190 protein-coding genes, 5 tRNA genes, 10 pseudogenes and 1 other annotated feature (2 of these 206 cut by a window edge) are annotated in these 227,728 nt (G+C 71.9%); of the genes and pseudogenes, 106 read left to right on the top strand and 99 right to left on the bottom strand.

The annotated features are described in order from the left end of the window. The 4 genes from BRM1_RS12570 to BRM1_RS12555 all read right to left on the bottom strand — a co-directional run. Window positions 1-879 carry the 5' portion of an MFS transporter gene (locus BRM1_RS12570; protein WP_268526339.1) on the bottom strand. 378 nt of this gene lie to the left of the window's left edge, so only the first 879 of its 1,257 coding nucleotides appear in the window; its start codon is at window positions 877-879; the stop codon falls past the left edge of the window. Window positions 880-921: 42 nt separating this feature from the next. Then, window positions 922-1,884 carry a DUF3027 domain-containing protein gene (locus tag BRM1_RS12565; protein ID WP_160953413.1) on the bottom strand — a complete coding sequence of 321 codons (963 nt, stop codon included), beginning with the start codon at window positions 1,882-1,884 and terminating at the stop codon, window positions 922-924. Then, window positions 1,881-2,252 carry a cold-shock protein gene (locus BRM1_RS12560; protein ID WP_268526337.1) on the bottom strand — a complete coding sequence of 124 codons (372 nt, stop codon included), beginning with the start codon at window positions 2,250-2,252 and terminating at the stop codon, window positions 1,881-1,883. Before BRM1_RS12560 ends, BRM1_RS12565 begins: the two co-directional genes overlap by 4 nt. 363 nt (window positions 2,253-2,615) lie before the next feature. Next, a complete protein-coding gene (locus BRM1_RS12555; protein ID WP_160953414.1) occupies window positions 2,616-2,858 on the bottom strand; it encodes a hypothetical protein in 243 nt (80 codons plus the stop codon). Between the two features lie 106 nt (window positions 2,859-2,964). On the opposite strand from BRM1_RS12555, the gene BRM1_RS12550 reads away from it, so the two are divergent. The 11 genes and pseudogenes from BRM1_RS12550 to pspAB all read left to right on the top strand — a co-directional run bounded on the left by BRM1_RS12550 (window position 2,965) and on the right by pspAB (window position 16,435). Next, a complete protein-coding gene (locus BRM1_RS12550; protein WP_268526334.1) occupies window positions 2,965-5,157 on the top strand; it encodes a helicase-associated domain-containing protein in 2,193 nt (730 codons plus the stop codon). Between the two features lie 164 nt (window positions 5,158-5,321). Continuing rightward, window positions 5,322-6,956, top strand: a complete 1,635-nt coding sequence (locus BRM1_RS12545; RefSeq protein WP_160954283.1) for a DNA repair helicase XPB — start codon at window positions 5,322-5,324, stop codon at window positions 6,954-6,956. Window positions 6,957-7,059: 103 nt separating this feature from the next. Beyond that, a pseudogene (locus tag BRM1_RS14015) lies at window positions 7,060-8,409 on the top strand (FMN-binding glutamate synthase family protein); the annotation flags it as partial. A gap of 336 nt (window positions 8,410-8,745) precedes the next feature. Then, window positions 8,746-9,507, top strand: a complete 762-nt coding sequence (locus BRM1_RS12535) for a response regulator transcription factor (protein ID WP_202411115.1) — start codon at window positions 8,746-8,748, stop codon at window positions 9,505-9,507. Between the two features lie 96 nt (window positions 9,508-9,603). Beyond that, the gene (locus BRM1_RS12530) at window positions 9,604-11,316 is read left to right on the top strand and encodes a sensor histidine kinase (RefSeq protein WP_160954285.1); all 1,713 of its coding nucleotides are present in this window, start codon (window positions 9,604-9,606) and stop codon (window positions 11,314-11,316) included. Continuing rightward, window positions 11,313-13,052 carry a S1C family serine protease gene (locus BRM1_RS12525; RefSeq protein WP_268526331.1) on the top strand — a complete coding sequence of 580 codons (1,740 nt, stop codon included), beginning with the start codon at window positions 11,313-11,315 and terminating at the stop codon, window positions 13,050-13,052. The genes BRM1_RS12530 and BRM1_RS12525 overlap by 4 nt, the downstream gene beginning before the upstream one ends. A 229-nt stretch (window positions 13,053-13,281) precedes the next feature. Beyond that, complete coding sequence (locus tag BRM1_RS12520) at window positions 13,282-13,569, top strand: WXG100 family type VII secretion target (RefSeq protein ID WP_160954128.1); 288 nt, start codon at window positions 13,282-13,284, stop codon at window positions 13,567-13,569. Window positions 13,570-13,710: 141 nt separating this feature from the next. Further along, the gene (locus tag BRM1_RS12515) at window positions 13,711-14,505 is read left to right on the top strand and encodes a PspA/IM30 family protein (RefSeq protein WP_160954127.1); all 795 of its coding nucleotides are present in this window, start codon (window positions 13,711-13,713) and stop codon (window positions 14,503-14,505) included. Beyond that, entirely contained in the window at window positions 14,502-14,786 is a 285-nt protein-coding gene (pspAA, locus tag BRM1_RS12510; RefSeq protein WP_268526327.1) for a PspA-associated protein PspAA, read from the top strand. Before BRM1_RS12515 ends, pspAA begins: the two co-directional genes overlap by 4 nt. A gap of 53 nt (window positions 14,787-14,839) precedes the next feature. Further along, window positions 14,840-15,757, top strand: coding sequence for a zinc metalloprotease HtpX (gene htpX, locus BRM1_RS12505; protein ID WP_160954125.1), 918 nt, complete (start codon window positions 14,840-14,842; stop codon window positions 15,755-15,757). 78 nt (window positions 15,758-15,835) lie between these two features. Next, complete coding sequence (gene pspAB, locus BRM1_RS12500) at window positions 15,836-16,435, top strand: PspA-associated protein PspAB (RefSeq protein ID WP_268526324.1); 600 nt, start codon at window positions 15,836-15,838, stop codon at window positions 16,433-16,435. Between the two features lie 223 nt (window positions 16,436-16,658). Here the strand turns inward: pspAB and BRM1_RS12495 are convergent, their stop codons facing one another. After that, a complete protein-coding gene (locus tag BRM1_RS12495) occupies window positions 16,659-16,871 on the bottom strand; it encodes an RNA-binding S4 domain-containing protein (protein ID WP_160954123.1) in 213 nt (70 codons plus the stop codon). Further along, the gene (locus tag BRM1_RS12490) at window positions 16,871-17,689 is read right to left on the bottom strand and encodes a hypothetical protein (RefSeq protein ID WP_160954122.1); all 819 of its coding nucleotides are present in this window, start codon (window positions 17,687-17,689) and stop codon (window positions 16,871-16,873) included. The genes BRM1_RS12495 and BRM1_RS12490 overlap by 1 nt, the downstream gene beginning before the upstream one ends. A gap of 175 nt (window positions 17,690-17,864) precedes the next feature. Between BRM1_RS12490 and BRM1_RS12485 the strand changes: the two genes are divergently transcribed. Further along, a complete protein-coding gene (locus BRM1_RS12485; protein ID WP_160954121.1) occupies window positions 17,865-18,566 on the top strand; it encodes a DUF1707 SHOCT-like domain-containing protein in 702 nt (233 codons plus the stop codon). A gap of 156 nt (window positions 18,567-18,722) precedes the next feature. On the opposite strand, the gene groL is transcribed toward BRM1_RS12485, so the two are convergent. From groL to BRM1_RS12460, 5 genes are all read right to left on the bottom strand, one after another. Continuing rightward, window positions 18,723-20,351: a chaperonin GroEL gene (gene groL / locus BRM1_RS12480; protein ID WP_160954120.1), complete on the bottom strand. Its 1,629-nt coding sequence runs from the start codon at window positions 20,349-20,351 to the stop codon at window positions 18,723-18,725. 340 nt (window positions 20,352-20,691) lie between these two features. Further along, on the bottom strand, window positions 20,692-20,895 hold the full coding sequence (locus tag BRM1_RS12475; RefSeq protein ID WP_160954119.1) for a cold-shock protein: 204 nt from the start codon (window positions 20,893-20,895) through the stop codon (window positions 20,692-20,694). Window positions 20,896-21,149: 254 nt separating this feature from the next. Then, window positions 21,150-21,767, bottom strand: coding sequence for a LytR C-terminal domain-containing protein (locus BRM1_RS12470; protein ID WP_160954118.1), 618 nt, complete (start codon window positions 21,765-21,767; stop codon window positions 21,150-21,152). 2 nt (window positions 21,768-21,769) lie between these two features. After that, entirely contained in the window at window positions 21,770-22,150 is a 381-nt protein-coding gene (locus tag BRM1_RS12465) for a DUF3263 domain-containing protein (RefSeq protein WP_326957173.1), read from the bottom strand. A gap of 114 nt (window positions 22,151-22,264) precedes the next feature. Then, on the bottom strand, window positions 22,265-23,740 hold the full coding sequence (locus BRM1_RS12460) for an aldehyde dehydrogenase family protein (RefSeq protein WP_160954117.1): 1,476 nt from the start codon (window positions 23,738-23,740) through the stop codon (window positions 22,265-22,267). A gap of 467 nt (window positions 23,741-24,207) precedes the next feature. Between BRM1_RS12460 and BRM1_RS12455 the strand changes: the two genes are divergently transcribed. Beyond that, window positions 24,208-24,888, top strand: a complete 681-nt coding sequence (locus BRM1_RS12455; RefSeq protein ID WP_268529851.1) for a uracil-DNA glycosylase — start codon at window positions 24,208-24,210, stop codon at window positions 24,886-24,888. 313 nt (window positions 24,889-25,201) lie between these two features. Here BRM1_RS12455 and BRM1_RS12450 read toward each other — a convergent pair whose 3' ends face one another. Then, window positions 25,202-27,397 carry a threonine/serine ThrE exporter family protein gene (locus BRM1_RS12450; RefSeq protein WP_268526319.1) on the bottom strand — a complete coding sequence of 732 codons (2,196 nt, stop codon included), beginning with the start codon at window positions 27,395-27,397 and terminating at the stop codon, window positions 25,202-25,204. Then, window positions 27,394-28,689 (bottom strand): amidohydrolase, encoded by a 1,296-nt coding sequence (locus tag BRM1_RS12445; RefSeq protein WP_160954077.1) that lies wholly within the window; start codon window positions 28,687-28,689, stop codon window positions 27,394-27,396. The genes BRM1_RS12450 and BRM1_RS12445 overlap by 4 nt, the downstream gene beginning before the upstream one ends. Before the next feature lie 286 nt (window positions 28,690-28,975). Between BRM1_RS12445 and BRM1_RS12440 the strand changes: the two genes are divergently transcribed. Continuing rightward, window positions 28,976-29,908, top strand: coding sequence for an SGNH/GDSL hydrolase family protein (locus BRM1_RS12440; protein WP_268526317.1), 933 nt, complete (start codon window positions 28,976-28,978; stop codon window positions 29,906-29,908). A gap of 86 nt (window positions 29,909-29,994) precedes the next feature. Here BRM1_RS12440 and BRM1_RS12435 read toward each other — a convergent pair whose 3' ends face one another. The 6 genes from BRM1_RS12435 to BRM1_RS12410 all read right to left on the bottom strand — a co-directional run bounded on the left by BRM1_RS12435 (window position 29,995) and on the right by BRM1_RS12410 (window position 37,666). Beyond that, entirely contained in the window at window positions 29,995-31,494 is a 1,500-nt protein-coding gene (locus BRM1_RS12435) for an NCS2 family permease (RefSeq protein WP_268526316.1), read from the bottom strand. A 107-nt stretch (window positions 31,495-31,601) separates the two neighbouring features. Further along, window positions 31,602-32,693 carry an SPFH domain-containing protein gene (locus tag BRM1_RS12430; protein WP_160954074.1) on the bottom strand — a complete coding sequence of 364 codons (1,092 nt, stop codon included), beginning with the start codon at window positions 32,691-32,693 and terminating at the stop codon, window positions 31,602-31,604. A gap of 303 nt (window positions 32,694-32,996) precedes the next feature. Further along, a complete protein-coding gene (adhP, locus tag BRM1_RS12425; protein WP_268529849.1) occupies window positions 32,997-34,010 on the bottom strand; it encodes an alcohol dehydrogenase AdhP in 1,014 nt (337 codons plus the stop codon). A gap of 502 nt (window positions 34,011-34,512) precedes the next feature. Next, window positions 34,513-34,589 (bottom strand) — tRNA-Thr (locus tag BRM1_RS12420). Window positions 34,590-34,716: 127 nt separating this feature from the next. Next, complete coding sequence (locus tag BRM1_RS12415) at window positions 34,717-35,598, bottom strand: DsbA family protein (RefSeq protein ID WP_268526315.1); 882 nt, start codon at window positions 35,596-35,598, stop codon at window positions 34,717-34,719. Window positions 35,599-35,686: 88 nt separating this feature from the next. Continuing rightward, entirely contained in the window at window positions 35,687-37,666 is a 1,980-nt protein-coding gene (locus BRM1_RS12410; RefSeq protein ID WP_268526314.1) for a serine/threonine-protein kinase, read from the bottom strand. A gap of 67 nt (window positions 37,667-37,733) precedes the next feature. On the opposite strand from BRM1_RS12410, the gene BRM1_RS12405 reads away from it, so the two are divergent. Then, window positions 37,734-39,356 (top strand): alpha,alpha-trehalose-phosphate synthase (UDP-forming), encoded by a 1,623-nt coding sequence (locus tag BRM1_RS12405; RefSeq protein ID WP_160954071.1) that lies wholly within the window; start codon window positions 37,734-37,736, stop codon window positions 39,354-39,356. Continuing rightward, window positions 39,353-40,261, top strand: a complete 909-nt coding sequence (locus tag BRM1_RS12400) for a trehalose-phosphatase (protein ID WP_268526313.1) — start codon at window positions 39,353-39,355, stop codon at window positions 40,259-40,261. Before BRM1_RS12405 ends, BRM1_RS12400 begins: the two co-directional genes overlap by 4 nt. Here the strand turns inward: BRM1_RS12400 and BRM1_RS12395 are convergent. After that, window positions 40,201-41,262: a substrate-binding domain-containing protein gene (locus BRM1_RS12395; RefSeq protein ID WP_268526312.1), complete on the bottom strand. Its 1,062-nt coding sequence runs from the start codon at window positions 41,260-41,262 to the stop codon at window positions 40,201-40,203. The genes BRM1_RS12400 and BRM1_RS12395 overlap by 61 nt on opposite strands. After that, complete coding sequence (locus BRM1_RS12390; protein ID WP_268526311.1) at window positions 41,259-42,281, bottom strand: LacI family DNA-binding transcriptional regulator; 1,023 nt, start codon at window positions 42,279-42,281, stop codon at window positions 41,259-41,261. The genes BRM1_RS12395 and BRM1_RS12390 overlap by 4 nt, the downstream gene beginning before the upstream one ends. 190 nt (window positions 42,282-42,471) lie before the next feature. Between BRM1_RS12390 and BRM1_RS12385 the strand changes: the two genes are divergently transcribed. From BRM1_RS12385 to BRM1_RS12370, 4 genes are all read left to right on the top strand, one after another. After that, a complete protein-coding gene (locus BRM1_RS12385) occupies window positions 42,472-43,173 on the top strand; it encodes an ABC transporter ATP-binding protein (protein ID WP_268526310.1) in 702 nt (233 codons plus the stop codon). A 25-nt stretch (window positions 43,174-43,198) separates the two neighbouring features. Beyond that, on the top strand, window positions 43,199-44,509 hold the full coding sequence (locus tag BRM1_RS12380; protein WP_268526309.1) for a DUF4032 domain-containing protein: 1,311 nt from the start codon (window positions 43,199-43,201) through the stop codon (window positions 44,507-44,509). Beyond that, the gene (locus BRM1_RS12375; protein WP_160954313.1) at window positions 44,506-45,312 is read left to right on the top strand and encodes an SDR family NAD(P)-dependent oxidoreductase; all 807 of its coding nucleotides are present in this window, start codon (window positions 44,506-44,508) and stop codon (window positions 45,310-45,312) included. Before BRM1_RS12380 ends, BRM1_RS12375 begins: the two co-directional genes overlap by 4 nt. Before the next feature lie 190 nt (window positions 45,313-45,502). Then, a complete protein-coding gene (locus BRM1_RS12370) occupies window positions 45,503-46,909 on the top strand; it encodes an MFS transporter (protein ID WP_268526308.1) in 1,407 nt (468 codons plus the stop codon). Between the two features lie 99 nt (window positions 46,910-47,008). Here BRM1_RS12370 and rlmB read toward each other — a convergent pair whose 3' ends face one another. Then, window positions 47,009-47,974: a 23S rRNA (guanosine(2251)-2'-O)-methyltransferase RlmB gene (rlmB, locus tag BRM1_RS12365; RefSeq protein WP_160953897.1), complete on the bottom strand. Its 966-nt coding sequence runs from the start codon at window positions 47,972-47,974 to the stop codon at window positions 47,009-47,011. Window positions 47,975-48,055: 81 nt separating this feature from the next. Further along, on the bottom strand, window positions 48,056-49,513 hold the full coding sequence (gene cysS, locus BRM1_RS12360) for a cysteine--tRNA ligase (protein WP_160953898.1): 1,458 nt from the start codon (window positions 49,511-49,513) through the stop codon (window positions 48,056-48,058). Window positions 49,514-49,713: 200 nt separating this feature from the next. On the opposite strand from cysS, the gene BRM1_RS12355 reads away from it, so the two are divergent. The 7 genes from BRM1_RS12355 to BRM1_RS12325 all read left to right on the top strand — a co-directional run bounded on the left by BRM1_RS12355 (window position 49,714) and on the right by BRM1_RS12325 (window position 58,018). Further along, window positions 49,714-51,396, top strand: coding sequence for a sodium-dependent transporter (locus tag BRM1_RS12355; RefSeq protein ID WP_160953899.1), 1,683 nt, complete (start codon window positions 49,714-49,716; stop codon window positions 51,394-51,396). After that, complete coding sequence (locus tag BRM1_RS12350; RefSeq protein WP_160953900.1) at window positions 51,393-51,512, top strand: methionine/alanine import family NSS transporter small subunit; 120 nt, start codon at window positions 51,393-51,395, stop codon at window positions 51,510-51,512. Before BRM1_RS12355 ends, BRM1_RS12350 begins: the two co-directional genes overlap by 4 nt. A gap of 311 nt (window positions 51,513-51,823) precedes the next feature. After that, window positions 51,824-53,296 carry an APC family permease gene (locus tag BRM1_RS12345; RefSeq protein ID WP_268526307.1) on the top strand — a complete coding sequence of 491 codons (1,473 nt, stop codon included), beginning with the start codon at window positions 51,824-51,826 and terminating at the stop codon, window positions 53,294-53,296. A 1-nt stretch (window position 53,297) separates the two neighbouring features. Further along, on the top strand, window positions 53,298-54,185 hold the full coding sequence (locus BRM1_RS12340; protein ID WP_268526306.1) for a universal stress protein: 888 nt from the start codon (window positions 53,298-53,300) through the stop codon (window positions 54,183-54,185). 111 nt (window positions 54,186-54,296) lie between these two features. Beyond that, window positions 54,297-55,391: an S-(hydroxymethyl)mycothiol dehydrogenase gene (locus BRM1_RS12335; protein WP_268529848.1), complete on the top strand. Its 1,095-nt coding sequence runs from the start codon at window positions 54,297-54,299 to the stop codon at window positions 55,389-55,391. Next, window positions 55,388-56,182: an MBL fold metallo-hydrolase gene (locus BRM1_RS12330; protein ID WP_268526304.1), complete on the top strand. Its 795-nt coding sequence runs from the start codon at window positions 55,388-55,390 to the stop codon at window positions 56,180-56,182. The genes BRM1_RS12335 and BRM1_RS12330 overlap by 4 nt, the downstream gene beginning before the upstream one ends. Window positions 56,183-56,635: 453 nt before the next feature. Continuing rightward, window positions 56,636-58,018: an amino acid permease gene (locus tag BRM1_RS12325; RefSeq protein ID WP_268526302.1), complete on the top strand. Its 1,383-nt coding sequence runs from the start codon at window positions 56,636-56,638 to the stop codon at window positions 58,016-58,018. A gap of 361 nt (window positions 58,019-58,379) precedes the next feature. Here BRM1_RS12325 and BRM1_RS12320 read toward each other — a convergent pair whose 3' ends face one another. The 4 genes from BRM1_RS12320 to BRM1_RS12305 all read right to left on the bottom strand — a co-directional run bounded on the left by BRM1_RS12320 (window position 58,380) and on the right by BRM1_RS12305 (window position 61,117). Then, entirely contained in the window at window positions 58,380-58,907 is a 528-nt protein-coding gene (locus BRM1_RS12320) for a hypothetical protein (protein WP_268526301.1), read from the bottom strand. Between the two features lie 106 nt (window positions 58,908-59,013). Continuing rightward, window positions 59,014-59,523: a 2-C-methyl-D-erythritol 2,4-cyclodiphosphate synthase gene (gene ispF / locus BRM1_RS12315; RefSeq protein WP_160953907.1), complete on the bottom strand. Its 510-nt coding sequence runs from the start codon at window positions 59,521-59,523 to the stop codon at window positions 59,014-59,016. Continuing rightward, a complete protein-coding gene (locus BRM1_RS12310; protein WP_160953908.1) occupies window positions 59,520-60,461 on the bottom strand; it encodes an IspD/TarI family cytidylyltransferase in 942 nt (313 codons plus the stop codon). Before BRM1_RS12310 ends, ispF begins: the two co-directional genes overlap by 4 nt. A 173-nt stretch (window positions 60,462-60,634) precedes the next feature. After that, the gene (locus BRM1_RS12305; RefSeq protein ID WP_160953909.1) at window positions 60,635-61,117 is read right to left on the bottom strand and encodes a CarD family transcriptional regulator; all 483 of its coding nucleotides are present in this window, start codon (window positions 61,115-61,117) and stop codon (window positions 60,635-60,637) included. 241 nt (window positions 61,118-61,358) lie between these two features. Here BRM1_RS12305 and BRM1_RS12300 point away from each other — a divergent pair, with 241 nt between their 5' ends. Then, a complete protein-coding gene (locus BRM1_RS12300) occupies window positions 61,359-61,934 on the top strand; it encodes a hypothetical protein (RefSeq protein WP_160953910.1) in 576 nt (191 codons plus the stop codon). Window positions 61,935-62,132: 198 nt separating this feature from the next. On the opposite strand, the gene BRM1_RS12295 is transcribed toward BRM1_RS12300, so the two are convergent. Together BRM1_RS12295 and BRM1_RS12290 are read right to left on the bottom strand one after the other, a co-directional pair. Next, window positions 62,133-62,813 (bottom strand): response regulator transcription factor, encoded by a 681-nt coding sequence (locus BRM1_RS12295; protein WP_160953911.1) that lies wholly within the window; start codon window positions 62,811-62,813, stop codon window positions 62,133-62,135. After that, complete coding sequence (locus BRM1_RS12290; RefSeq protein ID WP_268529846.1) at window positions 62,810-64,270, bottom strand: sensor histidine kinase; 1,461 nt, start codon at window positions 64,268-64,270, stop codon at window positions 62,810-62,812. Before BRM1_RS12290 ends, BRM1_RS12295 begins: the two co-directional genes overlap by 4 nt. 199 nt (window positions 64,271-64,469) lie before the next feature. Here BRM1_RS12290 and phoU point away from each other — a divergent pair, with 199 nt between their 5' ends. Next, window positions 64,470-65,141 carry a phosphate signaling complex protein PhoU gene (gene phoU / locus BRM1_RS12285; protein WP_268526300.1) on the top strand — a complete coding sequence of 224 codons (672 nt, stop codon included), beginning with the start codon at window positions 64,470-64,472 and terminating at the stop codon, window positions 65,139-65,141. An 83-nt stretch (window positions 65,142-65,224) separates the two neighbouring features. On the opposite strand, the gene BRM1_RS12280 is transcribed toward phoU, so the two are convergent. The 3 genes from BRM1_RS12280 to BRM1_RS12270 are packed head-to-tail and all read right to left on the bottom strand — an operon-like array spanning window position 65,225 to window position 67,962. Further along, on the bottom strand, window positions 65,225-65,968 hold the full coding sequence (locus BRM1_RS12280; protein ID WP_160953913.1) for a phosphoglyceromutase: 744 nt from the start codon (window positions 65,966-65,968) through the stop codon (window positions 65,225-65,227). 31 nt (window positions 65,969-65,999) lie between these two features. Further along, the gene (locus tag BRM1_RS12275) at window positions 66,000-66,593 is read right to left on the bottom strand and encodes a YbjN domain-containing protein (protein WP_268526297.1); all 594 of its coding nucleotides are present in this window, start codon (window positions 66,591-66,593) and stop codon (window positions 66,000-66,002) included. 10 nt (window positions 66,594-66,603) lie between these two features. After that, a complete protein-coding gene (locus BRM1_RS12270) occupies window positions 66,604-67,962 on the bottom strand; it encodes a glycosyltransferase (protein ID WP_268526295.1) in 1,359 nt (452 codons plus the stop codon). A gap of 253 nt (window positions 67,963-68,215) precedes the next feature. Here BRM1_RS12270 and BRM1_RS12265 point away from each other — a divergent pair, with 253 nt between their 5' ends. Continuing rightward, window positions 68,216-69,010, top strand: coding sequence for a class I SAM-dependent methyltransferase (locus BRM1_RS12265; RefSeq protein ID WP_268526293.1), 795 nt, complete (start codon window positions 68,216-68,218; stop codon window positions 69,008-69,010). 40 nt (window positions 69,011-69,050) lie between these two features. Here the strand turns inward: BRM1_RS12265 and BRM1_RS12260 are convergent, their stop codons facing one another. The 4 genes from BRM1_RS12260 to BRM1_RS12245 form a co-directional block, all read right to left on the bottom strand. Next, window positions 69,051-69,875, bottom strand: a complete 825-nt coding sequence (locus tag BRM1_RS12260; RefSeq protein WP_268526291.1) for an alpha/beta fold hydrolase — start codon at window positions 69,873-69,875, stop codon at window positions 69,051-69,053. Between the two features lie 23 nt (window positions 69,876-69,898). Further along, window positions 69,899-70,222 carry a DUF2516 family protein gene (locus BRM1_RS12255; protein WP_160952936.1) on the bottom strand — a complete coding sequence of 108 codons (324 nt, stop codon included), beginning with the start codon at window positions 70,220-70,222 and terminating at the stop codon, window positions 69,899-69,901. Between the two features lie 144 nt (window positions 70,223-70,366). Then, window positions 70,367-70,705: an AzlD domain-containing protein gene (locus tag BRM1_RS12250; RefSeq protein WP_160952937.1), complete on the bottom strand. Its 339-nt coding sequence runs from the start codon at window positions 70,703-70,705 to the stop codon at window positions 70,367-70,369. Next, complete coding sequence (locus BRM1_RS12245) at window positions 70,702-71,676, bottom strand: AzlC family ABC transporter permease (RefSeq protein ID WP_268526290.1); 975 nt, start codon at window positions 71,674-71,676, stop codon at window positions 70,702-70,704. The genes BRM1_RS12250 and BRM1_RS12245 overlap by 4 nt, the downstream gene beginning before the upstream one ends. A 66-nt stretch (window positions 71,677-71,742) precedes the next feature. Between BRM1_RS12245 and BRM1_RS12240 the strand changes: the two genes are divergently transcribed. After that, the gene (locus BRM1_RS12240) at window positions 71,743-72,354 is read left to right on the top strand and encodes a helix-turn-helix domain-containing protein (protein ID WP_268526289.1); all 612 of its coding nucleotides are present in this window, start codon (window positions 71,743-71,745) and stop codon (window positions 72,352-72,354) included. Between the two features lie 93 nt (window positions 72,355-72,447). Here the strand turns inward: BRM1_RS12240 and BRM1_RS12235 are convergent, their stop codons facing one another. Further along, window positions 72,448-74,022: an FUSC family protein gene (locus BRM1_RS12235; protein ID WP_268526288.1), complete on the bottom strand. Its 1,575-nt coding sequence runs from the start codon at window positions 74,020-74,022 to the stop codon at window positions 72,448-72,450. A gap of 192 nt (window positions 74,023-74,214) precedes the next feature. Here BRM1_RS12235 and pepN point away from each other — a divergent pair, with 192 nt between their 5' ends. Continuing rightward, window positions 74,215-76,872, top strand: coding sequence for an aminopeptidase N (pepN, locus tag BRM1_RS12230; RefSeq protein ID WP_268526286.1), 2,658 nt, complete (start codon window positions 74,215-74,217; stop codon window positions 76,870-76,872). A gap of 109 nt (window positions 76,873-76,981) precedes the next feature. On the opposite strand, the gene BRM1_RS12225 is transcribed toward pepN, so the two are convergent. Continuing rightward, a complete protein-coding gene (locus tag BRM1_RS12225; RefSeq protein WP_202410857.1) occupies window positions 76,982-78,064 on the bottom strand; it encodes an LLM class flavin-dependent oxidoreductase in 1,083 nt (360 codons plus the stop codon). Between the two features lie 119 nt (window positions 78,065-78,183). Here BRM1_RS12225 and BRM1_RS12220 point away from each other — a divergent pair, with 119 nt between their 5' ends. Further along, window positions 78,184-79,158 (top strand): bile acid:sodium symporter family protein, encoded by a 975-nt coding sequence (locus tag BRM1_RS12220; protein ID WP_268526282.1) that lies wholly within the window; start codon window positions 78,184-78,186, stop codon window positions 79,156-79,158. 185 nt (window positions 79,159-79,343) lie between these two features. Here BRM1_RS12220 and gabT read toward each other — a convergent pair whose 3' ends face one another. Then, entirely contained in the window at window positions 79,344-80,711 is a 1,368-nt protein-coding gene (gabT, locus tag BRM1_RS12215) for a 4-aminobutyrate--2-oxoglutarate transaminase (RefSeq protein WP_160952940.1), read from the bottom strand. A gap of 72 nt (window positions 80,712-80,783) precedes the next feature. Continuing rightward, entirely contained in the window at window positions 80,784-82,034 is a 1,251-nt protein-coding gene (locus BRM1_RS12210) for a LysR family transcriptional regulator (RefSeq protein ID WP_268526279.1), read from the bottom strand. Between the two features lie 350 nt (window positions 82,035-82,384). On the opposite strand from BRM1_RS12210, the gene BRM1_RS12205 reads away from it, so the two are divergent. Next, entirely contained in the window at window positions 82,385-83,539 is a 1,155-nt protein-coding gene (locus tag BRM1_RS12205; protein WP_160952942.1) for an NAD(P)/FAD-dependent oxidoreductase, read from the top strand. 63 nt (window positions 83,540-83,602) lie between these two features. Next, the gene (gene amaB, locus BRM1_RS12200; protein ID WP_268526277.1) at window positions 83,603-85,135 is read left to right on the top strand and encodes an L-piperidine-6-carboxylate dehydrogenase; all 1,533 of its coding nucleotides are present in this window, start codon (window positions 83,603-83,605) and stop codon (window positions 85,133-85,135) included. Window positions 85,136-85,326: 191 nt separating this feature from the next. Here the strand turns inward: amaB and BRM1_RS12195 are convergent, their stop codons facing one another. Next, entirely contained in the window at window positions 85,327-86,475 is a 1,149-nt protein-coding gene (locus BRM1_RS12195) for a helix-turn-helix domain-containing protein (protein ID WP_268526275.1), read from the bottom strand. 113 nt (window positions 86,476-86,588) lie between these two features. Between BRM1_RS12195 and BRM1_RS12190 the strand changes: the two genes are divergently transcribed. Both BRM1_RS12190 and BRM1_RS12185 read left to right on the top strand, forming a co-directional pair. Then, on the top strand, window positions 86,589-88,634 hold the full coding sequence (locus tag BRM1_RS12190) for a hydantoinase/oxoprolinase family protein (protein ID WP_268526273.1): 2,046 nt from the start codon (window positions 86,589-86,591) through the stop codon (window positions 88,632-88,634). Then, window positions 88,631-90,613, top strand: coding sequence for a hydantoinase B/oxoprolinase family protein (locus tag BRM1_RS12185; protein ID WP_268526271.1), 1,983 nt, complete (start codon window positions 88,631-88,633; stop codon window positions 90,611-90,613). Before BRM1_RS12190 ends, BRM1_RS12185 begins: the two co-directional genes overlap by 4 nt. A gap of 151 nt (window positions 90,614-90,764) precedes the next feature. On the opposite strand, the gene BRM1_RS12180 is transcribed toward BRM1_RS12185, so the two are convergent. The 5 genes from BRM1_RS12180 to BRM1_RS12160 are packed head-to-tail and all read right to left on the bottom strand — an operon-like array spanning window position 90,765 to window position 94,968. After that, a complete protein-coding gene (locus tag BRM1_RS12180; RefSeq protein WP_268526269.1) occupies window positions 90,765-91,988 on the bottom strand; it encodes an NAD(P)/FAD-dependent oxidoreductase in 1,224 nt (407 codons plus the stop codon). Window positions 91,989-92,017: 29 nt separating this feature from the next. After that, window positions 92,018-92,671, bottom strand: a complete 654-nt coding sequence (locus BRM1_RS12175) for an amino acid ABC transporter permease (protein WP_160952948.1) — start codon at window positions 92,669-92,671, stop codon at window positions 92,018-92,020. Beyond that, window positions 92,668-93,300: an amino acid ABC transporter permease gene (locus tag BRM1_RS12170; protein ID WP_160952949.1), complete on the bottom strand. Its 633-nt coding sequence runs from the start codon at window positions 93,298-93,300 to the stop codon at window positions 92,668-92,670. The genes BRM1_RS12175 and BRM1_RS12170 overlap by 4 nt, the downstream gene beginning before the upstream one ends. Before the next feature lie 4 nt (window positions 93,301-93,304). Further along, window positions 93,305-94,087, bottom strand: a complete 783-nt coding sequence (locus BRM1_RS12165; RefSeq protein ID WP_326957128.1) for an amino acid ABC transporter ATP-binding protein — start codon at window positions 94,085-94,087, stop codon at window positions 93,305-93,307. 38 nt (window positions 94,088-94,125) lie between these two features. Continuing rightward, a complete protein-coding gene (locus tag BRM1_RS12160; RefSeq protein ID WP_160952951.1) occupies window positions 94,126-94,968 on the bottom strand; it encodes a substrate-binding periplasmic protein in 843 nt (280 codons plus the stop codon). A gap of 154 nt (window positions 94,969-95,122) precedes the next feature. Between BRM1_RS12160 and BRM1_RS12155 the strand changes: the two genes are divergently transcribed. Then, window positions 95,123-95,803, top strand: coding sequence for a GntR family transcriptional regulator (locus BRM1_RS12155; protein WP_268526266.1), 681 nt, complete (start codon window positions 95,123-95,125; stop codon window positions 95,801-95,803). Window positions 95,804-95,875: 72 nt separating this feature from the next. On the opposite strand, the gene ygfZ is transcribed toward BRM1_RS12155, so the two are convergent. From ygfZ to BRM1_RS12135, 4 genes are all read right to left on the bottom strand, one after another. Next, window positions 95,876-97,000 (bottom strand): CAF17-like 4Fe-4S cluster assembly/insertion protein YgfZ, encoded by a 1,125-nt coding sequence (gene ygfZ / locus BRM1_RS12150; protein ID WP_268526263.1) that lies wholly within the window; start codon window positions 96,998-97,000, stop codon window positions 95,876-95,878. A 63-nt stretch (window positions 97,001-97,063) separates the two neighbouring features. Then, window positions 97,064-97,738, bottom strand: coding sequence for a hypothetical protein (locus BRM1_RS12145; RefSeq protein WP_268526261.1), 675 nt, complete (start codon window positions 97,736-97,738; stop codon window positions 97,064-97,066). Between the two features lie 65 nt (window positions 97,739-97,803). Continuing rightward, a complete protein-coding gene (locus BRM1_RS12140; RefSeq protein WP_268526259.1) occupies window positions 97,804-98,406 on the bottom strand; it encodes an FABP family protein in 603 nt (200 codons plus the stop codon). Window positions 98,407-98,580: 174 nt separating this feature from the next. Beyond that, window positions 98,581-99,372: an ammonia permease gene (locus tag BRM1_RS12135; RefSeq protein ID WP_268526258.1), complete on the bottom strand. Its 792-nt coding sequence runs from the start codon at window positions 99,370-99,372 to the stop codon at window positions 98,581-98,583. Between the two features lie 121 nt (window positions 99,373-99,493). Here BRM1_RS12135 and BRM1_RS14010 point away from each other — a divergent pair, with 121 nt between their 5' ends. The 8 genes from BRM1_RS14010 to pstB all read left to right on the top strand — a co-directional run bounded on the left by BRM1_RS14010 (window position 99,494) and on the right by pstB (window position 108,787). After that, a complete protein-coding gene (locus tag BRM1_RS14010) occupies window positions 99,494-100,219 on the top strand; it encodes a winged helix-turn-helix domain-containing protein (protein ID WP_326957122.1) in 726 nt (241 codons plus the stop codon). Beyond that, window positions 100,206-101,228, top strand: a complete 1,023-nt coding sequence (mshD, locus tag BRM1_RS12125; protein ID WP_268526256.1) for a mycothiol synthase — start codon at window positions 100,206-100,208, stop codon at window positions 101,226-101,228. Before BRM1_RS14010 ends, mshD begins: the two co-directional genes overlap by 14 nt. After that, window positions 101,228-103,372 carry an RNA degradosome polyphosphate kinase gene (locus tag BRM1_RS12120; protein WP_160952958.1) on the top strand — a complete coding sequence of 715 codons (2,145 nt, stop codon included), beginning with the start codon at window positions 101,228-101,230 and terminating at the stop codon, window positions 103,370-103,372. The genes mshD and BRM1_RS12120 overlap by 1 nt, the downstream gene beginning before the upstream one ends. Beyond that, window positions 103,369-104,343 carry an NUDIX hydrolase gene (locus BRM1_RS12115; protein WP_268526253.1) on the top strand — a complete coding sequence of 325 codons (975 nt, stop codon included), beginning with the start codon at window positions 103,369-103,371 and terminating at the stop codon, window positions 104,341-104,343. Before BRM1_RS12120 ends, BRM1_RS12115 begins: the two co-directional genes overlap by 4 nt. A gap of 173 nt (window positions 104,344-104,516) precedes the next feature. Further along, window positions 104,517-105,629: a phosphate ABC transporter substrate-binding protein PstS gene (gene pstS, locus BRM1_RS12110; RefSeq protein ID WP_160952960.1), complete on the top strand. Its 1,113-nt coding sequence runs from the start codon at window positions 104,517-104,519 to the stop codon at window positions 105,627-105,629. Between the two features lie 86 nt (window positions 105,630-105,715). Continuing rightward, complete coding sequence (pstC, locus tag BRM1_RS12105; RefSeq protein WP_160952961.1) at window positions 105,716-106,678, top strand: phosphate ABC transporter permease subunit PstC; 963 nt, start codon at window positions 105,716-105,718, stop codon at window positions 106,676-106,678. 1 nt (window position 106,679) lies between these two features. Further along, window positions 106,680-107,975 carry a phosphate ABC transporter permease PstA gene (gene pstA, locus BRM1_RS12100; protein ID WP_235936327.1) on the top strand — a complete coding sequence of 432 codons (1,296 nt, stop codon included), beginning with the start codon at window positions 106,680-106,682 and terminating at the stop codon, window positions 107,973-107,975. Between the two features lie 32 nt (window positions 107,976-108,007). Further along, complete coding sequence (gene pstB / locus BRM1_RS12095) at window positions 108,008-108,787, top strand: phosphate ABC transporter ATP-binding protein PstB (RefSeq protein WP_268526248.1); 780 nt, start codon at window positions 108,008-108,010, stop codon at window positions 108,785-108,787. Between the two features lie 104 nt (window positions 108,788-108,891). Here the strand turns inward: pstB and BRM1_RS12090 are convergent, their stop codons facing one another. Next, window positions 108,892-110,517, bottom strand: coding sequence for an AMP-binding protein (locus tag BRM1_RS12090; protein ID WP_268526246.1), 1,626 nt, complete (start codon window positions 110,515-110,517; stop codon window positions 108,892-108,894). 128 nt (window positions 110,518-110,645) lie between these two features. Continuing rightward, window positions 110,646-111,407: an SDR family NAD(P)-dependent oxidoreductase gene (locus BRM1_RS12085; protein ID WP_268526244.1), complete on the bottom strand. Its 762-nt coding sequence runs from the start codon at window positions 111,405-111,407 to the stop codon at window positions 110,646-110,648. Window positions 111,408-111,652: 245 nt separating this feature from the next. Here BRM1_RS12085 and BRM1_RS12080 point away from each other — a divergent pair, with 245 nt between their 5' ends. Further along, entirely contained in the window at window positions 111,653-112,822 is a 1,170-nt protein-coding gene (locus BRM1_RS12080; RefSeq protein ID WP_268526243.1) for an acyl-CoA dehydrogenase family protein, read from the top strand. A gap of 96 nt (window positions 112,823-112,918) precedes the next feature. On the opposite strand, the gene BRM1_RS12075 is transcribed toward BRM1_RS12080, so the two are convergent. Both BRM1_RS12075 and BRM1_RS12070 read right to left on the bottom strand, forming a co-directional pair. Next, a complete protein-coding gene (locus BRM1_RS12075; protein WP_268526242.1) occupies window positions 112,919-113,320 on the bottom strand; it encodes a hypothetical protein in 402 nt (133 codons plus the stop codon). Between the two features lie 326 nt (window positions 113,321-113,646). Beyond that, on the bottom strand, window positions 113,647-113,841 hold the full coding sequence (locus BRM1_RS12070; protein ID WP_268526241.1) for a hypothetical protein: 195 nt from the start codon (window positions 113,839-113,841) through the stop codon (window positions 113,647-113,649). Window positions 113,842-113,957: 116 nt separating this feature from the next. Here BRM1_RS12070 and BRM1_RS12065 point away from each other — a divergent pair, with 116 nt between their 5' ends. From BRM1_RS12065 to BRM1_RS12050, 4 genes and pseudogenes are all read left to right on the top strand, one after another. Next, complete coding sequence (locus tag BRM1_RS12065) at window positions 113,958-115,307, top strand: IS30 family transposase (protein ID WP_442864357.1); 1,350 nt, start codon at window positions 113,958-113,960, stop codon at window positions 115,305-115,307. A 7-nt stretch (window positions 115,308-115,314) separates the two neighbouring features. Further along, a pseudogene (locus BRM1_RS12060) lies at window positions 115,315-115,605 on the top strand (IS3 family transposase); the annotation flags it as partial. Window positions 115,606-115,638: 33 nt separating this feature from the next. Continuing rightward, a pseudogene (locus BRM1_RS12055) lies at window positions 115,639-116,409 on the top strand (ISL3 family transposase); the annotation flags it as partial. A 26-nt stretch (window positions 116,410-116,435) separates the two neighbouring features. Then, window positions 116,436-117,328, top strand: a pseudogene (locus BRM1_RS12050) (IS256 family transposase); the annotation flags it as partial. A gap of 37 nt (window positions 117,329-117,365) precedes the next feature. Here BRM1_RS12050 and BRM1_RS12045 read toward each other — a convergent pair. The 7 genes and pseudogenes from BRM1_RS12045 to BRM1_RS12015 form a co-directional block, all read right to left on the bottom strand. Beyond that, a pseudogene (locus tag BRM1_RS12045) lies at window positions 117,366-117,682 on the bottom strand (thioredoxin family protein); the annotation flags it as partial. After that, window positions 117,679-120,306: an ATP-dependent chaperone ClpB gene (clpB, locus tag BRM1_RS12040; protein WP_268526239.1), complete on the bottom strand. Its 2,628-nt coding sequence runs from the start codon at window positions 120,304-120,306 to the stop codon at window positions 117,679-117,681. The gene clpB and the pseudogene BRM1_RS12045, both read right to left, overlap by 4 nt. Next, a complete protein-coding gene (locus tag BRM1_RS12035) occupies window positions 120,297-120,608 on the bottom strand; it encodes a chaperone modulator CbpM (RefSeq protein WP_069600178.1) in 312 nt (103 codons plus the stop codon). Before BRM1_RS12035 ends, clpB begins: the two co-directional genes overlap by 10 nt. Further along, window positions 120,605-121,477, bottom strand: coding sequence for a DnaJ C-terminal domain-containing protein (locus BRM1_RS12030; protein ID WP_263593123.1), 873 nt, complete (start codon window positions 121,475-121,477; stop codon window positions 120,605-120,607). Before BRM1_RS12030 ends, BRM1_RS12035 begins: the two co-directional genes overlap by 4 nt. Before the next feature lie 3 nt (window positions 121,478-121,480). Continuing rightward, entirely contained in the window at window positions 121,481-122,032 is a 552-nt protein-coding gene (locus BRM1_RS12025; protein WP_268526231.1) for a nucleotide exchange factor GrpE, read from the bottom strand. Between the two features lie 18 nt (window positions 122,033-122,050). Continuing rightward, complete coding sequence (dnaK, locus tag BRM1_RS12020; RefSeq protein WP_247619172.1) at window positions 122,051-123,916, bottom strand: molecular chaperone DnaK; 1,866 nt, start codon at window positions 123,914-123,916, stop codon at window positions 122,051-122,053. A gap of 35 nt (window positions 123,917-123,951) precedes the next feature. After that, window positions 123,952-124,326, bottom strand: a complete 375-nt coding sequence (locus BRM1_RS12015; protein ID WP_268526226.1) for an Hsp20/alpha crystallin family protein — start codon at window positions 124,324-124,326, stop codon at window positions 123,952-123,954. Between the two features lie 332 nt (window positions 124,327-124,658). On the opposite strand from BRM1_RS12015, the gene BRM1_RS12010 reads away from it, so the two are divergent. Then, the gene (locus BRM1_RS12010) at window positions 124,659-125,576 is read left to right on the top strand and encodes an IS3 family transposase (protein ID WP_326958672.1); all 918 of its coding nucleotides are present in this window, start codon (window positions 124,659-124,661) and stop codon (window positions 125,574-125,576) included. Window positions 125,577-125,637: 61 nt separating this feature from the next. Here BRM1_RS12010 and BRM1_RS12005 read toward each other — a convergent pair whose 3' ends face one another. Next, window positions 125,638-126,729: a hypothetical protein gene (locus BRM1_RS12005; protein WP_268526225.1), complete on the bottom strand. Its 1,092-nt coding sequence runs from the start codon at window positions 126,727-126,729 to the stop codon at window positions 125,638-125,640. Between the two features lie 929 nt (window positions 126,730-127,658). Between BRM1_RS12005 and BRM1_RS12000 the strand changes: the two genes are divergently transcribed. Then, a complete protein-coding gene (locus BRM1_RS12000) occupies window positions 127,659-128,138 on the top strand; it encodes a general stress protein (RefSeq protein ID WP_268526223.1) in 480 nt (159 codons plus the stop codon). A gap of 279 nt (window positions 128,139-128,417) precedes the next feature. Here the strand turns inward: BRM1_RS12000 and BRM1_RS11995 are convergent. The 5 genes and pseudogenes from BRM1_RS11995 to BRM1_RS11975 all read right to left on the bottom strand — a co-directional run. Beyond that, window positions 128,418-128,742 (bottom strand): annotated as a pseudogene (locus BRM1_RS11995) (transposase); the annotation flags it as partial. Between the two features lie 64 nt (window positions 128,743-128,806). Further along, a pseudogene (locus tag BRM1_RS11990) lies at window positions 128,807-130,002 on the bottom strand (IS3 family transposase); the annotation flags it as partial. After that, window positions 129,596-129,724 (bottom strand) — a sequence feature (AL1L pseudoknot). Its footprint overlaps the pseudogene before it by 129 nt. Window positions 130,003-130,055: 53 nt before the next feature. Then, window positions 130,056-130,691, bottom strand: a pseudogene (locus tag BRM1_RS11985) (ISL3 family transposase); the annotation flags it as partial. A 240-nt stretch (window positions 130,692-130,931) separates the two neighbouring features. Next, window positions 130,932-131,004: transfer RNA gene (locus tag BRM1_RS11980), tRNA-Lys, on the bottom strand. Window positions 131,005-131,173: 169 nt separating this feature from the next. Continuing rightward, window positions 131,174-132,157, bottom strand: coding sequence for a hypothetical protein (locus tag BRM1_RS11975; RefSeq protein ID WP_268526221.1), 984 nt, complete (start codon window positions 132,155-132,157; stop codon window positions 131,174-131,176). A gap of 189 nt (window positions 132,158-132,346) precedes the next feature. Here BRM1_RS11975 and BRM1_RS11970 point away from each other — a divergent pair, with 189 nt between their 5' ends. From BRM1_RS11970 to BRM1_RS11955, 4 genes are all read left to right on the top strand, one after another. Continuing rightward, window positions 132,347-132,934, top strand: a complete 588-nt coding sequence (locus tag BRM1_RS11970) for a hypothetical protein (RefSeq protein ID WP_268526219.1) — start codon at window positions 132,347-132,349, stop codon at window positions 132,932-132,934. Between the two features lie 570 nt (window positions 132,935-133,504). After that, window positions 133,505-134,116: a DUF47 domain-containing protein gene (locus tag BRM1_RS11965; RefSeq protein ID WP_268526218.1), complete on the top strand. Its 612-nt coding sequence runs from the start codon at window positions 133,505-133,507 to the stop codon at window positions 134,114-134,116. After that, window positions 134,117-135,124: an inorganic phosphate transporter gene (locus BRM1_RS11960; protein WP_268526216.1), complete on the top strand. Its 1,008-nt coding sequence runs from the start codon at window positions 134,117-134,119 to the stop codon at window positions 135,122-135,124. Window positions 135,125-135,511: 387 nt separating this feature from the next. Beyond that, on the top strand, window positions 135,512-135,784 hold the full coding sequence (locus BRM1_RS11955) for a GlsB/YeaQ/YmgE family stress response membrane protein (RefSeq protein ID WP_160953130.1): 273 nt from the start codon (window positions 135,512-135,514) through the stop codon (window positions 135,782-135,784). A gap of 254 nt (window positions 135,785-136,038) precedes the next feature. Here BRM1_RS11955 and BRM1_RS11950 read toward each other — a convergent pair whose 3' ends face one another. Continuing rightward, window positions 136,039-137,388 carry an FAD-binding oxidoreductase gene (locus BRM1_RS11950; protein ID WP_268526214.1) on the bottom strand — a complete coding sequence of 450 codons (1,350 nt, stop codon included), beginning with the start codon at window positions 137,386-137,388 and terminating at the stop codon, window positions 136,039-136,041. Further along, window positions 137,340-137,930 (bottom strand): RrF2 family transcriptional regulator, encoded by a 591-nt coding sequence (locus BRM1_RS11945; RefSeq protein WP_268526212.1) that lies wholly within the window; start codon window positions 137,928-137,930, stop codon window positions 137,340-137,342. The genes BRM1_RS11950 and BRM1_RS11945 overlap by 49 nt, the downstream gene beginning before the upstream one ends. A 263-nt stretch (window positions 137,931-138,193) precedes the next feature. Between BRM1_RS11945 and BRM1_RS11940 the strand changes: the two genes are divergently transcribed. After that, window positions 138,194-138,508: a hypothetical protein gene (locus BRM1_RS11940; RefSeq protein WP_268526210.1), complete on the top strand. Its 315-nt coding sequence runs from the start codon at window positions 138,194-138,196 to the stop codon at window positions 138,506-138,508. Between the two features lie 90 nt (window positions 138,509-138,598). Here BRM1_RS11940 and BRM1_RS11935 read toward each other — a convergent pair whose 3' ends face one another. Beyond that, window positions 138,599-139,240 carry a YitT family protein gene (locus BRM1_RS11935; protein WP_268526208.1) on the bottom strand — a complete coding sequence of 214 codons (642 nt, stop codon included), beginning with the start codon at window positions 139,238-139,240 and terminating at the stop codon, window positions 138,599-138,601. A 509-nt stretch (window positions 139,241-139,749) separates the two neighbouring features. Between BRM1_RS11935 and BRM1_RS11930 the strand changes: the two genes are divergently transcribed. From BRM1_RS11930 to BRM1_RS11895, 8 genes are all read left to right on the top strand, one after another. After that, complete coding sequence (locus BRM1_RS11930; protein ID WP_160953126.1) at window positions 139,750-140,988, top strand: MFS transporter; 1,239 nt, start codon at window positions 139,750-139,752, stop codon at window positions 140,986-140,988. Between the two features lie 355 nt (window positions 140,989-141,343). Next, window positions 141,344-142,162, top strand: coding sequence for a (Fe-S)-binding protein (locus BRM1_RS11925; RefSeq protein ID WP_160953125.1), 819 nt, complete (start codon window positions 141,344-141,346; stop codon window positions 142,160-142,162). Further along, the gene (locus BRM1_RS11920) at window positions 142,159-143,787 is read left to right on the top strand and encodes a lactate utilization protein B (RefSeq protein WP_160953124.1); all 1,629 of its coding nucleotides are present in this window, start codon (window positions 142,159-142,161) and stop codon (window positions 143,785-143,787) included. Before BRM1_RS11925 ends, BRM1_RS11920 begins: the two co-directional genes overlap by 4 nt. Before the next feature lies 1 nt (window position 143,788). Continuing rightward, window positions 143,789-144,523: a LutC/YkgG family protein gene (locus tag BRM1_RS11915; protein WP_268526204.1), complete on the top strand. Its 735-nt coding sequence runs from the start codon at window positions 143,789-143,791 to the stop codon at window positions 144,521-144,523. 230 nt (window positions 144,524-144,753) lie between these two features. Further along, the gene (locus tag BRM1_RS11910; protein ID WP_268526202.1) at window positions 144,754-145,512 is read left to right on the top strand and encodes a LamB/YcsF family protein; all 759 of its coding nucleotides are present in this window, start codon (window positions 144,754-144,756) and stop codon (window positions 145,510-145,512) included. Continuing rightward, window positions 145,509-147,269, top strand: a complete 1,761-nt coding sequence (locus BRM1_RS11905; protein WP_268526200.1) for a 5-oxoprolinase/urea amidolyase family protein — start codon at window positions 145,509-145,511, stop codon at window positions 147,267-147,269. The genes BRM1_RS11910 and BRM1_RS11905 overlap by 4 nt, the downstream gene beginning before the upstream one ends. Next, on the top strand, window positions 147,262-149,100 hold the full coding sequence (locus BRM1_RS11900) for an acetyl/propionyl/methylcrotonyl-CoA carboxylase subunit alpha (protein WP_268526198.1): 1,839 nt from the start codon (window positions 147,262-147,264) through the stop codon (window positions 149,098-149,100). The genes BRM1_RS11905 and BRM1_RS11900 overlap by 8 nt, the downstream gene beginning before the upstream one ends. Next, window positions 149,097-149,909 carry a GntR family transcriptional regulator gene (locus tag BRM1_RS11895; RefSeq protein ID WP_268526196.1) on the top strand — a complete coding sequence of 271 codons (813 nt, stop codon included), beginning with the start codon at window positions 149,097-149,099 and terminating at the stop codon, window positions 149,907-149,909. Before BRM1_RS11900 ends, BRM1_RS11895 begins: the two co-directional genes overlap by 4 nt. Before the next feature lie 243 nt (window positions 149,910-150,152). Here BRM1_RS11895 and BRM1_RS11890 read toward each other — a convergent pair whose 3' ends face one another. Beyond that, entirely contained in the window at window positions 150,153-151,439 is a 1,287-nt protein-coding gene (locus tag BRM1_RS11890) for an NRAMP family divalent metal transporter (protein WP_160953119.1), read from the bottom strand. Window positions 151,440-151,614: 175 nt separating this feature from the next. On the opposite strand from BRM1_RS11890, the gene BRM1_RS11885 reads away from it, so the two are divergent. Further along, the gene (locus tag BRM1_RS11885) at window positions 151,615-153,333 is read left to right on the top strand and encodes an MFS transporter (protein WP_160953118.1); all 1,719 of its coding nucleotides are present in this window, start codon (window positions 151,615-151,617) and stop codon (window positions 153,331-153,333) included. Beyond that, window positions 153,323-153,925, top strand: coding sequence for a TetR/AcrR family transcriptional regulator (locus tag BRM1_RS11880; protein ID WP_268526194.1), 603 nt, complete (start codon window positions 153,323-153,325; stop codon window positions 153,923-153,925). The genes BRM1_RS11885 and BRM1_RS11880 overlap by 11 nt, the downstream gene beginning before the upstream one ends. Window positions 153,926-153,989: 64 nt before the next feature. Here the strand turns inward: BRM1_RS11880 and BRM1_RS11875 are convergent, their stop codons facing one another. Beyond that, window positions 153,990-154,730: a hypothetical protein gene (locus BRM1_RS11875; protein WP_268526191.1), complete on the bottom strand. Its 741-nt coding sequence runs from the start codon at window positions 154,728-154,730 to the stop codon at window positions 153,990-153,992. Window positions 154,731-154,971: 241 nt separating this feature from the next. Here BRM1_RS11875 and BRM1_RS11870 point away from each other — a divergent pair, with 241 nt between their 5' ends. From BRM1_RS11870 to BRM1_RS11840, 7 genes are all read left to right on the top strand, one after another. Next, entirely contained in the window at window positions 154,972-155,793 is an 822-nt protein-coding gene (locus tag BRM1_RS11870) for an ABC transporter substrate-binding protein (protein WP_160953115.1), read from the top strand. Window positions 155,794-155,859: 66 nt separating this feature from the next. Continuing rightward, the gene (locus BRM1_RS11865; RefSeq protein WP_268526189.1) at window positions 155,860-156,651 is read left to right on the top strand and encodes an amino acid ABC transporter permease; all 792 of its coding nucleotides are present in this window, start codon (window positions 155,860-155,862) and stop codon (window positions 156,649-156,651) included. 2 nt (window positions 156,652-156,653) lie between these two features. After that, complete coding sequence (locus BRM1_RS11860; protein ID WP_160953114.1) at window positions 156,654-157,463, top strand: amino acid ABC transporter ATP-binding protein; 810 nt, start codon at window positions 156,654-156,656, stop codon at window positions 157,461-157,463. A 329-nt stretch (window positions 157,464-157,792) separates the two neighbouring features. Continuing rightward, window positions 157,793-159,118 carry an MFS transporter gene (locus BRM1_RS11855; RefSeq protein WP_268526187.1) on the top strand — a complete coding sequence of 442 codons (1,326 nt, stop codon included), beginning with the start codon at window positions 157,793-157,795 and terminating at the stop codon, window positions 159,116-159,118. Window positions 159,119-159,331: 213 nt separating this feature from the next. Continuing rightward, complete coding sequence (locus BRM1_RS11850) at window positions 159,332-161,002, top strand: thiamine pyrophosphate-dependent enzyme (protein WP_268526185.1); 1,671 nt, start codon at window positions 159,332-159,334, stop codon at window positions 161,000-161,002. 364 nt (window positions 161,003-161,366) lie between these two features. Beyond that, entirely contained in the window at window positions 161,367-162,998 is a 1,632-nt protein-coding gene (locus BRM1_RS11845; RefSeq protein ID WP_160953111.1) for an amidohydrolase, read from the top strand. Between the two features lie 431 nt (window positions 162,999-163,429). After that, window positions 163,430-164,683: a M20 family metallo-hydrolase gene (locus BRM1_RS11840; RefSeq protein WP_268526182.1), complete on the top strand. Its 1,254-nt coding sequence runs from the start codon at window positions 163,430-163,432 to the stop codon at window positions 164,681-164,683. A 665-nt stretch (window positions 164,684-165,348) separates the two neighbouring features. On the opposite strand, the gene BRM1_RS11835 is transcribed toward BRM1_RS11840, so the two are convergent. Then, window positions 165,349-166,707, bottom strand: a complete 1,359-nt coding sequence (locus tag BRM1_RS11835) for an aspartate aminotransferase family protein (RefSeq protein ID WP_268526180.1) — start codon at window positions 166,705-166,707, stop codon at window positions 165,349-165,351. Window positions 166,708-167,012: 305 nt separating this feature from the next. Here BRM1_RS11835 and BRM1_RS11830 point away from each other — a divergent pair, with 305 nt between their 5' ends. After that, window positions 167,013-167,639, top strand: coding sequence for a YigZ family protein (locus BRM1_RS11830; protein WP_160953108.1), 627 nt, complete (start codon window positions 167,013-167,015; stop codon window positions 167,637-167,639). Window positions 167,640-167,834: 195 nt separating this feature from the next. Here the strand turns inward: BRM1_RS11830 and ybaK are convergent, their stop codons facing one another. From ybaK to BRM1_RS11800, 6 genes are all read right to left on the bottom strand, one after another. Next, a complete protein-coding gene (gene ybaK, locus BRM1_RS11825) occupies window positions 167,835-168,335 on the bottom strand; it encodes a Cys-tRNA(Pro) deacylase (RefSeq protein WP_160953107.1) in 501 nt (166 codons plus the stop codon). Window positions 168,336-168,629: 294 nt separating this feature from the next. After that, on the bottom strand, window positions 168,630-169,013 hold the full coding sequence (locus tag BRM1_RS11820; protein WP_160953106.1) for a metallopeptidase family protein: 384 nt from the start codon (window positions 169,011-169,013) through the stop codon (window positions 168,630-168,632). Window positions 169,014-169,130: 117 nt separating this feature from the next. After that, the gene (locus tag BRM1_RS11815; protein WP_268526174.1) at window positions 169,131-170,120 is read right to left on the bottom strand and encodes an IS481 family transposase; all 990 of its coding nucleotides are present in this window, start codon (window positions 170,118-170,120) and stop codon (window positions 169,131-169,133) included. Further along, on the bottom strand, window positions 170,117-170,869 hold the full coding sequence (locus BRM1_RS11810; protein ID WP_268526172.1) for an ABC transporter permease: 753 nt from the start codon (window positions 170,867-170,869) through the stop codon (window positions 170,117-170,119). Before BRM1_RS11810 ends, BRM1_RS11815 begins: the two co-directional genes overlap by 4 nt. Next, window positions 170,866-171,795 carry an ABC transporter ATP-binding protein gene (locus tag BRM1_RS11805; protein ID WP_268526171.1) on the bottom strand — a complete coding sequence of 310 codons (930 nt, stop codon included), beginning with the start codon at window positions 171,793-171,795 and terminating at the stop codon, window positions 170,866-170,868. Before BRM1_RS11805 ends, BRM1_RS11810 begins: the two co-directional genes overlap by 4 nt. Further along, entirely contained in the window at window positions 171,792-172,040 is a 249-nt protein-coding gene (locus BRM1_RS11800) for an AbrB/MazE/SpoVT family DNA-binding domain-containing protein (RefSeq protein WP_160954256.1), read from the bottom strand. The genes BRM1_RS11805 and BRM1_RS11800 overlap by 4 nt, the downstream gene beginning before the upstream one ends. Window positions 172,041-172,283: 243 nt before the next feature. Here BRM1_RS11800 and BRM1_RS11795 point away from each other — a divergent pair. The 3 genes from BRM1_RS11795 (at window position 172,284) to BRM1_RS11785 (ending at window position 172,608) form a co-directional block, all read left to right on the top strand. Continuing rightward, a tRNA-Glu gene (locus BRM1_RS11795) sits at window positions 172,284-172,356 on the top strand. 44 nt (window positions 172,357-172,400) lie between these two features. Then, a tRNA-Asp gene (locus BRM1_RS11790) sits at window positions 172,401-172,474 on the top strand. Between the two features lie 61 nt (window positions 172,475-172,535). After that, window positions 172,536-172,608 (top strand) — tRNA-Phe (locus BRM1_RS11785). A 245-nt stretch (window positions 172,609-172,853) separates the two neighbouring features. Here BRM1_RS11785 and BRM1_RS11780 read toward each other — a convergent pair. Next, window positions 172,854-173,522, bottom strand: a complete 669-nt coding sequence (locus tag BRM1_RS11780; RefSeq protein WP_268526168.1) for a TetR family transcriptional regulator — start codon at window positions 173,520-173,522, stop codon at window positions 172,854-172,856. Between the two features lie 253 nt (window positions 173,523-173,775). Between BRM1_RS11780 and BRM1_RS11775 the strand changes: the two genes are divergently transcribed. From BRM1_RS11775 to BRM1_RS11765, 3 genes are all read left to right on the top strand, one after another. Beyond that, window positions 173,776-175,320, top strand: a complete 1,545-nt coding sequence (locus BRM1_RS11775; RefSeq protein WP_268526166.1) for an FAD-dependent monooxygenase — start codon at window positions 173,776-173,778, stop codon at window positions 175,318-175,320. A gap of 126 nt (window positions 175,321-175,446) precedes the next feature. Then, window positions 175,447-176,577 (top strand): hypothetical protein, encoded by a 1,131-nt coding sequence (locus BRM1_RS11770; RefSeq protein ID WP_268526164.1) that lies wholly within the window; start codon window positions 175,447-175,449, stop codon window positions 176,575-176,577. A 338-nt stretch (window positions 176,578-176,915) separates the two neighbouring features. Then, window positions 176,916-178,007: a hypothetical protein gene (locus BRM1_RS11765; RefSeq protein WP_268526162.1), complete on the top strand. Its 1,092-nt coding sequence runs from the start codon at window positions 176,916-176,918 to the stop codon at window positions 178,005-178,007. Between the two features lie 222 nt (window positions 178,008-178,229). On the opposite strand, the gene BRM1_RS11760 is transcribed toward BRM1_RS11765, so the two are convergent. From BRM1_RS11760 to BRM1_RS11745, 4 genes are all read right to left on the bottom strand, one after another. After that, window positions 178,230-178,934, bottom strand: coding sequence for a DUF1345 domain-containing protein (locus BRM1_RS11760; protein ID WP_268526160.1), 705 nt, complete (start codon window positions 178,932-178,934; stop codon window positions 178,230-178,232). A 265-nt stretch (window positions 178,935-179,199) separates the two neighbouring features. Continuing rightward, window positions 179,200-181,545 carry a 5-methyltetrahydropteroyltriglutamate--homocysteine S-methyltransferase gene (gene metE / locus BRM1_RS11755; protein WP_268526158.1) on the bottom strand — a complete coding sequence of 782 codons (2,346 nt, stop codon included), beginning with the start codon at window positions 181,543-181,545 and terminating at the stop codon, window positions 179,200-179,202. Window positions 181,546-181,589: 44 nt separating this feature from the next. Continuing rightward, on the bottom strand, window positions 181,590-182,717 hold the full coding sequence (locus tag BRM1_RS11750; RefSeq protein WP_268526156.1) for a methylenetetrahydrofolate reductase: 1,128 nt from the start codon (window positions 182,715-182,717) through the stop codon (window positions 181,590-181,592). Window positions 182,718-182,882: 165 nt separating this feature from the next. After that, the gene (locus BRM1_RS11745) at window positions 182,883-183,659 is read right to left on the bottom strand and encodes a lytic transglycosylase domain-containing protein (protein WP_160952276.1); all 777 of its coding nucleotides are present in this window, start codon (window positions 183,657-183,659) and stop codon (window positions 182,883-182,885) included. 229 nt (window positions 183,660-183,888) lie between these two features. Here BRM1_RS11745 and BRM1_RS11740 point away from each other — a divergent pair, with 229 nt between their 5' ends. Further along, the gene (locus BRM1_RS11740; protein WP_268526154.1) at window positions 183,889-184,866 is read left to right on the top strand and encodes a hypothetical protein; all 978 of its coding nucleotides are present in this window, start codon (window positions 183,889-183,891) and stop codon (window positions 184,864-184,866) included. A gap of 79 nt (window positions 184,867-184,945) precedes the next feature. Here the strand turns inward: BRM1_RS11740 and BRM1_RS11735 are convergent, their stop codons facing one another. Together BRM1_RS11735 and BRM1_RS11730 are read right to left on the bottom strand one after the other, a co-directional pair. Then, window positions 184,946-185,185: a hypothetical protein gene (locus tag BRM1_RS11735; RefSeq protein ID WP_160952274.1), complete on the bottom strand. Its 240-nt coding sequence runs from the start codon at window positions 185,183-185,185 to the stop codon at window positions 184,946-184,948. 282 nt (window positions 185,186-185,467) lie between these two features. Continuing rightward, a complete protein-coding gene (locus BRM1_RS11730; protein ID WP_160952273.1) occupies window positions 185,468-186,283 on the bottom strand; it encodes a hypothetical protein in 816 nt (271 codons plus the stop codon). A 195-nt stretch (window positions 186,284-186,478) separates the two neighbouring features. Here BRM1_RS11730 and BRM1_RS11725 point away from each other — a divergent pair, with 195 nt between their 5' ends. Beyond that, window positions 186,479-186,694, top strand: a complete 216-nt coding sequence (locus BRM1_RS11725; protein ID WP_268526151.1) for a DUF3073 domain-containing protein — start codon at window positions 186,479-186,481, stop codon at window positions 186,692-186,694. A 114-nt stretch (window positions 186,695-186,808) separates the two neighbouring features. Here BRM1_RS11725 and purM read toward each other — a convergent pair whose 3' ends face one another. The 3 genes from purM to BRM1_RS11710 are packed head-to-tail and all read right to left on the bottom strand — an operon-like array spanning window position 186,809 to window position 189,936. Then, window positions 186,809-187,915 (bottom strand): phosphoribosylformylglycinamidine cyclo-ligase, encoded by a 1,107-nt coding sequence (gene purM, locus BRM1_RS11720; protein WP_160952271.1) that lies wholly within the window; start codon window positions 187,913-187,915, stop codon window positions 186,809-186,811. 1 nt (window position 187,916) lies between these two features. Further along, window positions 187,917-189,404: an amidophosphoribosyltransferase gene (gene purF, locus BRM1_RS11715; protein ID WP_160952270.1), complete on the bottom strand. Its 1,488-nt coding sequence runs from the start codon at window positions 189,402-189,404 to the stop codon at window positions 187,917-187,919. Between the two features lie 4 nt (window positions 189,405-189,408). Further along, window positions 189,409-189,936, bottom strand: coding sequence for a hypothetical protein (locus BRM1_RS11710; protein WP_160952269.1), 528 nt, complete (start codon window positions 189,934-189,936; stop codon window positions 189,409-189,411). 283 nt (window positions 189,937-190,219) lie between these two features. Between BRM1_RS11710 and BRM1_RS11705 the strand changes: the two genes are divergently transcribed. Beyond that, window positions 190,220-190,744, top strand: coding sequence for a hypothetical protein (locus tag BRM1_RS11705; protein WP_268526146.1), 525 nt, complete (start codon window positions 190,220-190,222; stop codon window positions 190,742-190,744). Window positions 190,745-190,803: 59 nt separating this feature from the next. Here the strand turns inward: BRM1_RS11705 and BRM1_RS11700 are convergent, their stop codons facing one another. After that, window positions 190,804-191,424 (bottom strand): DMT family transporter, encoded by a 621-nt coding sequence (locus BRM1_RS11700; protein WP_268526144.1) that lies wholly within the window; start codon window positions 191,422-191,424, stop codon window positions 190,804-190,806. 674 nt (window positions 191,425-192,098) lie between these two features. Here BRM1_RS11700 and BRM1_RS11695 point away from each other — a divergent pair. Next, on the top strand, window positions 192,099-194,948 hold the full coding sequence (locus tag BRM1_RS11695; protein ID WP_268526142.1) for a YhgE/Pip domain-containing protein: 2,850 nt from the start codon (window positions 192,099-192,101) through the stop codon (window positions 194,946-194,948). Between the two features lie 106 nt (window positions 194,949-195,054). Here BRM1_RS11695 and BRM1_RS11690 read toward each other — a convergent pair whose 3' ends face one another. The 3 genes and pseudogenes from BRM1_RS11690 to BRM1_RS11680 all read right to left on the bottom strand — a co-directional run bounded on the left by BRM1_RS11690 (window position 195,055) and on the right by BRM1_RS11680 (window position 198,324). After that, window positions 195,055-196,497: an aldehyde dehydrogenase family protein gene (locus BRM1_RS11690; RefSeq protein ID WP_160952265.1), complete on the bottom strand. Its 1,443-nt coding sequence runs from the start codon at window positions 196,495-196,497 to the stop codon at window positions 195,055-195,057. Window positions 196,498-196,765: 268 nt separating this feature from the next. After that, window positions 196,766-197,134: pseudogene (locus BRM1_RS11685) on the bottom strand (sterol carrier family protein); the annotation flags it as partial. Further along, on the bottom strand, window positions 197,131-198,324 hold the full coding sequence (locus BRM1_RS11680; RefSeq protein WP_268526139.1) for an asparaginase: 1,194 nt from the start codon (window positions 198,322-198,324) through the stop codon (window positions 197,131-197,133). The gene BRM1_RS11680 and the pseudogene BRM1_RS11685, both read right to left, overlap by 4 nt. Before the next feature lie 170 nt (window positions 198,325-198,494). On the opposite strand from BRM1_RS11680, the gene BRM1_RS11675 reads away from it, so the two are divergent. Continuing rightward, a complete protein-coding gene (locus BRM1_RS11675; protein WP_268526137.1) occupies window positions 198,495-198,836 on the top strand; it encodes a DUF4190 domain-containing protein in 342 nt (113 codons plus the stop codon). 123 nt (window positions 198,837-198,959) lie between these two features. Here BRM1_RS11675 and BRM1_RS11670 read toward each other — a convergent pair whose 3' ends face one another. Next, a complete protein-coding gene (locus BRM1_RS11670) occupies window positions 198,960-199,478 on the bottom strand; it encodes a TspO/MBR family protein (protein WP_268526135.1) in 519 nt (172 codons plus the stop codon). Window positions 199,479-199,553: 75 nt separating this feature from the next. Here BRM1_RS11670 and purD point away from each other — a divergent pair, with 75 nt between their 5' ends. The 3 genes from purD to BRM1_RS11655 all read left to right on the top strand — a co-directional run bounded on the left by purD (window position 199,554) and on the right by BRM1_RS11655 (window position 205,514). Then, entirely contained in the window at window positions 199,554-200,849 is a 1,296-nt protein-coding gene (gene purD / locus BRM1_RS11665) for a phosphoribosylamine--glycine ligase (RefSeq protein WP_268526133.1), read from the top strand. Between the two features lie 140 nt (window positions 200,850-200,989). Next, a complete protein-coding gene (locus BRM1_RS11660; protein WP_268526131.1) occupies window positions 200,990-201,907 on the top strand; it encodes a phosphoribosylaminoimidazolesuccinocarboxamide synthase in 918 nt (305 codons plus the stop codon). 160 nt (window positions 201,908-202,067) lie between these two features. Further along, complete coding sequence (locus BRM1_RS11655) at window positions 202,068-205,514, top strand: LPXTG cell wall anchor domain-containing protein (protein ID WP_268526129.1); 3,447 nt, start codon at window positions 202,068-202,070, stop codon at window positions 205,512-205,514. A gap of 189 nt (window positions 205,515-205,703) precedes the next feature. Here BRM1_RS11655 and BRM1_RS11650 read toward each other — a convergent pair whose 3' ends face one another. Continuing rightward, the gene (locus BRM1_RS11650) at window positions 205,704-207,071 is read right to left on the bottom strand and encodes an aspartate aminotransferase family protein (protein WP_268526127.1); all 1,368 of its coding nucleotides are present in this window, start codon (window positions 207,069-207,071) and stop codon (window positions 205,704-205,706) included. Continuing rightward, window positions 207,068-207,547 carry an Lrp/AsnC family transcriptional regulator gene (locus BRM1_RS11645; RefSeq protein ID WP_268529841.1) on the bottom strand — a complete coding sequence of 160 codons (480 nt, stop codon included), beginning with the start codon at window positions 207,545-207,547 and terminating at the stop codon, window positions 207,068-207,070. Before BRM1_RS11645 ends, BRM1_RS11650 begins: the two co-directional genes overlap by 4 nt. A 315-nt stretch (window positions 207,548-207,862) precedes the next feature. Between BRM1_RS11645 and BRM1_RS11640 the strand changes: the two genes are divergently transcribed. The 12 genes and pseudogenes from BRM1_RS11640 (at window position 207,863) to BRM1_RS11585 (ending at window position 220,672) form a co-directional block, all read left to right on the top strand. Then, the gene (locus BRM1_RS11640) at window positions 207,863-209,380 is read left to right on the top strand and encodes an aminobutyraldehyde dehydrogenase (RefSeq protein ID WP_268526125.1); all 1,518 of its coding nucleotides are present in this window, start codon (window positions 207,863-207,865) and stop codon (window positions 209,378-209,380) included. Continuing rightward, the gene (locus BRM1_RS11635) at window positions 209,370-211,064 is read left to right on the top strand and encodes an amidohydrolase (RefSeq protein ID WP_268526123.1); all 1,695 of its coding nucleotides are present in this window, start codon (window positions 209,370-209,372) and stop codon (window positions 211,062-211,064) included. Before BRM1_RS11640 ends, BRM1_RS11635 begins: the two co-directional genes overlap by 11 nt. Before the next feature lie 56 nt (window positions 211,065-211,120). Next, entirely contained in the window at window positions 211,121-212,242 is a 1,122-nt protein-coding gene (locus BRM1_RS11630; RefSeq protein WP_160952255.1) for an ABC transporter ATP-binding protein, read from the top strand. Further along, window positions 212,235-213,404, top strand: coding sequence for a polyamine ABC transporter substrate-binding protein (locus BRM1_RS11625; protein ID WP_268526120.1), 1,170 nt, complete (start codon window positions 212,235-212,237; stop codon window positions 213,402-213,404). The genes BRM1_RS11630 and BRM1_RS11625 overlap by 8 nt, the downstream gene beginning before the upstream one ends. After that, window positions 213,401-214,300 (top strand): ABC transporter permease, encoded by a 900-nt coding sequence (locus BRM1_RS11620; RefSeq protein WP_160952254.1) that lies wholly within the window; start codon window positions 213,401-213,403, stop codon window positions 214,298-214,300. The genes BRM1_RS11625 and BRM1_RS11620 overlap by 4 nt, the downstream gene beginning before the upstream one ends. Before the next feature lies 1 nt (window position 214,301). Then, window positions 214,302-215,162, top strand: coding sequence for an ABC transporter permease (locus BRM1_RS11615; RefSeq protein WP_160952253.1), 861 nt, complete (start codon window positions 214,302-214,304; stop codon window positions 215,160-215,162). A 52-nt stretch (window positions 215,163-215,214) separates the two neighbouring features. After that, window positions 215,215-216,609, top strand: coding sequence for an NAD(P)/FAD-dependent oxidoreductase (locus BRM1_RS11610; RefSeq protein ID WP_268529840.1), 1,395 nt, complete (start codon window positions 215,215-215,217; stop codon window positions 216,607-216,609). A 23-nt stretch (window positions 216,610-216,632) separates the two neighbouring features. After that, window positions 216,633-217,121, top strand: a complete 489-nt coding sequence (locus BRM1_RS11605; RefSeq protein ID WP_160952252.1) for a pyrimidine dimer DNA glycosylase/endonuclease V — start codon at window positions 216,633-216,635, stop codon at window positions 217,119-217,121. Between the two features lie 93 nt (window positions 217,122-217,214). Then, window positions 217,215-217,448: pseudogene (purS, locus tag BRM1_RS11600) on the top strand (phosphoribosylformylglycinamidine synthase subunit PurS); the annotation flags it as partial. Between the two features lie 164 nt (window positions 217,449-217,612). Continuing rightward, window positions 217,613-218,353 (top strand): phosphoribosylformylglycinamidine synthase subunit PurQ, encoded by a 741-nt coding sequence (gene purQ, locus BRM1_RS11595; protein ID WP_160952281.1) that lies wholly within the window; start codon window positions 217,613-217,615, stop codon window positions 218,351-218,353. 64 nt (window positions 218,354-218,417) lie between these two features. Further along, the gene (gene ddaH, locus BRM1_RS11590) at window positions 218,418-219,194 is read left to right on the top strand and encodes a dimethylargininase (protein WP_268526116.1); all 777 of its coding nucleotides are present in this window, start codon (window positions 218,418-218,420) and stop codon (window positions 219,192-219,194) included. A 20-nt stretch (window positions 219,195-219,214) separates the two neighbouring features. Next, window positions 219,215-220,672, top strand: a complete 1,458-nt coding sequence (locus BRM1_RS11585; RefSeq protein ID WP_268526114.1) for a DUF6882 domain-containing protein — start codon at window positions 219,215-219,217, stop codon at window positions 220,670-220,672. Between the two features lie 18 nt (window positions 220,673-220,690). Here BRM1_RS11585 and BRM1_RS11580 read toward each other — a convergent pair whose 3' ends face one another. Next, complete coding sequence (locus tag BRM1_RS11580) at window positions 220,691-221,143, bottom strand: hypothetical protein (RefSeq protein ID WP_268526112.1); 453 nt, start codon at window positions 221,141-221,143, stop codon at window positions 220,691-220,693. Then, complete coding sequence (trhO, locus tag BRM1_RS11575) at window positions 221,140-222,093, bottom strand: oxygen-dependent tRNA uridine(34) hydroxylase TrhO (protein ID WP_268526110.1); 954 nt, start codon at window positions 222,091-222,093, stop codon at window positions 221,140-221,142. The genes BRM1_RS11580 and trhO overlap by 4 nt, the downstream gene beginning before the upstream one ends. A 42-nt stretch (window positions 222,094-222,135) precedes the next feature. Here trhO and BRM1_RS11570 point away from each other — a divergent pair, with 42 nt between their 5' ends. The 3 genes from BRM1_RS11570 to purL are packed head-to-tail and all read left to right on the top strand — an operon-like array spanning window position 222,136 to window position 226,598. Then, window positions 222,136-222,915: a thioesterase family protein gene (locus tag BRM1_RS11570; RefSeq protein ID WP_160952246.1), complete on the top strand. Its 780-nt coding sequence runs from the start codon at window positions 222,136-222,138 to the stop codon at window positions 222,913-222,915. 55 nt (window positions 222,916-222,970) lie between these two features. Next, a complete protein-coding gene (gene bioB / locus BRM1_RS11565; protein WP_160952245.1) occupies window positions 222,971-224,215 on the top strand; it encodes a biotin synthase BioB in 1,245 nt (414 codons plus the stop codon). A gap of 52 nt (window positions 224,216-224,267) precedes the next feature. Then, on the top strand, window positions 224,268-226,598 hold the full coding sequence (purL, locus tag BRM1_RS11560; RefSeq protein WP_268526107.1) for a phosphoribosylformylglycinamidine synthase subunit PurL: 2,331 nt from the start codon (window positions 224,268-224,270) through the stop codon (window positions 226,596-226,598). Between the two features lie 6 nt (window positions 226,599-226,604). On the opposite strand, the gene BRM1_RS11555 is transcribed toward purL, so the two are convergent. After that, window positions 226,605-227,201 (bottom strand): TetR/AcrR family transcriptional regulator, encoded by a 597-nt coding sequence (locus BRM1_RS11555; RefSeq protein ID WP_160952243.1) that lies wholly within the window; start codon window positions 227,199-227,201, stop codon window positions 226,605-226,607. Between the two features lie 90 nt (window positions 227,202-227,291). Here BRM1_RS11555 and BRM1_RS11550 point away from each other — a divergent pair, with 90 nt between their 5' ends. Next, window positions 227,292-227,728: the 5' portion of an ABC transporter permease gene (locus BRM1_RS11550; protein WP_268526106.1), read on the top strand. The gene runs 367 nt beyond the window's last position; 437 of the gene's 804 nt are visible here — the first part of the coding sequence; the start codon lies at window positions 227,292-227,294; its stop codon lies off the right edge, out of view.

Raw genomic sequence — 227,728 nt, 5'->3', positions numbered from 1 at the left:
GAACCCGCCGGAGGCGCCGAAGACGAAGCGCAGGCGCGGGCGGTCGCGGCGCGCGGCCAGCAGCGCGCCGGACACGGAGCCGATCGCCATGACGGAGTTGAGCAGGCCGAACCCGCTGGCGTCGCGGCCGAACTCCACCCGCGCCATCGTGGCGGTGTAGATGTTGAAGTTGAAGCCGAACGTCGAGACGATGAAGAGCACGACGAGCACGACGACGAGGTCGGGCCGCGTCCGCAGGTACTTGAAGCCGCCCAGCACCGCCTTGACCCCGCCGCCGCGCTTGATGGGCGCGGGGTGGAGCCGAGCGCGGTCGAGGGTGAGCAGGACGACGATGGTGGCGGCGAACCCCAGCCCGCTGATGAGGAAGACCGGTGCGGGGCCCAGCCAGGCGGTGAGGCCGCCGGCCACGGCCGGCCCGAGCATCCGCGCGCCGTTGAACGACGCGGAGTTCAATGAGACCGCATTGGGCAGCAGCGACTCCCCCACGAGCTCGGAGACGAAGGCCTGCCGGGTGGGGTTGTCCACCGTTGCGACGACGCCCAGGAACAGCGCGAGCGCGTAGACGTGCCAGAGCTCGACCGCGCCGGTGATGACGAGGCCGAAGAGCACGAGCCCGCAGGAGCCCATGAGCGCCTGTGTGAGGAGGAGCAGCCTGCGCTTGTCGAAGCGGTCGGCGATCGCCCCGGCGAACGGGAAGAGGACGAGCTGGGGGCCCAGCTGCAGTGCCATGCCGATGCCGAGTGCGGTCGCATCGTTGTCCGTGAGCACGGTGAGGACCAGCCAGTCCTGCGCCGTGCGCTGCATCCACGTGCCCGTGTTGGAGATGAGGGCGCCGGCGAACCAGTGGCGGTAGTTGGGCTCGCGCAGAGACCTGAACATCGAGCTCATGGGCTCAGACCTCCGCTCCTGTGGTCACGGGGCTCAGGCCCCGGCGCCCTCCGCGGGCGAGCCGGCGGCCACCGGGACCATCTCGAAGCCCTCCGCGGCATCGTCGACGACGGGCACGGCCGGAGCGGCATCGGGCCGCTCCACGTCCGTCTCCGAGTGGGCCCCGCAGCCGGTGTCGAGGGAGACGACGCGCCCGTCGAAGGGCGACCACTCGTTGGCGCACACGCCGAACTGCGTGCGCATGGCGCCGGCGATCGGCAGCAGGTAGCCGCAGCTGCCGCAGGTCTGGACCGCCTGGCGGGCGAACTCGCCGCGCGGGCCCGCCTCGGAGGCCGCCCAGCGGCTGGCCGCGGCGCCGATGCCCTCGCGGGAGAGCACGCGCTCGCGGCCCAGGCCGAACTCGTAGTTGGCGATCTGATCGACATCGTCGTCCGGCTCCACGGCCACCTGCTGGTAGCCCGGCTGCAGGTTGGGGTCCGCGTCGAGCTTGGGCAGCGTGTCCTTGGGGCCGACGTCGCCGGGGCGCACGCGCTCGGCCCACGGCAGCCACTCGGGCGAGACCAGCGCCTCGGGGCCGGGCAGCAGTGCCGTCTCGCACACCGTCGCCTTCTTCGAGCGCGGAGCGCGGGCGAGCACGGCCACCCAGTGCCAGCCCCGGTAGGCGGGGTCTGTGCAGTCGAACGAGTGGGTCACGAGGCGCTGGCCCTCGGACACGGCGCCCTGGTAGGCGCCCACGTGCTCGGGCTCGGCCACCTCGAGCAGCGCCGCGCGGGCGACGTCGACGGCGGCGGCCAGCACGTCGTCCAGCGGCGCGGGACGGCGGGCGGCCGAGGCGCGGCGCGGCTCGGGCGCGGGCTCGACCGCGGCCATTGGCTCGGAGTCGGCTGCGTTTGCGGGCTCGGCCGGGGCGGCCGCGTGCGGGGCCGGCGCGGCCTCGGCACGCGCCTCGGCGGCGTCGGAGTCCATGCCCTCCCGCCAGGCTTCGAACAGGCTCATCGGCCCTCCAGATCATCGGCGATGTGGCGCAGCACCTCGGCGACCTTGTGGGCGTGCCCGTCGTCCGGGTAGCGGCCCCGCCGCAGTCCGGCGGAGGTGTCGTCGAGGAGCTTGATGACGTCTTCGATCATAGCCGCGGTCTTCTCCGGGTCCCGGCGCACGCGCTTGGGCGCCTCGATGACGCGGGCCTTGAGCACCTGCTTGCCCTTGCGACCGTCGACGACGTCGAAGTCGAGGCGGGTGCCGGGCGCGACCTCCGTGCCCGCGGGCAGGGATGTCGAGTGCAGGAAGACCTGCTCACCCGAATCGGCGGTGACGAACCCGAAGCCCTTCTCCGCGTCGAACCACTTCACGCGTCCGGTTGGCATGGCGTCTCCTCTCGTGCGTGCGCGCCGCCGCGGCGCGCGGTGTCTGTCTTGTGTCTGGTATCTGGTGTCTGGCGGCTGCTGCTGGTCTGCGAGCGGGGCCGGTCTGAGCCCGGTCGCGGCCGCACCGCGTGCGCCTGTGCGCTGCCCCGGCGCGGCTGTACTGCTGCACGCGATCCGTGCGGACCAACGGTGCGCTGCCCGCGGGCCACCCGGCGTCGGCGATCCTGCGGCCCGGCCGCGCGGGGCGGTGCCCGACGCCCGATCGCGGGGCGCGACGGCGGTCTCGAGGCCCGGGGGCGCTGCGGGCCGGCGGGGAGCGGAAGCCGCGCCCCTAGGCTCAGCGCCCGGGCGCGATCCCTGGGCTCAGCGCCCGGGTTGGGCGGTCGGTCGGCGCCTGCGCCCGATGAGCCGGACGAACGCAACGACCATGACGATGAATGCGATGGGCGGCGCGATCATTCCCACCCAGGTCAGCGCAACCGAGGGGACCCCGCCCGCCACGCCCACGATGACGACGGCGGCGAGCGCCAGCGCGCCGATGCTCATGAGCGCGACGGCGGTGCCGATCAGCCACGCGTCGGCTCGCCTCTCCCGCTGCTGTGCCACGTTCTCGTCCTTCTTGCTCGGAAAGTGCCGGGCCGGCCAGGGCGGCCGACGCCTCCCAGTGTACGCGCCGCCGCCCGCCGGGCGGGTGCCGACTAGACTCGGCCAGATGCCCCCGCTCCAGTCCTTCGCCGCGTGGCTCGCCGCAGCCGAGTCCCAGCGGTTCGCGGCCTTCGCCGCCCGCCGGCGCGACCTCATGCGCACGGACGCCGCGGACCTCACCCGCGTCGCGGGCCTGGCCGGCACCCGCGCCTCCGTGGCCACCGCGCTCGAGTCCCTGTCCACCGCTGCGCTGCAGGCCATGCAGCGCGCCGCCAGCGCCGCCCGGCTGGGGCCCACGGTCTCCGCGGCCGAGGCGCTGGCCGCACCGGGTGCCGAGGGCGCCACGGCCGGCGAGGGCGCCGCAGGTGCCGAAGGTGCCGCAGATGCAGAGGACGACGACCCCGCCGTCGTGCTCGCCGAGCTCCTCGACACCGGCCTCGTCTGGCCCGCGGACCCCGCCGACAGCGCCGCGCCGCTGCGCGCCGCCGAGCTGCGCATCCAGGCCGAGGCCATCGGCCTGCTGCCCACCACCGCGGCCGAGCGCGCCGATCCGCCCGCGTGGACCTCGGCCCGCCGGCCAGCCCGCCCCCGGCCGCAAACCGTGCCGCCCGCGATCGCCGCCAACGCGCAGGCGGCGGCGGTCTCCGACACCGTCTCCGGGCTGCTCGCCGCGGTGCGCACCGTCGCCGAGGCGGAGGCCTCCCAGCTGGCCACCGGCGGCATCGGCAAGCGCGACGTCCAGCGGATCGGGACGCGCCTGAGCGCCGATCCCGCGCACACGGTGCTCCTCCTGGAGATCGCGGGCGCCATGGGCCTGCTCGGCGTGGGCGGATCGGACCTCGACCCCCAGTGGCTGCCCACCGCCGAATACGACCGCGCCCTGGGCGCGGGGCGCGCCGAGGTGTGGGCCGGCGCGGTGCGCGCCTGGCTGCGGCTGAGCGTCGGCATCGACCACGTGCTGGCCGGGCGCACGCCCAGGGGCGACCGGATCCACGCGCTTGCCGCGGCGGCCGGTTCCCACCGCGGCTCGCCCTACCCCGGCAGCCGCGGGCGCGCGCCGCTGCCCTTCGCCCGCTTCCGGGTCCTCACCGGCCTCGCCGAGCTCGCCGGGGAGGGCGAGGCGATCGATGATGCGGCACTCGCCGCCCAGCTGCGGTGGGACCACCCGCTGGCCCCCGCGCTCGAGGATGCGACGGTGGGCCGCCTGCTCGCGGAGGCCGAGGCGCTGGGCCTGACGTGCACGCCGCTCGCCGCGCCGCGCGCCCACGCCCTCACCCCGCTGGGGGCCGAGCTCGCCGCCGGGTTGCGCGCCGCCATGCCGGCGGAACTCGCGCCCCTGGGCTTCGCCGCGGAGCTGGTGGAGGTGGCGCCGGGCGTCACCGCCGCAGCGCAGGCGCTCCTGCCCGAGCTCGTCGAGGACGTCATCGTCCAGTCCGATCTCACGGCCGTGGCCACCGGGCCCGTGGACCCGCGCACAGCGGCGGTGCTCGAGGCGCTGGCCGAGGTCGAGACCCGCGGCCAGGGCACCGTCTACCGGTTCACGGAGTCCTCCCTCACCCGCGCGTTCGAGTCGGGGCTGAGCGCCCAGGAGGTGCGCGAGCGGATCGCCGGAGTGTCCCGGACCGGGCTGCCGCAGCCGCTCGAGTACCTCCTCGCGGAGACCGCCGCGCGCATGCGGCGCGTGCGGATCGCCGCGGCGCGCTCGGTGGTCGTCGTCGACGACCCCGCCGATCTCGCGGCGCTGCTGGCCGAACCGGTCATGATCGCGGCCGGCCTCCAACAGCTCGCCCCCACCGTCGCGCTCGCGGGCGTCGGCTCCGACCGCCTCGACCAGCTCCTCGCTGCCGCGGGCATCCGCACGCTGCACACGGCGGGAGCCGGCGGCGCTCCCCCGCGCGGGCGCCCTCCCGCCCCCGCCGCCCCGCTGGCCCAGCGCAGCACGCGCGTACCCGATGCGCAGCTCGAGGCGTTCGCCCAGCGCCTGCGGGCGACGGGCGGCGGGCGCAGCGCCTCCGGCCCCGCGCCGGCGGGCGGGCAGAGCCCGGCCGACATCGCCCACGCGCTGCGCGAGGCCGCAGCGGCCGGCAAGGCGGTCGCGGTCGAGTCCGCCGGCGGCGACGGGCGCCCCACCACGGTGCGCATGCGCCCCATCGCGGTCGGCGGGGGGCGCGTGCGCGGCGTGCGCACCGGCGCCGCCCAGAGCGAGCTCACCCTCGCGATCGCCCGCATCGTGCGCGTGCGCCCCGCCGAGGGCGACTGAGCGCAGGCGGGAATGTTCGGCCGTCCCGCGGCGCTGTACCCCCGGGCCGGCGCACCAGCGGATGCGCCGGGTGCCGCGGGACCCGCGGCAGGACCGCCCGCGCGCCCGGCGCCGGGTGGCGCGAACGTGGAGCCGGCAGAGCCCGGGAGGAAGGCGGTGAGGCCATGAGCGGCCCCCTCGTGGTGCAGTCCGACCGCACGATCCTGCTCGAATCCGCCCACCCGCAGGCGGCGGAGGCCGCCATCGCGATCGCCCCGTTCGCCCAGCTCGCGCGCACCCCGGAGTACATCCACACGTACACGATCACCCCGCTGGGACTGTGGAACGCCCGGGCCAGCGGCCACGACGCGGAGTCGGTCGTCGACACGCTCCTCGAATACGCGAAGTACCCCGTGCCCCACGAGCTGCTCCTCGACATCGTCGACATCATGGACCGCTTCGGCGTCCTCGTCCTCACCCAGTCGCCCATCCACGGGCTCGTGCTCGAGTCCCAGGACCCGGTGCTGCTGGGCGAGCTGCTGGGCCACCCCCAGCTGCAAGGGCTGCTGGGTGCCCGCCTCGACGAGCGCAGCGCCCTCGTCCACCCCTCGGAGCGCGGCGAGCTCAAGCACCGCCTGCTCAAGCTCGGCCACCCGGTGGCCGACCACGCGGGCTACGTCGACGGCGAGGCCCACGCCATCGACCTCAAAGGCGAGGGCGAGGGCAGCGACTGGCACCTGCGCGGCTACCAGCGCGAGGCCGTGGACGCCTTCCTCGCCGGCGAGTCCGGCGTCGTCGTCATGCCCTGCGGGGCGGGCAAGACCGTCGTGGGCGCGGCGGCGATGGCGGAGCTCGGCACCACGACGCTCATCCTCGTGACGAACTCCGTGTCCGCCAAGCAGTGGAAGGCGGAGCTGCTGCGCCGGACGAACCTGAGCCCGGACGAGATCGGCGAGTACTCCGGGGCCGTCAAGGAGATCCGGCCCATCACGATCGCCACCTACCAGGTGCTCACGACGCGGCGGAAGGGCTCCTACCTCCACCTCGAGCTGCTCGACGCCCGCGACTGGGGGCTCGTCGTCTACGACGAGGTCCACCTGCTGCCCGCCCCCGTCTTCCGGCTCACCGCGGGCCTCCAGGCGCGCCGCCGGCTGGGCCTGACCGCAACGCTCGTGCGCGAGGACGGCCGCGAGGAGGAGGTCTTCAGCCTCATCGGCCCCAAGCAGTTCGACGTGCCGTGGAAGCAGATCGAGCGCGACGGCTACATCGCCGAGGCGCACTGCCGGGAGGTGCGCGTGCGCCTGGACTCGGGCTCCCGGGCCGCCTACGCGCGCGCCGAGGGCGAGGACCGCTACCGGCTCGCCGCGACCACGGACATGAAGGTCCCGGTCGTCGAGCGCCTCGTCCACGAGCACGCGGGCCAGCAGGTGCTCGTCATCGGCCAGTACCTCGACCAGCTCGAGGAGCTGGGCGCCGCCCTGGGCGCGCCCGTCCTCACGGGCAAGACCGGCGAGGCCGAGCGCGAGCGCCTCTACGCGGACTTCCGCGCGGGCCGGATCCGCGTCCTCGTCGTGTCGAAGGTCGCGAACTTCTCCGTCGACCTGCCCGAGGCCTCGGTTGCCGTGCAGGTGTCCGGCTCGTTCGGCTCGCGCCAGGAGGAGGCGCAGCGCCTGGGCCGGATCCTGCGGCCCAAGGCCGATGCGAAGCCCGCGGCCTTCTACACGATCGTCACCGCCGCCACCGTCGACGAGCACTTCGCGGGCCACCGCCGCCGCTTCCTCACCGAGCAGGGCTACGCCTACACGATCGAGAACGCGTAGCCCGCCGCCGGGCGGGGCGCCGGGCGGCCAGGCGGGGTCCGGCGGCCCGTCCCACGGACAGGGCGGCCTGCGCCCACGGGCCGAACGGCCCTATCGTTGAGCCATGATCGTCGGCATCGTCTTCGGCGGCCTCGCCGCGCTCCTCGTCCTCTCCGGCCTCGCGGCCGCGCTCGCCAGCCCCTGGTGGCTCATCCTCACCGGCATCGCCGCCGGCCTGCTCGCGGTCGCCGTCTACGACCTGGTCCAGAAGCGCCTGGCCGTGCTCCACAACTACCCGCTCGTGGGCCATCTGCGCTACATCCTCGAATCGGCGCGCCCCATGATCCAGCAGTACTTCGTCGAGCGGAACTGGGACGGCCGGCCCTTCGACGCGGACGCCCGGCGCCTCATCTACGAGCGGGCCGCCGGGATCCACTCGGTGAAGTCCTTCGGCACCGAGCTCGAGGTGCGAGCCCCGGGCTACGAGTTCCTCGCCCAGTCGATCCGCCCGGGCGCCATGCCCGAGCGCGAGCACCGCGTGCGCCTGGGCGGCCCCGACTGCACCCGGCCCTACGACGCCTCGCTGTTCAACGTCTCCTCGATGAGCTTCGGGGCCCTGTCGGTCAACGCGGTGCTGGCCATGGGCTACGGTGCCGCGCGCGGCGGGTTCCTGCAGGAGACCGGGGAGGGCGGGCTGACGAAGTACCACCTGCAGACCGGGGCCGACCTCATGTGGGAGTTCGGCAGCGGGTACTTCGGCTGCCGCACGGCCGAGGGCCGCTTCGATCCGGAGACCTACCGCGACAAGGCGCGCCTCGAGCAGGTCAGGGCGACGTCCATCAAGCTCTCCCAGGGCGCCAAGCCGGGCCTGGGCGGTGTGCTGCCCGGGCCCAAGGTGACCGCCGAGATCGCCGAGGCCCGCGGCGTGCCGATCGGCCAGGACTGCGTCTCGCCGCCGGCGCACACCGCCTTCACGACCCCCATCGAGCTCATGGAGTTCGTCGCCCGGCTGCGCGAGCTCTCCGGCGGCAAGCCGGTAGGCTTCAAGCTGTGCGTGGGCATGCGCCGCGACGTCCTCGCCCTGTGCAAGGCGATGCTGGCCACGGGCCTCGCGCCGGACTTCATCATCGTCGACGGGGCCGAGGGCGGCACGGGCGCCGCCCCGCTCGAATACGAGGACCACGTGGGCATGCCCCTGACCGAGGGGCTCATGACCGTGCACAACGCGCTCGTGGGCTGCGGCCTGCGCGGCGATATCCGCCTGGGGGCGGCCGGCAAGATCGTCTCCGGCACGGACATCGTGCGCCGCCTCATCCAGGGCGCGGACTTCTGCCAGTCGGCGCGCGGGATGATGATGGCCACCGGCTGCATCCAGGCGCAGCGGTGCCACACGAACGAGTGCCCCTCCGGCGTGGCCACGCAGAATCCGCGGCTCTACCGCGGCATCGACGTGCCCTCGAAGGCCGCGGACGTCGAGCGGTTCCACGCGCTCACGGTGGAGGAGGTGCGCCAGATCGTCTCGACGCTGGGCGTCGACTCGCCGGACGGGCTGCACCACGAGATGCTCGTGCGCAGGGTCAGCCAGACCCGCACCCTCAACTATGCGCAGTTCAACGAGTGGCTGCGCCCCGGCCAGCTGCTGGACGACCCGCCGCAGGACTGGGCGGGCGACTGGGAGCTCGCGCGGGCCGAGCACTTCGGGCCGCCCGCGATGGCCGGCGGCACCCCGCAGCGCTACCTGTGGCCCGCATCACTTACGCCTCCAGCTGGCATCCAGGAGACTTCCAGACTAGGGGTCCACACTGGGGCCATGACTGCTGCAAACCACGAGGGCCGCGACGTCGAGGCCACGCTCCTCGTCGTCGACGATGAGCCGAACATCCGCGAACTCCTGTCCACCAGCCTGCGCTTCGCGGGCTTCGACGTGGTCTCCGCCGCCAACGGGGCCGAGGCGCTGCGCCTGGCCGAGCAGGCCGAGCCCGACCTCCTCGTGCTCGACGTCATGCTGCCCGACATGGACGGCTTCACGGTCACCCGGCGCCTGCGCCAGGCCGACCGCCACATCCCCGTCGTCTTCCTCACCGCCCGCGACGACACCTCGGACAAGATCACCGGCCTGACCGTGGGCGGCGACGACTACGTGACGAAGCCCTTCAGCCTCGAAGAGGTCGTCGCGCGCATCCGCGCCGTCCTGCGCCGGACCCACTCGGCAGAAGAGGAGGAGGGCGCCGTCATCGTCGTCGGCGACCTCGAGCTCGACGACGACACCCACGAGGTGCGCCGGGGCGGGATCCTCATCGACCTCTCCCCCACGGAGTTCAAGCTCCTGCGCTACCTCATGCTCAACGCCAACCGCGTGCTGTCGAAGTCCCAGATCCTCGACCACGTCTGGGAGTACGACTTCGGCGGCGACACGGGAATCGTCGAGTCCTACATCTCCTACCTGCGCCGCAAGATCGACACGGCCCCGGAGACGGACGAGGCGGGCACGCCCATCCAGCTGGACTGGAAGCCCATGATCCAGACGAAGCGCGGCGTGGGCTACATGCTGCGCACCTCCGACGCGAAGTAAGCGGCGAGTACCATCGCCGCGCATGCTCCGAAGCCCCGCCAGCGGGGGGTGCTCTGGGACGAGTGGTCGCTGACCACCAAGCTCCTGGCGATCATGATGACGCTCATGCTCCTGGCGCTGAGCGGCACGAGCGCCTGGGTGCTCGAGAACCTGCGCGCCAGCCTCATCGAGCGCACCGACGAGCGCCTCACCGGGGCCGCTCAGACCCTCGTGCGCGAGGCGGCGAGCACGGTGGCGGAGAACTCCCGCGCCCCGCTCCAGACCGCGGCGGCGGACTCGTCGACCCAGCAGGCCCTCAGCAGCCTCCTGCCGGGCGCGTACTACGTGCAGTTCTACGGTGCGGACGGGCAGAAGGTCTACAGTCCCTACTCGCCCTCGGTGGACAACGTGCCGAACCTGCCGGCCATCGACGCGCAGACGGTCCAGGCGGCCGGCGGCGAGCCCATGACGGTCTCCGGTTCGAAGTCGCAGTGGCGCGTTGTGGCCTACACGGTGCGCGGCACGGACCTCTACGTGGCGGTGGGCGTGCCCTTCGACAAGGACATCGACGAGATCAGCGAGTACGCCCGCAACACGATGGCCGGCATCGGCCTGCTGGCGCTCGCAATCGTCGCGGGCGTGGGCTACTTCGCGATCACGAACACGTTCCGCCCCCTCAAGGACATCGAGGAGACCGCCTCGCGCATCGCCGCCGGCGACCTCTCCCAGCGCGTGACGGTCTATCCCGCGGGCACGGAGCTGGGCCGGCTGTCGGCGTCGCTCAACACGATGCTCGGCCACATCGAGGACTCGTTCGACGGGCGGACCCGCTCGGAGAAGCGCATCCGCCAGTTCGTCTCCGACGCCTCCCACGAGCTGCGCACGCCGCTCGTGACGATCCGCGGTTACGCGGAGCTGTTCCGCCAGGGCGCCATCCGCGACCCGGAGCAGGTGGGCCAGGCGATGGAGCGCATCGAGGCGGAGGCCAAGCGGATGGGCGTCCTCGTCGAGGACCTCGTGGTCCTCGCCCGCCTCGACGAGCGCCGCCAGGCGGAGACGGGCCCGGTGCGCATCGACGCGATCGTGCGCGATGCCGCCGCCGACGCCGCGGCGCAGGCCCCCGACCGCGAGATCAGCTTCATCGGCCTCGACGGCGAGGACGCGCAGCCCGTGCCCGCGATCGTCGGCTCCGAGCCCAAGCTGCGCCAGGTCATCGTCAACCTCGCCGGCAACGCCGTGCGCCACACCCCCGACGGCAGCGCGATCGAGTTCGCGGTGGGCCTGGCCGGGGTGCCCCAGGCGCCCGCCCCCGAGGCGGGGGCCCGGAAGGCGGCCAAGCCCGGCTCCGGCTCGGTGGCGGGCTTCGTCACGGGCCCCGTGCGGATCTTCAACCGCGGGCGCCAGGCCGATGAGCGCCGCCCGCGCACCGAGGAGCTCGAGCTCTCCCCCATCTCCCCCGACGTCACATCGTCCGGCGTGCGCGTCTCCGACGCGCTGGCCGGCTTCCCCGCGGGCCGCGTGCGCTTCGAGGTGCGCGACCACGGCGAGGGCATCGATCCCGACGATGTCCCCCGGATCTTCGAGCGGTTCTTCCGCCTCGATGCCTCCCGCACGCGCGACACGGGCGGATCCGGCCTGGGCCTGTCGATCGTCAAGGCGATCGTCGAATCCCACCAGGGCCAGATCTCCGTCCACCCCACTCCCGGCGGCGGGGCGACGTTCCGCGTCGACCTGCCGATCCCACCAGAGAGCTTCACCCAGTCCGACACCGCGGAGCAGGCGCCCGCGGAGTCGGACGCGTCTGAGGCGGCCCGAAAGGACACACCATGAGCCAGCTACCCCATCCCCACGATCCCAGCCGCGAGGTGCCGAACACGTTCGGCGGCGGCTCCGAGTCCGGCGCCGGCTCGCACGGCGCCGGCGACCAGCAGTCCTGGGCCCAGCAGGCGGGCGGCCAGCAGACCGATGGCTGGCACAGCGGCAGCTCGCACAGCGGTGGCTGGCAGGGCGATGACCGGCCCACCGCGGCGCAGCCCGCGGGCGACTGGCAGCGCCCCGCGAACGGCGCCCAGCAGTCGGGCAGCCAGCACTCCGGCAGCCAGCCATACGGCAGCCAGCCCGCCGGCAGCGCGCAGGCGCCCGGAGCCTGGCAGGGCGAGCGCTCGGCCTGGCACGAGGCGGGCACCGGCGCGCAGGCGGACCAGCCCACCGCGGCCCAGCCCAGCGCCCAGGCCGGCTACGGCTCGGCGCCCGGCGGGCACGGCGACGCGGCCGGCGCCCCGGGCGCGGGCTGGGCCGGGACGGCAGCGGGGGCCAGCGCTGCGGGATCCGGCTGGGCCGGGCCCGAGGCCCCCACGAGCCCGTACGGCACTCCCGCCGCGGGCGGACCGGGCAGCCCCGGCGGCCCGGGCGGCCCGCAGTCGAGCGCTTCCCGCGGACGCCGGCGCGGCCCGGGCTGGGGCGCCCTCGCCGGCGCCACCGTGCTCGCCGCGCTCATCGGCGGCGGGGTGGGCGTGGGCACCGCGGTGACACTCGAGCACTCCTCGAGCGCGGCCGACGACACCTCCAACAGCGCCTCGGATGCGCCGGCCCAGGACGCCCCCAAGACGAACACGCCCAACTGGACGCAGATCTCCTCCCAGGCCTCGAAGAGCGTGGCGGCGATCCAGGTGGGCCAGAACGGCCAGATCACCGAGCAGGGCTCCGGGTTCCTCTACACGGACAAGAACTACGTCATCACGAACAACCACGTCGTCGCCGATGCCGCGAAGCCCGGCGGGGAGGTCCAGGTCGTCTTCAACAGCGGCGACACCGTGGGCGCGAAGATCGTGGGCCGCGACCCGGAGACGGACATCGCGGTGCTCTCGCTATCCAAGCAGCCCGACGGCCTCAAGGCGCTGCCGGTCGGCAAGTCGCAGTCGCTCAAGGTGGGCGAGCCGGTCATGGCGCTCGGCAACCCCCTGGGGCTGGCCGACACGGTGACGACCGGCATCGTCTCCGCGCTCAACCGGCCAGTCGCCACCCAGAACGTGGGCGAGAACCAGCAGGCCGACGTCGCGACGATCACGAACGCCATCCAGACCGACGCGGCGATCAACCCCGGCAACTCCGGCGGCCCGCTCGTCAACGCGGCGGGCCAGGCGATCGGCGTGAACTCGTCGGCCGCGACGCTGCAGGACTCCTCGCAGTCCGGCCAGCAGTCCGGGTCGATCGGGATCGGCTTCGCCATCCCGATCGCGCAGGCGACGAACATCGCCGACCAGCTCATCGACTCCGGCAAGGCCCGCCACGCCTACCTGGGCGTCAACATCACCACCGGCGAGGTGCAGCAGGACGGGGTGGGCCGGGCCTCGGCCCTCGTGTCGGCCGTCCAGGGCGGTTCGCCGGCTGCGAAGGCCGGGCTGAAGAAGGGCGACAACATCATCGCCGCCAACGGCACGCCGGTGAACAGCTCGGTGTCGCTCCAGGCGCTCGTGCGCGCCCAGAAGGCCGGCGACGAGCTCACGCTGACCGTGGTCCGCGGCTCCGACCGCCAGGACGTCAAGGTCACCCTCGGCGCGAAGTAGGCGCACGGGCAGGCGCGGACTGGCGCCCGGCCGGGTGCGGGCGCGCGGCGGTCGGCGCGCGGCGGTCGGCGGTCGGGGCGAGGGTCACGCTGCCGCGCCCGCTGCGCGCCTCGGCTGTGGGCGGCTACGCGCCGTCCACAGCCGGGGCCGGGCCGCCGCCCGCACGTCAGGCGCGGTGCACCCTGGGGCCAGGCGATCGCACCCGCGGTCCCGGGAAGGCAGGAACAGCATGTCCGTCATCGAAGTCGACTCCGAGCGCGTCATCCAGGCCGCCGGCACCGCCGCGCGCAGCGCCGCCACACTGGGCGCGGAGGCCGACGCCCTCATGCGCCACCTCAACGCACTGGGCGACTGCTGGCGCGGCGGGGCCGCCCAGCGCTTCCAGTCCGTCATCGCCGAATGGGAGAAGGTCCAGAAGCAGGTGCACGAATCGCTCGGCAGCATCCGCGAGGCGCTGCACGCCGCCGGCCAGCAGTACAGCGATGTGGAGGCCGCGAACACGCGCATGTTCGGCTGAGCGGCCCGCCGGGCGGGACCCGCGGGCTCGGCGGAAACTTCCAGCCGGAGCACGTAGAGTTGTCCGGGATAGAGCACACGTGCGGTCCCGCTCCGCGGCGCGGGACCGCACGCACCCCGCCGGCGAAGGAGCTTTCCTCCCATGAGCGTTTTCAAGCGCATCGCGATGATCTTCGGCGCGAAGGCCAATTCGGCCCTCGACAAGGCCGAGAACCCCAACGAGACCCTCGACTACTCGTACCAGAAGCAGCTCGAGCTCCTCCAGAAGGTCCGCCGCGGCGTCGCCGACGTCGCGACGAGCCGCAAGCGCCTCGAGCTCCAGATCGGCCAGCTCGAGCAGCAGCAGGCCAAGCTCCAGGGCCAGGCCCAGAAGGCCATGGAGATGAACCGGGAGGACCTCGCCCGCGAGGCGCTCACCCGCAAGTCCGGGCTCAACCAGCAGATCGAGGACCTCCAGCAGCAGCACAGCGGACTGCAGGCGGAGGAGCAGAAGCTCACGACCGCCTCGCAGCGCCTCCAGGCGAAGGTCGACGCGTTCCGCACCCGCAAGGAGACCATCAAGGCCACCTACACGGCCGCGGAGGCGCAGTCGAAGATCGGCGAGGCGTTCACCGGCATCTCCGAGGAGTTCGGCGATGTGGGCCTCGCCGTGCAGCGCGCGGAGGACAAGACAGCCCAGCTGCAGGCCCGCGCCGGCGCCGTCGACGAGCTCATCGCCTCCGGCGCGCTCGAGGACGCCACCGGCTCCCGCAAGGACGACATCGACGCGCAGCTCGAGCAGCTGTCCTCCGATTCGGACGTGGAGACCGAGCTGGCCCGGATGCGCGACTCGCTGCCCGCCGGACAGTCCGCGGCGCGCCCCGCCCTCGAGGACGCCGATTCCGATGCCGAGGTCGCCGAGTCCGAGGTCGAGCGCGGCCAGGGCGGTGCCCGATGATCGTGCGGATCATGGGCGAGGGCCAGTTCGACTGCGGCGACGTCAACGACGAGGCGCTCCAGCGCTACGACAACGAGGTCGAGGCCGCCGTGGACTCCGGTGACGACGACGCGGTGCGCGAGGCGCTCGCGCGCCTGCGCGCCTTCGTCTTCGAATCGGCCGAGCCCGTCGCGGACGACTACCTGGGCCCGTCCGACTTCGTCATCCCGTTCGCGGACGCGCACATCGCCCAGATCAAGGAGCTGCTGACCGGCGAGGGGTTCATCCCCGACGTCGTCTGAGCAGCCCCGCACCCTGCCGCCGGCCGGCGGCGCACCACCAGCAAGGAGCCACCATGAGCGCCGGGCGCTTCATCAAAGACAGGGGCCTGTCCTTCCGGATGGGCACCACCCTCTTCCTCAACGGCCTCATCTACGTCGTCCTCATCCTCGCGATCTGGGCCGTGCTGGGCCGCAGCACGAGCGGCGTCATCATCGCGGTCATCGTCAGCGCGGGCGTCTTCTTCTTCCAGTGGTACTTCTCCGACTCGATCGCCATGCGCTCGATCGGCGCGCGCGAGGTCACCCCCGAGCAGGCGCCGGAGCTGCACGCGCTCGTCGACCGGCTCTGCCAGCTGGCGGACACGACGAAGCCGCGCGTGGCGTACTCCGACTCCCCCGTGCCCAACGCGTTCGCCACGGGGCGCAGCCCCGAGCACTCGGTCGTGTGCGTGACGCGCGGCCTGCTCAACACCCTCGAGCCGGCCGAGGTCGAGGCGGTGCTCGCCCACGAGCTCTCCCACGTCGCCCACCGCGACGTCACGGTCATGACCGTGGCGGGCGTCACCGGTGTGGTCGCGGGGCTCATGATGCGCAGCGCGCTCTACGTCCGGTTCGGCGGCCGCGACAACAACAGCGCGGCGGCGGGAGCCCTCATCCAGGTGGCGTTCCTGCTCGTGGGCGCGATCGTCTACGCGCTCAGCTTCCTGCTCATCCGCGTCCTCTCCCGCTACCGGGAGCTGGCCGCCGACCGCGCCGGGGCGTTCCTCACGGGCGCGCCGTCCACGCTGGCCTCGGCGCTCGTGAAGATCAGCGGCGAGATGGGCCGCGTGCCGGAGAAGGACCTGCGCGCGGAGGCCGGAGCCTCCCACCTGGCGCTCGTCCCGGCCGTCAACGGCACCTCGGTCCGCCAGCTCTTCTCCACGCACCCCAGCCTGGAGAAGCGCCTCGCCCAGCTCAACGACATCGCCCAGCAGCTCTCGCGGCCCATGTGAGGCCGCCGCGGCAGCGCCGGGACCGCGCCATGCCCCGGCCTCGCCTCGCACCGCCCGAGCCCGAAAGGGGGCACGCCCGTGGGATTCTTCGATGCGCTCATGGGGCGCAGCAAGCCCAAGCCCGCCAACCTCGATGACCTCTTCGCGGTGCCGCCCGCCGTCCTCACGCTGCAGGCGGCCACGGACTTCGTCCCCACCGGGGTGGCGGCCGTGGCCTTCCGCGCCGTCGAGGGCGGGGCGATCGCGCGCGCCGAGGAGGAGGCCCGCCAGCTCATCACCTCCGACCCGGACACCACCGTGCGCACCGAGGAGGACGACTTCGGCTACACGTGGCTCGTCATCGCGGATGCCAACGCGGACACCGTCAATCTCGTGACGAACCTCCACGCCGTCAACACCGCGCTCGAGAGCCAGGGCTTCGGGCCTATGCTGCTGTGCTCGACCGTCTACTTCCGCAGCTCGCAGGGCGTCGAGGCCGCGCTCGTCTACCTCTACAAGCGCGGCACGTTCTACCCGTTCGTGCAGGCGGGCCCCCACCGCCGGGACTCGGCGGTGGAGTTCAACATCAAGGCGGCGATTGGGGCCGATCTGAAGTTCGAGGCCGACCTCGAGAAGTGGTCGCCCCTGTGGGGCGCGCCGGGCATGTCCGACCCGCCGCGGGAGCTGCCGGCCCCCTGAGGCGAACGCGCCGCGCGCTCGCGGGCGCTTCGCGCCGCGGCACTCGGGCCCGGGCTCTCAGCACCGTGCCCCGAGCTCCCCGTGCCCTGAACTCCACGTACCCCGAGCGCCACGTGCTCTGGCGAGCGCCTGCCCTGCACATTCCTGGGCCTTAGCCGGCCCTGGGCCCTCGCAGCCTCCGGGGCCGCGCACACCGGCAGCCAGCAGTGGGAGCCGCCGGCCGTCAGCCTGCGGCCACCGCGATCGTCTGGCCGAGCACCTCGATCCGGTCACCGGGCACGAGCGCGCGCCCGCGGCGCTGCTCGGGCTCACCGTTGACGCTGACCTCGCCGGCGGCCAGGAGGTCTTTGGCCATGGCACCGGTCTCCGCGATGCCGTGGAGCTTGAGGAGCTGGCCGAGGCGGATCGACTCGCCGCTGATCGAGATCTCCTCCATCAGAAATCCAACCCGCCGAAGTCGCCCAGACCGCCGTCGCCGCCGAAGTCGCCGAGGCCTCCGCCGCCTCCGAATCCACCGCCGTCTCCGAATCCGCCGGCGTCAGCACTGTCCCAGCCGCCGTCCCAACCCCCGCCCCAGCCGCCGCCGAGGCCGCCCATGAGCATTGCGCCCATGAGGACGCCCGGCAGCATGCCGGAGCCGGCGTAGTTGTTGAAGTAGCCGCGGTTGTACTCGGCGTAGGCTGGGCCCGCCTCCCAGTACGCTCGGCGGGTGTACCCGTCGCCGGTCGTCACCTTGCGCACGGCGGGCTCTGCGCCCACGGCGACGCGCTCGGCATCCGCGGCGCACACGGGCACGGGGCGCAGCTGGCCGCCGGCCGGCGCCCAGTCGATGTCCTGGACGGACGGACCGTGCTGGGGATTGAAGAAGCAGGGCGGGCGGCGCACCGGCAGGGGCTTGCCCTCGACGCGGGCGCGCACGCACTTGGAGGCGTAGCGGCCGTCCTCGAGTGCCTCGGTGACATGGCGGATGTCCTCGGCCCGGTCGATGCGCTCGAGCGTTTCCTTGGCCCGGTCGTAGCAGTCGAGTGCCCGCTGGTAGTCCTGCCGGCCGCCCTCGCTCAGCTCGACGCCGGCCGTGACGATGTCGAGGTCGGCGACCTCCTCGCCGAATGCGGTGACGTCCTCGGCGGCGGCGGTCTTGACGACGGCGAGGCTCTCCTCCCGGCGCTCGGCTGCGCGCTTGCGCTCGCTGCGCGAGGAGGCGAAGAAGACCACGGCAACGATCACGAGCATGGCCAAGAAGAAGTAGCCCATGTCAGTCCTTCCTGTGCGCGACACGGCCTGTGCGACGACAGCTGAATTATCCCAAGCCAACCTGGATGCGCTCTGAGCCCGAGCTTCGCTCCCGCTCCGCAGCCCGGCGCGCCCGCGGCCGAAGCAGGCCCCGCGCCCCCGCGGCGCGAGCCTGCGAATCGCGTAGGATCGGTCCATGGCACTGAGCGCTGAGACCTGGCTGCGGCTGTCGGACAGCCCCTTCGAACGCCCCGCGCTGCGCGCCTCCGACGGCGACCGCGGCGTCGTCTTCGACGCCCTCGGCGAGGCCTATGCGGCGGGACTCATCGACTCCGACGAGCACGCCCAGCGGCTCGAGGCCGCCGGCGACGTCAAGACGCTCGGCGACATCCTCCCGCTGCTGCAGGACCTCGTTGCCCCGGATGCGGGTCCGACCGGCCGAGCCGGGCAGGACGGCGCGCTGGCCCCCACGCAGCAGGACCGCGGCCGGCTCGCGCAGCTGCGCGACGACGAGCCCACGACGCCCGAGGAGATCGACGAGGCGGCCCGCGCCCATGCCCGCTCCGTGCTCCTCGCCTCTGCCCTGGGGTGGGTGGGCCCGAGCGTGCTGTGCGTCGCGATCTGGGCGTTCAGCCAGCAGTACGCGGGGGGCGTGTTCTTCTGGCCGCTCTTCGTCATCTTCGGCACCGGCTTCGGATTCTTCGGCACCCTCGCCGGCCGCGAGAAGATGATCCGCGAGCGCAAGCGCAAGCTCACGACGCGCGCCCGTGCGCGCCTCGGCGATGCGCAGGCGCAGCGGGAGATCGAGGCCAACCCGCGCGCGTTCGACCTCGACGACGCCACGGGCACCCGCGAGGCGCGCAGGCGCGCCCGGCGCGAGCGCCGCGGGCGCGCCTGACGAGCTGCGCCGCAACGGCCGCTGAGCCGCCCGCAGCCTCAGGCACAGGCACCGGTTCCGGCACCGGCACCGGCTCCGGCACGCGAAAGCGCCCCGACCAGCGGTCGGGGCGCTTTCGGCATCCGAGCCGCGTGAGCGGCTGCGGTGAGGGGCGGATCAGAAGTCCATGCCGCCCATGCCGCCGGTCGGATCGGCGCCGGCGGCCGGAGCGGGCTCCGGCTTGTCGGCGACGACGGCCTCGGTGGTGAGGAACAGCCCGGCGATCGAAGCGGCGTTCTCCAGCGCGGAGCGCGTCACCTTGACCGGGTCGTTGATGCCGGCCTTGAGCAGGTCCTCGTACTCGCCGGTGGCGGCGTTGAGGCCCCAGCCCGGTTCGAGCGACTCGACCTTGGCTGCGACGACGCCCGGCTCGAGCCCGGCGTTCTGGGCGATCTGCTTGAGCGGCGCCTCGATCGCGACGCGCACGATGCTCGCGCCGGTCTCCTCGTCGCCCGTGAGGCCCAGGCCGTCGAATGCCGTCCTGCCGGCTTGGATGAGGGCCACGCCGCCGCCGGCGACGATGCCCTCCTCCACGGCTGCCTTCGCGTTGCGCACGGCGTCCTCGATGCGGTGCTTGCGCTCCTTGAGCTCGACCTCCGTCGCGGCACCGGCCTTGATGACGGCCACGCCGCCGGCCAGCTTCGCGAGGCGCTCCTGGAGCTTCTCACGGTCGTAGTCGGAGTCGGAGTTGTCGATCTCGGTGCGGATCTGCGAGACGCGCGCGGCGATCTCCTCGGGATCCCCGCCGCCCTCGACGATCGTCGTCTCGTCCTTCGTCACGACGACCTTGCGGGCGGTGCCCAGGAGGTCGAGCGTGGCGTTCTCCAGCTTGAGGCCCACCTCTTCGGAGATGACCTGGCCGCCGGTGAGGATCGCGATGTCGGCCAGCTGCGCCTTGCGGCGGTCGCCGAAGCCCGGGGCCTTGACGGCCACGGACTTGAAGGTGCCGCGGATCTTGTTGACGACGAGCACGGCCAGCGCCTCGCCCTCGACGTCCTCGGCGATGATGAGCAGCGGCTTGCCGGACTGCTGGACCTGCTCGAGGATCGGCAGGAGGTCCTTCACGTTCGAGATCTTCGAGTTCACGATGAGGATGTAGGGATCCTCGAGCACCGTCTCCTGGCGCTCCGCGTCGGAGACGAAGTAGCCGGAGATGTAGCCCTTGTCGAAGCGCATGCCCTCGGTGAGCTCGAGCTCGAGGCCGAAGGTGTTCGACTCCTCGACGGTGACGACGCCCTCCTTGCCCACCTTGTCGATGGCCTCGGCGATGAGCTCGCCGATCGCCGGGTCACCGGCGGAGATACCCGCGGTGGCGGCGATCTGCTCCTTCGTCTCCACCTCCGTGGCGGAGTCGAGCAGCGTCTTCGAGACCGAGTTCACGGCCTTCTCGATGCCGCGCTTGAGGCTGAGCGGGTCGGCCCCGGCCGCCACGTTGCGCAGGCCCTCGCGCACGAGCGCCTGGGCGAGCACGGTCGCGGTGGTGGTGCCGTCGCCGGCAACGTCGTCGGTCTTCTTGGCGACCTCCTTGACGAGCTCCGCGCCGATCTTCTCGTACGGGTCCTCGAGCTCGATCTCCTTGGCGATGGACACGCCGTCATTGGTGATCGTGGGTGCGCCCCACTTCTTCTCGAGGACGACGTTGCGCCCCCGGGGTCCGAGCGTCACCTTCACGGCGTCGGCGAGGGTGTTGAGGCCCTTCTCGAGACCGCGACGGGCTTCTTCGTCGAATGCAATGAGCTTTGCCATAGTGGAAAGCGTCCTCCCTGTGCGGGTGGGTGTCTGACCCCACCGCCGCAGTGCCCGCGACGGCCGGGCACCCGCAGCTGATTCCCTTCCACAGCAGCGGCATGCCCTCGAGTGCTTCGGTGGGATGTACCAGTACTAGATTTAGCACTCTGGCTATGGGAGTGCAAACGGTCTGCGCCTGCGAATCGCCCGTGTTCGCCAGCAGATGAACGCACGGGCCCGGGAACGACGATGCCCGCCCCTCATCGCTGAGGGGCGGGCGTCGGGGCGATCAGCCGATCGCCGGTGCGGCGGGCCCTTGCGGGGCCGCGCGCTGTGTCTCGGAAGAGACGGACTGCCGTCAGAGCGGGGTGACGGCCTCGGCCTGCGGGCCCTTCTCGCCCTGGCCGATTTCGAACTCCACTGCCTGGCCCTCTTCGAGGGCGCGGTAGCCGTCCATCTGGATCTGGGTGTGGTGGACGAACACGTCCTGGTCGCCGTCGCCCACGGTGATGAAACCGTAGCCCTTTTCAGCGTTGAACCACTTCACGGTTCCCTGCGTCATCTGTGCCTCCATGGCGGTGTGAATTGAGAACAGCTGAGAGCCACGATGACTTTTCACTGCACTTTCTGAAACCGGAGCCCATGCTCTCAAGCAAGCTTGAAGCATGCGCTCCGGTGCCAATCATACACATGACAGGCGACTCTCAGCCAAGCTCCGCACGGAATCTGTCGATGAATTCGCGACGCGGCCGCGTCAGGCGAACGGCGCCTGCGGGACCCGCCGATGCGGGGCGGCAGCGAGGCCCGCACCGCGGTTTAGCTGGGGTCCTTGTCCGCGAGGTCGGAGCACAGGACAAGAGCGACGTCGACGGAGAACTTCGAGGACTGCTTGATGTCCTTCGCCCCCGCCTTCTGCGCCAGCGCCTGGGCGGCGGGCTTGTGCGCGTCCGTGTCGTAGAAGACCACCGAGGTCGAGCCCGAGTACGAGTAGTTGCCGCTCTTGCCGACCTTCCAGCCGTCGTCCTCGAGCGCGGTGCGGTAGCGCTTGGCGAGCCCTGTCTTGCCGGAGGCGTTGTAGATGCCCACCGTGATCCCGCTCTTGTCGACTGCCGCGCCGTCCGTGGACCCGTCGGTCGGCTGTGCGCTCGCATCGCCGGCGCCCTGCGTCGAGTCTCCGGCCCCCTGGGTCCCGGAGTCCGAGGCCCCGTCGTCCGCCTGCTGCGAGCTGCCGCCGGAGACGAGGTCCTCCGGGTCGGCGGTGGAGCTGGTGACGATGCGCACGACCCCCACGACGAGGAGGAGCGCGACGAGGGCGAGCACGCTCACGAGCGCCACGGCGGCGCCCTGGGACAGCGGGCCGCCTGACCGGCGGTGCGCGCCGCGGCGGTCGGTCGATTCGACGCGGTCGAATTCGTCTTCGGGGTATTCGGCCATGGCTACCTCGCGATTCTCGATTGCGCGCGGCCGCGCTGGCGGGAGTCGCGGATCCGGCGCAGCCGCTTGATGAGGATGGGATCGCGCTGATACGCGGCAGCGCTGTCGAGGAGGGAGTTGAGGACCTGGAAGTATCCGGCGGCCGTCATGTCGAAGCGCTCGCGGATCGCGTGGTCCTTGGGACCGCCGTACGTGTACCAGCGCCGCTCGAAGTCGAGCACCGCGGCCTCGAGCTCGCTGAGCCCGCCCTCGGCGACGGGCGCGCCGTCCGGCTGCTGCGCGGGTGCGGCCTCGGCCATCGTGTCCTCCCAACGGATATCCGCACCGCCCCGCCGGCGGCGCAGCCACCAGTCTAGCGGGCGGATTACATCGATGTCGTTCACCTGCTCCCCCAGTCGCGACCCGCCCTGCACGCACACGCGGGCCCCGCCGAGGCGAATCGGCGGGGCCCGCGTCAGGGCGGGGCGCGGCCGGCCGGGGCCGGGGCGCCTGGCCGGTCAGTCCTCGGGGCGGATGCGGATGTTGATCTGCTTGATCTGGGTGAAGCCCTCGAGCATGCCCTCGAGCGAGGCCTCGCGGCCGAACCCGGAGGTCTTCATGCCGCCGTAGGACTGGCCCACCACCTGGCCGCTGCCCTGGTTGACCTGCACCCAGCCGGACTCGATCTTGTCGGCCATGCGCAGGGCCCGGTCGACGTCCTGGGTGAACACGTAGGCCGCCAGCCCGTAGTCGGAGTCGTTGGCCATGGCCACGACCTCGTCCTCGGAGGTGAACGGGATGACCGCGAGGACGGGGCCGAAGATCTCCTCCTGGCTGATCTTCGACTCGTTGGGCACCTTCGAGAAGATGACCGGCGCGTGGTAGAAGCCGGGCTCTCCCACGGTGAGGTCGGCCGCGCCGTCGTAGGCGACCTCGACGCCGTCGAGCTGCTTGCCAAGCTCGATGTAGTCGGCGATCTGCTTGTACTGCTTCTCGTTGATGACGCAGCCGATGTCGGTCGACTCCTCGCGCGGATCGCCCACCGTCATCTTCTTCGTCTCCGCCACGAGCTTGGCGACGAACTCGTCGTAGATGTCGGCGTGGACGAAGAGCCGCGAGCCCATCGTGCAGGACTGCCCCTGGCGGGCGAACCGGGTGGAGAGCATGACCTGGTCCATGACATCGCTCATCTTCGCGTCGGGGAAGACGATGTTGGGGCTCTTGCCGCCCAGCTCCATCGAGGAGTGGGCCAGGCGCGCGCCCGCGGCCTCGGCGACGTGGCGACCCACGGCGGTGGAGCCGGTGAACGAGACCTTGTCCACGTCCGGGTGCTGGACGAGGGCCTCGCCGATCGTGCGGCCGGTGCCGACGACGACGTTGAGCACACCGGCCGGCAGGACCTCGGAGAGCAGCTCGCCCATCCGCAGGATGGTGAGCGGGGCGTCCTCCGCCGCCTTGAGCACGACCGTGTTGCCGGCGGCGAGCGCGGCCGGGGTCTTGAACGCCGCGATCATGAGCGGGGAGTTCCACGGCAGGATGCCCGCGACCACGCCCAGCGGCACGCGTCGCGTGTAGTGCAGCTGGCCGGGGCCGGTGGGCAGCACGTCGCCCTTGACCTCGCCCGCCACGCCGCCCATGTAGCGGAAGAGGTCGACGAGGATGTTCGTCTCCGGGCGGGCCTGCGTGCGGATCGCGTTGCCGGTGTCGAGGGCGGTGAGCTGGGCGAGCTCCTCGGAGTGCTCGGCGAGCACGTCGGCGCACTTCGACAGGAGCGCCTGGCGCTCCTTGAAGTGGCGCTGGGACCAGGCGGGGAACGCTTCGCGCGCGGCCTTGACGGCACGGTCGGCGTCCGCGTCCTTCCCGTCCGGAACCGTGGCGATGACGACGCTGCTGTCGATGGGGGTGATGACGTCGCGGCGCGAGCCGTCGGCCGCCTCGACCCATTCGCCGCCGATCAGCATCTTCCAGTCCCTGGGCTCCGGGAAGTCAGTCATGGTGCATCCTCTCTGTTCGGCTGCGCACGGGCGCGGCGCCGCAGCGCGGGCGTCTTCGCCGCTCGGCACTGAGCGGCGCTGCCTGCGAGCATATCGCCGCGGCCCCCGCACCGTCAGCGCGCCCGAGGTGCGAACGCCGCACAGCCGGTGTGCGGGCACCGACCGCCCCCACCCGCCCCCGGCCCCGGCCCGCACACCCCATTGCAGAGGATCGCCGCCTCCCGGCGCGCGTCCACCCGCGCCACACGGCACCGGTGGCCCCGCCTGCGCCTTCCCGAGCCACGAGCCGGGGTGGGCGAGCGGCCGCACTGCCCCTGGACCCCGGCTCCTCCCCCCGCCCGGCTGGCTAGGGTGGAGGCATGAGCGAACCCGCAGCCCCCGCCCAACCGCCCGGTGAGCGCAGGGCAGCCGCCGCGGCGCCGGCCGCCGGCGCACCCCCGGCAGACACACCGCCGCTCGACTCGATCATGGCCCCGGACTGGGCTCGGGCACTTGCCCCGGTGGAGCCGCAGATCCGGGCCCTGGGCGCCTTCCTGCGGGAGGAGACGCGCGCCGGGCGGGGCTATCTTCCGGCCGGCGATGCGGTGTTCCGCGCGTTCGCCGAGCCCCTGTCCGGGGTTCGCGTGCTCATCGTCGGCCAGGACCCCTACCCCACGCCCGGGCACCCGATCGGACTGTCGTTCGCGGTGGCCCCGGACGTGCGCCCGGTGCCCCGCTCGCTGGCCAACATCTACCGCGAGCTCCACGACGACGTCGGAGCGCAGCCCCTCGAGCACGGCGACCTGCGCCCCTGGCAGCAGCAGGGCGTCATGCTGCTCAACCGCTGCCTCACGGTGAGGCCCGGCTCTCCGGCCTCGCACCGCGGCAAGGGCTGGGAGGCCGTGACGGATGCGGCGATCGAGGCCCTCGTCCACCGCGGCGGGCCCCTCGTGGCGATCCTCTGGGGACGCGATGCGCAGGCCATGCGCCCGCGGCTGGGCGACGTCCCGGTCATCGAGTCGCCGCACCCCTCGCCGCTGTCGGCCTCGCGCGGATTCTTCGGCTCCCGGCCCTTCAGCCGCGCCAACGACCTGCTGCGCGCGCAGGGAGCCACCGCGATCGACTGGTCCCTGCCCGCCCGCGCACGGGAGTCTGAAGCGCCCGCCTGAGCACAGACCTCCGAGGCCGGTGCAGCTCCCGCGGGTGAGCCCAGGGCCCGTAGGTGAACACCGTGTTCCTGGGTTGCGCACAGCGCCCCTCGGCGAGCGCAGCGTTTCCAGGCTCAGCACAGCGCCCCTCGGCGAACACGGGGCTCGCTGGTACGGCACGGTGCCCCCGGCAAGCACAGACCCCCAGGGCCGGCGCAGATCCCGCGGGCGAGCCCGGTGCGCCTCGGCGAGCGCCCCGTTCCCAGGTGGAGCACAGCGCGCCTGCATGAGCACGGCGTGCCGCGCGGGCGCGGGCACCAGCCGCGCGCGTGAGCTAGCCGGGGGTGCCGGGCACCTGGCGGGTGCCGCCCGTGGACGGTCCCCCGGCGGCGCCGGCGCGGCTCTGCGCGCCCTGCGCGGGGACCGCGATCCCGCCTGTGGCGGCCTGCTCCGCTCCCGAGGCGGCCTCGGCGGCGCCGGCGAGGTCGCCGATGCCCGGGGTGCGCGCGGCGGTGGCCGCGCCGGGGCCGTCCGCGGGAGCCTCTGGCCGCTTCCTCGCCTCGGCTCGCGGCGCCTCGGTGCCCCCGGCGCCCGCGGCGCCCTCGGACTCCGAGCCCGCGCCGCCGGCCCTGCCCGCGGCCCGCTTGCGCAGGCGGCGGCGCAGCGGGCGGGCGAGGAAGACGCCGAGCGACGCCCCGACCGCGATCGCGGAGTTCGCCGTGATCGCCGCGAAGAGCGCGGAGAGCCCGAGTGACAGCGAGACGTCGTCCTGGATCATCTGGTAGACGGCGGTGAAGACGCTCATGCCCTGCAGGAGCGGGTAGATGCCGGGAATGAGGAGCGCCACGGTGGGCGCGGAGACGCGCTCGCCAATGAGCCGGGCGAGGAACCCCACGGCAGTGGCCGCGAGGAGGCAGGTGACGATGTTGCCCAGGCCGCCGAGCGTGCACGCGACGTTGATGACGAAGCCCACGAGGCCGATGCCGGCGGCCGGCAGCACGAAGCGGCGGTTGACCTGCAGGCCCACCGCGCCGCCGATGCCCACGAGGAGCGCGGCGAAGAGCGCCACGATCGTCGTGAGGACCTCGACGCCGCTCGAGCGCACCACCACCTCGAAGCTCTCGAGGTTGAACAGGCCGCCCAGCTTGAGGCCCAGCGCGACCCCGCTGACGATGCCCGCGATGGTCATGAGGACCCGCACGGCGCGCGCGGCGGCGGTGAGGGGAAACTGCGTGAGCGCATCGTCCACGGCGGAGAGGATCGTCTGGGTGGGCAGCAGCAGCACGATGCCGCCGGCCACGACGTACTGCGGGCTGTGGACGAGGTTGAGCGTCCATGCGAGCATCGCGATGATCGTGGTGAACGCGGCCTGCGCGGTCGTGATGAAGAACCCGGGCAGGCCGGTGCGCCCCAGCCGGGCGCCGAACCACGAATTCAGCAGGCCCATCGCGAAGCCCAGCAGCGAGGAGACGAGGGAGCCGCCGATGAGGTTGATGAACGAGGCGACCATGACGCCCCACGCCAGCTGCGAGAACCAGTCGGGGTAGGGCCTGCGCTGCCGGCGGATCGCGTCGAAGCGGTCACGGGCGTCGTCGTAGCTCAGCTTGCCCTGGACCATGTCCGCGACGAGGCGGTGGATCGAGGCGAGCTTCGCGTAGTTCGTCGACTCCTCCCGGCTGACGCGCACGACCGTGTAGAGCCGGCCCTCGGGATCCGAGTAGTGCACCGTGAGCGCGGTGGAGGTGAGGTCGACCTCCGCGTCCGGCAGGCCCATGGCCGCGCACGTCGCGACGACGGCGATCTCCACGTCCGAGCTGCCGCTGCCGGCGCGCAGCATGAGCGCGCCGATGTCGACGGCGAGGTCGAGGATCATCCGGGCCTCGGCCTCGGACTTCGCCGCCGCCTCGACCGGCGCCTGATAGGAGGTGCCCTGGAGGACGGCGACGATCGGGATGGGGGCGGTCGTGGGCGCCGGGTCCGCGACGATGCGGTCGACCGTGCGCCGGGCGATGCGCTCGGCGGTGCGGCGGGCCGAGCCGTGGCCGCGCTGCTGCTCGCTGAGGCCCAGCAGCCGCTTGGCGCGCGAGGGCCTGCGCGGCGCCTGCCCCGGCCGAGCAGGCGCCTCGGTCTGCCCGGTCTGGCGCTCCTGCACCGCGGGCTGCGCCGCGGGGTGTGCGGCGCCAGGGGGTGCGGTGGCGGGCTGAGCGCTGGTCGTGGCCGCAGCGGTCGCGGCCGAGGCGGGCTCAGCGTCGGGCTCAGTCGCTGCGGGCTTGGCCGAAGCGGGCTTGGCAGGGGCGCGCCGGTCGGCGGCCCTGCCCGCGGCCGGCTGGCCTGCGGCGGGCTGGACCTCGGCCGCCCCGCCCCGGAAGACGGGCCGCACCACCGGCAGCTCGTCCGTGGCCCGGTCGGCGCTCGCGTTCGTGCTCGCGTCCGCGGCAGGGTCCACCGCGGGCGCGGTGGGCCGGTGCTTCCAAGCCCCGCCGACGCCGCCGCGCGGCGGGTCCCCTGGCCGGTTCTGCCCCTGGGTCACGGCACGCAGATGGGGGTGGGGCCGAAGGGATCTGCGACCGCCGCCTCCCGCGCGCCGGCCTCGTGGGAGTAGACCTCCCGACCGTCGACGAAGACGCGCAGCGCGCGCGAATCCAGCGCGAGCGGGTCGCCGGACCACACGACGACGTCGGCATCCGAACCGGGCTCCAGCGTGCCGATGCGGTCCTCGAGCCCGAACATCTGGGCCGGCCACACCGTCAGCGAGGCCAGCGCGGCGGCGGGGCTGAGCCCCTCCTTGACCGCCAGCGAGGCCTCGTGGATGAGGAAGTTGATGGGCACGACGGGGTGGTCGGTGGTGAGGGCGAAGCGCACGCCCGCGGCCTCGAGCACGGCCGGCGTGGCCAGCGTGCGCTCGCGCAGCTCCACCTTGCTGCGGCTGGTCATGAGGGGCCCGACGATGACGTCGATGCCGCGCTCGGCGAGGAAGTCCGCGATGAAGTGGCCCTCCGTGCCGTGGTTGACGATGAGGCGGTAGCCGAACTCGTCGGCGAGCCGGACGGCGGTGGCGATGTCGTCGGCGCGGTGGCAGTGCTGGTCCCAGGCCAGGCGCCCCTCGAGCACCGCGACGAGCGTCTCCTTGCCCAGGTCCGTGTCGAACGCCTTCCCCTCGGCCTCCGCGCGCTCCTTGGCGGCGCGGTAGTCCTGGGCGGCGGTGAAGGCCTCGCGGATCTCGCGCGCCACGCCCATGCGGTTCGATGGGGCCTTGCCCTTCTCGCCGAAGAAGCGCTTGGGGTTCTCCCCCAGCGCCGATTTCACCGAGAGGTCCTGGCTGATGAGCATCTCATCGGCGATGCGGCCCCAGGTCTTGAGCGCAGCGGTGCGCCCGCCGATCGGATTGGCCGAGCCCGGCTTGATGAGCGCCGTCGTCACACCGCCCCGCAGGGCGTCGGCGAAGCCCACGTCGGCGGGGTTGATCCCATCGAGGGCGCGCAGGGCCGAGCCGTCGGGGCGGATGGACTCGTTCGTGTCGTTGCCCGCGGGCCCCTCGCCGTCCTCGTGGACGCCCACGTGGCCGTGGGATTCGAAGAGGCCCGGGGTGAGCGCGCACCCGGTGACGTCGACGATGCGGCTCTGGCCCTGGGATTCCTCCGCCTCAACGGCCGCGAGGACCTCCGCGCGGGGCCCGACCCGCGCGATCCGGCCTTCGCGCAGGACCACCGCGCCATCGTCGATGGGCTCGACCAGCGCACCGTCGGCATCGGCAATCGGATACACCCGGGCCCCGACCAGAACGGTGGTGCGAACCTGCGGGACGGGGGCCGAGGTGTACATGCGCGCTTCCTCCAGGAGTGCCGGCGGGTGGGAGACGATGGTTCAACGGTAGTGGGTCGCTCCCGGCCCGCGCACCCCGCCCGGCCGCCTGCCAACCGAATGCCCGAAAAGTCCCACGCACCGCTCAGCGTGCGCGGCCTGCGGCACCGCCCGGCGCGGTCTGTCCCGCGCTGCCGAGCGCGAACCGGCCCCGGCCCGCCCGCCGGCCCGGGTCCGCACCCGGTCGTAGACTCGCTGCGGGCGCCGGACGTGCGCGGTGCCCGCGGCAGCGAAGGGAGCGGCACACATGACGCAGGCACAGCAGCCGGGCACCCAGTCCGAGCAGGCCCACGGAGCACCGGGCGGCGGTTCGCCGTCGGCGGCGCCCGAGGCACCGGTCGCCGCGGACCGGGAGCTGGGCACGATCCGCCGCTATGCCGCGCTGGGCGACTCCTTCACCGAGGGCCTCATGGATCCCTCGCCGGACGGGGCGCCGAACCGGTTCCTGGGCTGGGCCGATCGCCTCGCGCTCGGGCTCGCCGCGAGCCCCGTGGCCGGTCCCGAACTCGAGTACGCGAACCTCGCGGTGCGCGGGCGCCTCCTCGAGCGCATCATCGAGGAGCAGGTGCCGGCGGCACTCGAGCTCAAGCCGGACCTTGTGTCCTTCGTGGGCGGCGGCAACGACTGCCTCCGGCCCGGTGCCGACATCGACGGCCTGGCCGCCCAGCTCGAGCGCGCGATCATCGCGCTGCGCGCGGAGGGCATCCAGGTGCTGCTGGGCAACGGCTACGACACCCAGATGTTCACCCCGGTGCTGCGCGCACTGCGCCCGCGCGTGGCCATCTACAACTCGCACCTGTGGACGATCGCCCACCGGCACGACTGCTTCATGCTCGACCTGTGGGGCCTGCGCCGGCTCTACGCCAAGCAGATGTGGGCCGAGGACCGGATCCACCTGAGCTCGCTCGGCCACGCCACGGTGGCGGCCACGGCACTGGGCGTCGTCGAGGGCTCGACGCCCGCCGGCCGCGGCTTCCGGATGCCGCCGGCGCCCGCGCGGCGGGTGCGCCAGGCCGTCACCGAGGAGGCCCACTGGATGCGCACCCACGTGGGACCCTGGGTCAGCCGACGGCTGCACGGGACGAGTTCCGGCGACCTCCTCGAGCCCAAGTACGCCGGCTTCGTGCCGGTGAGCCGGCTGCCCGTGCCCGCCGATCCGGAGGCCCCGGGGCCCAGCTGAGGCCGCCGCCGCGGCCGCGCGGGGGACAGCCGGACGCTCAGGGCACCTCGGCCGGCAGAGGGCGGCACGAAGCGCGGGGGCGCCCCTCAGTGCTCGAAGAGCGCCTGGACCGGGCCGGAGACGAAGTAGAGGGCGAACAGCGCGGCGGTGACGTACATGAGCGGGTGGACCTCGCGCAGCTTGCCGCGGCACACCTTGATGATGACGTAGACGATGAAGCCCGCGCCGATCCCGTTCGTGATCGAGTAGGAGAACGGCATGAGGGCGATCGTGACGAACGCGGGGATCGCGAGCTCGAGGTCCGTCCAGTCGATCCGCGTGACCTGCTGCATCATGAGGAAGCCCACGAGGACGAGGGTGGGCGCCGCCGCCTCGCTGGGGATGACGCCGGCCAGCGGCGAGAGCACGATGGTCGCGAGGAACAGCACGCCCACCATGACGCTCGACAGGCCGGTGCGCGCCCCGTCGCCCACGCCCACCGAGGATTCGACGAACGCCGAATTCGACGAGGTGGCGCCCATCCCGCCGCCGATCGCACCGAGCGCATCGGCGACCATGATGCGCTGGGAGCCCGGCACATCGCCCCGCTCGTCGACGAGTCCGCCCGTGTTGGCCACGCCCACCATGGTGCCGAGGAGGTCGAAGAAGTTCGTCAGCAGCAGCGTGAAGACGGTGAGGACGGTGACGATGAGGCCCACGTGCTGGAACGAGCCGAGCAGGTTGAACTGGCCGAGCGTCGAGAAGTCCGGGGGCACCAGCCAGTCCTGCCCGAGCGTGGGGACCGTGAGGCTCCAGCCGCTCGGGCTGACCACCTCGCCGCCGGAGGACTTGGGGCCCACCTTCGCGACCGCCTCGATGATGAGCGCGACGACGGTGGCGCCGAGGATCGAGTAGAGGATCGCGCCGCGCACCTTGGCCGTCCACAGCACGAAGACCGCGAGCATGCCCAGCACGAAGACAAGGACGGGCCAGCCGGTGATGAAGCCGCCCTGCCCGAGCTCCAGGCCGGTGCCGCTGCCCTTCTGGATGAAGCCTGCGTCGATCATGCCGATGAGCGCGATGAAGAGCCCGATGCCCACGCTGATGGCGCTCTTGAGCTGGGCGGGGACCGCGTTGAAGATGGCGCGGCGGAAGCCCGTGATGACGAGCAGCAGGAGGATGATGCCCTCGATGACGACGAGGCCCATCGCATCGGCCCACGTCATGCCGGGGATGACGACGACGCCGTAGGTGACGAACGCGGACATGCCCAGCGCCGAGGACACGCCCAGCGGGAAGTTGCCGAGCAGGCCCATGACGATCGTGAAGATGCCGGAGATCAGCGACGTCGCGGCGGCCACCGCGGCGAGGTTCGGCTCGTCCCCGCCGCCCAGGAACCGGCCGGTGGAGTCCGGGGCGGCGCCGATGATGATGGGGTTGAGCACGACGATGTAGGCCATCGCGAAGAACGTCGCGAGACCGCCGCGCAGCTCACGGCCCACGGTGGAGCCGCGGGCCGTGAGGCGGAAGAAGCGGTCGAGCCCGCCGGCCGGGCGATCGGGGCCACCGCTGCGCTGCCGGTTCGTCGTCGGTGCGTCCTCGCTCATGTCCCTCTTCCCCATCGGCCGGGTGGGCGAGCGCGGCCTGCCCCGCGCTCGGCTGCCTCCCAGTGACCTCTAAGGGGTATCACACATGGCGCAGCCGACGCGCGGGCTCAGAACTCCGGGGCGCGGTGGGGCTGCTCGGGCACGTCGCCCCGCATGTCCCCGTAGTCGGGGGCCGCGCGCCGCTCGGCGGCCTGGCGCTCCGCCCGCGAGGAACCGCCACGACTCACCTGCGAGCGGGCGGCACGGGCATCGTCGCGGCTCTGCTCGTCGCCCTTGTGCGCGGCCTGCGTCGACAGCAGAGCGGTGCGGATCTCGGTGGTCAGGTCGCCCAGCGTGCCGGGGTTCGAGGGCAGGAAGAGGACGTTCGAGCGGCCGTTGCGGGCCACGTCCTGCATCGTGTCGAAGTACTGGGTCATGAGCAGCAGCTGCTCGGCCGTGTCCTCGATGCCGGCGCGGCGCAGCATCTCGTACTGCTCGGCGATGCCGGTGGCGATGGCCTTGCGCTGGCCGGCCACGCCCTCGCCCTGGAGGCGCTTGGACTCGGCCTCCGCCTCGGCCTGGGTGACGCGCTTGATCTTGTCCGCCTCGGCCAGCGCCTGCGCCGCGACCCTGTCGCGCTGGGCGGCGTTGATCGAGTTCATCGAGTCGCGCACGCGCGAGTCCGGGGAGATGTCCGTGACGAGCGTGTTGACGATGCGGAAGCCGTAGCGGGCCATCGACTCGGACAGCCGGTGCTCGACGCTCGAGGCGATGTCGTCCTTGGACTCGAACGCCGAGTCGAGCGTGAGGGTCGACAGCGAGGAGCGGACCGTGTCGAAGACGTACGAGCGGATCTGCTCCTCCGGGTTGGCCAGCCGGTAGTAGGCGTCGACGACGCTGTCCTCGCCCACGACGTACTGGACGGCCACCGGGACCATGACGAAGACGTTGTCCTTCGTCTTCGTCTCGATGTTGACCTCGAGCTGCTGGACGCGCAGGGAGATGGGCCGGGTCGTCGTCTCGATGAACGGCACCTTCGTGTTGAGGCCGGGCCGCGCGACCTTTTTGAACTTGCCGAAGCGCTCGACGATGACGCTCTCCTGCGTGTGCACCGTGAAGAAGATGCTGGTGCGCAGGCCGCCGAACAGCAGCACGGCGAGCACGATGAGGCCGACGACGAGGACGGCGAGGACGATGAGGACGGCAGTGACGGCCTCCATGGGGGACCTCCGGGTTCCCGGCGACCGCGGTGGCGCGCTGCCCGTGTGGCCGCCTGGCCGACGCGGGGCCGGCCCTTCGGGCAGCGGATCGTGTCTCCCAGCCTACGGGCCGCGGCACGGCCGCGGGGCGCCGCGCGGTTGCGGTACGGCAACGACTGGGCCACCAGCCGGCCTCAGGCCCGAGGCGCGGGGCACCGCTACCGGACCCAAGGTGCGGGGCACCGCAGCCGGAGCCGAGGCGCGGGGCACCGCACCCGGGGCCCGAGGCACAGCGCGCCTCGGGCCCCGGGTGGGCTCACCGGCTCAGAATTCGATGACGACGCGCCCGTCGATCTTGCCGTGGCGCATCTCGTCGAAGACCGCGTTGATGTCCTCGAGGTCCCGGGTGTGGAACGTCGGGTGGATGAGACCGCGAGCGTAGAAGTCGAGCGCCTCGGCGAGGTCCTGGCGGGTGCCGACGATCGAACCGCGGATCGTGAGGCCCTTGAGCACGATGTCGAAGATGGGCGCCGGGAAGTCCCCGGGCGGCAGGCCGTTGAACACGATCGTCCCACCGCGGCGGGCCATGCCGATCGCCTGGCCGAACGCGTCCGGGTGCACCGCCGTGACGAGCACGCCCTGCGTGCCGCCGGTCTTCTCCTGGATCTCCGCGGCGGGGTCCCCGCTCATCGCGTTGACGGTGACCTCCGCGCCGTGCTTCTTCGCCAGCGCCAGCTTGTCATCGGAGACGTCCACGGCGGCCACGCGCATGCCCATCGCCACGGCGTACTGCACCGCGATGTGGCCGAGCCCGCCGATCCCGGAGATCGTCACCCACTCGCCGGGCTTGACCTCCGTCATCTTCAGGCCCTTGTAGACGGTGACGCCGGCGCACAGCACCGGGGCGACCTCGTTGAGGTCCGCGCCCTCCGGGATGCGGGCGGCGAACCGGGTGTCGACGAGCATGTACTGCCCGAACGACCCGTCCACCGCATAGCCGCCGTTGATCTGGGATTCGCACAGCGTCTCCCAGCCGGTGCGGCAGTACTCGCAGTCACCGCACGCGCTCCACAGCCACGCATTGCCCACGAGGTCGCCCACCTTCACGTCGGTGACGCCCTCCCCCACTGCCTCGACCCGGCCCACGCCCTCGTGGCCGGGGATGAAGGGCGGCTGGGGCTTGACGGGCCAGTCGCCCTCGGCCGCGTGGAGGTCCGTGTGGCACACGCCGGACGAGATGAGCTTGACCAGCGCCCGGCCGGGGCCCGGGGTGGGGATCTGCTGCTCCTCGTCGATGGTGAGCTCATCGCCGAACTTCGTGACGACCGCTGCCTTCATTGCACTCATCGCACTTCAACTCCTCCGCCGGCTCCATTGCCGGCCTCGCCGTGCGGCCCCGCCCGCTGCGGGCGGCGCCGGACTCCGGCGGCGCCCGTCCCCGGGGGAAGCGAAGGGCGGATCCGCACCGCCGCGGATCCGGATGTCGGATCCAGTTCCACCATAGGGCGCGCATGCACGTGCGCGCATGGGTTCATCGGAATGCGCCGACGGCTTCTCACGGGACGGACCATCCGGGGTCACAGGGCGGGATTTTCCCGCGCGCGAGTCTTCCGGCGGCGGCCCGCAACCCGGAGGTGCAGGGCCGCGCACCGGGGGTGTCGGGCCGCCGTGGCCCGCCCGGCACCGGCCGCAGCCGAGGCACGCGCGGCGACCGCCGACGCCGGCATCGCCCCGGCAGCTGCGCCCGTTGGGTCACAGTGGGTCACGAATCGGGGTTTCCCGGCACTCACCCTTGCAATTGCGTTTTTCGTATTATACCGTCTGACCAGCATAAACGCTGTGGAGCCCCCTACCGGATTCGAACCGGTGACCCTCTGTTTACAAGACAGATGCTCTGGCCAACTGAGCTAAGGAGGCGGACCGCACCCGGCTGTGCGGGGCGGCATCCCGGCCCGCGCTGTCCGCGGTCCGGGCGGCCGGTGGGGCCGTCCGTGCAGTCTAACCGGCACGCCCCCGGCGCGCACGGCGCGGCCGGGCGGCCGGCTCAGCCCTGGATCTCGCCGGAGGCCTGCAGCACCTTCGTCGCGAAGGCGGTGGGATCGCCCCAGACGGAGGGATCGACGTCCTCGCCGTTGATCTCCACGCGCGGTGTGCCCTGCAGCCCGTTCGACGTCGCGTCCTTCGTGCTCTTCTCCACGTACTTCTGGAACGTCTGCTCGCGCGCGCAGTCGGCGACGGTCTTCGAGGAGTCCTGCGCGATCTTCGCGTGGACGTCGACTCCGCCCTTCTTCGCGTTGGCGAGCATCGCGTCGTCGTCGAGGCCGTTGGACTGCTCCTCCGGCTGCCCGTCGAACATCGCCTTCGTGAAGTCGAAGAACTTCCCGCCCTGGCCGCTGTCTGCCACGCAGGCGGCGAGGTTGGCCGCGCGGGTGGAGTACTGGTTGCCCTGCGACTGCGAGTCGAGGATGGCCACGGGCTGGTAGTCCACGGCGATCTTGCCCTCGCCGGCGAGCTTCTTCAGGGCGTTGCCGTTGGCCTCCTCGAAGCTCTTGCACGAGGGGCACTGGAAGTCCATGTAGACCTTGACCACCGCGGCCTTGTCGGAGAGCCCGGAGTCGCTGTAGGCGGCGAGGCCGTCCGGCACGTCGTCGCCGGAGGCGCCCTTGGCGGCAACGGGCTTGAAGCCGCTGCCGTCCTTGACGAGCGTGATGCCGCCCTGGGAGTAGGCGTTCGGGCCGGGCGCGGGCCGCGCGGCCTGGACGAGGAGGATGACCACGACCACGATCACGGCGAGCACGACGGCGCCGATGCCGCTGAACAGGACGATCTTCGCCGTCTTCTCGCGCTTGGCCTGCGCCTGCGCGATCTGGCGGGCCTTCTCGCGCGCTGCGCGCCGGCGGTCATCGTTCGACGGGTTCTTCGCCATGGTTCCTCACGTCTTCGGCTGCTGAAACGACGCGAGACGCGCCGGACCCATCATACGCACCGGCCCTGCCCGGCCGCTGGGCGCGGGCTCAGAACAGGCGGGTGCTCGGCAGCCAGGTGAAGGGGTTGGTCGGCAGCGGCCACCACGTGACCGAGGCGCCGCCCCACACGGCGATGACGGCCAGCACCGCGATCGCGCCGAGCGCGACCGCGAGGATGAGGCCGCCCGTCGCGCTGCCGCGCACCAGGCCCGCGAGGACCGCGCCGGAGCCGCGGCGCAGGTTCGCGGCCCCGGGCCCGACGAACAGAACGAGGGCGCCCACCGCCGCCCCGGCCCACAGCGAGCACTCCTCCGAGTGGCCGCGCGGGATCACGCCCACCACATCGAGGCGAACGAGCACCGTCACCGCGATCGCGGCGGTGAGCGGCAGCAGCAGGCAGAAGAACGACGTGAAGAGCGCCGTGGCGAAGCCACCGGGCGCCGCCCCCCAGCCGCCGCCGGCCTGCGGTCCATAGCGCAGCGCGCGCAGCTGCTGCGAGCGCACGACGGAGCCCGCGGTGCGCGCCGGCAGCTGCCAGAGGTACACGGCGGCCACGAGGAGCACCGGGGCCAGTGGCGTGAGGGCGACCCCCAGCGCGATGAGCGCGAGCACCGCCCACCGGCCGCGCCCGCGCCGGGGCCCGGCCGCGGCCTCACCGTACGGGTGTGCGCCCCCCGCCGCCGGGCCCTGCCCGGGCTGGGGGTAGGCCGGCACCCCGCCGGCCGCGCGATCGAGAGGCTGGGCGCTCCGGTGGTGCTGGGCTCCTCCGTGGTGCTGGGCATCGCTGCGCTGCTGGGCGTCGATGCCGAGCGCGCTGTAGCCGATGGGCCCGTGGGGGCCGCCCGCCTGCTGCGCGCGGGCGGCCTGGGCGCCTCGGCCCGGGTCCGGTGCACCGGAGCCGGCGGTCCCGGGGCCGGCCGGGACAGGTGCGGCCCCATAGCCGGTGGCACCGGCACCCGGTGCGGCGGAGTACGGGGGGCGGGCGCCGGGCACGGCGTCCTGGACGCGGGTGGCGGCGACATCCGGTGCACCGGCGGCTGCGGCGCCCGGCGGGTAGCCGGCGCCGCCCGAGCCGTAGGCCGGGCCGGGGGCCCCGTAGCCCGCGGCGCCGTCCGCGGGCGCCGCGGCGGCAGCCGGGGATCCGGCCCCCGCCGACTCCTCGCGGGGCAGGATGTTCGTGGGGGCCTCCGGGATGGGGGCGATGCCCGAGCCGCGGCCGCCGCGCCCGCCCACTTGGGGCATCCGGCCGGACTCGATGTCGACGAGCGCGTCGAGGATCATCGAGCTCGACGGGCGGCGCTCCGGCTTGGGGTCGAGGCAGGCGCGCAGCAGCGGCACGAAGCGCGGCGGGGCGCCCTCGAGGTTCGCCCGCCCCAGGGCCACGCGGGAGAGGACGGCCTCGAGCGGACCGGACCCGTAGGGATTGCGGCCCGTCGCCGCGAACGCCATCGTCGCGGCCCACCCCCACCAGTCGGTCTTCTCCGAGGAGGCCTTGCCGTCGGCGATCTCCGGGCTCAGGTAGCCCGGGGTGCCCATGACGAGCCCGGTGGCGGTCACCTTCACCTCGTCGGCGGCCTGCGCGATGCCGAAGTCGATGACCATGGGCTCGCCGTCCATGATCATGACGTTGGCCGGCTTGAGGTCGCGGTGGATGACCCCCGCGGCGTGGACGGCGCTGAGCGCATCGAGGAGGGCGTGGCCGAAGTGGACGAGCTCGTCTTCGGAGAACGGGCCGTTCTCCCGCACGTCGTCGGACAGGGTCATCCCGTCGACGAACTCGGTGACGATGAACGGCTGCGCGGAGTCGAGCTCCGCGTCCAGGACCTCGGCGATGCGGGGGTGGCGGATCCGGCGCAGCGTGCGCACCTCGCGGGCCAGGCGCTGGCGGGCGGTGTCGTCGTGGGCGATGTGCGGGTGGAGGACCTTGACGGCCACGGGGCTGTTCTCCGCATCCATGCCCAGATGCACGACTCCCATGCCGCCGGAGCCCAGCTCCTCGATAAGGCGATAGCCTCCCAGTTCTTCCATGCCCACCCGATCCACACTACGGCAGGACCTACACTGCTAGGAGTCCGCACCGAAGACGAGGAGTCGCATGAGCAGTCGTCCCGATCGGCCGGCCCCGCGCCTCGAGCCCGTTCCCGCCCCGGCCGCCGGCGCCGACTTCGTCGTCGTCGCCAACCGTCTGCCGGTCGATCGCGACACCTCCGGTGACGAGCCCACCTGGCGCACCTCACCAGGAGGTTTGGTCACGGGCGTGGCTCCCGTCATGCGCTCGCGCGAGGGCGCCTGGATCGGCTGGGCGGGCATCGCCGATGAGGAGTTCGAGCCGTTCGACCTCGACAGCATGCACCTCGTGCCCGTGCGGCTGAGCTCTGAGGAAGTCGTCAGGTACTACGAAGGCTTCTCCAACGCCACCCTGTGGCCGCTCTTCCACGACGTCATCGTCCCCCCGGAGTTCCACCGCACCTGGTGGGAGGCCTACCAGCGCGTCAACGAGCGCTTCGCCCGCACCGCCGCCCAGACCGCCGCGGCCGGTGCCACGGTCTGGGTGCACGACTACCAGCTCCTCCTCGTGCCGGAGATGCTGCGCGCCCTGCGCCCGGACGTCTCGATCGGCTTCTTCAACCACATCCCGTTCCCGCCCTGGGAGATCTTCAGCCAGCTGCCGTGGCGCCGCGAGATCCTCGCCGGCGCGCTCGGCGCGGACCTCATCGGCTTCCAGCGCCCCGCGGACGCCGCGAACTTCCGGCGCGCCGCGCGCATCGACCGCGGGTGGTCGACGGCCGGCATGGACATCCGCGTCCCCGCGGACCCGGAGCGCGGGACCGCCGCCCATGTCTCGCGCGCGGCGGCGTTTCCCATCTCGATCGACGCGGAGGAGCTCGACGCCTACTCCCACGATCCCCAGATCATCGAGCGCGCGGCCCAGATCCGGCGGGACCTGGGCGATCCCGCCGTCGTCATCCTCGGCGTCGACCGGATGGACTACACGAAGGGCATTCGGCACCGGCTCAAGGCCTACGGTGAGCTGCTCGACTCGGGCGCCCTGTCCACCGACGACGTCACGCTCGTCCAGATCGCCACGCCCAGCCGCGAGCGCCTCGACCAGTACCAGCAGATCCGCACCGAGGTGGAGCTGGCGGTGGGGCGGATCAACGGCGAGCACTCGGGGCTGGGCAAGCAGGCCGTGCACTACTTCCACCACTCGTTCCCCCGCGCGGAGATGACGGCGTTCTACCTGGCCGCCGATGTCATGCTCGTGACCGCGCTGCGCGATGGCATGAACCTCGTGGCCAAGGAGTACGTGGCCTGCCGCACGGGCGACGACGGCGCGCTCGTGCTCAGCGAGTTCGCCGGCGCGGCCGATCAGCTCACCCAGGCGCTCATGGTCAACCCGCACGACATCGCGGGCCTCAAGCGCGCGATCCGGCGGGCCGTCGAGATGCCCAAGGCCGCCCAGCACCGCCGCATGCAGGCGATGCGCCGCCGCCTCGCCAAGGAGAACGTCCAGGCGTGGTCGCAGGCCTTCCTCGACGAGCTCGAGGAGCTCGACGAGGACAAGGGCGGCCAGGCGACCCCCGCCGCGGCCACCCCCGCCGCAGCCACAGCCGACGCCGGCCCCGGCGGTGCCGACTCCGCCGCGGTCGGCCCCGCCAGCACCGAGCCGGGCCGGTCAGCCGCACCGGCGCCGGCCCCGGAGGAGGGTACGGCGTGAGCGCCGACGTTCCCGGCCCCCCGCGGGCCGAGGCGCTGCGCGCGCTCGCCCACGCCCCCTCGCTGCTCATCGCCCTCGACTTCGACGGCGTGCTGGCGCCGCTGCAGGACGACCCCGCGACCTCCGCTCCGCTGCCGGAGTCCGCGCGCGCCGTCCGCCGGCTCGCCGCGCTGCCCGACACCTTCGTGGGCTACATCTCCGGGCGCCCGCTCGAGGTGCTCCGCGAGCTCTCCCAGGCCCCCGCGCCGGCCGTGTTCGTGGGCTCCCACGGGGCGGAGGAGGACTTCTCCGCGCTGGGCGCCGCCGACCCGGGCACCGCCGACCGCGGCGCCGGCCCGGACACCGCCGATCCGCTCGCCCCCGATGCCGGCGAGCGCCGCACGCTCGCCCGCCTCGATGCGGCGTTCGCCGACATCAGCGGCGACGTCGACGACGATGGCTTCTGGATGGAGTCCAAGCCGCTGGGCCGGGCGTTCCACACCCGCGATGCGCGCCCCGGCGCCGCCCGCGCCGTGGGCGAGCGCCTCGACGAGGTCGCGGCCGCGGTCCCGGAGGCGCGCGTGGTGCGCGGCAAGGACGTCTACGAATTCACCACCCGCCACGTGACGAAGGGCGACGGCCTGCGGGCCATGCTCGCGCGCACGGGGGCAGCCGCGGCCCTCTACGTGGGCGACGACGTCACGGACGAGGACGCATTCGCCGTGCTCACCGGGGTGCCGGGCGGCCTGGGAGTCAAGGTGGGGGCCGGCGAGACCGCCGCCGAGGCGCGCATCGGGGCCCCGAGCGACGTCGCCGCGCTGCTCGCGGGGCTCGCGGATGCGCGCGCACGTGCCGTGGCCGCGCCTCAGCGCGAGCCGGCGGGCGCCTCGGAGGCGCGCAGCACGAGCTCGGGGGCCACCGAGTAGTCGAGCCCGACTTCCGGGTCGGCGATGACCCGGTCGAGCTCGCGCACCGCGGCCGCGGCGATCGCCTCCCAGTCGAAGCCCACCTGCGACATGGGCGGGGAGAGGACGTCGGCATCGGGCATCTCGCCCACGGTCAGCAGCGAGAGGTGCTCCGGGACGCGCAGGCCCGCCCGGCCCGCCGCCTCGAGAATGCCGAAGGTGATCGAGGGCGCGCAGCTCACGACCGCGCTGCAGTCCTTGGCGAGCAGCTCCTGCGCCGCCTGCGCGCCCCCCAGCACGCCGGCGGCCGCGATGGCGACGGGCGCCTGATCGCGGCTGGCCATGATGTGCATCTCCGCGGCGAGCGTGCGCCGGAAGGCCGCGATCCGCGCATCGGCGGCGGAGTCCTGCGGGACGGCCAGCCCGATGCGCCGGTGGCCCAGGTGGACGAGGTGGCGCAGGGCCGTCGCGATGCCGCGCACGGAGTCGAGGACGAACTGGCGGGCCCCGGCGTGCGGCGCGTTCGACACCCGCACCACCGGCACGCCGGCGGCCTCGAGGGCGCGCGCCTCGCGCCCCGCGCTTCCCCCGCCCAGCACGATCGCCCCGCGCACCCCGGCGCGGGCCGCGGCCTGGGCGGCCGAGCCGATGCCCGGCCCGGTGAGAATCCGCACCGCGGCGCGCCCCACGTCGAAGAGCCGGCGCACGAGCGCGAGGTGCAGTGCCTCGAACGCGTCGACCTCCGTGCCCTCGGGGGCGTTCTGCACGACGGCGATGAGCGCGGGCGCCGCGCCCGCACCCGATTCCCCGCTGCCCGCCGGGCCTGCGGGGGCCGCCAGCGCGCCGGCGCCCGGGGCCTGCACCCCCAGCGTGCCCAGCGCGATCTCGACCGCCCGGCGGGCCGCCGCGGAGGTGCCGGGCGCGCCGCGCAGTACGCGCGAGGCGGTGGACACGGACACACCCGCCGTGCGCGCGATGAGCGCCAGGCCCGGGCCGGCGCGGCGCGGGACGGGGCCGCTCACCGGCGCACCGCCGTCGTCGACTCGCGCGCCACCAGCCGCGGGCGGAAGGTCGGGGCGATCGAGGGCAGGCGCGCGCCCGGCAGGTCGAGGACTGTGCGCACCCCCGCCGCGAGCGCCGCGGCCATCCCGGGCGTATCGAGTGCGAGCACCGTGGCCGGCGGGCCGGTGTAGCGCATCGTCACCGAGTCGCCGAACCCCACTGCGGAGAGGTCCCTGGGCACCACGAGGCGGCGCTGGCGCATGGCCGCGAAGACACCGTAGAGCTGCAGCGCGCTCTGGACGATGACCGCGGTGCACGTCGCGTCGCGCAGCCGGTCCGCGGCCTCCATGCCCCCCGCGTGGGACTTGGGCACCGCGGCGATCCACTCGCCCAGCCGGGACGAGGCGGCGCGCGCCGGGTGCTCCGCGCGGAAGCGCTGGGCGAGCATGTCGGCCAGGTCGCCCGTGTCGTTGCACACGAGCCCGATCCGGCGGTGGCCCAGGGCGGCGAGGTGGTCGAAGGCCAGGGTGAGGCCGCCGGTCAGGTCGATCCGTGCGGCGATCCGCTCGGAGCCGGGGGCGGCCCCGGCCCGGCGGCCGCCCGCCTCGGCACCGCGGGCGGGCGTCCCGGCGCCGAGCGCGGCCTCGGCGAACCGCACGACCGGCAGGTCCGTCTCGAGGGAGGTGAAAGTGGGGGTGACGACGACCGCGGCGCCGGCGGCGGCGCTCGCGCGCACCTCGGCGCCGGCGGGATCGAGGAACGGCACGCTCACGAGCAGTCCCTCGGCCTGGAGCTGGAGCGCGACCTCGCGGCACACGTCGATCTGCCAGTGCTCGGGCTCGGCCGGCGGGCAGACGGCGACCAGCCGGGCGGGGGTGCGCGCGAGCAGCGTCGAGCGCGCGTAGCCGGTGGTCTCCAGGGCCGCCTCGACGCGGTCGCGGGTGGCCTGGGCCACCGCGCCCCGGCCGCCCAGCACGCGCGAGACGGTGCTGACGGAGACCCCGGCGGCGGCCGCCACATCGCCCAGCGCTACACCCATGCTGGCCAGTCTACGGTCCCTCCAGCCCACGCCCCGCGTGGCCGGATTGCGGACGCTCGCTGAGATGACTGTCTCACCTGCAGAAACACAGGGCCCCGCGGATTGGTCTGGCGGGCGGGCGCACGTAGACTCGCATCAGGCGATGCGGCCGACGCCGCGTTCGCCGCGCTCATCAGCAAAGGACGTGGTCATGGCAACGGTCGCCCTCACCGGGGTCACGCATCGGTATCCGTCGACCACCGGCCCCTCGCTGCTCGACGTCACACTGCGCGTGGCCGACGGCGAGTTCCTCGTCGTGCTGGGCGGGCCGGGCTCCGGGCGCTCCACCCTGCTGCGGATGATTCAGGGCATGGAGAAGCCCACCACCGGCACGATCACCATCGACCAGCGCGATGTCGCACAGCTGACCCCGGGCGAGCGCAACGTGACGATGGCGTTCGAGAACTACGCCCTCTACCCCCACATGAGCGTCGCGGAGAACATGGGCTTCGCGCTGCGCCTCGCCGGGCGCGGGCCCGCCGAGGTGGACGAGCGGGTCGCCGCGGCCGCCGGGCGCCTGGGACTCGCCGGTCAGCTCACCGCCTCCCCCGACGAGCTGACCGGCGCCCAGCGCCAGACGGTGGCGCTCGGCAGGGCGCTCGTGCGCGACCCGGCCGTCTTCCTCATGGACGAGCCGCTCGTGAAGATGCCGCCCGAGGTGCGCGCCAGCACCCGCGACCAGGTCCGCGCGCTCCAGCGCGAGCTGGGCATCACGACGATCTACGCCACGGCCGACGTCGCCGACGCGCTGGCGGTCGCGGACCGCATCGCCGTGCTCGAGGACGGCCGCATCACCCACATGTGCCCGCCCGATGCGCTGCCCGCGCGCTGGCAGGATAGCGCCGCCGGCTGACGTGCATGCCGGGTAGGCTTCGGCCATGGACCTGCACGTCGACGAGCTGGAAGCCGACATCGCCCGGCTGCCGTGGTCGGTGCCGCTCGCGGACTGGCCCGCGGAGCTGCTCGTCGGCCTGCCCCGCGGCATCTCCCGCCACCCGGTCCGGTTCGTCGAGCTGGCGGGGCGCATCGTCGCGGTCAAGGAGACCCAGGAGCCCATCGCCCGCCGCGAGTACGAGGTGCTCGCCGCGCTCTCCAGCCTCGACGCCCCGGCCGTGCAGCCGCTGGGCTACATCACCGGGCGCACCGACGCGCAGGGCGCGCCGCTGCCGGGCGCGCTGCTCACCCCGCACCTCGAGTTCTCCCTGCCCTACCGCGCGCTCTTCAGCAGGCAGCTGGCCGCGAACACGGCGAGCCGGCTCGTCGACGCGCTGGCGGTGCTCCTCGTCCGCCTCCACCTGGCCGGGTTCTTCTGGGGCGATGTCTCCCTGTCGAACACGCTCTTCCGGCGCGACGCCGAGGCGTTCGCGGCCTACCTGGTCGACGCGGAGACCGGGGAGCTGCACCCCTCGCTGTCCGCGGGGCAGCGAGAGCACGACCTGGAGCTCGCCCGCGTCAACCTGGCCGGGGACTTCATGGACCTCCAGGCCGGGGGCCTCATGGACGCCGAGGCCGATCCGCTCGAGATGGTCAACCTGCTCCTCGAGCGCTATCGGGCGCTGTGGGACGAGCTCACCGCCACGGAGGAGTTCGCAGACGAGGAGCGCTGGCGCATCGACCAGCGCATCCGCCGGCTCAATGCGCTCGGCTTCGACCTGGGCGAGTTCACGGTCACGACCGACCTCGACGGCACCACGACGCGCATCGAGCCCAAGGTGGTGGAGCCCGGCCACCACGCCCGCCGCCTCGACCGCCTCGCGGGGATCCGCGCCCAGGAGGGCCAGGCCCGCCGCCTGCTCAACGACCTCGACAGCTACCGCGCCGCGGTGGGCCTGGGCGATGCCTCGGAGGAGGAGGCCGCGCGGTCCTGGCTGGAGCACGCGTACGAGCCGCTGCTGGGCATGGTGCCCCCCGAACTCGAGGGGCGGTTGGAGGGGCCGCAGATCTTCCACGAGTTCCTCGACCACCGCTGGTTCCTCTCCGAGCGCACGGGCCACGATATGGACGCGGCGGCGGCCATGCGCTCCTACATCGATACTGTCCTTGCCCGCCGCCCGCGGGAGTCGACGTTCTTCCGCGCCCCGGATACCCAGGCGCTCGCGGAGGTCCGCGCGGCGGAGACGGGCGCGGGGTCCGATGCCGCCGGCACCGCCGCCGCGGCCCCCACCGATGAGGAGCGAGCAGCCCCATGACGCAGCCCACCGCACAGGGATTCCCCAACATCGCCGGCCTGTTCGACCTCGCCGGGAAGGAGGCGGTCGTCGTCGGCGCCGCCTCCGGCCTGGGCCAGGCCACCGCGATCGGCCTGGCCGATGCGGGCGCGCGGGTGGTCTGCGCGGATCTCAACTCGCAGGGTGCGCAGGCCACCGCGGACATCATCGCCGAGCGCGGCGGACAGGCCACCGCGACGGGTGCGGACATCACCTCGACGGCGGCCGTGGACGCCCTCGCCGCCGACCACGCGGGAGCGGAGATCCTCGTCGTCACGCCCGGCATGAACGTGCGCAAGCGCCTGGTGAACACGACGGACGAGGAGTTCGACCGCGTCGTCGACATCAACCTCAAGGGCACGTACCGGCTCATGCGCGCCTTCGGCGCCCGGATGGCGGCCGCCGGCCGCGGCTCGATCGTCGTCTTCGCCTCGTTCCGCGCGCTCGTCGTGGAGCCGGGGCAGGGCCTCTACGCCGCGGCCAAGGCCGGCGTCGTGCAGCTGACGAAGGCCATGGCCAGCGAGCTCGGCCCGCAGGGGGTGCGCGTCAACGCGATCCTGCCGGGGCCCTTCGAGACCCCGCTGACCGAGCAGATCAAGGCCGACCGCACCTGGTGGGACGCGTACGCGGACAAGTCCGCACTGGCCCGCTGGGGCCTCCTGCCGGAGATCGCCGGGCCCGTCCTCTTCCTCGCCTCCGACGCCTCGAGCTACGTCACCGGCCACTCGCTGCTCGTCGACGGCGGCTGGATGGCCCAGGATGGGCGCTTCACGCCCAGCGTCTGAGCCCGGGCAGCACGGCCGGCAGGCCCCCGCAGCCGGCGCGCTCGCGCCCCGCGGGCCCCTGGCCTGGACCGATGGGCCGCCATGCGGTATACCTGTGCACAGGTGTGATTCGCATCACGTCACACGGGCCGTGCCCGCCGTGCTGCCGCGCCCCTTTCCCGTCCGCCCCCGATCCCGAACGGATGCATCAATGGCGACTGCACCCTCCCCGCACCCCGGCCCGAATCCCGGCGCCCAGGCCGGCGGCCAGCCGGACCCCCAGCTGAAGAAGCGCACGATGCGCAAGGTGGCGCTGCGCCTGGCACCCTTCCTGGGGCTGCTGTACTTCGTCAACTACCTCGACCGCACAAACATCGGCTTCGCCGGGCCCAACGGCATGAACGAGGACCTCGGCCTGACCGCCACGACGTTCGGGCTGGCCTCCGGGCTGTTCTTCATCGGCTACCTCATCCTCGAGGTGCCCTCGAACCTCGCCCTGCATAAGTTCGGCGCCCGCCGCTGGATCGCCCGCATCCTCGTGACGTGGGGCATCGTCGCGAGCCTCATCGCGTTCGTGCCGGGGGCAGGGACGCTCTACATCCTGCGCCTGCTGCTGGGCATCGCCGAGGCCGGCTTCTTCCCCGGCATCATCCTCTACCTGACGTTCTGGTTCCCCAAGGCCGACCGCGCCCGCGCCGTGGCCCTGTTCATGCTCGCGATCCCGCTGTCCTCGGTCATCGGCGCCCCGCTGTCCGCCCTGCTCATCCAGCACGGCCACGACCTGCTCTTCGGGCTGGCCGGCTGGCGCTTCATGTTCCTCATCGAGGGCGTCCCCGCCGTGCTGCTGGGCTTCATGTGCTGGTTCTACCTCACGGACCGCCCGCGCGACGCCGCCTGGCTCGAGCCCGAGGAGCGCGACTGGCTGCAGGCGGAGATGGACGCCGAGGAGGAGGCGACGGCCACCTCGTTCCACGTGCCGGTCAGCGCCTCCCTGCGCAGCGGGCGGATCTGGGCGCTGTCGTTCGTCTACTTCGGCGTCGTCTACGGCCTCTACGCCATCAGCTTCTTCCTGCCCACGATCATCGCGGGCTTCCAGGAGCGCTTCGGGGTCACCTACACGATCATGCAGAAGGGCCTGCTCACCGCGATCCCCTTCGTCTTCGCCGCGGTCCTCATGCTCGTGTGGGCCCGCCACGGGGACCGGACCCGCGAGCGCGTGTGGCACGTCGTCATCCCCACCGCGGTGGCCGCGATCGTCATCCCCATCACCACGGTGGTCTCCTCGCCGTTCCTCGCGATGGTGTGCGTGTCGATCTTCGCCTCGGGCGTCATGTGCGCACTCGCGTGCTTCTGGCCGCTGCCCACCGCGTTCCTCTCGGGGGCGGGCGCGGCCTCGGGCGTCGCGCTCATCAACTCGGTGGGCAACACGTCGGGGTTCTTCGGCCCCTACATCACGGGCTTCCTCGCCGACAAGACCGGCAGCCAGCAGGCCGGGATGTGGGCGATCTCGGCCGCGCTCGTCCTCGCGATCGTGCTCACGCTCGTCGTGGGGGCCCTGCCCAAGCGCAGCAGCGCGCTGGCCAGCAACGACCCGGCGGCGCCCGAGGTGGGCGTCTAGCCCCCGGGGCACGTCCCCCGGCCGGGCGGGGCGCCCCGGACGACCGGGGCACTCCGGCCGGCCGCGGCACTCTGGCCGGCCCGGGCCGGCGGGCCGGCGCTACTCGGCCCGGCCGGCTGCGGCCCGCCGGGTGCGCGCGGTCTCGTAGAGGGCGACGGCGGCGGCCACACCCGCGTTGAGCGATTCGGTGGTCGCGGCGATCGGGATGGAGACCACCTGGTCGCACAGGTCCCGGATGAGGCGCGAGATGCCCTTGCCCTCGCTGCCCACCACGATGCACACGGGCGCGGTGGCGAGCTCGAGGCCGGGCAGCTCGACGTCGCCGTCCATGTCGAGGCCGACGATGAACACGCCCTGCTTCTTGATCTCCTGGAGGGCGCGGGCGAGGTTCGTCACCTGGGCGACCGGGATCCGGCTCGCGGCTCCCGCGGACGTCTTCCACGCCGCCGCGGTCATCGAAGCCGAGCGGCGCTCGGGGATGATGACCCCGTGGCCGCCAAACGCGGCGGCCGAACGGACGATCGCGCCGAGGTTGCGCGGATCGGTCACCCCGTCGAGCGCCACGAGCAGCGGCGCCTCGAAGCGGTCGCCGGCCAGGGCGAGCAGGTCATCGGGATGGGCGTAGTCGTACGGCGGGATCTGCAGGGCGACGCCCTGGTGGATCGCGCCGTCGGTGAGCCGGTCGAGCTCCGGCTTGGGCGCCTCGAGCATCGCCACCCCGTGATCGGCGGCCAGCGCCACGATCTCGCGCACGCGGTCGTCTGCGTCGATGCGCTGGGCCACGTAGAGGGCGGTGGCGGGGATCGACTCCCGCAGCGCCTCGACCACGGCGTTGCGCCCGGCGACCACGTCCGAGCCGGTCATCTTCTTCTTGCGGTGGGCCTGCTGGGTCCGCTGGGCCTTCTCCCGCTCGACCTTGGCCTTGTGGGCCTTGTGGTAGACGCGGTCCTCCGCCTTGGGCGTGGGGCCCTTGCCCTCGAGGCCGCGGCGGCGCTGGCCGCCCGAGCCCGCCTGGGGGCCCTTGCTCTTGCGCCGGACCGCTCCGCCGCGTGACTTGGGTGGCATGGCCGCTCCTGTTCGTCGTCGTCTGTGTTCGTGGGCCGTGCGGCCCGGGGCCGGGCCGCCGCGGGGCGTGCTGCGGGCCGGCTAGCCCCGCACCTCGTAGCGCACCCCGTCCGGGGTGTCCTCGAGGGCGATGCCCGCGGCCGCGAGCCGGTCGCGGATGGCATCGGCGCTCGCGTAGTCCTTGGCGGCCTTCGCCTGGGCGCGCTGCTGGGCCAGCTCGCCCACGAGCGCGTCGAGCGCTCCCTCCGCCGCCGAGGCGCCCGCCGGCTGGGCACCGCCGGCCCAGTGGGCGGCCGTCGGGTTGACGCCGAGGATGTCGAGCATGAGCTCGACCTCGCCCACGGCCCTGGCGAGTTCCTGCTCCTCGGCCCGGCCGTCGAGCAGCCGGAAGCCGTCGGAGACGCGGGCGAAGACGACGGCGAGCGCGCGCGGAATGGACAGGTCGTCGTCCAGCGCCGCGGCGAAGTCCTCGGGCACCCGGTGGGGCGAGGCGGCGTAGCCGGCGGCCGCCTCGGGCACGGCGGGGGCCGCGGCGCCGAGCGCCTGGCGGGCGCGGGCGAGGAAGTTCGCGATCCGGTCGAGCGCGGCCTGCTGCGCCTCGACGTGGGCCGGGGTGTACTCGAGCGTCGAGCGGTAGTGGGCGGTGGAGAGGAAGAAGCGCACGGCCAGCGGGGAGAAGCGCTCGAAGAGCTCGTGGGCGAAGACCGAGTTGCCCAGCGACTTCGACATCTTGTCCCCGCCCACGTTGAGCAGACCGGAGTGCATCCAGATCCCGGCGAAGGCGTCGCCGGCGGCGCGGGACTGAGCGCGCTCGTTCTCGTGGTGGGGGAAGCGCAGGTCCAGTCCGCCGCCGTGGATGTCGAAGGCGGACCCCAGGTAGCGGGTGGCCATGGCGGAGCACTCGATGTGCCAGCCGGGCCGCCCGCGGCCCCAGGGGGTGGGCCAGGACGCGGAGGCGGGATCGCCCTCCTTCGCGGCCTTCCACAGGGCGAAGTCGCGGGGGTCGCGCTTGCCGCGCACCGGGGCGTCCCCGGCATCGCTCATGTCCTCGAGGCGCTGGTGGGTCAGGCCCCCGTAGTCGGGGAAGGAGCGGACGTCGAAGTAGACGTCGGCGCTGCCGTCCTCCGCCCGGTAGGCGTGCCCGGCGTCGATGAGCCGGGCGATGAGCTCGACCATCTCCGTGATGTGGCCGGTGGCGCGCGGCTCGTACGTGGGCCGCAGCACCCCCATCGCGTCGTAGGCGGCGGTGAACTCCTGCTCGTAGAGGTAGGCGTGGGCCCACCACGGGCGGCCCTCGGCCTGGGACTTCGCGAGGATCTTGTCGTCGATGTCCGTGACATTGCGGACGAGCGTCACGTCATAGCCCCGGTAGACAAGCCAGCGCCGCAGCTGGTCGAACACGACCGCCGAGCGCATGTGCCCGATGTGCGGTGCGCCCTGCACGGTGGCGCCGCACACGTAGATGCTCGCCCGGCCGTCGACGACGGGGGTGAAGGGCACGAGTGCCCCGGCCTCGGTGCTGTACAGAGAAATCGCCACGCCAGGATTCTACCGGGGGCGGCGCACGGGGCCGCAATTGTTGCGATCCGCTCACGGATCGCCGCGCGCGGGCGCCCGCTGTGGCGCGGCCCACGGTGCGTTCCGTAGAGTCGTGCCAACCCCGCCGGCGGCCCGTGCCGCCGCGCCGGCCCGGCGGCCGGCACCCGTGACCACCCCGACTGCCAATGGAGGCACCGATCATGCCCGGATCCCCCACCCCGAAAGCGCAGGCGAGTCCGCAGCGCGAAGTCTTCGTCTCCCGCTCCGCCTTCATCCTCGCCGCGATCGGCTCGGCGATCGGGCTGGGCAACATCTGGCGCTTCCCCTACGTCGCGTACGAGAGCGGCGGCGGCGCCTTCGTCATCCCCTACCTCATCGCCCTGCTCACGGCCGGCATCCCACTGCTGTTCCTCGACTACGCGATCGGCCACAAGTTCCGCGCCTCGGCCCCGCTGTCCTACCGCTCGATCCACCGGGCGGCCGAGCCGATCGGCTGGTTCCAGGTACTCCTGGCCACGATCATCGCGATCTACTACTCGGTCATCGTCGCCTGGGCGATCTCCTACACGTTCTTCTCCGTGAACTCGGCGTGGGGCGAGGCCCCGGGCGATTTCTTCGGCGGTGCCTACCTCCAGCAGTCCGGGGACTACGGGCTCTCGCTCGACTTCGTGCCCGGCGTGCTCATCCCGCTCATCGTCGTCTGGGTCATCTGCCTGGGCGTGCTGCTGCTGGGCATCCAGAACGGCATCACCCGCTTCTCCCAGATCTTCATCCCGGTCCTCATCGTCCTCTTCGCCGCGATGGTGGTCAGGGCGCTGTTCCTGCCCGGCGCCATGGAGGGCCTCAACGCCCTCTTCACACCGGACTTCAAGGCGCTGCTCGAGCCCAGTGTGTGGGTGGCGGCCTACGGGCAGATCTTCTTCTCCCTGTCCGTGGCGTTCGGCATCATGCTCACCTATGCCTCGTACCTCAAGCGCAAGACGAACCTCACGGGCTCCGGGCTGACCGTCGCGTTCTCCAACTCCGGCTTCGAGCTGCTGGCCGGCGTGGGCGTGTTCGCCGCACTCGGCTTCATGGCGCAGTCGCAGGGCACGAGCGTGGACAAGGTCGTCGAGAGCGGCATCGGCCTGGCGTTCATCGCATTCCCCACGCTCATCGGCCAGATGCCCGGGGGCGCGATCTTCGGCATCCTCTTCTTCCTCTCCCTCGTGTTCGCGGGCCTGACCTCGCTCGTCTCCCTCATCCAGGTGCCGATCGCGGCGCTGAGCGACAAGCTCAACATCTCCAACCGCCTCTCCACGGTCATCGTGGGCGGGACGATGGCGGTCATCGCCTGCCTGACGATGCCCACGGTGACGGGCCTGAACGTGCTCGACGTCGTCGACGCGTTCATGAACAACGTCGGCATCGTCGGGATCGCGCTCGTCTCCGTCATCGTCGTGGGCTGGCTGTGCATGCAGCTGCCCGGGCTGCGCGATCACCTCAACGCGATCTCCAGCTTCAAGCTGGGCCGCACGTGGATCGTGTGCGTCACGGTCATCACCCCGATCGTGCTGGGCTACATGCTGATCTCGGAGATCATCGCCCGCGCCACCGGGGGCTACGGCGATCCGCCCATGCCCGCCTGGTTCGTCGGCACGTTCGGCTGGGGCCTCATCGGGGCGCTCGCGGTCCTCGCGATCCTGCTCTCGCTCATCCCGTGGCCGCGCGCGGCCCTCGACCGGGTCGCCGAGGCCCGCCGCGAGGACGAGGCCGAGGAGGCCGCCGAGGCCGAGCGCCGCGGAGCCGTCGGCACTGCCGGCGAGACCGCAGGAACCGCAGACACCGCCGCCGCCTCCGAGGCACCGGGCACCTCCCGCACTCCCCGAAAGGACGAAGCATGACCGCCTCCGCCATCATCATGATGATCATCGCGTTCGGCACGGTCTGGGGCGGCCTCGCCGCCTCGATCCTGCACCTGCGCAATCACCCCGACGACACGACCGCGCACGAGAGCTGAGACCACCACCGCCAGGGGGCGCCGACCGGCCGGTCGGCGCCCCCTGGCGCGTCCCGGCAGGTGCGGGCCGCACCCGCTGCCGGCGCACCGCTGGTGCGACGCGCCTGTGAGCCGGTCGCACCTCGGGCGCGGAACGCCGGTGCGCTTGAGGCCCCTCGGGCGCGGGCCGGGTGAGCCGGGCGGACCCGCTGCCTGACCAGGCAGGCCGTGCCGCCGCGCGCTTGTGAGTGGACGTGACAAATGGCCGCCGCAGGGCCAGGATTGCAGTGTCCCCGATCACACGATCGACGCCCGCCCGCCGAGGAGGCCCCGTGAGCACCACCGCAGATCCCCAGCCGGGCTTCGTCAGATCGCTCTTCCGCCGCAAGCCGATCGAGCACTTCGACGATTCCGAGGAGAAGTCCTCGGGCGGCCTCGTGCGCTCGATCGGCACGTTCCAGCTCACCATGATGGGGATCGGCGCGACGATCGGCACCGGCATCTTCTTCGTGCTCAGCCAGGCGGTCCCCGTGGCCGGCCCCGCGGTCATCGTCAGCTTCGCCGTCGCCGGCCTGGTCGCCGGCCTCACCGCCCTGTGCTACGCGGAGCTGGCCAGCGCCGTGCCGGTCTCCGGCTCCTCCTACGCCTACGCGTACGCGACGCTCGGCGAGCTCGTGGCGATCATCGTGGGCGGCTGCCTCCTGCTGGAGTACGGGGTCTCGTGCGCGGCCGTGGCCGTGGGCTGGTCGGAGTACCTCAACGAGCTGTTCTCCACGATCTTCCACTTCACCATTCCCGACGCGCTGGCCAAGGCGCCCGCCGCCGGCGGCTTCATCAACCTGCCCGCCGTCATCCTCGTGGGCCTGTGCTGCCTGCTGCTCATCCGCGGCGCCAGCGAGTCCGCCAAGGCCAACGCCGTCATGGTCGTCATCAAGCTGGGCGTGCTCGCGATGTTCGCGATCGTCGCCTTCTTCGGCTGGAACGCGGACCACTTCGCCAACTTCGCCCCGTTCGGCACGAAGGGCGCGGTGGGCGCGGCCGGCATCATCTTCTTCTCGTTCGTGGGCCTGGACGTCGTCTCCACCGCAGGCGAGGAGGTCAAGCACCCCCGCACCACCATGCCGCGCGCGCTCATCCTCGCGCTCATCACCGTCACCGGCTTCTACATCATCGTGGCCGTCGCCGCGATCGGCGCGCAGTCCTGGGAGAAGTTCGAGGGCCAGGACGCGGGGCTTGCGCAGATCCTCACCGATGTCACCGGCGCCCCGTTCTTCGGCACGATCCTGGCACTCGGCGCGGTCATCTCCATCTTCTCCGTCACCCTCGTCACGCTCTACGGGCAGACGCGCATCCTCTTCTCCATGAGCCGCGACGGCGTGGCGCCCAAGATCTTCAAGAAGGTCTCCCGCCGGACCCTGACCCCCGTGCAGAACACGATCATCGTGTGCGCGGTCGTCGCGGTGCTCGCCGGCTTCATCCCCATCGACTTCCTCGCGGAGATGACCTCCGTCGGCACGCTCGTGGCCTTCCTCGTCGTCTCGGTGGGCGTCATGATCCTGCGCAAGACGGAGCCGGACCTCGAGCGGGGCTTCCGCGTGCCGCTCTACCCGGTCATCCCGATCCTCTCGATCGCCGGCTGCCTGTGGGTCATCCTCAACCTGCGCGCCGTCACCCTCTACGCGTTCGTCGCGTGGGAGATCGTCGTCCTCATCTACTATTTCGCCTACGGCCGCAGGCACGCCAACCTTCACCGGCAGGCGCTTGCCGGCGGGACGGCCGCGACCGCTTCGCAGAAGGGGCAGTGACATGACCATCCTCGTTGGCATCGCCGCCGATGACCTGGAGCAGGGCGCCGTGACGCTTGCCGTGGACCTGGCCCGCGCCTCGGGCGAGGAGCTGCGCGTCGTCACCGTGATCGGGCGCCACGCCGCGGCTGCGGGCTCCCCCGGCGAGGCGGAGTACCGCCGCTACTTCGCCTCCCAGGCCGAGCACGTACTCGCCGCCGCCCGCCAGCACATCCCGGACGACGTCGCGGCCACATACGCGACCGTGGCGAACCGCTCGACCTCGGCGGGCCTGTTCGCGGAGGCGAAGGCCGTCGGCGCCCGGCTGTTCGTGCTCGGCTCGGCCCGCGACGGCCTCTACGGGCGCGTGTGCACGGGCTCGGTCACCGACCGCATGCTCCACTCCTCGCCGCTGCCCGTGGCGATCGCCCCGCGGGGCCTGCGCACGCAGTCCGAGGGCCCGGCCGATGCGATCCCGCGCCTGTCCGTGGCCTACGCGGGCAAGCGCGACGACGCGCTGCTGGGCGAGGCGGCGGCGGAGGCGGGCACTCTGCACGCGGGCCTGCGCGTGCTCACCCTCGCCGTCCGCTCGAGCCTGCCCATGTACTCCGCGGGGGCCATGGGCGAGGACACGATCGTGGGCACGTGGCTCGACCAGGTGGGCGAGGAGGCCCGCGCGGGCCTGAGCGCCCTGGGGGTCGAGGGCGAGGTCGAAGGCGTCCGCGGGCCCACGTGGTCCGATGCGCTCTCCTTCGTGCGCTGGGAGCGGGGTGAGCTGCTCGTGCTCGGCTCCTCGCGCGGGGTCTTCGAGCGCGTGTTCATCGGCTCGCGGGCCGCGAAGATCCTGCGCCACTGCCCCGTCCCGGCGCTCATCATGCCCACCCACCGCAAGAAGCGGCAGAAGAAGTAACGGCAGACGCAGCGGCAGAAGGGGCGGCCCCCGGGGCGCCTCGGGCCCCTGGCCGGGCGGCAGCGCGAACATATAATGGTCGGGCTATCCGTCGCCGACCAGGAGGTCACCGTGCCCACCACCGTCAAGGGCGTCGTCGCCCGCGCCAAGGGCGAACCCGTGGAGATCATGGACGTCATCGTCCCCGATCCGGGTCCCGGCGAGGTCGTCGTGGACGTGAAGTCCTGCGGCGTCTGCCACACCGACTACCACTACCGCGAGGGCGGGGTGGGCGATGACTTCCCCTACCTGCTCGGCCACGAGTCCGCGGGCTACGTCTCCGAGGTGGGCGAGGGCGTCACCCACGTCCGGCCCGGAGACTTCGTCATCCTCAACTGGCGCGCCGTGTGCGGTGAGTGCCGCGCCTGCAAGCGCGGTGAGCCCTGGTACTGCTTCGACACGCACAACGCGCACCAGAAGATGACCCTGGCCGACGGCACCGAGCTCGAGGCCGCGCTCGGCATCGGCTCGTTCGCGGAGAAGACGCTCGTCGCCGAGGGCCAGTGCACGAAGGTCGCCGAGTCCGATCCGGCCGTCGTGGGCCTGCTGGGCTGCGGCGTCATGGCCGGCATCGGCGCGGCGGTCAACACGGGCCGCGCCGGCCGCGGCCGGTCCGTCGCCGTCATCGGCTGCGGCGGCGTGGGCTGCGCGGCCGTGGCCGGGGCCCGCCTGGCCGGCTCGTCGCCCATCATCGCCGTGGACTTCGATGACCGGAAGCTCGACTGGGCCCGGCAGCTGGGAGCCACGGAGACGATCAACTCGAAGGACCTGTCCGAGGACGAGGTCGTCGAGCGCATCCGCGAGCTCACCGGGGGCTTCGGCGTCGACATCGCGATTGACGCGGTGGGCCTGCCCGCCACGTGGAAGCAGGCCTTCTATGCCCGCGACCTGGCCGGCACCGTCGTCCTCGTGGGCGTGCCCACCCCGGAGATGCAGCTCGAGGTGCCGCTCATCGACGTCTTCAGCCGCGGCGGCCAGCTGAAGTCCGCCTGGTACGGCGACTGCCTGCCCGAGCGCGACTTCCCCGCACTCGTCGACCTCTACGAGCAGGGCCGCCTGCCGCTCGAGGACTTCGTCACGGAGCGGATCGGCGTCGAGGACGTCGAGGAGGCGTTTGCGAAGATGGGCCGCGGCGAGGTCCTGCGCTCGGTGGTGGTGTACGCATGAGCGCCCACGTCGAGCGCCTGAGCACCTCCGGCACGTTCTCCCTGGACGGGGGCACGTGGGAGGTCGAGAACAACGTGTGGCTCGTGGGCGACCGCGAGGAGGTCATCGTCATCGACCCCGCGCACGACGCCCAGGCCGTCAAGGACGCCGTGGGCGAGCGCCGCGTCCGTGCGATCCTCCTCACCCACGGCCACGACGACCACATCGGCGCCGTCCAGGAGACCGCACGGCTGCTGGGCGCCGAGGTCTGGATCAACCCGGCCGATGACATGCTCTGGCGCCGGGTCTACGGCGATGACTACCGGCCCGACGGGGAGATCGCGGAGGGCTCGGAGTTCCCGGTGGCCGGGGTCGTGCTCTCCGCGCTCGTGACGCCCGGCCACTCCCCCGGCTCCACATGCTTCTTCCTGCGCTCGGGGATCGGGGCGGCCGGGCTGCCCGCCGAGGTGCGCGAGGAGCTGGGCGCGGAGATCGCCGCCGGTGCGCGCTCCGATGCGGAGACCGCGGTGGCCGACGGCGAGGGCGAGCCCCCCGGCCGCGAGGTCGCCGCGGACGGCACCGTGCCGGTCACGGGGGCCATCCCGCTGCTCTTCTCCGGCGACACCCTGTTCCAGGGCGGCCCAGGTGCCACCGGTCGCTCGTATTCGAGCTTCGAGACGATCATCGACTCGATCCGCGACCGGCTGTTCGCCCTGCCGGACGAGACCGTGGTGCTCACCGGCCATGGGGAGCCCACGACCATTGGCCAGGAGCGGCCGCACCTGCAGGAGTGGATCGACCGCGGGGAGTGAGCCGCTGAGCCCTTCCCGCGCCTCGGTGCATCGGGCGTTGATCGATCGCGGGGCAGAGGGCCGCGCCGCGGAGAGTAGGGCCGCGCCGCGCCTTGGGGCGCAGGGCCGCGCCGCGGGTGCGGAGTGAGCACGGCGAGTGGGGCGGCACCTCGGGAGCGGACCGGCCGCGGTGAGTGGGGCGGCACCTCGGAAGCGGACCGACCGCAGTGCATGAGGTGCCGGCCGTGGCGCGCTGGGCGCGCCCACCTCTGAATGCGGGGCCGCTGGGCACCGGATTCCCGGAGCCCAGCGGCTCCATCCCAGCCGCGCGCCTAGGTGCGGGCCGGTGCGGGTGCTGCCCGCGCCTCGGGTGCGGTGCGCACGAGGCGCCGGCGATCACTAGACTCATGGGGTCACCCCTCCTGCTGCGGCGCCGGCCCACGCCCGCGCCGCGCACCCCTTTGAAGGACTGCGATGAGCAGCAATGCGCTCCACGCCGGCATGAAGCCCCGGCACCTCGTGATGATGAGCCTAGGCTCGGCGATCGGCGCCGGCCTGTTCGTGGGCTCCGGCGAGGGCATCGCCGCGGCCGGACCCGCCGTGCTCATCTCCTACGTGGTGGCCGGGCTCATCGTCATCTTCGTCATGCGGATGCTCGGAGAGATGGTCGCGGCGGACCCGAACTCGGGCGCGTTCTCCTACTACGCGGGGCGGGCGCTCGGCCCATCGGCGGCGTTCGCCGTCGGCTGGCTGTGGTGGCTCCAGCTCTGCCTCGTCGTCGCGGCGGAGGCGACAGCGGCCGCGCAGACGCTTGCGACGATCGCGCCCATCTTCCCCCAGTGGGGCTACGCGCTCATCTTCATGGTGGTCTTCACGTGGACCAACCTGCTGGGCGTGGGCAGCTTCGGCGAGTTCGAGTTCTGGTTCTCCCTGTTCAAGGTCGCGTTCGTCTTCCTCTTCCTGCTGCTGGGCATCGCCTACCTCGTGGGCCTCACCCCGGCGGATTCGCCCGGCCTTGCCAACCTGACGGGCGACTTCATGCCCAATGGCCTCGGCGGCGTCGCGGCGGGCCTGCTGGTCGTGGCGTTCGCGTTCGGCGGCATCGAGATCGTCGCGGTGGCCGCCGCGGAGACGCAGAACCCGCGCAGGGCCGTGGGGACCGCGATCCGCGGCATCATCTGGCGCATCCTGCTGTTCTACATGGGCTCCGTGGCCATCATGGTCATCGCACTGCCGTGGGACGACCCGGCGCTGGCGACCTCGCCGTTCGTCGCCGTGCTCAACCAGGCGGGATTGCCGGCGATCGGGGCGATCATGGGCCTCGTCATCGTCGCCGCGCTCCTCAGCTCGCTCAACGCGAACGTCTACGGGGCATCGCGCATGGTCTACTCGCTGGCCCACCGCCGCATGGCGCCCGCGCTGTTCGGCCGCACCACCCGCTCCGGCGTGCCGGCGGCGGCGCTGCTGGGATCCGTGGCATTCGGGTTCGTAGCGGTGGCGCTCAACTACTTCTGGGCGGAGTCCGTGCTGGGCCTGCTGCTCAACGTCGTGGGCTCGACGCTCATCCTCACGTGGGTGGCCACCGTCGTCTCCCACCTCGTCCTGCGCCGCCGCGCCGAGGCCGCGGGCCGCGAGCTGCCGCTGAAGATGTGGGGCTATCCGTGGCTGCCGTGGGCAACGCTCGCCGGGATCGCCGCGATCATCGCGCTGGGCATGACGGTGCCGAGCGTGCGCTTCCAGATGCTCGCGACGTTCGCGATCACGGCCGTGCTGTGGCTCGTGGGCTGGGTCCTCACGCGCGGCAAGAGCCTGGACGACGTCACGAAGGGCATCGAGGAGCCCGCCCCGGAGGTGTAGGGGGGGAGCGGTCCGAGTGTGCGAGGCGGGCGCGGCCGCGACGAGCAGCGAACCGCGAACGACTCCACGTCGCTCGCAGCGCGTCGAGAGGTCGCTTCCGTGCGGTTCCTGAGGGCCTGCCCATCCACCACCCCTGTTCCACACGGCAACCGCGGCACGGCCCTCCTACACGGGAACACCACACCTTCCGGGCCGAAAGGTCACTTCCGTACGGATTCGCGGCGTCGAGCCGAACAGAGATGACCGCTCTGCGGCCGCGCGCCAGCACGGTGCGGCACATGAACGGGCCGACCAGGCCGGAGGGACGCGAGGATCGAGCCCTGCCATGCCCCCCTCCAGGCCTCGCGGACGCCTGGATCGGTCACGTGCGCGGGCGGATCATGCGACTCCGCAACGGCAGCAGGGCCAGCCCGGCCAGCGCCACGCGCCCGCCGAGGGGCCCGGCCAACGGCAGCCCTCGCACGAACAGCTGGGCAAACGGGGAGGGAGGCTCCTGCCCGACCCACTCGCAGCACGCTACGAGAAGCGCTGACGTCACGGTTCCCACCGCAGCGGGCACAAGGATGCACAGCACGTAATCGCCGGCCAGCGGATGGCGCTCCATCCGCCCGTGAAGCGGACCGAGGGGCGGGGGCAGCACGACGGCCGCGACTGCCGCGCAGAACCCCATGAAGAACGGCGCCACGACGAGGGGGAAGCCGGCGAAGACGATGAGCCGCAGCCCTCCGAGCACACCGAACGCTATACCCGAGGCCGTGAGGCCCCGCACCTCCGCGGTGCCACCCGCACTCGAGACGACCTGCCACACCAGCAGCGCTCCAGTGCATACTGCGCTCCCACTGGCAACCGCCGCCAGTGCCCACAGCCACCGTGCCTGCATGAACCTCATCGCGTTCTCCGGCTGCCATACGCATATCTGGACGTGGCGCCCAGGTCACCGACGGCTTCCTCTGCGCCTCCGCCGGTACCCGGAACGCCGCCCGTGCATGACGCCGTCACGGCGCGGACGCACCCGGGTCTTCGAACAGCAGGGCCGTCGCGATTGCCGCGACTCCCTCGCCGCGACCGGTCAGGCCCAGTCCATCCGTCGTGGTCCCCGACACGGAGACCGGCGCCCCGGCCGCCGCGCTCAGCACCGCCTGGGCCTCCGCGCGCCGCCGGCCGAGCTTGGGCTCATTGCCGATCACCTGGACGCCGATGTTCCCCACGCGGAACCCGGCTTCGCGGACGATCCGGGCCGCCTCGGCGAGCAGGCGCGCTCCCCCGGCACCGGCCAGCTCCGGCCGGTCGACTCCGAAGTGGGCGCCCAGGTCCCCCGCGCCCGCCGCGCTGAAGAGCGCGTCGCAGCACGCGTGGGCGGCCACATCGGCATCCGAATGGCCCTCGAGGCCGCGCATGCCCTCCCAGTGGAGCCCCGCAAGCCGCATCGGCCTCGTCGGATCGGCCGAGAACGCGTGCACGTCAGTACCGACCCCCACCCTCGGGATTGCCGCCTCCTCGCTCATGCGCCCTCCTCCAGCAGGGCCCGCGCCACCGCCATATCGATGGGATACGTGATCTTCAGGGCCCGCTCGTCCCCGGGCACGCCGTCCACTCCGACACCGAGGCGCGCCACCAGGGAGGCGTCATCCGTCGCGCTTGGATCCGGGTCCGCCAGCTGAGCGGCATGCGCCGCGCGCAGCACGGGCAGCGCAAACCCCTGCGGGGTCTGGACCCGGCGCAGGCCGGTGCGGTCCACATTGCCGTCGAGGGGCTCACACCGCACGCCGCCGCCCGCGCAGGGGCCCGCCGCGTTGGGCCCGGCTGCGGCAGCGGCCGCGCCGATCCGGGCGACGGCCGCACCGGTCCCCACGCCGTCGGCCTCCGCACCGGTCCTCACGCCGTCGGCCTCCGCGCCGGCACCGGCACCTGCCGTGCCATCCCCGGAACCACCGGGGCCCTCCTCTGCGCTCTCCGCGGCGGACGCGCCCACCGCGGCGATCGTGTCCGTCACCGGCAAGACCGGCACGACGGCCTCGCTGCCCGCCCGCACGGCCGCGACGACCCGAGCGAAGACGCTCGGGGGCGTCAGGCAGCGCGCAGCATCGTGGACCAGGGCGACACGCGCGGCGGGGAAGGCGGCAGCGGCCGCATCGAGCGCGGCGGCCACGGAGGCGACGCGGTCGGCACCACCGGTGGTGACGAGGACGGGCACGGCACGCGGGGCCTCATCCGTCGCTCTGTGTGCAGCTGCCGCGGCCGCCGCAGCGGCGATCTCCCGCGCCCGCTCCTCCCAGCCCGCCGCTGCGGCGATGGCCACGGCGTCGATCGCACCGGAGGCCAGGGCCCGCTCCAGGCAGTGCTGGAGCAGGGTGGCGCCGGCCAGCTCGACGAAGGCCTTGGGTACGGCGCCTTCCAGGCGCGTCCCGCTGCCCGCGGCGGGGATGACGAGTATGCAGCTCACGGGGTCACTCTATTGCGCCGCGGCATGGCGCCGCGGTGCGCGCGCGTTCCACGCCGCATCCCCGCCGCCCTGCCCACGCCGCACCGCACAGCGCCCCACGCGCACCGAAGGCCGGTCCCCGCAAGGGGGACCGGCCTTCGCGGCGGGCACCGGGAGTGCCGGTGCGGGGCGGATCAGCTGGCGAGGACCTCGTCGAGGAGCGCCTCGGCCTCGTCCTCTTCCTTCTCCTCGGCAAGCGCGAGCTCGGACACGAGCACCTGCCGCGCCTTGGCGAGCATGCGCTTCTCACCGGTAGACAGTCCGCGGTCCTGCTCGCGGCGCCACAGATCGCGCACGACCTCGGCGACCTTGATGACATCGCCGGACTGGAACTTCTCGAGGTTCGCCTTGTAGCGGCGCGACCAGTTCGTGGGCTCCTCGGAGATGTCGGCGCGGAGGACCTCGAAGACCTTCTCCAGCCCCTCTTCGCCCACGACGTCGCGCACGCCCACGAGGTCGCAGTTCTCGGCGGGGACCTCGATCGTCAGGTCGCCGTGCGAGACCTGCAGCTTGAGGTAGAGCTTCTCCGCTCCCTTGATGACGCGGGTCTTGACTTCTTGAATCGTTGCAGCGCCGTGGTGCGGATAAACGACGGTATCGCCGACCTGAAAGCTCATGCTGGTGTGATCCCCTTCCCGTGGACTTCCAGTTTACCATGAGGCACGCCACAGATGACCGCCAGATTCGCCCCGCAGTGTGATAGTGAGCTGGGCAATCGAGCGGATCAGTCGTTCTACACGCGGTCAAAGAACGGGTAGGATGAGCCGTGAATCAGATGTGAACACCCGGCGTGCGCACCCGCGCTGCCCATCGCTCGGATCTGGCAGACCCCGTCGTGAAGTCCAAGGAGCCCCCACCGTGAAACGGCCTTTCCGCGCCGCCCTTGCGGCAGCCGCAGTCGCCCTCGCCCTCCCGGTCACCGGATGCGCCGCGCTCATCTCCCCGCAGCAGACTCACGAGTACCAGTACAACGGCGGTGACGGCGCGGGCACGTCGCTCGACGGCGTCGACGTGCGCGGCCTGCTCCTCATCTCCAATGACGAGGGCAAGTCCCAGCTCTTCTACACGATCGTCAACACGAGCCAGCAGTCCGCGCGCGTCGACATCAGCGTGGGCAGCGTCAACCGCTCGGAGACCGTCGCGGCCGGCAAGACGGTCATCCAGGACCCCAAGAACGCCAAGTCGCAGTCGAAGAAGGAGCTGATCGTCAGCGGCCTCGACGCGAAGCCGGGCGAGCTCACCGACGTCGCCGTAACCATCAACGGCACGAAGCAGGAGGTGCCCACGCAGGTCCTCGACGGCAGCCTCTGGTACTACAAGACCCTCGCGCCCTCCGATGCTCCGGCGAGCACGGCTCCGGTGCCGAGCGGATCGGCCACCTCGGGTGCCCAGGACAGCGCCGGCGCCGAGGACGAGGCCACCGCCGACCAGTGAGCCTGCCGGCCCCCGCCGGGCGAACCCGCTAGGCCCCATCCCACGGGGCCCACGACACGGGCCACACGCCACGGGCCCTCGACACGGGGCCCACGACACGGGCCACACGCAGATCGACGCCCCACCCGCTTGGGTGGGGCGCCGATCTGCGTGGGCGCCGGCTTCCTCGGACACCCCACGCCGGCTCGCTGCGGGCGCCTACGCCTCGAACTTGTAGCCCAGGCCCCGCACGGTGATGAGCAGCTTGGGGTCGGAGGGCTCCACCTCGATCTTGGCGCGCAGCCGCTTGATGTGCACGTCGAGGGTCTTCGTATCGCCCACGTAGTCCTGGCCCCAGATGCGGTCGATGAGCTGGACGCGCGTCATCACCCGGCCGGCGTTGCGCACGAGCATCTCGAGCAGCTCGAACTCCTTGAGCGGCAGCGAGAGGTCCGTGCCGCGCACGGAGACCACGTGGCGGTCCACGTCGATGCGCACCCCGCCGGCCTCGAGGACGCTGTCCGACTCGCCATCGGCCTCCGCGTTGCGCCGCAGCACCGCGCGCACCCGGGCCAGCAGCTCGCGCGAGGAGTAGGGCTTCGTCACGTAGTCGTCGGCGCCCAGCTCCAGCCCCACGACCTTGTCGATCTCCGAGTCCTTGGCCGTGAGCATGATGATCGGCACGTTCGACTTCGCCCGCAGGGAGCGGCAGACCTCCGTGCCCGAGGCCCCGGGCAGCATGAGATCGAGCAACACGAGGTCCGCGCCGGTGCTGTCGAATTCGGCGAGCGCCTGCAGGCCGTCGGCCGCGACGGCGACGTCATAGCCCTCCTTGCCCAGCAGGTACGACAGCGGATCGGAGAACGATTCCTCGTCCTCGACGAGCAGAATGCGTGTCACGTCGGTTGCTTCCTTTGCTGTTGGTCTTCGCCTGCGTCCGCAGCCCGGGCGGGCTCCGGCTGTCCTGTGGCCGCCGAGGCGCGGGCCGGCTCCTCGTGCTCCGCCCCCTGCGGTCCCTGCGCTTCCTGCGCTTCCTGCGCTTCCTGAGCACCCGCCGCACCCGGTCTACCCGGTCCATCCGGCAGATCCTGTGCCCCCTGCGCGTCCCGCCCGCTCGGTTCGGGCTCCGCCCGCCCGGCTGCGGTGTCCGCCGTCTGACCCGCCGCGGCGCCGGGGAGGGCACCGGGGGCGTGGTCGAGCAGGATCCCGTCCTCCTGGGCGGCCTCGAGCTCGGTCGTGTCCGCGGGGCCCGCAAGGGGCAGGACGATCGTGAATGTCGATCCCTGCCCCAGCTTGCTCCACACCCGCACGTCCCCGCCGTGGGAGGCGACGATGTGCTTGACGATGCTCAGCCCGAGGCCCGTGCCGCCGGTCATCCGCGAGCGGGCGGGGTCCACCCGGTAGAACCGCTCGAAGACGCGCTCGGTGTCCGCCGTGCTCATCCCGATCCCCTGATCGGTCACCGAGATCGCCACCTGCTCGTCCTCGATCTTCGCCCCGATCCCCACGCGCGTGCCCTCGTTGGAGTAGTTGATCGCATTGTCGATGAGGTTGCGCATGGCGTTGACGATGAGGTCGTGGTTGCCCGCCAGGTGCCAGTCGCCGACCGGCGCCACCTGCAGGGTGATGTTCTTCGCCTCGGCCCGCGTGCGGGCGCGGTCCACGGCCTCGTCGATGACCGCGTCGATCGCGACGAGCTGCGTGGCCGAGGGCGCCTGGTGGTCCTGCACGCGGGAGAGGTCGATGATCTCCTGGACGAGCTGCGTGAGCCGGCGGGACTCGCGCTGGAGCTTCTGCCCGAACCGGGCGACGGCGACCTGGTCGTCCGCGCAGTCGACCACCGCCTCGGCGAGCAGCGACATCGCCCCGATGGGCGTCTTGAGCTCATGGGACACATTGGCGACGAAGTCCCGGCGCACCGCATCGACGCGCTTGGCCTCCGTCTGGTCATCGCAGAGCACGAGCACGTAGGCCGTGCCCAGGGGCGCAACTCGCGCGTGCAGCGAGCGGGCCGTGCGGCGATCGGAGCTGCGGGCGCGCTCGAACTCGAGCTCCTCGATGAGCCCGCGGGCGCGCACGCGGGCCACGGTCTCGGACAGCTCGGCGGCGGAGAGCATGTGCCCACGGACCAGGCCGTAGGTGTACGCGGCGGGCGACGCCTTGACGACATCGTCGCCGGCGTCCACGACGATCGCCGCGGAGGGCAGGACCGCGAGGACTTCCGCGATGCCCTCGGGAAGCTCATAATCGGAGTGGAGATCGGCGGCGGACCGGCTGCGCTCGGACAGGCGGAAGGCGAGGATGCCGCAGATCCCCAGCGCCAGGCCGATGACCCCGGTGATGAGGCCGACTACCATTACGTCCACACGCTCAGATTAGCCTGCGCCCGCGGGCGCGCGGCTGCCCAGCGGCCACATGTACACCAGTTGTCAGCACCTGTTCACCCGCCGGCCAACCGCGGTTCACCCCCCGCTGACAGCCTGGCTGGCGGCGCCCCCGCTTTCGCCGCACGCCGCCCTGCCCGCCCCACCGTCCCGGACGAAAGGACCCTGCGCCATGCGCGAAGTCTTCAAGAACGAGCTCGACGCCATCGCCGATGAGCTCGTGAGCATGGCCCGCCAGGTCACCGCCGCGATCGACAGCGCCACCACGGCCCTGGAGACGAACGACCTGCCCCTTGCCGAGCAGGTGATCTCCGGCGATGCCTCCGTCGATGCGATGCAGGCCGAGGTCGACCAGAAGTCCGCCCAGGTCCTCGCGCTCCAGGCGCCGGTCGCCGCCGACCTGCGCGTCATCATCTCCGCGCTGAAGATGAGCGTGGCGATCGAGCGCATGGGCGACCTGGCCCGCCACATCGCCGCGCAGGTGCGCATCCGCTACCCCGAGCCCGCGGTGCCCGCGCAGTTCTCCGAGGTGTTCTCGCAGATGGGGCGCGCGGCCCACCGGATCGGCGAGGCGATGATCACGCTCCTCGACGACCCCGGCACCGCCGCGGTGCCCATGATCGCGGCGATCGACGAGGAGCTCGACACCCTGCACCTGCGCGTGTTCACGATCATCGGCGAGCTCGCCGCGGGCGACATCACGCCCTCGCAGATCGCCGACGTCACGCTCATCTCCCGCTACTTCGAGCGCTTCGGCGACCAGGCGGTCAACGTCTCGCGCCGCGTGGAGTACCTGCTCACCGGCAACTGGGAGCCCGCGCTCTCCCAGCGCCCGCAGCAGTAGGCGCACGTGGCCGGCGCGCACGGGGCCGCCGAGGTGTCACCTCGGCGGCCCCGTGCGTGCGCCGGCCGTGCGGCCGGCCCGGGTCAGCGGCCCTGCGAGGCCACCTGGCCGATCGCGGCCTGCGCGGCGTCCGGATCCAGGTACTGGCCGCCGGGTGCCACGGGGGTCAGCGACTCATCGAGCTCGTAGTGCAGCGGGATGCCCGTGGGGATGTTGAGCGAGGGGATGTCCGCGTCGGAGATCCCGTCGAGGTGCTTGACGAGCGCGCGCAGCGAGTTGCCGTGCGCGGTGACCAGCACGGTGCGGCCGAGCTGCAGGTCGGGCACGATCTGGTCGTACCAGTAGGGCAGCAGCCGCTCGACGACGTCGGCCAGGCACTCCGTGCGCGGGATCGCGTCGCCCAGATTGCGGTAGCGGGCCTCGCCCGCCTGCGAGAACTGCGAGGCATCGTCGAGCACGGGCGGCGGGGTGTCGTACGAGCGGCGCCAGATCATGAACTGCTCTTCGCCGAACTCGTCGCGGATCTCCTTCTTGTTCTTGCCCTGCAGCGCGCCGTAGTGGCGCTCGTTGAGCCGCCAGCTGCGCTTGACGTCGATCCAGGACAGGTCCGCGGCCTCGAGCGCCAGGCTCGCCGTGTTGATGGCGCGCTTGAGCCGCGAGGTGTAGAGGACGTCGGGGGCCAGCCCGGCCTCGGTGATGAGCTCGCCGGCGCGCACGGCCTCGGTGCGGCCCTTGTCCGTCAGCGGCACGTCGACCCAGCCGGTGAAGAGGTTCTTCTGATTCCATTCGCTCTCGCCGTGGCGCAGCAGCACAAGGTTGTACGTCATGGCGCCATTGTGCCACGCGCCGTGAGGGCGCTCACGGCGCGGCGGGCGGCTGCCCCGCGGGATCCGCGTGGGCGCTGAACGTGCCGAGGAACTCGTTGTCCGGGCCGCTGAGCAGCGATTCGAACGCCTGGAGGTTGCGCGTGGACTCCCCGCGGGCGATGCGCCAGGCCCACTCGCGCTTCATCGAGGTGAGGAAGCCGAGCACCAGGAGCTCGTTGAACGACTCATCCGCGGCGCTGAGCAACCGGCCCATGAGCTGGTCGACGAACGGCTCGTCCCAGGCGGCCAGCGGCACCGACGCATCGAGGTAGATGTCCCCGAGCGCATCGATGGAGAAGGCGAGGCCGCGCAGCTTCGCGTTGCGCCGCAGGAGCCACGCGTAGACGGCCTCCTCGTTCTCATCCGCGTGGCGTATGACGAACGCCTGGAGATCGGCGCGCTCGGCGCCCAGCCGCACGGACACGACAGTCTTGAGCTTCTTCTCCCCGGGCAGGCTCACGACGAGCTGGCCGCCTGCGGCACGCTCGACCTCGACCTCCGCCCCGCGGGCCCAGTCGAGCAGCACCCGCTGCGCGTCCGGGGCCGTGCTCTCACCCGATGCTGCGCCGGACTGCGGCTCACTCACGATGTCTCACTCACGATGCGACCTCCCGGTTGTCCTGCCGCGCGCCCTGCGCGGCGGCTGCGGCGCGTGCGGCACCCGGGGCGGGCAGCGGCGCGGCGGTCACGGCTGCCGCGGCCGCCGCGGTCGCGGTCGCGAGGGCGTCCAGCACGCGCTGCACGCAGGTGCCCCAGTCGAAGCGCTGGGCCGCCCGGTGCGCTGCGGCGCCCAGGCGCGCGCGCTCGGCTGGCCGGCGCAGCAGGCTCTCGAGCTCGCGGGCCCACGCCTCGGGCTCCGCCTGCGCGACCAGCCGGCCGGTGGTGCCGTCGTCCACGACGGAGACCAGCCCGCCCACCGCGGAGGCCAGCACGCAGGCGCCGGCGGCCTGCGCCTCGGCGGCGGCGAAGCCGAACGACTCGCTGCGCGAGGGCACGATGACGATGTCCGCGGCCCGGTACCAGTCGGCCAGGACGGGGGCCGGGACGGGCGCGCGGACGGTGAGCTGGCCGGCCACGCCCGTGGCCTGGGCGAGGCGCTCGAACGCGGCGGTGTCCGGGCCGCCGGAGCCGGCGCCGAGCATGTCGAGCTCGACCCGGGCGGCCAGCTGCGGGTCGCGCGCGCGCAGGCGGGCAAGCGCCTCGATCGCGAGGTCCGTGCCCTTGACGTGCTGCATCCGGCCCACGCACAGCACCATGAGGTCCGCATCGGCGCGGCCGATCGCGGTGCGCGCGGCCTGCACCGGGCCCGGGCGGAAGACTTCCCGGTCGACACCGGGCGGGGCGATGACGGTGCGGCGCCGCGCGGCGCCCAGCAGGCCCTCGAGATCGCGCGCCTCGGCCGCGGTGTTGGCGACGAGGAGGTCGGCCTCCCGGGCGAGCCGGGCCTCCGCGGCGAGCCGGCGCGCGGGCTCGCGGTGGCCGGCCGTGTCGCGCTCCTTCACCGCGGCCAGCGTGTGGAAGGACACGGCGAGTGGGGCGGGCGCGACTGTGCCGGGCCGGGCGGCCGTGCCAACCGCCACGGGCTGGGCACCGGGGGCGAGCGCTCGGGCCTCGAGGGCGGCGAGGCCGGATATCCAGTAGTGGGCCCACACGGCATCGCAGTCGCCGTAGGCGGGGTGCGCGGCCAGCTGGGCGGCCAGTCGCGGCAGGTCGGCGGCCAGGGCCTCCTTGTCGCCGGCCGTCGAGGCCAGCCGGTGCAGGCGGATGCCCGGGCCCAGTTCGGCCGGGGCGGCCGCCCCGGCCGTCGCGGGATCGGCGGTGAAGACCTCGACGCGGTGGCCCATGGCGGCAAGGCGCCTGGACGTGGCCGCGGCGTAGACGTTCAGCCCGCCGGCATCGCCCTGGCCGGGCTGCGCCGCCGGCGAGGTGTGGAGGGAGAGCACCGCGATTCGCACGCCCCCGAGTCTACTGGCCGGGCACCGGGGCCGGCGAGGCCCGGCCCCGGGAGCGATGAGGCACGGCCTCGGGCGCGGCGGGGCCGACCCGCGCGACGAGCGCGCGAGGCCAGCAGGACGGGTGAGGCCCGGGCACTGCGAGCGCCCGGGCACCTCGACCACTCGGGCACCTCGACCACCCGGACACCTCGATCGCACGGGCACAGTGGCCAGCCGGACACAGCGCCCAGCGGACCGGCCGTAGAGTGTCCCCATGCCCGCCCTGAAGCCCATCGGCACGATCACGCGCGGGACCACGAACCCCAACCGGTTGAGGCGCGTGGACCGCTATGCCGCCTTCCTCCTCGAGCCCGTGCTGCGCCGCGACTCGGACCGCCTGGTCGTGGACCTGGGCTACGGCGCCACGGGCGCCACCCCGGCGGAGATGCACGCACGGCTGCGGGCGGTGGGCCCGCGGGTGCGCACCCTGGGCCTGGAGATCGACCCGGCGCGCGTCGCGGCGGCCCAGCCCTGGGCGGGTGAGGGGCTGTCGTTTGCCCGCGGCGGGTTCGAGCTGCCCGTCCCGGACCCCCCGGTCCTCGTGCGCGCCTACAACGTGCTGCGCCAGTACGACGAGGCGCAGGTGCCGGGCGCATGGGCCCGCCTGACAGCGGGACTGGCGCCCGACGGCGCGCTCATCGAGGGCACGTGCGACGAGATCGGCCGGACGTGTGTCTTCGCGGTCCTGCCGGCCGGCGCAGCCCGGCCCGCGACGCTTACGATCAGCGTGAAGACGGACGTCATCGCCGCTCCCTCGCAGGTGGCCGACCGCCTGCCCAAGGCCCTCATCCACCGCAACGTGCCGGGTGAGCCCGTCCACGACTGGCTGGCCCAGCTCGACCGAGCATGGGCCTCGGCGGCCGGGATCGGCAGCCTCTCACCGCGCCAGCGGTGGCGGGCCATGTGCGCGGCGCTGCGCGCGGCCGGCGAGCCCGTCCTGCACGGCCCCGCCCGCTGGCGGCTGGGCGAGGTCACGGTGCCGTGGGAGCGCGTCGCCCCGCGCGGCTGACGGCGGCAGCGGCCCGCCAGCCGGGCGGCCGCCGGGCGGCTCAGTCGTTGAAGAATTCGGTGAGGATGCGGCGGACCTCGGAGCGGCCGCGCCACAGGATCGAACCCGGCGGCAGGATCTCCAGGCGCGCGGCGGGGAAGGCCGCGGCATAGGCGCGGGCGATCTCGACCGGGTGCGAGGGGTCGTCCTCGTGGGTGAGGACGAGCACCTCGCCCTCGAAGTCCGCCGCGGCACCGGGAGCGTCGACCGCGATCCGCTCCGCGAGGCCCACCCCGTCGGACATGTCCGTGTCGAAGAGGGCATCGACCTTCGCGCGCACCCAGGCGCGGGCAGGGGCCATGGTCTGCACCTCGGCGGGCTCGCGCGCGAGCAGCTCCGCGGCCAGCGCCTCGCGGTCACCAGACGCCAGCGCTTGCCGGATGCGCTGGGAGTAGTCGGCGTTGCGCGCGGCGAGCTGCGGGCCGAACCCGTCCCAGGAGGCGGGCAGCACGAAGGCGACGCGCTCGAGGCGGGCTGCCTCCGGGGCCCGTTCGGTGATGAGACGGGCAAGGCCGCCGGCGCTCATCGACACCCCCAGTGCCCGCGTGGCCCCGGTGTCGGCCAGCGCGCGGGACAGCTGCGCGGCGATCGTCGCGTAGGTCCAGTCGGGCCCGGGCGAGGGCCGGCCGCCGTGGCCGCCCAGGTTGACGAGCACCCGGGTGCCCTCGATGCCCGAGGTGAAGGGGCGGGTATCGCGAATCGAGCCGGAGAACCCGTGGGCGAAGAGCGTGACGGGCTCGCCCGCGCCGAACGCGGCGGTGTAGCCGGTCTCGGGACCGGGCAGATTGCGGTCCGCGTGCGGAGCGGTGGGCTGGGACGAGCTCATGCGCACCACCCTAGTCGCGGGGCTCAGCGGCCCCGGAACTTCGGGTCGATGGAGCGCACCGCCTTGCGCACGTCGAGGAAGTACACGGCGGCCGCCACGAAGCCCAGGATCGAGACGAACATCGGCATGATCGACAGCGGCGGCATCGCGAGGAACCCCACGACTGCGGCGCCCCCGAGGATGCCGCACCAGCCGCCCTTCGTCAGCTTGCCGGCGGCGCGATAGGCCTCACCGGAGTAGCGCAGGGCGTCGATGAGCGCCACGAGCTCGAGCAGGAAGACACCCACCGTGATCGCGATGAAGAGGTAGCTCTGTGCCGTGCCGATGATCCCGAGTCCCGTGCCCATACCGGCGAGGCTATCAACGCAGCCTGCGTCCGGCCTGATCGCGGGGCCGCCGGCGGTGCGAGCGGGTGTCCGCGCGGGCAGACCGCCGCGCAGGGAAGGCGGCGGTGTGCGCAGGCAGCGGCGCCGGGGCCGCGGCGGCGGGGCTCACGGCAGGCCGAGCAGGCGCAGGAGCGCGCACGCGCCCATGGCGATGACGACGCACACGAGCATCGGCACCCGGCACACCGCTGCGACGATGCCCACGCCCACGCCGATCGGCCGGGCAGGGCCCACGAGCTCGTGGCCCTCGAAGAACATGTTCGACATCGCGACGGCGACGATGAGCACCACCGTCGCCCGGTCGATCCACACGCGCGCTGGTGCCGGGGCCGCCGCGTCGTCGGGCGAGCTCGCCTGGGCTCCGACCCGCACGCCGAGGCGCCGGATGAGGTACGTTCCGCCCGCCAGTCCGGCCAGCGAGAGCAGGAAGACCACCGGGCTCATCGCAGGCCCCCGTTCCCACCGCCCGCACGGCAGCCCGCCGACGCACCGTCCGAGGTGCGGGGGGAGCCGTCCGAGGCGCAGCGCGAGCCATCCGCGATGCGGGCGGAGCCGTCCGCTCCCGCGGGCTTGTCTGCGCCGCCCGGCGCAGGAGCGTCCGCCACCGCTGCCGCGGTCTTCGCGGCTGAGCCGCATGCACCGCCGGCGGCATCCGCACCGGCCCCCGCGTGGTGGCCTGCCGGTGTCGCCGACTGCTCGGACGCGCGCCGGGCCCGCCGGCTGCGCGCGGCGGTGAAGCCGGCCGCCGGGAGCAGGGCTGCGAGCGCGACCACCGCGCCCAGCCCCAGGGGCAGCACCGGGGTGGCGGCGAATGCGAGCAGCGCGCCGCCGGCGGCGGTGATGCCGAGGAACGGGCTGCGCATGTCCTGGACGACGAGGCAGAAGAGGATGACGGGGAACGCGGCGTCGAGGCCCAGGCGGTCCGCGTCGATGACCGAGCCCAGCAGCTGGCCGAGCGCCGCGCCGCCCACCCAGGCGGGGAACAGCAGGAGGGCCATGAGGACGAAGGCGTCCCACCGGCCCCGGCGCGTGGTGCCGGTGCGGGCCAGGGCGACGGTCTCGTCGTTGACGAGGTGGGCGCCCAGCCACCGCCGCCAGCCGCGGGGGGCGTACTCCCCCATGCTCATGCCGAACGCGAAGTTGCGGGTGTTAACGAGCAGGCCGCCGAGGACCGCGAGCACGGGGGCGCCGCCGGCGGCGATGACGCCGACGAACGTGAGCTCGGCGGCGCCGCCCGTGGCAACCGCGGCGAGCAGCACCGTCTGCCAGAGGGGGAAGCCCGCGGACTGCGAGATGGCGCCGTAGGACAGGCCCACCGCCAGGATCGTGAGGAAGATGACGAGGCTCGCACGGAACTGGGCGGGGGTGATCGTCTCCGGCAGCCAGCGCGGCACCGTTCTCCATAGCGAACGCATGTTTGCTATAGTGCACGCGACGCACGTGTTCGTCAAGATGGACGAGCGTCCAATATAGTGGTCCGCATGGATGCGCCAGAGCAGCCCGGCACCCCGGTGCGCGGCACCGAGCGGCCGGCCGACGCCTCGGCGGCGGAGGAGCAGAAGCAGCGCATGGCCGCAGCCCTGCAGCGCGAGCGCGCGCGGCTGGGGCTGAGCCTCAGCGAGGCCGCCAAGCGGGCAGGGGTGAGCAAGTCGACCCTGTCGCAGCTGGAGTCCGGGACCGGCAACCCGAGCGTGGAGACCATGTGGGCGCTCGCGGCGGCCTACGACGTCCAGCTCTCCCAGCTGCTCGACCCGCCCCGCACCCGCATGTCGGTGGTGAGGTTCGCAGACCTCCCCCAGCTGCCGTCGTCCACCTCCCACTACGCCGCCGCCCTGCTGTCGGCGAGCCCGCCGGGCGCGCGCCGCGACGTCTACCTCATCACCGCCGAACCCGGGCCGCCGCGCGCCTCGGCACCCCACCCAGCGGGAACGGTCGAGCACGTGATCCTCGCGGCGGGGCGGGCGCGGCTCGTGTGCGACGGCGATGCGGAGACCATGGACGCCGGCGACTACCTGAGCTACCCGGGCGACACCCCGCACAGCTTCGAGGCGCTGACCGCGGGCACCATGGCCGTCTACGTCATCGACAGCTGAGCGCCGCGGTCCAGCCGCACGGCCGCCCCACCGAGGCGCCCGTGCACGGGGCGGGGCGCCGTCAGGCCCGAGCACCGGGTCTGACTCCCGGCATCAGGAGCGGGAAGGACCGGACTCCGAGGGCGGCCCTGTATGAGCAGATGGCCCAGCGCCATCGGATCGCCCGGCATCATCGGATCGCCCAGCCCCATCGGATGCCGCGCCCTCGGACGGCCCGGCACAATCGGATGCCCTCGCGCCCACGGCTGGCGAGCCACCCTCGCGCGCTCCCGCGTCGCCCAGCCCTGGCGCCTCGGCGGCGCCACCGGTCCCCGTCGCCTCGGCTCCGGTGCCCGGCCCCGTGGCTTCGGCCTCCCCGACCCGGACCAGCGGCATGGTCTCCGTGCGGGTGCGCACCACCGTGTGGCCCGATGCGGCGGCCTTCGGATTGTGCCCGCCGGGGACGAGCTCGGGCAGATAGGCCGATGCCGCGTCCTCGGTGAGGCCGCATGCCCCCAGCAGGTCGTTGGCGAGGGGGCGCAGGAGCAGCACGAGCGTCTCGTCCTGCAGGTCCACGAGGTCCGGGTTCTGCGGGCTGAGCGTGGCGGCGACTGCGCGCAGCTCCTCCTCGGCCGGGGTGCGCGACTCGCCGCGGCGCAACGCCCAGCGCAGGCGGTCGGCGCCGTCGCCCAGCCCCGCGAGCATCGCGCCCACCGCGGGCCGGTTGCGCCCGATCCGCGTGATGTCCACGATCCGCCGGCAGATGACGCGCACCAGGCGCATCGCGCGGTCGGCGTACTCGCAGGCCCGGGCCAGGCGGGTGACCTCGGCGGCGTAGCGGCGCGAGCGGGCGTTGATGCGCGCGGCCTCCTCGGAGATGCGCAGGGAGGAGCGCCACGAGTCGATCATGTCCTGGGTGTCCCGGGCCCGCTCGAGGGTGCGCTTGGCGAGTTCCTGATCGCTCGTGCGCAGCGCCCTGCCGCTGGCATGGAGCAGCTCGGCGATCTCCTGGAGGAGGTTCGCCGCCCGGTCGCGTGGCACCTTGCGCGCATCATTGGGCACGAGCAGCGCCATGAGGATGGCCACGAGGGCGCCCACGAGCGCGTCCACGGTCCTGTCGAACGGGTGCGCGCCCACCTGGACGGGCACGGTGATGACGTAGATGGACTGGATCGCGATCTGGGTGATGAAGATGCCGCCGGAGTTGACCATGGTGCCGATGACGAGGCCGATGAACATGACGACGGCGATCTGCCAGATGCCGGGGCCGAAGATCTGGAAGAAGAACTCCCCCACGAGCACGCCCAGAGTGGCGCCCAGGCCGATCTCGAGGGCGCGCCGGAGCCTGCGGTCGGCCACGACGCCCGTTCCCACGGCGGCGGCCACGGCGGCGAGGAAGGGATAGCTGTGGCCCAGGACGAGCTTGCAGAACGTGTAGGCGAGCGTCGCGCCGATCGTCACCTGGAGCAGCTGGGACATGTTCGCCCGGATCCGCCGCCCGCCCACGCGGGCCCGGTTGAGGACCATGCGCCCGGCGCGCGTCAGGGGGTGGGGCCGCTTGCGGGCCGGGGCCTCCGAGGCGCTCGCCGGGGCGGGCCCGGCCGTCGGCCGGGGCGCGCGCCCCGCTGACCGCCCGGGGCCCGAGGCGGCACCGGCGGCCGTGCTGCCCGCCGCGTCCGTGTCCGCCATGTCCGCCCTCCGCCGTGCTGGTCCTGTCCGGCGTGAGTCTAGCCGCCGCCGCTGACAGGGCCCTGCGCGCGGCACCCGGTGCGGCACGGCACGGCCCGGGCCGGTGAGCTGATCGTTTACTGAGGTTCGCCTATCTCCCCATGCCCGTGTCAGCGGTCTGTGTCATGCTGGTCGGGCTGCCCAGGAGGATGAATGACGACCAATCTCACCCGGAGCGAGGCCCGCACCCGCTCCGACCTGCTCACCGTGGACCGCTACGAGGTCGACCTCGATATCAGCGGTGCGGAGGACCCGCAGGAGCGCACGTTCCGCTCGACCTCGACGGTCGTCTTCGAGGCGGCGGCCGCCGCCCCCACGTTCATCGACATCATCGCGGACTCCGTGTCCGCCATCGACGTCAACGGCGGCGCACTCGACCCGGAGCGCGCGTTCGACGGGGCGCGCGTGTGCTTCGAGTCCCAGGCCGGGCGCAATACGGTGACCATCACCGCGCGGTGCGCCTACTCCCGCAGCGGCGAGGGGATGCACCGCTTCTTCGACCCGGCCGACGACCGGGTCTACCTCTACACCCAGTACGAGCCCACGGATGCGCGCCGCGTCTTCGCGAACTTCGACCAGCCCGACCTCAAGGCGAACTTCCAGTTCACCGTGACCGCGCCGGAGAGCTTCGTCGTGCTCACCAACACGGAGCCCGCCGAGCAGGCCACCACCGACTCCGGTGCGGTGGAGCGCCGCTTCGCCGCGACGAAGCGGCAGTCGAGCTACATCACGTGCGTGTGCGCGGGCCACTACGCTCAGGCCCACGACGAGTACGTCGACGAGCACACCGGGCAGCGCATCCCCCTGGGCATGTACGCGCGGCAGTCGCTGGCCGAGCACATGGAGTCCGAGTCCGTCTTCGCCATCACCAAGCAGGGCCTCGACTTCTTCCACGCGAGCTTCGACTTCCCCTACCCGTGGGGCAAGTACGACCAGATCTTCGTCCCGGAGTACAACCTGGGCGCGATGGAGAACCCCGGTCTCGTGACGTTCTCCGACACGTACCTCCACCGCGACGCCGTGACCCGCTCGGAGTACGAGCAGCGGGCGGAGGTCATCCTCCACGAGATGACGCACATGTGGTTCGGCGACCTCGTGACGATGAAGTGGTGGGACGACCTGTGGCTCAAGGAGTCGTTCGCCGACTACATGGCCACGCTCGCGCTGACGAACGCCACCGAGTTCTCCGACGGCTGGACGACGTTCGCGCTGCGGCGCAAGGACTGGGCCTACCGGCAGGACCAGTACCCCACGACGCACCCGATCGTCGCCGACATCCCGGACGTCGAGGCCGCGCGCCTGAACTTTGACGGGATCACCTACGCCAAGGGCGCGGCGGTGCTCAAGCAGCTCGTGGCCTTCGTGGGCCTCGAGGCGTTCCTCGAGGGAGCGCGCGCCTACTTCCGCGCCCACGCCTATTCCGCCACCACCCTCGAGGACTTCCTCACCGCGCTCGAGGCCGCCGCTCCGGACCGCGACGTCCACTCGTGGGCGGCGGCCTGGCTCCAGACCACGGGCATGTCCGAGCTTTCGCTCTCCGTCGAAGCCGCCGAGGGGCGGGTCGCCTCGGCGACGCTGCGCCAGCGCAACTCCGATGCCGGCGCCGAGGGCCCGGGCACCGTGCGGCCGCACGCCGTGCGCCTCGCCGCCTTCGAGCGCCACTCGGGCGGCGACCGCCGCGGCAGCTCGCGCCTCGTGCCCGCGGGCTCCTGGGCGCTGGAGCTGCGGGCTCCCGAGGAGCGCATCGACGTCCTCGACGGCGCTACGAGCCCGGATCTGCTGCTGCTCAACTACGGCGACGACGACTATGCGAAGGTGCGCCTGGACGAGCGCTCGACGCGCACCGCCCTGCGCTCCGTCACGCGGCTGGGCGACCCCATGGACCGCGCGGTCGTGTGGTCGGCGCTCAACAACGCGATGCGCGATGGCCTGCTGCCGGTGCGCGACTGGCTGGGCGCGTACTGCCGCTCGCTCGGGCGCGAGGAGCACGCCGGCATCGCGGTGACGCTGCGCAACCAGATGCTCACCGCGCTCGACCGCTGGACCGCGGCGCGCGAGCACGACGCCGCGCTCTCCGACGTGCTGGGGGCGGCACTCGATGCGCTGTCGACCGCCTCGCCGCACACGGACAACCAGCTCGACCTCGTGGAGACGGTGCTCGCGCTCGTGCGGCGAACAGCCTCCTCGGAGTATGTGACCCCGGCTGTGACGGCCGCGCGGGCGTGGGCGACGAACCTTCTGCAGGTGCCGGCCGGCGAGACGTTCGACGACGAGGTCATCGGCCTCACCGTCGACCGCGCGCTGCGCTGGAAGGCGCTCATCGCACTCGTGGCACTCGGCTGGGCGGACTACGACGACATCGAGGCCGAGGCCACCGCGGACCGGACGGGCACCGGCGGGTTGCGCGCGCGCACCGCCCGCGCGGCCCGCCCCCTGCCGATTGTGAAGATGCGCGCCTGGACCGCCGCCACGGCCGATGAGACGCTGAGCAACGACGCGATCTCCGCCACGATCGCGGGCTTCACGACCCCCGCGGGCCTGCCCCTGACGGAGCCGTACGTGGAGACCTACTTCGACGAGCTGGCCGGGTACTGGACCGGCCGGTCCATGGAGATCGCCAAGCGCATCATCGTGGGGCTCTACCCCTCATGGTCGCTGCGCGGGGACCGCGTGCTCGAGCTCACCGATGCGTGGCTCTCCGAGCACGCGGACGCGCCTGCGGCCCAGCGCCGGCTGCTGCTCGAGCAGCGCGACGAGCTCGCGCGCTCCCTGCGCCTGCGCGCGGCGGGCGAGCGGAGCCACCGGCACTGAGGCCAGGGAGCGGGGCGGCCGCGGCACGCCCCGCGAACGGCCGAGCCGCGGTGGCCGGGGCGCCGCGCTCCGATTGCCGCGTGCGCGCCTCGGCTCCCGCTCCGGAGCCTCAGCCCCTGAGCTCCCCGGCGAGCAGCTCGAGCGTGCGCACCCGGGCCTGCGCGCGCTCGTAGGGCTCGTCCGGGTAGGCACCGGCGACCGGGTGGATCATGACCTCGTCCACCTGGAAGCGGTGCGCCGTCTGCCGGATCTGCTCCGCGGCCGCCGCGGCGTCGCCGATCACCCACGAGTCGCGCAGCGCGTCCGCCACGCGGCGGTGGCCATCCGTCATCTTCGCCGCGACATCGTCGCCGGCCAGCGGCACCGAGGTCATGGGCGCACCCACCCGCAGGTTGGCCATCGAGTACAGGTACGGCTCGGCAAGGGCATCGGCCTCGCGCTGCGTGTCCGCGACGACCGCGTTGAGCGTGAGGAACGTCCTGGGCTCGGAGCCGAACTGGCTGGGCCGGAACGATTCGCGGTAGAGGTTGAGCGCCGCCTCGGTGCCGCGCCCGGCGAAGTGGTGGGCGAAGACGTAGGGCAGGCCAAGCGCGGCCGCGAGCTGCGCGGAGTAGCCGCTCGAGCCCAGCAGCCAGACCTGCGGTGCGACGCGAAGGCTGGGCGTCGCGCGCAGGACGTGCTCCTTGCCGCCGTGCAGCGGGACGCTGGCGCCGTCGGGGCCCAGGAGGGCCAGGATGTCCATGATGTGCTGGGGGAACTGCTCGACGGGATCGATGCGATTGCCCTCGGCATCGACCATGTGCCCGTCGCCCAGGTGGCCGCGCATGGCCGCCGAGGTGATGGGGTCGGTGCCCGGCGCGCGCCCGATGCCCAGGTCGATGCGGTCGCCGTAGACCGCGGCCAGCAGCGAGAACTGCTCGGCGACGGCCAAGGGAGCGTGATTGGGCAGCATCACGCCGCCCGAGCCCAGGCGGATGCGCTCAGTGCCCTGGCCCAGGTACATGAGCTCGACGCCCGGGGTGGTCGAGGCGACGGAGGGCATGTTGTGGTGCTCGGCGACCCAGTAGCGGGTGAACCCCAGGGCGTCCGCGCGGGCCACGAGCTCCCGCGAGGCGGCGAGCGCCTGGCCGGTTGTCTGCTCGCCGCGCACGGGGATGAGGTCGAGGACGGAGAGTGCGATTTCAGTGCTCATGCCGGGTCAACACCCGGTGCGCGGAGCGCATTCCGGCGGGCGCACCGCCGTCCTGCACCCGGCTTGCCACACAGTGAGACGCCATTCCGGATAATGGACCGCCGGTTTAGGGTGCCCCTATGAGCGCTCCCTCCACACCCCAGCAGAAGGCCGAGGCCGAAACCGCCAGCGCCGCCCGCAGCGCGCGCATCGCCGTGACGATCTTCCCGATCCTCGTCATCCTCGGCGGGATCGTGGGCGTCGCGATGTCCGGCACGCTCAAGCCCCTGGCCCCGAGCGTGCCGTGGGGCCTGGGCGTCATCATGTTCCTCATGGGCATCACGCTCACGCTGGGCGACTTCACCCGCATCGCGAAGCGGCCGTGGGTGGTGCTGCTGGGCACCGTCGCCCAGTTCGTCATCATGCCGCTGGCGGGCTGGGCGATCGCGAAGGTCCTGGGCCTGTCCCCGGAGCTGGCGGCCGGCGTCATCCTCGTGGGCTGCGCGCCGGGCGGCACGGCGTCCAATGTCGTGACCTACCTGGCCAAGGGCGATGTGGCGCTGTCCGTCTCCGTCACGACGGTCTCGACGCTGCTGGCCCCGCTGCTCACACCCCTGCTCACCCTGTGGCTCGCCGGCCAGTACATGAATGTGAGCGCGAGCGCGATGATGCTCTCGATCGTGCAGACGGTGCTCGTGCCCGTCGTGGCCGGCATCATCGTGCGGGCGTTCTTCTCCAGGCTCGTGGATTACCTCAACCCGATTCTGCCGTGGCTGTCGGCGCTGGCGATCTCCTACATCGTCGCCGTGGTCGTCGCGGGCTCCGCGGGCAAGCTGCTCTCCGCGGGCGCGATCGTGCTGCTGGCGGTCATCCTCCACAACTGCATCGGCCTGTCGCTGGGCTACGGGGCCGCGAAGGTCACCGGCCTCAACGCGGCCGAGCGCCGCGCCCTGTCGTTCGAGGTGGGCCTGCAGAACTCCGGACTGGCCGCCTCGCTGGCGACGAGCTACTTCTCACCGCTGGCCGCCCTGCCCGGCGCCGTCTTCTCCGTGTGGCACAACGTCTCCGGCGCGGTGCTCGCGGCGTTCTTCGCCCGCCGCCCGCTCAAGGACTGAGGCGAGCCGCCCGTCACCGCCCGCACTGCACCGGCGCGGGCCGCCGAGGCCCCAGCCGACTCCGGCCCCACCTGGGCGGTTGCCCCCTGGGTCCGGCCGGGCTACGGCCCCACGCGAACGGCGGCCGCCCGGAAGAACCGGACGGCCGCCGTGTGGCGCGCGGCCCCGCGGGCCGCTGCGGGGCCTCAGCCCTTGAGCGCCTCGTCGAATGCCTCTTCGATGACGTCGAAGGCCTCGTTCAGCAGCTCGTCGCCGATGCTCAGCGGCGGCAGGAAGCGCAGCACGTTGTGGTACGTGCCGGTGACGAGCACGATCACGGCGTTCTTCGCGCAGTACTTCGCCACGGCGTCGGCGAGCTCGGAGTTCGGCTCGGTGGAGTCGGCCTTGATGAGCTCGACGGCCTGCATGGCACCGCGGCCACGCACATCGCCGATCTCCGGGTGCTGCGAGGCGATCTTCGCGACGCGGTCCTGGATGATCTCGCCGATCTGCTGGGCGCGCTCGAGCAGCCCGTCCTTCTCATAGGCCTCGATGGCCCCCACGGCCGCGGCAACCGCGGCGGGGTTGCCGCCGTAGGTGCCACCCAGGCCGCCGCCGTGGACGGAGTCCATGATCTCGGCGCGCCCGGTGACGGCCGACAGCGGCAGGCCGCCGGCGATGCCCTTGGCGGTCGTGATGAGGTCGGGGACGATGCCCTCCCACTCGCTGGCGAACATCTTGCCCGTGCGGCCGAACCCGGCCTGCACCTCGTCGGCGATGAAGACGATCCCGTTCTTCTTCGCGTAGTCGACCATGGCCGGCAGGAAGCCCTCGGCCGGGACGATGAAGCCGCCCTCACCCTGGATGGGCTCGATGACGATGGCCGCGACCTCGTCGGCGCCGATCTGCTTGTCGATGATGTTGATGGCGCGCGCCGCGGCGTCCTCACCGGAGAGCTTGGTGCCCGCGGCCATGTTGTCGCGGTACGGGTAGGACATGGGGACGCGGTAGACCTCGCCGGCGAAGGGGCCGAAGCCCTTCTTGTACGGGGCCACCTTGGCCGTCATGGCCATCGTGAGGTTCGTGCGGCCGTGGTAGGCGTGGTCGAAGACGACGACCGCGTTGCGCTTCGTGTACGAGCGCGCGATCTTCACGGCGTTCTCCACCGCCTCCGCGCCGGAGTTGAGCAGCACGGAGCGCTTCTCGTGGTCGCCGGGGGTCAGCCGGTTGAGCGATTCGGCCACGGAGACGTAGTTCTCGTACGGGCTGACCATGAAGCACGTGTGGGTGAAGGCGTCGAGCTGCTCCTTGGCCTGCTCGACGACGCGGGGATTGGCGTTGCCCACGGTCGTGACGGCGATGCCGGAGCCCAGGTCGATGTGCTGGTTGCCGTCGATGTCCTTGAGCACGCCCCCGCCGGCGGCGACGATGTACGACGGGTGCGAGGACCCCACGCCCCCTGCGACGGCCTTCTTGCGGCGGGCCTCGATCTCCTGCGACTTGGGCCCCGGGATCTCGGTGGCGATCTTGCGTTCCTGCGGCAGCTCGGGGCCGCCCTTCTCCAGTGTGCTCATGCGCCCCAGCCTAGTCCTCAGCCCGGACCCCCGCACTGCGCGTCCGTTCGATGGCCGGAGCACGACCGGGGCCTATGCGAAGACCTCCGCCAGCGCCTCGGCGACCCGGGCCACGGCCGGCTGCTCGGCGGCCTGCGGCCGGGTCATGACGACAATGCGCCGGCCCCCGCACGCACTGCCGGGCACGATTCCCACGGTGGGCGGCGCCAACGACATCATGATGGGCGTCGCGAGGCTCACCCCCATGCCCTCGCCCACCATGGCGAGCGTGACCGCGGAGTCCGTGACGATGTGCGCCTCCCGCGGAGCGATGCCCAGCTCGGCGATGCCGAACCGCACGGCCCGCCCGAACGTCGAGGTGTTCGGCGGCAGGATCCACAGCTGGGCGGCGAGGTCCGCGACGCTCGCGCCGGCGGGCCGGTCGAGGGCGCTGGCTGCCGGGCCGGCCGCACCGCCGTCACGGGTCCGCCCGCGGCCGAGGCACGGGTCGGCTTCGCGCTCCGGCCCTGGTCCCGGGGCACGGGGGGCCGCCCCGGGGGGCCCCGGGCCTCCCGATACCCGGTCTGCCGGCTCGCCGGCTTCCCCGTGCGCGCGTGCTGCGCCGTGTCCGCCCGCCGCCAGTCGACCGGGGCGTGTCCGCTTGCCGACATCTGCCGGCGCGTGGGCATCGTCCTGCCCGTTTGCTCCCCCCGGCCCGTTCGCCTGTGCCGGGGGGCCCTCGAATCTGGTTGGCTGCGCCCAGGCACCCTCCGCGCTGGCCGCCCCCGGCTCCGGATCCGCGCCCGGCCCCGGGTCCGCCCGGGCTACGACGTGGAACCGCTCCTCGCACACGGTGCGCATGACGACGCCCCGCTGCGGTGCGAGCGGCGAGGACGGGTAGTCGACCCCGATGCCCAGGTCGATGCGCCCGGTGAGCACCGCCTCCTGCATGTGCTCGACGTCGACCTCGCGGGCGCGCAGATCGATGCCGGCGGCGGCGATGAGGGAGTGGGCGCGGGCGAAGGCGACGACGGAGGCGGAGCCGAAGACCCCGAGCGTCACCTGGCTGCGCCCGCCGAGCGCTCCCCCGGCCACCGCCTCGGCGGCCTGGGACTCCGCCGCGATGATCGCCTGGGCGCGCGGCAGGAGGGCGCGCCCCGCCTCGGTCAGGACGAGCCGCCGGCCCGCCGGCGCCAGGAGCGGGACGCGGACCACGCGCTGGAGCGCGCTCATGTGCTGGCTGACCGCGCCAGTCGTGTAGCCCAGGCGGCGGGCTGCCGCGGTCATGGTGCCGAGCTCTGCGACGGCGGCGAACGTGCGCAACTGGCCGAGGGTCCATGCCATCGTGCGGCTCACGGTCGGCACCCCTCCCGATCCGCGGCAGGCATCCTGGGCTCGCCCCGTCCGGCCGGAGCGAGCCCCGGTTTGCGACAACGAGGCAATGACCAGGAACGACAGCGTTCGAGTGACGCAGAACACCCACATATTCGCTGACCGGAGCTGACCATATCTTCAGCATAGCTAAACGCGCGTGTCATGGCTTGTCGATTGACCGGGCAGCCCTGCCGGACCGACGATCGAGGCAGTGTCAACGACGACACCGCGCACCGCAGCCGCCTCCGAGCCGGCCCCGCGGGCGCATCGACCGCCCCGGCAGGGGCGCGCCCCACGGGGCGCAGGAAGGGACGGCACGCATGGTGCAGGCACCCCCGACGGCCAGCGTCGTCATCATCGGCGGCGGCATCATGGGCACGGCCGCCGCCTACGAGCTCGCCAAGGCCGGCGTCGAGGACGTCGTCGTCGTCGAGCGCTCCGACCTGGGCTCCGGCTCCACGTGCAAGGCCGCCGGCGGTCTGCGCAGCCAGTTCTCCGATGAGGTCAACATCGCCCTGGGGGCGCGCAGCCTCGAGACGTTCCGCCGCTTCCGGGAGGACTTCGACCAAGACCTCGACCTCGTGACCAGCGGCTACCTCTTCCTCATCGACAACGACGCGGATGCCGCCGCCTTCGAGGCCAACGTCGCACTGCAGCGCTCGCTGGGCCAGAACTCGCGCATGCTCACCGTCGCAGAAGCCCACGACCTCTCCCCCGTCATCAGCACCGACGGCCTCGTGGCCGCCGCCTTCAACCCGGACGATGCGCACTGCACCCCCGAGGCGGCGGTCGCGGGATTCGCCCGGGCGGCCCGCCGCCTGGGAGTCACGTTCCTCACCCACACCGAGGTGACGGGGATCGACGTCGCGGGCGGCACCATCGCCGGCGTGCAGACGAGTGCCGGGCCGATCGCGGCCCCGACCGTCGTCTGCGCCGCCGGTGCGTGGTCGAAGGCCGTGGGACAGATGGCCGGGGTCGACCTGCCCGTCACCCCGCTGCGCCGCCAAATCATGGTGACCGAGCCGGTCGCCTTCGATGCGCGCCGCCTGCCGTTCACCATCGACTTCACCACCTCCTTCTACTTCCACTCCGAGGGCGACGGCCTGCTGCTGGGCGCCCCGGAGCAGGAGGACCTCTACGACTTCGACCTGCACACCGATCCGCGCTGGCTCGACCGGCTCTGCGACCTCATCGCACTGCGGGCGCCCGGCCTGGAGGACGTCTCCGTGCGCAAGGGCTGGGCCGGCCTCTACGAGCTGACCCCGGACCACAACGCGCTCATCGGGCGGGCCGCGGACGTCCCCGGCTTCATCTACGCGTGCGGGTTCTCCGGCCACGGCTTCCTCCAGGGGCCGGCGGTGGGCGAGGTGGTGCGCGACCTCTACCTGGACCGGACGCCTTTCGTCGACATCGGGGGCATGGGCGTCGAGCGCTTCGCCGCCGATGCCCTGCGCACCGAGCTCAACTTCGTGTAGCCGCGAGGCTGCAGCTCGCCACCGACCATCCATCACAGCACCCGATCGCAAGGAGCACGACCCATGGCACTCCCGTCGCACGACGACATCATCGACCTCGCCCGGCGCGGCCTGCGCGGCTGCGGCGCGGACCTCGACGAGCTGCTGACCGCGGAGGGCAGCGGCACGATCCCCCTGCGCTCCCCCATCACCGGCCAGGCCCTGGGCCATATGCGAGCCGACGACGCGGCCTCGGCCGATGCCAAGATCGGCAGCGCCGCGGGGGCCTTCGAGCAGTGGCGCACCGTCCCCGCGCCGGTGCGCGGGCGCGTGGTCCAGCGCTGGGGCGAGCTGCTGGGAGAGCACAAGGAGGACCTCGCCGCCCTCGTCACCGTCGAGGCCGGCAAGACGCCGTCCGAGGCGGCCGGCGAGGTGCAGGAGATGATCGACATCTGCGAGCTGGCGCTCGGCCAGTCGCGCCAGCTCTTCGGAAAGACGCTGCCGAGCGAACGGCCCGGCCACCGGCTCATGGAGACCTGGCACCCGCTGGGCGTCGTCGGCATCATCACCGCGTTCAACTTCCCCGTCGCCGTCTTCGCGTGGAACACGGCCCTGGCGCTCGTCTGCGGCGACCCGGTGGTGTGGAAGCCCTCCGAGACCTCGACGGTCTCCGCGGTCGGCGCGCACTCGCTGCTGCGCCGCGCCCTGGAGGAAAACGATGCGCCGGCCGAGCTCAACCAGCTGCTCGTGGGCGACCGCGGGCTGGGCGAGCGCCTCGTCGACGATGAGCGCGTCGCCCTCGTCTCGGCCACCGGCTCCGTGCGGATGGGCCGCGAGGTGGGGCCGCGAGTCGCACAGCGCTTCGGCCGCGTGCTGCTGGAGCTCGGCGGGAACAACGCCGCGATCGTGGCGCCCAGCGCGGACATCGACCTGGCCCTGCGCGGCGTGGTCTTCGCCGCAGCCGGGACCGCCGGCCAGCGCTGCACGACGCTGCGCCGCCTCATCGTGCACGAGTCGATCGCGGGAGACCTCGTCGACAAGATCGTCGCCGCCTACGGGACGCTGAGCATCGGATCGCCGACTGCCGAGGGCGTCCTCGTGGGCCCGCTCATCGGCAAGGCCGCGTTCGAGAACATGCAGTCGGCCCTCGAGGCCGCCAAGGCGCAGGGCGGCGAGGTGCTCTGCGGCGGCCAGCGCGTGCTCGCCGATGAGGCCGCGGACGCCTACTATGTGGAGCCCGCGGTCGTGCGGATGCCGGGTCAGACGGAGATCGTGGAGGCCGAGACCTTCGCCCCCATCCTCTACGTCATCGAGTACTCGGACTTCGACGACGCGATCGCGCTCAACAACGCGGTCCCCCAGGGCCTGTCCTCGGCGGTGTTCACTTCCGATATGGCCGAAGCCGAACGCTTCATCGCCGGCTCCGACACCGGCATCGCCAACGTCAACATCGGCACCTCGGGTGCGGAGATCGGCGGCGCGTTCGGCGGCAACAAGGAGACCGGCGGCGGGCGCGAATCCGGCACGGACTCGTGGCAGGCCTATATGCGCCAGGCCACGAACACCGTCAACTACTCGGGTGAGCTGCCGCTGGCGCAGGGCGTCGAGTTCCTCTGAGCGGCTGAGCGGCGCGCCCGCGCTTGCGGGGGCGCCGGCGCCCGACTGACCCCTGCGGTGAGGTGCGGAGTGCAGCGGCCGGGGCCGGCGATGCGATCGCCGCCCCCGGCCGCCGGTGCGCCCGCGACTCCGCGCACTGGGGCGGCCCGCTGGCCAGCCTGGCCATCGCGCGGACCGTCGAGACGTGCCCGTCAGGCCGCGCTCAGCGCGATGACGATATCGGCCACGGTCCGAGGGTCGGAGAGAGGTGTGCCGAGCATCCGCTCGAGTTTGGCCAGGCGGTAGCGGACGGTGTTCTCATGGATCCGCAGCCTGCGCGCCGTGTGAGACACGGTCCCGCCCTCCCCATAATGCACCGCGACTGTTTCCCACACATCTGGATCCGCCCGAAGACGATCAAGGCACCGGCGCACTACCGTCTGATCGAATTGGGACCGCAGGCGAGCCGCAGCCCATTCGAACGGCCGCATGTCATCGACGGCGACCAAGCGGTTCCCGCGTACCCGAGCAGGTGCCACGGCAGCCGCGGTGTCGGCAGCGGTGAGCATCTCGGGAATCCGCGAGAGTGCGACAAACGGCTCCGAAACACCGCCTACTGCCCGCTCGACGGGAAGTACCTGGTCGATCGCAAGGCGCGCCGCGAAGACCAGCGTGTATTCCGCGTCCCTCGCTGAACGCGCGGTCTCAGCGGTGAGTACCGGGCCGTCCGACCACGCGTCAGTCGAACCGCTCAGCGCGGTCCACGGCTCTCCGCTGGACTCTGCGAGCGGGGCCATGCCTCGCGCTGCCTCTGTGCGGATTACCACCCGCGCAACTCGAACCGGCTCCCAGCTCTCGAAGCCCATCGCCTCCATGGCGCGCCAGAGCGCGGGTTCACGCACTGAGGAAATTCCCTGCTGCAGGGTCCTGACAAGCTGCTCCGATTCAGTGCGCCGACTGCTCACCGCGAGCGCATTGAAACTCGAGAAGGAGCGCAGGAGCTTTCCCATACACTCCAGCACGGTGCGCACGAGCTCGTTGGAATCTCTGGCTTCGTCATCGCTGCCCGAAACGACCCGCGCGACGACGAGCCCGTAGGACTGCCCGCGTATGCGGATGTCGAGCCGGTGCAGGGCCCAGCGGCCGATGCGTCCGCGCGCTTCGGAGCTCTCGTGCAGCCAACCCGAGATCAGCCGAGCCGGGGCAGAGCCGACAGACCGCGCGACCTCGCCTCGCTCTGTCACGACAACCACGGACGCGTCACAGATGCCGCCGGCGCGCCTGATGAGCGATTCGAGCGGATCCGCATCGGCCATGGAGGTCAGCAGCTGATCCAGCACCCATTCGCGCGTCCGAGCCATGCACCTCCTTGTGAATTTTCCAAATCCTACCCTGGGATTTCTCCGCATCCACATTGCACTCGACCGCCTCCCCCGCCAGGCTGTGAAGCACATCACCTATCAAGGAGAGTCAGATGGCCGATCTCCGAGTCGCCGTTGACGTTGGAGGAACCTTTACCGACGTCTGTATTTTCGACCAAGACGAGCAGCAAATGAGCGTGACCAAGGTTCCCTCCACCCCGGACGATCCTATGGAGGCCGTCCTCAACGGCGTTGCTCGCGCCGGTATTGACCTCGGCGATGTGCGCCTCTTCTCACACGGAACAACCGTTGCCACCAACGCGCTCATCACCCGCAAGTTCCCCAAGGCGGCTATGGTGACGACCGAGGGGTTCCGCGACGTCATCGAAATCCGCGACGGCACGAAGGACAATCTCTGGGATGCCTACGCAGACGTCAGCGGACCGTACATCCGGCGCAGGGACCGATTCGAGGTGCCCGAGCGCATTGACTACCGCGGCAATGTCGTGACACCCCTCGACGCAGACGCAGCGCGCAGCCTCGCGCAGCTCCTCAAACGGCGCGGTGTCGACACGGTCGCCGTCTGCTTCCTCAACTCCTATGCCAATCCGGAGAACGAGGAGCGCATGCGCGAGATCCTGCAGCGCGAACTCCCGGAAGCGAGCATTTCGACCTCCGCTGAGGTCCTGCCGGAGATCTTCGAACACAACCGCTTCAACACAACCGTGGCCAATGCGGTCCTCGGCCCGCTGGTTTCCGGCTATGTGAATGCGCTCGACGCCCGCCTCACTGAGGGAGGCTACGGGGGAGAACTGCTTCTCCTGCACTCGGGGGGCGGTTCAATGACGTCGCAGATGGTCACGAAGTTCCCTGTGCGACTCGCTGCCTCCGGTATTGCAGCCGGCGCGATCGCCGCCCAGCACATCGCCGAACAGTGCGGGTTCGACAATGCTGTCGGCCTCGATATGGGAGGCACCTCGACCGATATCTCACTCATCGCGGACGGTGAGCTGCGGGAGACCAACGAATGGGAGGTGGAGTACGGCCACCCGATTGTCTTCCCCAGCATCGAGGTGCTGACGATCGGCGCGGGGGGCGGATCCCTCGCTCACATCGACGTTGCGGGCTCGCTGCGCAACGGGCCGCAATCGGCGGGTGCACAACCGGGTCCTGCCTGCTACGACCGTGGAGGTGAGGAACCCACGAACACGGATGCCAACCTCTGGCTCAATCGCCTCGGCACAGACTTGGCCGACGGGGAAATGCTGCTCGACCGGGAGCGCGCACGCACAGCCATCGCCGAGCGCATCGCGAATCCGCTGGGACTCGACGTCGATACGGCGGCCGATTCCATCCTGCGCGTAGCCAATGCCAACATGGCAGACGCCGTGCGCCTCGTGTCGATTCGCAGAGGCCTCGATCCACGGGATTTCGCCCTCATCGCCTTCGGCGGCGCCGGGGCGCTGCACGGCGCCGAGGTGGCCCGAGAGCTCAACATCCCCACGGTGATAGTGCCGCCCAGCCCCGGTGTCACCTCTGCGCTGGGCTGCTTGCTGGTCGACATCCAACACGATCTGTCACAGATGTACACGGCTGCCGCAGCAGACACGGATGCCCATGACATCGATGAAGCGTTTGCGCAGTTGGAAACCGAAGGACGGGAACGGCTGCGCCATGAAGGCGTGGACGAAGCCGACTCAGTGCTGCGCCGGGGGATCTCCATGCGCTATCAGGGCCAGTGGCGCTCGCTGCAGGTGACGATGGGAAGCGGTCCAGACGCTCTCGAGCAGGCCATTCAGACGTTCCACGAAGAACACGAAAAGCAGTTCGCGTTTCGTCAGGACTCCACCCCGGTGGAGATCTACCAGCTCCACCTCAAGGCACTCGGAAAGACACCGAAGCCCACGTTCACCCCGGAATCCGAGAGCGCCGGCGGGACCCCTGAGCCGAAAGGCGAGCGCGAGGTGTTCTTCGAGGGCAGGTGGTTGACTACCCCCGTCTACCAGCGAGAAGAGCTGCGCGCAGGCCAGACCCTGCCCGGGCCGGCAATCATCGACCAGCTCGATTCCACCACCGTCGTCCCACCTGCTGCCCATGCATCCATTGACGGCTGGCACAACATCCGCATCGACCTGAGCGAAGGCAAGGACAAGCGATGAACACGGCACCCCCTACCAAGACAGCGGGCGGGCGCGAGCTCGATCCCGTGACGTTCGAAGTGCTGAAGAACGCGTTCGCCACGAGCGTCGACCTGATGAGCGAGCAGATCCTGCGCACCTGCTACTCCTTCGTCATCTACTCCCGCGACTTCTCCTCGGCACTCTGCGATCGCCACGGGAACACAGTCATGCAGGGAAGCGCGGACATCGCCGTGCACGTGGGCACTCTCCACTTCCAGTGCAAGGCCGTCATGGAGGAGTTCGGAGACGACATTCACCCCGGAGACGTCTTCATGATCAACGACCCCTACCGGGGCGGTACGCACTTCAACGACGTCAGCTTCATCCGGCCCATCTTCGCGGAAGAGGAGATCATCGGGTTCGCGCAGAACAAGGGGCACTGGGCCGATATCGGCGGCAGCGTGCCCGGTTCTTTCGACGTGAGCGCGAGCGAACACTTCGGTGAGGGATTGCGCATCACCCCCCTGCGCATTTGGAGCGGTGGGCGCTTCCTCCACGATGTCGCACAGCTCCTCGTTTCCAACACCCGTGCCCCCGACCAGGCCATGGGCGATCTGCACGCGCAGTCGGAGGCAACCGCGGTCTGCGAGCGCGAAGTCCTCCGACTTGTCGAGAAGTACTCGAAGGACACCGTCCTCGAGGCCATGCAGGAAACCCAGGACTACGTCTGCCGAACGGTCCTGGAGAGCCTCCGGGAGTTGCCGCAGGGCGAGTGGGAAACGGTTGACTACCTGGATGAGGACCCTGCGAACGGAGAGGGCCTCGTACCCGTTCGAGTGAAGCTCCGACTCGACGGCGAGGGCATCCACTACGACCTGACGGGTTCTGCACCAGCCGTCTCCACGTTCCTCAACTCCGGGTACGGAACCACGTTCTCCGCCGTGTACGCCGGCACGAAGACCTTCTTCCCCGAGGTGCCCCTGAACTCCGGGTTCTACGAGGCAGTGACTGCGGACATCGGCGACGAGGGAACCGTCGTCAACGCAGGATGGCCGCATGCAGTCACAGGCTTCTGCTCCGGTCCGTACGAGAAGGTGATGAACGCGGTCTTCGAACTGTGGAGCCAGATCATCCCCGAACGCGCCATGGCGTGCGCGTTCAACCTCGAGTACCTATTGGTCGGCGGTCATGACGACCGCGTTTCCGCGAGCCCGTATTTCATGTGGTACGACTGGATGGCCGGTGGCTGGGGTGGCCGGTCCACCAAGGACGGGTCATCGGCCACTGCACCCGTCTTCGGCACCGGGCTGGCTGTCCAGCCCGTCGAAGGCCAGGAACGACTTTCGCCCGTCCTCACCACGCAGCATGCGATCAGCCGTGACTCCGGCGGCCCAGGCCGCTACCGGGGCGGCTGCGGCATCGACAAGGGCGGCATCCTCACCGATGCGGCCGGGACGGTGATGAGCTATTGCTGTGACCGCGGCCGGTCAGTGACATGGGGCATTCAGGGAGGCCTGCCCTCGATTCCCCACGGCGTGTGGTTGAACCCCGACGCCGCAGACAGACGCTACCTCGGCGCAGCGTTCTCCAATGTGCCGATCGGCCCAGGAGACCACTTTCAGCGGCCCTCCGCCGGAGGAGGCGGTTACGGCGATCCCCTCGAACGCCCAGCAGCCGAGGTGCTCGAAGACGTGATCGACGACTACGTCTCCGTCGAGCGCGCGGCGAAGGACTACGGCGTCGCCATCATCATCAACGATGCAGAGCTCGATGACTACGAGATCGACGAGGCCGGAACGCAGGAACTGCGCAACCGGATTAGGGCAGAGCGCCTCGGGTGGCTGGACGAGGACCCTGCCGGGGTGGCCGAGCGCTTCCGCGCCGGCGACCTCGACACGCACGACGTGGTGCGCCGCTACGGCGTCATCCTCGATTGGGGGACGGGAGAGCTCCAGCCGAATTCCACTGAGCAGTTCCGGGAGAGCATGCGGAAGCGCTCCGCACAGCACTGGCACTGACCTGGCCGACGTCCGTGGACGGAACGACTGCACCGACAGCGTTCCGCCCACGAGGCGTCTGACCCGACTGTGACTGTGACCGTGGAACGGTCTCCTGGGGTTCGACCAGCTGTGGGCGTGGTGACTGCCGCCGTCGCGTCTCAGACCCCGCCTACGACCGGGCGAGCAGCGCGGCCACGGCCTCACCGGTTGCGGGCCCCAGGGCCATGCCCCACATCCCGTGGCCGGCCGCCACGGCGACGCGGGCGTCGAGGCGGCGGGTGACTGGGCGGCCATCGGCGGTCACGGGGCGCGGGCCCACCCATTCATCCCGCCGCGAACTGAGGTCCACGCCGCGCAGGTAGGGCTGGGCGGCGGCCGCAATGCGCGAGGCCGCTGCGCGTCGGGCCGGCGCATCCGGTGCGGCGAACTCCATCGTGCCCGCCACGCGCACACCGCCGCCGTAGGGGGTGAGCACGGTGCGCTCACCGGGCAGGTAGACCGGGCCGGCCCGCAGCGCATGCGCGGCGCGAGCGGTGTCGACGCCATCGGCGAAGGCCGCGCTGAACGAATAGCCGCGGCCACTGTGCACCCCCACCCGGGCCCGCGCACCGAGGATGCTCGTCAGGATCCCATCGGTCCACGCTCCCGCGCAGACAACGAGCCGATCCGCCGCCAGCACCTCTCCCGCGCCGGTGAGCACGCTCACCGCGCGGTTTCCCGAATGGCCCGATACCACCCTGGTATGCTCCCGCAGCTCAACGCCGTGCTCGAGCACCGCGCGCCGCAGGGCCGCGCCGAAGCGCCCCGGGTCCACATACGCCTGCCCGTGGACGGCGAGCACGGCCCGGATGCGGTCTGAGAAGAAGGGCGCCTCCCCCGGCTCCGCGCGTTCGACGCTCACCTCCGCGCCGGCCTCTTCGAGCTGGGCGAGCTCCGCGGCGAAGGCCTCGGCTTCTGCCTCACTGGTGCAGCCCACGGTGATGGGCGCGCGCCGCAGCGGCGCATCGACACCCGCGGCGCGCAGGTCGTAGTACGCCCCGAGCGCGCGCGCCACGAGGGGCGCTGTGCTCTGCACGGCCGCGTGGAATCGCGCCTCGGTCATCTGCAGGGCGAGCCTCGTGAGCAGAAGCCCCGTCCCGGGGGTGGGCCGTGGCACGGAGAGCGCCGGGCTGCCGCGCAGGAGACCGCCCACCGCCGAGCGCCACGCACCCGGGGGCGTCAGCGGGGCGACGAGCCCCGGGCAGATCCATCCCGCGTTGCCCCAGCTGGCACCGCGGCCGGCCTCACCGCGCTCCACGACGGTGACGCGATAGCCCGAGCGCGCGAGGTGCAGGGCCGAGGAAAGGCCCACGATCCCCGCGCCGACGACCAGTACCGAGCCCGCATCGACCACAGCCTGCTGCTCCTTCCCGCCGGAGCGGATCACAGATGCTTGTTCAGCCGCTTCTCGACGAGCACCGAAAGCCACGTGGCCGGGATTGAGATCATCGCGTAGAGGATGCCGGCCAACACGAAGACGGTCAGATACTTGAACGTCGACGAGCCGATCGAGTACGCCTGGCTCATGAGCTCCGGCACCGTCACGGTGTACGCGAGCGACGTCGTCTGGAACAGGATGACCGCGAAGCCCATGAGGGAGGGCAGCGCGATCCGCCAGCCCTGCGGGATGACGATGTAGCGCAGCGTATCCCCCCAGGTCATTCCCAGCGCCTCCGCTCCCTCGATCTCCCCCTGCGGCACCCCGGAGAGCCCGCCCCGCAGGTATTCGGCGCAGTACGCCCCGGTGGTCCAGGTCAGCGCGAGCGTCGCCGAGGCCATGGCGCTGAGGGTGAGGCCCGCGGTCGGCAGGCCGAAGTACATGAACTGGAGGACGACGAGCGCGGGCGCTCCCCTGCCCACCTCGACGAACGCAACGGAAAGCCAGTGGAGAACCGGATTGTGCGAGCGGATGCCGAACGCCAGCACGGTGGCGAGCGGCAGGCCGAAGAGCAGCGAGAGAAGGGTCAGGAGCAGGCTGACCCGCAGGCCGCCCAGCAGGGCCGGCAGGAATTCCTGGGCATCGGCGAAGAAGGTCATCGGGCCACCACCGCGCTCATGCGCTCGTCCACTCGGCGGGAGAGGATGCCGACCGGCACGCTCACGAGGATGTAGACGGCCGCCGCGAGCAGGAACACCACGATCCCGTTGCCCGTCGTGCGGGCGAAGTTCCCCGCCTGGAACACCATCTCCGCGACCCCGATCGTGGAGGCGATCGAGGAGTCCTTGAGCAATCCGATGCCGTAGGTCGTGTAGCCCGGCAGCGCGACGCGCCAGGCCTGGGGGGCGATGATGTCGGCCCACAGTCCGCGCGACGTCATGCCGAGAGCGCGCCCCGCCTCGAACTGGCCTGCGGAGACGGAGGAGACGGCACCGCGGAAGATCTCCGCCAGGTAGGCCCCGGAGACGAGTCCGAGGCCCAGGACGGCCGCGCCGAAGGCGGAGAGCTTCGCGGAGCCGAGCGTGACTCCGTAGTAGAAGATGAACAGCCAGACGACGATCGGCACGCCGCGCAGCAGGTCGATGACCATCCGGGCGCCCAACCACAGCAGCCGGTTGCCGGAGAGCGTGCACGCGAGCAGCGGCAGCGAGACGAGCGTTCCGATGATGAGCGCAGCGGCCGTGACCCCGAGGGTCAGCGGGATTCCGGTGAGGACGGCGTGGAGCATCACATCACCTCTGGAGCACGGCGTGGAGGAAGGACCGCGTGCGCGGGTGGGAGGGGTCCCCCATGATGCGCTGCGGATCGCCCTGCTCGATGATGCCCCCGTCCGCCATGACGACGAGGTCCTCGCAGACGTTGCGGGCGAAGCCCATCTCGTGGGTGACGACGATCATCGTCATGCCCTCGGCGGCCAGTTCCTTCATCACCTCGAGGACCTCGGCACCCACCTCCGGGTCGAGCGCCGAGGTGGGCTCGTCGAAGAGCATGACCCGGGGCTCGAGCGCGAGGGCTCGGGCAATGGCGATGCGCTGCTGCTGGCCACCCGAGCACTTGTTCGGATACTGGCCGCCCTTGTCGGCCAGGCCCATGCGCGCGAGCAGCTCCTGTGCCCGGTGCTCCGCCTCTGCCTTCGACCTGCCGAGGATGCGCTGCTGCGGCAGCACGACGTTGCGCATGACGCTCATGTGCGGGAAGAGGTTGAAGTGCTGGAAGACCATCCCCGTCTCCCGGCGAAGCGCATAGAGCTGGCGCTTGGAGAACCGGCTGCGCGCATCGATGCGGTGGCTGCCGATCTCGATCTCCCCCGCATCCGGGCGCTCGAGCAGGTTCATGCACCGCAGCAGCGTCGACTTCCCGGCACCCGACGGGCCGATGAGGGCCGTCACCGTCCCCTCGAGCACGGTCAGATCGACCCCCTCGAGCACCGGATTTCCGCCGAACGCCTTGGACAGGTCGCGTACCCGGACCACCGGCGCTCGCCCCGGCAGTCGCTCTTCTGGATTCTCGATCAAGGATGCCCCCTGTGTCAGTCAGCCTGCGGTCTGGGATTTCAGCCGATGAGGCGGGGCTTGCCGGTATCGGCCGAGGACTCGGGCAGGCCGTGCTGCTTGAGGATGTCCTTGATCGTGCCGTCCTCGTGGAACTGGGTGAGCTGCTCGTTGAACGCCTTCGTCATGTCCGCGTTGCCCTTCGTCTGCGGGAACGTGATCTGCGCGGCTTCAATCGAGGCCTTCACCCGATCGTCCTTCTCCACGGTCTTGACCTGGTATTCCTTCTTGTCCTTGAGGCGATCGGACGCGGACCCGAAGCTGTCGAGGCCCACCTGGATGCGCCCGGCCTCGAGATCCTGCTGCATTTCGACCGCGGAGGGGTAGACGGTGAAGTTCGAGCTCATCACCTTCTTCATGTCCGGGACCCACAGGTAGCCGTCGACGCTGCCGACCTTGAGCTTCTCCATGTCCGGGATCTTCGTGATGCCGTCCTTGGAGATGGCGGCCATCGTGTCCACGTAGACTGGGTCGGTGAGGTTGGTGGCCTCGTTGCGCTCCTTCGTCCGGTAGAACGCGCCGGTGGCGACGTCTGCGCGGCCGTCGGTGACGGCGGGAATCGCGCCGGCGTACGTCGTCTGCATCCACTTGACCGTTTTGCACTCGGCCTGGGCGATCTTGTTGACGACCTCGATGTCGACGCCCTGCGGCTGGCCGTTGTTGTAGGCGGTGAACGGCGGCAGCTCCGGCACGGAGACCGTCAGCGTGCCGTCGGCGATCGTCTTGAACTCGTTCTTCGGCTTGCAGTCGGACTCCACACTGCCCGAGCCTCCCGAGCTCTCACAGCCGGTGAGAGCAGCGGCGAGGGCGAGGGCGGTGACACCGACGGCGGCGAACTTCTTCATGGTCTGCTCCAAGCGAATCGACGTTGGTTGTGATCTTTAACACGTTGACGGTTATCGATAACCTTAGGCAAAAGCGTTGCCGAGTCAAGCGCTGAGGCAGAATCGGGGGAGATCCGGCAGCACCGGATCGGAGCACTCGGCCGAGGAGGCTGCGATGATCACACACTCTGCGCCGCTGCGCCCGCGCACCACCCTGCGCCAGGAGGCCTGCGAACTGGTCAAGCGCGCGCTGCTGCGCGGTGAGATCGGCTCCGGCGAGATCATCTCCGCCAATGCGCTCGCGGCCGATCTGGGGATCTCCAACTCACCGGTGCGCGAGGCGCTCTCCGACCTGGCGGGCGACGGCCTGCTCGAGCTCGTGAAGAACCGCGGGTTCCGAGTCAGGACGATGACGATCGCCGACCGCGAGGAGATCCACGCGATGCGCTCGATCCTCGAGGTGGAGGCCATGCGCCTTGTCGCCCGGCGCGGACTGAGCGGAGCGGAGGAATCGCGGGCAAGGGAGCTGACAGAGCAATCGGTCCAGCCCCTGCACGAGGGGCTCACCGGCGATTACCTCGATGCCGATCACGCATTCCACATGTATCTGCTCTCGCTGCTGGGCAATGCGCGCCTCAGCCGCTCCGTCGGCCTCCTGCGCGATGAGACCCGCATCTGCGGGGCCTTCATCAACATGCCCTCGAACGAGCTCGTGGCCTGCTCGACCGAGCACTACGACATCATCGCCGCAGTCGTCGCCCAGGACGAGGAGCGCAGCGCAGACCTTATGCGCCACCACCTCGAGTTCTCCGCCACGCGCGGAGCCACACGGGGCGACGCGCACCGCGCCCGCTGACCCGCACTCCGGACCCGCGACTCCGCGCACTGAGGGCGCTCACGGCTGACCGCAGCCACCGCCCGCCCGGGCTCAGCCGCGGCGGTGGTCGGTCTCCCGGTTGCGGCCGGGCAGGCCCGTGCGGTTCTCGCGCTGCGGGGCCACGATGACCTCCTGGGCAGCGGCGATCCGCTCATCGCCGTCGCCGGCGACGGTCAACGGCGCCTGCGGGTCTAGGCTGCGCTTGACGAGGGCGAGCGCCACGGGGCCCAGCTCGTGGTGCAGGGCAGCCGAGGTGACCGTCCCGACGGGGCGCTGCGCCCCCCGGACCTCGCCGAAGACCTCGGCCCCCGCCTCGGGCAGCGAGTGGCCGGAGCCGTCGAGGTGGAGGAACACGAGGCGCCTGGGCACCTGGCCCAGGTTGTGCACCCGGGCCACTGCCTCCTGGCCGCGGTAGCAGCCCTTCGCCAGGTGGACGGCGGTGCGCAGCACGTCGAGCTCGCCCACGAGCGCCTTGTGGTCGACCTCCGCGCCCCCCGGGCGCCACGCCTCGATGCGCAGCGCCTCCCACGCATCGCGCCCGGCCACCCGGGCCCCGGCGGCCTGCGGATCCCAGTCCGCCAGGGCGGCCCGCGGGCAGATCGCGATGCGGAAGTCCAGCCCGTCGCCCGGGTGCTCGGGGGATGCGGTGGGCATGCCCAGGTCGATGAGAGCGTAGGACGCGGAGCCCTCGCCGATCGCCGGCCACGGGTCGTCCCACTGCGCGGCGACCGGCAGCGACTCCGGCGCGGGGCCCACCGTGCCCACGCACTGATAGTCCGCGCTGACATCGGCGAGCTCGACGCGGAGCATGAACTTCATCCGCTCGAGGAAGTCGCGCGCCGCGTCGGCGTCGAGCTCGCTGATGAGCCACAGGCGGTCGGCCGCGGCGACGATGCGCAGCCAGGATTCGATGTGTCCGGTGGGGCTGAGCACGAGCGTCTCCGTCGACTGGCCGGGCTCCAGGCCGTCGAGCTTCTGCGTCGTCAGCGACGACAGCCAGCTCAGCCGGTCGGCCCCCGTCAGCTGGAGGACGCGCAGCGAGGACAGGTCGGCCACCGCACGGCCCTGGGCCAGCGCGCGCTGCTCGGCCAGGGGCACGCCGAAGTGGGCCGCCTCGTCGGAGCGCTCGGCGGCGCCGAACACGGCCTCGGAGCGGGGGTAGCGCAGTGAGCTCATCGCTCTCCTTCGCGATCGGGCCGGCGCTTGCCGGCATTCGGCTCTGACAGCAGCCGGCCCCGGTCAGAAGCCGGCGGCCTCCTTGAGGGCGCCCAGCGCCCCAGCCCCCTGGTCGAGGGCCCGCTGCACATCATCCGAGGCGGACTTCGCCGGGGCTACGGTCTCCACGGCCGCGTCCAGGCTGCGCCCCACCTTCTTCACCGCCGAGGCGACCTGCGGGAGCAGCCCGTGGGTCTCGATGGCGGCCACGGCATCGCGGGCGCGGCCCAGCACGTCGATCGCCTCGGGCAGGTCCTTGATCGTCTGGCCGGCGGTCTTGAGCTCATCGATCCACTTCGCGGGGTCCGCGCCCAGCCGGCGCAGGTGGCCGGTGGAGAAGTCGAAGACTCCGGCGGCGGCCACGAACGTGGGAACCGCATCGTAGACGACGGTGCTGACCTCATCGAGGACCTCCCCCGCCACCTCGACGTTGCGGCCCAGATCCGGCAGCCGGCGCAGCTGCGGCAGCGGGACCTGGCCCAGCTCCTCACGCGCCGCGCTGACCTCGCGCTGGGCCGTAGCGAGCTCGTCCTTGGCGCCCTCGGGGTTGTTCTTGATCGCCGCGACGACGCGGGTGGTCGCGTCCCCGGCGGCCTGGGCGTGGTCGATGACGCCCTTGGCGCGCACGAAGCCCAGGGCCGCGAGGGCGGCGATGGCGAGGACGGCGATGATGAAGACGATCGCGATGACCCCGACCACCCTGCCGCGGATCCTGCGCCGGCGGGCGGCGCGGATGGGCGACTCGAGAGTGCGGGCGGTGGTGCTCAGGAGACCTTCTTCAGCCGGGCCGAGGCGTGGGAGGCGAGTTCGTGGCCGAGCGCGGCGATGTCCCAGGCCCACAGCAGGTCGCCCTCGACGAGGCCGTACATGCGGGTGGAGGCGCGGTAGTCCTTCGCGGTCTTCGTGCGCGCCACGACGTCGGTCGACAGGTCGATGCGGGGGCCGGCCACGCGGCCCGTGTAGAGCTCCATGATGCCGTGCGGCTGGACGATGCCGACCTCGAGCCCGAAGTCCCCCTCCTCGCCGCGCAGGCCCTCGACGGACTCCGCGGTGGTGTAGGGCGTCTCCCCCTCGGGGACGAGCAGGCCGGGACCCGCGTCGAAGGACTCGCGCTGGCGCACGAGCTCCCAGATGCCGGTCTCGAGGGTCAGCGTGTCCTGGCGGGCGCCCTCCTCGTCGAGCAGCCACGCGTGCGCCGAGTACTGCAGGTAGGGGGCGCCGCCGGGCGCGGAGAACTCGATGCACTGCCCGAAGTGGCGCTGCGCGGTCTCCGCGTAGCCCACTTCGCCCTCGCCCTCCCAGGAGCCCACGAGCCAGGCCAGCGGGATGAGCTCCGAGGGCAGGCTCGCGTCGATCTCAATGGGCATGGCTCAGCGCTTGACCTTGAACAGGCCCACGAGGACGCGGATGCCCACGCCCGCCACGCCCAGGGCGGCGAGTCCGACGAGGGCGGAGAAGACGGCTTCGAGAACGGCAAGAGAATCCATGCCCCCAGTGTACGCGGGCGCGAGCGGACCGGCCACGGGCGCCTCGGGCCCGGCTCAGACCATGCCCGGGATGCGCTCGAGCACGTAGACGACCACGCCGGCCATGGCGATGGGCGCCGCGCCCAGCGAGAGCTGGACGCCCCACTGACGGGCCTTGCTGCGCACGGCGTTCTGGCGCAGCGAGCCCGCCTGGTAGGGGGCAACCGCGATCATCCCGAGGAGCCGGTCGAGTGCGACGACGAGGCCGCCCATGACCATGCCGTAGGGCACGATGACGAAGAGCCGCGGATCGTCGGCGGGCACCACGGCGAACGCGAGCATCGCCCCGGCCACTCCCATGACGAGGGCGAGCGGGGAGGTCACCCGCGCGGGCAGCGGCAGGGCGGTGGCGCACTGGGCGAGGATGATGCCCACGAGGCCCACGACGATGATGCTGCGGTCGCCCGGCAGGCGGATCGCGGCGATCCAGCTGCAGGCCGACAGCGTCACCACGAGGCCTGCGACCTGCGCGGAGACGTTGGCGACCGCGTGGCGGGCCTCGATGCCGCGGGCCAGGTTCTGCACGAACGCCCACAGCAGGCCCATCGCGGTGAGCACCGGCAGCCACTCGAGGAACGGCGGGGCCTTGGCCAGCCACGACGAGGCCATGCCGAGGAGGCCGAAGAGCATGAGCATGAGCGTGGTGGTCCAGCGCTGGGGCGAGTCGGTCAGCCGCGGCCACCCGTAGCCCAGCGCCAGGACGAGCAGCAGCGAGGCCAGCACCACGGGGCCCCACCCCAGGAAGCTCGTCACCGCTTGCGCGCTCGCGAGCCCCAGGGCCACGAGCACGCGCATCCATCTCAACACGCCCCCATCCTGCCAGACCGGTGCACCCGGCCCGTCCGGCACGCGGATGCCCGCCCGAGTGCGCGGACCGGCCTCGGTATACTGCGAAGCGGCTGCGTCGACTCGAGGGGAAGGGCGGACTGTGCGTGTTCTCCACATCGCCCCGGCGGGCGGCTCGGCCCGTTCGCTCAGCCTCGAAGCCCTCGACCTCCTGCCCCACACGATCCACCGCACCACCTCCGACCACGCGGAACTGCTGCGCAGCCCGGAGTGCGACGTCGCCGTGTTCGATGCGACCGCGGAGCTGTCCCAGGCCGCGGGCATCGTCGCCCGCCTCGACACCGTGGGCCTGCGGCTGCCCGTGGTGATCGCGCTGTCCGAGGGCGGGCTCGCCGCGGCCAATCCCGCGTGGGGCGCCGCGGACATCGTCTTCGCCGGCGCGGGGGTGGCCGAGGTGGACGCCCGGCTCCGGCTGGCCCGCCGGGTCGACGAGCAGCCGGACGAGTCCGGGGGCCCCACGACGATCGGCGGCATCACCGTCGACGAGGACTCCTACACGGCAACGGCCGGCGACCGCGGGCTCGACCTCACCTACAAGGAGTTCGAGCTGCTGAAGTTCCTCACCCAGAACCCCGGCCGCGTGTTCTCCCGCGCGCAGCTGCTCCAGGACGTCTGGGGCTACGACTACTACGGCGGCACCCGCACGGTGGACGTCCACGTCCGGCGCCTGCGCGCCAAGCTGGGCCCCGAGCTCGAGGCGAGCATCTTCACCGTGCGCAACGTGGGCTACCGCTTCAGCCCCGACTTCAGCCCCGAACCCGATGACGATCCCCCCGAGGAGCAGGAACACGACGATGAGCAGCGCTGACGCCGCACAGATCCGCCCCGCCGCCCTCGACGACCGGGCACGCGACTTCCTGGCCGCGGTGGAGCGCGCCGATGGCATCGCCCCCCTGTCCGAGGGGGTGCTGGAGGCGGCCGCGCAGGGCCGGGCGACGACACTGGGCGCGTTCGCCCACGACGCGCTCGTGGGCTTCGCCGCCGCCGCCGAGCAGGGCGAGCGCGGCGCGGCCGAGCTCGCCATCGCCCCGGACCACCGCGGGGCGGGGACGGGCGGGCGCCTCGCCGATGCCCTGCGCGCCCAGCTGGGCGACGCCGAGGCGGATACGTGGTTCTGGTCGCACGGCGACTTCCCCGCCGCGGCCCGGCTGGCGGCCGAGCGCGGCTACGCGCGCTCGCGCGAGCTTCTGCAGCTGAGCACCCCGCCCCTGGCCGGCCTGGCGCTGCCCGCGGTGCAGGTGCCGGACGGCGTGGAGATCCGCACGTTCCGCCCCGGCGACGAGGAGGGCTGGCTGCGGGTCAACAACGCGGCGTTCGACTGGCACCCCGAGCAGGGCCACCAGGACCTCGCGGCTTTCACCGCGCACACCGCCGCGCCCGGCTTCGAGCCCGCCGGGGTGTTCTTCGCCGTGCGCGACGGGGCGATCATCGGCTTCCACGAGACGAAGCTGACCCCCGGTGAGCAAGGGGCCGCGCCGCTCGGCGAGGTCTACGTCGTGGGCGTCGACCCGGCCGTGCACGCCCGCGGCGTGGGCCGCGCGCTCACCCTGGCGGGCATGCACCACATGCGCGCCCGCGGCGCCCGCGCCGTCGAGCTCTACGTGGAATCCGACAACGCCGCGGCCCGCCGCCTCTACGACTCGCTGGGCTTCGACCACACGGTCGTCCATGTCAGCTACGAGCCCCCGCGGGGCGCCGCGGACCGCGGGCCGGCCAGTGCCACCAGTGCGACCGCCGCAGCACCCGGCGGGACACCCGCAGCGGGGGCAGCCGGCGGGGCACCCGCAGCATCCGCCAACACCACGGGAGGCCAGTGATGTACGACGTCGCCGCATTCGGAGCCGAGCACCAGCTGCCGGCCGCCCCGGACCGCTTCCTCGACCGGGAGCTCAGCTGGCTGGCATTCAACGAGCGCGTGCTCGCGCTGGCCGCCGATGACACCCTGCCGCTGCTCGAGCGCGTGCGCTTCCTCACGATCTTCGCCTCCAACCTCGACGAGTTCTTCATGGTCCGCGTCGCGGGGCTCAAGCGGCGCATCGCCACGGGCCTGGCCGTGCCCTCGATCACCGGGGTCCAGCCGCGCGATGTCATGCGCTCGCTGCAGAGCCACGCGCACACGCTCATGAAGCGCCACGCGGACCTCATGCGCGAGGAGATCGGCCCCGCCCTCGAGGCCGAGGGCATCCGGTTCGCCGCCGTGGGCGACCTCGCGTGCGAGGAGCGCGAGCGCATCGACGCGTTCTTCGCCGCCCAGGTCATGCCCGTGCTCACGCCGCTGGCCGTGGACCCGGCCCACCCGTTCCCCTACATCTCCGGCCTCTCGCTCAACCTGGGCGTACTGCTGCGCCATCCGGAGACGAAGGCGGAGCTGTTCGCCCGCGTCAAGGTGCCGCAGTCCCTGCCGCGCTTCGTCGCGGTCTCCGCCTCCGGCGCGGACCGGCAGGTCTCCCCCGACTCCCCCGTGCGCTACGTCGCGATCGAGGACATCATCGCGGCCAACCTGTCCACGCTGTTCGAGGGCATGGAGATCCTCGACCACTCGCTGTTCCGCGTCACCCGCAACGAGGACCTGGAAGTGGAGGAGGACGACGCGGAGAACCTCCTCAAGGCGCTGGAGAAGGAGCTGCTGCGCCGCCGCTTCGGGCCCGCCGTGCGCCTGGAGGTCACGGAGGACCTCAACCCGCGGGTGCGCGAGATCCTCCTCGAGGAGCTCGGCATCGACGAGCCGGAGGTCTACGAGCTGCCGGACCCGCTCGACATGCGCGGGCTGGCGGCCATCGCCGACATCCCCCGCGACGACCTGCACTTCCCCAAGGCCGTGCCCTCGATGAACCGGGACCTGGCCCCGGCGGAGACCTCGGACCAGGTGGACGTCTTCGAGGCGGTGCGCGAGCGCGAGATCCTCCTCCACCACCCCTACGACGCGTTCTCCACGAGCGTGCAGGCGTTCCTCGAGCAGGCGGCGTCCGACCCCCACGTGCTCGCCATCAAGCAGACGCTCTACCGCACCTCGGGCGACTCCCCCATCATCGACGCCCTCGTCGATGCCGCACAGGCCGGCAAGCAGGTGCTCGCGATCGTCGAGATCAAGGCCCGCTTCGACGAGGAGGCCAACATCACGTGGGCGCGCAAGCTCGAGCGCGCGGGCGTCCACGTCGTCTACGGGGTCGTGGGCCTCAAGACCCACGCCAAGCTGTGCCTCGTGGTGCGCCAGGAGGCGGAGGGCCTGGTCCGCTACTGCCACGTGGGCACGGGCAACTACCACCCCAAGACGGCGCGCGCGTACGAGGACTTCGGACTCCTCTCCACCGATCCGGCGCTCGGCGATGACCTCACGAAGCTGTTCAACAAGCTCTCCGGCTACGCGCCCACCTCGGCCACCCAGCGCCTCCTCGTGGCCCCCGGCGCGCTGCGCGACGGCCTGCTCGAGCGCATCCGCTGGGCCGCGCAGGCCGCGGCGCGCGGCGAGGCCGGCCGCATCCGCATCAAGGTCAACTCGATCGTCGACGAGGCGCTCATCGACGCCCTCTACCTGGCCTCCCGCGCGGGCGTGCGGGTCGAGCTGCTGGTGCGCGGGATCTGCGCGATCCGCCCGGGCATCGAGGACATGAGCGAGAACATCCACGTCCGCTCGATCCTGGGCCGCTACCTCGAGCACTCCCGCGTCTTCGAGTTCGATGCGGGCGGCGAGCACGAGACGTGGATCGGCTCCTCCGACCTCATGCACCGCAACCTCGACCGCCGCGTCGAGGCGCTCGTGCGCCTGCAGGACCCGCGCCACATCGGGGAGATCGAGGACATGTTCGACCTGGCCTTCTCGCCGGAGACGGCGTCGTTCCACCTCGACGGCCAGGGAGTCTGGACCCGGCACGCCCGCGCTGAGGACGGGGCGCCGCTGACCGACTACCAGCTCGAGATCCTCCGCGAGCACCACGCCAACCGCCAGAAGGCCCAGCCGTGAGCCCCACGCCGGTCTCGAACGCCGGCGAATCCGCCCGGCTGCACGCCGATGTGCTGGCCGCCGGCGCCGTGTGCTGGCGCGAGGAGGGGCGCGGACTCGAGGTGCTCCTCGTCCACCGCCCCAAGTACGACGACTGGTCGTGGCCCAAGGGCAAGGTGGATCCCGGGGAGACGCTGCCCGAATGCGCCATCCGCGAGGTGCGCGAGGAGACCGGGTACCGCATCCGCCTGGGGTTGCCGTTGCCGTCCGCCCGCTACGGGGTGGGCCGCAGGCTCGTCAAGCACGTCCACTACTGGTCCGCCGAGGTGCGCGGGCAGGGCAAGCCCAAGCCGGACAACCCGCGCGAGATCGACCGCGCCGAGTGGGTGCCGGTGGACCGGGCGCGCGGGATGCTCACCCGCTACGCGGACCGCGAGCAGCTCGACAAGCTCGTCCACGCCCACTCGACGGGCAGCATGCGCGCCTGGCCGCTCATCATCGTGCGCCACGGCAAGGCGTTCCCGCGCTCCAAGTGGCACGAGACGGAGAGCGTGAGGCCGCTGCTGGCGCTGGGCACGCGGCAGGCCATGGCGCTCACCGGGCTGCTGGGGGCCTGGGACATCCGGCGCGTGGCCAGCAGCCCGTGGAAGCGGTGCGTGGCCACCGTCAAGCCGTTCGCGGCGGCAACGGGCAGACCGGTCAAGACCGTCAAGGCGCTGAGCGAGAAGGCCAATGCGCAGGCCCCGGAGAAGACGGCGAAGTACCTGGCCAAGCTGCTCGAGCGGGGCACGGGCACCGCCGTGTGCACGCACCGGCCCGTGCTGCCCACCGTGCTGGCAGCCCTCGCCGCCCACGCCTCGAAGGGCCTGGCGGACCGCCTGCCGGACGAAGACCCCTACATGAACCCCGGTGAGATCCTCGTGGCCTACGTGCGGCCGGGGGGCGCGCCGCGCATCGTCGAGTTCGAGCGCTACCGGCCGATCGACACGTAGGCGGCGGGCGGCCGGTCCGCGGCGTTATCGACTCGTTGCGAAATACGCCGCGACTTCCGGCCCGGTTCACCCCCCGTTCACCTTCGCACGACCTTTCGGCCACCCGTGCTTCCTAGGGTGTGGGTGCACCCGGGGCTCAGCCCCGAAGCCCACCGTCTTCGAAAGGCACCCCCGTGAAGCTCTCGCGCATCGCGCCCATCGCCGCCATCGCCATGGCCGGCACCCTCGCCCTGTCCGCCTGCGGCGGCGGCAGCGCCACCGGCGAGTCCGGCGGCGACAAGTCCGGCGGCTCGGACAAGCAGCTCAGCGGCTCGCTGACCGGCATCGGCTCCTCCGCTCAGAAGTCGGCCGTGCAGGCGTGGACCGCGGACTTCACCGGCCAGCAGTCCGGCGCCAAGATCAACTACTCGCCCGACGGCTCCGGCGCCGGCCGCGAGCAGTTCCTGGCGGGCAAGGCGCAGTTCGCCGGCTCCGACGCCTACATGAAGGACGAGGAGATCGAGAAGTCCAAGAGCGTCTGCGGCGACGACGGCGCGTTCGAGTTCCCCGTCTACATCTCCCCCATCGCCATCGCCTACAACCTCAAGGGCGTGGATAAGCTGCAGCTGAGCCCGGAGACGCTGGCGAAGGTCTTCGCGGGCAAGATCACCTCCTGGAACGACGAGGCGATCAAGAAGGACAACCCGGACGCGAACCTGCCGTCCACGAAGATCACCGCCGTGCACCGCTCGGACGAGTCGGGCACCACGAAGAACTTCACCGACTACCTCAACAAGGCCGCGAAGTCCGCCTGGCCGGACGAGGCCGCCGAGGAGTTCCCGAAGAAGGCCGGCGGCGAGGCCGCCCAGGGCACCGACGGCATCGTGCAGACGGTGACGAAGACCGACGGCGCGATCGGCTACGCGGACGCCTCGGCCACCGGCGACCTCAACAAGGCCTCCATCAAGGTGGGCGAGAACTACGAGGCCCCCACCGCCGAGGCCGCCGCGAAGGTCGTCGACGAGTCGCCCACCGTCTCCGGCCGCCACGAGCACGACCTCGCGATCGACCTCAAGCGCGACATCACCGAGGCCGGCACCTACCCGATCGTCCTCGTGTCCTACCACATCGTGTGCTCGTCCTACAAGGACCAGAGCACCGCCGACCTCGTGAAGGGCTGGGAGACCTACGTCGTGTCCCAGGAGGGCCAGGACTCGGCCAAGGAGAACGCCGGCTCGGCGCCCATCTCCGACAAGCTGCGCGAGAAGATCACGCCCATCATCGACGCCGTCAAGGCCCAGGGCTGACCGTCATCCCGCACGGGGCTCAAGCGGCGCGGGCGACCGCGCCGCTTGAGCCCGTTCGATCCCCCACCACCGTCAAGGAGTGACCCGTGGCCACCGAAGCCCCGGCTCGACCCGAGTCCCACACGGCCCAGCGGGCCGTCGTGCGCCCCGGCGACCGCATCTTCTCGCTGGCCTCGCTGGGCGCCGGCATCCTCATCGTCGTCATCCTGGCGGGGGTGGCCCTGTTCCTGCTCGCCCAGTCCACGGATGTCATCAAGGCCTCGTTCGAGGATCCCACGCAGATCACCGGGGGCAAGGGCTTCTTCGCCTACGTGTGGCCGCTCATCCTGGGCACACTCGTCTCCGCGGCGATCGCCCTGCTCGTCGCGACGCCGTTCGCGCTGGGCATCGCGCTGTTCACCACCCACATGGCCCCGCGCCGGCTCGCGCCCGTCCTGGGCTACGTCATCGACCTCCTCGCCGCGATCCCCTCCGTCGTCTACGGCCTGTGGGGCCTGGCCCTCGCCGGGCACCTGACGCCCGCTTACCAATGGCTCTCGAGCGTGCTGGGCTGGACCGGGATCTTCGCGCCCGGCGCCGACGGCGTGGTCTCCCAGACGGGCCGCACCATCCTCACCGCCTCGCTCGTCCTGTCGATCATGGTGCTGCCGATCATCACCTCGCTCGTGCGCGAGGTCTTCCTCCAGACCCCGCGCCTGCAGGAGGAGGCCGCCCTCGCGATGGGCGCCACCCGGTGGGAGATGATCCGCATGGCGGTCCTGCCGCACGGCAAGTCGGGCATCACCTCGGCCGTCATGCTGGGCCTGGGCCGCGCGCTGGGCGAGACGATGGCCGTGGCGATGATTCTGTCCTCCGGCGGGCTCACGCTGTCGCTGCTCGTCGGCGGCAATCAGACGATCGCCTCCGAGATCGCACAGAACTTCCCCGAGGCAGCGGGCCTGCGCCTGTCCGAGCTCATCTCGATCGGCCTCGTGCTGTTCGTCATCACGCTGCTCGTCAACATGGGCGCCCGCGCGATCGTCGCCAAGACCTCTGTGAAGGGAAGCTGAGATGTCCCATCCCATGGATGCGAAGGACCACGCGCCGCGGTCCGGGGGCACCGAGCCCAGCGCCCCCGGCGCACCCGGTGCACCCGGTCCGGCCGGCGGGCCGGTGAGCGCCTCGGGCGCGGCCGGTCAGGACCGCGAGCCGCAGGCCGAGCGCCGCCGGGAGGGCGCCTCGGGGGCCTTCGCCCCGGCGGCCCTGAAGGCGCGCGCACTGCCTAAGCACGCGGTGTGGTACGTCGCGGCCGCCTCGATCATCGCCGCGATCGCCGCGTCCTTCCTCTTCACCGGCGGCTTCAGCATCGCCCTCGTGGCACTCCTGGCGGGGCTCATCAACCTCGCGGCGGTCTTCGCGTGGTCCGCCGCGGTCGAGGGCCGGCGCAAGGCCGTCGACCGCAGCGCCACCACCCTCGTGACCTCGTCGTTCCTCATCGCGTGCATCCCGCTCGTCTCGCTGCTGTGGATGACGGTGGCCAACGGCCTGCCGGTCATCATCGACAGCCCCACCGTGCTCACCCGCACGATGGCCGGGATGAAGGGCGTGTTCGACCAGAAGTTCGTCCACGGCGAGGGCCCGCTGGTGGGCGGCTTCTACCACGCGATCATCGGCACCCTGCTCATCACGCTGTTCGCCTCCATCATCTCGATTCCGATCGGCGTCCTCACCGCGATCTACCTCGTCGAGTATGCCAACCGGAACCGGCTGGGCAAGGCGATCACCTTCCTCGTCGACGTCATGACGGGCATCCCCTCGATCGTCGCCGGCCTCTTCGCGTTCGCGCTCTTCGGCACGGTCATCGGACTCGTCAGCCCGGGCAGCCTCGCGGACACGAAGTTCGGCTTCGCGGCCGCGGTCGCCCTGTCGGTGCTCATGATCCCCGTGGTCGTGCGCAACACGGAGGAGATCCTGCGCCTGGTCCCCATGGACCTGCGCGAGGCCTCCTACGCCCTGGGCGTGCCCAAGTGGAAGACGATCGTGAAGATCGTCCTGCCCACGGCGGTCTCCGGCATCCTCTCCGGCATCACCATCGCGATCGCCCGCGTGATCGGCGAGACCGCGCCCATCATGGTGACCGCCGGGTTCGCCACCTCGATGAACTGGAACGTCTTCTCCGGCTGGATGTCCACCCTGCCCACCTACATCTACGATTCGCAGATGCGCCCCACCTCGCCCGGTGTCGCCGCGATCGCCAGCTCCGACCGCGCGTGGGCGGCCGCGCTCGTCCTCATCCTCCTCGTCATGCTGCTGAACCTGGCAGCCCGCATCATCGCCCACGTCCTGGCCCCCAAGGCCGGGCGCTGAGCCCGGCTTCGGCCAGAAAGGTCTCCACACACATGTCGAAGCAGATCACGATCGACGACCTCAACATCTTCTACGGCGACTTCCGCGCCGTGGAGGGCGTGAGCATGCGCATCGAGCCGCGCACCGTCACCGCCTTCATCGGCCCCTCGGGCTGCGGCAAGTCCACCGTGCTGCGCACGCTCAACCGCATGCACGAGGTCATCCCCGGCGCCCACGTCAAGGGCTCCGTGAAGATGGACGGCCAGGACATCTACGCGGCGGGCGTCGATCCCGTCAACGTCCGCCGCGAGGTGGGCATGGTCTTCCAGCGGGCCAACCCGTTCCCCACGATGAGCATCAAGGAGAACGTGCTGGCCGGCGTGCGCCTCAACAGCCAGCGCCTGGGCCGCTCCGAGGCCGATGACATCGCGGAGCAGGCGCTCAAGGGCGCGAACCTGTGGAACGAGGTCAAGGACCGCCTGGGGCTGCCCGGCAGCGGACTGTCCGGCGGACAGCAGCAGCGCCTGTGCATCGCCCGCGCGATCGCGGTCAAGCCCTCCGTGCTGCTCATGGACGAGCCGTGCTCGGCCCTCGACCCCATCTCCACCCTGGCGATCGAGGACCTCATCAACGACCTGAAGGAGGAGTTCACGGTCGTCATCGTCACGCACAACATGCAGCAGGCCGCGCGCGTGTCGGACCACACGGTGTTCTTCAACATCGCCGGCACCGGCAAGCCCGGCCACCTCATCGAGTACAACGACACGGAGACGATCTTCTCCCGCCCGGACAAGGAGGAGACGCAGAACTACATCTCCGGCCGCTTCGGCTGACCGGGACCGGGGCTGAGCTGTGCTGCGGCGGCCCGGCATCCGCAGCACCGGGCAGCCGCAGGCGGGGGCGCCGTTCCGTGCCGCAGCCGCCGCCGAGGCGCGGGTCAGGCCCGCAGCGGCACGCGGGCCCGCACCCGGGCGGGGTCGAGGTTGCGCTTGACGAGCTTGCCCGTGGGCGTGCGCGGCAGCTCATCGACGACGCAGAGCACCCGCGGGATCTTGAACCGGGCCAGCCGATCGCGCAGGTGGGCGACGACGTCGGCCGCCAGCGCCTCGGCGGCGGCCTGGGGATCCGCATCGTCTGCCGAGCTCGGATCGGCCGCCATCGCATACGCCACGACGATCTGCCCGAGCTCCTCGTCCGGCTCGCCCACGACGGCCACGTCGGAAAGCGCTGGGAGGAGCGCCAGTTCGTTCTCGATCTCCTGCGGGTAGATGTTCACGCCGCCGGAGATGATGAGGAACCGCTGGCGGTCGGCCAGGTAGAGGAACCGGTCCTCGTCCATCCACCCCAGGTCGCCGATCGCGGTCCAGGTGGGGTGGTCCGGGTGGCGCGTGCCCGCGGTCTTGTCCGCGTCCTTGTAGTACTCGAACGCCTTGTCGTTCTCGAAGTAGATGACGCCCACTTCGCCGGGCGGCAGCTCCTCGCCGTCGGGCCCGCAGATGTGTGCGATGCCCTTGAGCCCGTCGCGGCCCACGGAGCCGGGGTGGGCCAGGGCGTCCTCGCTGCTGATCGCGGTGACGCCGTTGGCCTCCGTAGCGGCGTAGTACTCCCAGATCACCGGGCCCCACCACTCGATCATGGCCCGCTTGACCTCCACAGGGCACGGGGCCGCGGCGTGGACCGCCACCCGCAGCGAGGACGTGTCCGCTGCGCGCCGCACCTCCTCCGGCAGCTTGAGCATGCGCACGAACATCGTGGGCACCCACTGCGAATGGGTGACGCGGTAGCGCTCGATGACGGTCAGCGCCTCCCGCTCGTCGAAGCGCGGCATGATGACCGCGGTGCCGCCCTGGGCGTGGGTGGTCATGACGAAGCGGATGGGCGCGGCGTGGTAGAGCGGCGCAGGGGAGAGGTAGACGGTGTCGCGGTTAAAGCCCAGCAGCTTCGTGAACAGCTGGACGATCGCGACGTTGGGGTCCTCCACCGGCTGGTCGAGCGGCGCCGGGAGGATCCCCTTGGGCCGGCCGGTCGTGCCCGAGGAGTAGAGCATGTCGTCCCCGCGGGCCTCGTAGTCGGGCCGCTCGGGGCTGGCGGCGGCGAGCACCGCCTCGTAGTCGAGCAGCGGGCGCTCCGCACCGCCGCCGTCGACCCCGTCAGCGCCCACGCCGCGATCGGGCGCGCTGCTCCCGCCGATCACGATGATCTCCGGCACGTCCGCGCACGCCTCGATGAGCGCATTCGCATGCTCGAGGGTCCGGGAGACGAGCACGATCGCGGCATCGCAGTCGTGGACGATGTAGGAGACCTCGGACGGCGTCAGGTGGCGGTTGACGACCGTGATGAGCACGCCCGAGCGCTGCGCGGCCCAGTACGCCTCGATGATCTCGAACCGGTTCTCCGCGATGACCGCCACGTGGTCGCCCACGCCCAGGCCCGCGGCCCGGAAGTGGTTGGCCAAGCACAGCGAGCGCTCCTCGAGCTGGGCGTAGCTCAGCTGCGCCCCGGTATCGGCCATGATGACCGCCGGCTTGTCCGGCGTCTGGGCCGCCCATTTCCCTGGATACATCCGCTCACTCCCTTGTGATCGTCACTGCTGGACTGCTGTGCCCATCGCGTCTGCCCGGGCCGGTCTCGTCCGCCCGGGCCGGTCGCGTGTGCGCACCGCGGGACCGGCGACCGCGGCCCCGCCGCGCTTCAGCGCGGGGCCATGCGGATAGCGCCGTCGAGTCGGATGACCTCGCCGTTGAGCATGGGGTTCTCGATGATGTGGGCGGCGAGCGCCGCGAACTCCTCGGGCTCCCCCAGCCGCGCCGGGTGCGGGACCTGTGCGCCCAGGAGGTCGAGGGTCTCCTGCGGTGCACCCAGCATGAGGGGCGTGCGGAAGATGCCGGGGGCGATCGTCATGACGCGGATCTGCGCGCTCGCCAGGTCGCGAGCGATCGGCAGGGTCATGCCGACGATCCCGCCCTTCGATGCCGAGTACGCGGCCTGGCCGATCTGCCCGTCATAGGCCGCGGCCGACGCGGTGCTGATGATGACGCCGCGCTCCTCGCCGAGCGGCTCGTTGCGCTGCATCGCCTGCGCGGCCAGCCGGATGACGTTGAACGTCCCGATGAGGTTGACGCTCACCACCCGGGAGAACTGCTCAAGCGGGAACGGGCCCTTGCGCCCGGCCACCCTGGCAGAGCCCCCGATGCCCGCACAGCTGATCGCGAAGCGCAGCTCGCCGAGCTCCTCGGCGGCCTCCACCGCCGCGGCGACGTCGTCTTCGTCCGTGACATCGCCCGGCACGAAGGCGACCCCGCCGCCCAGCCGCTCGGCCACGGCGGCGCCATCGGAACTGGGGAGGTCGAGGATGACGGCCTTGCCCCCGGCGGCCACGAGGCGCTGGGCCGTTGCGAGGCCCAGCCCGGAGGCGCCCCCGCTGATGAGTGCGGTGAGTCCGTGGATCTGCATGTGCTCCCCCTTGAGCATCCGGTGCGTAGGCACCCGGCGGGGCACTGCACACCGACCGTTTGAACTTGCTGAACGATCTTTCAGTCCATTATGAAATCGACTACGCTCGCGGGCAAGAGCCGCGACGGTGCGCGTCCTCCGCCCCACGGCGGCGGGCAGCACCGGACCGCGGCGGCGCGGGACGCCGCCCCGCGCGTTCCCATCGACCCCGGGGCTCCGGCGGGGCACCCGGACAAGGAGCCGCAATGAAGCGCACCCTCTACGACGCCGACCACGAGGCCTACCGCGAGACCGTGGCCCGCTTCCTCGATGCAGAGGTGGCCCCGCACCTGGTGCAGTGGGAGGCGGACAAGCGCACGGACCGCGCCATGTGGAAAGCGGCCGCGGACGCCGGCATCATCGGCGCTTCGATCGCGGAGGAGTACGGCGGCGGAGGGGTCGAGGACTTCCGCTTCGACATGGTCCGCGCGGAGGAGATCGCCAAGCGCGGGCTCTCGAGCGCCACCGGCGGCTGGGGCGTCTCCGACGGCATCGTCCCCGGCTACTTCGCCGCCTTCGGCTCGGAGGAGCAGAAGCGGCGCTACCTGCCCGGCCTGGCCGCGGGCGAGCTCATCGGCGCGATCGCCATGACGGAGCCGGGGGCGGGCTCGGACCTGCAGAACATCCGCACGAAGGCGGTGCGCGATGGCGAGGACTGGGTGATCAGCGGCGCGAAGACATTCATCACGAACGGGCAGAACTGCGACTTCGTCATCGTCGTGGCCCGCACGAACCCCGAGGCGCCGGGCGCCCACGGCACCTCGCTGTTCATCGTCGACGCCGATGCCCAGGGCTTCAGCCGCGGGCGCAACCTCGACAAGGTGGGGCTGGCGGCGCAGGACACCTCGGAGCTGAGCTTCGACGAGGTGCGGGTGGGACCCGGCGCCCTGCTGGGCCAGGAGGGCGAGGGCTTCATCCACCTCATGGTCAACCTGCCCTATGAGCGACTCTCAATCGCGATGGGCGGCCTGGCCGGCGCCCGGGCCGTGCTGGGCTGGACCGGCGAATACGTGTTCAGCCGCGAGGCATTCGGGCAGACGATCGGGGACTTCCAGAACACCCAGTTCACGCTCGCGGAGCTCGAGACCCGCGTGGATGCGCTCGAGGCGTACGTGGACCGGTGCGCGCTGGCGCTCAACGCCGACGAGCTCACGGCCGTCGAGGCGGCGAAGGCCAAGCTGCTGGGCTCGGAGCTGCAGATCGAGGTGACGAATCGCTGCCTGCAGCTGTTCGGCGGCTACGGCTTCATGCTCGAGTACCCGATCGGGCGGGCGTTTCGCGACAGCCGCATCCAGTCGATCTACGGCGGGTCCAGCGAGGTCATGAAGTACATCGTGGGCAAGGACCTGAAGAAGCGCTACACTCCCAAGCGCTGAACCGAGCCCGGCACGCGAGGCGCCGCCCGCCCGTGATGGGCGGGCGGCGCCTCGCGTGCCGGGCTCGTGCCGGCTGGCAGCGGGGGCTGCCGCCGCTTACTTCTTGCCGTCGACCAGGAGGCTCGCGGCAATCGCGCCGAGCCACATGTCCTTGGCCAGAGTCGTGCCGTCGTGGGTCCAGCGCACACCATCGGACTCGGTCATGGACGGGTTGCGGAAGTACATGCTGAGCATGCCGGCGGCGAAGCCGCCGAGCACCGCGCCGGCGAGGCGGTTGGGGATGAAGGGCGCGAGCAGCGCGCCGCCCACCGCGAACTCGCCGCCGATGATGAACTTCTTGAACTGCTCCGGCGTGAGCTTCTTCAGGTCCGGGATGCCCGTCTGGGCCATGCCCTGCATGCCCTTGGCGGTCTCCTCGTCCATGCCGACCTTGCCGTAGGCGGAGTTGAGGATCCAGGCGCCGGTGACGCCGCGCATAATTGCCGTTCCCAGGCTCATGTTCTTGTCCTTTCGAGTGGACCGCTGTCGCGGCCGCTGAGCGCGGCCGACTCTCCCCCATTCTTGCACCCGGGCCGGACGCGAGCGGGCGAGGCCGCTCGCGAGTGGCCGGAGCGCACGTGACCGCGGTGCTGTGAGCAGGCGCGGGGGCGGAGCAGGCGCGTGGGCGCGAACCTGCGCGCCGACCCGGCATGCGCCTCGGCCTCCGGGCAACCGAAGCCGAGGTGCGTGCCGGGTGCGGGCGCACGCGCCGCCCGCGCTGGGGTGCTGGCGGTGCAGGCGACTGCGCGGTCTTCGCAGGCGCGCGCGGTCGGGGGACGGTGCGCTCAGGCCTGTTCGAGGTTGAGCGAGAACTCGATGGACCCGGAGTCCTCGACGGAGACGAAGCCCATGTCCGGCGCCTTGACGCCGTAGTCCTCCCACGTCACGGCGGTGGACCCGGTGACCGTCAGCCCGTCGTCGGACCTGCTGGCCTTCATGGTGACCGTGGCGTCCTGGGTGAATTCAACTGGTCGTCGCAACACCTTGACCGTGGAGGTGTTCAGCTGTGGCGACGAGGGACTGGGCCGCGAAGACGAGCGATGTGCCCGAGGGTGCGCGTCGGCAATGGCGTGCGGATCGGGCGTTGCGTCCGCCGATGCGTTCGCCCGGGCGGCCTGAGCCCTCGCGGGCGGTGCAGCGGCAGTTCTGGCGTCTGATCGCGACGGGCATCACCTCAGCCGAAGCGGCTCTGAAGGTGGGCGTGTCTGTGCCGGTCGGGTCCCGTTGGTTTCGCCACGCTGGCGGCATGCCACCGATCTCACTTGCCGAGCCCAGCGGCCGTTACCTGTCCTTCGAGGAGCGTGAGGAGATCGCGCTCCTGCGCGCCAAGCAGGTCGGCGTGCGTGAGATCGCGCGCAGGATCGGCCGCGACCCGGGAACGATCTCCCGCGAACTGCGCCGCAACGCGGCCACGCGCAGCGGGAAGCAGGAGTACCGGGCGTTGGTAGCGCAATGGAAGGCTCAGCAGACAGCGAAGCGCCCGAAGACGGCGAAGCTCGCGACCAACGACCGGTTGCGTGAGTACGTTCAGGAGCGCCTCGCCGGAAACGTCCGTCGGCCTGACGGCAGCATCGTCGTGGGGCCGGAACCGCCGGCATGGAAGGGGCTGAACAAACCTCACCGGCAGGACCGGCGGTGGGCGACCGCGTGGAGCCCGGAGCAGATCTCGCACCGGCTGAAGGTCGACTTCCCGGATGATGAATCCATGCGCATCAGCCACGAGGCGATCTACCAGTCGCTGTTCATTGAGGGCCGTGGTGCGCTCAAACGCGAGCTCGTCACGTGCCTGCGCACCGGCCGCGCCCTCCGGCAGCCGCGGGCTCGAGCACAGAACCGCCCGCAAGGTCACGTCACCGCCGATGTCGTGTTCTCCGAACGGCCCGCAGCAGCCGCGGACCGCGCCGTGCCCGGGCATTGGGAGGGCGACTTGATCATCGGCACGGGCCGGTCCGCGATCGGCACTCTCGTCGAACGCAAGAGCCGGTCGACCCTGCTGGTGCACCTGCCGAGGCTGGACGGGTGGGGCGAGGCGCCGCCGATCAAGAACGGGCCCGCGTTGGGCGGCTACGGCGCAGTCGCGATGAACGCCGCGCTCATCGCGTCGATGATGAAGCTCCCCGAACAGCTCCGCAAGACGCTCACCTGGGACCGCGGCAAAGAACTCTCCGCGCACGCCCAGTTCGCGCTCGAGACGGGCACGAAGGTGTTCTTCGCCGACCCCCACTCGCCCTGGCAGAGGCCGACGAACGAGAACACCAACGGGTTGCTGCGGCAATACTTCCCGAAGGGCACCGACCTTTCACGATGGTCCGCTGAAGACCTCGAAGCAGTCGCCCTCGCACTGAACAACCGACCCCGCAAGAGCCTCGACTGGAAGACCCCCGCCGAAATATTCCAGGAGCAGTTACACTCGCTCCAACAACCCGGTGTTGCAACGACCGGTTGAACCCAGGCAGTTTCGATCCCGGAAGTTCGTCCACGCCCTGAACCAGCATCACCTCATCGGATCCATGGGCCAAGTCGGTGCTGCCGGTGATAACGCGGCGATGGAATCCTTCTTCTCGCTACTCCAGAAGAACGTCCTGGACCGGCGCCGTTGGCGCACCCGTGAGGAACTCCGGATCGCGATCATTACCTGGATCGAACGGACCTACCACCGCCGCCGGCGTCAGGCCCGCCTGGGCCGATTGACCCCCATCGAATACGAGACCATCATGAACCCGACCGTCACCCTGGCGGCCTAAACCAAGCTGACACCTGATCGTGCATCAGTCCCGTACGTCACCGTGATCATCGACCTCACCCCGGTCCGGGACGGCACCGGGCCCTCACGCCTGCTGGACGTGGTCGAAGGTCGGTCGAAGAAGGCGTTCAAGGACTGGCTGGCCGAGCGGGACCAGGCTTGGCGCGATGGGATCGAGGTCGTGGCCATGGATGGGTTCGCGGGCTTCAAGACCGCCACCACCGAGGAGCTGCCGGACGCCGTCACGGTTATGGATCCCTTCCACGTCATCCGGTTGGCCGGGGACGCTCTCGATGAGTGCCGCCGCCGAGTCCAGCAGGAACTGCACGGACACCGCGGACGCAAGGGCGACCCGCTCTACACCGCGCGGCGGACCCTGCACACCGGGGCTGACCTGCTCACCGACCGCCAGCACGAGCGCCTTGACAAGCTCTTCGCTGGGGACCGGCACGTGCAAGTCGAGTGCACCTGGGGGATCTACCAGCGCATGATCTCCGCCTACCGTCACCCCGACCGGGCAGCCGGCCGCGTCGAGATGAGCTCCGTGATCGACGCCCTCGCCGACAGTGTGCCTGAGGCGTTGGTAGAACTGCGCAAGCTCGGCCGCACCCTGACCAGACGCGCCTGCGACGTCCTGGCCTACTTCGACCGGCCGCGCACGAGCAACGGACCTACCGAAGCCGTGAACGGTCGCCTCGAGCACCTGCGTGGCCTGGCCCTCGGCTTCCGCAACCTCACCAACTACATCGCCCGCGCACTCCTCGAAGCCGGCGGATTCAGACCACACCTACACCCCGAATTGTGAAGAGCCGCATATCGCATCCGGGGCCCCAGCTCGTGAAGACCCTCGGCATCAACTCACTCTCGAAGTCGCAAGTCAGCCGGATGGCCGAGTCGCCTAACGAACACGTCGAACAGTTCCGCCACCGCCCCCTGGACAAGGCCGGGCCATTCACGTTCGTCTCCGCCGACGCGCTGACGATGAAAGTCCGCGAGGGCGGGCGCGTGATCAACGCCGTCGTACTGCTGGCCACCGGCGTGAACGGCGACGGGCACCGCGAAGTCCTCGGCATGCGTGTTGCCACCTCCGAGACCGGAGCGGCGTGGAACGGCTTCTTCGCCGACCTCGTCGCCCGCGGCCTCGCCGGGGTCCGCCTGGTCACCAGCGACGCCCACGCCGGCTTGGTGGAGGCGATCGCTGCGCACCTGCCCGGGGCGGCCTGGCAGCGGTGCCGCACCCACTACGCCGCGAACCTCATGGCCGTGACGCCGAAGAGCATGTGGCCAGCGGTGAAAGCGATGCTGCACAGCGTCTATGACCAGCCCGACGCGGCAGCCGTGAACGCTCAGTTCGAGCGGCTGCTGGACTACGTCAGCGAGAAGCTCCCGGCCGTGGCCGAGCACCTCGACGCGGCCCGCGCAGACCTGCTCGCGTTCACGGGGTTTCCCAAGGACGTGTGGGTGCAGATCTGGTCGAACAACCCCACCGAGCGTTTGAACAAGGAGATCCGCCGCCGCACGGACTCCGTCGGCATCTTCCCCTCCCCACCCGCGAGGCGATCGTCCGCCTCGTCGGCGCGGTCCTGGCCGAACAGACCGACGAATGGGCCGAGGGGCGCCGATACCTCGGCCTCGACGTCCTCGCCCGCTGCCGCCTCAACCTCGTCCCCGACACCAGCACCGAGGAGGTCACCACCAGCTCCCTGCCCGCCCTGACCGCCTGACCTCTCAGCGAAGGATCGCTACACCACTTCCAGGGACTTGACCGGAGAACTTGCGGGCCGTCTCCGGTGCGGCGTCCACGTCCACTTTCACCAGCTTGAGCTTGCCGGCACGTTCCGTGGCGACCTTCTCGAGGGCGGGGCCGACCATCCGGCACGGTCCGCACCAGGTGGCCCACAAGTCCACGAGCACCACTTGCGGGGCCTGCTCGACCACCTCGGCGAAGTCCGCATCGCCCGCATCGACGATCCACGGCACGGCGCTCTTGCAGACACCGCAGCGCGGGTACCCCGATGCGGCGGCGCGGACACGGTTCTCTTCTTCGCGCAGTTGGGGCAGGTCACAATCGCGCTCACCCCGCGTCCTCCTCTTCGGCGGGCGCTGCGATGTTGAAGACGAGGTCGCCGTCCTGCACGTCCAGCGTGACCGTCGACCCGTCCATCACTTGCCCGCTCAGCAGCGCACGACCCAGCCGGGTCTCGATCTCATGGCTGATGTAGCGTCGCAGCGGACGCGCACCGTACACGGGGTCGTAGCCGCGTTTGGCGATGAGCTGGCGTGCCGCCGGCGTCAGCTCGATGCGGATCTGACGCTCGGCCAGCCGGGAGCGCAGGTCGTTGAACTGCAGCTCCACAATGTCCTGGATCTGTTCACGACCCAGCGGCGAGAACACCACGATGTCGTCCACCCGGTTGAGGAACTCGGGACGGAAGTGGGCGCGCAATTCACCGAGCACACTGTTTCGCACGTCGTCGGGGATCGCGCCGCCATCGAGGCCCAACAGGTGATGGGCACCGATGTTGGAGGTCATGATCAGGATGGTGTTGCGGAAGTCGACGGTGCGTCCCTGGCTGTCGGTGATGCGGCCGTCGTCGAGGACCTGCAGCAGCGTGTTGAACACGTCCGGGTGCGCTTTCTCGATCTCGTCGAAAAGGACCACGCTGTACGGGCGGCGGCGCACCGCCTCGGTCAGCTGCCCTCCCTCCTCGTACCCGACATACCCGGGAGGTGCACCGACGAGCCGGCTGACGGTGTGACGTTCCTGGTATTCGCTCATGTCCAGCCGGACCATCGCCGACTCGCTGTCGAACAGTGCTTGCGCGAGCGCTTTGGCCAGTTCGGTCTTTCCCACTCCGGTGGGGCCGAGGAAGATGAACGAGCCGATGGGTCGGCGCGGGTCGCGGATGCCGGAGCGGGCACGGATAATCGCGTCGCTGACGAGCGTGATGGCCTCATCCTGACCGACCACCCGCTCCTTGAGGGTGGCGTCCAGGGTGAGGATCTTGTCGCGTTCACCTTCCTTCAGCCGGGCCACGGGGATCCCCGTCCATGCTGCGACGATCTCGGCGATCTCGTCCTCCGTGACCACCTCCCGCAACAGCCGCTGCCCGCCTTGCTTGGAGGTGAGACGCTCCTCCTCGGCGCGCAGGCGTCGTTCCACGTCAGCGATAGCCCCGTACCTCAGTTCAGCGGCACGGTTGAGGTCGTAGGAGCGCTCCGCTTCCTCCGCCTCCCGCCGCAGCCGCTCCAGCTCACCGCGCAGCTCCTGGACCTTGCGGATCGCTTGACGCTCCGCCTCCCACTGGGCGCGCTTGGAGTCCGCCTCCGCCTTCAGGTCGGCCAGTTCCCGGCGCAGCTCCTCCAGCCGGTTCTTGCTGGCAGTGTCCGTTTCCTTCGACAGCGCCGCTTCCTCGATCTCCAGGCGTGTCACCCGCCGGGTCAGCTCGTCGAGCTCAGCGGGCATTGAGTCGATCTCGGTTCGCAGACGCGCGCAGGCTTCGTCGATGAGGTCGATGGCCTTGTCGGGCAGGAACCGGTCGGTGATGTACCGGTGGGACAGTACGGCGGCAGCGACCAGTGCGCTGTCCTGGATGCGGACACCGTGGAAGACCTCCAGCCGTTCGCGCAGGCCGCGGAGGATGGAGATCGCGTCCTCCACGTCAGGTTCCTCGACCATCACCGTCTGGAACCGGCGTTCCAGGGCAGCGTCCTTCTCGATGTGCTTGCGGTACTCATCGAGGGTGGTGGCACCGATGAGGTGCAGCTCCCCGCGGGCGAGCATCGGCTTGAGCATGTTGCCGGCGTCCATCGCCCCTTCGGTGGCTCCCGCCCCCACCAGGGTGTGCAGCTCGTCGATGAACAGCAGGATGCGTCCCTCCGCTGCCTTCACTTCCGCCAAAACTGCCTTCATTCGCTCCTCGAACTCGCCCCGGTACTTCGCGCCGGCGACCAGGGCAGACAGATCCAGCGAGAACACGGTCTTGTCGCGAAGGCCCTCGGGCACGTCCTCACTCAAGATCCGCTGGGCAAGGCCCTCCACGATGGCGGTCTTTCCGACACCGGGCTCGCCGATGAGGACGGGGTTGTTCTTGGTCTTGCGGGAGAGGATCTGGATGACCCGGCGGATCTCCGCATCACGCCCGATGACCGGGTCAAGCTTGCCCAACCGGGCGTCAGCGACCAGGTCACGGCCGTACTTCTCCAACGCCTCGTACGTCTGCTCGGGGGTGGCGGAGTTGACGTGCTGGTTGCCCCGGATCTTGGTGAGTGCGCTGAGGAAGCTCTCCCGGGTGACACCGTGCCCGCGCAGCACGCGGGACGCGGGACGGTTGGAGGAGTCGTCGACGAGGGCCAGAACGAGATGCTCCACGGAGATGTAGGAGTCTTTCAGCCGCTTTGCCTCCCGCTCCGCCCGTTCCAGGGTGGAGGTGAGGCTGCGGCTCACGTACACCTGACCGGTCTGCGGGGAGGACCCGGAGACGCTGGGCTTGCGGGCGATCTCCGCTTCGACATCGGCGCGTACCGCTTCCACGTCAGCACCCGCTGTCTGCAGCAGTCGGGGAACCAGCCCCTCCTCCTGCTGCAGCAGTGCGAGCAGGAGATGCTCCTCGTCCGTTTCGATCTGACCGGCCTGGACCGCGATGCTCTGGGCCGAGGCGAGCGCTTCCTGCGACTTCTGAGTGAGTGAGTTCATGTCCATGGGGTGTCTCCTTCGAGTCGGATGGTCCGGTGCTGCTCGAGCTGCTCGATGCGGGCGAGCAGGTCGAGCACGAGTGCGATGCCGGCGTAGTTCACGGCAAGATCGGAGTGCAGACGCACGATGGTGTGCACGCGGGCGGGGACGGTACGGGCGAACCACAGCCGGCCGCTGGTGTCGACGTGGGCGGTGACCAGCCCCAGCTCGACGAACTTCCGCAGCGTATCCGGGTGGATACCTGCGGCCACCGCGGTCGCGGCCAGGTCGGCCCGGGCGACACGGACGGGCAGGTGATGTGAGGTCATGATCCTCTCCTAGCATCAAACGACGATTCGTCGCGGAGCTGTTCGAACAGCTCCCTCTCCTTCTTGCTGAGAGTGCGGGGAACGACGACCTTCACCCGCGCATACAGGTCTCCCGGCTGTCCCCTGCGCGGCATCCCCTGCCCGCGCAGGCGGAGCCGCCTGTCAGTGGACGAGCCGGGCGGAACGTGCACGGTGACCGGGCCGCCGGGGGTGGGCATGCTGACATCCGCGCCCAGCGCCGCCTCCCACGGTGAGATGGGAAGGTCCGTTTCGATGTCCGCGCCGCTGAGCCGGTACCGCTTGCTGTCCTTCACGCGCAGCGTGACCAGCAGGTCCCCGTCCTGTCCGTCGGCGCCCGCGATCCGCAGCCGCTGCCCGTCGACAGCGCCCGCTGGGATGTCGATGGTGTACTCCTGCGCGCCGCCGTACGGGGACGCGACCTGCACCGTGCGCCGCCCGCCCCGGTAGGCCTCCTCGACGGTGATCTCCAGCTCCGCGGTCTGGTCGGCGCCGCGACCGAAACCACCGAAGCCGCCCCCGAAGAGGTCCTCCCAGCTCACGCTCTGCGCGCCGCCCCCGCTCCACGTGTATCGGGTGCCGCCGCTGCGGCGCGGCTGCTCGGAGGAGCGAGCCGCGTCCGCGGCGGCGTACTGCCGGAAGTTCTCACCGAACCGGTCGTACTGTGAGCGCGTTTCCGGGTCCGACAGCACATCGTGGGCTTCACTGATCCGTTTGAAGGTCTCCTCCGCCCCCGGGGCCTTGTTGACGTCCGGGTGGAACTTGCGGGCCTTCTCCCGGTAGGCGCGGCGGATCTCCTTCTGATCCGCCGACCGGGAGACCCCCAGCACGCTGTAGAGATCCTCCGCCATCTCCTACTCCTCCTCCGGCTTGCGGGTGACCACGACCGCAGCCGGTCGCAGCATCCGCTCAGGCGTTCCGAACCCGGAGCGAGTGACGGCGAGGATGCTGCGCGGCGGGACGCTGGCATCCTCGACGACCGAGACCGCCTCGTGCAGCTGCGGGTCGAACTCCGCACCGTCGGTGACAATCTCGGGGTACCCGAGTGCGCGCAACGCATCAGCGGCCTGCGCCCGGACGGACTGCATGCCACCCAGAACGCCCTCGTCAAGGTCCACCCCGAAGCTGAGCGCCCGGTCCAGCCCGTCAACGACAGGCAAGAAGGCTTTGGCGGTGTGCCGCCGCTCCTGCTCGCGGACGGTCTGGATCTCGCGCGCCGTTCGTTTGCGGAGGTTTTCGTAGTCCGCCGCCGCCCGGCGCCACCGGTCCTCGGCCGTCTCCAACTGGGAGGCGACCGCTGCTTGCGCGGCGCGGATCTCCTCCGGGGACACGTCGGTGAGGTCGTCGTTCAGCAGGTCCACGGCCCGCGTGTCCTCGTTCTGCTCCTCGTTCTGCCCCTCGACCATCGCGATCCTCCCTCCGTGCTACTTGTCGAATTCGGCGTCGACGACGTCGTCTTCGTCGTCCTGAGCGGGCTGCTCAGCGTGGCTGGCGTTCGCGCGGGCCGCAGCAAGGGACTGCGCAACCTGCAGCAGCTCGCCGGTGCGCTCTTTCGCTTCCTGCTCGCCGACGTTGTTCTGCACTGCCTCGCGGGCCTGCGTGATGAGCAGCTCCGCGCGGGCACGCTCGTGTTCCGGTGCAGCGTCGCCGAGCTCACGCAGTACCCGCTCGACCTGGTAGGCGGCGGAGTCCAGCTCGTTGCGGGCGTCCACGGCCTGGCGCAGCGCCTGGTCGTCAGCCCGGTGCTGCTCGGCTTCCTTGATCATCCGGTCGATCTCGCCCTGGTCCAGATTCGAGGTGTCACTGATGGTGATGCCCTGCTCGGTGCCGGTGTCCTTGTCCTTCGCCGTCACGTTCAGGATGCCGTTCGCGTCGATGTCGAAGGTGACCTCGACCTGCGCTTCACCGCGAGGAGCGGGGCGGATGCCGGTGAGCTCGAACCGGCCCAGCACCCGGTTGTCCGCGGCGATCTCCCGCTCGCCCTGCAGGACGACGATCTCCACCGACGGCTGGTTGTCTTCGGCCGTGGAGAACACCTCGCTGCGTCGGGCGGGGATGGTGGTGTTGCGCTCGATGATCTTCGTCATCACGCCACCGCGGGTCTCCACACCCAGCGACAGCGGGGTGACATCCAGCAGCAGCACGTCGTCGACGTCGCCCTTGAGGACGCCCGCCTGGATGGCGGCGCCCACAGCGACCACCTCATCGGGGTTCACCGTCATGTTCGGCTCCTTGCCGCCGGTGAGCCGCTTGACGAGCGCTTGGACAGCGGGGATGCGGGTGGAACCGCCCACGAGGATGACCTCGTCGATATCGTTCTCGCCGATCTTCGCGTCGGTCATCGCCTGACGCACCGGACCGAGGCACCGCTCAACGAGGTCAGCGGTGAGGTCTTCGAACTTGGACCGCTTCACGGTCATGGTCAGGTGCTTGGGCCCACTGGCGTCGGCGGTGATGAAGGGCAGGCTGACCTGGGTCTGGGACACCGAGCTGAGCTCGATTTTCGCCTTCTCGGCCGCCTCGAACAGTCGCTGCAGCGCCTGCGGGTCGTTGCGCAGGTCGATGCCGTTCTCGTTCTTGAACTCGTCGGCAAAGTAGTCCACCAGCCGGCGGTCGAAGTCGTCGCCGCCCAGGTGGGTGTCACCGGCGGTGGATCGCACTTCGACGACCCCGTCGCCCACGTCGAGGAGGCTGACATCGAACGTGCCGCCACCGAGGTCGAACACCAGGATGGTCTCGTGGTTCTTCTTGTCCATTCCGTACGCCAGTGCGGCGGCGGTGGGCTCGTTGATGATGCGCAGCACCTCGAGCCCGGCGATGCGTCCGGCGTCCTTGGTCGCGGTGCGTTGGGCGTCGTTGAAGTAGGCGGGAACAGTGATGACGGCCTCGGTCACCTTCTCACCGAGGAACTTGCTGGCGTCGTCGACGAGCTTGCGCAGCACCTGGGCGCTGATCTCCTCCGGCGCGTACTGCTTGCCGCGGATGTTGAACCGTGCTTCGCCGTTGGGGCCTTCCACGACGTCGAAGCCGACGGCGTTGGCTTCCTCCTTGATCTCGTCGAAGGACCGGCCGATGAACCGCTTGGCGGACGAGATGGTGCCCTTCGGGTTGAGGATGCTCTGCCGGCGGGCAAGCTGCCCCACCAGCCGTTCACCGTCCTCGGTGAAAGCGACCACCGACGGGGTAGTGCGGGCTCCCTCCGCGTTCGGGATGACCTTCCCCTCGCCAGCCTCCCAGACGGCGATAACGGAGTTCGTGGTTCCCAGATCGATTCCTACTGCCTTGGCCATGATGATTGTTCCTTTCTTGTCGCGTGAGACACGTTTCAGGGTTCGTCAAAGAGCGCGCCAGGATCGGCGCAGGGCTGAGTGCCCGGAGTCAGGAAGCAGGCTGCTTCAGGGGGATCTTTCCGGACGGCGGGCTGCTCGATGGGCATCACCACCCGCAGGACGCCCAGGTCGCAGCTGGCGGTGACGCTGTCGCTGTCGATGCCGGGTGCCAGTCCCAGCAGCCGCATGAATTGCCCGTGGGGGCCGTTCGGCGGTGAACCACTTCGCGCCGGCGGTCGCGGACTGGGCCGCTGACCGCGCGGACGGTGAGCGGCTGGCCGCCCACCCAGCTCGATAAACTCCGAGTCGATGCCTGGCAGGTTCGCCTCAGGAACGTACTCGTCGCCCTCTCGGGACAGATCGACCGACATCGAGCGCGGATCCATCTGCTGAGCGATGCGCAGGTCCGCACATGAGGTCACCATCTCACCACCCCCCCCATTTACGCTGAGTCGCTATAACTCCACTGCCATGCTTGTTCGACGGTCGAACGTGTAGACCCCACCCGGACCATGTGGTCCAAGCAGAAGCGCGAACGCGCGGTAGAGCTGCGTCGTTCTGGTACCAGACTGGGCCCCACGTAGGCATTTCGCAAGTGATTCGCCTGACGAACGGAGCCTGACCCGCTTTCCAGACCTGCGCGTCCACAGGGCTCAGCCCCACCACCGCGCCGTCGCGCTCAGCGAGCCACTGCTCCGAGCCGATCTGTCGAACGCTGACCGCAGCGGGCACGCAGATCGCGCCGAGCACGTACTACGCGTTCAAGACCCGCCCACCCTCGAAGCGAGCACTACGCGACGAGGAACTGCTGGTCGAGATCCACCGCGTCCATGCGGCGAACTTCGGCGTCTACGGGGCGAAGAAGGTCCACGCCCAGCTGCGCCGCGAGGGCGTCGTCATCGCGCGCTGCACGGTCGAGCGGCTCATGCGCGGCGCGGGGTTGCGAGGGGTCAGCCGGGCCAAGGGCCCGCGCATCACGATCTCCGGTCGTGGCCCGGATAATCGTCCTGACCTGGTCGAACGTGACTTCACCGCGACCGCTCCGAACCAGTTGTGGGTCGCGGACATCACCTACTGCCGCACCTTCGCCGGCTGGGTCTATGCCGCGTTCATCATCGATGTGTTCTCCCGCCGCGTGGTCGGCTGGCAGCTGTCGAAGTCGCTGCGGACGGACCTCGCGCTGGACGCGCTCGAGATGGGCATCTGGACCCGCGATCACGCAGGCCAGGCCGTCTCCGGGCTCACGCACCACAGCGATAAGGGCGTTCAGTATGTCGCCATCCGCTACACCGAGCGTCTTGCCGAGGCCGGCGCGGCCGCCTCGGTCGGCTCCACCGGCGACTCGTATGACCATGCCCTGGCCGAGGCCTTCAACTCGCTGTTCAAGGCTGAACTGGTCCGCAACCGCGGGCCCTGGAAGAACATCGACGACCTCGAGATCGCGACCGCGGAATACATCGACTGGTTCCATCACCGGCGGCTGCACGGCGAGATCGGCATGATCCCGCCCGTCGAGCTCGAGGACACCTACCATCACAACCACCCCGCACCGGCACCCGCCGACGCGGCACTTGCGAGCCTCTCACAAACCCGGGGCGATTCACATCGCGACCGGCAATGACACCTGCATAGACGTGGCCTCAACGCGTAGATGTTTCAGTTTCTTCTGTGCTGGGGCTGTGTCAGGTGCTGGGCCGGGTGTAGGCAGCGGCGCGCACCACATCTTCGTCCTCCAGTCCAGCTCCTAGTGCTCCGCCCACGGTGGCCAGGCTGGCGGTGAGCCAGCTGATCTTCGCGTAGTCCAAAGCGTTCACTGGGTGACCGGCGACACCGGCCAGTACCTGCTCGTCGATGAGCAGCAGCGCGCCGACCCAGGACAGGATGAATAAGACGAGGTAGAACACCACAACCCCGATGGCCACGGTCGCGGTGGTGGCCAAATTGAACAGGATCACCTGCTCACGTTGGGCTCGCCGCCGTGGGCGCTCCCACAAGTCGGCTCCCAGGATCAGGGTGGCACTCACCGCCCCGATCGCCATCACCGCCAGCAGGACCAGGCGCACCGGCCCGTAGGCCATGGCCAGTATCCATAGGTCCGAGGCCACCAATGTCAGCATGCCGGTGGCCGCTGCCACGACCAGCGCCCGGGAGAGCCGGGCCACGAAGGCCCAAGGCTGGTTGGCGCGGATCATGCCCAGCAGCAACCGCACGTTGCCGCTCAGCACTCGGGCCGTGAACTGCACGACGTTGTCGTCCGGGCGTTCGTCGAGATCGGTGGACAGCTGGTGGGCTCTTCGAGCAAGATCCCGCTGGGCGTTGCGGTCTTCGGCGTCGTAGCCCAGGAGCTGCCCGACCACGTGCACGGTGGTCTCTTGCGCCTTCTGCCGCACGTGCACGGGTCCCAGGGTTGGGACGGAGACCAGTCCTACCCCGTGCACGGGGCTGAGCTGGGTGAGCACCGGACGTCGGCCGGTCTTCAGGGGGATCTCGGTGAGCACCACGGCCAAATCCCAGTTCTCCTCCAGCACGCGGTTTCGGGCCGCCTCCAGCAGGTCCAAGGTCTCGGTGGGCGGATCGACCAGCCGGTCTTCGGCCACCTTCAGTTGCCAGCGCACTCCCGGATACCGCTGCACCAAAATCTTGTGCACCGAGGTGGTGACCTCGGGGCCGAGCACCGCACTCAGGGATGGTGAGACCACCAGGCCGATGAGCAGCTCGGCATCGGAAATGGGTTCGGCAGGATCGGCGGTGGATCGGGAACGCTTAGCAGTCACCGCTCCATGATGAGGCAACCACGGGCCGGATTGCCACCGGCTCGATGGAGCCCCCAAGGTTTCGTGCAGCACCGCAGGCCGAATTCGGTGGTCGCCTCGATCCCGGAAAGAGCGGTGCTGCTCACTGCGAAATCCTCTCCCCGCCGACGCCGCCAGCGCGAAGACATAACAGCCAGCGGGCCCGGGACCTGCCGGTGTCGAGGACGGCTTCTCGATGATGCTGCAGTGACGGATCGGTTGAAGTGCTTCGGCGGTGTGGGAGCAGTGGTCAGCGTGGGGCCGGTCGATTCCGTTCGGACAGGTGATGCATCGACTGCCCAGCGGCAGGTGCGGTACTGATGCGGGGGTACCCGGTGCAGGGGTGTCAAGGCCCAGCTCCGAAGACGGCAAGCCGGGCACGTGAAAGGCGAATTATAGCCCGCCGCAACCCGAGCGGGAAGGCATGTGTGGCACGAGGCGCCGAAGACGGGCCGGGCGTTTACTGCAGAGATAACTATGCTTATACTGGTAAGGTCCGCTACACCTTGTAAGGCCCTGAGAGCGGGCCCGTCGCTGGTCCACCACGGACCGACGGGCTCGGGGACGGGGCTGAGGACCCGGAGAGGAGCCACGGCCGTGGCCGAGCTGATGCGCAAGGACCTTGATGCGTTCGGGTCTTTCTACCGCCACCTGCACCGACGGGGTGCTGGTGATTTCGGGCTCCGATGCCGAGTCGGAGCCAGTGGCAGAAGTCCACGAAGATCGCAGGCACCGCGGCTGAACGGCCGATACCGAGGGGGAGGAAGGGAGGCCAGGGCTGCTGATGTGCCCGGACTGTTCCGCGATTTCTCTTCCTAACTTTCCGTCCACTCCCGACCCAGGTGCCTGGCAACCCCGGGTGCAGGCCACCGTCCGGGTCGGATCGTCACCACGAACAGGAAACGATAATCATGTCCCATCACTCCCCTCTTCCACCCGCTGCTTCGGCTCATTACCAGGTCCTGCGCACAGTGCCCTCCTATGCGGAGGCTCAGCGCATTGTCGATCGACTCTCCGACGCCGGGTTCCCGGTTGAGCACGTGCGCTTGGTCGGCACCGATCTGCGCCTGGTTGAGCAGGTCACCGGGCGGATGACCTACGGCAAGGCCGCCCTGTACGGGGCCGCCTCCGGAGCCTGGCTGGGATTGCTCATTGGCTTGCTGTTGGGTCTTTTCACGGTCGTGGGGTGGCTGTCGGTAATCCTGTGGGCGGTACTCCTGGGCGCGGTGTGGGGGCTGATCTTCGGGTTGCTGGGCCACGCGGCCACCGGCGGGCGCCGGGACTTCAGTAGCGTCCAGGGCCTGGAGGCGTCCTCCTACGAGATTCTTGTGGAGGCCGAGTACGTCGAGGCGGCCAAGGCCAAGCTCGACGCCAGCCGTCCCACGACGTGACCGCCAAAGGCCCGGGCCCGGACCGGGCCCGGGCCCGGACCGGGTGCTGGCCCACGCCCGAGTAAGTGCTGAGGGCCGTGGCCCTCTGCGCTCCCCCGACACTCACCGCTGGAACGGATTCAGGAGCGGATCTCGCCGGGAAGCAGGGACGTCGGCGTGCCTGTCACCACCAACCGGGAGCCTGCTCGGCTCTGCCGAGCGTGATCCCCGCAGTTGCCTGCAGTGGACCCCGACAGCTTCGTCCCCAAGACCCTCTGTCAGGGGCATCCCAGGTAATCACCCGCGGGACCGTCCGAGGCATTCTCCGGCCACAGCGATGGCCTCGACCGGATCGGAGCAGCCCCCTTTTCCGGGCCCCGGCGGCATGCTGGTGGGCCCGGATGGAGGTCGAGTCCACGGAGAACACCCATTCGACCTCCCCGGCAGCGTCGTCCTTGACCACCGCCTCATCCAGGATCTTGGCCCAAGTGCCGTCCATGGTCCAGATCCGCAGCCGCTCGTGGCCGGTCTTCCACGGCCCGTACCGTTCGGGCACGTCCCGCCAGGGCGCCCCGGTGCGCAGCTTCCACAGGATCCCGTTGACCACCTGCCGGTGATCCTGAATCGCCCCGGGTTTGTGAGAGGCTCGCAAGTGCCGCGTCGGCGGGTGCCGGGGCGGGGTGGTTGTGATGGTAGGTGTCCTCGAGCTCGACGGGCGGGATCATGCCGATCTCGCCGTGCAGCCGCCGGTGATGGAACCAGTCGATGTATTCCGCGGTCGCGATCTCGAGGTCGTCGATGTTCTTCCAGGGCCCGCGGTTGCGGACCAGTTCAGCCTTGAACAGCGAGTTGAAGGCCTCGGCCAGGGCATGGTCATACGAGTCGCCGGTGGAGCCGACCGAGGCGGCCGCGCCGGCCTCGGCAAGACGCTCGGTGTAGCGGATGGCGACATACTGAACGCCCTTATCGCTGTGGTGCGTGAGCCCGGAGACGGCCTGGCCTGCGTGATCGCGGGTCCAGATGCCCATCTCGAGCGCGTCCAGCGCGAGGTCCGTCCGCAGCGACTTCGACAGCTGCCAGCCGACCACGCGGCGGGAGAACACATCGATGATGAACGCGGCATAGACCCAGCCGGCGAAGGTGCGGCAGTAGGTGATGTCCGCGACCCACAACTGGTTCGGAGCGGTCGCGGTGAAGTCACGTTCGACCAGGTCAGGACGATTATCCGGGCCACGACCGGAGATCGTGATGCGCGGGCCCTTGGCCCGGCTGACCCCTCGCAACCCCGCGCCGCGCATGAGCCGCTCGACCGTGCAGCGCGCGATGACGACGCCCTCGCGGCGCAGCTGGGCGTGGACCTTCTTCGCCCCGTAGACGCCGAAGTTCGCCGCATGGACGCGGTGGATCTCGACCAGCAGTTCCTCGTCGCGTAGTGCTCGCTTCGAGGGTGGGCGGGTCTTGAACGCGTAGTACGTGCTCGGCGCGATCTGCGTGCCCGCTGCGGTCAGCGTTCGACAGATCGGCTCGACGCCGAACTCATGCCTGTACTGGTCGATGTACTCCACGATCAACGCTGTGGGCGGTCGAGCTCCGCCGCGAAAAAAGCCGAGGCTGACCTCAGGATCGAGTTCGCCCTGCGCAGCTCACGCACTTCCTTCTCCAGCTCGACCAGGCGCTGGGACTCGCTGGTCGTGGTCCCGGGACGGTGCCCCTCGTCAACCTCGGCCTGCACGCCCCAGTTCCTCAGAGTCTCAGGATTGATCCCGAGCTGCTCGCCCACACGGCGAAACGTTCCCGACCTCGTCGATGGATCGCGCCGTGACTGAACTGCCATCCTCGTGGCTCTCTCCCGAAGCTCGTCGGGGTACTTCCTCGGTGCTGCCATGCTCCTCATCCTCCCGTGGATTCAGAGCCTCCACCAAACCCGAGGCGATTCACCTTGAACGCCTTCTTCGACCGACCTTCGACCACGTCCAGCAGGCGTGAGGGCCCGGTGCCGTCCCGGACCGGGGTGAGGTCGATGATCACGGTGACGTACTTGTCACCGCGCCGGGTGTGCCGCCACACGTGCTCATCGACCCCGACGACCTTGACACCGTCCAGGCGGGTCGGGTCCTCGATGAGCAGACGCCGGCCCTCAGCCAGGACCGCGTCGTTGGCGGTGTTCCACGCCACGCCCAGTCCTTCGGCAACTCGGGCCATCGACAGGTGGCCGACGACGATCCCGACCAGACCCCACCGCAGGCCGGCGCGGGAGATCTTGGCCCGCGGCGGCGCCGCAGCGGTGGTGTCCTGACGCCACACGTGCGAGCACTCCTTGCAGCGGTAGCGGCGCACGGTGAGCACCAGCGTGGTAGGGCGCCACCCGAACGGCTCGTGCGCCAACTCCCTGCTCACCGTGTCACGGGGCACGCCCTGGCAGCCGCACCGCCTGCACCAGTCGTCCGGCTCCACGACCCGGCACGCCAGCACGGACCGGTCAGGCTCGAGCAGCTGGCCGGTGACCTCCAGACCGAGGCCGTCGAGGCGGGTGAAGGTAGTCAGGTCAGGGCGCGTGAAGGTAGCGTCAGGCACGTCGAGGTCTTCCGGACGGGTTGTGTGAGAACTCCCATCATCGGAAGACCTCGACCCTCACCCCGACACCGACGCGCCACCCCAGGTCGCACCACAGCTACACCCTCATCTGTGAAGAGCCGTTAAACCCGAGTCCTTGCGGTGATCGAGGCTGAAATGGCGGCAATCTGACAGATCCTACAACCCGCGAATGAGAACACCGCACTGGCATAATGCCTGATGAGACGTGGTGTTTTCGAGTGGGCCCCGTGGGGATCGAACCCACGACCCGCGGATTAAAAGTCCGCTGCTCTACCAACTGAGCTAGAGGCCCGCGCGCCCGGAAACGGCGGCGCGGCCGCGTTCAGCGAGCGGCGCCGACCGCGCCTCTGCGCGTCAGAGGCAGTCTATCCGCGGCGTGCGGGCCCACCAACCGGTGGTCCGCACGCCGCGGCCGCGCACACCGCTGCCCTGCCCGGCTCGGGCGCTCCGACCTCAGCCCCTCACAGCTTCGTATCGGGGCGGTACGTCCTGGGTGCGTCGTCATCCGCGGCGGTGAACCCGGAATCGGTGCCGGTGCCGCGGTCGGCGTCGTTGTGCGCCTCGGCGGCGGGGCCGTCGACCGGCACAACCTGCGACTCCCCCTCCACCACCGCGCCGCGCTTGGCGCGCTCCTTGCGCGAGTTCAGCAGCTTCTTGAGGCCGCCCAGCAGGTCGGAGTCCTTCTTCTGCGAGCTCACGCCGGGATTCAGCTCCTTCTCGAAGTGCGCGGGGGCGGGGCCGAAGGCGTCCTTCGCATTGGACACGACGTTCTTGGCCATCCGGTGGTTGACGACGCCGCCGATCACGGCGCCGATCCCGAACGGCAGGATCCGTCCGAACATCGACCCCGCGGTGCGCGAGGCGTACTTCTTCACCATCGTCCGGCGCATCCGCTTGACCAGCGAGTTCAGCAACGACGACGGGATCTGGGTGGCAACGACCTGCCCCCAGTTGGCGGTGAGCGCTTCGCCGCCGGCCGCGTGTCCGGTGAAGCGCTTGACGAGCTCGCGGCCCGAATCGCCCAGCATGAGGCCCAGAACCAGGACGTTCGCGCGCTCGGGATCGCGGACCGGGAGCCCGTGGATCTCCGCGAGCGACTGCGCGTAGAGCGCGCTGGCCTCGAGGAAGCCGCCCGTCTCCGCGGCGGCCACGCCCAGCGCGGCCATCGTCCCGATGCCGGGCACCACGGCCGTAGCTCCCACGGCCGCGCCCGTGCCCATCGTGACGGTCAGGTAGTGCTTCGAGATGATCTGGATGAGCTCCTCGGGCGTGGCGTCGGGCTTGCGGCGACGCACGCTGCGCACGTAGGCGAGCACGACCGGCCGCTGCACGCTGAGCACCTTCGTCAGCATGCCCGCGGCCCCCGGACGCAGCGAGCCGTCCTTCTTGAACGCCAGGCCCGAGGCCTTCTCGATGCCCTTGTTGACGACCTTCGACGGTGACATGAGCACTCCTTCCCGGTGGCGGACGGCACGCGCGGCACGCGGCCACCGCCGCACTGGTGCGGCGCCCGCGCGTGTGCGGGCACCGCCTTCACCACGATTCTAGGAGGCCACCTTGGGGGTTTGCGCACAACCGCCCCCGCCGCACCGTACATCCGCCCCGTCTGTGCCACCACCGCCTACACTGAGCCGATGGCCCAGCAGCCCCGCTTCCACAAGCCCGCGATCTACCCGGACCTCGACCGCTTCGACTCCTCCCCGGGTCCGGACGAACGGGTCCAGATGGCCCACGACCTCGCCGCGATGCTCGTGGCTGACCCCACCCGCCCGCGCGACGCGGAGGCCTCCCGGCGCTTCGTCACGCTCGCCGACGAGCACGGTCTCGAGACGATCACCGGGCTCTGGTCGACCGCGCCCGCCGTGTCCCTGCCGGGCTCGCTCTGGCGCCTGTACGCCCTGCGCACCTGGATCCACAACCGCAGCGCGGAGGCCAGCGCATGGTTCCGCGCCGGGCGCTCGCAGTCCCCCGCCGAGGCGGTGGCCGGCATCGCCGATCCGCCCGGCCCCGCCGAGGTCGCTGATGCCGCGGACCGGATCCTCGCCGGCGCATTCCGGGGCGACTACGCGACCGCGCTCGACCGCGCCGCGGCATTTGTTGCGGTGGCCTCCCGTGGGCGCGCGGCGGATGACGCGAGCGATCCGGAGCTCGCCTCGTTCGTGCAGCTGGGCGAGGACCTCACCGCGGCCGCCCGCGCCCACCGCGCGGGCTCGCTCGCCTGAGCGGCGGCCGGCTCGCGGGCCCGAGCGGCGCGGGCCTCGGCGCACCCGGAGATCCGCCGCCAGACCGGGGCTGCGGCCGCCGGCCCGCTGGCCGCAGCTCCGCTCGCCCCACGGCGCAGGGCGCACTCGGACCGCACATTCCCAGTGGAGGTGGACCAGCCCCCTTGCCCCGCAGCGCCCAGTGAGTATCGTGGGGTGCGGCCCGCAAGGGCCACGGGTGCCGAGCCGCTGAAGCCCCGGGCTCCAAAATATGCCGCTTCGAGCGGCCTTCCGCCGAGAGGCGCTCTCGGCTCGGCACCCACCCCCGCTTACGCCGCAGTCCCCCTGCGGCCACCCCCTGCTCCGCGGCTCGCTCCCGTCTGCAGCCACCCGTCCGCTCCGCTGCCCCTCTTCCCACCGAGCGGCCGCCTTCCCCGCCGAGCCACCGCCCCACAGCACCACGAACCGCCCTGCGGATCCGCACGCGAAGACGCGCACCGGCAGGGCCTCCCGCCCGCGGGCCTCGGCGGCGGGCACAATGAAGGTGCCAGGGCAACGCCTCGCCACTCAACCCCGGGGACACACGTGCGCATGCGGAAGTCGAACGACGCGGCCTTCACCGTGCTGCTGGCCAGCATCGCCGGCCGCCTGCAGGAATCCAACCTCGTGCTGGCGGAGCTCTCCGGCATCCCCGTGGAGGACCGCCGCGCCGCAGCCCGGCGCATGCAGAGCATCTGCGATGACGCGGACGCCGATTCCGGGGCCGTGGTCCGCGCCCTGCGGGAGAACTACCTCACCCCCTTCGACCGGCGCGACATCTACGTGCTCGCGGACACCCTGCGCACCACCTGCCACCGGCTGGACTCGGTGGGCTTCGCGCTGACCTCGCCGGCCTTCGAGGAGCTGCCGGTGGGCGTCCTCGAGATGCTCGCGCTCCTGTCGAACCAGGCCGACCACACGCTGCGCATGACGCAGCGGCTGTCGGCCAAGCTCGACCAATGGGAGTACGTCGAGACGATGAACACCCTGCACAGCCGGGCCGTGAAGCTCCAGCAGCGCGTCACCGACGCGGTGCCCGCCGCGCGCCTGGGGCTGACGCACCTGGCGGCGGCCATGCAGCTGAGCGAGGCCTTCATGGCCGCCTCCCAGGGCTTCACCTCGGTGGGCCGGGTCGTCGCGGAGATCGCCGTGCGGGAGTCCTAGGTGGAGGCCGCCTTCGCCGTCGCGCTGGCCCTGGGCGTCGCGTTCGCCTTCATCAACGGCTTCCACGACACGGGCGTGGCGGTGGGCAACGCCCTGGCCACGCGCGCACTGACCCGCCGCGCCGCCTTCGCCCTGGCCGCCGTGTTCAACTTCGCCGGCGCGCTCATCGGCCAGGGCGTCGTCGACCGCCTCGTCATGCGCCTGCTCGATGCGCCGCACGCGGATGCGAGCATCCTCCTCATCATCATCGCCGCGCTGGCCGGCGGCGGCCTCGTCAACCTCGGCACTTACTTCCTGGGCCTGCCCATCGCCTCCACCCACTGCCTGGTGGGCGGGATGATCGGGGCCGGGTTCGTCTTCGGCATCACGCGCGCGCAGTCCCTGTTCGTCGACGCGAATCTGCCGCGCCTGCTGTTCGGCCCGCTCGCGGCCTTCCTCCTGGCACTGCTCGTCACACTCGTCGTGCTGCCCCTGCTGCGCAGCCAGGCACCCAAGCCCCTCTTCCGCTTCATGCGCCAGTCCGACAGCGTGCTCGTCGCGGCCCTGTCCTTCGCCCACGGAGCCCAGGACTCGCAGAAGATCGGCGCGGTGCTGGCGGTCGCGCTCGCGGCGGCAACCGGTCGGCCGCAGACGATGTTCGCGGACAACCGCAGCTGGTGGATCATCCTCGTCGTCGCCCTGGCCCTGGCGCTCGGCACGTACACCAGCGGCACCCGCGTCGCCTACACGATGAGCAGCCGCCTCGTATCGATGGACCCCCCGCGCGCCGTCATCGCCGACGGCGTGTCCACCGTGCTCATGTACATCGCGGCCTTCGCCCTGCGGGTTCCCCTGGCGATGAGCTTCATCGTCGCGGCATCGAACCTGGGCACCCAGGTGGGCCGCCGCCGAGGCGCGGTGCAGCCCCGCGTCCTCGCCGCGGTGGCGGGCGCCTGGCTGCTGGGCCTGCCGGCCTCCGCGCTGTGCGCGGCGATCATCGCCTGGCCGCTGCTGGTCCTCGCGCGCTGAGCGCGCCACCGAGCACTGGCCGTCCCGCCCCGTCGCGTCGCGGCACGTGCCGCCGCTGTCCGTCCCGGTTGCCTGTGCCGGTTTTCGCCCCAGATTCCCACGCTTTTCGCAGCACAACGGGCCTTTGGAAGCGTTGCTCGCGCCGCGAGCCGGGCGTGGCGGCGTGTGTTATGTCACCCCGAAGATCCGCTCTCGACCCGCTGGCACCCGCGTCTTCTCGCGGATCCCGCGCGATTCGGGTGCGCTGACCGCCCAGCAGCCGGTCATTTTCCGGGGTAGGAACTGCGTGTTTCCTGTGCGTTTCAGGATTCTTACAGGTAGCCTTGAAGCGTTCCACGTTACACATGGTCAACCTCCTGGTTGGCTCGACAACAAAGGAGAACCACTATGGAACTCGGTTTCATCGGCTGGATCGTCGTCGGCCTCGTCGCCGGCGCCATCGCCAAGCTCATCCTCCCCGGCCGCCAGGGCGGCGGCATCATCGCGACCCTCATCCTGGGTGTCGTCGGCGGCCTCCTGGGCGGCTTCATCGGCTCGCTGTTCGGCACCGGTGGCGGCAGCATGTCCAACCCCATGACCTGGATCCTCGCGGTGGTCGGCTCGATCATCGTGCTGCTGATCTGGGGCCTCATCACGGGCCGCAAGGCACCGCGCGACTGATCGCCACGATCATCCCCGCCAGCGCAGCGCGCTGACGAGCACAGCAGGGGGTGGGCAGCTTTCGAGCTGCCCACCCCCTCTTGCATTGCCCGGCAGCGCCGATCACCGCGCCGGGCGATCCCATTGGCCGCGCCGCGAGCGGGCTGAGCAGTGCAACTGCCAGCTCCGCGCTGACCGATCCCACGGGCCGCTCTGTGTGCGTGCGAAGCACCGCGCGCGGCCGCCTCAGCCGCGCGCGGTGCCCCAGGCTGGACTCAGCCGAGCAGCCAGTCGTTGGGGGCGAAGAGCTCGAAGTGCACGCGCTCATCGGCGACGCCCGCAGCGCTGAGCTGCTCGCGCACGCCCTGGAGGAAGGCATTCGAGCCGCACACGTAGACGAGCGCATCGTCCGGCAGCCCGGCCGCAGCGACATCGAGGCGGCCGGTGCGCACCTCGGCGCCCCGCGCGCCCGCCTCGCGGCCGGCCGCCGCAGCCTCTCCCGCACCGGCCTCCTCGCGCGGTTCCGCCGCATCGGCGGCGGTGCCCGGGTCCAGGTCCTGACCGGCCTGCGGATCGCCGTACCACGTGATGAGCCGGCCGTGGGGCAGGTCGGCGACAAGCGCCGCGCGCTCGGCGGCGAAGACATCGGCCCCGCGATTCGCCTCGGCGTGGAGGACGGTGACGGGGCGCTGCGCACCATCGGCGTGGAGCGCCTGCAGGATGCCGAGCATGGGCGTCGTGCCGATGCCCGCGGAGACCAGCACGAGCGGTTCAGCGCCGCGCACGTCGACGACGAGATCGCCGAAGGGCAGGGTCACGTCGATGACATCGCCCTCCTGGACGTGGTCGGCGAGCCAGTTGGAGACCTCGCCGGCGGGCAGCCGGTCCACGGCGGCGACGCGCTTGACCGCGAAGGTGAGGGTGCCCGCCCCGCCCTCCGGCTCGCCCACCAGGCTGTACTGGCGCAGCTGGCGCGCGCCATCGGGCAGCGTGACGCCGACGGACACGTACTGGCCCGGCAGGTACGCGGGGAAGGCCTGCCCGTCCTGGGCTGCCACGGTGAAGCGGAGGACATCCTCGGACAGCTCCCGGCGCCGCACAACCTCACCGCGGCGGAACACGTCGCCGATCTCCACACCCGCCTGCGCGTAGAGGTCCTGCTCGAAGCCGATGAGCGACTCGGCCATCATCCAGTACACGGCATCCCAGGCCGCCGCCACATCCGGGGTGACGACATCGGCGCCCAGGACCTTGACGATCGCCTCGAACAGGTGGTCGTGGACGATCTGGTACTGATCCGGCGTGATGCCCAGCGAGGCGTGCTTGTGGCCGATGCGCTCGAGCAGATCGCGCGGATCCGGCACCGATTCGTTGACGAGCGCCGCAGCGAACGTCGCGACCGAAGCCGCGAGCGCGCGCTGCTGGGCGCCCTGCTTCTGATTGCCCCGATTGAAGAGGTTGTCGATGAGCTCGGGATGGCGCTCGAACATCGTCGCGTAGAAGAGCGGGGTGATCTCGTCGATCTTCGACCCCACCAGCGGCAGTGTCGCGCGGATGGTGTCCGCGTGCTCCTGGCTCAGCTGAGTCCGCTCGATGGGCCGCAGGCCCGGCAGTGTCGTGGACATCGTTCCTCCTGACCGGCCAGAACGGCCGTCGTGTGATTCCCTGTGGGATCCGCGCGGAGCGCGCGGCCCCCGGCGGGGGCCGTGCGCGGCGCGGCGGGTGCGGGGTAGGGCAGCGGTGAGTGCCGCCGCCGAGGCGCGGGCCGGACCGCCGCCTCCGGCACGAGGTCGCGCAGGCGGATCGGGTCGAGGCTCGCGTAGAAGGCCTCCTGCGCCCGGCCCAGTGCCGCGCGCAGCACGCAGCCGCCGGTGAGCAGGGGGCACGGTTCGGGGTGCAGGCAGTCGATGACAGGGCCCGTCTCGAGCTCGCGCACGATGCTGCCCACGCTGCGCTCGAGCACCCCGGGAGCCAGCGTGAGCCCGCCCGTGCGGCCGCGGCGGGCATCGACGAGCTCCATGCCGGACAGCCGCGTGACGACCTTGGCCATGAACGCCGGCGGGGCGGCGACCTGTGCCGCGAGATGGGCGGTCGTGACCCGCTCCGGCTGCGCGGCGATGCGCATGAGCGCCCGCAGCGCGAGGTCGGTGAACCGGGTCAGCTCCATGCCCTCGACGCTAGATATTCGGACCTGGCGACTCCAGTGAGCCGACCCTGTTCTACATCACGTAGAAAACGGGTGCGGATATCGCCGTTTCAGTATTTCCTATGGTCACGGGCCTCCACTCTGCCGAGGACGACGGGCCGGCGCCTCGAACTGAGGCGGGGGACACACGCGCGGCCTCACGCCTCGGCCGCCCGGCGCTCACATGGCAAGACGCGCCGCGGCCGGGCGGCGCATCCGGCGCGGACGCCACTACGATCGATGCCATGAAGAATGCTGCAGAGGTCTCCACCGCCCCCGTCGTCGCGCTCGGCCTGCTGGGCGGCTATCTGACGGCCCGCGAAACCCTCAATCGCCCGCTGGGCGGCGCCGTGCTCGCCGCCGCCGGCGCCTACGCCGGCCGCACGTGGCTTCAGAAGTCCGGCCCCGCGGTGACGACCGCGCTGGCCGCGACATACCTGCTGGGGTTCGGCCTCTCGCACCCGCTGGCCAAGAAGATCGGCGCCTGGCCCGCGGTGCTCACCGTCACGGCTGCCAGCGCCGGCGCCGCGTGGCTCATGTCGGATTCGAAGCGCGGTTGAGACCGGCTCCCCATTCCGCGGGGTCTCCTGGGGGATTCCGCAGGGTCGCCGAGGGGCTCGAAGCCACGGGATACGCGGAGCCGCGGCCCCTCAGTAGCCCATGTAGCGGCCGGGCCGGTGGTTGAACGCGATGACGATGTTCATGACGACCGCGCCCAGCGCGGAGACGAGCATGGTGGGCAGCCCCGCGACGAAGAACGAGGCGCCCACGATGACGATGTCGCAGCACATCTGCACGGCCCCGGCGTTCCAGCCCAGGCGCTCCTGGAGGAGCAGGGCGAGGATGTTCACCCCGCCCAGGCTGGCGCCGTGGCGGAAGAGGATGAGCAGGCCCACCCCGGCGAGCAGGTTGCCGGCGATCGTGCCGTAGACGGGCTGGAGCGAGCCCAGGTGGACGAAGAGGCCGTGCAGATCGGCCATGATGCCCACGAGCGTGACGCACACAAACGTGCGCAGCGTGAATTGCCAGCCCTTCTTCCACAGGGCCAGCGCGAAGAACGGCACGTTGACCAGCGGGAACAGCACGCCGATGGGCAGCGGAACCAGGTAGGAGACGAGCAGGCTCAGGCCCGCCGCGCCGCCCGTGACGGCGTGGGCGGAGTGGAGGAAGAAGACGCCCAGCGAGGACAGGAACAGGCCGGTGGCCAGGCCGATGAGGTTCTCATACCACCGGTGCCGCACGCCGGTCGCCTCATAACCCTGGGCCTCCTCGGCCGCCGCCGCCTCGCTCATCCGCCGTACCTCCCCGCGCCGCGCGCGCTTTGCCAGTCGGCCGGAATCTCCGGCCCGGTCCGCCAGCCGATCCTATGCCGCCGCGGTGCGCGCGATGGCCGATCGGGCCGAGCTCGCGCGCAGTGTGACGCGTTTCAAACGCCCGCGGCCCTGCGCGCCTTGAGGGCCCGGGCCGCGCGGCCCTAGACTGGACGCTCCGCTGCGGCACCGGGCCGCGGGGGCAGCCGGCGCGGGCGATGGGACCACCCCATCGCCCGATCTGCGTTTCCGGGCCCGGCGCGGTTTCCGGCCCGAGCCCGCCCGGCGGGATGCCACCACCGCACCTGCACCCGCACCTCGGCGCGGACCGCGCTCCTCGCGCACCGAGCACCGCGAGCCTCCCCGCGCGGCCGCGCACACCGCACCGCCGCGCACACCGCACCGTCGCCGACCCGCACTTCCGCCGTCCCCGCCGTTCGCCCCGCCTCACCGCCCACTGTCTCCTGCCGCCCATCCCGAAAGGCACCGCCATGACCGCAGACCGCCCGGCCACCGCCAGCGCGCAGGCGCGCCTGGCGATCTTCGCCCTGGCCACCGGGGCATTCGGCATCGGCACGGCCGAATTCGCCACGATGGGCCTGCTGCCCTACATCGCGGACGGCCTGGGCGCCTCCATCACGGAGGCGGGCCACGCGGTCTCGCTCTACGCGATCGGCGTGGTCGTGGGCGCCCCGCTCATCACAACGCTGACCGCACGGCTGGACCGCAAAGCACTGCTGCTGCTGCTCGTGGCGGTCTTCGTCATCGGCAGCGTCGGCTCGACGCTCGCGCCCACCATGGGCACGCTGCTGCTGGCCCGCTTCGTCACCGGCCTGCCGCACGGTGCCTTCCTGGGCGTGGCCGCGGTCGTGGCCTCGACGCTCGTGGATCCGGCGCGCAAGGGCACCGCGATGGCCCGCGTCATGCTGGGGCTGACCGTGGCCAACATCTTCGGCGTGCCCGCGGCCGCCGCGATGGGCGCGGCCTGGGGCTGGCGGACGGCCTACGGCCTCGTCGCCGGCATCGGCCTCATCACGCTCGTCCTCGTGCTCCTCCTCGTGCCGCGCTCGGCCCCAGCGGCGCAGGCGCCCTCGATGCGCGGCGAGCTGCGCACTCTCAAGCGGCCGCAGGTCATCCTCACGCTCGTCGCGGGCTCCGTGGGCTTCGGCGGGATGTTCGCCGTCTACACGTTCATCTCCCCCGCGATGACGCAGATCGCCGGGGTGCCCGAGTCCGCGATGCCCTGGGTGCTCGTGTGCTACGGCGTTGGCATGACGGCCGGCTCGCTCATCGTGGGCCCGCTCGTCGACCGGTCGATCGACCGCACCGCGCTCGCGGGCATCGCGGCCCTGGGCGCGATCCTGCTGTGCCTGGGACTCTTCCTCCAGCTCACCCCCGTGGCCCTCGTCCTCCTGTTCCTCATGGGCATCGGCGGCTCCATCTTCACCTCCGCGCTCCAGGTGCGCCTGCTGCGCGACACCCGCGACGCGCCCTCCCTGTCCGCCGCAATGAACCATGCGGCGTTCAACTTCGCCAACGCACTGGGCGCCTTCCTGGGCGGCGTCGTCATCGACGCCGGCTGGGGCTACCGCGCCCCCGCCCTCGTGGGCGCGGGCCTGTCCGTCGTGGGCCTGGCCGTCACGCTGGTCGCCGTGGCGACCCGCGGGCGCTCCGAGCGCCAGATCGTCGACACCGGCGCCGCCGCCCCCGCGTCCGAGGCGCCCGCCTGAACTCCCCCGCGGCCCCATCCGGCAGCGCAGAATTTCGCGTCGCGGCCGTGCGCTAATTGCCCGAGCGGAGCCGCGCGCCCACACCGGAGCCGGGCCGCGCCTCGGGCCCGGACGGCACCCAATGCCAGTCCGCAGCGCACCCGGACAGGGCGCGGTCGAGGCCCGCGATCCGCGCGGATTCGCCGCACGCGGCGGTCACGGACTGCTGCCGCGCACCCCGTAGACCACCCCCGGGGCGCCTGCGGTACGGATCGCCGCGCCGCAGGCGCCCGGGGACCGTGGCCGTGCGAGGCGGGCCGCGGCGTCCGCCGGGCGTACGGTGTGCGCACTATCCCCTCTCCCTAAGGAGGCACCGGTGAGGATCGCGCTGTTCGCCACGTGCATCGTCGACGCGATGTACCCGGAGGTCGCCAAGGCAACCGTGTCCATCCTCGAGCGTCTGGGCCACACCGTGACGTTCCCGGAGCGGCAGGCCTGCTGCGGCCAGATGCACATCAACTCGGGCAAGTTCGCACAGGCCTACCCCGTCGTGAAGAACCACGTGGAGGCCTTCGAGGACGCGGACTTCGACTACGCCGTGGCACCGAGCGGCTCCTGCGTCGCCTCCCTGGGCCACCAGCACCCCATGATCGCGGAGTACATGGGCGACGAGGACCTCGCCTCCCGGGCCACACAGGTGGCCGGGCGCACCTACGAGCTCAGCCAGCTGCTCACCGACGTCCTGGGCGTCACGGACGCCGCCGCCCAGCTGGGCTCGTACTTCCCCCACACCATCGCCTACCACCCCTCGTGCCACGGCATGCGCCTGCTGCGCCTGGGCGATCGCCAGTCCGACCTCCTGCAGACGGTCGAGGGGGCCGTCGTCGTGAGCCCGGAGAACTGGGACGCCTGCTGCGGCTTCGGCGGGACGTTCTCCGTGAAGAACCCGCAGGTCTCCACTGCGATGCTCACGGACAAGGTCGAGGCGCTCATCAACACCGGCGCCAGCGTGTGCTCCGGCGGCGACGCCTCGTGCCTCATGCACATCGGCGGCGGCCTGCAGCGCCGCCACGAGCTGCTGCCCGCGCAGGCCACGCCCCCGGCCACCGTGCACTTCGCGCGCGTGCTCGCCGCCACCCGGGAGCACCCGCTCATTCTCAACGAGGAGCTCGTGAGCGGGGGTGCGCTGCGATGAGCACCACCTTCATCGGCATGCCCACCGTGCCCGGCACCGGCAACCTGTTCGAGCGCGCGCCGTTCCCGCAGGTCGCCCAGCACGAGCTGGGCAATGTGCAGCTGCGCACCAACCTCACGAAGGCCACGACCGCCATCCGCACGAAGCGCGCGGCCCGGGTGGCCGAGCTGGGCGACTGGGAGGACCTGCGCGACTCCGGGGCCGCGGCCAAGGACGTCGTGCTGGCCCGCCTGCCGGAGCTGCTCACCCAGTTCGAGGCGGCCTTCACCGCCGCCGGCGGCACCGTCCACTGGGCGCGCGATGCGCAGGAGGCCAACGCGATCGTCCGCGGCCTCGTCGAGGACAGTGCGCCGCTCAATGAGGACGGCCGGCGCGAGGTCATCAAGGTCAAGTCGATGGCCACGCAGGAGATCGGGCTCAACGAGTACCTCGAAGACCACGACATCGATGCCTACGAGACCGACCTCGCGGAGCTCATCGTCCAGCTCGGCCACGACAAGCCCAGCCACATCCTCGTGCCCGCCATCCACCGCAACCGCCACGAGATCCGCCAGATCTTCCTGCGCGGCATGGAGGACGCGGACCCGAACCTGGGCACGGAGCCGCGCGAGCTCGCCGAGGCCAGCCGCAAGCACCTGCGCAAGAAGTTCCTCACGACGAAGGTCGCGATCTCCGGGGCCAACTTCGGCATCGCGGAGACCGGCACGCTCTCCGTCGTCGAATCCGAGGGCAACGGCCGCATGTGCGTGACGCTGCCGGAGACCCTCATCACCGTCATGGGCATCGAGAAGCTGCTGCCCACGATCGACGACCTGGGCGTGTTCATGCAGCTGCTGCCGCGCTCGTCGACCGGTGAGCGGATGAACCCGTACTCGTCCTTCTGGACCGGCGTCACCCCCGGCGACGGCCCCCGCAACGTCCACGTGGTCCTCCTGGACAACGGGCGCACCCGCGCGCTGGCCGACCAGCACGGGCGCCAGGCCCTGCGCTGCATCCGCTGCTCGGCGTGCATGAACGTCTGCCCCGTCTACGAGCGCACGGGCGGGCACGCATACGGCTCGGTCTACCCGGGCCCGATCGGCGCCATCCTCACGCCCCTGCTGACCGGCACGGACGCCGAGGAGAACAGCACGCTGCCCTATGCCTCCAGCCTGTGCGGGGCGTGCTTCGACGCCTGCCCCGTCAAGATCGACATCCCGCAGATGCTCGTGCGGCTGCGCAACGAGGGCAACGTCGTCAAGGAGTCCGAGCACGGCCGTCTGCCGAAGACGCAGCTCGACGTCGCGCTCACCGGCGCTTCGTGGCTCATGTCCGATGGCCGCCGCATGGCGCTCATGGAGAAGGGCTTGCCGCTCGCCAAGCTCCTCTCCCCCAAGGCCGGCATCCGCAGCCTGCCCGGCATCGCCGGCGCCTGGACCTCCTCGCGCACGATCCCGCGCCCGCCGCGGCAGTCCTTCCGCTCGTGGTGGAGCGCCGAGCACCGCGAGGAGGCGCGCGAGGAGCGCCGCGAGGCCCGCGACCGCGCGCAGTTCCGCCGCTTCGAGGCCCGCTCGGGCGCCGAGCCCGCCCCGGAGGCGGGCCCGGCCCCGCGGTCCGAGAACCAGCACGAGACGAAGGAGTCCTGACGTGGACGCGCGCAGTGTCATCCTCGAGCGCATCTCCTCGAGCCTGGGCCGCACCGGCCGGCTCAATGCGGAGGGCTATGTGCCGATCACCGCCCCCGCACCCGAGGTGCCCCACGCCTATCGCACCGCCTCGGACCTGAGCACGGAGCGGCTCATCGAGATCTTCGCCGACCGGCTGGCCGACTACAACGCGGGCGTCGCGCGGGTGAGCGCGGCCGAGCTCCCCGCGACGGTGGCGCGGTTGCTGGACGAGGCCGACGACATCGTCATCCCCGCCGACCTCGACCGCGCCTGGGTGGGCGAGTTTGCCGGCAGGGTCCTCACCGACTCGCGCGAGGAGCCGCAGCCCGTCGACGTGCTCAACGCGGTGGGCGCCGTCGTCACCGGCTCGACCACCGCGATCGCCGACACCGGCACGATCTGCCTCTCCGGCCCTCACTGCGGGCGACGGGCGATCACCCTCGTGCCGGACCACCACGTGTGCGTGGTGCGCGCGGCGGACATCGTGGAGATCGTGCCCCAGGCGGTGGCCCGCCTGCAGGAGGCCGGGCTGTCCACCGCGCCGCAGACGTGGGCCTCGGGCCCCTCGGCCACCGTCGACATCGAATTCGAGCGCGTGGCCGGAGTGCACGGCCCGCGCCGGCTCGACGTCGTCATAGTCGTCGACGAGGACGAGCCCGAGGCGCATGCCGGGACACAGGCGGCCGCCCAGGCCGACCCTCGGGACAGCGCCTGAGCCGGTGGCTTGAACCGGTCGCTTGGTCGGGTGGCCTGAGGCGACGTCGGGGCAGGCCACCGAGACCGTGCCCCGGCCGGGCCCGGGCGGTTCGGCTCGATTCCCGGTCCGGGCCGGTTCGCCGACCGGCCCGGTTCGGTTCCCGGTCCGCCCTCCGGAAAATGTGATCCACGTCTCGACAGGCCTCCCGCCTCGCGCTAGGATTGTTCAACAATCCACGAGGAGGGTGCATGACCACGATCGACCTCAACTCCGACCTGGGCGAGTCCGTCGCGGGCTTCCCGCTGGCCGACGACGCGGCGGTGCTCGACATCGTCACGAGCGCCAATGTGGCCTGCGGTTACCACGCCGGCGAGCCGCACCTGCTGCGCCGCACCCTGGCCGCCGCCGCCGAGCGGGGCGTGGCCGTCGGCGCCCACCCCTCGTACAACGACCCCGCCGGCTTCGGCCGCCGCGCCATCGACTACGACGCGGCCCAGCTCGCCGATGAGCTGCTCTACCAGCTCGGCGCGCTCGACACGCTGGCCCGCGCGGCCGGCACCCGCGTGTCCTACGTCAAGCCGCACGGTGCCCTGTACAACCGCATCGTCCACGACGAGGAGCAGGCCCGGGCGGTCGTCGACGCCGTGCGCGCCTTCGGCGGTGGTCTCGCGCTCCTCCTGCTGCCGGGCTCCGTCGCGATCGGCCTGGCCGAGGCGGCCGGCATCCGGGCCGTCGCGGAGGCCTTCGCCGACCGCGGTTACACCCCCGAGGGCACGCTCGTCCCCCGCACGCAGCCCGGTGCCGTGATCGCCGATCCGCAGGCCGCGGCCGACCGCGTGGTGCGCCTGGCCACAGAGGGCACCCTCGAGGCCGTGGACGGCAGCGTCATCCGCCTGAGCGCGGAGTCCGTGTGCGTCCACGGCGACTCGCCCGACTCCGTCGAGCTCTCCCGTCGCGTCCGCGCGGGGCTCGAGGAGGCCGGCGTGCAGGTCCGGAGCTTCGCGTGAGGCCCCGGGCGGTGCTGCCCGCCGGCGACCGCGCGCTGCTCGTGGAGCTGGGCTCGATCGACGCCGTCATGGCCGCGCACGCCGCCCTGACCGCCCAACCGCTGCCCGGCCAGGTCGAGGCCGTCGCGGCCGCGGCCACGGTCCTCGTGCGCTTCGAGACCCCGCGGTCCGCGGCGAGCGGGGCCGAGTGCCTGCGCGCACTCGACGTCGACGCCGCACACGCTCCCGAGGGCCGGGAGATCGCCATCGACGTCGTCTACGACGGCGAGGACCTCGAGGCGGCTGCCGCGGCGCTCGGGCTCGGAACCGAGGCGCTCGTCGAGCGCCACACCCGCCAGGCCTGGCGCGCGGCGTTCGCGGGCTTCGCGCCCGGCTTCGTCTACTGCGATGCGCCCGACGGCGGCTGGGAGACCCCGCGCCGGGACGAGCCGCGCACGCGCGTGCCCGCGGGCTCCGTGGGCCTGGCGGGCGCGTTCTCCGCCGTGTACCCCACCGCCTCGCCCGGCGGCTGGCAGCTCATCGGCCGCACGGACGCTCGGCTCTTCGACCCCGACCGCACCCCGCCCGCCCTCATCGCGCCCGGCGACCGGGTGCGCTACCGGGCGGTGCGCGCCCAGGCCACCGCAGGCACTCGAGCCGCCGCGGACACCGGGGACCGCCCGCAGACCGCGGAGCCGGCGGCCGGGGCCCAGCCCGCGGAGCCGGCGTCCCAGGCCGCGCATGGCCCTGCCGCCACCGCCTCCGGCACCTCCCCCACTCCTTCGGCTGCCGCGCCCCCCGCCGAGGCGCCCGCCGCCCGGCCGCAGCCCGGCTCGCGCGTCCTGCGCATCGAGTCCCCCGGGCTGCAGGCGCTCAGCGAGGACGCCGGCCGGGCCGGCCTGGGCGATCAGGGCGTCTCCCGCTCGGGGGCCGCGGACCGGGAGGCCTTCGCCCAGGCCAACCGCCTGGTGGGCAACCCGGAGGGCACGCCCGCCATCGAGATCCTGCTGGGCGGCCTCACCGCCACCGCGCTGGCCGACTGCGCGCTGGCGGTCACCGGCGCGCAGTGCCCGATCGACGTCAAGTACGACGGCGCCGTCCACCGCATGCCGCTGTGCGCCCCCTTCGCGGTGCCCGCGGGCGCACGCCTGTCACTCGGCCGGCCCAGCGCCGGGATGCGCGCCTACCTGGCGCTGCGCGGCGGCTTCGACCTTCCCCGCACGCTGGGCTCGAGCGCCTCGGACGTGCTCTCCGGTCTGGGCCCGCCCCCGCTTGCGGCCGGTGATGAGCTGCGCGCCCCCATTCCCGCCGCCAGCGCACCGGGCGGGGCCGCGGACCCGGCGGGCGCCTCGCCGAACCCGGGGTGCGGGCTCAGCGCGGCGGGCGACCCCGAGCCCACCACCCTGCGCGAGGCCGTGCTGCGCGTCATCCCCGGGCCCCGCGCGGACTGGTTCGAGCCCGCCGCCCTCGAGGCGCTCACGGCCGGTGCATGGACGGTCACGGAGCGCTCGAACCGGGTGGGCCTGCGCTTGGAGGGCGAGCGCCCGCTCAAGCGGGCGCGCGAGGGCGAGCTGCTCAGCGAGGGCATGGTCTTCGGCTCCGTGCAGGTACCGCCCAGCGGCCAGCCGGTCGTGTTCCTCGCCGACCACCCCGTCACCGGCGGCTATCCCGTCATCGCCACCGTCATCACCGCCGATCTGCCCATTGCCGCGCAGGCGGCGCCCGGAACCGCGCTGCGCTTCGCGCTCGCCCCACCGAAGGAGCCCGACCATGGCTGAACTTAGCCGCGTCCTCATCGCCAACCGCGGGGAGATCGCCGTGCGCATCGTGCGCGCGCTTCGCGATGCGGGGCTGACCTCGATTGCGGTCTACGCCGACCCGGATGCGGACGCCGTCCACACCCGGCTGGCCGACGAGGCTCTCGCCCTGCCCGGCACCAGCCCCGCGGAGACCTACCTGAGCATCGAGGCACTCCTCGACGCCGCGCGGCGGGCCCACGCGGATGCCGTCCACCCCGGCTACGGGTTCCTGTCGGAGAACGCGGACTTCGCCCGCGCGGTCGAACGGGCCGGCCTCACGTGGATCGGCCCCCGCGCGGAGACGATCGAGGCGCTGGGCAACAAGGTGCGCGCCCGCGAGCTCGCGGCCTCGGTGGGGACGCCGTTGGCTCCCGGCAGCGACGGGCCCGTCGAGAGCTGGGAGGACGCCCGCGACTTCGCCCAGGAGCACGGCCTGCCGATCGCGATCAAGGCGGCCTTCGGCGGCGGTGGGCGCGGGCTCAAGGTCGCCCGCTCGCTCGATTCCATCGAGTCCTCGTTCATCGCCGCCCAGCGCGAGGCCGAGGCGGCGTTCGGGCGCGGGGAGTGCTTCGTGGAGAAGTTCCTCGACCGGCCCCGCCACGTCGAGGCGCAGATCCTCGCCGATGAGCACGGGCACACCGTGGTCGTGGGGCTGCGCGACTGCTCGCTGCAGCGGCGCAACCAGAAGCTCATCGAGGAGGCCCCCGCACCGTTCCTCACCGCGGAGCAGGAGGAGCGGCTGCGCGCCGGCGCGGTCGCCGTGTGCGAGGCGGCGGGCTACGTGGGCGCCGGGACCGTCGAGTTCCTCGTGGGCGAGGACGGCACGATCTCGTTCCTCGAAGTCAACACCCGCCTGCAGGTGGAGCACCCGGTCACGGAGGAGACGAGCGGGGTCGACCTCGTGGCCGAGCAGCTGCGCATCGCCGCGGGCGAGCCGCTCTCCGTTTCCGAGGCGCCAGCGCCGCGCGGCCACGCGCTGGAGTTCCGGCTCAACGCCGAGGATGCCGTGCACGGCTTCGTCCCCTCCCCCGGGACCGTCACGCGCTTCGAGGCGCCCACGGGCCCCGGCATCCGGATGGACTCCGGGGTCCGGACCGGTTCGGAGGTCCCCGGTGCCTACGACTCCCTCATGGCCAAGCTCATCGTCGTGGGCGCGGACCGGCAGCAGGCGCTGAGCCGCGCCCGGGCGGCCCTCGACGAACTCGTCATCGAGGGCGTGGCCACCGTGGTGCCCTTCGATGCCGCCGTGCTCGAGCATCCGGACTTCACGGCCGAGGACGGCTTCGCCGTGCACACCCGGTGGATCGAGACGGACTTCGCGGAGGACGAGGCGGCGCAGGAGCGCATGACCGACCGCGCCGCCGGGGCGGTCCTGCCCGCGCACGGCGGGGCGCAGCTGCGCCGCTTCGGCATCGAGATCGACGGCCGCCGCCGGGAGATCGCCCTGCCCGCCGAGGCGCTGGCGCTGCTGGCCGGGCGCAGCGGCCCGGCCGGTGGCGCGGGCGAGGGCGCCGGGGGTGTGCAATCCGATCGCGCGCAGTTCGGGGGCAACGGGGGTGGCGCCGCAGGTGGGGAGGACTCCGGGGCGCAGGCATCCGAGACCGCCGTCACGAGCCCCTACGCCGGTTCGTTCGTGGCGTTCTCCGTCTCGGACGGCGATGAGGTCGAGGCGGGCCAGGCGGTCGCGGTCATCGAGGCGATGAAGATGGAATCCGAGGCGCTCGCCCCGGCCGCCGGCACCGTGCGGCTGCGCGACCTGGCCAAGGGCGACGAGGTGGCCGCGGGCCAGGTGCTCGCGGAGCTCGCATGAGGCACGCGGGCACCGCGGCCGCGGGAGCCGACGGTGGGCAGCGAAGCTCCGCACCCACCGCGCACACCGCACGCACCGGGGCCGCGGAGAACGGGGGCACGGCAGACGGGGGCGCGGCTGACCGGAGCACCGAGGACCGCAACACCGAGGACCGCGGCGCGGAGGACGGGACGGCCCGCAGCCGAGCGCACGCCGAGCTCATGGGCCTCATCGCCGGCGGGCAGCTGAGCGTGGGCGACAAGCTCAGCGAGGTGGCGCTGGCAGCCCGCCTGGGCGTGTCGCGCAACACCCTGCGCGAGGCGTTCGCAGCACTGGCCGCCGACGGCCTCGTCGAGCGGATCCCCCACCGCGGGGTCTTCGTCGCCGAGCCCACGCAGCGGGAGATCGCGGAGATCTACCGCCTGCGCATCCTCCTCGAGGCCGGCGCCCTGCAGTGGGCGGACGGCCTCGACACCTCGGGCCTGCGCGCGATCGTCGAGCGCGGTCTGGCGGCCCGCAGCGCGGGCGACCACGTGGGCACGGCCGCGGCCAACCAGGACTTCCACACCGCGATCGTCGCCGCCGCCGGCTCGCGCCACGCCGATGCGCTCATGCGGCGCGTCTCCGCGCTCATGCGCCTGGCGTTCGCCCGCGCCAGCCGGCTCGAGGACCAGTTCCACGCGCGCTTCGCCGAGGGCAACCTGCGCGTCGTCGAACTGCTCGAGCGCGGCGACCGGGCGGGCGCTGCGGCATCGATGCGCGCCTACCTCGACGATGCGCGCGCAGAACTCGGCGCACTCGGCGATCCGCCCGCCCCGCCCGGCCGCTGAGGCCGGCGGCGGGACGGCAGCACGAAGGCGGCGGCACCGGGGTGGCGGCACCGGGGTGGCGGCACTGGGACGGCCGTGCTGGGCAGACAGTCCCGAGGCGGTCTCGGCCACACGGGCCGTGCCGCTGCCGCGCGCCCGCGGTGCGGGCAGCAGCGCGCCGACCCAGAGGGCGGGCAGCGCCCGCCCGCCGCCGAGGCGCGGGAAGCACCCGGCCGGCCCGCACCTCGGCGGTGGGCAGGGGAACTAGGCCCAGAGCTTTGCGATGCCGGCCACCGAATTCCAGCCCAGGTAGATCGTCAGCAGCCACACGGCCGCGCCCAGGATGAGCAGCCAGAGCGGATAGCGGTAGCCGCCCAGCAGGTCGCGGCGGCGCCAGGCCACCCACAGCACGACGAAGAAGCCCAGCGGGAGGATGAGGCCGTTGACTGCGCCGGCGAAGATGAGGAGCGTCTGCGGGGTCTGGTTGAGCACCAGGTAGACGGCCGTGGCCACGACGATGAACGCGATCGTGAGCCCATTGCGCACCCGCGGCGAGGTCGACTGCTTCGTCACGAAGCTCACGGAGGTGTACGAGGCGCCGATGACGGAGGTGACCGAGGCGGCCCAGAGGACGACGCCGAAGAACCGCAGGCCGATCTGCCCCGCGGCGGCCTCGAAGGCGTCCGCGGCGATGTTCTGCCCGGCCAGGTGGACGCCGCCGGCGACCACGCCCAGGATGGCGAGGAACAGCAGCACGCGCATGATGCAGGTGACGATGATGCCCATGACCGAGGCGCGGGTGATATCGCGGATGTGCTCGATCCCGGTGACGCGCGAATCGACCATCCGGTGGGCGCCGGCGAACGTGATGTAGCCGCCCACCGTGCCGCCGATGAGCGTGGTGATGACGAGGAAGTCCACGTGCTCGGGGGCCACGGTGTTGGCCAGCGCCTGGCCCAGCGGGGGCTGCGAGACGATCGCGACGTAGAGCATGAGCGCGATCATGAGCGCGCCGAGCACGGCGACGATGCGGTCGAGCGCCACGCCCGCGCGCTTGGAGACGAAGATCGCGATCGCCACGAGCGCGGAGATCGCGCCGCCGATCTTGGGATCGAGCCCGAGCATCGCGTTGAGGCCCAGCCCGGTGCCGCCCACGTTGCCGATGTTGAAGATGAGCCCGCCCACGAACACGAAGACGGCGAGGACCCACCCGAGGCCCGGCAGCACGCGGTTGCCCAGCTCGTTGGCGCGCAGGCCGCTCACGCCGATCACCCGCCACACGTTGAGCTGGATGGCGATGTCGACGAGGACGGAGATGAGGATCGCGAATGCGAACGCCGCCCCCATCTGGACCGTGAACACGGAGGTCTGGGTGATGAAGCCGGGGCCGATCGCGCTCGTCGCCATGAGGAACATGGCGCCGATCATCGTGAGCCTGCGGCTGCTGGCCAGGCCCGCGGCGGTGTCCGGGGAGGCGGGCTCGGCGGCGGAGCTCTGGGGCGCAGAGCCCTGGGGCTCGGTGCCCTGGGGCTCGGAGGGGGCGTCAGTCATGGCGGGGCTTCCGATAGGGGGGCGAGGCGGTGAGCCAAATGTAGGCCAGATCACACGCGGTGCGCAAGCGATTGTTGAACAATCCCCCTACCCCCGGCGCACCGCCTGCAGCACCCCGTGTCGATGTGAACCAATTAGACTGGACAACAAACCATTTGGTTCGTACCCTCGGGGTATGACCGCACCGAATCCGCCCGCCGCCGCGGCGGACACGCGCATCGGTGCCCGCCGGGGCGCGGCGCTGGCCGTCCTCATCCTGGCGGTCACCCTGCTCGCGATCGACGGCACCGTGCTCTACCTGGCCCTGCCCGCCCTCAGCCGCGATCTGGCGCCCACCGCGGCCCAGGTGCTCTGGATCGGCGACATCTACTCGTTCGTGCTGGCCGGGCTCCTCATCACGATGGGCAACCTGGCCGACCGCTTCGGCGCCAAGCGCCTGCTGCTGGTGGGCAGCGCGGCATTCGGGCTCGCCTCCCTGCTGGCGGCCTTCGCACCCACCGCCGGGCTGCTCATCCTCGCGCGGGCGCTCCTGGGCCTGGCGGGCTCGACGCTCATGCCCTCGACCCTCTCCCTCATCCGCGCGCTCTTCCCGGACGCCGCCCTACGCACCCGCGCGGTGGCCCTGTGGTCGGCGGGGGCCATGGCGGGCGGGGCGGTGGGCCCGCTCGTGGGCGGCGTCCTGCTCGAGCACTTCGCCTGGGGATCCGTCTTCCTCATCAACCTGCCCGTCGTCGCGCTCATCATCGTCGCCGGCTCCGTCCTGCTGCCCGGCGCCCCGACCCGGCGCAGCGCGCCCATCGACCTGCTCTCGGCCGGGCTGTCCGTCCTCGCGATCGTCCCGCTCGTCTACGCGGTCAAGGCCGTGGTCGAGCACGGACCCACCCTGGACGCAGGCGGGGCTGCGGCGATCGGCGTCGTCTGCGGCTGGCTGTTCCTGCGCCGCCAGCGCCGGCTCGCCCAGCCGCTGTTCGACCTCTCCCTCTTCGCCATCCCCGCCTTCCGCGGTGCCGTCATCGCCAACGGGCTCTCCGTGCTCGGCTTCTTCGGCTTCCTCTACTTCTTCTCCCAGTACCTCCAGCTGGTGCGCGGCTACTCCCCCTTCTGGGCGGGGCTCGCGGAGATGCCCGCGACGCTCGCCTCGATGGCCGTCGCCGTCATCGTGGGCGCGGCGCTGCGCCGGCTGGGTGCCGGCCGCGCGATCGCCGCGGGCCTGCTGCTCAGCGCCGCGGGCCTCGTGGGGATCGGCATCGCGGAGGGCAGCGACACCTACGCGTGGCTGGGCCTCGCGCTGGCGATCACCGGGCTGGGCACGGGGCTGGCGATGACGCTGTCGACCGATGCCGTGGTCTCCGCTGCCCCGCCGGACCGGGCGGGGGCGGCCTCGGCGATCTCCGAGACCTCGTTCGAGCTCGGCATCGCCCTGGGCATCGCGCTGCTGGGCTCACTCCAGACCGCCCTGTACCGCGGTCTCCTGCACGTCCCCGCGGGCACGCCGGAGGCGGCGGGCCGGGCGGCGCGGGAGTCCCTTGCCGCCGCCGTGGAGGCCGCCCAGGGCCCCGCGGGCGGGCCGGACACCGGGCTGCTGCTGGCCGCCCAGGAGGCGTTCACACAGGGCATGCAGATGACGGCCGCCATCGCAGCCCTGCTGCTCGCCGCGGCGGCGGTCGTGGCCTGGCGGGTCATCCCGTCGCCACGGGGTGCGGATGCCCTCGCCCAGCCCGCGGCGGAGGCCCGGCCCGCGGCAGAAGCCCGTCCCGCAGCGGAAGCCAAGTCCACCGTGGCGACCTATCCCGCAGCGGAAACCCAGCCCGCGGCGGAGGCCCAGCCCGCGATGGAGAGCCAGTCCGCGGCGGGCGCCCGGCCCGCGACGAAGGGGGGCGCGCATGCGCAATGAGCCGCCGGACCGCGGCGGCCCCGCGGGCGCCGGGCAGCCCACCCGGGACCGCGAGCGCACCCGCGCGGCCATCATCTCCGCCGCCGGTCGGCTCATCGCCGAGCGAGGCTCGGGGGTCAGCCTCGCGGCGATCGCCGCCGAGGCGGGGGTCTCCAAGGGCGCGCTGACCCACCACTTCCCGTCCCGGGCCGCGCTGCACGCCGCCCTCATCGAGGACGTGGGCGAGCGCCTGTGGGACGAGGTGAGCGCAGACGTCGACCTCTCCGAGGCCCGTCCCGGCATGCTCACCCGGGCCTATATCCGCGTGCTCGCCTCCGACAGCGAGGCCACGCGCGCCGTCTTCTTCCCGTCCTCGATCCTCCTGAGCCTGGGCAGCGGCGAATTCGTTGATGCCCACAGCGCCGCGGAGGCGCAGCGCTGGCGCGCGGCCTTCGCCGCCGACGGCCTGCCGACCGACCTCGGCCTGGCACTGCGCTGCGCGGCCGAGGGGCTCGCGGCCAACGCCGGCTCGGTGTTCCTCTCCGCCGAGGAGCTCGCGCTCACCCGCACCCGCCTGCTCGCGCTGGCGGAGGCGCCGTCACCCCACGAGTGACCCCGGCACACCCCGACCGCGCGGAACCCTGGCGGAAGCGCTCAGCGCGCCTGGGATCCGGCCGTCACCGCGGGCGCGAGCGCTCGCCCTCGACGGCCTCCCGGCCGCCGGCGGCGATCTCCGCGTCATACGACATGCGGTTGAGCGTGCGCACGAACAGGGCGTCGGGCAGCAGGGTGAGCAGCAGGAAGACCAGGGGGACGAGCGCCCAGAGGCCGGCGCCGCCGTCCTCGAGCGCGTTGCTCTTGAGCGAGACGAAGACGATCGAGACGCCGAAGCCGATCCACGGGATGATCGCCCACCGGTCGATCCGGTTCTTGATGGGGTCGACGATGGGCCGGACGGGATCGCGGGCGGGCCGGGCGGCCACGTAGAGCGCAGCCCACAGGATGAGCAGGATGAGCACGACCCCGGCCACGGTCCACAGCGTCCACCAGTAGGCGAAGGCCCCGGCCAGGGCGATGAACGCGGCGAAGGAGGCGACCAGGCCCCAGCGCAGCACGTTCGCGTAGCGGGCGAGGCCGCGGCTGAGCTCGGCCGGATCGAAGCTCTCGCGCAGCTCGCGGCGGCTGGGCAGCCCCGCCGTGCTCGTCGAGCCCGCGCGGATGACGGGCGCACCGTCCTCGGCCCCCGCCTCGGGTCCCGGGGCCGCCTCGTGTCCTGTGCCCGCCTCGCGCCCCGGGCCTGCCTGGCCATCCGCCGCCGAGGCGCGCACGACCTGCGCGTCCGGTTCGCCTGCCGCACTGGGCTGCTGCGAGCGCTCGGCGCGTCGGCGCGCCCGCCTGGTCTCCGGCTCCTCGGCCACCGCTTCCCCCTCATGCTCGGTTGGCTGCCAGTCTAGCGACGGCCCGTGGCCCCCCGGCTGTCCGGGCGCGCGCAGCGAATGCGGCCACCCGTCCGGGCGAGAACGCCCTTTCGGGCCGTTGGACACGATTCGAGCACGATCATCGGATTCATGCGGAAACCGGCGGCGGATTGTGACGTGAACCACTGTATTCTGCACTCACGCGCTCGGGACCAGTCCGAGACCACCCCTGGAGGCAGCAGTGAAGCGTTCTGTATCGATACTCGCCCTGGCCGCGGCAGCGACCCTCGCGCTGAGCGCGTGCGGCGGCTCAGACAGCGGCGACAGCAAGGGCGGGGACTCCGACGGCCCCGACCTCGTCAACGAGGGCAAGCTGACCCTGTGCTCGGACATCCCCTACGAGCCGTTCGAGTTCACCAAGGACAACGAGAACGTCGGCTTCGACATCGACATGGCGGACGCCCTGGCCAAGAAGCTGGGCGTCGAGCTGGACACGATCACCACGCCGTTCGAGTCCATCGAGTCCGGGGTGGCGCTCAACACGGGCAAGTGCGACATCGCCCTGTCCGGCATGGGCGCCACGGACGAGCGCAAGACGAAGATGGACTTCACCGACATCTACCTCAAGGACAACCTTGCGATGATGACGAAGAAGGGCTCCGGCATCAAGACGCTCGACGATGCGAAGTCGAAGTCCGTGGGCGTGCAGAAGGCCACCACCGGCGAGGCGTACGCGAAGGACCACGGTGTGGATCCCGTCCAGTTCAAGGACACGGGCCTGCTCAACAACGCGATGGCCTCGGGCAAGGTCGACGCCGCCGTCGCCAACATCTCGACGATCTACGCGGCCACCCAGGCCCACGACAACCTCGAGATGGTCCAGGACTTCGGCACCGGCGAGCTCATCGGCGCCGCCGTGAAGAAGGGCAACACGAAGCTCGCCGACTCCTTCAACGAGATGCTCAAGTCCAAGCTGGACGACGGGTCCTACTCCAAGCTCGTCGACCAGTGGTTCGGCGAAGTGGGCAAGGCCGCCAAGGTCACCGAGGCCAAGGAAGGCTGACCCCCACCGCCCCGGGCGGCGCTCGCCACAGCGCGAGCGCCGCCTCGACCATGCCGAGGAGCATCTGTGGCACTGAACATGCGCCAGCGCGCCCGCCTTTCGCGCGGCATCCAATACGCGATCTTCGCGATCATCGTCATCGTCCTCATCGTCGTCGTGGACTGGAAGACGTTCGTCGACGCGTTCCTCAACCCGAAGGTCATCGCCGAGCAGTTCCCCGGTGTCCTCACCATCGCGTTGAAGAACACCATCATCTACACCGCGCTGGGCTTCGTGCTGGCGCTGGCCATGGGCATCGTCCTGGCCCTCATGAAGATATCCTCCGTGGGCCCGTACCGGTGGATCGCCACCGGCTACATCGAGTTCTTCCGCGGCGTGCCCGCCCTCATCGTCTTCATCGCGTTCGGCCTGGGCATTCCCACCGCATTCGGCTTCAGCCTCAACACCTACCTCACGGTCATGCTGTCGCTGGGCATCGTCGAGAGCGCCTACATCGCGGAGACGCTGCGCGCCGGCCTGCAGGCGGTGCCGCGCGGGCAGTACGAGGCGGCCCGCTCGCTGGGCATGACCCACACCCGGGCGATGATCTCGATCATCATCCCGCAGGCGTTCCGGATCATCCTGCCCCCGCTGACCAACGAGATCATCATGATGACGAAGGACTCCTCGCTCATCTTCCTCGTGGGCCTCTCCGCCAAGCAGTACGAGCTGGCGCTGTTCGGGCAGAACGGGATCACCGAGCCCTCGGCCGGCCTCACGCCGCTCGTGGTCTCCGGCGCCTGCTACCTCGTCATCACCCTGCCGCTGGGCTGGCTGGCCCGCCGCTTCGAAGCCCGCACCGCAAAGATGAGGAAGTGACCATGGCCGATTCCACCCCGCGCCGGCGCACCGCAGGCGCCCCGGACCTCCACGCCGAGGACATCCACGCCGAGGACGTGACGATCACCGACCTGCACAAGTCCTACGGCGACGTCGAGGTGCTCAAGGGCATCGACCTGACGGTGGCCCCGGGCGAGGTCGTGTGCCTCATCGGCCCCTCCGGCTCCGGCAAGTCCACGCTGCTGCGCTGCATCAACGTCCTGGAGAAGGCGAACGCCGGAACGATCGAAGTCGCCGGCTACACCGCCACGGACCCGGACACGGACCTCGACGTCATGCGCCGGCACGTGGGCATGGTCTTCCAGCACTTCAACCTGTTCCCCCAGCTCACCGCTCTGGAGAACTGCTCGATCGCCCAGCGCCGCGTGCTGGGCCGCGAGACCGGCGAGGCCAACCGGATCTCCCAGGACCGCCTCGACATGGTGGGCCTGGGCGAGCTGGCGGACCGCTACCCGGACCAGCTCTCCGGCGGCCAGCAGCAGCGCGTCGCGATCGCCCGGGCGCTGGCCATGGAGCCCGCGCTCATGCTCTTCGACGAGCCCACCTCCGCCCTCGACCCGGAGACGGTGGGCGATGTGCTGCGCGTCATGCGCGAGCTCGCCCAGGCCGGCATGACGATGATCGTCGTGACCCACGAGATGGCGTTCGCCAGCGAGGTCGCGGACAAGGTCGTGTTCATGGACGGCGGGGTCGTCGTCGAGCAGGGCCCGCCCAGCGAGGTCATCCGCAACCCGCAGCACCAGCGCACGCAGACGTTCCTCTCCCGCGTGCTCCACCCCGGCGGGCTCTGAGGCGGGCGGGCTCTGAGTCTCCCGGTGCTTCGGCCGCCTGGCACGGATACCCCCGGCACTGCGGCCGCCTGGCCTTGCAGCCACCGAGCACTCAGGCGACCCGGCTCTGCTCTGCGGCGACCGGCCCGTGCCCGTCCCAGCGCTCCGGCCGGCCCCGTGGCCCGCACTCGCCGCCCGCACCCGTCCCGCTGGTGAGTCCGACATCACATCGCGGGCGGAATGCGCGTAGAGTCGCGCAGGTCCACCCGATGCACGTCCGCCGCCCCACCCCGGCGCGCGGCGCCCGCACACGCAGCGGCCGCCGCGCGGCACCGATCACAGGAGACCCCGTGACCAGCCCCCGCCTTGACAAGCCCGCGCCCGCGTTCGTCGCGGACGAGAAGACGGCGCGCACCGCCGCCACCGCGGCCCTCGTCGGCACCGCGATGGAGTGGTACGACTTCTTCCTCTTCACGACCGCCTCCGCGCTCGTGTTCAACGTCCAGTTCTTCGACAAGGGCGACCCGTTCCTCGCCTCGCTGTCGTCATTCGCGACGATGGCGGTGGGCTTCGTGGCCCGGCCCATCGGCGGGCTCATCTTCGGCCACCTGGGCGACCGGGTGGGCCGCAAGACGGTCCTCATGATCACGATCGTCGGCATCGGCATCACCACCGGCCTCATCGGCGTGCTGCCGAACTACGCGACGATCGGCGTGGCCGCACCCGTCCTCCTCGTCGTCCTGCGCATCTGCCAGGGCCTGGCCGTGGGCGGCGAATGGGGCGGGGCCGTGACCGCCGCCGTCGAGTCCGCGCCGGCGGAGAAGCGCGCCCGCTACGCCGCCTACCCGCAGATCGGCTCCCCGATCGGCACGCTCCTGTCCTCCGGCGGGTTCTTCCTCGTCGGCCTGCTCATCACCCAGCCCGGCGCATTCGACTCGTGGGGCTGGCGCATCCCGTTCCTGCTGGCCCTGCCGCTGCTGCTCGTCGCCGTCTATGTGCGCAGCAAGCTCGAGGAGACCCCGGTCTTCCAGGAGATCGAGGCCGAGCACGAGAAGGCCGCCGCCCCCATCGTCCAGGTGCTCAAGCACTCCTGGCTGCAGGTCATCGTGGGCTTCGGCACGAACTTCGTGGGCCTGGGCGGCTTCTTCCTCGTCACGACGTTCGTCGTCTCCTACGGCAAGAACACGCTGGGCCTGTCGAACAGCCTCATGCTGGGCGCCACGCTCGTCGCCGCGGCGTGCGAGATCCTCATCATCGTCTTCTTCGGCCGCCTGGGCGAGCGCTGGGGCGCGGCGAAGGTCTCCACGTTCGGCGGCATCGCCACGGTCCTCGTCGCGTTCCCCATCTTCCTCATGGTCGACACGAAGCAGCCGCTGCTCGTCATCCTCGGCATGACGATCGGCGTGTGCTGCCTGTCGATCCCCTACGCCGTCAACGGCGCCCTGCTCACCGCGCTCTTCCCAGCCCACTACCGCCTGTCGGGCGTGAGCCTGTGCGCGAACATCTCCGCGATCTTCGCCGGCTTCATCCCCATGCTCGCCACGGCCTTCCAGCACATGGCCGGCGACGCCTGGTGGCCCGCCCCGATCATGCTCGTCGTCATCGCCGGCATCACCGCCGTGTGCTCGGTGCTCGCCCCGCGGCTCAGCATCGACGTGCCCGGCTACCGCCACTGACCGGCGGCGCCGGCGCCCGTCGACCGCGCCGGCGCCTCGGCTGCCCTCGCCCCGGCCGGCGGTGCCGCCATCCCGGTGGCACTCGCGCCTCCAGGCGGCACAGCCAGCCCCGCGCCCGAGGTGCAGGCCAGGATCTCCCTGGCCCGCGCCTCGGGCGCGGTCTGCTCTGCGAGCGCCTGCCTGCGCGCGGCCGGTGCGGGCTAGGGTGAGCACATGAGAACTCAGACCGATGGCCGCTCTGAACCCGTCCCCGCCGCAGAGCCCGGGTGCTCCGCGGGCCACCTCATCGTCCGCCAGCTCGAGCGCCAGGGCGTCGAGCGCGTCTACTGCGTGCCCGGCGAGTCCTACCTGGACGTGCTGGACGGGCTCTACGACTCGCAGATCCAGACCGTCGTGTGCCGCCAGGAGGGCGGCGTGGGCAACATGGCCGTCGCGGAGGGCCGCCTCACCGGGCTGCCCGGCGTCGCCGCCGTGACCCGCGGGCCCGGGGCGGCGAACACGATGATCGCGGTCCACACCGCGTTCCAGGACGCGACGCCGCTCATCGTGCTCGTGGGCCTCATCCCGGAGACCATGCGCGGGCACGAGGCGTTCCAGGAGTTCTCGCTCGAGGGCTGGTTCGGCACGACGGCCAAGCGGGTCTTCACCCTCGACAGCCCGGGTGAGGCCGCGGACCTCGTCGCCCGCGCCTTCCACATCGCGACCTCCGGGCGCCCGGGGCCCGTCATCATCGGCCTGCCGGAGGAGACGCTGCTCGCCCCGACCTCCGGGCGGACCGTCCCGCCGCTGCCGCTGGCGGCCACCCCCGTCTCGGATCACCAGCTCGCGGCGATCGAGGACGCCGCGGCGCGCGCCGAGCGCCCGCTGCTCGTGGTGGGCGGCGAGGGCTGGACCGACGAGGGATCCGCGGCGATCGCCGCCTGGGCGCAGGGCCAGGGCATGGGGATCATCGCGGACTTCCGCGCCACCGACGGCATCGACCACGACTGCCCCGCCTACCTGGGGGCCGCAGGCTACGGCTCCTGGCCCGGCACCGCCGAGGCGCTGGCCCGGGCGGACCTGCAGGTGTTCCTGGGCTGCGCGCGCGCCGACGTCATGACCAACGGCTTCGAACGCGGCATGGAGCCCGCGCACACGATCGTCGTCAACCCCGACGCGGAGCTGCGCCAGCACACGGGGCCGCTCGACATGCAGGTCGTCGCCCGCACGCCCGACTTCGCGGCCGCCGTGGCCGGGCGCCCCGCGCGCACGGCCGAGCTGCCCGCCTGGGTGCGGGAGACCCGCTCGGCCTACGCGGCCTGGCGCCAGACGCCGTCGGACGACCGCGCCCGGGAGGGCTACCTCGACCTCGACGTCGCGTTCGCCTCCGTCCGGGAGCTGCTGCCGGACGATGCGGTCATCGCCTACGGCGCCGGCAACCACTCCGGCTGGGCCTCGCGCTACCTGCCCACCCACGGGCCCGCCTCGCTGCTGGGCCCGCGCAACGGCGCCATGGGCTTCGGGGTGCCCGCCGCGGTTGCCGCGGCGCTGGTTTTCCCCGACCGCAAGGTGTTCTCTATCGCCGGCGACGGCTGCTTCATGATGAACGGGCAGGAGTTCGCGACCGCCGTGGCGCACGGCCTGGACATCACGATCATCGTCGACGACAACTCCGTCTACGGCACCATCGTGGGCCACCAGGAGCGCGAGTACCCGAACCGCCCGTCCGGCACCGGCCTGCAGAACCCGGACTTCGCGGAGTACGCACGGGCATTCGGCGGGTTCGGCATCCGCGTGGAGCGCACCGCGGACTTCCGCGACGCGTTCGCCCAGGCGCTCGACTACCCGGGACCCGCAATCGTCCACGCGATCGTCGACCCCGAGGTGCGCACCACCCGGCGCTGAGCGCCGCGGGGGTCGGGACGCGCGGGGTGTGCGCCGGGGAAGCACTGAGCGGGCGCGGCGGGCGCGCATCGCCGCCGCGCGGGTGCTGCCCACGCTCACTGCCCGTCCGGCCCGGGGCTACGGGGTGCGGGATTGCGGACCCGGGGTTGCGGGGCCGGGGCCCAGGGTTACGGGGCCCGGGGTTACGCGCCCGGGATTACGCGGCCCGAGGCCGCGCACACGCATTCCGACCGCCCGTTTCCACCTCCACCTCCCAGCGCTGCCTCCCCGCCCGACCGACTGACCCCGCGCCACCCCGCGGCCAGCATCCGCCAGCCGCTCTCCGCTCCACCACCGCTCCCTCACACGAAAGGCCCCGATCGCCGTGGAACTCGACCTCCTGCTCACCAACGCCCGCGCGCTCACCCTCGACGACTCCCGCCCCACCGCCGCCCGGATCGGGGTGTGGCAGGGCCGGCTCGTCGGCTTCGATGAGGAGCTCGACGGCCTGAGCGCGAGGCAGACGGTCGACCTCGACGGGGCCGCCGTGCTGCCGGGCTTCAACGACGTCCACTGCCACACGACGTGGTTCGGGCTGACGCTGGCCAGCGTGGACGTCGAGGCCCTGCCCGGGGGCATGGACGCCGTCTACGCCGCGCTCGAACAGGGCGCGCGGGCCGCCGGCGAGGGCGAATGGGTGGAGGCCACCGGATTCTCGCAGCAGGACTACGACAACGCATACCCGGACATCCAGGTGCTCGACCGCATCACGGGCGGCCGGCCGCTGTTCATGCGCCAGGTCAGCGGGCACGCCGCGATCGTGAACACGAAGGCGCTGGAGATGGCCGGGATGCTGGAGCCCGGCTACACGGACCCCGCCGGCGGCAAGGTTGTGCGCGACGAGCACGGCAGGCCCACCGGCCTCATCGAGGAGACCGCCCAGCAGGCCGTGCAGGACCTCATCAAGCCCTATTCCGCGGACACGATCGTCGACTGCCTGGACCGCGCCACCGCGCAGTACGCGAAGGAGGGCATCACGAGCATCGGAGAGGCGGGGATCAGCGGCGGCTGGATCGGCCACTCCCCCATCGAGGTGACCGCCTACATGCGGGCGCTCGCACAGGGCAGGCTGCGCGTGCGCGCCCAGCTCATGCCCTCGATCTATGCGCTCCACGAGGTCGCGGCGAACAGCGCGGACGACTTCGGGCTGGGCCTGGACCTGGGCGTCGTCACGGGCTTCGGCGACGATGACATCTCCATCGGCCCCACGAAGATCTTTATGGACGGCGCGATGTCCGGCGAGACGGCGGCGATGCACGCCAACTACGCCGGCCGCGACCACCCTGGCTACCTCCAGGAGGACCCTGAGGTGCTGCGCCGCCAGACGCTCGACGCCTACCGCTCGGGCTGGTCCGTTGCGGTGCACGCGATCGGCGACCTGGCCGTGGACGAGGCGGTGAAGAACATCGGCGACGCGATCGACCGCTATGGCCGCCACGCGATCCCCAGCCGCATCGAGCACGCCGGCATGGTCTCCGACGCCGCGCTGGCCAAGCTCGCGCACTACGGGATCGCGGTGACGCCGCAGGCGGCGTTCGCCGACGCGATCGGCGACGGCATGAATCGCTCGCTGGGCGATGACCGCGTGAGGATGCTCTACCGCGGCAAGTCGTTCGTCGACGGGGGTGTCATGCTCGCCGGCTCCTCCGACCGGCCGTGTGCGGACGGCAACGCGCTGCGCGGGATCCAGGCGTTCGTGGACCGCCGCACCCGCTCCGGCGGCGTGTTCGGCGTGCCCGAGGAGTGCATCTCCCCGCTCGAGGCGGTGCGCGCCTACACGTGCGTCGCCGCCGAGGCCTCGGGCCAGCTCGACTCGAAGGGCACGCTGAGCGCCGGCAAGCTCGCCGACATGGTGGTGCTGGGCGCCGATCCCACGCAGGTGGATCCGGAGGCCATCCGCGACATCGAGGTCCGCGCGACGCTGCGCGGCGGGGAGTTCACGCACTCGGCACTGTAGGGCGAGGGTGGTGTAGGGCGACGGCGCTGTTGGGCGACGCGGCGCGCTCCGGCGGTCCGGCGGCAGGGATACGGGTGCCACTGGTCAGGCCGGGTCCGATGGGGGTTGTGCGGGCCGGTTCCGGTGGGGGTTGTGCGGGCCGGCCCCTGTGGGGGCTGTGCGGGCCGGCCCTGGTCCGGGCTGTGCGGGCCGGGCTCTGGCGCAGGCGAGCGGGGGCCGCGTTTGAGAGGCTGCCGCTTGGGCGGGCTGTTCATGAGCGGGTGCCGCGCGTGAGCGGGTTCCCCGTGCGCGGCGGGCCGGTGAGCGGCAGCCCGGATTCTGCGGGCGCCCGAGGCGCCTCGGGTGCGGGTGATGCGCAGATAATGGCAGAGACACGGTTTTCGACAATGCCAGGCCGCCGCGGGCGGCACTGGCGTAAAGGACGGGCGGCCATGGGATTCGCAGACACACCACAGGAGCAGCTGGATTCGGAGCTGCTCACCGACTTCGCGACGATGTCGGCCTTCGGCGAGACGCCGCGCGGCGGCGTGGACCGCGAGGCGATGACGCAGCCGGACGTCGAGCAGCGCCGCTGGCTGAGCGGATGGCTGGAGGAGCGCGGGTTCAGCGTGGACATCGACCGCGTGGGCAACCAGTTCGGCACGTTCGAGTGGACCCCGGGCGCACCCTACGTGCTGCTGGGCTCGCACATGGACTCCCAGCCGCTGGGCGGGAAGTTCGACGGTGCCTACGGTGTGATCGCCGCCGCCGAGGCCGCCTGGCGCATCAAGCGGGCCTGCGACGAGTCCGGGCACGTGCCGCAGTACAACATCGCCGTGGTCAACTGGTTCAACGAGGAGGGCTCCCGGTTCGAGCCCTCCATGATGGGCTCCGGGGTCTACACGGGCAAGCTCGACGCGGACACGGTGCTCAAGACGGAGGACTTGGCAGGCGTCAGCGTGGCCGAGGCGCTGGAGGACGGCGGCTTCCTGGGCTCCGGCGATGGCCCGCAGGCCGCCGCGTATGCGGAGATCCACATCGAGCAGGGCCGCATCCTCGACGAGGAGGGCGTGGCGATCGGGCTGGTCGAGGCGACGTGGGCGGCGAAGAAGTACCACCTCATCGTCCACGGCGACCAGGCGCACACCGGCTCCACGATCATCTCCGACCGCCACGACGCGCTGCTGGGCGCCTCGCACCTCGTGGTGCTGGCCCGCGAGATCGCCGACGAGTTCGGCATCCACACCTCCGTGGGGCAGCTCGTGGTGCTGCCGAACTCGCCGGTCGTGGTGCCGCGCGAGGCCCGCCTGCACCTGGACATGCGCTCCCCGGACTCCGCCCTGGTCGAGGCGGCCGACGCCAGGCTGCGCGAGCGGATGCGCAAGATCGAGGAGCTCGCCGCCGTGCGCATCGAGGAGGACACGGCCCACCAGTGGGACCTGCTGCCCTACGACCCGCGCGGCGTGGAGCTCTCCCGGCGGGTGGCGGAGGACCTGGGCCTCAGCCACCGGCCCATCATGACGGTGGCCGGGCACGACTCGACGAACATGAAGGACATCGTGCCCTCCGTCATGCTGTTCGTGCCCAGCGTGGATGGCATCAGCCACAACGAGGGCGAGTACACGAAGGACGCGGACATGTGCGCCGGCGTCAACCTCTTCACCGAGGTTGCGACCCGCCTGCTCGACGGCGCGCTGGACGAGTAGCAGGCGCCGGAGCGTGGCGCCTCCGCCGCGACCGGCGCGGCCGCTGGCGCGCCCGGCGGCGGTCGAGTGGTCAGTCCCGTGCGGCGAAGCGCCCGCAGACCGCACAGGACTGACCTCTCGCTCAGAGGCAGTAGCCCGAACGGTCACTCTCGTACGGTCCGAGGGTGCCGAACCGAACAGGAACGACCACTCACGGAACGCCGGGGCGCCACCGGGCCAAGCCACCGGCACGGCCGCCTCATGCGGTTCTCCGCCTCCCCGCGCCTCGGCAGCGGTACCACCGAAGCGGGCACCAAGCGGTCACTCTCGTAGGGTCCGAGAGCGCGGAACCGAACAGGAACGACCACTCACGGACCCCAGGGCGCCCCGGGCACATGCCACCGGCACGGACGCCTCGCACATCCCCCACCCCCACCTCGCAAATCCCGCGCCCCACTCCACCCCGGGAAAACAGCTGAGCGGTCATTGTCGTTCGGTCTCCTCAGGAGATTCCGTACGACAATGACCGCTCGGCGTAGCGAGTGCAGGGCGCGGCGGGCTGCGAGGCGGAAGCGGTGCCGCACCGCTCACGGGCGCGAAGCCGCGCAGTGCCTCTCAGGGGCCCGTGCCCGCTCAGGGACGCGAAGCCACGCCGTGCCAGCTCAGGGGACCATGCCGCTCCGCGCTCAGCTGTAGTCGGCGTTCGTGAGCACCGCTTCGTAGACGTCGAGGCCCGCGTTGAGGTCCTCGGCCGTGATGTTGAGCGGCGGCACGATGTGCAGGCGGTTGAAGTTGACGAACGGCAATACGCCGCCGGCCTTGAGCTTGCCGACGATGTCCGTCATCGCCTCGGAGCCGCCGCCGTAGGGGGCAAGCGGCTCGCGCGAGTCCTTGTCCTCAACGAGCTCGATCGCCCAGAACATGCCCACACCGCGCACCTCGCCCACGTGCTTGGAGTTCGCCATGATCTTCTCCAGCCGCGGCTTGACGATCTCCTCGCCCAGCTTCGCCGCGTTCTCCACGATGCCCTCGTCCGCCATCGCGTTGATCGTCGCCACGGCGGAGGCGGTGGCCAGCGGGTGGCCGGAGTACGTGAGGCCGCCGGGGTAGGGGGAGTCGGCGAAGCGGTCATAGATCGCATTGTTCATGACGACGCCACCCAGCGGCACATAACCGGAGTTCACGCCCTTGGCGAAGGTGACGATGTCCGGCACGATGCCGGCCTGCTCGAACGCGAACCAGGTGCCGGTGCGGCCGAAGCCGGCCATCACCTCGTCGGCGATGTAGACGATGCCGAACTCATCGCACAGCGCGCGCACGCCCTGCACGTACTCGGGGCTGGGCACCATGATCCCGGCAGTGCCCGGGATGGTCTCGAGCACGATGGCGGCGATCGTGGCGGGGCCCTCGAGCTCGATCGTGCGGCGCAGGTGGTGCAGCGCGCGCTCCGTCTCCTCCGCCTCGGTCTGGGCGGCGAACTCGGAGCGGTAGAGGAAGGGCCCGAAGAAGTGGACGACACCCGAATCGCCGTGGTCGTTGGGCACGCGGCGGGGGTCGCCGGTCACATTGATCGTAAGGTTCGTGCCGCCGTGGTAGCTGCGGTAGCGGGAGAGCACCTTGTGCCGGCCGGTGTAGAGGCGGGCCATGCGGATGGCGTGCTCGTTGGCCTCCGCACCGCCGTTCGTGAAGAACACGTGGTCGAGGCCCTCGGGCAGGCGCTCGGTGACGAGCCGCGCGGCCTCCGAGCGGGCCGCATTCACGTGGGCCGGGTTGATGGTCGTGAGGATGTCGGCCTGGTCCTTGATCGCCTGCACGACCTTGGGGTGCTGGTGGCCGATGTTCGTGTTCACCAGCTGCGAGGAGAAGTCGAGGTATTCGCGGCCCTCCCCGTCGTAGACCCGCGAGCCCTGGGCGCGCGAGATCGTCATGGGGGTGAGCTGCTTCTGCGCGGACCACGAGTGGAACACGTGCGCGCGGTCCAGCTCGTAGGCGCGGGCGGATTCGGCTCGGATGTCGTCGAGTTCGGACTCGCTGAAGTTGGTCACTGTCGTCCTTCCACAATGTGCGAAGTCTGGTGGTCATGGGGCGCGTTCCCGTCGAACTGCGCTGTCCGGCGGGCCCGCCACGGCGGATTGCGCGTGCACCGCTGCGGTGCCCCCATCGTAGGGGACGGGCACTGCCCGCTCGGGCCACGGCCGCAGTGCGGACACGGGCACCCACACGCCGCCGAGGCGCTGGCCGGTGCGCGCTCCTCGCGCCGGCGGTTCGGTGGTCACCCCGCCGGCTGCCCGCGCTCACCCCGTCGGCCGCCGCGCGCTCATCGCACGTGCGACCGCGTAGGGTGGCTGGCATGTCCGAGGCTGCCAGCTACCGCACGCCCCGTGGGGAGGCGGTGGCGGAGATCGAGGTCAAGCGCTCCCGCTTCATCGCCCGGGTGGCGCACGCGGAATCGGAGTCCGCTGCGCGCGCAATCGTCGACGAGCAGCGCGCCGCTCACCCGAAGGCCCGCCACCACTGCATGGCGTTCGTGCTGGACCCGCGCGGCCAGACGCAGCGCTTCAGCGACGACGGCGAACCCGCCGGCACCGCGGGAGCGCCCATCCTCGAGGTGCTCGCCGGCCGGGAGCTCACGGATGTCGTGGCGGTAGTGACCCGCTACTTCGGCGGCACGCTGCTGGGAGCCGGCGGTCTGGTGCGCGCGTACGGCGGGGCCGCGGCCCACGCGGCCGACCGGCTGCGCATCGACACCCGCGAGCTCGTCGTCCCGGTCGCCGCGGAGTTCGACTACGGCCTCGCCGAGCAGGTCAAGGCGCGCGTCGAGCAGCAGGGGTGGCGGGTGCTGAGCGCGGACTACGATGCCGCGGTGCGCCTGCGCCTGGGCGCTCCGGAGGCCGAGGCGGAGGCATTGCTGGCCCTCCTCGCCGACCTCAGCGGGGGCCGCGCGGCACCGGAGCGGGGCGCGCCGGAGTACCTGTAGCGCTGAGCGCGTAGCGGTGCCTGCAGCGGGGCGGCCGAGGGGGTGCTGCGCGAAGTCTCCACGCGATGGCGCGGCCGCAATCCGGTGAAGACTTCTGCACGGCAACACTGCGATTGCGCTCGAAAAGTCTTCACCCGCCCGGGCAGGGCCGATCAGGTGAAGAGTCTGTGCAGCACCCCAACAGGGCAGCAGCGATCAGTCGATGGCGGCGATCTTCGCGATCCGGGCGTCGGTGAGCATGGCCAGGTCGTCCGGGCGCATCTCGATCTCCAGGCCGCGCCGCCCGCCGGAGATGTAGACCGTCTCGTGGTCCTGCGCGGTGCGGTCGATGACGACCGGCGAGGTGCGGCGCTGGCCGAACGGGCTGACCCCGCCGGTCTGGTAGCCGGTGCGGCGCTCCGTTTCGGCGATGCCGGCCAGCTGCGCCTTCTTGCCGCCGATCGCGGTAGCGAGAGCCTTGAGGTCGAGCTGCCCGGAGACGGGGACGAGGGCGGTGATGGGCTCGCCGTCGACGAGGATCATGAGCGTCTTGAACACGCGGTCGGAGGCGATCCCGAGCTTTTCCGAGACCTCCGTGCCATAGCGGCGGACGTTGGGATCGTGCTCGAATTCGAAGACGCTGTATTCGACGCCGGCCAGGTTGAGCACACGCAGTGCGGGAGTGGATGCGGTGTGCGAACGAGCTGCTATCGACATGTGGACTGACGTGCCTCCTGCCCGGGGAAGCTGCGGCGGCGGGGCCGGGGCGGTGCTTCGACGAGCGGGTCTTGGGGGGGTGGACGGACTGCAATTGCTCCAAGGGTAAGGGAGAGGCGGGCGGCGAGGCCAACTGAGAGGTCGCGCGGGTCACACCGGCACCGATATCGCCTGGCCTACCCCACTTCACCGCTCGGGAGCCACCTGACGGCGCACGGGCGCGACCGACCACTTGCCGCTACCGCGCACGGGCGCGAAGGACCGCGCGCGGCAGCCGCAAGGGGCACCCCCGCCTCACCCCCAGCCCAGCTCGTGGAGCTCGTCATCGTCGATGCCGTGGTGGTGGGCGACCTCGTGGACGATCGTGATGTAGATCTGCTCGTAGAGCTCGTCTTCGTCCCGCGCGCACGCGATGAGCGGGTTCTTGAACAGCGTGATGGTGTCCGGGGGCACGAATCCGTAAGCCGCGTCGCGCTCGGTGAGGGCGATGCCCTCGTAGAGTCCCAGGATGCTCGGCGCCTCCGGCGGCGGATCGTCGGCGATGAAGAAGGCGACGTTGTCGAGGCGCTCGGTCACCTCGGCGGGCAGCGCCGCCATCGCCTCCTCGACGAGTCCGTCGAAGACTCCGTCCCCAGCGAACGCCCCGCCCCCAGCCGACTCGTCGCCTACCGTTTCCATGTGCCCTCCATCGCCCCAGTCTAAAAGGCCGCTCTGTTTAAAAGGCCGCTCTCCTCGAGAGGGGACCGAAATACGAGGCTGCTCAGAACGGGCCCGTCGCGGCCGGGGCGCGGGCCTCTAGGTGTACTGACCGGGGACGTTGGTCAATCGGGAGATGGGCGGCTGGTAGTCGCAGGCCGTGTGCGGCCGGTGGTGGTTGTACTGGTGGAGCCAGTCAGTGAGTGCGTCGCGACGCTCCTGCTCACTGGTGTAGCAGCGAGCGTAAGCCCATCCGTCGGCCATTGTGCGATGGAAGCGTTCGACCTTGCCGTTGGTTTGCGGCCGGTAGGGGCGGGTCCACTTCGGGGTGATGGACAGCGCCTCGCAGGTGTCGCGCCACAGGTGCGAGCGGTAGGCACCGCCATTGTCTGATAAGACTCGTTCGACAGTGACGCCACGATCGGTGAACCACTCGACCGCACGGTGCAGCACAGCGACCGCAGTGGTGGCGGTCTCGTCGTCGTGGGCCTCGGAGTACGCCACTCGTGAGTGATCGTCGATCACGGTGTGGATGAAGGCGTACCCGAGCTTGGGATCGCGCCACTTGTTCTTCGGCTTGTCGGGGGTGGCGGAACGGTTCTTCTCTCCTTGGCGGCGGCCCACGTAGCGCCAGCCACCGCCATCGGGGATGTTCCCGAACTTCTTCACGTCTACATGGACGAGGGAGCCAGGGTAGCGGTGTTCGTACCGGCGAACTAGCTCGCCAGTGGCGCGGTCGAGGTAAGCAAGTCGGTTCAATCGAGCCGAGCGCAGGATGCGGTGCACGGTCGATGGAGCGACACCGACGCGCACGGCGAGCTGAACCGGTCCTTCTCGCAGTCTCATTCGCAGGCTGATACAGCGCTTCGTGACCGCGAGCGATGTCTTGGTCGGTGAGTTCTTCGGGCGCGAGGACCTGTCCTGCATGGACTCGCCGGACACATAGCGGTCGACCCAACGCTTCACGGTGGGCCACGACACCTGGAACCGGGCTGCGATCTCGCTGATCGGCCATCCTTCGTCGACGATGAGGCGGGCGACCTTGAGTCGGTGGCGAGGTGTGAGAGCGGCGTTCGCGTGCGTCGTCATCGGACCGGATCCCACTGGAAGCGCCACCGGCCGACGAGAGCAGCGACAGCGAGTACAACGCACAGAAGAAACACCGGCATGATCATGGCGGCTAGTGGGTCGCCGTCCCACGCGTGTTGAGCGGCTTCGACGAACCAACGGACGGGTGAATACTTAACGATCTGCTGAATCGCCGACGGCATCGCCGTCAATGGGGTAAAGGCTCCGGATGTGAGCATGAGCAGGATCATGAGCACGTTCCCTATGCCCGTAGCGGCTGTGGCGGAGGGATAGAGCGCCGCAAGCGCGCAACCCACTGCGAGGAAGGTGCTGAGCCCGATGAGGCACACAGCCAGGACACCTGGGACGTGGCTAGGCATGGGCACCCCGAAAACCCCGATCCCAATCGCCAAAGCGGTGAGCATGCCCGCAATACCTACGACGAAGTGCACGGTGAGGCTCGCTGCGATGAAGGTGGAACGACGCAGCGGCGTAAGACTCAGGCGTCGGAGTGCGCCCGTGTCACGAAGGGTCAGCATCGCCACGGGCACCTGGAGGACCCCGGTCATGGCGAGAACAAGAGAGGCGAAGGCGGGCAGGGTCGCATCGAGGAATCCCCGTCCACCGAACTCCGGTCGCGGATCGTTACCGAAGATCACACCCAAGGCCAGCACCAAAACCGGCGCGAAGGCGAAAGAGAAGAACAGGCCTACAGGGTCGCGGCGCTGGGAGCGCCATAGGGCTTTGAGAAGGGCTCGATATGCGTTCATGCCGCCTGCTCCTCTGTGGTGATGTGTCGACCGGTGAGGGCCAGAAAGACGTCTTCAAGGCCGGGAGTCGTCGTGCTCATGCTCGTTACGGTGATGCGGTGTGCCGTCAGTGCAGCAAGGACGCCCTGCAGCCCGTCCGCAGCGCCGCGGATGGTCAGTTCCCGTCCCTCTGTTCGAGCGCTGGTCACGCCAGGAACTCCGGTGAGGTCGAACTCTGCGCTAGGCGACGCCGACAGGATGAGCTTCGCCGTGGTGTCACCGGCATGTTGCTGGATGAGGGAAGTCACTGTGTCCAAAGCAATCAACCGGCCGTGGTCGATGATTGCTACGCGGTCGCATAGCCGTTCGGCCTCCTCCATGTAGTGGGTTGTGAGAACGACCGTTGCACCGCTATCGCGGACGTGCTCGACGGTGTCCCACATGTTTCGACGTGACTGAGGATCGAGAGCGGTGGTGAGCTCGTCCAAGAAAGCGAGCCGGGGGCGGTTGATCAACGCGAGGGCGACGAACACTCGTTGACGCTCCCCACCCGAGAGCCTGTCAACGCGGGCGTTGGCCTTGTCCTTGACCCCCAGATCCGTCAACAGTTCGCGCCAAGGCCGCGGGCGCTCGTAGAAGGCGGAGTAGAGCTCGAGGGCGTCCTGCACAGTGAGGCGAGGTGGCAGGGCCGCGCTTTGCAGCTGGACCCCAATTTGCTGAGCCAACGAGTGCTGGTCCCGCACGGGGTCGAAGCCGAGCACCTCGACGCGCCCAGACGAAGGGCGGTCCAGTCCTTCCATGCAGTTCAACAGGGTCGTCTTACCAGCACCATTCGGGCCCACCACCCCGAAGACCTCTCCTTCACGGACCTCGAAGGAGACGTCTTCGAGGGCAGTGAAGCTGCCGAAGTTGCGGCTGACAGCCGCACAGCTCACGACGTTCTTCATTCCTCATCACCCTCTGAGTCCACGGGGGTCTGATGGCCAGGCATCGCCTGCATGATGATCTGATCGAGCGTCTCCTGGCGCATCAAAGCGATCCCTTGGTTCGCGTCAGCGAGGAGGAGCAGGGTGTCGCCCGGGTGGATGTCGAAGAGCTCCCGCGCGCCCTTGGGGATGACGATCTGTCCCTTGGGGCCGACCTTGACTGTCGCGGCGTACTTGCCCGGTGGGGGCGTTTGATCCATGTCCATGCTGACCTCCTGGTTGGTGCCACAAGTATAACAAGTGGCACTAACCAGGGGGTGACCTCACGGCATGTAGTCAATCAACGTGTCCGGTCAGTACATCTAGGGGCCCCGAATCACCGCCCGCCGAGGGCCTCGCACCGGTGATGGAGGTCACCGGAATCGGGCTCACATCCGTTTTGCAAACTCCGGAACCTCTGCGCTAAGCTTGCGGAGGTTCGCACGCCGGATCGGCTCGCGGTCCGATTGGCCCCCATCGTCTAGAGGCCTAGGACACCGCCCTTTCACGGCGGCGACACGGGTTCGAATCCCGTTGGGGGTACGCACGATGAGTACCCCCTCGGAATGCGGATCGTAAGTGAATAAGGCCCTGTGGCGCAGTTGGTTAGCGCGCCGCCCTGTCACGGCGGAGGTCGCGGGTTCGAGTCCCGTCAGGGTCGCGGAGCAATAGGCTCTTCTGTTTCAGAAGAGCCTTTGTTCTATGGCCAGTTCATCGGCCATGGCTCTGTAGCTCAGTTGGTAGAGCGTTCGACTGAAAATCGAAAGGTCACCGGATCGACGCCGGTCGGAGCCACAGCACGAGGAAGGCCCCGCTCCCCCAGTTCCCAGGCTGGGAGGCGGGGTCTTCCTGTGCGCCTTCTCCAGCGCGGCACGGCCCCGCCTCGACCGGCGCGCACCGCCCCCGTACCGCCGGACCGTCGGGGCACTCCTCACCGGAACCACCGGAGCGACGGCCGCCCGTTGCCACGACCGGCGCGCGCCCACCCCGTCGCCGAGGCGCGCCGGCAGCGGGCGCCGCCGCCCACCTCGGGCGCGGGCTCAGTCCTGTGCGAGCACGGCACCGGCGGCACGGCCGCACTGCGCGGCGAATTCCTCGAACGGCAGGGCCGCAACGAAGGGCACCTTGACGATGTAGCGGCCCACGGCGGCCCCGAGCAGCTGCGTCATGACGATGCCGAGCCGGCTCGCCGAGACGTCCGCGCCCGCCTCCCGACCGTCGCCCGCAGGCGCCGTCGGCCCCTGCCCCCCGCCGTGAGGTCCGGGACCCCCTGCCGCTCCGGACCCAGCTCCCGGTGCAGCGCTCACCCCGTGCGCCGTCGCCACGTCGACGATGAAGCCGCGGATGCGCTCCATCGCCAGGTCGCTGCTGAGCGCCGAGCGCACGAGCGCCTCGAGCTGCGGGCCGGTCCGGGGAGATTCCCACAGCGCCAGGTAGCCGTGCGCCAGGGCCGGTCCCCGCTCCGCGGCCGGGTGGTTCAGGGCATCCGCGAGGACGTCGGCGGCGCCCTCCGGCAGGTCGAGGGTGGCGGCGAACAGCCCGTCCTTGTTGGCGAAGTAGTGGGAGATGAGCGCGGGATCCACGCCCGCGCGGCCGGCGATCGAGCGCAGCGTCGCGGTGCGGAAGCCGCGCTCGGCGAACTCCCGGCGCGCCGCGGCGAGGATGGCCTCGCGCGCGCCGCCGGGAGCACCGGCGGCGGGACGGCCCACGGGCCGTGTCGGACCGGCGGCCCGTGCCCGGCCGCGCCCCTGTGGCCCCGGACCCTCGTGCGCCGCCCGTCCCTGCATTCCCGCGGCATCGTGCCCGGGCTCACCTCGATGCGTCATGACGGCATGCTATCGTTTATTCATCGGTTGATGAATATCGACGCCCGCCCGACTGCCCCACCACCCCAGCCGTTCCACCACCGCAGCCGCTCAGCAACCACCGAGCGCGAGCGCCACCCCATTCACAGGAGCCACCATGGCAGCGATCGAACTGGCCGCCCTCCCCGTCATCGAGACGGATGCCCTCGTCGTGGGGGCGGGCCCCACCGGCCTCATGGCCGGGCTCGTCCTCGCCCGCCGCGGGGTCGACGTCCTCGTCATCGACGCGAAGTCCGGTCCCACCCGCGAATCCCGCGCGCTTGCCGTCCAGGCCCGCACGGTGGAGATCTACGACCAGCTGGGCCTCGCGGAGGACATGCTCGCCGAGGCCTTCGAGGCGCGCAGCGTGCAGGTGGGCGACTCCGCCGCGGGGGTCGTGGCGGGGCTGGCCGACGCGCAGGGCGCCGCGACCCGCTACCCGGGCATCCACGTCTTCGAGCAGAGCCGGAACGAGGAGCTGCTCGGCGAAGCGCTTGCCGCACGCGCACCCGTGCGCTGGAACACCCGCCTCATCGCCATCCTCGACGACGGCAGCGAGCCCGGTGCGCAGGACGGCCCCGCACACGCCGAGGCGCTGGCCGAGGGCCCGGACGGGCTGGTCCGCATCCGCGCGCGCTGGTGCATCGGCGCCGATGGGGCAGGCTCCGCCGTGCGCCACGCGATGGGTGTGGGCTTCCAGGGGGTGACCGACCACGCCACGTTCTACGTGGCGGACCTGCGCGGGGTCCGCGGGGTGCCCGAGGAGACGATCGCCATCCGCATCGGCGGGGGCTCGCTTGCGCTGCTCTTCCCCATGGGCCCGGGCGGTCACGCGCGGATCATCTCGATGGCGCCGGGCCCCGAAGTCGGGCAGGACGAGGCGCTTGCGGCTGCCCGCAGCGAACTGGGCATCACGTGCGCCGATGTCGACTGGTTCTCCACCTACCGGGTGCACCACCGGGTGGCCTCCGCGTTCCGCAAGGGCCAGCTGTTCCTGGCCGGCGATGCGGCGCACGTCCATTCACCGGTGGGCGGCCAGGGCATGAACACGGGCCTCCAGGATGCCCACAACCTGGCCAACCACCTCGCCGACATCGCGCTGGGGATCGCCGCCCCCGCAGCCGCCGATGCCTACGAGGCCGAGCGGCGGCCCGTTGCCAAGCGCCTCGTCTCCGTCACCGACCGGCTCTTCGGCCTCGTCGCGGGGCGCTCGCGCGGCACCGCCCGGCTGCGCCGCCTCATCGCTCCCCTCGCGGGCTTCGCCGCACCACGGGTGCTCGCGAGCCGCCTCGGCTCCCACGTGGCGGGCCTGCTGGGCCAGTACCGGATCCGCTACGGGGCCGCCGACCGCGCCGCCGTGGGCGGGGCGGACCGGGCCGTCGGGCTGCGCCTGCCCGAGGTGGGCGCCAATGCGGAGGCACTGCGGCGCCTGAGCTGGCAGGTCCACACCTACGGCGCGCACGTGGACCATTGCGACCTCCCTACCGCCGTCGATGGGCCGTTGGACTTCGGAGCAGACCCGCAGGGCCGCCTGAGCGCGGAGCGCGCCTACCTCGTGCGCCCCGACGGCTTCGTCGCGGCATCGCTGCCCGTGGAGGACGGCGCCATCGGGGCCGGTGCGCTGCGGGTGGCGCTCGCGGCCAACGAGCTCATCCCCGCCTAGGATTCCCGCATAAGCGGGCGCGCCCCGCTCCCGTTCTCCCGTTGCGGATCTGCCGCACGGAGGCCTCGCCGGACTCCCTCCCTCGCCCCTACGATGGGGTCACCGGGAGCGAGGGGACGATGCGCGATGAGCGATCAGCGGCAGACCACAGGCGACCATGGACAGGGCCACCACCACGGTGATGCCTCCGCCGCGCTCCCCCACCAGTCCCGAGCCCCCGTGCAGTCCCGTCCTCCAGCGCAATTCCGTGCCCCAGCCCGCGCGGGCTCCCTCGCCAGCGTCGTCGTCGCGGTCCTCGCCGTCTGCGCGCTCACCCTGCTGCCGCCGCTCGTCACCGCCGGCGGGCTCGCCCTCACGCAGCCCGCCGAACATTCGATGCACACGAGCACCGTGTGGGCCCAGCTCGGCTCGATCATCGCCTGCTGCGCCGCCACCGCCATCATGAGCGCCGCGATCCTCATGGTCCGGCCCCGCAGGGCCCAGCGCACGACCGCCTTCGCACTGCTGGGCGCGAGCCTGCTCCTCTCTGTGCTCGCGTCCGTGGTGCTCATCGCGCTGCTCGCACCGCTGCAGGACGGCCGCGGGACGACGGCGAGTGCGTTCACCGTTCTGAGCGTGCTCTTCTCCCTGGTGTTCCCTCTCGTGTACGGAATCGCCGACGGGCTGATGATCAGCGCGTTCTTCGCCGCGCGCGCCTACCGCTGGTGGACGTTCTGCGCGGCGATCGCGGTCGTCGTGCTCCTGCGCCTGGCCTACTCGCTGCTCACCGGACGCATCTTCGTGCGGTTGGTGCACAGCGCCCCCGGTCTCGCGGCGCTGCAATTGGGCGCCCGGGCGCTGCTCGGCATCCTGTGTGCGGCGCTCCTCGTGGCCATCGTGGTCATCTGCGAGGCCGCCGCCCGGCGGGTACCGGTGAGCCCCGCCGGGCCCCGGGATTTTCCGGCCCCGGGCACACAGGGGCGGGCCGCCGCGCAGCACCAGGCCGATCCACACCGGATTCCGCCAAGCCAGACCCCAATGCACCAAGCCCGCCCGTACCAGCTCCCATCGCACCCGGCCGATCCGCCCCGCCCTGCGCCCGACCAACCGCCGCCGCGGGCCGACCCGCGGCCCGACCCACCCGCACCACGGCCGGCACCCGCGCCCGGCCCCGGTTCAACTCCCGAGTCCGAACTGGGGGCCACGTCGGAATCCCCGCCGGGTTCCGCACATTCGACCCCACCCGAAGCCCCGGGCGATACCCCGCCGCCGCGCTGAGCCCAGCGGGGCGCCTGGGGCCACATCACCCGGGTCCGAGGCCAAGGCGGCAACGGCAGGAGCGCACCTCCTCGGCAGCCAGCGCACCTCGGCAACCGGTGGACCTCGGCAGGCAGCCCACCTCGTCAACCACACGGGCCACACCTCGGCAGCCACCGCACCTCGACAGCAGGCGCACCACTGGAGCACGCGCACCTCGCACACCGTCGCACCTCGAACCCGCACCCAGCAGAGCGCGGGGGGTGCATATGCGCACTGTGCTACGAGCCTCGTAGCGAGCGGGCATAATGGGGAGCACGCAGCCCGGCACGACGAACCGACGCACCGGAGAGGCACACATGAGCGAGCACCCGCAGCAGTTGGGGCCCGCGGGCCAGCCGAGCGGCCCGTACCCGGGGCCGGGGGCACCCGGCTACGGCTACGCTCCGGGGGCGCCGGGCTACGGCCAGCAGGACTACCACCCGCACGCGGTGAACGCCTGCGTCGAGGGCGCCGGAGGCCCGCTCGCGCCCGCCCAGGCCGGTCCCCCGGCCTCCGGAGGCCAGCCGGGCGCACCCACCCAGCCGCACGCCGCAGGCGGCCCGCCCATCAGCCTCATCCTCGCCTGCGCCTCGCTCTTCGCGCTCACCCTCATCACGCCCATCGTCGCATTCGTCCTGTATACGGCTCTGGGGCCCGCGAGTGACAGCCTGTGGGGCCCGCTGCCCGGGATCGCGGCGGCGCTCGTCGGCACCCTCCTCATGGGGATCGCCATCGCCATGGCGCATCCGGTGGGGAAGCCCCGCCGGCTGGCGTTCTGGCTGCTCGGGGGCTCCTGCGGGCTGAGCATCCTCACGTCCGCCGTGTATGGGGCCATCGCACTCTTGTTCAACGGGCCCGCCGTCGAAGGCGACGAGGCGCTCCTGATGCTCCTCGTCCTGCTGTTCTTCCCGTTCCTGTACGGCATCGCCAATGGCCTCCTCATCAGCGCCTACCTTGCGGCCCGCGGATTCCACTGGTGGGCCTTCCTCATGGCCACGGCCCCGACCGTCATCGTCCGCGTCTTCGAGAACGCCATCGTCACCCGCATGCTCGGCGATGCTGGCGGCTCCCGGGCGGCCGGCACCCTCGTGCAGTGCATCGGCGCGATCGTCTTCGGCGTCATCTACAGCGCCATCCTGCTCATCATCGTGCTCATCTGCACGAGCGCGGCCAAGCGCTCCCAGGCTCGCGCGGCGGGAAGCTGGGCGCACGGCGCCGGGCAGGCCTACGGCCCGGGCGCGGCCCCCGGCTACGGCGGCGACCCGAGCGCCTGGGCCGGCCAGCCCGGCCAGGCGGGTGCGAACAACCAGCCCGGCGCCGGCCAGGCACCTCCGGGCCAGGCGTATCCCGGCCCGGGCGGCATGCCCCCTGCACCCGGACAGCAGTGGAGCTCGGGCCCCGGCGCCTGAGCGCACCCGCGCCTCGCTCACCCACGGCCTCGCCCGCCCGTGGCCTCGCCGCTCCCGCCCCTGTCATCAGGCCTCGCCCGCCCCCGAGGCGCGTCGCCGGTTCGTCCCGCAGGCGAGGCCCAGCCTCACCCCCCAGCGCCCGCTCTGGGCTCGCCCTCCCCGCCGAGGCGCGGTCGGGCGATGCTCCGCCCCGCACCTCGGCCCGGGGCAGCGCGGAGCGGCTCAGCCCATGAGCACGGACACGGCCGCGGCGACGATGACCGTGTTGAAAACGAACGCAATGATGGCGTTGGCGGTCACCGTCTTGCGCATGTCGCTCGAGGTCACGCTCACGTCGGTGGTGCCGAACGTGACCATGACCGACAGCGCGAAGTAGACGTAGTCCGAGGGCGCCGGGTTCTGCGTGCCCGGGAAGTCGAGGCCGGAGTCGTCCTGCAGGGCATCGTCGGCGCGGAACGTCACGGTGAACGACAGCAGCACCTCGCACCAGGCCACGACGACGAGCGTCACGCCGATCGTGATGCGCAGCCACGTGGGCAGCGAGGTCGAGGCGTTGCCCGGCAGCCAGACCATCGCCACGAACATCGCAACCGCGGCCACGAAGATCGACGCGCCCGGCCCCGGCGCCGTGCCCAGCAGGTAGCGTTGCGCGAACGTGCCGCGGCTGTCGCGCTCGGCCCACGCATCGATGTCCGCGTCCGTGGCGCCGTGGAAGACGAGGCCCGTGATCACCATGTGCACGACCAGGTAGACGAGCAGCACGACGACGAGCGCATCCACGTAGGCGAACTGGGACGACACCGCGGCGGCGGGGAACACCACCGCTGCGACGATGAGGGCTGCGATCGCGCTCAGCAGCACGCGGCGGCGTTCGAACATCCAGCGGATGCGATGGGGCGAGGTGCGGTGGGCTGCAGGCTGCGGCACGAGGGGTCCTCTCCGGCGGTGGGGCGGGCCCGCGCGGGCAGCGGCGGTCCGTTCGCACCCAGCCTAGCGAGCCCGGCCCGTCAGCGGTGCGCGGGCGCGACCGCCGCCGCGCGGGAGCGACCGTGTGCGGAGCCGTACGCGTGCAGCTCCGCCCGTGTCCGAGCCGGCCTCGCCCATCTGCGGGCCCGCTCGGGCGGGCCCCAAACCATGTGCGGGCCCGCCGTGGTCGGTGCCCCCGCACGGGCGCGCCCCGCCCGGCGGCCGCTCAGGCCCGGGCGCCGGCCAGCGCCTCGGCGCGCACCCGGTCCCGGGCGGCCACGAGGTTGCGCAGCGCCGCCTCGACCTCCGCGTAGCCGCGCGTCTTGAGCCCGCAGTCCGGGTTGACCCACAGGCGCCCCGCCGGCACCCGGGTGAGGGCTGCGCGCAGGAGCTCGGCGAGTTCGTCCACCCCCGGCACCCGCGGGGAGTGGATGTCGTAGATGCCGGGGCCCAGCTGGGACTCGAAGCCCTCCTCCAGCTCCCCCAGCAGCTCCATGCGCGAGCGCGCCGCCTCGATCGAGGTGACATCGGCATCGAGGGCCTCGATCGCGGTGAGGATCTGGCCGAACTCCGAATAGCACAGGTGCGTGTGGATCTGGGTGGCCGCAGCGGCATCGAACGCGACGAGCCGGAAGGCCCGCACCGCCCACTCCAGATACGCGGCGCGGGCGTCCGCGCGCAGCGGCAGCAGCTCGCGCAGCGCCGGCTCGTCGACCTGCACGATGGGGATCCCGGCGCGCTCGAGGTCGGCCACCTCGTCGCCCAGGGCCACGCCCAGCTGGGCGGCGGGCACGGACAGCGGCTCGTCGTCGCGCGCGAACGACCACGCGAGGATCGTCACGGGGCCCGTGAGCATGCCCTTGACCGGCCGGTCGGTCAGGCCCGCCGCGTACTGCGACCACGGCACGGTGATGGGCGCGGGGCGGGAGACGTCGCCGAACAGGATGGGCGGGCGCGTGCAGCGGCTGCCATACGACTGCACCCACCCGCGCGCCGTGGTCGTGAAGCCCTCGAGGTGCTCGGCGAAGTACTGCACCATGTCGTTGCGCTCCGGCTCGCCGTGGACGACGACGTCGAGGCCCAGCTGCTCCTGCAGCCGCACGACCCGCGCGATCTCCTCGCGCATGAGCGCGGCATACTCCTCCTCGCCGATCCTGCCCGCGCGCACATCCGCACGCGCCCGCCGGATCTCCGGCGTCTGCGGGAACGAGCCGATCGTCGTCGTGGGCAGCTCGGGCAGCCCGAGGCGCTCCTGGGCCGCGCGGCGCTGTGCCAGTGGCTCGCGCTCCACGCGGGCCGGGAGGCCTGCCGTGCGCGCGCGGACCGCGGCATCGTGCGTGCGCTCCGAGGCGGCGCGGGTGCGCCGGGCCCGGTCCGAGCGCGCGAACGCCTCCGCGCGCACGGCGGGGTCGCCGGCGGCCAACGCGGCGGCCAGCGCCTCGACCTCGATGACCTTCTCGGCGGCGAAGGACAGCCAGCCGGCCACGTCGACGGGCAGCCCGGTCTCCGCGGCCAGGGTGTAGGGCACGTGCAGCAGGGAGGTCGACGTCGTCACGCTCACGTCGGCCCCGCGGCCCAGCCCCGCCAGGACCTCGAGTCCGCCGCGCAGCTCGGCGGTCCACACGTTGCGGCCGTCGATGCAGCCGGCGACCAGCCGGGTGCGGGCGGGCACCTCGCGGCCCAACCGCTGGGGGTAGTCCGGGTCCTGCGCCTGGACAGCGGGTGAGAGGTCCACGGCCAGCGCCTCGGGGGCCGCCGAGGCGAGCGCACTTAGCCCGGCGCGCAGCGTCCCGTACGGCGCGCCCACCAGCACCTGCGGCCTGTCCCGTGCTCCCAGCAGCGTGCGGTAGGCGTCCTCGGCCAGCCCTGCGAGCTCCGCGTCCGGTGCGGCGTCGAGGTCGGCCACGAGCGCGGGCTCGTCGAGCTGGACCCAGGCGACACCGGCCTCGTGCAGGGCGGCCAGCACCCGGGCGTAGGCGGCGACGAGCTCGGGGAGGCGATCGAGCGGGCGCCCGGCGCCGGGGGCGGCCTTCGACAGCGCGAGCAGCGTGACCGGGCCCACGAGGACGGGGCGGGCGAGCACGCCGGCGTCCCGCGCCTCGGCGACGAGGGCCACGAGGCGCTCGGGCCGCGGGCGCAGGGGCGCCGCATCGGCCACCTCGGGGACCAGGTAGTGGTAGTTCGTGTCGAACCACTTCGTCATCTCGAGCGGCTGGCGCTCCTGGGTGCCGCGGGCCAGCGCGAAGTACTCCCCGTGGTCGATGTGCGCGGCCTCCCCGCCCAGCAGCCCCACCGTGAGGGCGGTCTCGAGCACGTGGTCGTAGAGGGCGAAGTCGAGCGGAATCGCCCAGTCCTCGCGCAGGCCCAGCTCCTGCAGCCGGCGGTAGGCGTCGAGGCGCAGGCTGTGGGCGGCGGAGTCGAGCTCGCCGGCGGTGATGCGGTCGGCCCAGTGGGCCTCGAGCGCCCGCTTGAGCTCCCTCTCGGGGCCGATGCGCGGATAGCCCGCGATCGTGGCGCGGGGGAACGGGGTGCGCTGGAGGTGGGCGTGCTGGTCAGCGGTGAGGATCGTCATCGGGTGCCTTTCTGCGGTGGGGTGGTGTTGCGGGGGGTGCGGGATCAGATGGGCCGGAGCGCGGCCGCGGGTGCGGCGGGGGCCAGGTCGAGCCGGTCGAGCAGCTCGCCGGTGACCTCGGCGTCGTTGAATGTGTACAGGTGGAGGCCGGGCGCGCCGGCGGCGAGCACGGCGCGGGCGAGTGCGGCGGTGGCGGCCAGCCCGATGTCCCGCTGGGCGGCCGGGGTGGGCGCGGCGGCGAGCGCGCGCGCCAGCTGCGGCGGCGGCCGCAGGCCCGCCAGCCGGCCCATGCGCTCGAGGCGCCGGGGCGAGGTGAGGGGGAAGATGCCGGGGATGATGGGCAGGGTGACCCCGGCCAGCCGCGCCCGCCGCACGAGGTCGGCGTAGTCGCGTGGGTCGAAGAAGAGCTGGGTGAGGGCGAAGTCCGCGCCGGTGCGCTGCTTGGCCAGGAGCACGTCGATGTCGAAGTCCCTATCCGGGGACTCGGGATGCCCGCCCGGGTAGGCCGCCACGCCCACCGCGAGGCGGCCGGCGCAGAACCGGGCGGCCTGCTGGGCCTCGGCGGTGCGGATGAGCGAGACGAGCTCGTCGGCGTGGCGCAGGTGCCCCGGCTGAGGGGCGCGCGCGCCCGGGGGCAGGTCGCCCCGGATCGCGAGGAAGCCGCGGACGCCCGCCGCCACGAAGTGGTCGATCCACGCCTCCAGCAGCGGGCGCGGGGCGCCGGTGCACGTGAGGTGGGCCAGTGGGCGCAGCCGCGGGTCGGCCGCCAGCGCGGAGACGAAGTCCGCGGTGCCCTGGGACCAGCCGGAGGTCGGCGAGCTCGTGATCGCCACATAGTCGGGGCGGTAGCCGCCGATCGTCTCGATGAGGGCCGGCAGCGCGCGGTGCGCGGCGGCGGTGCGCGGGGGGATGACCTCGAAGCTGAGGGCGGGGCGGGTGGCGCGCTCGGGCAGCGGGTCGCCGACGCCCGCGGCATCGAGCGGGGCCGAGGCGGAGCGCGCCGCAGCGGGGCGGTCGACGGCCGTACCCGAGCGGTCAGCGCCCGTGCCGGAGCCGTCGGCGGGCGTGCCCGAGCCGCCGGCGGGCGTGCCGGCACGGTCGGCGGCCGGGCCCGGTGCAGGGGCCGTGCGGGCCGGATGCGGCGCTGGGGCGCCGGCAGCGGAGATGTCCATGCCCGGCACCGTAGGCACGGCGGCGCCCCACCGCGGCGCGGGGCTGTCACGCGCCGTCGCTTAGGCGTCACCGCCCGTCACACGCGGTCATGGACCGCCCCACGCGGCATCCGGGCCGTCAGCTCGATGACCGCCTCGGCATCGGGGCGCCGTGCGCTCGGCCCGTCAGGAGCGCCCTGCGCGCGCGGCGATCGAGTTCGCCGCGGCAAGCACATCGCGCACGTAGACATCGGAGTCGTTGTACGAGCGGATAGCCCGGTCCCACCCGGCCGCGGAGCTGACCTCGCCCGAGGCGCACAGGTAGCCGGCCGCCGTGAGCGCGGCATCGTCGATGTTGTGCGGGTCCGCTTTGCCGTCACCGCTGCCGTCGCGCCCGAACTGGCGCCAGGACTGCGGGATGAACTGCATGGGGCCCACTGCGCGGTCGTGCTCCTTGTCCCCGTCGAGCTTGCCGTTGTCCGTGTCCGGGATGTTCTTGACGTTCACGCCGTCGAGCGCCACGCCCACGATGGGCTTCGAGGTGGTCCCGTCGGCCGTGATGTGCGCGCCGCCCTCCCGCCCGTGATTCGACTCGATCTGCCCGATCGCCGCCACCGTGTTCCACGACAGCCCGCACTCGCGCTGCTCGCGATCGACCTTCGCGGCGGCCGCGGCGTACGCCCGCAGCGCGCGGCCGGGGATGCCCGTGCTGGCCTCGGTCGCCCGCACCCACGCCGAGTCGACGGCGTCGGCCGGCTTCTGACTGGCCGCCGGGGTGGGGGCGGCATCCGCGGCGGTCTGAGCGGCGCTGGGCGCCGCCGGCTCGCCGTCCTGGATCTCCGCCGAGGTGCCCTGGGACTGGCGCGGGCCGATCACCCCGCCCACCACGAGTCCGCCGCCCACGAGCAGCACGAGCACGGCGAGGATCGCTCCCACCAGGAAGCCCTTCTCCGACCTGCTCATGCGCCCATCCCTCCATCGTCTGCCGCCATCCCGACCAGCCTAGCGAGGACACCCTCACCCGGCGGGGAACTCGGCCCGCGCGCCGGTCCGCCCCGCGCAAACTCCCGCCACGCGTGCCGGGGTGAGCCAAACCGGCCACAGGGGGCCGGATTCCCCTCCGAGCCTCGCAATGCCGCGCTAGCCTGCCGGCAGACATCGGCAGCAGACATCCGCGACCGCAAGGACCGACATGGATCGACGAACCCTCCTCCGCACGGGTCTGAGCGCGAGCGCCGCAGCCGCCCTGGCCAGCACCGCCGGCTGCGCCCCCTGGACTTCTGGCTCCAAGCGGGCCGGCGAGTTCCGCGTGGAGCCCACCGAGGACGGCATCCGGTCCGCCCTGGAAGCGGCGGCGAAGACCCAGGGCGAGGACTTCCGCTACGCCTACGCCCAGGTGTGCGAGCGGTGGGCGCGGGGCCGCAGCCGACAGGGGGCCTCGTGTGCGGTCGGCGACGTGGCGGACGAAGCGGACATGCCCGTGCTGGGCACCCGGGGCACGCTGAGTGAGTCCCTCGACGCCATCCCCTTCGGCGACATGGTCGCCTGCGCCGGCTCCGCGCCCGGCTGGGGCGCCACGATGATCAGGCTCTCCACGGCGATCACCGCGGTGAGCGGGCCCGAGGGCGTGCGCATCGACGGCCGCCCCTCCGCCTACCGGGAAACATTCCTCCGCGCGCCCAGCGTCGAACAGCTGTGGGATGAGGCCCATGAGATGGGCTCCGGTGCCATCACGGGGCTCTCGCTCCACCGGGACGCGGCAGCCGTCCGGTTCGCCGGCGACTTCGGGTTCAAGCGGGCGCTCGCGAGCGCCGGCACCGGGGTGGACGGCCCCCTCACATTCGGCCGCTTCACGCTCTACGGCGAGGTGGGAGCGGCGGCGGTTCCCAGCACCGTCACCGGCGCCCAGATCGTGGCCGCCATGGACAGGCGCATGCGCTGGGCGCACCGCTCCTGGACGGACCTGAGCTCGATCCAGCTGCTGGACTTCGACAACACCGGTGCGCGGGAGACAGGCCCTGGCCTTCCGGCCACCCCCACGACCGGGCTGCCCACGGCACGTCACACGGGGGCCGGCGATGCGGTGCTCGTCCTGCACTTCGAGGCGGCGAACACGCGCTTGGTCGTCTTCGTCGACCCCGCCCTCGAGCGGCGGGCGCACGGCTCCTGAACCCGGTGGGGGCGGCGCCAAGCCGCCCGGCTCCGGCGCAGCGATGGTGCGGACCCAGCGCGGCGATGCCGCGCACCCGTCAGGCGGCGGTTCCCGCGGCACGCATCGGACCGCCCTCGGCCGCAAGTCCCTCCGGCAGCGCGGCTCCGGCCGCGGCGGGGCCGGCCTCGGCACCGCTGCCGCCGACCGAGGCGCCGTCCCCGTCGACCGCATCCGCACGTGAGGCGAGGAAACGGCGCTGACGACGCAGGCCCACGACGGCGCTCGTGCACAGTCCGGTCAGCACGAGCAGGGCGGTGAAAGCGAATGCGAAGACCATCGTCTTTTTCGTCCCTCCGGTATCGGCACCGCGCGGCCCGGAACCCCTGAGCTGCGCGCGGGCGGGGGCGCGCAGGGCGGCCGACCGCGCCTCCCACGCTACCCAGCGCGCGCCTCGGACCGGGGCCGGGCCTGTAAACACTGTGTGAATACCCAGCCGGAGGCCTGGGCCCCCGAGTCCCCCGCCAGTAGCGTGGCACGTGCCAGGGCAGCGATGCCCCGGCACTCCCCGTGCCTGCGGGCATCCCCCGGGGCCGTCGTCATGGCCGGCGGCGGCCCCGCCTCAGCTGCCGCGGGCGTAGAGGCCGAGCGCCTCCCACTGCCGTGTGTAGGCGTTGAACGCGGCGATCGCGGATTCGCGGTCGTCGGCGTCGAGTGCGTCCACCCAGTCGCTCACCAGGTCCGCACCGGTCTCCGGGTAGATGATCTCGCTCATCCCGCCCAGGTCCAGCTCGACGATCGAGTTCATGTCGAACGAGTCGAGCCAGTCCGAGAACTGCTCCGCGGATTCGACGACCGCGCTCAGCCGCGACTTCTCCTTGAGCACGGAGACCGCCCATTCGACCCGCGACGCGGCGGTGAGGATGGGCACCCGGATGCGCACCCGATGACCGTGCTCGGTCTCGTCGGCGATCACCTGGTCCTCCTCGGGATCGATCGCCAGCCACCACACCGGTGAGACATCCCACGCCGAGGTGCGGGTGAACACGCGCGTATCCGGCTCGCCCTGCAGCCACTCGACGCGGTGGGCGGCCGCGCGGCGCCGCGCGGACTTGGGCACCATCGCGTCGAGCTCGGCCTTCGAGGACGACTCGCTCAGGGCCTCGAGCGCGTGCCAGGAGCGGATATCGTCCTGCAGCGGGCAGACCCGATCGATGCCGTCCCCCGCGTCCGCACCCGTCATCATGATGGGCGTGCCGCGGTAGGAGTCGGCCACGGGGTCCGGCGGCAGGCTGATGAGCCGGGCGTCGGCGTCCTCCCCGGCGAGCCGGAGGATCATCGTCCGGTTGTCGCTGACCGGGTAGTCCTCGAGATCCGGGTGGACCACGAGGGGCTCGAAGATCCGCAGTTCGATGAGGTATCGGCGCTCGTACGGCATGGCCCCAGCGTATCCGCAGGGCGGCAGCGCCCCGCACCCCGCGGCTGCCGGTGCCGCCGCGGCCCGTCTTGCCGGCCGTCTTGGCAAATGGCACAAGCGGGTGGGAGCCGCTAGAATCGGACCGCAGAGAAGTGACGAAGCTGGACGGGGCCCCATTGCTGCGCCCCGGGTCGAAGACGGAGGGGGTCGACGCCTGTGGGTCGCGGCCGCGCAAAAGCGAAGCAGATCAAGGTAGCCCGGAAGCTCAAGTACTACAGCCCGGACACCGATCTGGGTGCTCTCCAGAAGGAGCTCGGCGGAGAGCACGGCTCGGACTCCGGCGCCGATCCCTATGATGAGCCCGACTACTCCGACTACGCGGACAAGTACGCGGACGTCGACGACGAGCCGGAGGAATCGGAGCAGCGCTGACCCCGCCGCTCAGCACGAGCCGCAGAACGCCGAACGGGCCCCGCAGGTGCGGGGCCCGTTCGCGTGCGCCGTCCGGGCTCTCCCTCACCCGGGGCCCGTTCGCGTGCGCCGTCCTCAGCGCAGGATGGCCGCGCCGCCCTGCACGCCCTTGGCACCGGAGACATAGCCCGGGGCCTGGGCAAGCGAGCCGTCGTCCGCTGCCACCTCGCCCAGCCGCCACGCCCCCGGCACAGCGGCGAGCACGGCGTCGGCCTGCGCGGCATCGACGGCGAGCACCATGCCGACCCCCAGGTTCCACGTCCGCTCCCGGTCTTCGCGGGGCACGTGGCCCAGGTCGCCGAGCACATCGAAGACAACAGGCACGTCCCACGTGCTGCGCTCCATGACGGCGATGAGGCCGGCGGGCAGCACCCGCGCCACGTTGGCGCTCAGGCCGCCCCCGGTGACGTGCGACATCGCGTGGACGGCGCCCGGCACCCGCTCGAGGAGTTCGAGCAGCTCGCCGGCGTAGACGCGAGTGGGCGCGAGCAGCTCCTCGCCGAGGGTGCGGCCGAACTCGGTGACCTCGCGCTCGAGGCGCCAGCCGGCATCGGCGATGATCCGGCGCACGAGGGAGAAGCCGTTCGAGTGCAGACCGGACGAGGGCAGCCCCAGGAGCACGTCGCCCGCGGCCACGCGCTCGGGGCCGAGTGCGCGGGAGGCCTCGACGACGCCGGTCGCGGCACCGGCGACGTCGTACTCGTCCGCCGCGAGCAGCCCGGGGTGCTCGGCGGTCTCGCCGCCCACCAGGGCGACCCCGGCGCTGGCGCACGCCTCCGCGATGCCGCGCACGATCGCCGCGATGCGCTCGGGCACCACGTGGCCGCAGGCGATGTAGTCGGTCATGATGAGCGGCTTGGCGCCCACGACGACGATGTCGTCGACGACCATGCCCACGAGGTCCCAGCCGATCGTGTCGTGGATGTCGAGCGCCTGCGCGATCGCGACCTTCGTGCCCACCCCGTCGGTCGAGGTGGCCAGCAGGGGCCGCTCGTAGTCCTTGAGCATGCTCACGTCGAACATCCCGGCGAATCCACCGGTCGCGCCCACCACCCCCGGGGTGTGCGTGGCGGCGACGGCGGACTTCATGAGCTCCACGGCGCGGTCGCCGGCGTCGACGTCCACGCCCGCGGCGGCGTAGGTCGTTGCGCTCTGATCGCCCGGATTGCCCGTCTCAGCCATGTCAGCAGCCCTTCTGGGGGTCGAGGCCCGCCTCGAGCGGGATGGGGTAGGAGCCGGAGAAACACGCGGTGCACAGCTGGTCGGCCTGCTGGCCGGTGGCCTCGATCATGCCGTCGATCGAGATGTAGCCCAGGGAGTCCGCGCCCAGGGACTTGCAGATCTCGTCGTTCGTCAGGCCGTTGGCGATGAGCTCGGCGCGGGTGGCGAAGTCGATGCCGTAGAAACAGGGCCACTTGACCGGCGGCGAGGAGATCCGCACGTGGATCTCCTCCGCACCGGCCTCGCGCAGCATCCGCACGAGCGCGCGCTGCGTGTTGCCGCGCACCACGGAGTCGTCGACGACGACGAGGCGCTTGCCGACGATGTTCTCGCGCAGCGGGTTGAGCTTGAGGCGGATGCCCAGCTGGCGGATCGTCTGGGAGGGCTGGATGAACGTGCGGCCCACGTAGGCGTTCTTCATGAGCCCCTGGCCGAAGGGGATGCCCGACTCCTCCGCGTAGCCCACGGCCGCCGGGGTGCCCGACTCCGGGGTCGCGATGACCATGTCCGCATCGACGGGGTGCTCGCGGGCCAGCACTCGGCCCATCTCCGTGCGCGCGGTGTGCACGGTCTTGCCGTGCAGGATGCTGTCCGGGCGGGCGAGGTAGACGTACTCGAAGACGCAGCGCGCCTCCTGCTGGGGCTCGGCGAAGCGGTAGGAGCGCAGGCCGTCCTCGTCGATCGCGATGAGCTCCCCGGGCTCCACCTCGCGCACGAACGAGGCGCCGACGATGTCGAGGGCCGCCGTCTCGCTCGCGACGACCCAGCCGCGCTCCAGGCGCCCCAGCGCCAGCGGGCGCACCCCGTGGGGGTCGCGGGCGGCGTAGAGGGTGTGCTCGTCCATGAACGCGAAGCAGAACGCGCCCTCGAGCTTGGGGAACAGGCTGAGCGCGGACTGCACGAGGTCGTCACCGGGCGAGGTGGCCAGCAGCTCGGTGACGAGCGAGGTGTCGTTCGAGGAATCGCGGTGGGGCCGGGTGCGCGCGTTCTTCTTCGTCGCGAGCTTCACCTGCTCCTGGTGCGCGCTCGTCGCCTCGTCGGCCATCTCCTGGAGGCGCTCGAAGTTCGTGAGGTTGCCGTTGTGGGCGAGCGCCACCGTGCCGAACGGCGTGGGGCCCAGGGTGGGCTGCGCGTTCTCCCACGAGGACGAGCCGGTCGTCGAGTAGCGCGTGTGGCCGACGGCCAGGTGCCCGGGCAGCGTGGCGAGGTCGTTCTCGTCGAAGACCTGGGAGACGAGCCCCATGTCCCGGTAGACGAGGATCTGCTTGCCGTTGCTCGCGGCGATGCCGGCGGACTCCTGCCCGCGGTGCTGGAGCGCGTAGAGGGCGTAGAAGACGAGTTTCGACACCTCTTCACCGGGCGCCCATACGCCGAATACGCCGCACTCGTCCTGCGGCTTCTTGTCGTCTGCGTCGAGTTCGTGGGTCAAGCGCCCATCAGGTCGTGCCACGGTCTCATTCTTCCATATCGGACGGGCCGCCCGCGCCGCGCACGGCGCCGTCCGCCGGCCCAGCTTCCGAACCGCCCGCGCCGCCGGCCGCGGTCTCGGGAGCGGCGGACGGCGCGGCAGCGGCGGGCTCGGGTTCGGCGGCGGCATCGGTTTCGGCGGCGGCCAGCGCGTCTGCGGTCGTGGGTGCGCCCGCGGCTGCCGAGGAGGACTCGGCATCGGCGGCGGAGGACGAGGCGACCGGGCGCTCGACCGGCTCGTACTCGGCGCCCACGGTGTAGCGGCGGGCCCGCTTGAGGCCGACCCGGTCGACGATGAGCGCGACCACGGCGCCGGCGAAGCCGCCGACGGCGGCGCACAGCGCCATGAGCAGGCCGACGATGGCGGCGGGCGAGAACTGCGTGGTCAGCGATGAGGTGTCCGCGGGGATGAGCCAGAGCACCATGCCGACGGCGAAGCCCGCCACGATGCCCGCGCCGATGAAGACCCCGTAGCGGGGGCTCCTGCGCACGGAGACGTCGACCGTGTCCTTCATGTACTCCCCTGCTGCTCGCACTGTCCCGGCCCGGGCGCCTCGGGGACTGCCCTGCTGGTCCGCGGCCCCGCGAAAGCCGCCCGTGCGAGTCTAGTTCAGCACCGCTCGCGGACACAGATGCGCTGGTCACAGCCGGCCCAAGGCCGCGCTGTAGCGCGGGCGCGGCCCGTGTCAGTCCCTCCCCGCATACTGCGCAGTGTGGGGCGGCGGAACGGACTGACGGACTGCCTGGGAGCCACGGGCCGGGCTGTGCGGGAGCGGCGGGCTGGGAGGAGCGGGCACGATGGCGGACCTTCGGGCAGGCGCGGGGGCGGCGGAGGTCCGCGCCGCGCTCGCCGCGCAATCGCAGGGCGGCGCACGCCTCACCCACGCGCAGCTGCTGCGCGCGCTCATGGACCTGTGGGGCTACGAGGCGGTGTGCGCGTTCTTCTGGCGGCGGGTCTGCGATTCGGCGAGGTCAGCGGCCCGCGGGCCGGCGCCGGCGTACTCCCGCGCGCAGGCGGAGCTCATCGCGCTGCGGTTCAGCGCGACGTGGCACGGCTGCCCTCTCGAGGGCAGCACTCCGGGAGCGTGCGCACCGAGCGCGCGCGGCGCGTTCGACGGTGAGCTGCTGGGCTTCGACGACGCCGAGGTCGGCGGGGCAGGGCTCGGCGGGGCAGGGCTCGGCGATGCTCAGGTCGGCGGGGCAGAGCTCGGAGGGCCAGAGTTCGGATGGCCAGAGGGTGGTGACGCTCGGACCTTCCGGGCAGACCTCGGCTGGGCAGACTCCGCGGACGGCGGCGAAGGCGGCGCCTGCCGTGACGGGTAACGGCTGCGGGGATGGCGCGGGTGGCCGCGGTCCGCAGGTTCCGCCGTCGGGCTGGGCGCTCAGCCGAGCGCGATGAGCGCGGTGCCCGCGACGACGACCGCGCCGCCCGCCATGCGCGCTCCCAGGCTCTGCTCGCGAAAGAGCAGGCGCGCGAGGACGAGGCCGATCACGACGCTGGTCTCCCGCAGGGGCGCGACCAGGGAGATGGGGGCGCGCTGCATCGCGACGAGCACGAGGAGGTAGGCGGTCGAGGACAGCAGCCCCACGAGCACCACGGTGGCCCCGCGCAGGCGGACCAGCGCCGCGACCAGCTCGCGCCGGCGCAGCGCCGAGGGCGTGAGCAGCAGCGCCTGGACGACACCGCTGAGCCACAGGTAGACGACCGGATGCGGGGCCCAGGCGTTGACCGCGTGGCCGTCGAAGAGCGTATAGGCGGCGATGAAGGCCGCGGTTGCCAGGCCCCAGACGAGGCCGGGGCCCACGCGCGCACCGCCGGCGGGACGGCGCGCGGTCAGGAGCGCGATGCCGCCCACGATCGCCGCCGCACCGGCCACCGCCAGCCACCCGGGCCGCTCCCCCAGCACCGCGATCGCCACGGCCATGGTGAGCACGGGGCCGGCGCCGCGGGCCACGGGATAGACGATCGACAGGTCGCCTTCGCATATCCGGTCTGCAGGCACAGGCCGTAGCCCACGTGCAGGGCGCCGGTGACGATGCCCGCCGCCACCACGGGCCAGGAGAGCGCACCCGGAGTGGTCGCGATGATCCAGCCTGCCGGGGCCGTGAGGAGGAGAGCGCCCGCCAGCCCGTAGGCCCAGACGAAGACCCGGCCGTAGCCGTCGGCGCGCTTGGCGGCGATGTTCCACGCGGCGTGGAAGACCGCAGCCAGGAGGACGAGGCCGAGGACTCCCGCGCTCATCGGCGTCCCCCGGGGCCTGTGGCCGGCCGCGGCGGGGGCTGCTTCGAGCGGGTCACGGCGTCATGCTGTCACACCCCGAGCCGGACCGGGCCCTAACCAAATCGTGATACACGCCACATCTTTTCGGTTTTGGGAGGTCTGTCCGCCGCGGAGGAGTGGGCTGTGCGCGAGCGCTAAAAAGTACGGAAAGTTACATGTAACTAGTGATGCTGTGTACAACCCTGCATCCGATTGTTGTGCAGCTCACATTTCGCGGTTAGCTTTCTCCAGGAGATCGCACAGCGCGACGGCCATCCCGCAGCGCCGCGATCCCCGCCCGTCGATCCGCTGCGCTGCACCGCATGGATCGCGACGGGGTGCGTCAGGGTCGACGACCGGCCGGCGCGCTCGGCCGCGGTCCGCGGCGGACCTCACTAGACATAGGAGTCTTCTTTGATGTCATTCTCGGCTATCAGACACGGCCTTTCGTCGCGCGTGTCATGGCTGCAGCTGCTGGGCCTCGTGCTCGTGCCGATCGTGGTGGCGGGCGGCTTCGCGCTGGCCGCCTTCAACGCGAACGGCCGGCTCCACCAGGTGCGCGCAGCCATCGTCAACAGCGACCGCACGGTCCGCGTGGACGGGGAGGACGTGAACCTGGGCAAGGAGCTCAGCGACGGTCTGCTCGGCACCAAGGAATCGAACTTCTCGTGGGAGGTCGTCGAGGACCCAGCGCAGGCGAACAAGGGCCTGAGCAGCGGCGAGTACGCCGCCACGATCGACATCCCCGAGTCCTTCACGGCGGATGCGACCTCGTTCTCCGGCAAACCCAACGACGCGAACTCCGCGCAGATCGACGTCAAGACCTCCGAGGTGGGGCCCCTGACCGACGCGATCGTCGGCCAGGCCATCGCGAAGACCGCCACGGGCAAGCTCAACAAGGGCGTGACGGAGAAGTACCTCAACAAGCTCTACCTGGGCTTCGGGAAGCTGGGCAAGGGCCTCGAGAAGGGCTCCGACGCCGCGGGCCAGATCCACGACGGCAGCCAGCAGCTCACCGATGGGCTGGGCACCGCGAAGGACGGCACCGCGCAGCTGCGCGAGGGCCTGGGCAAGCTGTCGTCCAACAGCGGTGACCTGCGCGACGGCTCGGAGCAGCTCGCCGACGGCGCCGGCACGGCCGCGAAGGGCGCCGATACGCTCTCCGGCGGCGCCTCGCAGCTCTCCAGCGGAGCCGGGCGCCTCGCCACCGGGCTCGGCACCATGCGCGAGAAGACGAAGGACATGCCCTCGAAGGTCGAGCAGCTCGACGACGGCGCCGGCAAGGTCGCCGATGGCGCGGGCGAGCTCGGCAAGGGCGCGAACACCCTGGGCGACGGACTCGACAAGATCGACGACGGGGCGGGCCAGCTCGAGGACGGCACGAAGCAGGTCGACGACGGAGCGGGGAAGCTCGCCGACGGCTCGAAGAAGCTCGACGACGGCGTCGGCCAGCTGCAGGACAAGTCCAAGCAGCTGAAGGAGGGCATCGACAAGTACACGAACGGCGTCGACCAGTTCCGCACCGCGATCACCGCGGCGCCCGGCGCGAAGAGCGGCCTCGACCAGCTCAAGGACGGCAGTGAGCAGCTCGTCGACGGCAGCGGCCGGCTCAAGCAGGGCGGCAGCGACCTGTCGAAGGGCGCGCAGAGCCTCGAGGACGGCATCGACAAGGCCAGCAGCACGCTGGGCTCCAGCAGGGCACAGCTCAAGCTGGCAGTGGGAGTGCGCGCAGCGCCCGAGAAGATCCGTCAGCAGTTCTGCGAACCCGCTGGGGTGAAGATCGACAGCGAAGACTGCTACACCGTCCTCAAGGGCGTCATCGGCGGCCTCACCGCTGCCAAGCAAGGCCTCGACGACACGAAGAACGAACAGGGCGAGACGCTCAAGAGCGGTGCGCACAAGCTGACGAAGGGCGCGGGCGATCTGTCCGACGGCGCGGGTGACCTCAACACCGGCGCCAAGAAGCTCGACGCGGGCATCGGGACGCTGCGCGACGGCTTCAAGGTGGCCGCGGACCCTGCCGGCGAGCTGGCCAAGGGCGGCGAGCAGCTGCGCGACGCCGGCGTCCAGGCGGTCGACGGCTCGAACAAGCTGCGCGCGGGCTCCAAGCAGGTGTCCGAGGGCGCCGGCAAGCTGGCGGACAGCACCCCCAAGCTGGCCAAGGGCGCGAAGACGCTGCACACGGCGACGGGCACCGCGGCGGCCGGAGCGCGCAAGCTCTCCGACGGCGGCACCAAGCTCTCCGACGGCGCGGAGAAGGTCCACGCCGGCACGACGACGCTGAACAAGGCCGTCCCGGCGCTCGTCGACGGCCTCAAGCAGGCCGACGACGGCGCTGGCAAGCTCGACGAGGGCGGGACGAAGCTCGCGAAGGGCGCCGGCACGCTGGCCGCCGGCAACCGCAAGCTCGCCGATGGCGCGACGAAGCTCAACGACGGCATCGGGCGCTACACCGACGGTGTCGCGCAGGCCGAGACGGGCTCCGTGAAGCTCCACGACGGCGCCGTGCGGCTCTCCGACGGCTCGCAGAAGCTCACGGACGGCTCGGGCAAGCTGCAGACCGCCCTGGCCAAGGGCTCCGACCAGGCGCCCAACTACACGGCGCCCATGCGCGAGCGCATGAAGTCCGTGGCGGCCGAGCCCGTGACGACGCCCGCGAGCACCTCGCTCGTGTCGAACATCGCGGCGATCGCGCTCATCGTGGTGCTCTCCCTGTGGATCGGCGGCCTGGCCACGTACCTCGTGGTGCACCCGATGGACCCGAAGCTCGTGCACTCGGGCGCCCGCACGGCGCGCGTGTACCTCAGGGCGATCATCCCCGGTGCGATCGTGGCGGTGGTCCAGGGCCTCATCATGGGCATCGTGGGGATGCTCGCGTGGAAGACGGGGCTGGCGGACTCGTCCGCGCTCCTCGTCTTCGCGATCCTCTCCGCGCTCATGTTCGCCGCGGTCAACCACGCGCTCGTGTCGCTGTTCGGCGGCTTCGGGCGAGTGATCTCCGTGCTGTTCGTGGTCCTCGCGGTGGCGGCGAAGCTTATGCCCGCCATGCCGCCGGCCCTCGAGGCGATCAGGCCGCTGGTGCCCCTGAGCCCCGTGTTCGACGGGCTCACGGCACTGGCCAGCGGCGGCTCCGGCTTCACGGCGGCGTTCCTCGCGGTGCTCGCCTGGATGGTCCTGGGCGTTGCGGCCTCGTTCGGCGGGATCCTCCTGCGCCGGCACAGCCCGTTCGCCGGGCGCGTGCACAAGCAGCCGGAGGCGATCTACTGAGCGGTGCTGGCTGAGCGGCCAGCGCTCATGCGAGGGGCCCACGACCGCCGGTCGGGGGCCCCTCGCATGCCCGTGCCCCACGCGGCGCGCGGGCCGCGGGCGCGGCTCACAGCTTCACGACGACCGTCTTCGTCTGCGTGTACTCCGCGAATGCCTCGATCGACTTCTCGCGGCCGTAGCCGGACTTCTTGAACCCGCCGAACGGCAGCTCCACTCCCCCGCCCGCACCGTAGGTGTTGACGAAGACCTGGCCGGCCTCGATTGCCGCGGCCATGCGGTGCGCGCGCCCCAGGCTCTGCGTCCACACGGCCGAGACCAGGCCGTAGTCCGTGCCGTTGGCCAGTGCGACCGCCTCGTCGTCGGAGTCGAACTCCGTGGCCACCACGACGGGCCCGAACACCTCCTCGCGGGCGATCTCATCATCGGGCGACACCCCGTCGACCAGGGTCGGGGCGAAGAACGCCCCGCCGGCCAGCGCCTCGGGCAGGCCATCCGGGGAGCGCCCGCCAGCCACCACCTCGCCCGCGGTGAGGCGGTCGAGGAAGCCGGTGACCCGTTCGAGCTGCTTGGCTGAGACGAGCGGGCCCAGATCCGGGTCGTCGACCCCGCGGCCGATCGCCACGCGCCCGAACGCCGCGGCCATCTTCTCCACGACCTCGGCGCGGACGGCGCGGTGGACGAGGAGGCGCGAGCCGGCGGAGCAGGTCTGCCCAGCGTTCTGGATGATCGAGCGCACGAGGCTGGGCACCGCGGCGTCGATGTCCGCGTCCGCGAAGACGACGTTGGCGGACTTGCCGCCCAGCTCCAGCACGGTGGGGATGACGCGGTCGGCCGCCGCGTGCGCGATCTTCGAGCCCGTGGCGGTCGAGCCGACGAAGCCCAGGTGCGCGATGCCGGGGTGGTGGGCAAGGGCGTCCCCGGCCTCGGCCCCCAACCCGGTGATGACGTTGAACGCGCCGGCCGGGAACCCGGCCTCGTGGATGAGCTCGGCCAGGGCCACGGTGCTGCGCGGGGTTTCGTCCGCCGGCTTGGCCACGGCGCAGTTGCCGGTGGCCAGCGAGGTGGCGGCCGCCCGGCCGACGAGCTGGAGGGGATAGTTCCACGCGACGATGTGGCCGGTCACCCCGTAGGGCTCGCGGCGGGTGTAGACGTGCATGTCCCCGCCCAGCGGGATCGTGGAGCCGTAGAAGGACTCGATCGTGTGGCCGTAGAATTCGAAGTAGCGGGCGCACACGTCCACGTCCGCGTAGGCCTGGGCCAGCGGCTTGCCGGTGTCCTCGCTTTCGAGGCGGGCCAGGGTCTCGCGATCGCGGCGGATGAGGCCCGCGGCGGCGACGAGCAGCCGCGAGCGCTCCTCGGGCGAGGTCCGCGCCCAGCCCCGCTGGGCCGCGGCGGCCGCGGTGACCGCCTCGTCGACCTCGGCGGCGCCGCCCCGGGCCACCTGGCATAGCTCGGCGCCGGTGGCGGGGTCGATGTTCGGGTAGGTCTGCAGGGACGGCACGTGCCGCCCGGCGATGAAGGACGTCGTCTGCTTCGTCTGTGCGCTCATGGGCCCATTGTCCATGCGCACCCGCGCGCGGCAGGGCGCCCCGCATGCTGGGATGGGCAGCGCTGGAACCGGCGGCGCTGAGCACTGGGCGCCGGCCAGCCCTGCGCGAGCGGGGCGTTCACACCCCCCGCGGGAAGGCGCACCTGACCCTCCCCGGTCAGTGCGCCTGGCCCTCCGCGGACGGGTCCTGCGCCTCCGGGGCCACGTCCTGCGCCTCGGCCGGCGCATGGGGCACCGCGGTCTGGGCGTCCGCGCCCTCCAGGGGGAACAGCGGCAGGAACCCGCTGAGGTCCGAGCGCACCCCGGACGCCTCCACCGCATGGGCCGCCAGCGCGGCGGTGAAGCCCAGCCGCCCGGTGGCGAGCTCGAGCCACGCCTGGGGCCTGGCCTCGACCACCGTGGGCGGTGTGCCGCGGGTGTGGCGCGGGCCGGGGATGCACTGCGCCACCCCGAACGGGGGCACGCGCACCTCCACGGCATTGCCCGGATGGCGGGCCGCCAGCTCCTCGAGGCAGTAGCGCACGGCCGTCGCCTCGGTCTGCCGATCGACGGCCGCGGCTCCGGAGTCGTGGGCCGCGCTCCACGCCTCGAGCGCGCGCTCGCCGGCCTCGCGTGAAATCCTGCGCCGCGTGCTCACGAGCGCTCCCCCTCCTGGCCGCTCCCCGGCTCCCCGGAGCCGGCCGCATCCGCCGCGCGCCGGCCGGCCCATTCGCGCAGGGCCGCGACCACCGCCTCGCCGGCCACCAGGGTGCCCACGATCGCCGTGGAGCCGTCGGCGCGCGTGCCGCCGGTGACGGGGGGCGTGACGTCGTCGAGGATGGGCAGCACGTCCGCGGCATCGAGCGCGCCCACCGCGACGAGGAGCTCGAGGGCGGTGAACATCGTGGGCCGGGAGGAGCCGTCGAGGCACTTGACGGCCACCGCCCAGCCGGTCGGGGTGGCGATGACGCACACGCCCTCCGCCCCGCTCTTGGCGAGCACGCCCAGCTCCTCGATGGCCAGCGTGTTCGGCTGCCCGTGGCCCTCGATGGCCCAGGGGCTGCGCTGGATCGCGTCCATGAGCGTCCGGGCCTCCGGGGTGCTGCCCGCGGCGACCGCGCCGATGCCGCGCGCCAGCCCGGTGAGCGAGAGCGCGTGGACGGGCGCACCGCAGCCGTCGACGCCCACGGCCGCGGAGCGCTCGCCGCAGTAGTGCTTGATGACCTGGCCCACGCGCCGCTGGATCGCGGACTCGGGGTCCAGGTAGTCCCCGGTGGGCTCGCCGGCGAGCTTCTGGGCCATGAGGAACGCCGCGTGCTTGCCCGAGCAGTTGAAGTACAGCGGGGAGGTGGCCCGCCCGCCCGAGCGCACGGCCACGAGGTTGTCCGGATCCGCCGGCTGCACGGACGGGCACTGGAGGTCGCGTTCGCCCACGTGGACGGAGGCGAGCATCCGCTCGACCACCTCCACGTGCTCGGCCTCCGCGCGGTGCGAGGCGGACGCCAGCACCGCCGCGTCCCCGGACAGCGGCGCCCCCAACTCCATGCAGGCGATCGCCTGCAGCGGCTTGAGGCACGAGCGGGTGAAGACCGGCTCGCCCGGTGCGCCCAGCTCGACGACGGGCGCGCCCGACGGGTCGACGACGACCGCCGAGCCCAGGTGCCGCGACTCGATGAAGCCCGAGCGCTCGACGACGGCGAGCTCCACCGCCTGGCCGGCATCGAAGGTCGCCCTCGCCCGCGGCGGGTCGCCGTCGGCCGCCGAGGGGGCGGTCGAGCGGGGGGCGGGCGCGCCGCCCGGTGCCGTACCGGGGGCCTGGGCGGGCGTGGTCTCAGGGCTTTCGCTCATGCGCTTACCCTACGGCCGCACGGCCGCCCGGGCACCCGCACCGGGGGCAAACCCCACCGCAGGACCGCGGCTGGCACCCTGGCCCGGGCGCACGGGGCCGCCCTAACGTGGAACCGCACACAGGACGACCCAGCAGAGCACCGCAGACCCCCAGAAAGGCAGCCACCGCCATGTCCGCACCCAGCCCGGCACCCACCGCCCACGCCGACTTCGCCGCCCACGCCGCTCCGGACGGCGGCGCGGGCTCCGAACCCGTCCGCACGTGCGGGATCGCCAGCCTCGTGCTGGGGATCTGCTCGCTGCTGTCGGGCTGGACGTTCTTCGTGCCGCTCATCGGCGTGTGGCTGGGCATCCGCTCGCGCCGCCGCGAGCCCGCCGGGCGCACGGTCGCCAACTGGGGCCTCGTGCTCAACGGCATCTGCCTGGCCCTGTGGGCGGTCCTCGTCGTCATCGTGCTCGTGCTGGCGCTCACGAGCGCGGGCTTCGCCCTGGCCTTGCCTTCCGCCGGCTGAGTCCCCGGTGGTGAGCGAGGCCGGGGCACCGGCCCGGACCTGCTACGCGGGGGCAGGGCGCAGGCAGCGGCCGGAGCGCGCGCGACGGGACGCGGCCGCTCTCCGCGAACAGCGGCCGAGCGCTCAGCCCTCGGGGTTGCGCTGCGCGATGGCGGACGCGAGCACGGTGGCGAACGCGCACCAGGCCGGATAGGGGGCGAGCGCCGCGCCGGCGGCCGGGGACTCCTTGCCGATCCGCACGGCCAGCTCGACGGCGGAGGCCGCCAGCAGTGCCGCCTCGGCGGCGGAGAGCGCACGGGCCTCCACCTGCCAGAACAGGTAGGACCACGCGGCGTTGAGGCCCATGTTGACCACGAGCGAGCGGAGGATCCTGCGGCGCTTGGCCTTCGTCTTCGCCTTCGACATGCCCACGGCCGAGGTGACCGCCGTGAGGGCGAACAGGCCGGTCCAGGCGATCGGGAAGACCTTCCGCGGCGGGGCGAAGGCCGGCAGCTCAAGGCGCTCGTAGAGTCCGACCTTGGGCATCGTCGCCTTCGTCCCCGCCCACGCCGCGGCCGCGACGATCGAGGAGGTCAGTGCGAGCCGGCCCATGGCGGCCGCGAGCGACGGGGCGGTGTCTGCCTGCTGCGTGTAGGTTCCCATGGACCGAGCCTACGCTCGCCCGGCCCGCCGGCGCAGCCCAGCCACTCGGCGGGTCCGATCAGTAGACTGGCGGACGTGAAGGTCCTCGTGATCGGGTCGGGCGCCCGCGAACACGCCCTCGTCGCCGCTCTCTCCCGCGATCCCCAGGTGGAGGCGGTCATCGCCGCCCCCGGCAACCCGGGCATCGGGCGCATGTGCGAGACGCGCCCCGTCGACGCCACGGATTCCGCGGCGGTCGTCGACCTCGCCGAGGAGCTCGACGCCGACCTCGTCGTCGTGGGCCCGGAGGCGCCCCTGGTCGCCGGGGTCGCCGACGCGCTGCGCCAGGCGTCCTTCCCGGTCTTCGGCCCCGGTCAGGAGGCCGCGACCCTCGAGGGCTCGAAGGCGTTCGCGAAGGAGGTCATGGCCGCTGCCGGCGTGCCCACGGCCGCCGCGGTGCCCGCCGCCACGGAGGGCGAGGCGCAGGCCGCGCTCGATCGCTTCGGCGCCCCCTACGTCGTCAAGGCCGATGGGCTGGCCGCAGGCAAGGGCGTCGTCGTCACCGACGACTTCGACGCGGCGCTCACCCACGCCACGTCCTGCCTGGCGGTCTCCGACCGGGTCGTCATCGAGGACTACCTCGACGGCCCGGAGGTCTCCCTCTTCGTCCTCTGCGACGGCACTACCGCGCTCCCGCTCGAGCCCGCCCAGGACTTCAAGCGAATCAGCGACGGCGACTCCGGCCCCAACACGGGCGGGATGGGCGCGTATTCGCCGCTGCCGTGGGCGCCGCCCGGCATGGTCGACGAGATCGTCGCGACCGTCGCGCAGCCGGTGGTCGACGAGATGGCCCGCCGCGGCTCCCCGTTCACGGGCCTCCTGTACTGCGGGCTGGCGCTCACGCGCAACGGCATCGAGGTCGTCGAGTTCAACGTGCGCTTCGGCGACCCGGAGACCCAGGCCGTGCTCGCGCGGCTGCGCTCCCCCCTGGCCCAGACCCTGCTCGCCGCGGCCGAGGGGCGCCTCGCCCAGGTGCCCGCGCTCGAGTGGGATCCCCGCTCGGCCGTCGCCGTCGTGCTGGCGGCCCACGGCTACCCGGAGGCGCCGCGCACCGGTGACCCGATCTCCGGCCTCGAGGAGGCCAGTGCGCTCGCCGACACCCTGGTCCTCCACGCCGGGACAACGACCTCCGCTCAGGGCGAGACCCTCACCGGCGGCGGCCGGGTGCTCTCCGTCGTCGCCCTGGGCGAGGACCTGGACGCCGCGCGCGCCCGCGCCTACGAGGCCGTGGAGCTCATCGGCTTCGACGGCGAGCAGCACCGCGGCGACATCGCCCTGACCGCGGCGCAGGGCCGCGTCACTGTGCCGGTGCGCACCGGCGCGCAGGGCTGACCCGGGCCCGCGCCTCGGGGGCGGTGCCCGGCCGAGCCGCGCGCGGCGGGCCCAGGCGGCCGTAGACTGGAGCCCCTTCCGCGGCAGCACGGCGCCCGGCGCCGCCGCACCGCTCCTCCCCTGCACAGAAAGGTGCGGCCATGAGCGACTCACTGGACCTGCCCGGCTGGACCCACGCGTACTCCGGCAAGGTGCGCGACATCTACGTGCCCGCGGGGACGCCCGGACCTGACGGCGGTGCGCAGCTGGCCCAGGCCGAGCGCATGCTCATGGTCGCCTCGGACCGGATCTCCGCCTTCGACTTCGTGCTGAGCACGCCGATCCCGGACAAGGGCGCCATCCTCACGGGCCTGTCGCTGTGGTGGTTCGACCAGCTGGCCGACGTCGTGGGCAACCACGTCCTCGACCTCGACGTGCCGCAGGCGGTGGCCGGCCGGGCGATGATCTGCCGCCCGCTGGACATGTTCCCCCTCGAGTGCGTGGCCCGCGGCTACCTCACCGGCTCCGGGCTCGTGGACTACCGCCGCAACGGCAGCGTGTGCGGTGTGCGGCTGCCCGCGGGCCTGGCCGACGCGGACCGGCTGGAGCCGGCCATCTTCACGCCGGCGACCAAGGCGCAGCTGGGCGATCACGACGAGAACATCAGCTTCGAGAAGGCCACCGACGTGGTGGGCCGCGCGGACGCCGAGGAGCTGCGCGACCTCACGCTGCGGCTCTATACGCGCGCCGAGGAGATCGCCCGAGAGCGCGGGATCATCGTCGCGGACACGAAGTTCGAGTTCGGCCGCGGCCCGCAGGGCCAGATCCTGCTGGGCGACGAGGTCCTCACGCCGGACTCCTCGCGCTTCTGGGATGCGGCCGCCTACCGTCCCGGCGAATCGCAGGCGAGCTTCGACAAGCAGTTCGTGCGCGACTGGCTGACGGGCCCGGACTCCGGTTGGGACCGCGAGTCCGGGGAGCAGCCGCCGGCCCTGCCCGCCGAGGTGGTCGAGCGGACCCGCGAGCGGTATGCGTCCGCCTTCGAGCGGATCACGGGCGCGGCCTTCCCGGGGGCCTGAGCGCCCGCCGGAGCGGCCCGTCCGCGTGGTGCCGATCACACTCTGGACAAACCCTCCCCATCGGCTGTGAATGAGCTTAGGCTTACCTTGTACGCACCCCCGCACCTTCCCTCTTCGGCTGGACGCGCCCACCCCGCCTCCACAGCCGAAAGGACCGATAATGCACGTTCGCTCCCGCCTGCCGCGCTGCGCGGCAGGCGCCCTCGCGGCCGCCTGCGCGGCCGCCCTCCTGGGCCCGGTGACCGCAGCCCCCGCCGCGGCCGAGACCTCCCCCTCCGGAGACGACGGCTCGTACGCCTTCGCCGACACGACCCCCAAGGAGAAGGACGCCCACAGCGGCGACCTGAGCATCTACCACTTCGACGGCTCGTACTCCGAGCCCATCACCTACGCCGGCCGCTCCATGCAGGCCGTGACGGACAAGAAGGACGGCTCCGTCTCCGTCGAGCTCATCAACGCCCGCGCCGGCACGAAGGACTCGGCGGTCGACCTGTCGCAGCAGATGGACACGTTCGTCTCCGGGTCGAAGTTCAACGACGACAAGCAGCACCTGCACGTGGTCGCGCTGGGCACGAAGGGCGGCAAGGCCGTGCTCGTCGAGGCCACGAGCTCGGGCAGCAACACGTTCGCGGACACGACGGTCACGACCGAGACACCCGAGGCGCTCGACGTCTCCCGGCTCGTCGCGCTCGGCCCCGCCTCCACCGGCCTGCTCGCCATCGAGCGCGACGGCGACGGCTACACCGCCCGCAAGCTCGACTACGGACTGAAGTCCAAGGGCGACCGGGTCGCCCTCCCGCTGCACGGGCCCAAGGACGTCTTCACGATCGACTCGAGCAACGGCAACGTCGTCGCGCTCACCGGCGGCACGATGGAGACGGTCTCCTACTACGACACCTCGAAGGCCGACTCCGCCTCCGTCCCGGAGCTGGGCTCGTCCTCCCACGTGCTGGGCACCGGCGGCTCCTACACGATCGCCGACGACGACGGCACGATCGCCACGCTGTCCACCGGCTACATGGAGGCCCCGAAGGTGGAGAGCAAGATCCAGGCGAAGCGCGGCGTGTCCGGGCTCGCCCAGGTGTCCACGGCGCAGGAGCTCCAGGTGCTGTCGCAGGACGGCCACTTCATCCAGCGCTACGGCACGGACGGGACGCCGCGCGACACGGTCTCCCTCACCGGCGTCACCGCGGTGCCCGACTCGCTCATCGCCTCGGCGGGCTGGGGCACGGAATCATCGTTCCTCGCCACGGTCGGGACGCAGAACTACCGCTACCAGACCGGCGTCGTCCGCGCACCGGAGCTGAGCAACGTGGGCGAGCTCCACGCGGAGAAGCGCGGCGACCCCATGGACCTCAGCTTGGCGGGGCGCGGCACGGGCAACATCGCCTACGGCTGGCAGTACAGCCAGGACGGCGGCAAGCACTGGGCCGACCGCGGCGCGAAGTGGGACACCGCCGAGCCGGACGCCGGCACCGTGCGCAAGCCCCACGCGGCGCTCAATGAGCCGATGGACGGGGTGGCCCCGTACTTCAGCCAGCGAGTCCGCGCAGCCGGCCAAGGCGACACGACGTTCTCCCGCTGGGAGGGCTCCGTGGGCATCCCCGCCGAGCAGTACGACGCGCTGTGGCGGGTGCGGGCGAGCAACGACCTGGGCACGACGGTGAGCGAGGGCAAGCCGGTGACCCTCACCGACGGCCAGGATGCGATCGCCCCCACCGTCAAGCGCGACCCGGAGAGCGCGGCCGCGCTCGTGGGCGAGCGCGTCGACCTCTACACCGCGGCGAACGGCAAGCCGGAGCCCACCGTGAAGTGGCAGCGCTCCGGCGACAACGGCGCCACCTGGACCGACATCGACGGTGCGACCGATACGACGTACTCGTTCACCGCCGCACAGGGCGATGACAAGGCGCAGTTCCGGTCCGTGTTCGCCAACGCCGCCGGGCATGCCGAGTCCAAGGCCGCGACGCTGACCGTCACGACCCATCCCGACCGCAAGCCCCTGGGCACCGCGCCCGCCGGCGCCGCGCGCGCCGACGGCGCCGTCTTCGACTACGACCTGAGCGAATACGCCCACGACTGGCGGCGCGAGACGGTGGGCTCCGATGTGGAGCTCGGCGCGAAGGAGGGCTACCGGTTCTCCCACGCCCAGGGCTGGTACGACCCGAAGACGAAGGCCGCCCAGTTCACGTGGGGCAGCGTCGCGAAGTACCGCCCCTACGGGGGCATGATGGGCCTGCACGTGTCCATCGCCAACCCGTACCTGGCCGTGGGCGAGGACGGCCGCGCCACCCTCACCGCGGACGTCGCCTGGAGCAACGGGGGCTCCATGGAGGGCGGCCGGCCGGCGGAGAGCGACGGCTTCAAGCGGGTCATCATCGCGACGTTCGCGAAGACGTCGGTGGTCCCGGACGGCGACCACGTGACCGTCACGGCCACCCCGGAGTGGAAGGGCCGCGCGTACACGGCCCCGGACCTGGGCAACGCCGAGGAGCACGAGGAGAGCTTCCCCGCCTCGCTCATCGACTACATGGACCAGGGCCTGCGCGCCTGGTTCTACAGCACCGGCAACAGCCGCGATCCGGAGAAGGCCGGGCGTCCGATCACGGTCACCTTCCCCGTCTCCAGCGACCGGCCCGAGGCGAACGGCCCGGCCGTGGATCCCCATGACCCGCTGGGCGACGGCAAGAACCCGTTCACCCCGGGCACGGACCCGACGCCCACGGCCACGGCGACGGCGACCGAGCCGACGCAGACACCCGGCCCCCCGGAGACGACGACGCCCACCCAGACGGCAGCCCCCACCCAGACCGCGGCGCCCACCACGAGCGCCCCGAGCCCCACGACGGGTGCTCCGAGCCCCACCGCGACCGGCGACCCCACTGCGGGGCCGACGGACGACGCCACGGCGCCCGCCCCGCCCGCGGACTCGGGCGATCGCCTGCCCGCGGACAAGAAGGACGCGATCACGGGCGTCGTGCACGATGGCACGGTGATGTTCTCCCCGGTGAACGGGGGCGAGCGGTACTACGCCTACGTCTACTCCCAGCCGCGCGGGCTGGGCTGGGCGACCGGCGCCGATGACCGCAAGGCCGCGTTCCCCCTGCCCGCGGACCTCGCTGCGGGCACCCACCGGGTGGCGCTGCTCGACGCGGACGGCGCACTGCTGAGCTGGAGCGAATTCGAGGTCACGGCGACGCCGAGCACGCCCAGCACCACGGTGAGCCCCAGCGCCTCGGCGAGCCCCAGCAGTTCGCCGCAGCCCAGCGAGACGGCGGGCCCGAGCGCCTCGGGATCCCCGAGCGCCTCGGCGACCCCGACCCGGCGCCCGAGCGCTTCGCAGGACCCGCGCCCGAGCGCGAGCCGGACGCCCGGCTCCACGTCCGAGCCGACCGCCAGCACGCACGCGCCGGGGACCCAGCCCCCGGCGCCGGGTGATGACGGCAGCGACGACGGGACCGGCGACGGGACCGGCAATGGCGACGGCGGCAGCGGTACGCTGCCGCGCACCGGCACAGAGGCCGTCGCGACCCTGGCCGCGGGCCTCGCGCTCGTGCTCCTGGGAGCCGCGGCGATGCTGCTGCCGCGCACGCGCCGACGCCGCTGAGACCGCACCGCCCCCGCACCCGAGGTGCCCCGCAGCGGCTGCTGCGGGGCACCTCGGCGCTGGGGGCCTGAGCTCTCACAGGGCAGGCCGCCCCCCTCCGCAGCCGGAGCCCGCCCGCACGCACGACCGGCCCCCGCCACACGGGCGGGGGCCGGTCGGGCGGCCGCCTGGGCCGGGCTCAGCGAGCCGTCAGATCTTCTCCCACGCGTTCGTGAGGACCTTGCGGAGGATGCCCTCCATCTCGTCGAACTCCGCCTGGCCCACCGTGAGCGGCGGCGAGAGCTGGATGACGGGGTCGCCGCGGTCGTCGGCGCGGCAGTACAGGCCCTCGTCGAACAGCGCGTTGGAGACGTAGCCCTTGAGGATGCGCTCGGACTCCTCGTCGGAGAACGACTCCTTCGTCTCCTTGTCCTTGACGAGCTCGATGCCGTAGAAGAAGCCCTCGCCGCGCACATCGCCGACGATCGGGAGGTCCTTGAGCTTCTCGAGCGTGGCGCGGAACGCCGGCCCGTTGGTCAGCACGTTCTCGTTGAGGCCCTCGCGTTCGAAGATGTCGAGGTTCTTCATCGCCACCGCGCAGGCCACGGGGTGCCCGCCGAACGTGTAGCCGTGGTAGAAGGTCTCCCCGCCCTTGCCGAACGGCTCGAAGAGCCTGTCCGAGGCGATCATGGCGCCCAGCGGCGCGTAGCCGGACGTGATGCCCTTGGCGCACGTGATGATGTCCGGCACGTAGCCGAAGTCGTTGCAGGCGAACATCGAGCCGATGCGCCCGAACGCGCAGATCGTCTCGTCGGAGACGAGGAGCACGTCGTACTCGTCGCAGATCTCGCGGACCCGCTCGAAGTAGCCGGGGGGCGGCGGGAAGCAGCCGCCGGAGTTCTGCACGGGCTCGAGGAAGACGGCCGCGACGGAATCGGGGCCCTCGAACTCGATCTGCTCGGCGATGCGGTCCGCGGCCCACTGGCCGAACGCCTTCTCATCGCCGTTGAACCGGTCGTCGACGCGGTAGAAGTTCGTGTTCGGCACCTTGTGCGCGCCGGGGACCAGCGGGGCGAACTGATTGCGCAGGCCGGGCAGCGAGGTGACGGCCAGCGCACCGTGCGGGGTGCCGTGGTAGGCGACCGCGCGGGAGATGACCTTGTGCTTCTCGCCCTTGCCCTGGATCTTGAAGTAGTTCTTCGCCAGCTTGAACGCTGACTCCACGGAGTCGCCGCCGCCGGAGGTGAAGAAGACGTGGTTGAGGTCGCCGGGCGCATAGCCCGCCAGGCGCTCGGCCAGCTCGATCGCCGGCTCGTGGGCATACGACCACAGCGGCATGAAGGCGAGCTTCTTCGACTGGTCGTAGGCGGCCTGCGCGAGCTCCTCGCGGCCGTGGCCCACCTGCACGACGAACAGGCCGGCGAGCCCGTCGAAGATCTTGCGGCCCTTGTCGTCGTAGATGTAGTGGCCCTCGCCGTGCGTGATGATCGGCGTCTCACCGCCCTCGAAGAGGTGCTGGTGATTGGCCATGTGCATCCACAGGTGATCGCGCATCGCACTCTGCTGTTCGGTCGTCATCTGGTCCCCCAGTTGTATTTCTGATTCCACAGTGTCAGGTAGGTCATGGTCTCCGTCTCCCGGACGTGCGGGATCTGGCGAATGGAGTTGAGCACGGCGAGCAGCTCGTCGTCGTCGGCGCAGACGACCTCCGCGAGGATGTCGAACGTGCCCGCAGTGACGACGACGTAGTCGACCTGCGGGATGTCTGCGACCGCATCCGCCACGGGCGTGAGCTCACCCGTGGCCTTGAGCCCGATCATCGCCTGGCGCCCGAAGCCCAGCTGCAGCGGGTTGGTGACCGCGACGATCTGCATCGCCCCGGCCTCCATGAGCTTCGCGACGCGCTGGCGCACCGCGGCCTCGGACAGGCCCACGGCGCGCCCGATCTCCGAGTAGGTGCGCCGCCCGTCGTGCTGGAGCTCCTCGATGATCCGCTTGGACTTCTGGTCAAGGTGCAGATCCGACTTCGTCAGCTGCAGCCTCCCTTCGGGCATGCGGGCCACCTCCTCGCCGAGCGGGCGTGAGCGCGCCTCGCGTTCGATCGCGGTCACGACCAGCATGAACCGCATTTTCGGTAGATACAAGTCCCTCTTGCAACTGAAAGACCCGATTAGAACTTACCGCACAACGGAAACAGTAGCGAACGGTCGGCCGACTGCGCTAGGGTTGCCGCAACCGATTGTGCAGGGGGTCACAGCAGCGCCGCCGCGACGCCCGTGCGGCGGCCACGCAAGCCGTGCGGCCCGCGTCGTCTTCGCAGCTCGCGGCCGCCGACCCCGCACCCCCGATCCCCACCCGTCAGGAGCAGCGTGCACCTCATCAACGGAGACCTCGTCGAAGGCCACGGCCCGGCCTACACCCCGGTCAACCCGGCAACGGGCGCCCAGCGGGAGAGCTACCGCCTGGCAGACGCCTCCGATGTCGACGCCGCGGTCGCGGCGGCGAAGGCCGCCTACCCCGCATGGAAGCGCGCGCTGCCCGCCGAGCGCTCCACGGCCCTGGGCGAACTCGCCCGCCTCATGGGCGAGCACGCCGAGGAGCTGGCCCGCCTGGAATCGGAGCAGACCGGCAAGTCGATCCGGCTGGCCACGGAGTTCGACGTCCCGGGCTCCGCGGACAACGCCGCATTCTTCTCCGGCGCCGCCCGCCAGCTCGCCGGGCTCTCCGCCGGGACGTACTGGGAGAACTCGACGTCGATGATCCGCCGCGAGCCGCTGGGCGTGGTCGGCTCGATCTCCCCGTGGAACTACCCGCTGCAGATGGCCGCGTGGAAGATCTTCCCCGCCGTCGCGGCCGGCAACACGATCGTGCTCAAGACCTCGGAGATGACCCCGGGCACCACGCTGCTGCTGGGCCGCCTGGCGCTCGAGGCGGGCTTCCCCGCCGGCGTCATCAACGTCATCGCGGGCGACGGCAGGACCGCCGGCGAGGCGCTCATCGCCCACCCCGACGTCGTCATGTCCTCGTTCACCGGCTCCACCGCCGTGGGCCGGCGCGTCATGGAGGTCGCCTCGGCCAAGGGCTCCCGCGTGCACCTGGAGCTGGGCGGCAAGGCCCCGTTCGTCGTCTTCGCCGATGCGGACCTCGAGGCCGCCGCGCGCGGCGCCGTCGCGGGCTCCATCATCAACGGCGGGCAGGACTGCACGGCCGCCACCCGCGCGATCGTCCACTCCTCCCTCTACGAGGCGTTCACCGCCCGCGTCGCCGAGCTCATGGACGGGGTGCGTGTGGGAGACCCGTCCGACCCCGCCACGGACCTGGGCTCGCTCATCTCCGTGGCCCACCGCGACCGCGTGGCCGGGTTCGTCGACCGCGCCCGCGCCGCCGGGGCGACGATCGCCGCGGGCGGGACAATCCCGGATGGCACGCCGGGCACCCGGGAGGACACCGCCTACTACCGCCCCACGCTCATCACCGGCATCGGCACCGACGCCGAGGTGTGGCGCGAGGAGATCTTCGGGCCCGTCCTGGTCGCCATGGCGTTCGAGGACGACGACGAGGCGATCGCGCTGGCCAACGACACCCCCTACGGGCTGGCCGCCTCCGCGTGGACCGGGCAGACGAACCGCGCCCTGCGCGCGGCCGCGGAGATCGAGGCGGGCACCGTCTGGGTCAACGAGCACATCCCGATCGTCTCCGAGATGCCCCACGGCGGCTACAAGGCCTCCGGTTTCGGCAAGGACATGTCGCAGTACTCGTTCGACGAGTACACCCAGATCAAGCACGTCCTCATCGACCAGAGCCCGGGGCCCAAGAAGGAGTGGCAGGACATCGTGTTCACCGCCGCGCAGGCGCCCCGCGACCAGGACGGCGCCGATGAGCGCTGATCCCGCCGCCGCCGGAGCGGCCGCAGGCCCGGCCGCCGGGGCCGGGCGCCCTGCGGTCCAGGACCCCCTCGACCTCACGATCGCGAACGCCGCCGTCTTCGACGGCGAGCGCCTCCTCGACGCGGACACCGTGACGGTCTCCGGCGGCACGGTCACCGGGATCGGCCGCGGACTGGACCCGGTGGGCCGCGTCGTCGACGCCCACGGCGCGCTGCTCGCCCCGGGCTTCGTCGACGCCCACGCCCACCCCGTCTTCGCCGGAGTGGAGGCGCTCGCGTTCGACGTCTCGCAGACCACCTCGGCCGCCGAGGTGCTCGCCGCGGTCCGCGCCGCCCTGCCACAGGGCGAGGGCTGGCTGACCGGCGGCGGATGGTCGATGGCCCACTTCCCCGGCGGCGCGCCGCTGGCCTCCCAGCTCGACGAGGCGGGTGCGGCCGTGGGATCGGATCGGCCCATCCAGCTCATCAACCGCGACCACCACTCCGCCTGGGTGAACACGGCCGCGCTGCGGATCGCGGGCATCGACCGCACCACGCAGCCGCCCCCCGGCGGCGTCATCGAGCGCGATGAGCACGGCGAGCCCACCGGCACGCTCCACGAGTCGGCCATGGACCTCGTGGCGGCCCACATCCCGCCGGAGAGCCCGGAGGAGCTGCGCGCGGGCCTGCTCCACGGCCAGGCGGCCATGCACGGCCTGGGCATCACCGGCTACATCGACGCGATCGTGGGCGACTACTCCGGCCACGGCGACAGCCTGGCGGCCTACGTGGCGGCCGAGGCCGCCGGCGAGCTCACCATGGAGGTCAACGGCTCGCTGTGGTGGGGCCGGGACATCGCCGACGTCGAGGCCGAGGCGGCCCGCCTGGCCGCCCGCCGGGTGGACAGCCCGCGCCTGCGCACCACGCAGGTGAAGTTCATGCTCGACGGGATCGTCGAGTCGATGACGGCGGCCATGGCGCAGCCCTACCGGTGCGCGTGCGGGGGCACGGGGACGCAGTACTTCGCCCGCGAGCACCTGCGCGCGGCCTTCGCGGCGATCTCCGCCGCGGGCCTCGACATCCACTGCCACGCGATCGGCGACGCGGCCTCCACCGAGGCCCTCGACGCCTTCGAGGCGCTTGCCGCCGCCGGCGACCGGTCCGACGCCCGCCACCACATCGCCCACATCCAGGTCGTCGACCCCGCCGACATCCCCCGCTTCGCGCAACTGGGGATCACCGCGAACATGCAGGCCCTGTGGGCGTGCTACGAGGACCAGATGGTCGAGCTCAACATGCCCGTGCTGGGTGAGGAGCGCTCCGGCTGGCAGTACCCGTTCGGCGACCTCGCCCGCGCCGGCGCCCCGCTGGCCATGGGCTCCGACTGGCCGGTGAGCAGCCCGGATCCGTGGCAGGCGATCCACGTGGCGGTCAACCGCAGCCACCCCACAGCGGTCCGCCCCGAGCCCCTGCTGCCCCACCAGGCGCTGCGCCTGGAGACGGCGCTCGCCGCCTACACCTCGGGCTCGGCCCGGCTGGCCCGCACGCACACCGCGGGCCGCCTGCGGGTGGGCGCGCCGGCCGACTTCGCGCTGGCCGATGCCAACCCGTTCGCGCTGCCCGCGCAGGAGCTGCACACCGTGGGCACCCTGCTCACCGCCGCGGGCGGGCGCCTCGTCCACGCGGACCCGCAGGTCACGCTGTGAGCACCGCGCCCGCACCCTCGACCCCATCCCGCCGGAAGCAGACGTAAGGAAGCGCCATGACGACGACCTCCCAGCAGGCCGCGAGCCCCGCCACCACGGGCGGGCGGCTGACGATCCGCGAGATCCGCAAGGACTACGGCGAGCACACCGCCATCAAGCGCCTCGACCTCGAGGTGCGCGCCGGCGAGTTCCTCTCCCTGCTCGGCCCCTCGGGCTGCGGCAAGACGACGCTGCTGCGCATGATCGCCGGCTTCGAGGAGCCCACATCCGGTGCGATCGAGCTCGACGGCGAGGACATCGCGATGCTGCCGCCGTACAAGCGGCCGGTCAACACCGTCTTCCAGTCCTACGCCCTCTTCCCGCACATGAGCGTCGCGGAGAACGTCGCCTACGGCCTCAAGCGGGCGAAGGTGGCGAAGAAGGACATCGGCCCCCGGGTGTCCGAGGCGCTGCGGCTCGTGCGCATGGAGGGCTTCGCCGAGCGCAGGCCGGACATGCTCTCCGGCGGCCAGCGCCAGCGCGCCGCGCTCGCCCGCGCCCTCGTCAACCGCCCGCGCGTGCTCCTGCTCGACGAGCCCATGTCCGCCCTCGACCGCAAGCTGCGCGAGGAGATGCAGCTCGAGCTCATCCGCCTCCACACGGACATCGGGCTGACGTTCGTCTTCGTCACCCACGACCAGGAGGAGGCGCTGGCGATGAGCGACCGGATCGTCGTCATGAACGACGGCGTCGTCCAGCAGATCGGAGAGGCCGAGGAGATCTACCAGGCGCCCGCGAACGCCTTCGTCGCGGGCTTCATCGGCAAGCAGAACTTCGTCGCGGCGACCGTGGGCAACACGGACGGGGACACCACGGTCCTCCACGGCGAGACCGCGGACCTCGAGGTCCCGGTGGCCGCCGCCCGCGACTTCGCCCACGGCATCACCGTCCAGGCCGCCATCCGGCCCGAGGTGGTCGCCGTGGCCCCGGGTGCTCCCGCCGGAGGGACGCGCAACGCGGTGGCCGGCACCGTCGTGGGCGAGTCGTTCCTGGGCGATGTCGTCCAGTACCTCGTGCGGGTGGGCGACCGCGAGGTCCTCGCCCGCGTGCCCGCAGTCGCCGCGCCCGAGGTGCACGAGGGCGACGCGGTCGCGCTGAGCTGGGCGCCCGAGGCCGTGCAGGTGTTCGGCGATGAGTGAGGCGCCCGGCGCGGATGTGCGCATCCTCGGCACCCGGCAGGCCGCCGCGCGCCTGAGCCGGCGCTCGGTGCTCGCGGGCCTCGCCGCGGCGGGGGCGGGCCTCGTCGTCACCGGCTGCGGGCGCAGCGACAGGGTCGCGGCGAACATCGCCCCCGACGGCGAGCTCGAGGACAAGCTCAACATCTACACGTGGGGCGACTACGACGACCCGGCGCTGCTCAAGAAGTTCCGCAAGGACTTCGACGTCATCGTCCAGGTGGACTCGTTCGGCTCGAACGAGGAGCTGATCTCAAAGCTCTCTGCGACACGGGGGACGTCCGGTTACGACATCGTGGTGCCGACTGGGCTGGTGATTCCGCAGATGGCCCACCACAAGCTGCTGCAGCCCCTCGACAAGAAGCTGCTGCCCAATCTGTCGACGATGGACCCGAACTTCCTCAAACAGCCATTCGACCCTGAAAACACGTACTCGGTGTGCAAGAACTGGGGGACGACGGGCTTCGTCTACGACACGCAGGCCATCAATGATGACCTCGAGACCTGGAAGGACTTCGTCACGATGGCCACCGGCAAGGCCTCGGGGAAGGTCGCCGTGCTCGAAGACCCGTGGGAAGCCTCGGGAATCGGCCTCGGGGCGCACGGCTACAACCTGAATTCCACGAAGACCTCGGAGCTCGACGCTGCCGAGAAGATCGTCGTCGACGAGTTGGCTCCTCATGTGAAGGCCTACGTCGGATCTGCCAGCACGGCCATGGCACAGGGCGGCTTCACTCTCATGCAGGCCTACAACGGCGACGCTCGCCAGGGGATCATGGAATCCGACGATCCCGACCGCTGGAAGTTCGTCTTCGCGAAGCCGTCGGCCAACCTGTGGATGGACAACTGGGCCATCGCCACGGGTGCACCGCATCCGGATGCCGCGCACGCCTTCATCAACTGGATTATCGCTCCGGACCAGGCGCTCAAGGAGGTCGATTACATCGGCTACCCGACAGGCTCGAAGTCGCTGACGGACAAGAAGGTCGAGGACGAGTTCGACTATCCGGAGCTCATCTTCCCAGCGCAGGAAATTCTCGATCGCCTGACGGCCTCGGAGCTCAACTCCGGCCAGCAGCGGCGCGTCGACATCCTCACGGCAGCACAGGCAAGGAGCGGAGCATGAGGCGGTTTGCAGCGAAGATCCTGGGCCCGGGGGCGCTCGCGTTCCCCACGTGGGCCTATGCGGTCTTCTTCTTCGTCGTCCCGGTGGCCCTCGTGCTGTTCTACAGCTTCGGGTACAAGCCGGACGAATTCACCACGGTGGCCACGGACCGCCTGAGCCTCGAGCGCTACGCGGAGTCGATGACCGGCTCGTTCCTCGCCACGTTCGCGGCGACCCTGCGCATCTCCGTGCTCGGCACGATCCTCTGCCTGCTCATCAGCGTCCCGTTCGCCTACTGGCTGGCCGTCAAGGTCCCGGCGAACCGGCGCGGGGTGCTCCTGGCGATCGTCATGGTGCCCTTCTGGACGAACTTCCTCGTCCGGACCCTGGGCTGGCAGATCATCCTCTCCCCGGACGGCTTCCTGTCCGACGGGCTGCAGCAGCTGGGCCTCCTCTCCGGCCCGCTCAACATCCTCTACACGCGCGCCGCCGTGCAGATCGGCGTGGTCTACAACTACCTGCCGCTCATGATCCTGCCGCTGTTCGTGGCGATGGACTCCGCCGGCCAGGCGCTGCGCGAGGCGAGCTACGACCTGGGCGCCGGGCGGCTGTCCACGTTCTTCCGCATCACGATGCCCCTGGCAATGCCCGGGGTGGCCAGTGGCTGCCTCCTCGTTTTCATCCCCCTGACCGGCGACTACGTCACGGCGACCGTGCTGGGCGGTGCGAACGGCTCGATGATCGGCCAGATCATCGCCAACCAGTTCAACACCGCGCAGAACTGGGCGCTGGGCGCCGCGATGGCGGTGGTCCTCATCCTCGTCACGCTCGCGGTCGTCGCGGTCGCCGCCGCCGTCCTGTGGCTCGGCCGGCTCATCACCGCCCGACTCACCCGCGTCCAGCTCGAGGGGATCTGACATGGCCTACGGCAAGAAGCGCGCGAACACGACGAACGCGCTGTTCACGCTCTGGGGCGTCCTCGTCTTCGCGTTCCTCTTCACCCCGATCGCGGTCATCGTCGTCTACTCGTTCAACTCCGGGCGCGTGCTGGCGGCGTGGAAGGGCTTCGGCTTCAACGCCTACGTCAACGCGATCAACAACGACATCATCGTCTCCTCCGTCATCACGAGCCTCCAGGCGGCCGTGGGCTCCGCGCTCCTGGCCACCGTGCTCGGCACCCTGGGCGGCATCGCCCTGGCCAGGGCCCGCCGAGGCGCCTGGTGGGCCGCCGGCCTCACCGGCATCCTCGCGCTCACGCTTGTGACCCCGGAGATCGTCGACGGCATCGCGTTCCTGCCCTGGTTCGTCACCCTGGGCGTCGACGCGGGGATCGGCCCGTTCAACAACGGCCTGGTCCGGCTCATCGTGTCCCACGCGATGTTCTCCGTCGCCGTCGTCACGTTCATCATCCGCGCCCGGATGGCCGGCATCGACCGCTCGCTCGAGGAGGCGGCCGCGGACCTGGGCGCCAGCCCGTGGCACGCGTTCAAGGACATCACCCTGCCGCTCGCGGCGCCGGGCGTGCTGGCCGGCGGCCTCATGTCGTTCACGCTGAGCCTGGACAACACGATCCTCTCGAGCTTCGTCCAGCAGCCGGGCTACACCCCCTGGCCGGTCTACATCTTCTCCTCCGTGCGCGTGGCCCTGCGGCCCGAGGTCGCGGCGATGTCGACCGTCATGCTCGTCCTCACGCTCGTGGCGCTCGGCGTCGTGGGCCTGGTCCTGCGCAAGTCCGGCGAGTCCTCGACGGCCATCATCAAGACGATGGCCGGCAGCTGAGCACCCCCACAGCCCCTCACAGCCCCAACCGCCCCAGCAGAAAGCGATGCCCATGAACGTCTCCGCGGCCCTGGCCGGAGCCTCCACCGTCCCCTTCTGGCTCGATTCCGATGCTCGCCCCGCCGCGCTGCCCGCGCTGTCCGGCGAGCACAGCACGGAGCTCGCGATCGTGGGCGGCGGGTTCACGGGCCTGTGGACCGCGCTGCTGGCCAAGGAGGCGGACCCGGACCGGCGGGTCGTGCTCCTCGAGGGCGGGCGCGTGGGCTGGGCCGCCTCCGGGCGCAACGGCGGCTTCTGCTCCGCGAGCCTCACCCACGGGTGGGACAACGGCGAGTCCCACCTGCCCGCGGAGAACGCACGCCTGACGGAGCTGGGGTTCGAGAACCTCGACGCCATCGAGGCGGCCGTGGCCCGGTACGGGCTCGACTGCGAGTTCGAGCGCACGGGCGAGATCAACATCGCCACCGAGCCCTACCAGGTCGAGGCGCTGCGCGCGGCCCACGACCCGGAGGCCGGCGAGGTGTGGCTCGACGCAGAGGAGCTGCGCGCGCAGATCGACTCGCCGCAGTACCTGGGCGGGCTGTGGGACCAGCGCGGCAACGCGCTCATCCACCCCGCCAAGCTGTGCTGGGAGCTGCTGCGCGTCATCCGCGAGCTGGGCGTGGAGGTGCACGAGGACTCGATCGTGCGCCGCATGGACCGCCGCTCCCGGGCCGCCGGCGGCGGCGTCGACCTGCACACCGACGCGGGCACGCTGCGCGCCGAGCGCGTGGCGCTCGCGACCAACGTCTTCCCCTCGCTGCTCAAGCGCACGCGGCTGCACACCGTGCCGGTCTACGACTACGCGATCATGACCGAGCCGCTCACCGCCGAGCAGCTGGCCGCCATCGGCTGGTCCGGCCGCCAGGGGCTGGCGGACACCGCCAACCGGTTCCACTACTTCCGGCTGACCGCGGACAACCGAATCCTGTTCGGCGGCTGGGATGCCGTCTACCACTACGGCAAGCAGGTCTCCTGGCGCTACGACCAGCGCGCGGAGACGTTCGAGACGCTCGCCCGACAGCTCTACGAGATGTTCCCGCAGCTCGAGGGCGTGCGGTTCAGCCACAAGTGGGGCGGGGCGATCGACACGTGCTCGCGCTTCTTCCCGTTCTTCGCCACGGCCCACGGCGGCCGGATCGCCTATGCGGCGGGCTTCACCGGCCTGGGCGTGGGGGCCTCGCGGTTCGCCGGGCGCGTCATGCTCAACCTGCTCTCCGGCGGGCGGACCGAGCTCACGGAGCTCGAGATGGTCAGGAAGATGCCGCTGCCCTTCCCGCCCGAGCCGCTCGCCTGGGCCGGCGTCAAGCTCACCACCGCGGCCATGGTCAAGGCCGATGAGAACGAGGGCCGCCGCGGCCCCCTGCTCAAGGCCCTCGACGCGATCGGCATGGGCTTCGACAGCTGAGGGCACGTGAGACTCTTGAGCCCATGAGACTCTGGTCGCTCGATCCCAGCCTGCTCGACCGCCGCGGGCTCGTCGCCTGCTGGCGCGAGGCGCTGCTCGCCCAGAAGGTGCTGCGCGGGCTCACGCGCGGCTACCGCAGCCACCCGCAGCTCGAGCGCTTCCGGGCACAGGCGGATCCCGTCGCGGCCGTCGGCGCCTTCCTCACGGGCCTTCGCGCGGAGGCCGATGCCCGCGGCTACGCGTTCGACGCCGCGCGCATCGCGGTGCCGGCCGCGGTGCCCCCGCCGGCAGGCGCGGCCCCGGTGGCGCCGGGCCCGGCCCTGGGGCCGTGGGCGGGCGCCATGGCCGTGACCCGCGGCCAGCTCGACTACGAGCGGGACCGGCTGGCCGCGAAGGTCTCCGAGCGCGACCCGGAGTGGTTCTCCGGCCACCTCGCGCACCTCGGCGCAGCAGCGCCCCACCCGCTGTTCACCGCGGTGCCCGGCCCGGTCGAGGGGTGGGAGCGGCAGTAGGCGGCCGTGCCCCTGACCGCTCGAGCGCAGCACGGCCCGCGGGGCCGTTGATAGACTTCATCCGCAGCCCGCCCCCTCTCAGCTAGGAGCACCATGGGACACGTCGTCGTCGAGGTCATGCCGAAGCCGGAGATCCTCGATCCGCAGGGCAAGGCGATCGGGTCCGGGCTGCACCGCCTGGGCATCGAGGGGTTCGAGGTGCGCCAGGGCAAGCGCTTCGAGCTCACGTTCGACGGGGAGGCCACCCCCGAGGTGCTCGCCCAGATCGAGCAGGCGGCGACCGCGCTGCTGTCCAACCCCGTCATCGAGGACGTCGTGGCCATCCGCCCCGAGTCGATCGACGACGCCCCCGACCACCCTGCCACCCCCGTGGGCGCCTCCTCGGACGCCGTCGCGGAGGCCCAGGCCCACGGCGGCGCCGCCCAGGCCGACGGCGCGCAGGCGGGTGCGCAGTGAGCGACCGCAGCGCCTACACGGCCGGCGGCCCGCTCATCGGCCGGGCCCGCGGCGACGCCCCGGCGCCCGGCGCGGCGGACGCGCGGATCGGCGTCGTCACCTTCCCCGGCACCCTGGACGACCGCGATGCCGCCAGGGCCGTCGCCCTCTCCGGCGCCCAGCCCGTGCCCCTGTGGCACGGGGATGCGGACCTGCAGGGCGTCGACGCCGTCATCCTGCCCGGTGGCTTCTCCTACGGCGACTACCTGCGCGCCGGCGCCATCGCCCGCTTCGCGGCGATCATGGACTCCGTCATCGACGCCGCGCGCGGCGGCCTGCCGGTCCTGGGGATCTGCAACGGCTTCCAGGTCCTCTGCGAGGCCCACCTGCTGCCCGGCGCGCTCGTGCGCAACGAGGACCAGCACTTCATCTGCCGCGACCAGCGCCTGCGCGTGGAGAACGCGCAGACGGCCTGGACGAGCGCCTTCGCCCCGGGCGAGGAGATCCTCATCCCGCTGAAGAACGGCGAGGGCGGCTACCGGGCCGAGGCCCACGTCCTCGACGAGCTCGAGGCCGCAGGCCGCGTCGTCGTCCGCTACGCGGGGGCGAATCCGAACGGCTCGCAGCGCGACATCGCCGGCATCGCCAACGAGCGCGGCAACGTCGTGGGCCTCATGCCCCACCCCGAGCACGCCGTGGAAGCCGGGTTCGGCCCGGACACGGACGCCGGGACCCGCACGGGGCTCGACGGCCAGGGCTTCTTCACCTCGGTGCTGGACGCCCTCGTCCGCGCCTGAGGGATCCCAGCGGACGGGCCGCACGGCGCCGCCGGGGACTACGCTCGGGGACTACGCTGAGGGCATGGAGAACACGCACCCGCAGCTCCCGTACCTGCTGGTCCGCCGGCCCGCAGCGAGCCTGGCCGATGGCATCGTGACGTTCCGCGAGCGCGAGCCCGTGGACCTCGCGGCCGCGCGCCGCCAGTGGGAGGCCTACGTCGAGGCCTTCCGCTCCCGCGGCTGGGGCATCGTCGAGGTCCCGGTCGCCGATGACCTGCCCGACTCCGTCTTCGTCGAGGACACGGTCGTCATGTTCGGCGAGCGCGCCGTCCTGACCAACCCCAAGCAGCCCACCCGCAACCCGGAGACCGGGTCGGTCGCGCAGGTCCTCGAGGAGCTCGGGATCCCGTACGACCGGATCGCCGCGCCGGGCACCCTGGACGGCGGTGACGTGCTCAAGGTGGGCTCCACGGTCTACGTGGGCCTGTCGGGAACGACGAACGCGGAGGGCATCGCCCAGCTCGCCGGCTTCGTCGAGCCGCACGGCTACCGGGTGGTCACGGTGCCGCTGACGAAGGCGCTCCACCTCAAGAGCGCGGTCACCGCCCTGCCGGACGGCACGGTCATCGGCTACGCCCCCGTCGTCGACGACCCGGATGCCTTCGAGTCGTTCCTGCCCGTGCCCGAGGAGTCCGGCGCCCACGTCGTGCTCAGCGGCGACACCCTCATCATGGCCGCAGACGCCCCGGAGTCGGCCGCCCTGCTGCGCGAGCGCGGCTGGGACGTCGTCGAGGTCGACGTGGGCGAGTACGAGAAGCTCGAGGGCTGCGTCACGTGCCTGTCGGTGCGCGTCCGGTGAGCCGCGGCTAGGCTGAGGCCATGACGAACACCCCTGGCGACGACTCCCTGCAGGAACTGGTCAACCGCGCCGTCTTCATGTCCACGGACGCGCAGATGCGCTTCGAGCAGCGCATCGCCGAGCGCGCCGACGACTGGGATGCGGACTTCTCCGAGCAGCCCGCGCTGCGCTTCGGCTCCGAGGACCCGGTCGTGCTGCGCCCCCACCTCATCGGCTCGGCCGATTCCGCCTACGGCACGTGGCGGTGGGGCTGGTCCGAGGAGAACGACTGGCCGCTGCCGGTGGTGGAGCTCGCCCACGAGGTGCGGGCGCGCGGCGCCCAGGAGGGCGTCGCCGAGTTCGGCACGGAGGAGTTCGACGCCAAGGACGAGGACGCGCTGCGCCTGACGCTCGCGGCGAAGGCCGTGACGGGCCGCTGGACCCACTTCCCGCTGCCGGTGGGCACCACCACCGTGTGGCTGCTCGTCGACGGCGACGGCATGGAGGCCGGCGAGCCGGAGATCCGCGCCATCGTCAAGGCGATCGCGGCGGGCCTCACGCTCACGGACGTCTCCGACCACGAGGCCGCGCTGCGCTCCTACGCCCGGCTGCGCGGCTTCCCGCTCGCGGACCTGCCCGGCGGCGGGCTGCGCATCCTCGCCTCCGACGGCAGCGCCGACGTCACGTTCGACGACAAGCACCGCCTGACGAACTGCCAGGTCCACCAGCCCCTCGAGGGCGAGGCCGCGGTCCAGTTCGCGCGGGCCTCCGGCGCCACGGTGCCCGCCCCCGCCCACCCGAGCGAGACCAGCGCTCACGAGCCCCAGGAGTCCACTGTGGACCATCCCGCGAGCACGAACCCGCCCCGTCCCGACGATGTGAGCTCCGAGGACAGGCGCTCCGAGCCCGAGGTGGTCGTCGAGCCCGCCGTCACACCCACCGTCGAGCCGGCGACGCAGGTCGATGAGCGCGATGAGCGCACCGTCGAGCGCGCCGCGGACGTCGTCTCCGACTCCACGACCGCCGATGCCGGCGCCCGTGCCGAGTCCGCCGAGCCCGCCGCCGCGGCCCAGGACGCGGACACCGGGCTCACCGAGATCCCCACCTCGGACGGCTCCGTCGAGGTCACCCGGACGGAGGCCGGCGAGGCCGCCGCCCCCGCGGACGCCGACGACGAGCCGCTCGTGTTCTCCGATGACGGCATCGTCGACGACGACGCCCCGGCACCCGAGGCCGCGCCGGCAACTGCGGCGACGCCCGAGCCCGCAGCCGCCCCGGTTCCCGAGCCCTCTCCCGAGCCGCGCGCCCAGCCCACCGAGCCGGCGACCCACGAGGATGACCGTGACGCGGCGGCCGTGGACCGCGACGCGGACGTCGTGGCCGACTCGACCACGGCGGATGCCGGCGCGCGCGCCGAGGGCGATGCCCCCTCGGCGGCCAAGCAGGACACCGCCGCCGATGAGAAGAAGGGCTTCTTCCGCCGCCTGTTCGGCCGCTGAGCCGGCCCACCCTCCGGCTCAGCGCCGGTGGCGGGCCTGCACGACGGCGAGCACGCGCTGCGCCTCGGCGGCCGCGGCGGGGTCGGTGACGAAGACCGCCTCCTCCTCGCGGCCGGGGGCGTAGTGGACGGGGCGCAGCGTGCCCTCCTGGAAATCACGGCGCTCGAGCACGGACAGGTACCGCTCCACCCGGCTGGTGAACTGCCGCCCGTCCTCCGTCTCCACCCGCCCGTCGAAGCGGTAGAGGTGCGGCGCGCCGCCGCCGGGCGGGCCGCTGCCGTAGGTCCACAGGGTGCGGTGGATGCCCTCGATGAGGCCCACCCCGATCGGGGCTCCCGCCAGCGCCGCCTCGCGGTCCCGGATGGCGCGGTGGTAGCCGATCGCCCTCGTGACCGTGACGACGACGAGCGCCATTGCCGCGAGGAAGAGGATCCCCGCGCCGACGAAGAGTGCGATGATTCCCGGGCTCATGAGGGGCTCCGTTCGGCGGTGAGCGGTTCTGCGGTGGGCGGTCGGGGTGCGAGCGGGGCGGCGGCACGAGGTGCGGCGGTGCACTGCCCGCACTCCCGCAGGCGGCCGGCAGCGGTGCACGCGGGGCAGCGCAGGAACATCCGGCGGCAGGCGGGATCGAAGCAGTTGGCGTAGTCCGCGGTGGGCTCCCCGCACGCACCGCACCGCCCCAGGGAGTGGGCGCCGGGGGCGAATTCCACGTGCATCCGGCGGTCGAAGACGTAGAGCGAGCCGTCCCACAGGCCGTCTGAGCCGAACGCCTCGCCGTAGCGCACGATCCCGCCGTCGAGCTGGTAGACCTCGGCGAAGCCGCGCCGGCGCATGAGCGCGCTGAGCACCTCGCAGCGCACCCCGCCGGTGCAGTACGTGATGACCGGGCGGTCCTTGAGGTGGTCGAAGGCCCCGGCGTCGAGCTCGGCGAGCAGGTCGCGCGTCGTCTCCGCCCGCGGGACCACCGCCCCGCGGAAGCGGCCGATCCGTGCCTCCATCGTGTTGCGCCCGTCGAACATCACGGCGTCCGGCCGCTCGGCCAGCAGCCCCGCGAGGTCCTCGGGCGCCACGCGCCGGCCGCCGCCGACCACCCCGTGCTCGTCCACGCGCACCTCGTCCGGGGCGCCGAACGTCACGAGCTCGGGCCGGACCCGCACGCTCAGGCGCGGGAAGTCGTCCCCCGCGCCGTCGGAGAGCTTGTAGTCCGCGTCCGCGAAGGCCGGGTACTGCCGGGTCTGCTTGACGTAGGCCTTGACCGCGGCGACGTCGCCGCCCACCGTCGCGTTGATGCCGTGGGCGGCGACGATGATGCGCCCGCCGAGCCCCAGCGAGGAGGCGAGCGCGCGCTGCCACAGGCGCACCGCCTCGGGGTCCGGCAGCGGCGCGAACGCGTAGAAGAGGACGATCTTCGGCACCGACATGCGCCCCAGTCTAGAGGCGGGCCTTCCGTAGGATGGGGGCCCATGAGCGTCTACTTCGAGCGCGTGGGCCGCGCGGCCTACCGCCCCACCGAGCACGTCTCCGGGGCGTGGGACCCGCGCGAGCAGCACATCTCCCCCGCCGTCGGCCTCCTCGTCCACCTCGTGGAGAGCGATCGCGACTCGCGGCGCTCCGACGGCCTGCAGATCGGCCGGATCTCCTGCGACATCCTCGGCACGGTGCCCATGGACACGATGAGCTACCAGCTCTCGGTGCTGCGCCCCGGGCGCACGATCGAGCTCGTCGAGGCCAAGCTGCTCTACGGCGGCAGGACGATCGTCATCGCCCGGATGTGGCTCATGCAGGCCGGGGACACCGCGGCGCTGGCCGCGAGCCCGCTGCCGGAGGTTCCGGGGCCGGACGAGCTGCCGGAGTGGTCGGGCAGCGAGGTCTGGCCCGGGGGCTTCATCGCCTCGACGCGGTCCCGGCGCGCGCAGCGCGAGCCCGGGCGGGCGATGACGTGGCTGCGCACGGACGTGGGCCTCGTCGACGACGCCGAGGCCACCCGGCTCGCCCAGGCCGCGGCGCTCTTCGACGGCGCCAACGGGCTCACGGTGCGCGCGGATCCGGCGCGGGTGATGTTCCCCAACGTCGACCTCACCGCCCACCTGTTCCGCACCCCGGGCGAGGGGTGGCTCGGCTATGACACCTCGGTGTCCTTCGGCCCCACGGGCCTGGGGCTCACGCACACCGTCCTGCACGACGAGCAGGGCCCGGTGGGGGCGCTCGAGCAGTGCCTGACGGTGCGGCCGCTGGCCGGGTGAGCCGGGTCGGCGCGCCCGACTTGCACCGCCCTGAACAGTGTTCAATACTTGAACGATGTTCAGTGCCTTTGCCGATGACGCCATTGCCGGCCGCCCCTTGCCCCGCGAGGCCGCCCTCGCACTCCTGCGCACCCCGGACCACCAGCTCCTCGACCTCGTGGCCGCGGCGGGGCGCGTGCGCCGCCGCTTCTTCGCCAACCTCGTGAAGGTCAACTACCTCATTAACCTCAAGTCCGGACTGTGCCCCGAGGACTGCGGCTACTGCTCCCAGCGCCTGGGCTCCACGACGGACATCCTCAAGTACTCGTGGCTCAAGCCCGACGAGGTCGTCGGGCAGGCCGGGGCCGGAATCGGCGGCGGCGCCTCCCGGGTGTGCCTCGTCGCCTCGGGGCGCGGGCCCTCCCACCGCGACATCGGGCGCGTGGCCGGCTTCACCGAGCGGCTCAAGGAGGCCCACCCCGGCGTCGAGGTGTGCGCCTGCCTGGGCTTCCTCAAGGACGGGCAGGCCGATGCCCTGCGCAAGGCGGGCGTCGACGCCTACAACCACAACCTCAACACCGCCGAGTCGCGCTATGAGGACATCTGCTCGACCCACACGTACGCCGACCGGGCGGACACGGTGGCCCGCGCCCGCGACGCCGGCCTGTCCCCCTGCTCCGGCCTCATCGTGGGCATGGGCGAGACGGACGAGCAGCTCGTCGAGGCCGTCGAGGCGCTGCGCGAGATCGGCTCCGACTCGATCCCCGTGAACTTCCTCATCCCGTTCGAGGGCACCCCGCTCGGGCACATCCGCGACCTCGACCCGCGCCGCAGCCTGCGGATCCTCGCGGTCGTGCGCCTCATGTGCCCCGACCGCGAGCTGCGCATGGCCGGCGGGCGCGAGATGCACCTGCGCACGCTCCAGCCGCTGGCCCTCCACGTCGTCAACTCCCTGTTCCTGGGCGACTACCTCACGAGCGAGGGCCAGGCCGCGCGCGCGGACATCGAGATGATCGTCGACGGCGGCTTCGAGATCCTCGGCCAGGACGCCCAGGCGCTCCTCGCCGCGCTGCCGGACGGCCCCGAGCCCGGCGTCGGCGCGGAGCCCGGCACTGACCCAGTGCACGGCCCCGGCACGGCCGCCGAGGCGCCCCTCAGCGCGGACATCCCCGCGCCGGCGGGCGCCGCCGGGTCCCCGTGCTGCGGTGCGGGCGGGGACCACGGAGCGGGCGCGGCGGCCCGCCCCACGACGAGCGGGCGCATCGAGCTGCCGGCGATCCGGCGCCGGGGAGCGGGGACGAGCGCCGCACCCAACGCCTGAGCGGCGCGGCTAGACTGAGCGCGGATCAGTTCGAGAAAGGACGCCGCCTCCCATGACGAGCCCCCAGCCCGCCGCCCCGCCCGCCGACGACAAGCAGGTCAAGGAGACCGTCGAGTACGCGGCGGCCCACCCGGACGTCGAGCAGCCCTACGCGGAGCTGGGCCTCAAGGCCGATGAGTACGCCCGGATCAAGGAGATCCTGGGCCGGCGGCCCACCTCGGCAGAGCTCGCGATGTACTCCGTCATGTGGTCCGAGCACTGCTCGTACAAGTCCTCGAAGGTCCACCTGCGCAAGTTCGGCGACTTCGTCACGCCGGAGATGACGGAGAACCTGCTCGTGGGCATGGGCGAGAACGCCGGCGTCGTCGACATCGGCGGCGGCTGGGCGGTGACGTTCAAGGTCGAATCGCACAACCACCCCTCCTACGTCGAGCCCTATCAGGGCGCCGCGACCGGCGTGGGCGGCATCGTGCGCGACATCATCTCGATGGGCGCCCGGCCCGTGGCCGTCATGGACCAGCTGCGCTTCGGGGCGATCGACAGCCCGGACACCGCCCGCGTCGTCCACGGCGTCGTGGCGGGCGTGGGCGGCTACGGCAACTGCCTGGGCCTGCCCAACATCGGCGGCGAGGTCGTCTTCGATGCGGTCTACCAGGGCAACCCGCTCGTCAACGCGCTGGCCGTGGGCGTCATGCGCCACGAGGACATCCGCCTGGCCAACGCGAAGGGCGCCGGCAACAAGGTCGTGCTGTTCGGCGCGCGCACGGGCGGCGACGGGATCGGCGGCGCCTCGATCCTCGCCTCGGAGTCCTTCGACGACACGAAGCCGGCCAAGCGGCCCGCCGTCCAGGTGGGCGACCCGTTCGCGGAGAAGGTGCTCATCGAGTGCTGCCTCGAGCTCTTCGCCGCGGATGCGGTCGAGGGCATCCAGGACCTCGGGGCGGCCGGCATCTCCTGCGCCACCTCGGAGCTCGCCGCCAACGGCGACGGCGGCATGCGCATCGCGCTCGACGACGTGCTGCTGCGCGACCCCACGCTCACGCCGGAGGAGATCCTCATGAGTGAGTCACAGGAGCGGATGATGGCGGTCGTGCGCCCCGACAAGCTCGCGGAGTTCCTCGCGATCACGCAGCGCTGGGAGGTCGAGACTAGCGTGCTGGGCGAGGTCACGGACACCGGCCGGCTCATCATCGACTGGCACGGCGACGTCATCGTCGACGTGCCACCGGAGACGGTCGCGGTCAGCGGCCCCGTCTACGAGCGGCCCTTCGAGCGCCCGTCCTGGACGGAGGCCGTGGCCGCGGACACCGTGGCAGCAGCCGGCCTGGCCCGCCCGGAGGACGGGCCAGCGCTCGGGGAGACCCTCCTGACGCTGCTCGGCTCGCCCAACCTCGCGTCGAAGGAGTGGGTGACGAACCAGTACGACCGCTACGTGCAGGGCAACACCGCCCTGGCCTTCCCGGATGACGCCGGGGTCATCCGCATCGACGAGGCCACGGGGCTGGGCATCGCGATCTCCACCGACGCCAACGGCCGCTACGGCTACCTCGACCCCGCCCGCGGTGCGCAGCTCGCGCTCGCCGAGGCCTACCGCAACGTCGCCGCGACCGGGGCGCGGCCGCTGGCCGTCACCGACTGCCTGAACTTCGGCTCGCCGGAGGACCCGGAGATCATGTGGCAGTTCGCGCAGGCCGTCGAGGGCCTGGCACGCGGCTGCCAGGACCTGGGCGTGCCCGTGACCGGCGGCAACGTCTCGCTGTACAACCAGACCGGCGGGGTGGCCATCCACCCGACACCGGTGGTGGGGGTGCTGGGCGTGCTCGACGACGTCGCCCGCCGCACCCCGTCGGGCTGGCGCGAGTCCGGGCTGACGATCTACCTGCTCGGCACCACCCGCGCGGAGGTCGACGGCTCCGCCTGGGCCGGGGTGGTCCACGACCACCTGGGCGGTGTGCCCCCGCGCTTCGACCCCGAGGCCGAGGCGACACTGGCGGACATCCTCATCAACGCCTCGCGCGACGGGATGGTCGATGCCGCCCACGACCTGTCCGAGGGCGGCCTGGCGATCGCGCTTGCCGAGGCGTGCATGCGCTTCGGCACGGGTGCGCGGGTGTGGCTCGACGAGCTGTGCGAGCGCGACGGCATCGACGCGTTCACCGCCCTGTTCTCCGAGTCCAGCGCCAGGGCGATCGTCGCGGTGCCGCGCTCGGAGGAGATCCGCTTCACCGATATGTGCACCGCCCGCGGCTTCGCCCACCAGCGCATCGGCATGACCGACGCGGGCGAGTCCGAGCCGGTGCTCGACGTCACGGGCAGCTTCGCACTGCCCGTCGCCCGGCTGCGCGAGGTCCACGCCGCGACGCTGCCGCGCCACTTCGGCTGAGCCCGCTCAGAGCCCGTCGAGCAGGGCCGCGATCGACGCGCGGCAGCGGGCGGCCGCAGTGCCGCCCAGGATCGTGGTCTGCACGAGGCACCCCTGCATGAGCGCCATGACGGCGGGGGCCAGCACGACGGCCCGTGCGGCCGCGGCCTCCTCGCCCAGCCCCGCACCGCGGGCGAACCACGCGCGCAGGTAGTCCTCGAAGCGCGCGCTGATCTCCGCGAAGATCTCCCGGGCGAGCCCGGCGAATTCCGGGTCGTAGGCCGCCTCGCCCCACACCTGGAGCGCCAGGCCGGCCGTCTCGTCCTCCCCGAGGATCCGCGCGACGAGGCGGGGGATGACCACCGCGGGGGGCTCCGGATCCGCCGCCTCGCTCATCTCCACGAGCTCGCGCAGCCGCCCCTCCATGACGCGCCGCCCCGCATCGACGGCGAGCTCGCCCTTGCCCGAGTAGTAGACGTACACGGCCCCGGCGGACAGCCCCGCCTCCTTGACGATGTCGGACATCGAGGCCCCGGCGAAGCCGCTGCGCGCAATGCAGGCGAGCGCGGCGTCCTGGATGCGCCGCCGCATCGCCGCCCGGTGCTCCTCTGTGACCTTCGGCACTCTGCCTCCCATACGAACGCTCATTCTTGACACGGAACGACCCCATCATAACAATGAACGAGTATTCGTTTTCAATCGGGGGTCTCCCCCATGCCCGAAATCCCCGCCGGCTCCACCGCCTCGCACGACGTGCCCGCAACCTCGCGCCTGCACCCCGTCATGTGGCTGCGCGCCATCGGCATCGCCGTCGTCGCCGCCGCGATCGTCAGCCTCGTCCTGCTCGCCTTCAGCTGGCCGACGGTCACCGCAGAGGCGAAGAACCTCCCGGTCGCCGTCGTGGGATCGCAGAAGCAGATCGACCAGCTCGAGGACAGCGCCCCCGACGGACTCCTCGACGTCCGCGAGGCCGACAGCCGCGCCGCCGCGGTCGACCAGATCCGCCACCGCGACGTCTACGGCGCGGTCATCATAAGCGGGGACAGCCCGGAGATCCTCACCGCCAGCGCGGGCTCGCCGGCCGTCGCCCAGCAGCTGAAGACCATGGGCACGCAGATGCAGCTGAAGATCGACGCACAGGCCCTGGAGGG

Source organism: Brevibacterium sp. BRM-1 (assembly GCF_026802075.1).
In the GTDB taxonomy this organism is placed as follows: Bacteria; Actinomycetota; Actinomycetes; order Actinomycetales; family Brevibacteriaceae; genus Brevibacterium; species Brevibacterium rongguiense.
This window is presented reverse-complemented; position numbering and strand designations above follow the sequence as displayed.

Excerpts from the sequence above, each read along its gene's own strand:
- BRM1_RS11770 (WP_268526164.1), top strand. The coding sequence starts at position 175,447 with ATGAGCGATCAGCGGCAGACCACAGGCGACCATGGACAGGGCCACCAC.
- BRM1_RS12210 (WP_268526279.1), bottom strand. The coding sequence starts at position 82,034 with ATGGCATGGACCCTCGGCCAGTTGCGCACGTTCGCCGCCGTCGCAGAG.
- ddaH (WP_268526116.1), top strand. The coding sequence starts at position 218,418 with ATGGAGAACACGCACCCGCAGCTCCCGTACCTGCTGGTCCGCCGGCCC.
- BRM1_RS11740 (WP_268526154.1), top strand. The coding sequence starts at position 183,889 with ATGGATCGACGAACCCTCCTCCGCACGGGTCTGAGCGCGAGCGCCGCA.
- BRM1_RS11585 (WP_268526114.1), top strand. The coding sequence starts at position 219,215 with ATGACGAACACCCCTGGCGACGACTCCCTGCAGGAACTGGTCAACCGC.
- BRM1_RS12245 (WP_268526290.1), bottom strand. The coding sequence starts at position 71,676 with ATGCGTTCGCTATGGAGAACGGTGCCGCGCTGGCTGCCGGAGACGATC.
- BRM1_RS11975 (WP_268526221.1), bottom strand. The coding sequence starts at position 132,157 with ATGTCACCGTCGAAGGTCGTCAACAAGGGCATCGAGAAGGCCTCGGGC.
- ygfZ (WP_268526263.1), bottom strand. The coding sequence starts at position 97,000 with ATGAGCTCACTGCGCTACCCCCGCTCCGAGGCCGTGTTCGGCGCCGCC.
- dnaK (WP_247619172.1), bottom strand. The coding sequence starts at position 123,916 with ATGGCCAAGGCAGTAGGAATCGATCTGGGAACCACGAACTCCGTTATC.
- BRM1_RS12435 (WP_268526316.1), bottom strand. The coding sequence starts at position 31,494 with ATGAGCGAGGACGCACCGACGACGAACCGGCAGCGCAGCGGTGGCCCC.
- BRM1_RS12265 (WP_268526293.1), top strand. The coding sequence starts at position 68,216 with ATGCCCGCCCTGAAGCCCATCGGCACGATCACGCGCGGGACCACGAAC.
- BRM1_RS12305 (WP_160953909.1), bottom strand. The coding sequence starts at position 61,117 with ATGAGCTTTCAGGTCGGCGATACCGTCGTTTATCCGCACCACGGCGCT.
- BRM1_RS11775 (WP_268526166.1), top strand. The coding sequence starts at position 173,776 with ATGGCAGCGATCGAACTGGCCGCCCTCCCCGTCATCGAGACGGATGCC.
- BRM1_RS12195 (WP_268526275.1), bottom strand. The coding sequence starts at position 86,475 with ATGGCTCGGACGCGCGAATGGGTGCTGGATCAGCTGCTGACCTCCATG.
- BRM1_RS11645 (WP_268529841.1), bottom strand. The coding sequence starts at position 207,547 with ATGCCCGAAGGGAGGCTGCAGCTGACGAAGTCGGATCTGCACCTTGAC.
- BRM1_RS11705 (WP_268526146.1), top strand. The coding sequence starts at position 190,220 with ATGGCGGACCTTCGGGCAGGCGCGGGGGCGGCGGAGGTCCGCGCCGCG.
- BRM1_RS12445 (WP_160954077.1), bottom strand. The coding sequence starts at position 28,689 with ATGTACACCTCGGCCCCCGTCCCGCAGGTTCGCACCACCGTTCTGGTC.
- BRM1_RS11655 (WP_268526129.1), top strand. The coding sequence starts at position 202,068 with ATGCACGTTCGCTCCCGCCTGCCGCGCTGCGCGGCAGGCGCCCTCGCG.
- BRM1_RS11605 (WP_160952252.1), top strand. The coding sequence starts at position 216,633 with ATGAGACTCTGGTCGCTCGATCCCAGCCTGCTCGACCGCCGCGGGCTC.
- BRM1_RS12495 (WP_160954123.1), bottom strand. The coding sequence starts at position 16,871 with ATGGAGGAGATCTCGATCAGCGGCGAGTCGATCCGCCTCGGCCAGCTC.
- BRM1_RS11730 (WP_160952273.1), bottom strand. The coding sequence starts at position 186,283 with ATGCCGTACGAGCGCCGATACCTCATCGAACTGCGGATCTTCGAGCCC.
- BRM1_RS12140 (WP_268526259.1), bottom strand. The coding sequence starts at position 98,406 with ATGCCCATTGAGATCGACGCGAGCCTGCCCTCGGAGCTCATCCCGCTG.
- BRM1_RS12175 (WP_160952948.1), bottom strand. The coding sequence starts at position 92,671 with ATGACCTTCTTCGCCGATGCCCAGGAATTCCTGCCGGCCCTGCTGGGC.
- BRM1_RS11935 (WP_268526208.1), bottom strand. The coding sequence starts at position 139,240 with ATGAGCGAGGCGGCGGCGGCCGAGGAGGCCCAGGGTTATGAGGCGACC.
- BRM1_RS12075 (WP_268526242.1), bottom strand. The coding sequence starts at position 113,320 with ATGAGCCTGGGAACGGCAATTATGCGCGGCGTCACCGGCGCCTGGATC.
- BRM1_RS12320 (WP_268526301.1), bottom strand. The coding sequence starts at position 58,907 with ATGAGGTTCATGCAGGCACGGTGGCTGTGGGCACTGGCGGCGGTTGCC.
- BRM1_RS11735 (WP_160952274.1), bottom strand. The coding sequence starts at position 185,185 with ATGGTCTTCGCATTCGCTTTCACCGCCCTGCTCGTGCTGACCGGACTG.
- BRM1_RS11620 (WP_160952254.1), top strand. The coding sequence starts at position 213,401 with ATGAGGCGGTTTGCAGCGAAGATCCTGGGCCCGGGGGCGCTCGCGTTC.
- BRM1_RS12525 (WP_268526331.1), top strand. The coding sequence starts at position 11,313 with ATGAGCCAGCTACCCCATCCCCACGATCCCAGCCGCGAGGTGCCGAAC.
- gabT (WP_160952940.1), bottom strand. The coding sequence starts at position 80,711 with ATGAGCACACTGGAGAAGGGCGGCCCCGAGCTGCCGCAGGAACGCAAG.
- BRM1_RS11800 (WP_160954256.1), bottom strand. The coding sequence starts at position 172,040 with ATGGACATGGATCAAACGCCCCCACCGGGCAAGTACGCCGCGACAGTC.
- BRM1_RS11680 (WP_268526139.1), bottom strand. The coding sequence starts at position 198,324 with ATGAGCGAAAGCCCTGAGACCACGCCCGCCCAGGCCCCCGGTACGGCA.
- BRM1_RS11625 (WP_268526120.1), top strand. The coding sequence starts at position 212,235 with ATGAGTGAGGCGCCCGGCGCGGATGTGCGCATCCTCGGCACCCGGCAG.
- BRM1_RS11900 (WP_268526198.1), top strand. The coding sequence starts at position 147,262 with ATGGCTGAACTTAGCCGCGTCCTCATCGCCAACCGCGGGGAGATCGCC.
- BRM1_RS12160 (WP_160952951.1), bottom strand. The coding sequence starts at position 94,968 with ATGAAGAAGTTCGCCGCCGTCGGTGTCACCGCCCTCGCCCTCGCCGCT.
- BRM1_RS12390 (WP_268526311.1), bottom strand. The coding sequence starts at position 42,281 with ATGGGTGTAGCGCTGGGCGATGTGGCGGCCGCCGCCGGGGTCTCCGTC.
- BRM1_RS11805 (WP_268526171.1), bottom strand. The coding sequence starts at position 171,795 with ATGAAGAACGTCGTGAGCTGTGCGGCTGTCAGCCGCAACTTCGGCAGC.
- BRM1_RS11710 (WP_160952269.1), bottom strand. The coding sequence starts at position 189,936 with ATGAAGGACACGGTCGACGTCTCCGTGCGCAGGAGCCCCCGCTACGGG.
- BRM1_RS12460 (WP_160954117.1), bottom strand. The coding sequence starts at position 23,740 with ATGACTGACTTCCCGGAGCCCAGGGACTGGAAGATGCTGATCGGCGGC.
- BRM1_RS12455 (WP_268529851.1), top strand. The coding sequence starts at position 24,208 with ATGGCCCCGGACTGGGCTCGGGCACTTGCCCCGGTGGAGCCGCAGATC.
- BRM1_RS12380 (WP_268526309.1), top strand. The coding sequence starts at position 43,199 with ATGGACCTGCACGTCGACGAGCTGGAAGCCGACATCGCCCGGCTGCCG.
- BRM1_RS12530 (WP_160954285.1), top strand. The coding sequence starts at position 9,604 with ATGACGCTCATGCTCCTGGCGCTGAGCGGCACGAGCGCCTGGGTGCTC.
- BRM1_RS12205 (WP_160952942.1), top strand. The coding sequence starts at position 82,385 with ATGGTGCAGGCACCCCCGACGGCCAGCGTCGTCATCATCGGCGGCGGC.
- BRM1_RS12225 (WP_202410857.1), bottom strand. The coding sequence starts at position 78,064 with ATGAGCACTGAAATCGCACTCTCCGTCCTCGACCTCATCCCCGTGCGC.
- BRM1_RS12515 (WP_160954127.1), top strand. The coding sequence starts at position 13,711 with ATGAGCGTTTTCAAGCGCATCGCGATGATCTTCGGCGCGAAGGCCAAT.
- BRM1_RS12240 (WP_268526289.1), top strand. The coding sequence starts at position 71,743 with ATGGATGCGCCAGAGCAGCCCGGCACCCCGGTGCGCGGCACCGAGCGG.
- BRM1_RS12235 (WP_268526288.1), bottom strand. The coding sequence starts at position 74,022 with ATGGCGGACACGGACGCGGCGGGCAGCACGGCCGCCGGTGCCGCCTCG.
- amaB (WP_268526277.1), top strand. The coding sequence starts at position 83,603 with ATGGCACTCCCGTCGCACGACGACATCATCGACCTCGCCCGGCGCGGC.
- BRM1_RS11615 (WP_160952253.1), top strand. The coding sequence starts at position 214,302 with ATGGCCTACGGCAAGAAGCGCGCGAACACGACGAACGCGCTGTTCACG.
- BRM1_RS11945 (WP_268526212.1), bottom strand. The coding sequence starts at position 137,930 with ATGGAGCTGACCCGGTTCACCGACCTCGCGCTGCGGGCGCTCATGCGC.
- metE (WP_268526158.1), bottom strand. The coding sequence starts at position 181,545 with ATGACGATCCTCACCGCTGACCAGCACGCCCACCTCCAGCGCACCCCG.
- BRM1_RS11750 (WP_268526156.1), bottom strand. The coding sequence starts at position 182,717 with ATGGACATCTCCGCTGCCGGCGCCCCAGCGCCGCATCCGGCCCGCACG.
- BRM1_RS11690 (WP_160952265.1), bottom strand. The coding sequence starts at position 196,497 with ATGAGCGCACAGACGAAGCAGACGACGTCCTTCATCGCCGGGCGGCAC.
- BRM1_RS12370 (WP_268526308.1), top strand. The coding sequence starts at position 45,503 with ATGGCGACTGCACCCTCCCCGCACCCCGGCCCGAATCCCGGCGCCCAG.
- BRM1_RS11570 (WP_160952246.1), top strand. The coding sequence starts at position 222,136 with ATGAGCGTCTACTTCGAGCGCGTGGGCCGCGCGGCCTACCGCCCCACC.
- BRM1_RS12565 (WP_160953413.1), bottom strand. The coding sequence starts at position 1,884 with ATGAGCCTGTTCGAAGCCTGGCGGGAGGGCATGGACTCCGACGCCGCC.
- htpX (WP_160954125.1), top strand. The coding sequence starts at position 14,840 with ATGAGCGCCGGGCGCTTCATCAAAGACAGGGGCCTGTCCTTCCGGATG.
- BRM1_RS12355 (WP_160953899.1), top strand. The coding sequence starts at position 49,714 with ATGCCCGGATCCCCCACCCCGAAAGCGCAGGCGAGTCCGCAGCGCGAA.
- BRM1_RS11610 (WP_268529840.1), top strand. The coding sequence starts at position 215,215 with ATGAACGTCTCCGCGGCCCTGGCCGGAGCCTCCACCGTCCCCTTCTGG.
- purM (WP_160952271.1), bottom strand. The coding sequence starts at position 187,915 with ATGGCTGAGACGGGCAATCCGGGCGATCAGAGCGCAACGACCTACGCC.
- BRM1_RS11810 (WP_268526172.1), bottom strand. The coding sequence starts at position 170,869 with ATGAACGCATATCGAGCCCTTCTCAAAGCCCTATGGCGCTCCCAGCGC.
- BRM1_RS12490 (WP_160954122.1), bottom strand. The coding sequence starts at position 17,689 with ATGGGCTACTTCTTCTTGGCCATGCTCGTGATCGTTGCCGTGGTCTTC.
- ispF (WP_160953907.1), bottom strand. The coding sequence starts at position 59,523 with ATGAGCGAGGAGGCGGCAATCCCGAGGGTGGGGGTCGGTACTGACGTG.
- BRM1_RS12035 (WP_069600178.1), bottom strand. The coding sequence starts at position 120,608 with ATGACCTCACATCACCTGCCCGTCCGTGTCGCCCGGGCCGACCTGGCC.
- pspAA (WP_268526327.1), top strand. The coding sequence starts at position 14,502 with ATGATCGTGCGGATCATGGGCGAGGGCCAGTTCGACTGCGGCGACGTC.
- BRM1_RS12065 (WP_442864357.1), top strand. The coding sequence starts at position 113,958 with ATGCGTTCGCCCGGGCGGCCTGAGCCCTCGCGGGCGGTGCAGCGGCAG.
- BRM1_RS11695 (WP_268526142.1), top strand. The coding sequence starts at position 192,099 with ATGTCATTCTCGGCTATCAGACACGGCCTTTCGTCGCGCGTGTCATGG.
- BRM1_RS12550 (WP_268526334.1), top strand. The coding sequence starts at position 2,965 with ATGCCCCCGCTCCAGTCCTTCGCCGCGTGGCTCGCCGCAGCCGAGTCC.
- BRM1_RS12190 (WP_268526273.1), top strand. The coding sequence starts at position 86,589 with ATGGCCGATCTCCGAGTCGCCGTTGACGTTGGAGGAACCTTTACCGAC.
- BRM1_RS12030 (WP_263593123.1), bottom strand. The coding sequence starts at position 121,477 with ATGGCGGAGGATCTCTACAGCGTGCTGGGGGTCTCCCGGTCGGCGGAT.
- BRM1_RS12085 (WP_268526244.1), bottom strand. The coding sequence starts at position 111,407 with ATGCAGATCCACGGACTCACCGCACTCATCAGCGGGGGCGCCTCCGGG.
- BRM1_RS12485 (WP_160954121.1), top strand. The coding sequence starts at position 17,865 with ATGGCACTGAGCGCTGAGACCTGGCTGCGGCTGTCGGACAGCCCCTTC.
- BRM1_RS12350 (WP_160953900.1), top strand. The coding sequence starts at position 51,393 with ATGACCGCCTCCGCCATCATCATGATGATCATCGCGTTCGGCACGGTC.
- BRM1_RS12090 (WP_268526246.1), bottom strand. The coding sequence starts at position 110,517 with ATGTATCCAGGGAAATGGGCGGCCCAGACGCCGGACAAGCCGGCGGTC.
- BRM1_RS12560 (WP_268526337.1), bottom strand. The coding sequence starts at position 2,252 with ATGCCAACCGGACGCGTGAAGTGGTTCGACGCGGAGAAGGGCTTCGGG.
- BRM1_RS11895 (WP_268526196.1), top strand. The coding sequence starts at position 149,097 with ATGAGGCACGCGGGCACCGCGGCCGCGGGAGCCGACGGTGGGCAGCGA.
- BRM1_RS11950 (WP_268526214.1), bottom strand. The coding sequence starts at position 137,388 with ATGTCCACGACACTGCCGGGCCTGCGGCCCATCGAGCGGACTCAGCTG.
- rlmB (WP_160953897.1), bottom strand. The coding sequence starts at position 47,974 with ATGCCACCCAAGTCACGCGGCGGAGCGGTCCGGCGCAAGAGCAAGGGC.
- purL (WP_268526107.1), top strand. The coding sequence starts at position 224,268 with ATGACGAGCCCCCAGCCCGCCGCCCCGCCCGCCGACGACAAGCAGGTC.
- BRM1_RS11910 (WP_268526202.1), top strand. The coding sequence starts at position 144,754 with ATGACCACGATCGACCTCAACTCCGACCTGGGCGAGTCCGTCGCGGGC.
- BRM1_RS12545 (WP_160954283.1), top strand. The coding sequence starts at position 5,322 with ATGAGCGGCCCCCTCGTGGTGCAGTCCGACCGCACGATCCTGCTCGAA.
- BRM1_RS11630 (WP_160952255.1), top strand. The coding sequence starts at position 211,121 with ATGACGACGACCTCCCAGCAGGCCGCGAGCCCCGCCACCACGGGCGGG.
- BRM1_RS12340 (WP_268526306.1), top strand. The coding sequence starts at position 53,298 with ATGACCATCCTCGTTGGCATCGCCGCCGATGACCTGGAGCAGGGCGCC.
- BRM1_RS11820 (WP_160953106.1), bottom strand. The coding sequence starts at position 169,013 with ATGGAAACGGTAGGCGACGAGTCGGCTGGGGGCGGGGCGTTCGCTGGG.
- BRM1_RS12025 (WP_268526231.1), bottom strand. The coding sequence starts at position 122,032 with ATGGTCGAGGGGCAGAACGAGGAGCAGAACGAGGACACGCGGGCCGTG.
- groL (WP_160954120.1), bottom strand. The coding sequence starts at position 20,351 with ATGGCAAAGCTCATTGCATTCGACGAAGAAGCCCGTCGCGGTCTCGAG.
- pstA (WP_235936327.1), top strand. The coding sequence starts at position 106,680 with ATGTCCCATCCCATGGATGCGAAGGACCACGCGCCGCGGTCCGGGGGC.
- BRM1_RS12535 (WP_202411115.1), top strand. The coding sequence starts at position 8,746 with ATGACTGCTGCAAACCACGAGGGCCGCGACGTCGAGGCCACGCTCCTC.
- BRM1_RS12000 (WP_268526223.1), top strand. The coding sequence starts at position 127,659 with ATGTCCCATCACTCCCCTCTTCCACCCGCTGCTTCGGCTCATTACCAG.
- BRM1_RS12470 (WP_160954118.1), bottom strand. The coding sequence starts at position 21,767 with ATGGCCGAATACCCCGAAGACGAATTCGACCGCGTCGAATCGACCGAC.
- adhP (WP_268529849.1), bottom strand. The coding sequence starts at position 34,010 with ATGAAGGCAGCGGTCGTCACGAAGTTCGGCGATGAGCTCACCATCGAC.
- BRM1_RS12385 (WP_268526310.1), top strand. The coding sequence starts at position 42,472 with ATGGCAACGGTCGCCCTCACCGGGGTCACGCATCGGTATCCGTCGACC.
- BRM1_RS11815 (WP_268526174.1), bottom strand. The coding sequence starts at position 170,120 with ATGACGACGCACGCGAACGCCGCTCTCACACCTCGCCACCGACTCAAG.
- BRM1_RS11850 (WP_268526185.1), top strand. The coding sequence starts at position 159,332 with ATGAGAACTCAGACCGATGGCCGCTCTGAACCCGTCCCCGCCGCAGAG.
- BRM1_RS12280 (WP_160953913.1), bottom strand. The coding sequence starts at position 65,968 with ATGACGTACAACCTTGTGCTGCTGCGCCACGGCGAGAGCGAATGGAAT.
- BRM1_RS12255 (WP_160952936.1), bottom strand. The coding sequence starts at position 70,222 with ATGGGCACGGGACTCGGGATCATCGGCACGGCACAGAGCTACCTCTTC.
- BRM1_RS11650 (WP_268526127.1), bottom strand. The coding sequence starts at position 207,071 with ATGACGACCGAACAGCAGAGTGCGATGCGCGATCACCTGTGGATGCAC.
- BRM1_RS12430 (WP_160954074.1), bottom strand. The coding sequence starts at position 32,693 with ATGGAGGCCGTCACTGCCGTCCTCATCGTCCTCGCCGTCCTCGTCGTC.
- BRM1_RS12120 (WP_160952958.1), top strand. The coding sequence starts at position 101,228 with ATGTACGACGTCGCCGCATTCGGAGCCGAGCACCAGCTGCCGGCCGCC.
- pepN (WP_268526286.1), top strand. The coding sequence starts at position 74,215 with ATGACGACCAATCTCACCCGGAGCGAGGCCCGCACCCGCTCCGACCTG.
- BRM1_RS11675 (WP_268526137.1), top strand. The coding sequence starts at position 198,495 with ATGTCCGCACCCAGCCCGGCACCCACCGCCCACGCCGACTTCGCCGCC.
- bioB (WP_160952245.1), top strand. The coding sequence starts at position 222,971 with ATGTTCAGTGCCTTTGCCGATGACGCCATTGCCGGCCGCCCCTTGCCC.
- BRM1_RS12330 (WP_268526304.1), top strand. The coding sequence starts at position 55,388 with ATGAGCGCCCACGTCGAGCGCCTGAGCACCTCCGGCACGTTCTCCCTG.
- BRM1_RS11660 (WP_268526131.1), top strand. The coding sequence starts at position 200,990 with ATGAGCGACTCACTGGACCTGCCCGGCTGGACCCACGCGTACTCCGGC.
- BRM1_RS11745 (WP_160952276.1), bottom strand. The coding sequence starts at position 183,659 with ATGAGCAGGTCGGAGAAGGGCTTCCTGGTGGGAGCGATCCTCGCCGTG.
- BRM1_RS11970 (WP_268526219.1), top strand. The coding sequence starts at position 132,347 with ATGGCCCAGCAGCCCCGCTTCCACAAGCCCGCGATCTACCCGGACCTC.
- BRM1_RS12250 (WP_160952937.1), bottom strand. The coding sequence starts at position 70,705 with ATGAGCCCGGTGGTCTTCCTGCTCTCGCTGGCCGGACTGGCGGGCGGA.
- BRM1_RS11860 (WP_160953114.1), top strand. The coding sequence starts at position 156,654 with ATGGCCGATTCCACCCCGCGCCGGCGCACCGCAGGCGCCCCGGACCTC.
- BRM1_RS12415 (WP_268526315.1), bottom strand. The coding sequence starts at position 35,598 with ATGGCGAAGAACCCGTCGAACGATGACCGCCGGCGCGCAGCGCGCGAG.
- BRM1_RS12260 (WP_268526291.1), bottom strand. The coding sequence starts at position 69,875 with ATGAGCTCGTCCCAGCCCACCGCTCCGCACGCGGACCGCAATCTGCCC.
- BRM1_RS11955 (WP_160953130.1), top strand. The coding sequence starts at position 135,512 with ATGGAACTCGGTTTCATCGGCTGGATCGTCGTCGGCCTCGTCGCCGGC.
- BRM1_RS11930 (WP_160953126.1), top strand. The coding sequence starts at position 139,750 with ATGACCGCAGACCGCCCGGCCACCGCCAGCGCGCAGGCGCGCCTGGCG.
- BRM1_RS11920 (WP_160953124.1), top strand. The coding sequence starts at position 142,159 with ATGAGCACCACCTTCATCGGCATGCCCACCGTGCCCGGCACCGGCAAC.
- ybaK (WP_160953107.1), bottom strand. The coding sequence starts at position 168,335 with ATGTCGATAGCAGCTCGTTCGCACACCGCATCCACTCCCGCACTGCGT.
- BRM1_RS12185 (WP_268526271.1), top strand. The coding sequence starts at position 88,631 with ATGAACACGGCACCCCCTACCAAGACAGCGGGCGGGCGCGAGCTCGAT.
- BRM1_RS12080 (WP_268526243.1), top strand. The coding sequence starts at position 111,653 with ATGAAGCGCACCCTCTACGACGCCGACCACGAGGCCTACCGCGAGACC.
- trhO (WP_268526110.1), bottom strand. The coding sequence starts at position 222,093 with ATGTCGGTGCCGAAGATCGTCCTCTTCTACGCGTTCGCGCCGCTGCCG.
- BRM1_RS12220 (WP_268526282.1), top strand. The coding sequence starts at position 78,184 with ATGAGCGCTCCCTCCACACCCCAGCAGAAGGCCGAGGCCGAAACCGCC.
- BRM1_RS12410 (WP_268526314.1), bottom strand. The coding sequence starts at position 37,666 with ATGGAAGAACTGGGAGGCTATCGCCTTATCGAGGAGCTGGGCTCCGGC.
- mshD (WP_268526256.1), top strand. The coding sequence starts at position 100,206 with ATGAGCAGCGCTGACGCCGCACAGATCCGCCCCGCCGCCCTCGACGAC.
- BRM1_RS11840 (WP_268526182.1), top strand. The coding sequence starts at position 163,430 with ATGGGATTCGCAGACACACCACAGGAGCAGCTGGATTCGGAGCTGCTC.
- BRM1_RS11830 (WP_160953108.1), top strand. The coding sequence starts at position 167,013 with ATGTCCGAGGCTGCCAGCTACCGCACGCCCCGTGGGGAGGCGGTGGCG.
- BRM1_RS11965 (WP_268526218.1), top strand. The coding sequence starts at position 133,505 with ATGCGGAAGTCGAACGACGCGGCCTTCACCGTGCTGCTGGCCAGCATC.
- BRM1_RS11635 (WP_268526123.1), top strand. The coding sequence starts at position 209,370 with ATGAGCGCTGATCCCGCCGCCGCCGGAGCGGCCGCAGGCCCGGCCGCC.
- BRM1_RS12520 (WP_160954128.1), top strand. The coding sequence starts at position 13,282 with ATGTCCGTCATCGAAGTCGACTCCGAGCGCGTCATCCAGGCCGCCGGC.
- BRM1_RS12440 (WP_268526317.1), top strand. The coding sequence starts at position 28,976 with ATGACGCAGGCACAGCAGCCGGGCACCCAGTCCGAGCAGGCCCACGGA.
- pstB (WP_268526248.1), top strand. The coding sequence starts at position 108,008 with ATGTCGAAGCAGATCACGATCGACGACCTCAACATCTTCTACGGCGAC.
- clpB (WP_268526239.1), bottom strand. The coding sequence starts at position 120,306 with ATGGACATGAACTCACTCACTCAGAAGTCGCAGGAAGCGCTCGCCTCG.
- BRM1_RS12405 (WP_160954071.1), top strand. The coding sequence starts at position 37,734 with ATGAGCAGTCGTCCCGATCGGCCGGCCCCGCGCCTCGAGCCCGTTCCC.
- BRM1_RS12015 (WP_268526226.1), bottom strand. The coding sequence starts at position 124,326 with ATGTCGGTCGATCTGTCCCGAGAGGGCGACGAGTACGTTCCTGAGGCG.
- BRM1_RS12375 (WP_160954313.1), top strand. The coding sequence starts at position 44,506 with ATGACGCAGCCCACCGCACAGGGATTCCCCAACATCGCCGGCCTGTTC.
- BRM1_RS12475 (WP_160954119.1), bottom strand. The coding sequence starts at position 20,895 with ATGACGCAGGGAACCGTGAAGTGGTTCAACGCTGAAAAGGGCTACGGT.
- BRM1_RS11580 (WP_268526112.1), bottom strand. The coding sequence starts at position 221,143 with ATGAGCCCGGGAATCATCGCACTCTTCGTCGGCGCGGGGATCCTCTTC.
- BRM1_RS11885 (WP_160953118.1), top strand. The coding sequence starts at position 151,615 with ATGACCGCACCGAATCCGCCCGCCGCCGCGGCGGACACGCGCATCGGT.
- BRM1_RS12170 (WP_160952949.1), bottom strand. The coding sequence starts at position 93,300 with ATGCTCCACGCCGTCCTCACCGGAATCCCGCTGACCCTCGGGGTCACG.
- phoU (WP_268526300.1), top strand. The coding sequence starts at position 64,470 with ATGCGCGAAGTCTTCAAGAACGAGCTCGACGCCATCGCCGATGAGCTC.
- BRM1_RS11670 (WP_268526135.1), bottom strand. The coding sequence starts at position 199,478 with ATGGGAACCTACACGCAGCAGGCAGACACCGCCCCGTCGCTCGCGGCC.
- BRM1_RS11880 (WP_268526194.1), top strand. The coding sequence starts at position 153,323 with ATGCGCAATGAGCCGCCGGACCGCGGCGGCCCCGCGGGCGCCGGGCAG.
- BRM1_RS11890 (WP_160953119.1), bottom strand. The coding sequence starts at position 151,439 with ATGACTGACGCCCCCTCCGAGCCCCAGGGCACCGAGCCCCAGGGCTCT.
- BRM1_RS11765 (WP_268526162.1), top strand. The coding sequence starts at position 176,916 with ATGAGCGAGCACCCGCAGCAGTTGGGGCCCGCGGGCCAGCCGAGCGGC.
- BRM1_RS12290 (WP_268529846.1), bottom strand. The coding sequence starts at position 64,270 with ATGGTAGTCGGCCTCATCACCGGGGTCATCGGCCTGGCGCTGGGGATC.
- BRM1_RS11940 (WP_268526210.1), top strand. The coding sequence starts at position 138,194 with ATGAAGAATGCTGCAGAGGTCTCCACCGCCCCCGTCGTCGCGCTCGGC.
- BRM1_RS12155 (WP_268526266.1), top strand. The coding sequence starts at position 95,123 with ATGATCACACACTCTGCGCCGCTGCGCCCGCGCACCACCCTGCGCCAG.
- BRM1_RS12325 (WP_268526302.1), top strand. The coding sequence starts at position 56,636 with ATGAGCAGCAATGCGCTCCACGCCGGCATGAAGCCCCGGCACCTCGTG.